Consider the following 230,686-nt stretch of genomic DNA (forward strand, 5'->3'; position numbering starts at 1 on the left):
GCACGATGTCGACCAGGAGCGGCTCACGGCGATCGACCGGCGACTGCTGCGCCGCATGGACGGCGAGCGCGAGGTGTCCGCGGCCGACAACGATCCGCTCCAGCAATCGGTCGCTGCGGGGCGCTTGCGCAAGCTCAAGGCCATGGACCTGGCCGAGGACATCGGCGGCGGTCGCTACCGGCTCGCGGAGGGGCTCGAGGATACGCTGCGCCGGATGGGCGAGCGCGGCGACATCGTCCGTCTCATGCAGCGCGAATTAACCGCACGCCGGCTTGACCGCGCTGGGGTCGAGCAAGTGGTCTCGACGACGCTCTCCGAACCGATCATCGGCCGCGTGATCCATCGTGGATTCTCCGACGAGCATCGCGACCGCCATTACCTGATGATCGATGGCACCGATGGCCGGGTCCATTATATCGACGTCGGACGAGGCGACGGGACGCCCAGCGTGCCAGAGGGCGCGACGGTCAGGATCGAGCCCACAAGGCTGTCGGCGATACAGGCGGATCGTACGGTCGCTGCCATCGCCCGCACCAATGGCGGCCGCTATTCGGTCGACTTGCATTTGGCACACGATCCCAATGCCAGCGAAGCATTCGCGACCAGCCATGTCCGCAGGCTGGAGGCGCTGCGGCGTGCCGGCGCCGGTCCCGAGCGGCTGGTGGATGGAAGCTGGACAATTGCAGATGATCATCTGGCGAAGGCGGAAGCCCTCGCCCAGCGTCAGCAGCGTGATCGGCCTGTGACGCTGTCGGTGCTGTCCCGCACGCCTGTTGCCGAACTTCCGTCGAGGGATGCCCCGACCTGGCTCGACCGTGAAATCGAGGGTGCAGTGCATGCGCCGCGCGACGTCGGTTTTGGCCGCGAGGTCAGGACAGCGCTTGCCGCCCGGCGGCAATGGCTGATCGAGCAGCAACTCGCCACCGGCGTGCGCAGGACGTTTCGAATGCGCGATGGCGCGGTCGAGGCGCTGCGCGAACGCGAATTGCGTGGCGCCGCCGCAAGCCTCGCCGACCGATTAGGCAAGCCGTTCGAGCCGGCCCGAATGGGCGAGCGCATCGAGGGCGTGATCGCGCAGCGCCTCGACCTGGAAAGCGGGAGCTACGCGGTGGTCGAGCGGTCACGGGATTTCACGCTAGTGCCATGGCGCGATGTGCTCGAACGCAACATCGGAAAGGCCGCATCCGGGATAATCCGCGCGGACGGAATCAGTTGGCAGTTCGGACGCGGTCGTTCGGGACCGGCAATCTCATGATTGGTTTTGGGCGTGGTGCCCAGCGCTTCGCCAGAGTGTGCGGCGCGCCGGCAGCGTCTGCGCCATTGTTGGACCAAATCAAGGGCTAAATCCTTGCGATCTCGCCCTTTCCCCCGTGTGGGCTCCGCCCTGGGGCTGCACTCAGCGGTCGATTTCTGAAAAATTGCGGTTAGAAGGAACAGAGAGTTTGATGGTGGGGGGAGTTGAAGTCGTTGCGTCTGATGGTTTCGTCCACCGTCAATGATATCCCTTATCTTCTCGATCAAATCGAGGGGACATTGCGATCGTTTGGATATTCGCCATGGCTTTCGGCGAAGGGGACGATCCCGGTGGATCCAGACCTAAGCAATTTCGACAATTGTCTGCGGGCGGTTGGCGATTGTGACCTCTTTTTCTGCATCATCACGCCGGCCTATGGTTCGGGTAAAGAGGAGAAGGACGGCTTCTCGATCACCCACCGGGAGATCTTGGAAGCCATTCGCCTGGACAAGCCACGATGGTTCGTTTGCCATCAGCATGTGATGACGGCTCGAAGCCTTCTCAACGACCTCAGCTATGACGGCGTCAGTTTGCGAGGCCCGGACGGGCGTAAAAAACTGAGCCTTAAAGCGAACCCGGCGATTTTGAAGGATCTCAAAACCATTGACATGCTCGAGGCCGCGACCCGCGAGGACGTGAAGGTCATCGCCGATCGAACCGGTAATTGGGTTCAGCCCTATGTGAACGATAAAGATGTGCTCACCTATCTCGCGACGCAGTTTGGTGAGCCGAAACGCATTGAGGCGATGCTGGAAGATCGAGCGAAGCGTAACGCCGCAGGAACCACGAGCAAAGCGAAAGGGGGCGGCAACGCAGAAGCCGCTGCGGCGCCAGTCGTTAAAGGAGTTCTCGATAGCGACGCTGAAGGGAAAGCAGAATGAGCGATTCAATCCTCCTTGAGCGTCTGAAGGGCGGAGAAGGCCCGTTTATGGAGTTTGTCAGCGACATCCATTCTGTCGAGCGCATCGCGAGGCACGTTTCCGCCTTTCTGAATTCCGATTCCGGCGGAACGATCATCTGCGGCGTTGACGACAAGGGATACGCGCGCGGCATCCCCGAGCCGGAGGCGGCAGCAGGGACGCTTCAACGAAAATTGGGGACGATCGTCAGCCCACCAGGACTTTTCTCGGTCGCGATCGAAGCCATCGATGACGTGAGCGTGATTGTGCTGGAAGTACCTTCCGGCTCGGATCGACCTTACGTCACTGGCGGGGGAGTGTGGCTTCGCAAGGGCGCAAAGACCATTGCCGCCGATGCGCCCGCGCTTCGCGCGCTATTCGCGGAACAGGCTAACGAGCCAGAGCGCTGGGAGCGTCGCCTATCTCCCTCCTTGACCGTGGCTGATCTGAGCGAGTCCCAGATTCTCCGGCTGCGTGACGAGGCACGGCGATCCAATCGATTTGATTTTGGCGGCGACGAGGCGGCGACCGAGGTTCTCGATCGTCTCGCGCTTACGCGCCCGGGCGGTTTCACCCAGGGTGCGGATGTGCTGTTCGCGACGGACCCGACGACAAGACACCCGCAAGCGCGTGTCCAGCTTGTGGTTTTCGAGCGGGACGAGACGAGCGATGATTATCTGGACTTACGGTGGTTCCAAGGGCCGCTTCTGGAAATCGCCGATGCGATCATCGAAGCGCTCATGCGATACAACCCGATCGGCGCCAGCTTCAAATCAGGTGAGATCGAACGGGAAGACCTGCCGGGATATGCCCGCTTCGCCCTGCGCGAAGGCGTCGTCAACGCGCTCGCCCACCGCGATTATAGTTCTTATTCCGGCAGCGTCCGCATCTCGGTCTTTCCGTCCCGGATCGAGATCTGGAATAGCGGACGATTGCCCGAAGGCATCCGCCCCGAGGATTTGCCTCGCAAGCACCCGTCTGTCCCCACCAATCCGGATATCGCCCGCGCCTTTTATTTGCGGCGGCTCATGGACCAGGTGGGGCGGGGCGGTCAGCGGCTCGCGGAAGCCTGCAAAGAGATTGGCGCGCGCCCTCCCGAATGGGCTCAGGCGCATGGCGGTGTTCTTCTCACCCTTCATGCCGCGCTAGGCAGAGAGCAAGCGCGCGCCGAGCTGCTCAATGACCGTCAGCGGAACTTTGTCGATTCTGTCGAAGCCGGCGCGACATTAACGCTTGGCGAGTATCGGGATCGCTTCGCTCCCGATGTATCCGATCGGCAGGCTCGCCGAGATTTGAACGAGCTCGAAACCTATCGCTTCCTGCGCCGTGAGGGTGCGGGTCGATCGACGGTTTACCGGCGCAGAGAGGATTAGTGTTTTTCCGGACTCTCTTCGGACATCGCCCGCATATTGAGAGCCGCTGCGTTCGGTAGAACGTCGTTGTTCGATCGCGGACCGAGGGGCTTGTTCGGACATTTTCCAGACACAACATTGCGCGTGAGCCACGCTTCCCTTCGCGTCATAAGATCCAACCGGACATTTTCCGGACAAGCGTGCGGCGAAGAGACAGGCTAAAAGGGCGTTCCTCTCTTCGGAATGTCTCCATGCATGCCGTTTTCACAGGTCTACGGCCCGGCACCTGACTTCTCACCGCTTGTATCCGGACAAACTCCGGTCACGAAATGCGCGTCAGGGGGAGTCGACGGCTTCACAGCGCGACTGCCGGAGCGAGCCCGAGCCGCAATCCGATCGAACGGTCGAGCCCATCGCGCACATCTGAGGCCGCCTCTCCAACAAGCTCGGTCGGCGTAAGACCTAATAACGCGACAATCCGACGACGCAATTGCGGGATATATTTCAGGAACTGCTGATTCTTACGGTTGTTCGGGATGTGCGATTCAATCACATCCAACGCCCAAAGGATCGTCACCCAGCACTCCAGAAAATCGAGTGGCATCGCGGTATACTCACGCGCCACCATCAGGCGCGTGATCGCCGGTGAACGGCCGCAGAAGAAGGCGACGAGGATTCGAACCAGGAACCGCGGCCAAGAACGCGTTTCGCTGGAGCATTCCAGACCTTGAGGCAAATCCTGGCATCGCGCCTTGTATAGCAGAAATAGAATCCAGAACCGCAAGCGCAGCACATCGCTCGATCCAAGCGGTTCCTCATCCTCTTCGAGTCCTTCGGCGTATGCGAGGACATGGCGCTCATATAGGCGCGCATCCACCGGCGGGGCTATGATGAGCTCCGCACTGGGCTGGCTGGCCTCAGAGGCGGCGGCTGTCAATTCTTGGTCGGTCTCATCGCTCTCGTCGTCGACGTCGAGCCAGCCATCATCCTCCTCGACTTCGACCGGTGCTCCGTCCCGTCCCGACAACAGGTTGAGGAACGCTCGGACGCTATCACCATAGGTTCCGGCGAGGCTATTACCCCCATGGTTGCCGGCGTGGTTCGCACCGGGTCTGGCCTCCGTGAACTCCTCATAGCTCAATGCCAAAGGCTGATCGGCGACCGCCTCGCTCCTGCGGGGCCGAGGGCGGGCAGCCGTTAGCTTCGTCTCGGCCTCCTCTTGCGAGAAATCGGCGCGGACGAGCGTTTCGAACGCCTGGTGCATCCATAGGTCAAAGTCGGACCCGTCGGTAAAGGCCGCGAGAGCCCGCGCCACGCCGCCAGTCGCCACTTCCTTTCGGCGCTCTCGTAGCACCTGACGGTGCGACACATAGGTCGTTGTCGAGACCGTTTCGCCCCACACCACCCGGGCGAACGTGAGCCTGCCTTGGACGGGGCGATCAACCAAAACCGTCCGAACATCACCGTTGCGCTCGAACGTCCCGCTGGGAATGATCGCCAGTGGCAACCCGACGTGATCGAGCAAGTGAACCTCGCCCTCCTCGACGCGATGGCTCGGGGGACGCCAGGAGAGCACTCCGTTATCCAGCTCGAACTTCCCGGGCCTACATGCATCGAAGGCCTTGAGCGGAATTTGCGGCGCGGCTTCCGGCGGATCGAGGTCGGCGAGCGGTATCGGGTCGGCATCGATCCATCGATCCAGCTCCAAGGCCCGCGTGGCTGCGCCTCGCGGCAAACGTCGGTAGATGCAGGCTTCAGCGTTGTTTCCCGGTCGCCCTGGCCGGCCCAAGGCCGCAGTCGTGCAGTTCGCGCTTCCGACCAAGACATGATCATGCCGACTGGTCATCGCGACCATGATCTTGGCATGGGTGAAGCGTCTAGCTGGCCAGTCGAGCTCGACGATCGTGGGCGTCTTGGCGAACGTGGCATCAACCGGAAATTCATGTCGCCTGCTGTCGATTGGCAGAATGATCCGTTTTGGTGACAGGCGTCGAGACAGGTCCGACAGCGCGGTGAGATTTGCGTCCCAATATGGACTGATCACAATCAACTTCTGGACCTTCGCCTCTCCCACCAATGCGACGAACTGATCGGTGATCGCCAAGCCGCCAGGCGCGTGAAGGAACGCGATCGCCGAACCATCCTCCAGATCGCGAAGCGGTGCTGTCGCGGGACCCTCGAGCCAGGGCGAACGCTCACTCGCCCACCGCAGCGAATCTCGCGCGGGAGATGTCTCGGTTGAAACAAGGCTGTTCAGATAGCGCCAGACCGAACGAACGATATCTCGCTCAGGTGTATCCTCATCATCGCACGGGATCTCAAGCACGACTTCCGCATTGCCGGCGAGACCCGCTGCGGTCGCGTTGGCCGAGCTGATGAACGCGCGTCCCCCGTCTCTGCCGAGTTGCAGAATGATCTTTGGATGAAAAATCCCCTCCGTCGCGGGCGGGCTGTGGAACGCGTAATCTCGGCCTAGCCCTTTGGGCAGCGCCGATCCGTCAGATAGCGACATCGCCGTCATGCGTTCGTCGGCGAACAACAGCAGGTTCGTCGCACCGCTCGCGAGAAGTTGAGGAAGGAGGATCTCCTCGACGGCCGAAAACTCCACGGCGAAGCTCGTGACAAAGGCGCTGTGAAATGGTCGCCCTCGCCGACGGGCAAGTCGCTCCGGAAGCTTCACAGCGCGGCCTCCAGAACTTGCAGCCCGCCCCGCGTCAGGCCGTCTTCGTCCACCAGATGGATATCCTCCAGAAACTGGATCGCTGGGGCTAGTCGCGGCGTGGTGGGCACGGGTTGATAGCCGCTTAGATAAACCAGTCGGCCGTCCCGTGTTTCGAAAAGGAAAGTGTAATCCCGCTGGCGCCGAAGCTTTTGCATCGCGACCCAACTGTGGCGCCGGACCACCCGTTCGACGATGTAATCGCCGATCCGCTCGATGACCGGCAAGGCTTCCCCCTTTCGAAGCCACTCCAGTTCAGTTCGGAGAGAATGCGCACCGCCGCGAATCGGGAGATCGCGAAGCAAGGTCTCGGTGAGATCGGGCCGAGTGAGAACACGCTGATCCAGAGCCGCCATCAAACGGATCGCCAGGACCGCCTTGTCCTCCACCGACCCGCGTCGACTGGTCAGCGTGTCCCAGGCATCCTGAAACCCGAATTCCTCTGGCGTGACCCCATTCCGCAAAGTGATCCAAGCACTGGTGAGATCCTGGTCATCGCGCGCCGTCAGTCGCTCAACCACTTCCGCGCGTATCTCGCCCACGGTCCGGCCGGCATCGACTTCCTGGAGGATACCGATCGCCCAAGCCAGCAATCCCGCCGAGGCCACCTGCATCAAATCTTGGCAGTGATAAAGTTCCCAATGGCGACGCTGATCCTCGAGGCGCTGAGTCAAGGCGATTTGAGGTGGATCGAAGAGGTGCCAGCGAACATCGTCAGGACGGGGGCGTTCCTCGATGGCACGGGCCGTTTCGAGAATGAGGTAAAGGGAGGCGCCGCGGCTTGGCCCACTCGGTATTGGCGTGGGCTCGGTGGCGAAGAGAAGCGTTTCGTAGAAGGCGCGCTCGTCGCTGTCGCCCTCAATTTCCGACGGCGCGATAGGTCCAAGCCGGTCGAGTTCGCGGACGCTCACCTGAGCGTCGACGATCTTTTTGCGCAAAAGCTTGGCGAGGTCGGAGCCAATCGCTTCGGCGAAGAGGGCGGCGGCACGGCGGCCCAAGTCTCGGGTGGCGACTTGGATACCATGCCTGTTTTGGGTGAAGAGACCCATCTCGGCCATCTGAGTGTAATAGGCGCCACCGAAGACGCCGAGCGATTGGCGCAGATAGCGCTCTTCCGACGCGTCGGTCGACGCCGCCGCCGCGAAGTCAATGGACCGCCCCCCGGCCTGAAGACGCCGGTTCGCCCAGTCAACGCCCCCTACGCCTCCTTCCTCGGCTCGCGCCGCCACCAGAGCGTAAAGTGCCTCGGCGCGCCGGATCCAATTGCGCCAGCTCTCGAAATCGTTGGTCGCACCGTGACGGGCGTATGTTTCACTGACCCAGCAATAGTATCCGTAATAGCGCATGCGTAATGTGACATTGCTGATGCCAGGGAGGAGGGACTGATAGAGAACGACGCCGCTGTTCTGCATGCCGAGCGGATCGAGACCGCGCTTGTCGACCTTCTCCGTCCATTGCGGCAATAGTTCTGCACTCAAGCCCAGTCCCCTCCCATCGCCAGGCCAATCTGCCGGAGCGACTATTCACCTTCCCGCTTTCCCGCGTCGCCGAGTGATCAAAGCGCCCACGGTCTGTCTTGAGCGAAACAACGGAGCGTGCCCGTGAAATCACTATCGCCTCGCGGCAGTGATCTCGGCAATGAATTTCGCTATCCGACAGACGGATTACGCGCCTAGTTCGTTGGCGCAGGCCAGGAGCACGGATTTGCCTGACACCATCGCTGACGCGGTCAAACGCCTGTCTCTATTCGCCGGAGAAAACCTCACCCATACGTTGGCGAGTATCGAACGTGATGTTGAGGGCGTGTCAGTTGAGACTTGCCCCGCGTTCTTGGCCGAGGTCGGGGCGGATGGAGCGTTGCTAACGGCCGCGGGAGAAATGAAGCGGCTGGCGGGACAGATCAACGTCACCATCCATGCGCTGGGGATATTGCTGTGCTTGCCTCACATTCTCGAACCTGGCGAGAAAGTCGAGTCCGTGTCCTTGGGCGCCGGCAACACGGGACGGCGATACGATCTGGAAACAAATCTGCGGGTGGCCGAGTTCAAGTTCATCAATTGGCGCGGCGGCGCTGAGTCCATTCGCCAGAACGGTGTGTTCAAGGACTTCTTCCTCCTCGCCGATAGCGACACCCCAAAGCGCAAATACCTGTATCTTCTGGGCACCGCGCAGGCTTTGAAATTCCTCAACGGCGGCCGAGCGCTGCGGAGCGTCCTCAGCAAGGACGAAAAGGTCAGAAGCCTTTTCCAGCGGCGCTTCGGCGATCGTTTCGCGACCGTGCGTGACTATTACGCGGCGTTTCAAGACCGTGTGATCATCGAAGACGTGTCTCATTGGGTCCACGGCCTGAGGCAGAACGTTTAAAGAACAAAAGTTGAGCGTAAGGCGATATTCCTCTTGCCCATAGCGCTTTGAAATGCGATTCCGCCCCTAGGAGGCCCCCATGCGATCAACTCAAAAAACCCATGCGTAGCGTCGAGCTTTTCACGGGCTGCGGCGGTCTGGCCCTAGGGCTCGCCCGCGCTGGCTTCACGCATGAACGGATGGTCGAATGGAATGACTGCGCCGTCGCGACGATTCAGCACAACGCCGCGCGCGATCTAGATCATATTTCGCATTGGCCGATCGAAAAGGCCGATATCCGCTCCATCGACTGGCGCGAGCACGCCGGGATCTCGTTGGTCGCCGGCGGTCCGCCCTGTCAGCCTTTCTCTATTGGCGGAAAGCATCGGGGAGATGATGACACGCGCGACATGTGGCCCCAGGCCATTCGCGCGGTTCGCGAGATCAGGCCCGACGCGTTCCTTTTCGAGAATGTTCGCGGGTTGTTGCGACCGAAATTCGCCCCATACCTCGCGACCATCGTCGCGGGCCTCGCGACACCGGATCGCAGGTCCGATCTACGCTATGAAGTCGCTGTCCAGCAGGTCGACGCCGCCAATTTCGGAGCGGCACAACGGCGACACCGTGTTTTGATCATGGGGTTCCGGTCTGATCTGGGGATCGCGCCGAGCGAACTGCGGCCGACTCACTCTCGCGAGCGCCTTGTGTGGGACCAGCATGTGACGGGTGATTATTGGCGCGAGCACGGACTGCGGTCGCGGCTGGATGACATCGCGCCGCTGGACGCCGCGCTCGTAAGAAAGCTGCGTGCCCGCGACGTCGCTCCGAAAGAAAAGCGCTGGGTCACGGTTCGCGACGCACTATCCGGACTGGGCGAACCCGATGGCATCGACAATCATGTCTTCCAGCCCGGCGCGCGCGTTTACAAAGGTCACACAGGAAGCCCGCTCGACCTCCCGGCGAAGGCCCTGAAAGCTGGAGATCATGGTGTCCCTGGCGGCGAGAACATGATGGTCACGGACGCGGGAGGCGTCCGTTATTTCACGATTCGGGAGGCCGCCCGGCTGCAGGGGCTTCCGGATGATTATCTTTTCCCGCGCAGTTGGAGCGAGAACATGCGCCAGCTTGGCAACGCGGTGCCAGTGGAACTCGCGATGGTCGCCGGCCACACGCTCGCCAAGCAACTGGGACGCGTGAGCAAGCGCAAAGCCGCTTGATGGGAGACTTCGACACGCCCGCCGCTCATGTCGTCGATGCGGCGCCAAAGGGATATGTCGAGTACGAGATCGACGTCGAAAAGGTGCTTCGTGACGAACTGCCGGGCGTGATCGAGCGCGCCGAAATCGCGCCCTTGACCTTGGAGGCGATCGCGGCGGTTCCAGAGCTGGCGAAGGGCGCTTATGTGCTCTTCGAGAATGGTCATCCCGTCTATGCCGGGAAAACGGACACGCGCCACGGTTTCCGGTCTCGTCTCAGTCGTCATTTTCGCACGATTCAGGATCGCATCGGTCTCGATCCAACCACGATCGGGTTCAAGGCCGTCCGGATCATGGTATTCTCAAACTTCGACGTCGAGGCGATCCTGATCGACGAATTGCGCCGGAAGGATTCGAGCGCGCTGCGCTGGAATTTCAGCGGGTTCGGCTCCAACGATCCTGGTCATAACCGGGAGGCGCAGGAGCCAGCCGATTTCGATAAAGAGCGCCCGGTCGATATCGATCGGCCGCTCGATTTCCTGCCCTTGGGGTCGATGCTTGGAGCGCTGGATCTCGCGCTGGCGCTGAAGGACGGACTCACGTATCTCTTCCGGTATGAGACTGATCTGAACGAACGGGGCAGGCCAAAGCGGCACACGGTCGGTCATGTGGATTTTCGCGAGGCCGCGCCAATCACGCTTCCCGAGCAACCGCTCACGATGCGTGAAGCGTTGATTTTGATGCTCGAGGTTTTGCCGAATGAATGGCGCGCGACGGTGTTTCCGGACCGCGTCATTTTGTACCGTGAGAAGGTGACCTACAAATACGCGCGCGAGTATCTCGAGTTCGGTCAAGGCTAAGACCAGCGCTCACCCGCTCGGAGGTGATGGGCCGCGTTCGCCACAAGGATACCAAGCCGGAAATGTTGGTGCGCCGGGCGCTTCACCGCGCCGGTCATCGCTTTCGCCTTCAGGCGCGCGATCTGCCGGGCCGGCCCGATATCGTTTTCAGAGGCGATCGCGTCGCCATCTTTGTCCATGGCTGCTTCTGGCACCGACACCCAGGTTGCGAGCATACCCGCACACCGAAGACCCGGGTTGAGTTCTGGAACGCAAAATTCAACGGCAATGTGCGACGGGACGAGGCTTCCCAAGCCGCCTTGGAAGCGGCGGACTGGGACGTCCTTGTGATCTGGGAATGCGAGGCGCGCGATCCGGAGAGGCTGACGCATTTCGTCGAAGCAGTCCATCGGGCCCGTCAATCGGCCATTTCGCTGGCTGGAAATCGCAATCAGAACGTGGTCGCCGGTCGCCGACGCGGCGATTGGTTAAAGCTCAAAATGCCAGTTCCACCCGAGGGCTAGGCGGCCATGATGGCTTCATCCAGAGCGAGGTCATCGGGGCTATACTTCTGATCGTTTCGGAATGAATAGAGCACGGAGATCCGTTGCCCGTTCCAGACATATTTGAAGTGGTCGCCTTGATCGGGTTTGCCGAGACATTCGGGCTTGAGCACAACGATGCCGAGCGCGCTCGGCCGTTCCGAAGGGCTGAACAAAATTCCATCCAGCTCCAGTCGAACGGCCTCGTCGCCCAACGCCAAGCGACGATCACGATCGTTTCCCCCGTTCCACCCCCGGGCATCGAGATACCTACCCCGCACTGGTCGCACGATCTGGCGCATCTCGATCAGTGTCGGAGGCTCAGCGGTTCGGCGGAGAAAAGTCTCACGCTTTCCGACCGAGATCACAAGCGCGGTCTGAAGATCACCCGCGAGCTCGAGCACGTTGCGATTCGCCTTAAAGAAGCGACTCCCCTCAGGATTTGGATACACGAACGGAGCGTGATTCCAGTTCTTGAACCGGGGCAGCTGCTGGTCAATCGGCGCCAGCCCCTGCGTCAAGCGATCCCGCTCGCGCACACGAGGATTGGTGATTTCCTCGACTTGCGCGAATAGCTCATCACGTCCCCCCGCGATGCGCTCGTACACGGGCACTGGCGGAAAGCGGGAGGGGATCAAATTATGAAACCGCTCGTCAATTTCGACGAGAGGGAGATTAACCGCCTCGTTGCGCATCGAGATACTGCCTTACACGTGCCATGTCGAAGAAGTTCCCTTCTTCAAGCATTGTGTCGAGTGCCGACATTCCACCAAAAAATTCATTCGGTCTCTTAATCCATTCCACGGATCTAGCCGGATCCGTGAACAGAATTTCCAATGACTTCCAGATCGCGAGTAAGTTGGAAATACGATCGACCGTGTCACGGGGCAGCGCACCGCCATCTTTTTTCCATTTGAAGAACGTTGATCTCGGTGGTGATCCGAGAAGGCGCATCTGCTCGTCGGTCGACAGGTTCCAAGCTTCCGCCAGAGGCATGAAGACGTCCAGCCCTACCGGAATCGCTGTGCGTCCCCCGCCCTCGTGGGCGACGGATGGTGCGACCATAAAATTTCTCCCTTCCTCCAGATTTGGACTTGAATTGAATTTTAGTCCCGTTATAGACAGTCCATAGCGAGACTCATATGGCCTTCTAGTCCATCTGAGACTCGCGCGCAAGAGTCCCGGCGCGGTGCCGGCCTCGACCCGAAGGAATGTTACATGCCCAAGTCCTATGAATACGAGGTCGACGGTTCGGTGATCCACGCCGCCGACGATCTGATCGAGGGCCGCGAAGTCCGCACTTCGGCCCGCCTCATCCCTCCGAGCGCCTTTGTGCTTATCCGCACTGACGGCGGCATCGCCCAGTCCGTCGGTCTGGAAGAGCAGGTTCCGCTGCGAAGGGGCGAACGTCTCACCTTCCGCTCGTTCGAGAGCGACCATGTCAACACGCTCACGGTCGATGAGCGTGGCTGGGAATGGGGCGGCGACGAAATCACGGAAACGGATGTACGTGAGATTGGCCGAATTCCAGTAGACCTTGAGCTGTTCCTGGACTCCGACGCCGATCGGCCGATCCCCGCGGGCGGACACGTCCGACTGGCCGGCAACGGCGTCGAGCATATCCGCTCGCGGAGGATCGAACCCCGGATGCTCACCATCCGCGTGAACTCCCGCAAGCGCGAGGTGGAGCCCGGAACGATCAGCTTCGAGCGGCTGATCGAACTGGCTTTTGAGACGCCGCCGACAGGGCCGAACGTCGCGTTCACGGTCAGCTACCGCAAAGGTCCGCAGCCGAGGCCGGAAGGTTCGCTCCTCCCTGGCCAGTCCATCCCCGTGATCGAAGGAATGGTGTTCCATGTCACCGCCACTGATAAGTCGTAATCCCGATCTCCTGCGCCTGCAGGAGGACGGCTTCGAGGTTGCCATCGTGGCCAATCATCTGGTCATCCGCAACGTTCCCTATGTCACCCAGACGCGTGCTGTCGCCCGGGGGACGCTGGTGTCTACGCTCGCCCTGTCGGGCGATCGGACCCAGCGTCCGGACACCCACGTCGCGATGTTCGCTGGCGAGATTCCTTGCGATGCGCGAGGCAAGCCCCTGACGAAGATCATCAACTCGAGTTCGGTTCAATCGATCGGCGGGGGGCTCGTCGTGAACCATAGCTTCTCAAGCAAGCCGAAGGTCGGCCATTACGCCGACTACTATGAGAAGATGACGACCTACGCCGCCATCCTGGCGAACGAGGCGGCCGCCATCGATTCCGAGGTGACACCCAGGACGCGACGGGTGGTCGCGAACGATGATCTGGAATCGCCCTTCGTCTATCTGGACACCGCGTCCTCACGAGCGGGAATCGGCGCGGTGTCGCAAAAACTTGAGGGGGACCGGGTCGCTATCATCGGCTTGGGGGGCACCGGCTCCTACGTGCTCGACCAGGTCGCCAAGACGCCGGTCGAACGCATCGATCTCTACGATGATGATGATTTGCTCCAGCACAATGCGTTCCGCGGTCCCGGGGCGCCATCTCTGGAGGAACTGCGCTCGCGACCGAAGAAGGTCGATTATTGGGCGGCCATTTATTCCAGGATGCATCGACATGTCGTGCCCCACGCGGTGCGGCTGGGCGCAGATAATCTGACACTGTTAGCAAACGCGACAATGGTCTTCCTGTGTCTCGACGCCGGCGAAGCGAAGGCGGCGATCATCGCCGAGCTTGAGCGATTGGGTTTGCCGTTCATCGATGTCGGCATGGGCCTGCATCTCGTCGACGACGCACTTGTGGGTCAGCTTCGCGTGACCACGAGCACACCCGCCATGCGAGACCAAATCCGTGCGAAAGGTCGTATCCCGCTCGTGGGCGCGGGGCTGGATGACATCTACGCCCGCAATATCCAGGTAGCGGATCTCAACATGCTGAACGCGGCCTTCGCCGTCCTTCGCTGGAAGCGCCTGCGCAAATTTTACGTTGATCTCGAAGAGGAGCATTTCTCCCTTTTCACCCTGGACGGGAATCACCTCCTGAATGAGGATCGACCGGGAGAAGCGGCGTGATCGCCGCACAGGCGCTCGTGCCGCGATTTGTCGAAGAAATTCCCGAGGCGGTGGAACCCGGGGTCTTCTATGTATCGCTGGAGCATGGATCGATGATTCACCTGTGCGCCTGTGGCTGCGGCCACGAGGTCGCCCTGCCGTTGACCCCGCTCGATTGGCGGTTCACGTTTGACGGTGAGACGATTTCAGTCTCACCGTCGGTGGGCAGTTGGAGCCTGCCGTGTCGCTCGCACTATATCATCGATCGCGGGCGTGTCCGGTGGGCGGAGGATTGGACCGAAGCGGAGGTCGAAGCTGGTCGTCGCCGTGACCAGGCGAGGAAGGACATTCGCTTCAATCCGCCATCGGTGGCCAAGGAGGGACCAGAATTCGCAGTCCGTCCCTTCCCCGATGAAACCGCCGAAGGGAGCCCGCGAAAGGGTGTGCTGAAAGGCCTGCGGACGTGGGCCAGTCGCCTCTGGCGAGGTTGAGGAATCAGGCCGAGCGGTCTGTCGAGTGAAGCCGATTGCGCCCGCCCGGTGGACGGAAATCGGGGGGATAAAGGGGGAAATGATGCAAAAGCGTGATAATTCGGCGCTGTTCTCGGCAAGCGACCTGGTCAATTTCATGGGCTGCACGCACGCGACCGTGCTCGACATTCGCCAGCTCGAATATCCTGTCGAGGTTGGCGCGGACGACGAACAGGCGAAGTTGCTTCAGGAGAAAGGGCTCGAGCACGAGCGCGCCTATCTCGAACGCCTTCGCGCGGAAGGGCGATCGATCATCGAAATCGATGGGGATGGGGATATACTCGAGAAAGCGGAGCGCACGCGCGCGGCGCTGCGTGAGGGCGCCGATGTCATTTTCCAGGGCGCCTTTCTCGACGGCCCCTGGCAGGGCTATTCGGACTTTCTTCTGAAGGTCGATCGGCCATCCAACCTTGGCGACCATGCCTACGAGGTCGCCGACACCAAGCTCGCGCGATCAGCGAAGCCCAAGCACATTCTCCAGATGTGCGTGTATTGCGACATTCTCGCCCGCGAGCAGGGGACCGCGCCCGAGCGGATGCATGTGGTGCTGGGCGACGGCACCATCGCGACTGTCCGCGTCGATGCCGTGAGTCACTATTTTCAGTACGCGCGCAGCCGGTTCCTGGACTTCGCCGGCATGCCGCCAGTCCTGTCCCGGGGCACGCCCTGCGGGCATTGCACCTTCTGTCGCTGGGCCGAAACCTGTGAAGCCGAATGGGAGGCGGGAAATGATTTGAGCCTCGTGGCCGGCCTCACCCGGGGTCAGGCGGAGACGTTGCGTGCCTCCCGCGTGCCGGACCTTCTCGCGCTTGCCGAACTGCCGGAGGGCACCGGCATCGAAGGCATCCAAGGCGAAACGCTCGCGCGCCTGCGCAATCAGGCGCGCCTTCAGGCCCACCAGCGCCAGACCGGCGAGCGGATCATCGAACCGCTTGCCACGGAGTCCGGGCGTGGTCTCGAACGGCTGCCGCGCCCCAACGAGGGCGACATGTTTTTCGACATGGAGGGTGACCCGCTGTACGATGGCGGCTTGGAGTATCTCTTCGGGATTGTCTCCGCCGACAAGGGCGAGGAGCGCTTTCACGCATTCTGGGCGCATGACCGCGACGAGGAGAAGGCGGCTTTCCAACAAGCGGTGGATTTCATGGTCGACCGCCTTCGCTACTATCCGGACGCCCACATCTATCACTACGCCTCCTATGAGGAGACGGCGCTCAAGCGGCTCGCGATGTTCCATGGTACGCGCGAAGGCGAGGTCGACGACTTCCTGCGCAACCATAAGCTGGTCGATCTCTACCGCGTGGTGCGCGAGGCGATCCGCACGTCGGAATCCGCCTACTCCATCAAGAACATGGAGAAATTCTATCTTGGCGAGGCGCGTGCCGGCGAAGTGACGACGGCGGGGGACAGCATCGTCATGTACGAGCGCTGGCGGCGTCTCGGCGACGAACAACTTCTTGCCGACATCGCTGAATACAATCGCGTCGACTGCAGCTCGACACTCCAGTGCCGCGACTGGTTGGTCGGGATGCGGGCGGACGACTCACCTTGGTTCGTCTGGGTCCCCGAGGCGGAGGCGCGCGGCGCGGCCGAAGAGCGCACGGAGGCTGAGGAACGCGCGATGGCGATGGCCGATGCGTTGCTCGCGGGAGAACAGGCAGCCGAGGAATGGCGGCAGCTTCTTGTCGATCTCCTCGAGTTTCACCGTCGCGAAAGCAAGCCGGCATGGTGGGCCGTCTTCTCGCGCCAGGAGCTGCCTTTCGAAGCGTTGCTCGAAGACGCCGAATGTCTTGCCGGGCTTGAGGCCGATCCCGACACACCACCAAGGCCTGAGAAAAAATCCTTCATTCACCGATTCCGTTTTCCCGCCCAGGATTTCAAGCTGAAGATTGGCGATACCCCGAAGCGCGCGGGCACGCTCGAACCCGCCGGCGACGTGGTCCTCGTCGATGAAGACGCGGGCATTATCGAACTCAAGCTCGGCCCGAGCCGGTCGCCGATCGAGGATGGGACTTGTCTGATCCCTTCCGGACCGGTCGGAGATAAGGCTCTGCGCGCCGCAGTGTATCGTTTCGCTGAGGCTGTGCGGGACGGCAAAGTCGATCGCTACGCCGCTGTCGCATCAATCCTGCGTTGCGACTTGCCCGCGATCGCCGGACGCGAGATTGGCGCGCCAGTGGTCCCGGATGGATTGGACACGCTGCCCGCCACGATCGACGCGCTTTTGTCACTCGAGGACAGCCATCTGCTGGTGCAAGGGCCACCCGGTGCCGGTAAGACCTATACGGCGTCACAGGCGATTGTCGCCCTGCTAGCGAAGGGCAAGCGCATTGGCATCGCGTCGAACGGCCACAAAGCCATCAATCAGCTTCTCGGCGAAGTGGAAGCGCTCGCCGAGGCCAACGGCCTGCGATGCCGCGGAATCAAGAAAAGCAGCCGCGAGGACCAGATACTGGGGACAGGCCGCTGGATCGAGGAGACCTTGAAGAACGAGGAAGTATCCGCCGGTCATCAACTGGTCGCGGGGACGGCCTGGCTCTTCGCGCGGCCTGAACATGATCGGGCCTTTGACTATCTTTTCATCGACGAAGCTGGACAGGTCGGATTGGCGAATATTGTCGCGATGGGTGTTGCCGCGCGCAACATCGTGCTGATCGGAGACCAGATGCAGCTCGCGCAGCCCATTCAAGGCACGCATCCCCGAGAAAGCGGCGTGTCGGCACTCGACCACCTCTTGCGAAATCAAGCGACCGTGCCTCCCGAACGCGGCGTTTTCCTCGCGGAAACCCGCAGGATGCATCCAGACTTGTGCGACTTCATATCGGCCGCTGTCTATGAGGGGCGCTTGCGATCCGCAGGTGGAACCGAGGTTCAGACTCTTCTGGTCGACGGTGCCGCTGACCTGGAGGCGATTGCGCCCACCGGACTGCGCTTCGTGGATGTCGAAAGCGTCGGATGCACGCAGCGGTCACGGCCCGAAGCCGAGCGGCTTGACCGAACTTACCGTGCGCTTTTGGGGCAGCGCTGGCGTGACAAAGATGGTCGAGAAGCGGTGATCGGCACTGAAGATATCCTGGTCGTTAGCCCATACAATATGCAGGTCGAGTTGCTAAAACGGACCCTCCCAGCGGGGGCTCGCGTTGGAACAGTGGACAAATTTCAGGGACAGGAAGCGCCGGTTGTCCTGGTTTCCATGGCCACTTCGAGCGGCGACGATCTGCCGCGCAACATCGACTTTCTCTATAGCCGTAACCGGCTGAATGTCGCGATCAGCCGTGCGCGGTGCCTCGCGGTGATCTATGCTAATCCTCGGCTGCTCGAAGTGCCCTGTCGCACGATCGAACAGATGGCATTGGTCAACGGACTCTGCTGGGCACGCAATTTTGCCGAGCAACAGCGCTCGGCAGCGTAGGAGAACCGGGACTCGAACCAACCCATCCATTCACGTCCACCCTTTTCCATGAATCTAGATCGTGCTATTGATGCCTTCGGCGACTTCTCAAGTCTATGATTTGATTGAAAAATCAACCGCTTAGGCGGTGCCACAGAAAGCTCTTCTGGGAACCACAAGTAACAGGCGAAGCGATCTGCGCATCGGATCTCGTTCATCAATTTTCATGCGCGACAGCCGCAGGCCAGAACAACACTGAACTAGCCGTTCGCAAGGAGATGTACCCTGCCAGTGAGGGACTAGGTGTGGGACTGAATAATGCGAAGTTTATTTATCGTTGTAACTCAATTGGTTGGTCAGATCACCTGCTCCCACCCTCTCCATGTTAAGCTATTGAACTTATTGCATAAAAGTGTCTCAATTCAGCGTCGGTGCTTATTTGATCCCGGACAGGGATTCGAACCGCATTTGATACTCGGGGAGACATCGTACCTTCATCGCGCTGTACAAAGAATAGACCTTTGTCCGCAGCAACGCTCGTCGGTGAGGAGCTCGGCCGACTGCTTAGTCAATATTGAGGACGGCTGTGAAACCGCTGCGCGAGAATCTGACAGCCTAGCATAGCTGTCAAATGAGGAGGCTTGCTGGGCAAGGATATTGTGATCGCCGCCGATCCTGTTTCGGGACCGACGGCGATCTCCGCGCTTCCCCTGTTCGATCTGCGAGCAAGAGAGGTCAGCTGCAGATCTAGCGCGAATTTCTACCTTGCGGAGGACTTCTCTGGGGTGCTTGGGCGATCACGCTAACATTCATCGCGGCACTGGCAAAGGTTATCGTGCAGACGATGAATGGAAAGGGACCCCGCACTCAGGCGCCCTTTGCCATTCTACGTCTGCTTTTGGAATTGAGGCCAAAGTAAGCTAAAAGGAGACAGCAGGCGCCGGGAAAGACCCAGGTCGCAGCCGGCCCAAGCGAGCTCTGCCTGGATCTGCCTGCCAATACCGAGGAGCCGGACATGTACGGCGGCGGGACGGCCATGCGTGCCCTTAAGATGTTGATTACGCTGCTGTGGGCAGGGCTGGTCTTGCTCGAAGCCGCTCCCGCACCTGCACAAGCCGCGCGATCGGCTGTGATACTCGAAATCGAAGGCGCGATTGGCCCGGCGACCTCCGACTATGTCGAGCGCGGACTCGCAGAAGCGGCCGAGGCCAATGCTCCGCTGGTTATCCTGCGCATGGATACGCCGGGAGGACTGGACACTTCGATGCGCCAGATCATTCGCGAGATCCTGCGCTCGTCGGTTCCCGTCGTCACCTATGTCGGTCCGAGCGGGGCACGCGCGGCGAGCGCGGGCGCTTATATCCTCTACGCCAGCCACATTGCGGCAATGACACCTGGGACAAATGTGGGCGCCGCCACACCAGTGCAGATCGGGGGTGCCTCGCCCCTCTCGCCGGCAGAGACGGACGACGGGAAGGACGAAGCCCAAAAGGCAGAGCCAAAGAATGCGAGCGAAGCAAAGGCGATCAACGACGCAGTCGCCTATATCCGTTCTCTCGCCGAACTGCGCGGCCGCAATGCCGATTGGGCCGAGGCCGCCGTCCGCAGTGCGGACAGTCTGTCAGCGAATGCCGCGCTCGAGCAATGGGTGATCGAGATCGTGGCGCGCAACAGTGAGGACCTCCTGCGCCAATTGCATGGCCGAACCGTTATCGCGGGCGGCGCCGAACGCGCGCTCGACACGCGCGGTCTCGCGCTCCGGACGATCGAACCGAACTGGCGAACCCGGCTGCTTGGAGCAATCACCAACCCCAACATCGCGCTGATCCTGATGATGATCGGCGTATACGGCCTGCTCTTCGAATTCATGAACCCTGGCGCCCTTTATCCGGGCACAATCGGCGCCGTCTGTCTGCTGATCGGGCTCTATGCGCTCGCCGCCTTGCCAGTGAATTATGCCGGGGTGGCGCTCATCATTCTCGGCGTTGGGCTGATGGCAGGGGAGGCGTTCACGCCTTCGTTCGGTATCCTCGGAATCGGCGGTGTGGTTGCCTTCGTGTTCGGCGCGACAATCATGATCGACACGGATCTGCCACAGTTCCAGATCAGCTTGCCCGTGATTGCCGCAGTGGCGCTGGTCAGCCTCTTCCTCGCCGTCATAATCGCCCGGCTCGCGGTGACGTCGCGCCGGCGCAAGGTCGTCAGCGGCCGGGAGGAGCTGATCGGATCCAGGGGCACGATCCTCGATTGGGAGGGCAGTAGCGGCCATGTGTTCGTCCATAGCGAGCGATGGCGGGCGGGCGGCGTTGGTCCGTTTCGAAAAGGAGATCCCGTTCGCGTTGCCGCCATAGATGGTCTGATTCTCGCTATTGAACCGGACCACCCGACCGACCCGCATCCGCCACATCCGGCGCCACCAATGGAGGTATGAATGGAATATCTTGGTAATCTGGCATTCTACATTCCTGCCATCCTGCTCGCGCTCATCTTTCTGATAGCCGCGGTCAAGGTATTGCGTGAATATGAGCGGGGCGTCGTCTTCACCCTGGGGCGTTTCACGGGCGTCAAAGGGCCCGGCCTGATCCTGCTCGTTCCCTTCGTACAGCAGATGGTTCGTATCGATCTGCGGACGCTCGTGCTCGACGTGCCGACACAGGACGTGATTTCACGCGACAACGTGTCGGTGCGGGTTAACGCGGTAATCTATTTCCGGGTGATCGACCCCGAGAAAGCGACCATCCAGGTCGAAGATTATATGTCTGCAACGAGCCAGCTCGCGCAGACCACGTTGCGTTCAGTGCTCGGCAAGCATGAACTCGATGAAATGCTGTCTGAGCGCGACAAGCTCAATGTCGATATCCAGGAAATCCTGGATGCCCAGACCGATGCCTGGGGAATCAAGGTTGCGAATGTCGAGATCAAGCATGTCGACCTCAATGACGTGATGATCCGCGCCATTGCGCGCCAGGCCGAGGCGGAGCGCGAGAGGCGGGCAAAAGTGATCAATGCGGAAGGCGAGCAGCAGGCGGCGCAGAAGCTGCTCGAAGCCGCTCGCATCCTCAGCCAGGCGCCCGAGGCGATGCAGCTGCGCTACCTTTCGACGTTGAACGTCCTCGCGAGTGAGAAAAGCTCCACGATCGTCTTTCCGTTCCCGATTGAACTGCTCGACATATTTGGAAAGCGACCAGTCGGAGACAGGTCTGCAACCGGTTCCGCTACAGCCCCTCAAGATTGAGGCGTAATCGGTCCTTTCGCACCTGCAACGACTTCTATCTCATTGCCGGCTTGTCGCGGAGCGCTTTTGGTGGGTTAATGTGGTTTAATGAACGGCAACCGCGCGCGCGTTAACTTTGACGCGAATCAACTGTGGAGGACTATGCTCAACCCACGGAGGTGATAATGGGGTTGCAACAGGATCGGGAGTATTTCGAACAGCGGGCAGAGTCCGAAATTGAAATGGCCCAGACGGCGCGTCACGAAAAAGCTGTGCGCGCCCACTATGAAATGGCAGGGCTTTATCTCGACCGGGTGCACGCACCTGACGATAATGATCTCGACGCGGGTTCCCTCGACAAGGTCGAGGCGGAGCAAGAAGGCGAAGCCAAGCAGATCTAGATTGAGCACCATCCGGCTTGGAGCCATATCGAGCGCAAGTCCCTTCTGTCCGCGAAAATTCCTGACCATTATCTCTGTTCAACATGCTCCTTTGGGAGGCCTGCCTCGCGGCGCGACGATAATCGGCGTCGGAGCGTTCTGGCGCAGGCGATTGTCGGGTCAGCTGGATGAGCACCGCGAACCAAGTTGGCCTTTATGGACTGTGCTGGCGGTCAGCTATGGTCGATCGCGAGCCGGCCCGGCAAAGGCTGCCCCGGTCCACGCCCCGGAAGGAGCCCCAGCGCAGCCGCGCGGCACTCCGACCCGGTCCTGCACCTCCGTCGCGCAGATTATGGCTCCCATGCGCGGCCAGGTGTGGCTATCGGTGGCACCATGATCTCGGACCGCGAATTGTGGGCCTGTGCCAATGAAGTCATGCATCAACATGGCGCGGATGCCGCCCTCCACGTCGCCGAGCGGATCGGCGCCCTGGTTCTGGCGGGCGACGTTGCTGGCGTGACGGCGTGGAAGGAGGTCGCGCGGCGGATCGATGCCCTCCAGTCAGGCAGCGGAACCCTGAATTGAGCGTGCTACGCTCATGGCAATATTGGGCCGGCGTCGTTACCGCTTTCGCTGGCCTCGGCGCAGCCATCGCTGTCTTCTCAATGACCGCAAAGCCGGCTGATACGCCAACTGCCACACCGATCGTCGACCAGCATCAATCCTTCACCTGCACGCCGCAGCGTGTTTGGGACGGCGACGGGCCGATCTGGTGCGCGGAAGGACCCAAGGTCCGACTGGCTGGAATAGCGGCGCGAGAGATGGATGGAACGTGCAGGGCTGGACACCCCTGCCCGCCCACGAGCGGTTTCGAAGCCCGCAATGTCTTGGCGAATGCACTATTGGGAGACCCGTCGCGAGGTTCAATCGCCGATGCTCCAACCGGCCATCTCGTGTTGAAAGGAGATGTGCCTTCGCTCACCTGCGTGTCGGAAGGTTCGGGGAAGGGATCTCGGACGGCCGCCTGGTGCCGATCTCCCGCGGTCGGCGACTTGAGCTGCTTCATGGTGAGGCAGAAGATGGCTGCCAAATGGGATCGCTACTGGCGACGACATAGCTGCTAAACGGCGAAATATCCGCGGCGAGGGGCTGGGCCTGTGTGCCGTAAGGCATGTCCGCAGCGGACGTATCGTCCCCGTTGCGCTTCACATCTGCAGAAAGATCCATTCCGGTTGCTTTTCAACTTGTGACTCGCAAACAGCTAAACGACACCCCCTTGCAACGAGCAGGGGGGATATTGTGAGTCGCATTTTGTGCGTGGCCTTGGCCACGATTCTTGTCGCCGCGCCAGCGGGGGCCAAAGACAAGCTAAAGTTTGAGCCGATCACCGAGGAGGGCGCCTCAGTTCGATACGAGCAGGGCGTGGCGACGCTCGATCGACAAGCAACCCGCGGAGCTGTCCAGGTCACGCCACTTGGCCTGGACCACGACAGGCTGACGTTTGGGATTGCCGTCTTCAACCTGGGCGACCAGTCCGACAATTTTGGCGTCGAGGACGTTCGTGTCCAGGTGGCCGGGACGCAGTTTGCGGTGCTCACGCGCGAGCAGCTGGATAAGAAAGCCAAAAACCGTGCGATGTGGTCGCAGATTGGCGTCGCTCTGCTGGCGGGCGCGGCGGCAGGAGCGGCCGCAAGCAGCACCAATCATTATACGGCAACCACCTACACGCCTCGTGGAACCTACCGCACACATATCACGGCGCCGAGCGTTGGTGGCCAGATAGCGGCGAACAATATCACCCGTGATGGAGGCTATGCGATCGGCGCGATCCAGGCGCGGCTGGATGCGACGAGGCATGCTCTGGCCAATGAGATCGTTCAAACCACGACGGTCGACCCAGACGACAGCTATGGAGGCAGGTTTGTGGTAAGCAAGCTTAAGGGGCCGGCAGCGAAATGGCCCCAGGATGTGCTGATCACAGTAACCTTCAACGGAGAAGAATACCCGTTCACGTTCAGGGTTACTCGGAACCGCTAACGCATGGAGGCCGAATGCGGCCACTCCTTATTTTGGCGTTGTTACTGCCATTTCCCGCGACGGCTTCGGCCCATCCAGGCCGGACAGCGGCAGATGGTTGTCACCATGACCGCAAAAATGGTGGGCGGCACTGTCACGGCGGCCGCGCAGACACTTCGGCGCCCCAGCCGCTGGTCCGTCGTCCGAAGACGGGATCAGCTTATACCAATTGCGCTGCAGCCAGGGCGGCTGGTGCAGCGCCAGTTTTGATCGGACAGCCGGGCTATGGTCCACATCTTGACCGGGATGGCGATGGTGTGGGGTGCGAACCGTATCGGGGGCGACGATAGATCCGCGGCTCAGCTTGGGGCGTCGACGTGGGAAGGATCCTTTACAGCGGCGCACCCTGCCAGACGACGCGACCAATCACCCTCACGACCTGCTCACCTAGGTAAATGGTCTTGTGCAGTTCATTGCTGCTGACTGGCTCGAAGCGGGCGGGGTTGGAGCGATAGAGCTTCACCTGGGCGTCATGTTCCTCGTTCTGGATCAGGTAGACTTTGTCGTTGAAAAGCTGGGTCTGCTCGGGGTCGACAATGGCAAAGCCGCCGTCGGGAATGATCCGGTCCATGCTGTCGCCCTTCACCTCGACGGCGAAGGCTTTTCGGCCTGCCGCCTTGCTCGGCACCGGCATCATGCCGCCGGGAGGCGCTATGATCGCTTCCTTCCAGTTGCCAGCCGAGGCGAGCCCGATCACCGGCACCATCTGAACTGATGGCGTCCGGCTGATTCCGAGGAAGGAATAGATGAGATCCGCCTCCTCCACCTTCACCCGGCGGCTACCCTTCAGGATGTTGGAGATGGCGGATTGATTGAGGCCAGTGACCTGCGCCAGTGCGGCCTGCGTCACCCTGGGCGGGCCGTCCATGGCAGTTCGGACCAGATCGAGATCGAACAGTAAATCGGTCATTTCGTCGGATCCACAGAAATTGCAGCGAATCGGATTCCGCGCTTGCAAACCTCTATCCGATATTCGGATAAGAAGGAAGCTCGACTCGGATGAGTCGTGCGCGGGGCACAAGAGAGTGGATGCTGAATGATGGACGACGTGATGCTCCACACACGGCTGGAGGACGAACTCAAACAGCAAAGGGCCGTGCTGCAGGGCGCGGCGGGTGCGGCAATCGCCTTCTCTCTCCATCAGACCGTTGGTGTATCGCCTGGTTGGTATCTGGTGCCGATCGGCCTTGCCATGCTCGCCTGGGCGGCAAGCTTCGTTGCTGGGATCCTCAATTCGCACGCGAGGCAGGCAGCCGTCCGCTGCAACATTGCTTGGCACGAACTTGAGCATGACGGCCGGCTTGAGGAAGCGGATGATCTGAAAATCGAATTTCTTGCCTATAATCGCAAGGCGCAACAGACCTACCGCGTGCAGCTATGGGGGCTGCTGACCGGCGCGGTCTTCTACTTCGCGGGGCACGCGCTCCAGTTGAGCGACAATGCTGCCTTGGCGCAGGGCAGTGTCACCACGGAACACAAGGCTTGAGGCTGTCTTGCCCGCGGCGAATATCGAAGGGCCTGGCTTCATAACGCGTCTCAGGCTGCAAGCCCTTGTCGGGGAGCGAAGTCCAGGCCCTCCGCTTCCGCTAGGAAGAGGAATCGGCGGGTGCAGGTGGGCTCGAACCGAGGCGATGATTGAGATCGAAGCTGGATCCATCCTTCCACATCGCGAGCATGACCATTGCAAGCGTGCGCGCGAGCGCGATCTTCGCCTTCTTTTTGCCGATGCGACCGGCCAGCCCAAGCGCCCAGCTTCTCAAGGCCGCATCCTCCTTGTAGCGGGAAAAAAAGGTGTTGGCGGCCACGAACAGGTGCATGCGTGTGAGCCTGCTCCCCATCTTGCTTATCCCTTTGCGCGTCTCCCGCGTTCCTGACTGGCTGACCGTCGGCGCCAATCCGAAAAAGGAGCCCACGCTGGATGTCTTCGGGAACTGGAACGGATCTTCGATGGCGGTGTAGAATGAAAGGGCGCAGATCGGGCCGACGCCCGGTATCTCCATGAACCGGCGGCAGAGCGGATTCCCTTCCGCTCTCTTCAAAAGCCATTTGTCGGTCTCTTTCAGATAGGACTGCAATGCCTCGGATAGCTCGATGAGCGGACATAGCTCCGCCGTACGGTCGACATTCTGCGCCGCCTTGATCAGTTCGATTTGCTCCTGGCCCCAAATTCTCGTGCCGCCTGTCGCTTCCGTGCGCTTCCAGGTGCCGCCGTAAAGGGTGAGCAAGTCACGAATGACATTGTCGACGGCCACACGATGCCTGACAAGCTTGTGCCGGACCATCAGCCGTGACCGGAGTTGCTGGCGCTCCAGGCCCTTCAAGCGGACCCTGGAGACCGTGCTTTGGCCAAGGCGTCCGAGATCCGCGAGGCCCCTCGCATCGCCGTCATCCGTCTTGTCCCGGCGAATCTTGAGGAACTTCGATGCTGTTCGAGCCTCGAAAATCGCGACTGGATAATCGAAGGCACGGAGCCTCCTGACGATGTGGGTACCCCCGCCTGCCTCCACAGACACCAATTGGATTTGCTCTATGGGAAACGCACTCAGGGCAGCGTGGATCTCTTCCGCATCGGAAGGGCAATATCGCTCATGGATCACCTCGCCTTGCGCACCGACGACGCAGAGCTTCGTCTCTCGTCCGCCAAGATCAAGACCGACCCAGAAAGTCATGTTCGTGCCGTTGGTCAGCGTTTGAAGGAGCGACCCGGCTTCAGTATCTCATCCGCGGTCGTGGCCGGTGTTCCAATGCCGAAGTCCGAGTCGCCGGGCAAAATGACCCGTCTCATGCGCGCTGTCGAGCGACGAATGGTCCAGAGTGGACCCTGGGCGATCGGGAACGCCTCCATTTTGGATGGTTCGATTGAGGATGCCGGCGTTTAGACGGGTTCGCACATAGCCGAAGCGTCAGGACTAAGAATATGCAGGCTCAGGGGTTCCGAATTGATGGCCGCTCGGCCCGCTCAGCTATCAGCTTCGCCAGATCCCGCTCACCGTCCTCAGCCATCTCTAAAAGTGCCGCCGTGGTGCGAGGGTCATTGATGTATTGTGCGAGGCGGCGGCATCGCGCGATCCGCTCGCGCATGTGATCCAGGGGGTCGTCGCTCATATCATTCGCTCACACCTGATGGTCGCCCCCGCTCCCTCAGTTAAATCAAGATGCCATAAACCAATCTCCGTTTGGTTAACGGCAGAAGCGATGACGTTTACGATGTGTTTTACAGCGAGCCCCGATCGTCGGGCTAGGAGTGCTTTGCGTCGTCGCTGGTGATCTGCTCGATGAGCTGCGCCTGTATCTCCGCAACCGTGCCCACCTTCCGGCCGCAATGGGAACAACTGATCTCGGCGTCATCCGTGATGACCAACGGATAATCGAAGCGGGCACTGCCGCACAACTTACAGCTGAGTTCAATCCTCATAACCCAGACGAGCTATTTCATTTCGGACCCGTTAGCAAATCAGGGGTGCTCGGCTCCGAGGCTGCCGCTAGGAACGTCGGGGCGTGTCTTTAGCCGCTATCGGTGGAATCTGATTTTCAGCGTCACGCGCCCTCCAGAGCTCACGCTCTGCCTCATCGATCGCCTGGAGCAAGTCAGCGAAGCACGGAGTTTCATCGATCGGCCAAAGCCGGGTGAACGATTGTCCAAGATCGTCGAGATCTCGCTGGGTGAGCAATCCCACTGCGACAATTCGTTGTTCTGACACATGATCGCTCCACCTGCGTCCAGGGCCAACGCCCACCTACGCTCCTTGTGCCAATCGTTGCGCCTCCATTCTGACATGAGGGTTCTCGGGTGGTCGGAAACGCAGGCACGGTCGAGCCGTCAGCTTGAGATGGTTACAGCGTGGCGAAACGGCACAGCCGCGATGCATTCGCCGTCCTCGTTGACCACCTCGACCCGGTGATTCAGATTCACATGGCCCTTCTTCACGCTGAGGCAGATCAAAGCTCGGGCCGCCTGAAGTGCTTCATCGCGAGCTGTGTTCAGGTCCGGTAATTCCTCGCCCTGCGTATCTCGGATGACGGCGTCATTATAGATGTGGAAGAAATAGCGCGGCATGGGGGCAAAAGCGCTTTGCCGGCCATTCGAGTTTCCGCTTCCAATCTAGATTAGGTCGATTTTTGAGCTCTCATGCGGGTGCGGCGCCAGCGCCAGCAGATTAGCCAGGTCGCTTCGGTCACCGCTTCGCAAAATGCGCCCAAAGGTTTAAACGGAGCATCTGCGCAGAGGTTCGGGAATGGAGGCCGCCATGGGTTCAGACCGTGATGTAATTCTACGGCGTTGGGCGTCGCGCATACGGACGGCGGATCGAGAAGCGTACGTTGGCTATATCGAGAAAACCGGGATTGCGGATTATCTCGAAACCGCCGGCAACCTCGGATGCCAGATGCTTATGAGAGATCTCGGAGATGGGTTGACCGAGGTGACCACCTTGAGCTGGTGGTCTTCCATGGACGCCATACGTGCCTTCGCGGGGGAAGATGTCGAGGTGGCTCGTTACTATCCGGAAGATGACGAGTACCTTCTAGAGAAGCCGGAGAAGGTCGAGCATCACGATGTCGTGGCCGAGGCGCTTGGGCTGCTTCCTGAAACTCGATAGTCAAGATTCAAGATCGCTATGGGAGGCCGAAGAATCACGGAGCGGCACGCCCGTTGCAGGGTCCACCCCTTTACTTAGTCGTTCCTCCGTCTGGCGAGCCTTCCACATGCGATCGGAGACGATATCGCGCCGCTCGACCTTCAGCGTCCGATAGATTGCCTGCAAATCCCAATCTGCGGTGCTGAAGCTCCAAGGCGAATGCTTCTCGCCGAGCCTGCGCCAAAAGTCATCGAACGGCTTTCGATCTTTCCCGGAATAGGCCCAGAGATATGCGAGGGCGAAGCGGATGGCGAACGATCGCCGGGGAGCGCGATAGCGGCATTCTTGCACGACCTCCTCCAGCGCCAGAAGTGCCTTATCCCGTAAATCCTCCGCACCGATTCCCATGACCCACCATGAGAACACATTAAGAACATTCGCAAGCACCTCGCCAAAAGCGCAACAGACCAACAATAGCGAGGGCGAGGTCGCAGGGGGGACGATCCGCCTCTCAGACGCCCGTAGCGCTTAATCCTCACTCGTGATGCAATCGCGCCCACCCCTGGGGCCGACGCAAACGCTGGAGCTGAGCAAGGGCGCCCGCGCCGATGGTTCGTCCGCCGCAGTCTCATTGCCTAGCATGTGCCTGACGCAAAGCTTCTGCCGCCAATCTGACGTGACTCGCGTATTCCCGCTCAGCCTCATCCGGCTCGCCGGAGAGAATGGCGGTTTCAATACGATCGAGCCGGGTAAGATATTCGCTTCGGGCATCCGTTGGAAACAATGAAGCGAACTGAGGCGTCCAGAATTCGGTGTGAAGTCGCCGACACCTCCCTGCTCACTACTTTGGGAAATCGTCCATCACGCGAACTACCGCTACCTTGAGCGCCAGCGGTCGAAATGAACGAAGGGTGCCTTCATCTCCCCCGCGCTCGATAATGATCGATCGGTGCCGTCCTCGCGCTCGCCATAGCGCAAGCCAACCCCCTTGCCCCGTTCCTTTGCGGCGTAAAGAGCTTGATCGGCACGCAGCCGTAGCTCGACGGTGCTGCCCGCGTCTTCGGGTAGGCAGGCAAATCCGATGCTCGCGCCGACGCGCGCGGTAGTTCCGCCGCTCAACTCGTACGGCTGATGGGAAATCGTGGTAATTAGATCTTCCACGATCGGGGTCACCTGGTCGGGGGAGGTATCTCGCAGAACCACCATGAACTCGTCGCCCCCCATGCGACCGATGAGCGCATCATCGCTTGTTGCTCCGCGGATCCGCTCGGCCACCTGGATCAGAAGAAGATCGCCAGCGCCATGGCCAAGACTGTCATTCACCTGTTTGAAGCCATCGAGATCAATGGAAATCAGCGCCATCTTCTTGTCGTGGCGCGGTACTAATTGACCGAGCGCGGCATCCATGCCGTGCCGGTTTAGAATGCCGGTCAGGGAGTCATGTTGTGCGAGATGCAGATTCTTGGCTTCCGCGGCCAGTGTTAACAACATCGTTCGATGGAAGGTAGTGATGATCTGCATCGCGCCAAAGAGGAACGGTGGCGTGATAGCCGCAATCGTCACGAGCCATGGCTCGCGAGATGCGATCGCCCCTGCAACAAAGGGAAGATCGCAAAGCAGGATAAGCATAAAGGCGAACCGCGGTGCAGCATAGTTTCTGGCGCATATCGGCCCGATGAGTGCCATGACGAGGGTTGCCGACAATATCCGAAGCACCGGGTCATCACCCGACATGATGATGAACGCCGAAGCACCCTGCAGGGCGCACCACAGAAATGAGAGCAATACCGAGGCGTCGACAGCGGGATCATCGGCTGGGTGAAGCCGCAAGCGCGCTTCGTGCAGCCGCCATTCCAGCAGCCGAAGTGTGACAAGGACGAGCTCAAAACCGATCAACACCCCATAGATGGGATCGGTAGTTCTCAGGAAGGCGACGGTGACGACAATGATCGCGCAGAAAGCGCCCATGATGGTGGCCGCAGGAGCGCTAAGAAGCTGCCCTAGCAGGAATGAGCGACCAGCCTCATTGACTTGCCCGGCTGGCTCCAAAAGCCATGACGGCTAGGGAAGGGGAGCCCAGTCGACCACGCGTTGTACCTATCATAAATCACCGAAATCCCAACACTTTCCTCCTAACCAAGGCAAATTGCGAAAGCATTAAGGATCGAAGCCGCGCCGTCAGCAGAACGCTGCGCCACCCATGGATAAGGTCTGAGCGCTCTTACATAATTGCCCCTTATCGCACGTCGAGCGGGGCGGGCGACCAAGCCGACGTCCGCAGTGATGTTGCCGTGTAGAGCTGCATTTCCTCAGTGATTCGGGCTTCGAATGGGAGAAAATTTGTTGCAACGAGGGTATGTGGAGACATCGTCTCGCTTCACGATGCGAAGTCAGGGTCTCTCGCGCGCTATGGAGGCGCCAACGCGCTCGCTCTCCAGGCCTCGTCTCCGCCAGTTCGCAACAAGATGCGCCAGAAATTACGCCGGCTGTCCGCTTCCCATTCTTCTCAGGACCGCTGATGGAGTGGTCGAAGAACCGAAACGAGCGATATTAGCGGCTAATAGCTTCCCTCGCGCCTTTGCTGCCACTACGGTCTTGCCCGGCTCGATCCTCTAACCCCATTTCCTTCAACAGACGGTTCGCTCCATCGACCTTTTCCATCGTCCAGAGCATGAAGCGGCTGTCGACATGAACGGTTCGGTCGGATGCTTCGTCGAACGCCCAATCGGAAAGAATTCCGTCCATCGTCCGGTCGAAAGCGATTCCGACGAACTCGCCCTGGGCATTCATCGTGGCAGATCCTGAATTGCCGCTGGTTATATCCAGGGTAGACAGGAAGTTGACGGGCAGCGTTCCCAGGTTCGGGGCTGCAAACCCGCCAAAATCCCCCGTTTTGGCTGCTGCGATCAACCAAGCCGGTGCGTCGAATTCGCCCTTGCCGGCATGTTTGGCGACCAGACCGTTTACCGTGGTGAAGGCGGCCCAGCTTTCCCCGTCCACCTTTTTCCCGCTCACGCGGCCATAAGCGAGGCGCAACGCCCCGTTCGCATCCGGATAAAGTGTTTTGCCATCGGCCGACGCGAATGCGATGAGGCCCTGTACATATTGCGATCTTACGGCCTGGAGCCGCCCTTCACGATCCTTGCGTGCGTCCTCGGCGGCCAGCATGCCGGGAAGGGCCGTGACGGCCAACCGGATGAAGGGATCGTTCGAGGCCTCGAAGTCGCCGACCGGCTTGTCCAGCCAGGCAAGGCGTTCGGCCGGATCGGCTAGGCGGGACTCCGTATAGATCCTGTCCATTCCGAGGCCATCGATCGCACGCAGCAACAATTGGCTGGCGGCGGGCGTCTTTCGATACTCGGCGACGGCTGTCGCGAACAGGGTTTGATCGACCTTCGCCTTGAAGCGGCGATCCAGCCGTTTCAGGCGCTCGACGAGCGAGCGCCGATCGCGATCCTGATAGCCGCTCTCCCGAAGCGGATCCGACTTTTCCCGTTCGTGAGCCCAGCGCAGTAAGGTGAGGGCGGACGCGAACAACTGGCCGCGCTGAAGCGCGTCGAAGGCGATATCGTCGAGGCCTGCTTTCCGCTCTTCCTCGATGAGGTTGTCCATTTCCGCCAGCGCGGGACCGTAGAGACCCTGTCTTTGCGCGTCTGCTTCTACCCATCGTTGGAAGGCCTGCTCCTGGGCCGCCTTTCTCCCCAAGAGGTCAATGCGATCGGCGCCGGCCAATTGGCCGCCGATTTTCTTCAGGACATTCTGCTGTCCCCGGAGCGTCGATGCGTAAGCGATCGCGGCCGCATCGTCTCCCATGGTCTCTGTCTCGATCTGCTCGACATATCGATGGGCCGCAGCTTTCCGCGCGGGTAGGAGGGCTTCGAAAGCAAGCTTCACCTCGGCCGCAGAAGCCAGACGATTGGTCATCGCCGGGAAGCCGGCCACCATGACGAAATCTCCCGCCTTGACGCCGGTCCTCGCCACCGGGAGCCAAGTGCGCGGCCGATAGGGAATGTTGGCCGGGCTGTAGGGGGCAGAGCTTCCGTCCGGCGCGACATAGGCGCGCAGGAAGCCGAAGTCCCCCGCATGGCGGGGCCACATCCAATTGTCGGTCTCTCCTCCAAAATTTCCAAGGCCGCTGGCGGGCGCATAGACCAGCCGTACGTCGAGGATCTGGCGCTGTTGCTGCAGCCAATAGGATGATCCGCCAAAATAAGAGCGGACGTCGCAGCGGCGATTGGTGGGACGCTCGCATTTTTCGATCAGCCAGCGGCGGTTGGCCTCCATCTTCCTTGTCCGGTCGATGCCGACAGTCCTAGACGTGATGCCCCGCAACATGACATCTGTCACATCCTCGAGTCTTTCGAGCAGGAACATGCGCGTTCCGGGCGGTGCCGGCACCTCCTCGGGCATGTTCTTGGCGAGGAATCCGTCGCGCAGATAGTCACGGTCCGGTGTGGAAACATATTGGATCGCGCCATAGACGCAGTGATGGGCGGTGGCGACGAGACCTTGCGGACTCAGGAACGCGCCCGAACATCCGCCGAGCGATACGATTGCATCCAAAGGTGCCTTTCCGAGATCCGAAAGCGATGTGGGATCCAACGCCAGCCCTTCGGCCCGCAAGGATTCCGCTATGTATGGAGTCTGGTTCGGCATCCACATTCCTTCCTTTGCCTGGGCTTCGCTGGCGAGGCAGGTCCCCAGGGCGAGAATGTGAGCGGCGAACAGGTTGGTGCGTAAATGTGGCATGTGAATCCTCGGGAGATCAGCGGGTGGCGAGTGCCAGGACAAGAAAACCGATGACTGTGATCGTGGCGGCGATCAGGGCGTAGGGAAGCTGGGTCCGCACGTGATCGACGACTGAAATGTCGGCGGCCTTGCTCGTTACGATGCTGATGTCCGCGATCGGCGACGTGTTGTTGCCGAACACCGACCCGGAAAGGGCCGCGCCGAACAGCAAAGGTGCGGACAAGCCCGTCAACTCCGCCATCGGGACGACGATCGGGACCATGATCGCGAGCGTTCCATAGGATGTGCCGGTTGCGAATGACATGCAGGCGCTCACGATGAAGATCAGGGCCGGAATGACGAATGGGGGAAGGGTGACCTGTACGATCTGGCTAAGGTAGAGGCCGGTGCCGAGATCGCGGCACAATGTGCCGAGTGAAAGCGCGAAGATCAGCAGGAGGGAAACGTCGAGAAATTTGCGAAGACCCTCGACAATATGGTCTTCGGCGGCGAGGATTGTCATCGCGCCGCCCGCTTTGAGGACCATGACTGCAACCAGGATGGATAGGCCGACACCGTAGAGACCCGCGCGCGTCCCGTCACCGCCTGCGATATGGCCATCGCCGGTGACCCACATGGTACCGATCACCACGGCGATCAACGTGATCACTGGGACAATCAGATAGATGAGGCGCGGGCGGACCGAGGGGCAAGCGGCATCCATATCGTCATGCATTTCTTCTTCGTCCACCGGCCGCGGCGTCGACTCCCGCATAGGACCGATGGTAAAGCCGCTCGCCATGACGAAAGCGACCAGCGCGAGGCTGACCCAGCAATAGAGCGTGTAGGGGACGGCGCTGATCACGAAGCCCAACGGGTTGGCGATATCCTGCGCCCTGAGCAGCCCGATATAATATGCGCCCCAGCTGTTGATCACAATCAAGGCGACGGCGTTGATGGCGACCGTGTGGATGAAGTAGGCCATGCGCTCGCGCGAAATGCCGAGACGATCATAGAGGCCTGAAAGAGTGGATCCGGTAATGAGGACATTGCTCCAGGTTTCCAGGAAGAGCGCGACCCCGAATCCGTATGTCATGCCGAAGGTCAGCCGCTTGCTGGCAAGCCCGACCCGCCGTTGGATCAGGGTGTTGAATGCATCGAAGCCGCGGCCCGCGCGGATGAGTTGGAGCAGCGAGCCGATCAGCATGCTGAAGGCGATAAGCTGCAAATTGCCAGGATCGCTCGCCACGGCCGTTGCACGGTCCAGTACGGCGAATGGCGTCATCCACGGCTGGGTGTGTAAAAGAATGAGCATGGCGACCGTCACGCCGCCCAGCAATGAGATGAGCACGCGCCGCGTCTTAAGGGCGAGCGTCACCGCGACGAGCGGCGGTACGAGGCTCCAGGCGCCGAAATCCGTTCCCATACTTCCCCCTTCAAACTTGGCGCGTCATTCCCCGCGTAGCGCCGCCATCGGCGGCGCGCGAAGCGCAAGCCGGGCAATGCCTGAAGCGATCAGGGCGGCGGCAACCGAGGAAAAAATGATCAGGACGGGCGCTTGCCAGAAAGGCGCCTTCAACTGGGCGAGCGGCTCGGCCGCATTGACGAGCCAGACGGCACCGGCCGCGCCGCCGATTGCGGCAAAGGCGCCGATGAAGCCGAACAGGCCGAATTCCGTTGAGATGAGGGCCAATATCTGTGCGCGCGAATAGCCGAGCGCGCGCAACAAGGCATGTTCCGCCTTTCGTTCGTAGACGGCCAGGGCAACCGAATTCGCCAGGAGGGCGATCCCGATCGCGACGGAGAGCGATGCCATGGCTCCCGCAAGGGCGAACAGGCCACGATAGACGCTCCCGGTGGCGTCCCGGATATCGCTGTCGCCATAGACCAGGAAGCGATCGTAGACCCGGCTCATGTCGTGCAGTAGCCGGGCCGATGCTGCGGCGGTGCGGCCTTCCACTATGACCGAAGCGGAGCCATCGCCCGATAGCGACAATAAGCGCTCGAGGCTGATGCCTACGGCTGTCGTGGACGAGAAGGTTGGGTTGAAGCCGGATGGCCGTCCCGTGCCCAGGCGGGCGGGAAGAGTCTCATCGCCGATGGTCAATGATCCATACGTGTCATCGCCCAGCTTGCGGATTCGAACATCGTCGCTCCGCGACGGATACATCATCGTCTCCGACGGACCACCGGTCAACGGCGCGAACAGCCGAATACGAAGATCTTGGCTGTTGCCGTTCATCGAGAAGGTCGCTGGCCGGACGATGCTTACCTCGCCACCCATCAAGTCATCGGCATATCGACGCGAAAGCGCTGGCAGGACCGGGGCTAGCTCCGACGCGGGGAGGGTCAAATGGATACGATTGGCTGCCGGGGCGGAATTTTCACGCGTCTGGAGGCGGTCATAGCTGCTCCACCAGGCGGCCGCTGCCAGATGGATCGTGAACAGACCGATGGCAAGCGCGCTGAGCGCCGTTGCCGTGCTCCATTTTCGGCGCGTGAGGTTCGTTTGCGCCGTTCGGAGATGGCGTCCGACGGCAAGCGGCAGGCGCGCGATGGCGGCCAGAAGCCCGGCAAAGAGCGCCACGGCAAGGACCAGCGCGGCCAATCCCGCCACCACGCCGGCCAGCGTGATGATCTCGCCGCCCAGCGAACCTACCGCGATCAGCAAGGTCCCCGCCCATGTGGGCCAAAGACAGCGAAGGTCGCCGCCGCCAATCGCCGAGATGCCTGTTGCGGACTGGCGAAACGAGCGAGCAGGCCAGCGATCGGCGGCGAGCAACGCCGCCCAGGTGCAGGCGCTCAAGGTGATTGCAACGCCCAACGCCCAGCTGAGCGCGATCGTCCACGCGTCCATCCGAAGATCGATGAGAAAGACGAGGCCGGTCGACGACAAACGGGACACGAGCCACCCGGCCAGCCCGATTCCGGCTGCCACGCCGAGCAATGCGCCGGTACCGCCGAGGAACAAGGCTTCGATTGCCGTCAGCCTGAATATGTCGGAACGGCGAGAGCCCAAAGCAGCAAGGACGGCGAATTCGGTGCGCCGCCGCGCCATGAACAACCTGACGGACAAGATGACGCCGATCATCGCGACGATCAGGGCCATCAGGCTCGCACCGCGGAGCAGCAGGTCGATCACACGTCCCGTCGAATCGATGCGCGCGAGCGCGGGCGCTCGAACGATCCAACCGGCCTTCGCCAGCACTGGGCGGAGCGCGGCGCTGGCGCCGCTCCCGCTCGTTTCATCAGCCAGCAGGATGCGGGTCGGTCCCCTGTAGCCGGGAATTGCGGTCCGGGCGCGATCGAGCGAGTAGAATAGACTAAGGCCGCGACGATTGGGGGTCATGGTGACGATGCCGCCCACGTCGAGTTCGAAAGCAGGCACGTCGCCGCCGCCGATCACGATCCGGTCGCCGGGCGAAATGTCGAGCCGCTGCGCAATGTCTCTCGTGACGAGGGCCTGGCCGCGCAGGAGGATCGCCCGGGTATCGATTCCATCATCGACGCGCAGCTCCCCGGCGGCCGGGAAGTGCAGGGGATCGACGGCGACTACGTTGTTCAGGAAAGCGAGCCGCCCGCTGTCCGTGCTTCGGGCGAAATTGGCTTGTGCCTCCGCGAGCGGCGAGAGGATGATGTCGTGATGGCGCGTCATGTTGTGAAGCGCGCGCATCCGTTCCGGCGGGATCGGCGCTTCCCCGGGCAACGACAATGCTAGGTCTCCGCCTAGCTGCGCGCGGGAATCCGGCAAAGCCGAGGCGCGGATGCTTTCGGCAAGAAGCTGCAGCGCGGTGAAGGAGGCGACCCCGCAGGCGATACAAAGAAGCACGACGGCAAGCCGCCATTTTTCCCGAAATAAGGTGTGCATTGCGTAGCGCGCCGCGAAAGCGGCCGCCATATGCGCGCGCGCCGTTTTCATTGGGGCGGGGCCGCGACGCGGCCATCGACGATTGTGATGGTCCGGTCGGCACGGGCCGCGACCCCCGGATCATGGGTGATCATGACGATGGTGAGGCCAAGGTCCCGCTTCAGCCGATCAAAAAGATCCAGGATGGCGGTCGCGGTCTTGCTGTCCAGATTGCCGGTGGGTTCGTCTGCCAGGATGAGGTCGGGGCTGTTGGCGAGCGAGCGGGCGATTGCGACCCTTTGCTGCTGGCCTCCCGACAGCTGAAAAGGCCGATGATGCAGCCGATCTCCGAGGCCTACCATCTCCAGCAGTTCACGCGCGCGACGAGAGGCATTGGCGCGATCGGGCCCGATCTGCATCGGCACTTCCACATTCTCGCATGCCGTCAGGGTCGGGATCAAATGGAAGGATTGGAAAACGATGCCGATGGCGCGGTTGCGCATTCGCGCCAGTTCAGGCTCGGGGGCGTCGAACAGGTTCTGCCCGGACAGCCGCACTTCGCCGCCGCTCGGCTCGTCGAGGCCCGCGAGCAGGCCCAGCAACGTGCTCTTGCCCGAACCTGATGGCCCGGTGACGGCAACCCATTCGCCGTGGACGACCTCCAGGGAAACGGAATTAAGAATATCGATCCTGGTATCTCCCAGCGGCAGCCACTTCGAAAGATCGATCGCCTGCAGGACGGCAGGGATCGAGGGATGAGTCGCAATCATGCTCATGCAAAGCCGTCCGCTGTTGAACCGATGTGAAGAGTCGCAAGGCGCCGCGCGCCACGTTCCAGGCCAAAGCAGCCGAAACTTTCCTTTGCGTATTAAGGGCTTATTGGCGCGTCAATCGGGCAAAAAAAATATAATTTTCGTGTACAGGAATTGTGCTGGTGGCTCGTCATAGGCACATTTGGAGGGCATCTTGTCCTTGCGGGAACTTTGATGAGCGAAGAGGTGGATCGTTGGTTCTTGGCGGAGGTCTTGCCTCTGGAGGCGGCGCTTGTTCGCTTCCTGAAACGCCATTGGCGCGATCCGCATGAAATCGCCGATCTGCGCCAGGAGGTCTATGCCCGATGCTATAGCGCCGCGCTGAATGCGCGGCCCCTCCAGACCAAGCCGTTCGTATTCGCAACCGCACGGAACCTGCTGATCGACAAAGCGCGCCGCCGGCGAATCGTGTCGCTCGATTTGGTTGCGGATTTCGAAGGGTTGAACGTGACCGAGCAGGATCTGTCGGCGGAGGCGCGGCTGGAGGCTCGCGATCAGCTCCGCCAGCTGCGGCGGGCGATCGCATCGCTGCCGCCGCGCTGCCGCGAGGTGATCATGTTACGCAAGATCGAGGGCCTTCCACAACGCGCGATAGCGGAGCGAATGGGGATCGCTGAAGGGACTGTCGAAACTCAAGTGTGCAAGGGCGTGAAAATGCTGGCCGAGCGAATTTTCGGCGAAGACAGGCAGGCCGCTGCAAGGGCCGATTCATATCATGAGCATGCAAATGAGCGCTGATGTCGAACAACAGGCGGCCGAGTGGGTCGCACGTCGCGATGCGGCAGGTCTCGGTCGCGAGCAGGATGACGCCTTTTCCGAATGGATCGGAGCGTCCATTGCCAATCGCGTCGCCTATCTCCGTCTCGCGGAAGCGTGGCGGCTTGCGGATCAGGCGGCGGCTCTGCGTCCCGCCGAACCCGAGCATGAGGCACGGCGCCCATGGCCGTTGATCGCGGCAAGCATCGCTTTGCTGATCGGCTTCGCCGCGACCTTCGGCGTCATCGTCAATCAGCCTTCCGCTCAATCCTTCAACACCAAGGTCGGCGAGCGGCAACGCATCGCCTTGTCGGACGGCTCGCGGATCGAGCTCAACACGCAAAGCGCCCTGAAAGCCTCGGTCACGTCGCGCGAGCGCCATATCGTGCTTGCCCGCGGCGAAGCCTTTTTCGAGGTTGCGAGCAATTCCCGGCTTCCTTTCGTCATCGATGCCGGGTCGAAGCGGATCACGGTCGTGGGCACCAAATTTTCCGTGCGGCGCGATCAAGGCCTGGTCGAAGTGGCAGTTGTCGAAGGCAAGGTCCGAATTGCCGACACGAATGGCGAGCGATCGGAATCCGCGATCATCGCCGCGGCCGGAGACATGATGGTCGCGCGGGCCAATCAGACATTGCTGGCGCATCGCGGTGTCAACCAGGTCAATCGAGAAACGAGCTGGCGGCAGGGAGTCCTGACATTCGACAGCGAAACGCTCGCATCGGCGGCGGCCGAGTTCAATCGCTATAATGTACGTCAGCTGGTCATTGCTCCCGATGTCGCGGGCATGCGGATCGGGGGCACCTTCCACGCCAACGATGTCGACGACTTCACTTATCTGCTCCGGCACGGCTTCGGGCTCAGGGTCGAAACCGATCATGAAAAAATTTTCGTGAAAGGCGGGTCCTGAATACAGGAATCGGCAGGACGCTTCGTCTCACCCCCCAATCGCACGCGGAAATCGCGGCGCGCAGCTCAGGGGGATGATAGATGGGAATGATGCGTAATTTCGGTATGGCCACCGCGGCGATCGCGATCATTGCGGCGGGAGCGGCCTCGGCGCAGGCGCAGGCGCAGGCGCCGGATCTGAAGATCAAGGCCGGGAGCCTCAAATCGGCATTGGACGATTATGCACGGCAGACCGGCATCAATGTCGTCTATCGCGATGAAGACGTCAGCGGACGGATGTCGCCGGGCGCGCGTGGTGGTCTTGGCGCCGAGGCTACCCTTGACGCTCTCCTCACGGGGTCGGGATTGATGTCCGTGCGTAGCCCGAACGGCGTCGCCATCGTGCCGGCCAGCGGCAATCGGGCGGAGGCGGTAGATGTTGACCAGAGCGCCGAGATTGTCGTGCTGGGCACCAATATACGGGGCGCGCGCCCGGATAGTTCTCCCACGCACGATTTCAACCGTGAGGACATTCAGCGTTCTGGCGCGCGAACGGTGCAGGATTTCATTCGCGATCTGCCGCAGAATTTCGCCGGGGGTTCGAATGACTCGCTCGTGCGCGGTTCGCCCAAGAACCCGTCGGCCGGTTCCAACCTTGCCTTGGGATCGAGCGTAAACTTGAGGGGCCTCGGCTCGGGGGCTACCTTGGTCCTGGTCGATGGTCAGCGGCTGGCGCCATCATCCAATCTTGGCGACTTCGTCGACATTTCCTTGCTGCCCCTGAATTCTGTCGAGCGCATCCAGGTGCTGACCGACGGTGCTTCCGCAATCTATGGCGGTGATGCCGTCGCCGGCGTCGTCAACTTCCAGCTGCGCGACAGCTTCGAAGGTGCCGAAAGCTTCGCTGCCTACGGCAATGTGACCGAAGGGGATTCCGCAGAATATCGCGCGGGTCAGACTTTCGGCGCGAATTGGGGCAGCGGGCACGGCATCGTCACCTATGATTTTTACAAAAGGGAATCCTTGAGCGTTCTCGACAAGGATTTTTCCCGCCCCATCAACCGCCCGATCGACCTGCTGCCGCGGCAGGTTCGCCATGCGGCCATGGCGGGCGTTACCCAGCATATCGGCCCTGAGCTGGAAGCCTGGGGACGCGTTCTCTACGCGCAGCGCGACGCGCGCGTCGTACGTTCGAATACCCAAACCGTGGCCACGCGAGTCACGGACGCCGACACCGATCAAATCAGCGCAATGGGCGGTCTGAGGGGCGAGGTCGGTGGTGGCTGGAGCTTCGATCTCTCCGGCGTCTACAGCGAGGTTGACAGCGCAACCTTCACCCCCACCGTGCCGGGAGCCGGCGTCGGGACGTCGCGAAGGACCTTTTCCTCCCTCTATGGCGGCGAAGGCAAGATGAGCGGACCGCTTTTTGCCCTGCCGGGCGGTGACGTCCAAGCGGCGGTCGGCCTCGGCCTCCGCGAGGAAAGGTTTTCCACCACGAATCGCCTGACGGGAATCAATGATCGTCGTGCCGGCCGTAACGTCAAATATGGCTATGGCGAAATCCTCGTGCCGATCTTCGGCCCGGCCAATGCGGTGCCCGGCTTTCGCAAGCTCGAGGTCAATTTTTCAGGTCGATACGAGGATTATAGCGACTTCGGCGGTACCTTTAATCCGAAGGTGGGCGTGCTGTGGTCGCCCATCAAGGACCTGAACTTCAGGGCTTCCTACGGCACCTCCTTCAATCCGCCCGATCTCGGCCAGCTGAATGCCCGGGACATGCAGGCCAATTATTTCACCAACGACATATTGAACGCTCTCCTGGTGCAGAATCCGGAAGTCCCGGATCCTCGCACGGTATTGCTTGTGCTCGGCACGACCGAGAATCTGCAGGAAGAGACATCGACAAGCTGGACCGCGGGCTTCGATGCCGCGACCCGGCTCGGGGGCGGGCGACTGACGTTCAAGGGGACCTATTACGACACAAGGTTCAAGAACAGGATCGCGCAGGTCGACGTGCCGGGCGGCGGCTTCAACATCTTCAATATCTTCCTGGCCTCGCCCGAGTTGCTGCCGCCAGGCACGGTCATCGAAAATCCGAGCGCCCAATTGGTCAGCGACATATTGGCGAGCTCGCAGGCCCAGGCCGGAGTGTTCAACAATTTCGGCGTGTCTACGGCAAATGTCGGCCTGATCGCCTTCATCCAGACGATCAATGTGGCGCAGACGATCACGCGGGGCGTGGATTTCGATCTCGGCTATGCGGTCGAGGCTGGGATCGGGAACCTCAACGCCACCTTGAGCGGCAATTACATTCTCGATTTCAAAAGCCAGTCGAGCTCGGTCACGCCGATCTTCGAGAATGTCGACCTGATTTTTCGCCCGGCCGACTTCAGATTGCGGGCGGGCCTTGGCTGGCAGCGCGGCGGTTGGGGCGCCAATCTATTCGTGAACTATGTCGACGGTTATGAGGACGATCGGCCTGCGACCCGGATCAAGATCCCGTCCTTCACGACCGTGGATCTGTTCTTTTCTTATACCACGGAGCAGGAGGCCGGTCTGTTGAGCGGGCTGCGCTTCGATCTCGGCATCGACAATCTGTTCAACGAGGAACCGCCGTTCATCGGCAACGACTTTCAGTTCGGTATCCTCGGCTTCGATCCCGCCAATGCCGATCCGATCGGCCGTTTCGTGAGCCTGAAAATCACCAAGAAATGGTGAGGCGCGCCTTCCCTGCGATTTGAGCGAGTATGACAATGCGAATTTTGAACATGTGGCTAGCGGCTGCCCTGAGTCTCGGCTGGGCGGCGTCGAGTCAGCCTGCCACGGCCAGGGACCTAGCCGTGGAAAAGATCCGGTCCATCGATCCGTCCGATACCGATTTCCGCGACCTGGCGCCGCTTGGGAAGGCGATCGGCAATACCCGTATCGTTCTGCTTGGCGAGCAGGGCCACGGTGATGGCAGCACCTTCCTCGCGAAGACGAGGGTAATCGAATATCTGCACCAGAAGCTTGGCTTTGACGTGATCGCCTTTGAGAGCGGGATCTACGATCTTTATGCCGCGCAGAAGCTGATCGATGCCGGCGAGAAGCCCAGCGTTGCCCTTGCCCAGGCCATTTTTCCGGTCTGGCCTCAAAGCGACGAGTTCAAGCCGCTTCTGGCCTATATGGACGCGCAGAAGGCGGCTTCCCGGCCCTTGACAGCTTCCGGTTTCGACATGCAGCCGACGAACACACTCTCCCGCGCATTGCCGGGGGAGCTGAAAGCGATGTCGGCCAGGGTCGGCGATAAGAGCGGCGGGCTGAATTTCCTCGCTACGGCCTTGCAGGAGAGTTTCGGCGCCGGCCCAGCGGCTCTGCAGAAATATAAGCTGGAAGAACTGGAGGCGGCGGGCCGCAAAGCCGAGAATGCAATTGCCGCGGCGTCTCCTCCCGACGCGGCCTATTGGCGCCAGATGGTCAAAAGCACGGCGCGCATGTTGATCTTCCTCAAGCGCATTCCCGAGCAGACGGCCGAAGTCTTCAACATGCGCGACGCGCAAATGGCCGACAATCTTGAATGGCTGGCACGCGAGGCATTTCCCGGCCGCAAGATCATCGTCTGGGCGGCAACCTCGCATATCGTTCGCGATCGCACGACTTTGCAGACCACCGAAGCGCAGGGGATGATCCCCATGGGCGCCGAGATCCAGGACAGCCATGCGCAGGATTCCTATGTGCTCGCCTTCACTTCGGGCGGGGGGCGCGTCGGCAGCTTCTCCAAGCGTGACGTGACGGACAAGGGCCTGGCGCCGGCGGGCTCGATCGAAGCCCGGATCGGCAGCGCCGGTTATGAATATGCGTTTGTCGATGGTGACGCGCTCAAGCGCGCTATGCCTGGTGTGCAATTGTCCTGGCTGCTCGGCTTCGAGCCGATCAAGGGTGAATGGAACAAGGCCGTAGATGGCCTTTTCTACATCCGCACCCAGGCCCCGACCACCTACGCCCCCAGCGGAGACAAGAAGTGAAAATCGAGCACGCAGCCCGGGCGGCGGTGGCCGGCCTCGCCTTGATCGCAGCAGCGTCCGCTTCCGCCCAGGGCAAGGCGCCGGCCGGATTCGATGCGGCCTGGAAGGATGTCGCCAGGATCTTCCATGACTCCGCCAAGAGCGAAGGAACGGTCGCGGCCAGCCTCTACTTCGTCCAGGAGGGGCGTGTCGCGCGCGCCGAATATCATGGCGTAACCGACCTGGACGGCGGTCGTCCCGTCGATGCGAGCGCCATCTACCACTGGGCCTCGATCACCAAGACGCTGACCGGCGTCGCCCTGATGCAGTTGCGCGATCGGGGGCTGATCAACCTCGACGATCCGATCGTCAAATATCTGCCTGAGGTGCGAAAGGTCCATAATCCGTTTGGGCCGATGGACAAGATCACGCTCAGGCATCTCCTGTCCCACAGCTCGGGCCTTCGGGCGTCGACCTTCCCCTGGCGCGACCATGAAAAGGAGTGGCAGCCGCACGAGCCGGCGGACTGGTCCCAGGTCGAAGCGATGATGCCTTATTCGGAGATCGCTTTCGAGCCCGGCAGCAGATGCTCTTATTCCAATCCTGGGATTAGCATGCTCGGCCGGGTCATCGAGATCGTCACCGGTGATTCCTTCGAATCCTATGTGACCAAGAACATATTGATGCCGCTGAGTATGAGCCGAAGCTATTTCGACAACACACCCTATTTCCTGGTTCCCGACAAGACGAACAATTACTTCATCCGCGACGGCAAGGCCGAACCCCAGGGTCGCGAGCTGGACACCGGCGCGACGGTTGCGAATGGCGGCTGGAACTCGACGCTGGACGACATGGTGCGCTGGCTCAATTTCTGGAACGGGACTGGAGACGCCAGGAATTACGACCTGGTCCTGTCCCGCAAGACCCTCGCGGAAATGCAGCAGCCCCGCTGTTCCATCGCGGCGGGCGACGATCTCGACCAGAAGATGGGCTTCACATTCTTCACGATCAATTATCCGCTCAAGTCCGGCGGCGTCGCCCATTATGTCGGCCATACCGGCGGGCAGAAGGCCTATAACGATTACGTCTATATCGATCCCGTCAGCAAGACGGCGGTGATCTTCGCCAACAACACGCGCAACCTTTCGGTCAAGGGCAATGCCAGCCTCTATCGTAAGACGCGCGAGGCCGTGTTCGAGCGGATCTTCCCGCTGTTCGACGGAAAGGCCGCCAAGTGAGACCGGAGGATTTCGCCCGCACGCCTTTGGTGCATGGGCCCACGCCATTTCATCCGATGGCGCGGCTTGCCGCGGAGCTGGGCTTGCCGAGTCTCTATATCAAGCGGGACGATTGCACAGGCTTCGCGCTGGGCGGCAACAAGGCCCGCAAGCTGGAATTCACCTTCGCCGACGCCTTGGCGAAGGGAGCGACGGCGGTCATTACCAGCGGCGGGTCGCAATCGAACCATGTCCGCCAGACCGCGGCCGCGGCAACCAAGCTGGGCTTGAAATGTCTGGCGGTCCTGCACTCCGCCTTCGAGACGACGACCGATTCCTATCTCCGATCGGGCAATCGCCTGCTGCACGACATGTTCGGCGCCGAGCTGCATTTCGTCGCCGATGCCGAAGAGGCGACCTCGGAAAAGATCGAGGCGCTGCGGCTCGGGCTCGAGGCGGCAGGAGAACGGTCTTATGTCGTGCCGCTCGGCGCGTCGGACGGCCTCGGATCGCTCGGCTATGTCGTTTGCGCGAACGAGCTGGTTTCGGACTTCGCGAGCGCATCCATAGCGCCGAGCCACATTTTCGTCGGAACGGGCAGCGCTGGCACTCATGGCGGCTTGCTCGCGGGCCTTCGTCTGGCGGGATGGGAAGGCCAGGTCATCGGCATCTCCGTTTCCGAACCGGCCGAGATCAAGCGCGGCAAGGTGCGGGACGTCATCGCTCAGATCGGCCTTACCCTTGGCCGTTCCCTCCCGGTGAAGGACGAGGATATCATCGTCTACGACCAATATGTCGGCACCGATTATGGCTATCCGACGCCCCAGTCCACGGCAGCGCTCATCGCGACGGCGCGTGCGGAAGCGGTGCTGCTCGATCCCGTCTATACGGCGAAGGTGATGGCCGGAATGATCGACCTCCTCACCCGGGGAAAATTGGGTGAAGTGCGGGACCCGGTCTTTCTTCATACCGGCGGCGCGCCCGCTCTGTTCGCCTATGAAGGCGGCTCTTCCTTGGAAATCCAATGACAAACTCTTTTTCGAGGCGTCAACTGATGGGCTGCGCCGGAGCCGCCGCTGCCTTGTCGACGCTGCCAGCCGTCGCCAAGCCGCAGGGCGATGCACGGATCCTGTTTCGCGAGGTGCGGTTGGTCGACGGAACGGGGGTGCCGTCGCGTCTTGCCGACGTGATCGTGCAGGGCGATCGCATCGCGACTATCGCGCCGCCCTCGGCGCGTTCGTCGAATTTCCGCGGCCGTCGGATCGAAGGCGAAGGCCGTATCCTTGCCCCCGGTTTCATCGATACCCATGCCCATGGCGATCCGTTGGAGCAATCCTTCGAGCCTTTCCTGGCGATGGGGGTCACCACCGTCGTGCTGGGCCAGGATGGGAGTGGGCCGCGCGTGGTCGGAAGGTCGGGTCCCAATCGCGATCTCCGCAGCTGGATGAAAGCGGTCGAAACCGCCGGGATCGACATCAACGTCGCCACTCTGTCCAGCCACGGCACCCTGCGGCGCGTCGTCGACATTCCCGATTCCGTCCGGCGCCCCGATGCGGACGGATTGCAGCGCATGGCTGCGCAGTTGGATGCGGAATTGCGCGCCGGGTCCTATGGCCTTTCTTACGGTCTGGAATATGTGCCGGGCATCTATTCGGAAACCGCCGAGCTGACCCGGCTGGGGCAGGTCGTCAGCCGCTATGGCGGCGTAGTGATGAGCCATATGCGATCGGAGGATGACGACATCATCGATCGCTCGATCGAGGAATTGATCGCATCCTCCCTGCCCGCGCGGCCGCACATTTCCCATCTCAAGGTCATTTACGGAAAAGGTGAGAAGCGCGCGCGGCAGCTTCTCGATTTCATGGCCGAGAAAAGGCGGCAGGGAATAGACCTCACCGCGGACGCCTACCCCTATCTCGCCGGATATACGGGCGTGGCGATCCTCTTTCCGCAATGGGCTCTTCCCCCGACGGATTATGGGAAAGTGCTTGCCGAACGCCGCCAGGAGCTGCGCGACTATCTCGGAAAACGCATGATCAAGCGGGGAGGGCCGGGCGCATTGCTCTTCGGCACAAAGCCCTATGTCGGCAAGACGGTGGAGCAGGCCGCGGCGGAAGCCGGCATGCATTTCGCCGACTTCCTGGTTCAGATCGGACCGGGCGCCGGCGCCGGCGCCCATTTCACGATGGACGAAAAACTCCAGGACACTTTGCTGCTCGATCCCTTCGTCGCGATCGCGACCGACGGTGCGCCGGGGATTCGACATCCGCGCTCTGCGGGCACCTATGCCAAGTGGATCGAAGAATTCGTCGTGAAGCGCCGCCTGCTGCCGATGGAAGAGGCCATCCGGAAAGCATCGGGCCTTCCGGCCCATATCATGCGCTTTGCCGATCGGGGCGTCATCAAGGTCGGCGCCAAGGCGGATCTCAACCTGTTCGATCCGGCCAAGATCCGGGCACGCTCCACTTACGCCGATCCCGGGCTGCTGGCCGAAGGGTTCGATCTGGTCATGGTCAATGGCGTTCCGGCTTTCGAAGGTGGTCACAGGATCGGCGTCGCCGGACGCTTGTTGCGGGCGACCGCGCGAAGCGGAGGACGCAAGGTATGAGGGACGGATTGAGGTCAGCGGGATTTCTCGCCCTTTTTTCCCTGCTCCAGCCTGGGGTGGCTTACGGCCAAATGGCATTGGAGGCCGACGCTTCACTCTATCAATCCACCTATCAGCCAGGCGCGTCGGCGCCGACCGCCTTCACCCATGCCACGATATTGGATGGCGCGGGCGATCAGATCGACGATGCGACCGTGCTTCTGGCCGAGGGAAAGGTCGTGGCCGTCGGAACGAATGTTGCCATCCCGCCCGGGACGAAGGTGGTCGACGCGCGTGGTCGCTGGGTCACGCCGGGCATCATCGACGTCCACAGCCACCTTGGCGTCTATGCCTCGCCCTTGGTCAAATCCCTGTCCGACGGAAATGAGATATCCGATCCCAACACGGCGGAGGTCTGGGCCGAACATTCCGTCTGGCCGCAGGATCCCGCTTTCTCGCGGGCGAGGGCGGGGGGGGTCACAACCCTGCAGATCCTTCCGGGATCCACCAATCTCTTCGCGGGCCGCTCCGTCGTGCTGCGCAACGTGCGATCGGTCACCGTGCAGGGGATGAAGTTCCCGGGCGCCGGGCAGGGCCTGAAAATGGCCTGCGGCGAGAATCCCAAGACCGTCTATGGCGACATGCGCCGGGCGCCATCCAGCCGGATGGGAAGCATGGCCGGATATCGCGCGGCGTGGATCCGCGCGTCGGACTATCGCCAGCGCTGGGACGCCTATGAAAAGGCGAAGGCCGCCAATCCCGCAGCATCGCCGCCGCCCAGGGATCTGGAACTTGAATCGATGGCGGCGGCGCTGCGCGGCGACATTCGCGTCCACATCCATTGCTATCGCGCGGACGAAATCGCCCAGATGTTCGATCTCGCCAAGGAATTCGATTACCAAATCGCGACCATCGAACATGCCGTCGAAGGCTATAAGCTCGGTGATCTGTTCCGCCGGAATGGCGCCTGCGCGTCCATGTGGGCTGATATGTGGGGCTATAAGATGGAGATGCAGGACGGCATTCCCGAGAATGTGGCGATGGTCGCATCCAAGGGAAATTGCGCGATCGTGCATTCGGATTCCGACGATCGCATCCAGCAGTTGAACCAGGACGCCGCCAAGGCGATGTTCGCGGGCCGGCGGATGGGGATGGAAATTTCGAAGGCAACGGCATGGTCCTGGATTTCCGGAAACCCGGCACGCGCCTTGGGGATCGACGATCAAACCGGCACGCTTGCGCCCGGCAAGCGCGCCGACGTCGTGCTCTGGTCGGGCGATCCGTTCAGTGTCTACACGCGAGCGGACCTCGTGCTCGTCGACGGCACCGTCACTTATGATCGTCGGGATCCGTCGATCGACCAGGGATCCGATTTCGATCTCGGTCATCCGAGCGCAAGGAAAGCATCATGATCCGCCTGCTCGCGCCCCTATTGCTTCTGCTCGCGCCCCTATTGCTTCTGCTCGCGGCCACCGCACCGGCTTCGGCCCGAACCATTGCGATCGTCAACGGGAAGATCGTCACGATGGGCCCAGCAGGAACGGTCGAAGGTGGAACGGTGATCGTCCGCGACGGCAAAATCGTTTCGGTGGCCAAAGGCGGCGCCGTGCCCGCCGATGCCGAGGTCATCGATGCCAAGGGCAAATGGGTGACGCCGGGATTGTTCGACTCCTCCTCGCAGCTTGGCCTCGTGGAACTGGTCGCCTTCGCCAACGCGAATGATGCCAGCGCCAGAGGGTCTCGCTACAGCGCGGCGTTCGACGTTCAATTTGGTCTGAGCGCGGGAATTACGTCGCTTGCGGTCGCGCGCTCGCAGGGCATCACGCGTGCCGCGGCTGTTCCGGCCGCTGGCGCCCATATCTTTTCCGGATTTGGTGCCTTGGTCACCATGAAGCCGCAGGATCCTATCCTGCTCCGGTCCCGCGCTTTTCAATTCGTCGAGCTTGGTACAACCGGAGCAACCAATGCAGGCGGCGCACGGGGTGCGGCATGGATCGAATTTCTCGACGCGTTGCGCATGGCAAAGGCGGGTGCCGAACCGGCCTATAGCGAAAAGGCGCTGAAGCAGGCCGATCTCGAGGCAATTCGTCCGGTGGTCGAAGGCATCGTGCCGCTCATGGTTCATGTCGAGCGCGCATCCGATATTCTTCAGGTCTTGGCGTTGCGTTCTTCCTATCCCCGCCTGAGGCCGATCCTCTTCGGCGCAGCGGAAGGCTGGATGGTCGCGAGGGAAATTGCGGAGGCGAGGATTCCGGTCATACTGTGTCCGTTCGTCAGTCTCCCATCCAGCTTCGAAACGCTTGCGGCCACCAGGAGGAATGCGGCGATCCTGGGGGAAGCGGGAGTGACGCTGGCCTTCATGCCCGCGCCTAAACCGGACGTGCCGATGGTCGGTCAGCTGCGTCAAGGTGCCGGAATAGCGGTGGCTTATGGACTGTCGTGGGAAGACGCTTTGCGTGCTGTGACGCTGGGTCCGGCGGAGATCTTTGGAGTAGGCGCCCAACTGGGTAGCCTTGACGTTGGCAAGACCGCCGACCTTGTTGTCTGGAATGGGGATCCTTTGGAACTCAGTTCATACGCTGAAAAGGTCTTAATCGGCGGAAGGACTGCATCACTGATAACACGGCAGGATGAGCTCCGTGATCGCTACCGATAGCCCTGGCGGTTACTGCGAGAGCTGATACACGAGCTGCGTCCGCTTCTGAAGGATATTCAGCAGAGGTCGCATTCGAAAACAAAGGGCCGAATCTGTTGTCACAGACCACTCGCCAGTTATCCTTTTTTGTTTCAATTAGCCCAGCCAGTTGACTCGCCACCGGGCTCGAGGACAACTTCACGCAACTGCCCTTATCGCACGGCGACCCCGGCTCTAGACACCTATCCCTGAGTTCCGGGAGCTCAGGAGAATAGCCGAAGGGGATCGTAGTTGGTTTTTGGTAGGACCCGCGCAAATGGAACATGCACCCAGTCCTTCCATCAGATCCGTTGCAGAGCCGTTGCGAGGCGGGCGGCGTCGCCCTCTTTCAGGCCCGTGATGTTAATCCGTCCAGAGCCCGGCATATGAATTGCAGAGTCGCTGGCAAGACGATCAACTTGATCGGGGCTCAGGGGAAGCAGCGTGAATATCCCACGCCCCTGCGCTGCCTTCGCGAGAGCCGGAGCGTCACTGGCGAGGCGCCCCAGTGCGAGCCTGACCGTGTCGATCCGGCTTTTCATCCTATCTAGCTCCACGCGCCATGACTGTGTCAACGCTTCGTCCTGTAGGATGTGAGCCACGATCGCGGCGCCGTGGGACGGAGGCATTGAAACGAGAGTGCGGCTGATCCTCTCGAGCTGCCGTTGCACGATATCCGCCTCGGCCGCGTCTTGCGTGATTGCGAAAAGTATGCCCGTTCTCTCACGGTAGAGACCGAAGCTTTTGGAACAACTGAAGGCAATGAAGGCTCGGTCGAAACCATCGACATCGCGCCTGATCGCTTCCAGATCCCGATCGAGCCCGTCTCCGAGGCCGCAATAAGCTGCGTCAATGAGCGGGACGGCTCCGCGCTCGCGAAGGATTGCGAGCAGAGCCTCCCTCTGCTCGGGGCTCAGATCTTCGCCGGTCGGGTTGTGGCAGGGGCCATGCAGAATGAACAGGTCATTTTTCCGGGCCCGATTGGCGGCGACCTCGATCGATGGCCAATCAAGGCTGGCAGTCTCCCGATCGAAATATTGATGGGTGACAAGTTCCAGTCCCGCTATCTTGGCCAATCCTTCATGGCTGGGCCAACTGGGTAAGCCGAGATGGACCCGTGCAAGAGGTGCCGAGAACTTCACGAGGTCGACGGCGAGGCGCAGCGCCCCGGTGCCGCCCGTTCCTTGCACGGCTGCGATCCTGCCGTGATCGGCATCATTCCATATGAGCTTCCGCATGCAATCGCGGAATAGCGGGTCCCCGGCGAGAGGCAGATAAGCCTTGGTGCCACCCTTCTCCTGCGCCAGCGCCAGTTCCGCTTCACGCACAGCTTTCATGATGGGCGACGTGCCGTTCTCGTCCCGGAATACACCGACACCCAGATCAATCTTGTGTGGGCGAGTATCGGCACGATACCGGTCCATGACGGCGTGCAACGCATCCGGAGCAGGAGCGGCAAGGTTCTCGAACATCGTATATCCTTTGTTGCGCAACAGGCCTCCCGGCTAGACGCGGATGAGCCAAATGCCGGCCAAGACGATCCCCACCATCAGGGCTGAGTTTGCAGCGATGGCGAGGAGTGGGCCAGATCCGACCGCCACCAGCTTTGCAAAGGAGGTACGGACACCAAGAGCGGCGATGGCGATGAGGAGGCACCAGCGCGAGATCTCGGCGGCAGCGTCTCGTGCTGGAGCGGGAACCAACCCAAAGCTTGAAATCAATGCGAGCAGAACGAATGCCACGAGAAACAAAGGCAGGAGCGGAGTCTTGGATCGAACCGGCCCCGCGCCTCCACGCGCGATCCAGGCGATGCCTATGACCACAAGCCCGAGACAGGCGACGCGTAGCAATTTTATGAGCGTGGCGACCTGGCCGACATCGTCGGAAACCGCGAAACCTGCCGCTACTGCCTGGGCTACTTCGTGGATGGTGCCGCCGAGTAGCAGACCCATCTCGTCGACACTGAGCCCCAGCCAAAGTCCCAAAGTGGGCAAGGTCAGCATGGCCACGGTGCCCAAGATCGTGATGCCTGCAACCGTTCTTGCAACCTCCTCCTCATGAACACTGTTCTTGGGGAGGGCCGCTGCAATGGCTAACGCCGCTGATGCCCCGCAGATTGCCACGGCGCCTGCTGACACCATCGATCCGTGAGGGCGGCCCCCCATGCTGCGAGCGATGAATGAGCCGACGACCAGAGTAGCTATGAGGGCAAGGATTGTCACGGCCACGGTGCTGAGCGGAAGGCCGAGAATATCGCCAAAAGTGATCTGGAGGCCCAACAGGGCGACTCCTACCCTCAATATTGTTCTGGCGCTGACATCGACACCGGCAGCGCACCGCTGATCCGACCCGAGCCCACTGAAGGCCATGCCGATAACGAGCGCGAAGAAGACAGAGGGAAGGGGCGTGACCGTCCCAAGGAAGCGCGCTGCGACGGCAATTGTGCAGGTTAGCAGGAGCCCCGTTGCCAGCGGTGACAAGTGGGTGACCAGCGCGGTAGCGCCGACTCTCGCGTAGTTCACGCCGCGGGCAGTCAGATGACGAAATCGAGGACGTGAGCCATGTGCGCAGGCTTCGAGCGCCGCTTCAGCACCATTCGACTGTGGAGCCTCGTGACAGCCTTGCTTCCAGTCGTAACGCACCAGGCCGGGACCAGCCCGTGTATCAGACAGGCGATGCCAGAAACGATCATTGTTGCGCCAAAGCCGAATGCCATGTGCATGTGCTCGAAATAGGTTTCTCCGACGCTGGCGGGGTGACTCGTGAAGAAATGACGCATGGTGCCTCCTTTGGCGGAGGAACTTATCTCGACTTGCCGCAGAATTTTTCCCAAAGATGCCGATAGGGGGCATTTTCTAGGCAACAAAATTAGCCGAAAGGTAGGGTCTTGGAAAAATTAGATGCTTTGGATCTAAAACTGCTGCGGCATGTGCAGCAGGATGCTTCGCTTTCGATGGCGCGGTTGGCGGAGGAGGTCGGGCTGTCGGCCAATGCATGCTGGAAACGCGTCAAGCAGCTGGAGAATGACGGCTATATCGAGCGGCGGGTAGCGCTACTGAATCGGCGGAAATTAGGGCTGCCCGTTACCGTGTTCGTGGCAGTAAGAACCGATCAGCATGAGGAGAAATGGCTGGATCGCTTCGCCGCCGCAATCCGGCAAATACCTGAAGTTGTAGAATTTTACAGGATGAGCGGCGATGTCGATTACATGCTCAAGCTGATCTGCGCCGACATCGAGGATTATGATAGGATCTACAAGAAGATCATCCGCTCGATTACACTGCGAGACGTCAGCGCTTTTTTTGCGATGGAGCAAATTAAATGCACAACGGAGATTCCTCTCGATTGCCGCCCGGATTGAGGGGGCGAACGAGTATCTCCTCATAAGAACGCGCCGCCCCACCGGAGATTCTGGTTCCTGTCCGAGACATTAAAGGTCGTGTTGGTCACATGCCCAGGGGCTGGAGATCTTGGCCCAAAGTGGCTCGAGGGCTATGACGCAAGACGGCCAGAAGCTTCAGACGTAACGTTCGAACGCAATAGTTTTGGCCGACGCGGGGATCCGCCTGCTCCGCTCGATCAAGGAAGTCATCGTTGCGCTGGGTGCAACAGGGAAGACGCGTATTTCAAGCTCCCAGACAGGGTGCGGTGGTGCTTTGATTTGTCCTTAGGGAACGAGCATCAGTCGTCATTCGGTTGGCCAGGAGAAGCAGCCATGAATCGGTTTGGGTTGATTTCGAAGGGGACTCTGCGGACAGTCACCTTACTGTTGAGCGGAAGCTGCATGTCGACCGCGGCATTTGCACAGCTGGCGCCAGCGAACTCTGACGTGGTGGCGTCAGATAGCGCCGATCAAGCGACCACTCAGCCGGAGGCGCAGGATACAGGGAGAGACGAAGGCGAGGAAATTATCGTTACCGGCAGCCGGATTCGTCGCTCGAGCATCGCCGAGACGAGCTCACCCGTGCAGACTTTGAATGACGAATCAATAAAGTCGAGAGGTCTGGCCAATCTTGGCGACATTGTTTCTGAACTTCCTGCCTTGTCGAGCCGATTCTCGTCAGGTGGCAGCGTGACTAACGGAGGAGCTGGGCTAAATCTACTTGACTTACGTGGCCTGGGTCCTGAACGAACTCTCGTCCTAATCAACGGGCGGCGACAGGTCGCAAGTATCGCCAGTCTCAATTCCGTAGACATCAACACTATACCTATCGACCTGATTGAGCGCGTCGAGGTCGTGACCGGCGGAGCATCTGCTATATACGGCGCGGACGCAGTAACAGGCGTCGTCAACTTTATTCTCGATGATCAGTTCGAAGGGGCTAAAGCGCGTTTACAAACCGGGATCAGCGAGAGGGGGGCGGCGGAGAATTCGCTCGTTACGCTTACTTTGGGACATGGTTTCGGAGGCGGCCGCGGTCATATTGTAGTCAACGGCGAGTATGCGCGATCAAGCCTATTGAAAGCTAACAATGCGAACCTGAGGTACCGCAATGGCCTTTACGTGACGAATCCCGCCGACACTGGGCCCGGTGATGGCCAGCCGGCTCGGATCTTCGTCAGTAACATTGGTGTTAACTTTGTCCCTGTAGGCGGCGGTGTCGCTGTTGGAAGCCCTCTTTCGGCGCCCGTGCTGAAGTTCCAGGAAGATGGAACTCTCCGACCATTTAACCTCGGTTCTCCAGCCTACCAGGGTGGAACATTCGGTGTGAGGGGCGACGGACTCTTCTTTGACGACGTCCTTACGCTTCAGCCGCATCTCGAGCGTAAGATGGTCAACTTACACAGCTCTTTTGAGTTCGCCCAGCCTTGGGAGCTCTACGTTGAGGGGAAGTACTCTCGCACCCAATCAAAGGTTCGGACCGGCGCGCCATTGACATTCGACCAATTCAACTTCCTGCCACTGGATCAAAGTAACCCATTCTTGACCGAGCAAGCCAGATCGGCACTCGCCGGATTGAGTGGGCCACTGTTTCTGACTCGGTTTAGTACTGACTTCGGTGATAATGGGGCCAACTACGAGCGCACGTTAACGCGGGCGGTCGCCGGTGTCCGCTCTTCCGGCAAGTGGGTTCTTGATGCCAGTTACGCGTTCAGTCGTGCCACCACAAAGCAGCGGAATGTCGCAGATCCTCTTCGCGCCCGATTTGCCAGAGCTGTCGACGCCGTCACTGATGTTCATGGGACTCTTGGTGTGCCCGGCGCAACCGTCTGTCGCTCACGGCTGGAGGCTCCTTCCTCAACAGACCCGGACATTGCGTCTTGTGTGCCGATAAACCTGTTCGGAAACGGGGCACCCTCCGCTGCAGCGCTGGGGTACATTCTCACTGAAAGTAGCATCGCTGAACGACTGCAACAGGATGTAGCCAGTGTCTCACTCACGGGGCCGATATTCAACCTTGGCGACGAGCCCGCACGCTTGGCGATCGGCGCTGAGTATCGGAAGGAGCAGCTCAGATCGACGCCAGACGCGTTATTGCAGGCAGGCGCGACGGCTCAGGCTCGGGCAGTGCCGATCAGTGGCTCGTTTGGAGTAAAGGAGGCGTTTGCGGAGCTGTCCATACCCCTGTTCCAGAATCGGCCTTTCGCATTTGATTTGGGGGTCGACGGCGCGATTCGGTATGCCGATTATGACCTAAGCGGAGGGAATACGAGTTGGCAGGTGAACGGTTGGTGGGCGCCAATCCGTGATGTGCGAGTTCGCGGAACGCTCTCTCGAGCCGTACGCGCGCCAAATCTGATCGAACTTTTTCAACCTCAAACGGGCAGTCAGACTTTCATTGCCGACCCGTGTGACCGCACGTTGATCAACAACAATCCAAATCGTGCGCGCAACTGCGCCGCGCTAGGTCTCCCAACGGGCTTTAGCGATCCTCCAAACAGCCGCGGCGTGACCCTTGTGCAGGGGGGAAACCCGGATCTTACACCCGAAACATCCGACTCGTGGACCGTTGGCGTTGCCCTGCAGCCGCGCTTCGCGCCCGGTTTCGAGATGACCGTAGACTATTGGAACGTGCGGATTCGTAATGTGATCTCCTTCGCGTCCCGCGATAGCACCCTTGCCGGTTGCGTGGACGGCGCAACTTTGAATGATGACTTTTGCCGTTTGATTGTGCGTGCTCCGAGCGGCGAGGTCACGAATGTATTCGCAACTCGCGCCAATCTTGCTCGCAGGAACGCTTCCGGAATCGATTTTCAGCTCTCCTATGCAACAAGGTTGGAGCGGGCCGGTGACCTCCGTTTCCGGCTGATTGGGACCTACCTGGACGAACTAACGGATCTTCGCGTCCAGAACGATCCGGCGTCGCGCGACCCTCAGCGTGGCGAGATCGGATTTCCTCGCTGGAAACTGACCGGCTCGGTAAATTGGGCAATGCGTCCCTTCAACCTAACGTATAGCATGCGATACATTGATCGATTTACGAATGGCGACCAAGTGGCGCTACAGACGAACCCAGAGGCCATCTCGCCCCGCTACTACTCAGCGCGTTTCTACCATGACGTTCAAGTGAGCTTCGACATATCGGAGCGGATCGAGCTTTATGGGGGAGTTAATAATCTTACCGATGTCGCTCCACCGTTTGGCATCCCTCTCACGGGAGTTAACTTTGGCTTTTATGACGTGGTCGGACGGTCATTCTATCTAGGTGCTCGTTTAAAGCTATAGACAGTTATTATCACGATATTACTCTCGCCTAAAATCGACAGAATGACAGAGACATATGAATACAAGAGAATATAAGGCTTCGGTTTCAAGCCAAATAGGACATTTCTGGTCTGCGGCAAAGAATTCCGTTTTGCATATGATTAATGTAGCCCGTGGGGTAGACGGCTGTGTGGTGAGAGCAGAAGCGCCGGGTGTTAGGCGAATGCGCCTGTTTCCCTATCTCATATTTTATACGGTCGCACTGTCAGCATGTACGACAGGTGCTCGCTATGAGGGTCGAGAAAATCCGGCTCAAGTAGTCGTGATTGCATCGATGCATCGCCTCCATGGGAACTCGTCCTCATATGGCTTTTCAAATCTCTATGATATCGTGAGGAATGAAAACCCAGATATCGTGGCTGTTGAAATCCGCGAGGAAGACATAAAGGGTGACGAGAGCTATCTCTCGCGAAATTACCCCCCTGAAATGGTTTCTCTTGTAGGACAGTATCCTAAGTCGGTGGTCGGATTCGATTGGCTTGGCAGCGAACTCATCGGCCGTGCGATTCCGGATAACTATTGGAGCGATATAAGCGAAATCAAGAAACTTGAGCGAGCGGCTGATAGCGATAAAGAAATTCGAAGTCCGGAGGTCGACGCCTTGGGTTCGCAATTGCGGATTTTGCTTTCATCTGCAACTGCATGTTCTCTTGTCGATGGTCGATATCATAATCTAGTTAAAGCACGCCGACGTATGCTCAAGGCGATTTATGAAGGCACGAAGTACGAGCCTCTAAGTCAAATTACGGAAACTCGGGAGCAGAAAATCTCTGAAAACATTGGCTCCATAATTCGTGCTAATCCTGGGAGGAAGATTGTCGTTGTGACTGGTGCGGACCACGCCGGCTATGTAGCAGACTATGTCAAGGGATTGTCTCCAGATGTGGCAAAATTGCAGCCTCTCAGACGGTGTTCAGATGGAAGCTAGGCTCCGTGAATGGGGGTACAGGCGAGCGAGCAACGATCGAGCTGGCGCTGGCATCTTGCAGCTGTCCTCGGTGCCGTTGATTATGGTTCCTCGGTCTTTTTTGTGTGGCTCTGATTCTTCGACTGATGAGCTCTCGGAGGCTTGGATGCCGGGAGAGCGCCAATGACTACGTTCCTAAGAATTCTTCTTATCCTGACGCTGCTGACCAGCGCCATTCCAGCCTCTGCTATTGATCGGCTGGCGACGATTTCCGCCTTGCGCAACGAGGGTCTACAGGCGTCGCGGGTGATGGATCACCTCACATGGCTTGCCGATGTATATGGCCCGCGTACCACCGGGTCTCCTGCAATATTCGAAGCAAGCGACTGGGCGATGGAGGAGATGAAGAGCTGGGGACTCACGAAAGTCCATCGAGACCATTTTTTGTTTGGAATGGGATGGGCGCTCGAGCGATCGGCCATTCGAATGGTTGGACCCCAGCCGATGCAGGTGATCGGCTATCCTATAGGATGGACGCCGGGCACTCCTGGCATGGTTTCGGGAGAGCTAATTCGCGCGGATCTGCTAACGCCTACAAACCTTTCCGCCTGGCGAGGGAAGCTTCGGGGTAAAATCGTCTTGATCCAACCCCCCCGCGATGTGCGCCCGATAGCACTGCCTCTTACTCACCGTTTTACGGACGAGGAGCTGCGCGGCCTTCGCGAGAATATTCCAATTGGCCCACAATGGCGACGTGGCGAGCGCAGCAACGGAGAGCTGGCCACTGCCACTGCGTCACAATCATCAGCGCGCGGCCTGTATGGTTCGCAGGATTCATCTAGCCGAAATGCTTGGCTCGACGAGTTAATTGAATTCCTCAAAGCCGAGGGAGTTATTGCTGTATTCGAACGAGGGAGCGACACGACGGACCGGCCAGCCGTAGCCTTCCAGCAGCTGTTGAATACTCAGAGGACTCAGCGAATCGACGGTGGAACCGTACAAACAAGACTTGCTGAGAATGCAGGTGCGGATGCTGCTGAACGCCTACTCCCCTGGCTCGTAATCGCGGTCGAACATTATAACCGAATGGCTCGCATTGTAGAACTGGGTCAGCGTCCAACCGTAGAGCTCGACATTGCGGTGAATTGGTATCCCGAACCTCCGCAGGGAAACGGTTTTAACACTTTTGGCGACATTCAAGGTAGCGAGAAGCCGGATGAATTTGTAATTCTGGGCGCCCATCTGGACGGTCTCCACCCAGCCACAGCAGCGGTCGACAACGCGGCCGGAGTAGCAGTTGTCATGGAGGCGATGCGGTTGCTGCGGAGTGTAGGCGTTCGTCCTAAGCGAACGATTCGATTGGCGCTTTGGGGAGGGGAAGAGCACGGCCTGTTAGGCTCTCGCGCGTTTGTTACTCAGAACTTCGGAGATCCGTTCGCGGGCGCCACGAACTCGGCTTCCGCACGGAAGGTGGCAGCTTACCTGAACATCGACAATGGAAGTGGTCGCATCCGAGGTTTGTATGCGCGGCACAATCTAGATGCGATCCCCGTTCTTGAACGTTGGATTGAGCCACTGCGCGATCTCGGTGTCACCACCGTCTCGCCGATGGCAACCGCTTCAGAGATATCAGAAGGCCGCATGTTCGCAGGAAGCGATCATCTCTATTTTGATGCGGTAGGCATTCCCGCTCTCGATATGATTCAAGACCGGCTGGACTATTTCTCCCGAACATATCATTCGAACATGGACTTTCTCGATCGAGCTTCGAGGCCTGATCTCGTTCAAGCTTCAGTGGTCTTCGCGGTCCTGGCGTATCAGGCTGCCATGGATGACGAGCCTCTGCCGCGACGCGCGCCAGGACCTGCCCTGATCGAGTCTATGGATCGCAATTGAAGCGCGAATTCGCCCCAACAGTGCCTGCTTTCTGCGGCCACAAGCCTTAATCGGACTCCGACTGCATCATCGGTGAGGAATAGAGAATGAAGCGATTGACCCTGATCCTGGCGTCCCTGCTGATGTTATCGCCAGTGTGCCTCCCTGTCAGGGCGCAGACGGATACACTGTTGATCCCGCGCGAAAAAATCTTTGGTAATCCTTATAAAATGGCAGGGAAGATATCGCCAGACGGCAGGTGGATTTCCTGGATCGCCCCCCGGGACGGGGTGCTTAACATCTGGATCGCTCCAACATCCAACCCAACTCAAACGCGAGTACTTACCAACGAGCGCCAGCGACCGATCCGCAGCTATTTCTGGTCGCCCGACAGTCACAAGATACTTTTCATCAACGATAAGGGTGGCGACGAGAACTTCCTACTCTACGGTGTAGATGTCGCAACCGGCCAGCAGCGTCTGTTCACTCCCTTTGAAAAAACTCGGGTGCAGATCGTCGGGATTTCCAGGGAAGAACAGGTCCGTATCCTGGTCGGTATCAATAGTCGCGATCCTCAATGGCATGACGTTTACAGCGTCGATTTGACGACTGCAGAATTGACGCCGGTATTCATGAACACCGGGGGCTATTCGAGTTTCGTTGCCGACAAGCAACTCAATGTACGGCTAGCCGTAAAGTCACGAGCCGATGGCGGGAGTGATTATTTCAAGGTCATCGGCGGCAAGGCTGACGACAAGCCTTTCGAACGGATTTCGCTGGACGACAGTCAGACCACGAAGGCGCTTGATTTCGCCATCGACGGCAAGACTCTCTATTGGCTTGATTCGCGAGGGCGCGACACGGCGGCGCTCATAGCGCATGATTGGCGCAGTGGCGAGAAGCGCGTGATTGCAGAGAGCGCAAAGGCGGACATTAGCGCCACGCTCATAAGCCCAAAGACAGGGCGCATTGACGCTTATGCAGTCGATTATCTGAGAAGCGACTGGACGACGGTTGACGATGCCCTGCACCTCGATCTTGAATTCCTGAGAAGCCGGTTAGAAGGGGAAGTCAGTGTCGTGTCTCGGACGGATTTGGACGATAAATGGATTGTGACCGCGGACGCGGTTACGGCGCCTCCGACCGCCTGGCTTTATGAGCGTAAGGCGAAAAGACTGGCTCAGCTTTATTCCACGCGGCCAGAACTCGAGGACGCTGGACTTGTCCCTATGCGACCGGTGGAGATACCAACCCGGGACGGTTTGACCATGGTCGCTTACCTGACACTGCCGCGGGTCGCCCGGGAGGGCGAACATTCGCCGAACGGGCCAGTGCCGCTGGTATTGCAGGTTCATGGCGGACCGTGGAACCGGGATATCTACGGCTATAACGAGACTCATCAATGGCTTGCCAATCGGGGCTACGCCGTTCTTTCGCCTAACTTCCGTGGCTCTATAGGCTTCGGAAAGAATTTTGTCTCCGCCGGTGACCTCCAGTGGGGCCGCAAGATGCAGGACGACCTTATCGACGCCGTCGACTGGGCTGTGCAGCAAGGGGTCACCACCACTGACAAAGTGGCAATAATGGGTTTCTCCTACGGTGGTTACGCCACCCTCGCAGCCCTCGCGTTTACGCCAGACAAATTTGCCTGTGGCGTTGATATTGTCGGTCCATCTAATTTGAACACATTACTCGGAACCATCCCGCCCTACTGGCAGGCATTGAGGGCGCAATTTTACAACAGGATGGGTGACCCCGCTACTCCTAAGGGCCGCGCGCTCTTAAGGGAAATCTCACCCCTGTTCAGCGCCGATAGGATTCAACGGCCGCTATTGATCGGCCAGGGCGCCAACGACCCGAGGGTCAACGTCGCCGAATCCGAGCAGATCGTAGATGCGCTAAAGGATAGAAACATTCCAATGACCTACGTCCTCTTCCCTGACGAAGGACATGGTTTCGTACGCCCGCAGAACAATATGGCCTTCAACGCCATCGCGGAGAACTTCCTCGCCAGCTGTCTTGGCGGTCGTGCAGAGCCAATTGGAGATGCGCTGACACGTTCAACTGCACAAGTTCCATACGGCGCAGAGTTCGTGCCTGGTCTCGTGGAGGCCTTGAGGAAGCACTAGACAGCCGCTGAACCTTGGTCGTGTATTTATTTTTTCCTCCGCCGAAGAACAGAGCTCTTTATTCCGAACTATCGGTAACGGTAAGACCTTCAAGCATCGGACGCTCGATCTAACGTCCATCAGACGTGAAAGGGGGTTTTTCAGATTGGCGGCCGCTGCCGAGTGACATGGTCGGAGTCTGAGCATTCGGTCCAATGTCGTCCGAGCCGCACGGCAGGACCTGGGACAAAGCGTGATTGTGCGACCAATACCCACCACGGCGCGCTGCCCTTTTCCTCTGTCCTGACGGCAGTCGAAGATCAGGCTGGTAGGTTGCTGGTTTCATGACATAGGCTTCTTCAATTGGAGTAGCCTCGATTGTCTGACCTCTTTAACCAAGTCATTAACGGATATCCGTCGTCTAACACCATGGATTTGGGTGATTCCAAGAGGAGGCAGCGCACGCGAGTGGTTCTCGCCCGTTGGGCAAGAAGAGAGACGACCACTCAGCCGGCAGCTGACCTATCCCTGTCGGGACCATTCCCATGAAACCCTGGTGAACCGTGAGTTCATCCGATGCTTGTAACGACCGAGCTCATGCCGCAACAGGTTGCGAATTACAGAACGGGCAGGACGCATAATCGCTACTCCCCCACAAGTCCTTCCAAGGGCAATTCGGAGAGGAAGTCATGTGGGATAAATAACAATGAAGCGGATCGGTATCATCGGATACGGTGCTATTGGCTCGTCGATAGCGCGACGTGTTATCCAGGGAAACGCTGTGAGACTTGCTGCCGTCTGTGTACGCGGAAGCCAGCGCGAAATGGCGGAGGCGGAGTGCGGCGGCGCTCTAGTGACCTCGACTGTGAGCGAGCTGCTTGCTCAAGATCTGGATGAAGTTGTCGAGGCCGCTGGCCACGAGGCGATTAAAGAGTCTGGTGCACTGGTTCTTGGCCACGGCTGCGACCTCCATTTACTTTCCACGGGGGCATTGGCTGATGTGACGCTACTAGAAGAACTTAGAGCTGCGGCGGCAGCCGGGTCAGCACGTATAAAGATCTCGGCAGGAGCTTTAGCCGGATTTCGTGGCCTTTTGGCGTTGCGAGCGGGAGGATTAACTTCCGTCCGGTACACAGCCAGCAAACCTTCCAACGCCTGGCATGGGACAGTAGCTGCCGCACAGTTTGATCTTGAACGACTTTCGGAGGCGCAGGTCATTTTCGAAGGGAACGCGGCCGAAGCAGCACGAGTCTTTCCGGCCAATGCCAATCTCGCCGCCGCGGTCGCGCTAGCTGGAGTCGGATTTGAACGTACACACGTAACGCTCATCGCCGATCCGCAAGCCAAGGTAAATGCAGGTCAGGTGGAGGCGGTTAGCCCGTATGGCACTATGACCCTGATTATGAAGGGGCCAGCGTTCGAGAACAATCCGAAGACATCCCAGGTCACCGCGCTCAGCGTGGTAGCGGCTCTTGAAGCCGGATCAGACATAATGTGCTTCGCTTAGCAACCCTGACATGCCAGAGGGAAACCACGGTATCGTGTCTCACGCGCGCCGTTGAGCAGCTCGTGGGGAATGATGTCTCTGGGGCAGACAAGGCTTTCAAATATCACAGATCGGTAGTCAGGAGGTGCAGCATTGGAAGTCCGGGGTGATACTTAATATTGAATGGAGGCGACATCAAAATGACCGGTGACATAGGCTCTGAGATCACTGCACCCGGCGCGGTGGCGGATCCCAAACGTTCCACCGACTGGTCCGCATTTCGCGCGAAGTTCCCCGCCATTTCAAACTTCACCTACCTCGACACTGCTACGCATGGACCAATCTCGGCAGATGCGCTGATGGCAGCTCATCGCTACTATCAGTGGTCGAATTCTTCGGGAGAGGTCGCATCCGGCAAATGGCTGAAGGAGGTTGATGCCTGTCGCAACGCTGTTGCGAAACTTCTCGGAGCGGGGCCCGAGGAGATCGGGTTCGTGCACAATACATCCATGGCCATGGTGTGTGCCGCGCTTTTGTTTGAGGGCCAAGGTGCAGTCTTAACCGCTCGCAACGAGCACCCAACGGTTGTCACCCCCTGGTACGCCCGCAAGTATAAGGTTTATGCCGCCGAGCCTGACGAGAACGGGCTCTTCACCGTTGGCGCCTTCGAACGTGCGCTTCGTCCGGACATAAAGATCATTTCGATCAGCCATCTTCGCTATAACGACGGACAGGTTATGGATCTGGCTGGCCTCGGTCACCTCGCGCGCGAACGAAATCTCCATCTTGTCGTGGATGCTACGCAATCTGCGGGGATTCTCCCGATAGATGTTAATTGGGGCATCGATGTTCTGGCTTTTGCAGGATTCAAATGGCTCAATGCTGGCCACGGCGCAGGGGCCATATACGTCCGTGATGGTTTGCTCGAGCAGTATGGGCTGCCAATCGCTGGCCGACAAAGTCGGTCTACAGATCAACTCGTCGAGATAACGGAGCTTGCCCCGCTTTACGAAGCCCGTGCCTTCGAGCTAGGAGCTCTCTCCGTGCCTGCCATCATGGCTCTCGGAGCATCGCTGAATCTCTTGCGATCGATAGGAGCCGATCAAGTCCTGGGTGCTGTAGCTGAGAACGCCGCCAAGCTGCGAGATGGTCTTCATTCGCTAGGTTTGCGGCCACAAGCGCTCCTTGAAGCTGCGCCAGTATCTCCGATCGTCTCGCTTCGTGCAGCCGATTCACAGGGCATAGTGGAGGTTCTGGCCAGGCGAGGGGTGATAGCTGCGGCGCGGGCGGGATTCCTTCGTTTTGGAATCAGCTGGTACAATGATCAGTCCGATGTTGAAAATTGTATCGTCGCTCTGGGTGAGACCATTATTAAACGTCGATAAAAAGGGCCCGACCGCACCTTATTTGCCCACACTGCGGGAACATCATTCAAGATCCTTACAATCGGAAATGCCGTGTCCGTTCGATCTTGAATTCGATGCAGTAGCGTTGACGACTGTTCGGTTACTTTTTCATGCCCTCGCCTTTTATAGTGTATCGCGACCCCAAGCTGACCGGATAGGCGCCGGTGGACGAAAATCGGTCTCACGATCCGGGCTTCGGTCGCAAACGCTGAATTGGTCGAGGGGAGGTCGATTGCGGTTCCAGAGTGTTGCATATTATCGCACCCCGAGCCATCATCGGCCAGAGGAGGGAGGATGACATTTCCTAGAGATCTTGCCACATTTCACCATGTCGTGCTCGCTGGCTCGATCCGGAAAGCCAGCAACGAACTTAATGTGGCTCCCTCCTCAATCAGCCGGAAGATCATTATTCTGGAGCACCAGTTCGGTACCGCGCTGTTTGAACGCACACCGAAAGGTCTCGTTCTCACTTATGCTGGTCATTTGGTAGCAGAATACGCGAAATCGACCGTACTAGACTTCGAGAGACTCCGCGCAGACCTTGACGACCTTCGGGGGGTAAAGCGTCGCCTGATACATGTCGCGGCGGTAGAGAGTGCCGCAGTGGGTCGCTCCGCAGTGGCGATCGAACGCTTTCGGCAAAACTACAAGGGCGTTACTTTTAAATTCACCGTCGTCCCAGCTCCACAAGTCCCACAGATTGTCAGTCGGGGCGAATGCGACATTGGCCTTGCCTTTTGTTGCGCTCCTAGCCCGGGTATTAAGATACTAGAAAGTATTAGCGAGCCGATTGTAGCCGTCGCGCCCAAGGAACACCCACTATCGAGGAACAGTTGTATCACGATAGGTGAGTTAGCAGATTACGCAGTTGCACTACCGGAAAACAGTTTTCGTGTTCGTGAGCTTTTTGACCAAGCTTGCTATGCTGCAGATGTTGAAATCGAGCCTAGTCTCACGTCGAATAACTTTGGGAGCCTCAAAGGCTTCGTAACGAGCGGGGCGGGTGTTGCGATATTGCCACGTGGTGCCGTCGCGCACGAGGAGAAGCAAGGAGAAGTGGTCACTGTGTCGATCGATGTCGATAGTCTTAGCTGTACAACGATAGACATTATCGTTCGTAAGGGCCGTCTGCCCCGTATCGTAGGACTATTCGTGGAAGAGATGCAGCGTACCTTGGGTCATTCGGCCGAGAGGACTTTAACGTAGACTGACTGCGCTTTCGTCTTTACCATATTGTTACCCTTGGGGGGGTGCGCATTGGTGTAAGCTGTAATAAGTAATACCAGGTTTCCATGTTAACGGACGTTTTTCCAGCTGAGGAATGATAGGAATTACTAATTTGCACATCAGAGGTCCGTGCCCGGCCCTTTACGGGAGCTTTGGGATAAACTTGGAAACCGCGCTGGCTCCGAAATCCAAGACTGGATGTCCCGTGTCTCCGCTGCCGCCTACAGCGCGGCTGTTGCGCTACCCAGAACACCGGCATAGCGAAAGACATGCTAGGCCTGTAGCGACCGATCGGCAAGGATCGTGGCGGATGCAATTCCCGTCATTGGGTGTGTCGTGGAGAGGAAGAGATTCTGCTAGGTTCACCTGCTTTGGTCTCGGAGCAACAGGCAAGCTCGTTCAAGAGGCCTCGATATGGCAAGGCGGGAACGCACCCCAACCTGATCGCCCTAGGAATTGATGAGGAAATTCAAAGGTGATCTGGGAGAGACTAACTGGGCAGCTGCTGAGCTTGTGTGTAGTCGTGTTGATGGCCTGTGTAGCTGCGTCGTTTATTGCGATGTTCCGACGGAAGACCGTTCAGCCAATATGGCTGCTCTGGGGCCTACTATTAGTCATTTTGAACGCAACTATCCTTATATTCGGCAAAGCCATTCAGCAAAGCCTCCCGTTAACTAGCTTTCTTGAGTGGAACTGGCTGGGTAAGTTTGCGGCTACAGCTATGACGCTGATAGCAATGCACTTCTTTCTTCGCTTGAGCGCCAGAGAGATGGGGATGACCCTTCGGCAAAACCCCGGTTCTTTGCTGCCCGCGACATGCGGGCTTGGGTTAATGTGTGCGATAGATTGGACGATTGCGGCGCTCAGCCCAGGCATTTCTCGCCTGACTGTGGAGTCCATCGCCTTCCAGGCTCTAATGCCGAGTCTCGAAGAAGAGCTGTTCTTTAGAGGAATTCTGTTCGTGCTGCTTGCGAAGGCCTTCGCAGATAGCTGGAGTTTTGCTGGAACGCGGATCGGTATGGCGGTAGTCATGAATGTTCTCATCTTCGGTGGAATGCACGCCGTATCCTTTCCTGAACTGCACTTTGCCTTCAACACGCAGGCATTTCTAACTTCCGGTGTGTTCGCGGCTGTTGCCTGCTGGATGCGCGAGCGGACTGGGTCTCTGCTGTTTCCCTTCATTACGCACAGCGCCGTGAATCTTGGATATGTATTTTTGGGTTCGGCATGACGGTTCCAATTCTCACGGTCCGGGACCTGCGGGTTTCATTCAACACGGCGGATGGTGCTGTGGAGGCTGTCCGCGGAGTATCGTTCGACGTCCTTCCTGGCGAGTGTCTCAGTATCGTCGGTGAGAGCGGGTCCGGGAAGAGTCAGACGTTTCTGAGCATGATGGGGCTCAGCAACGGCATCAAGTCAGGATCTACCAAATTCAAAGGCCGCGATTTGCTTCAACTGACGCGGGGGGAGTTCAACCGAATTCGGGGATCAGCAATTGGCATGATATTCCAGGATCCGCTAACGGCATTGACGCCTCACATGCGCATAGGTCAGCAGATCGCGGAACCCTTGCGTATCCATCGCGGTGTTAGTGCGGGTGATGCTTTGCGCACGGCCAAGGACTGGCTCGACAGGGTACGCGTCCCGGCTGCTGAGCAACGAATTCACCAATATCCCCATGAGCTCTCCGGTGGTATGCGCCAGCGGGTGATGATTGCAGCCGCGATGATATGCGAGCCCGAGCTTCTTGTCGCGGATGAACCCACAACCGCTCTCGATGCTACCGTCCAGGCAGAGATTCTCTCCATAATGAAAGATCTACAAAAGCAGACTGGTATGAGTCTTGTGTTGATTACGCATGACATGGGCGTCGTTGCTCGCATGGCTGACCGGGTTTGCGTCATGAGATCGGGCAAGATCGTAGAGTTGGACCATGCGGAGGCGGTTTTCCTTCGACCACAACACTCCTACACTCGAAGCCTAATCACCGCTGCGAACATGGTGGGTGTCAGTCCCACACAAGTTTCACAGGATGCGCCGGAAGCACTTTCCGTTCACAACCTTACGGTGGACTTTCCTGCTACAGGCTTTGCAAAGCGTCGGCGTCTCCGTGCCGTCGATGGGGTCAGCCTCTCGGTTCGATCAGGTGAGACTCTTGGCGTCGTCGGTGAGAGCGGCAGCGGGAAATCGACGCTTGCACGCGCAATATTGCGGCTGTTGCCGTCCGCCGCCGACGTTCGGGGCAGTGTAGCCGTGCTCTCGCAAGGCGTGGATCATGCTGGCTCGCGAGAGCTTCGTTCAATTCGGCGTGACCTGCAGATTGTTTTCCAAGACCCTTTCGCAAGCCTCGATCCTAGGATGCCAGTAGGCCGATCCATCGCTGAGCCGCTTGTTGTGCATCGTCCATGGGAGTCTCGCGCGAAGCGAAATCGGCAGGTCGCCGCAATCATGGAAAGTGTTGGGCTGCCGCGATCAATAGCAGCGCGCTATCCGCACGAACTCTCCGGGGGCCAGAATCAACGCGTAGGTATCGCCCGCGCCACAATCCTCAATCCCAAAATAGTCATCTGCGACGAGGCAGTTTCAGCCCTCGATATCACTGTTCGGGCCCAAGTCCTACAGCTACTGGCCGAGCTTCAGAAAACCATAGGCATGGGGATGGTATTCATCAGCCACGACATAAATGTTGTGCGCCAAATAAGTCATCGCATTACAGTTCTGTACCTCGGGCGGGTCGTGGAGATTGCCCAGACAGCCGACCTGTTCACAGACCCGCGACATCCATATACGAAAGCCTTGCTGGCGGCTGTTCCCGTACCTGATGTAGCAGCAGAAAGAATGCGGTCGCATGTTTCCGCAGCGGCGGAGCGTACCAATTCCAGAGACTCCACAATGCCTTGGCGATTCACCCACTCGCTCCGCGAAGCAGATCTAACACGCAGAGATCGCTCATCAACCCTTCAGGAAGTGTCTCCTGGCCATTTTGTTGCTGAACATGATCATAACGTCGAAAATCAGGGTCAGGACTACGATTCATGAAGCTGTTGTTGCGCCGTCTGTTGGTAGGAGTTCCCACTCTGCTGGCTGTGATTACGCTCACATTCTTTATGATGAGGGCTGCGCCGGGAGGACCTTTTGACTCCGAGCGAAAGTTGGCACCCGACGTATTGCTTCAATTAGAACAAAAATACGGGCTGGATCGGCCAATTGGGCATCAATACCTGAATTATCTCGGTGGGGTAATGCAGGGTGACCTAGGGCCCTCCCTGAGGTACAAATCCAAATCCGTAAGGGATATCATTGCTGATGGACTTCCTGTTAGCGCAACCATTGGTGGCTTCGCTCTTCTGATTGCTACCCTGGCTGGTATCTTATTCGGGGTGTATGGAGGAGTAAGGCGTCGTGGCATTACTTCGACGCTTGTGGGCGCTGTCAGCACGCTCGGCATTTGCGTTCCCACGTTCGTTGTGGCGCCGCTACTGGTCCTGCTGTTCGGGTCGCGGTTGGGCTGGTTCCCAACGGGTGGGATCAATGCTGGATGGCGTAGTTACGTGCTTCCTTCGCTCGTGCTGGCGCTCCCGCACCTTGCCTTTATAGCCCGATTGACTCGCGTGGGCATGATAGAGGTCATGAGCTCCAACTATGTGCGAACTGCGCGGGCAAGAGGTCTGTCTGAAGCTCGCATCATCACACGTCACGCACTTCGAGGCGCAATCTTACCAGTCGTCAGCTATTTGGGACCGGCCTGCGCTGGGCTGCTCGCGGGATCGCTTGTCGTTGAGCAAATATTTGCTCTGCCAGGCCTTGGAAGAAATTTCGTTCTTGGAGCTCTCCAGCGTGATTACACTGTCGTGATGGGCGTGGTTATATTCTATGCCGTCCTAATAATATTATTTAACCTACTAGCTGACATGTTGCAAGCCGCCCTTGATCCGAGAGTTGCGAGATGAGACCAGCTAATTCACATAACGCGTCAATCTACCAAGATCGAGGCTTGTGGGGTGACGCCATACGGCGTTTCCGAGGCAATCAGCAGGCGCTTATATCGCTTGCTATATTGGCCTCTCTCACTGGTCTGTCTGTGTTAGGCCCGCTCATTGTTCCACATTCCTATGAAGCCATCGATAAACATCAAGTATGGGCGCCACCTTTGACAGATGGACATCTGCTGGGCACAGATGCATTGGGTCGCGATCTGTTTGCTCGCATAATACTCGGTCTTCGTATATCCCTTCTTATTGGTGTGGTAGCTACCCTTGTATCTCTCGTAATAGGTGTCGGTTGGGGATCAATCGCGGGTTACCTGGGGGGTCAGGTAGACAGCATCATGATGAGAATAGTGGATGCCATATATTCTCTTCCCTTCATCTTCTTTGTAATAATACTTATGACTACATTCCAACGGAACTTTATATTGATATTCTTGGCCATTGGAGCGGTGGAATGGCTGACCATGGCCCGAATTGTCCGTGGTCAAGCGGTCTCGCTACGACAGCGTGAGTTCATCGAGGCGGCTCGCGCAATTGGAATGTCTTCCGCGCCCATAATTGTCCGTCACATTGTGCCTAATCTTCTAGGGCCTGTCATAGTATATTCAACCCTGACGATTCCTGGCGTGATCTTGGCTGAGAGCTTTCTAAGCTTTCTAGGTCTAGGTGTACAGGAGCCGTTGACCTCCCTCGGCGTGTTAATCGCACAAGGCGCTCAGGACATGGAAATAGCTTGGTGGCTACTGGTCTTTCCGTCTTTCGTTATGGTCGCTACACTTCTATCGCTGAACTTGGTTGGAGATGGCCTCCGAGATTCATTAGATCCGAGGGCCACAGCGGATGCATAGAGCGCTTACAGCGGCATCGAGCGTCGCTCTCTCTCTTCTTTTGAACGCGTGCAGTCAGGCTAGTGTTGTTCGAGCTCCCTGCCCACATGGCCAAATCTGTCTTGAGTACGGTAACGCAAGCGAACCTGAAACTTTAGATCCGCATCTGGCGACCGGTAACTATGAGGCCCGCATCATTGCCGATCTGCTAGTCGGCCTCGTTCAGGACGACCCGGAAGGCCGTCCAATACCTGGCGTTGCGAAGGACTGGTCGGTGAGTCCTGCGGGCCTTGTATGGAGGTTTAAACTCCGAGATTCCATCTGGTCAGACGGCGTGCCAGTGACAGCTCAGGATTTTGTATTCTCCTTTCGGCGTGCCATTGATCCTCGCACCGTTTCGAGCACGGCGTCACTTCTCCATGTCATAAAGAACGCGCGTGCAATCAGCGAACGCCGACTTCCGGTCGAGGCTCTCGGTGTGCGAGCAACGGATTCCAAAACGTTGGAGATCACTCTCGAGCATCCGACCCCATTTCTGCTGGAGCTCGCCAAGCACCCGATAATGATGCCGGTACCAGCGCACCAGGTAAGAAAATTTGGAGATCGATGGAGCGAGCCGGGGCGCTTCGTATCAAACGGCCCTTATCTTTTGATGGCTTGGAAATTTGGTGAACGCGTCAGCGTTAGGAGGAATCCCCGCTTCTGGGCTGCGAAGTCCGTGTGCTTCGATGAGGTCAGATATTATCCGACAACAGATTCCGTATCTGCTGAACGCCGCGTGTTGCGTGGCGAATTGGATGTGAACGCTGAATTTCAATCCAACAGAATCGACTTTTTGAGCCGAACGATGCCCCGCTATGTTCGAGCTTATTCGACGCTCAGCCCAGTGTATCTTACGTTCAATCTTAGAGACCCGGTTTTGCGCGATGTGCGCGTCCGCCAGGCACTGGCGATGTCTATCGACCGTGAGTTTATAACAGAAAAGTTGCTGCGTGGAGCTCCCCTGCCAGCATATAGTCTGATTCCCCCTAGCACGTCGCGCAGGCCCCAATCAACGCTTCCTCATTGGTCGTCTTGGTCCCTGTCGCAACGACAGCAGGAAGCTCGGCGATTGCTCCGTGATGCCGGATACACGAAGGCGCGGCCACTAAAGGTCGAAATAAAATATCGTAATCAGCGTGATCCAATGGCCTTCATGCCCGCAATACAGGCTGACTGGAAAGAGATCGGAGTCCAAACAAGCCTTGCACAGAATGAAACGCAAATAGCGTATGCCAGTTACCGCCTCGGCGACTTTCAAATTGCCGATGCAGCGATTGCAGCTGATTACAACGACCCCATGGCCTTTCTGCATCTCATGGAGAGCGATGGCGCACAGAACTATGGTGGATTTAAAAACAGAAAATTTGATGAGTCGCTAAGGCTTGCGAGCGATGAGAGCGACCCGGAGATGCGATCATTTTATATTGCCCGCGCTGAGTCAGAAATTTTCAGTGCCGTACCAGTGACGCCATTATATTATTCCATAAGCAGGAATCTTGTATCCCCTGATATCACTGGATGGAAGGACAATATCGGTAACCAGCATCGTGTTCGCTATTTGTGCCGCGCTAGCCGACATTGACCCTGACAGGGGTGCTGCCTGATGGGCGCTGTCAAAGGGATGGCCCGAGGTTGGAGCGGCTGCTAGTTGAGGCGGATGAGCAAGGCAGCAAATCCGTTCCGATATTTTCATTCGTCGCCGGAAGTCATCCGCATGGTGGTGCTGATGTATGTCCGGTTTCCGCTGTCATTGCGCAACGTTGAGGATCTGCTTTTCGAGCGAGGTTACGATCTATGTCATGAGACGGTGCGGCTGTGGTGGAATCGCTTCGGTCCTTTGTTTGCAGCGGACATCCGCAGGCAGAGGGTGAGCCGGATGCGGGGCTTCCGGCACTGGCGTTGGCATCTTGACGAGGTCTATGTGAAGATCAACGGAGAGATGCATTACCTCTGGCGGGCGGTTGATCATGAAGGCGAGATACTGGAGTCCTTTGTCACGAAGAAACGGGACAAAGGGAGTGTCCGATCCTCTGTGTAAGAGGTTCTCTGTGATGTTGTTTTCCGGGGTCAGCGCGCTGACCCCGGAAAACGGTCGCCGAATTGGATGGCAAATTGGCTCATCGCCGCCGTCCATTCAACCGGTCTTCGCCAATGCACGCCGGCGTTGCGGATCGCCAGGTACAAGAGCTTCATCGCTGCCTCGTCATTGGGGAAGCTGCCCCTGGTCTTGATGATCTTGCGAAGCGAGCGATGGAGCGCCTCGACCGCATTGGTGGTGTAGATCATTTTGCGGATCGCCGGCGGGAGGGACTGTCAGGAGTTTTGTGCGTGAGGCCATATGANGTTCTTCGCCTTCCCCGAGAGCGTCCGCCGGATCATCTTTACCACCAATGCGGTCGAGACGCTGAACTCGAAGATCAGACGTGCGATTCGCACGCGGCCACTTCCCAGGGACGATGCTGCGATGAAGCTGCTATACCTCGTGCTCAATCACGCGGCCGAAGAATGGAAGCGGCCGCCGCGCGAGTGGTTCGAGGCCAAAACCCAGTTCGCCGTCATCTTCGATGATCGGTTCACTGCCTGATGAACAAAACCAGCCTCGCGCACAAAATTATTGACAGTCCCACGAGACGCTGTTCTCCACGATCGGTCAGGCCCGCGCGATCCTCGCCCGCTGGGTCGATGACTACAACACCGAGGGACCACACCCCTCGCTTGGCTACGCCACCCCGGCGGCGTTCGCCGCCGAGATCGAAAAGCAATGGGCGGGGTTAACCCCGCCCATTGCCTCACCTGCGCTGATGCGCGACAACACCGGTCGGTCTCTGGTTCCCGCCGGATGAAAGGCGGGGGTCACGTCACTGTGCCTGTGCCAGCGGCATAAAGGTTCGCGTTCGCCTTGAACGCTTAGATACGTCCCTGCCGGGGCGTGGACAGAGCCATTCCGTTGATGGAGGTTGCACTGCTGGCTACAGCACAGTGCGTCGTCCACATTGGAAGACTCCTCCCGCGAAGCTCCATCATGCGGCGGCTTCTGCCGACCGCGAAGACGACCCTGCACCCGGCATCAAAGCAAAGAATGGCTCTTGCAATCTGACCCGCAATTAGACGACCCATCAGACAGAGTCATCAGATTGCTCACATACGTGCGAACAAACCCGAAAATTGCATTACATGCGACAGCTAACCTTGCTAGCGTCTGTTTTCCAGCTGTGGGCGGTTGTGAGAGCATATGCCCTGTAGCATATGGTCGCTCGAAATCCGGATCGAATGTACATCGCGTCTACCGAATTTGGAGCGTCGAATAAAATGGCGAGCGAGAATAGATGAAAAACGCCTTGATCCTCATCCTGAGCGTGACTTGGATGACGGGCGGCTGCGTGCAAAACGAGAAGCCGAAACAAGCGGCTGTGGCGCCGGTGGCGGGGAACCGCTTCGATGTGCTAATCACCAACGCGACCATCTATGACGGGTCTGGCACCCCTCCCTATCCGGGCGAAGTTGCGATCGACGGCGACCGCATCGCCTTCGTTGGCGCGAAGGCCCCGGCGGCGGCAGGGCGGACCATCGACGCCCGCGGCCAGGCCGTGGCCCCAGGCTTTATCAACATGCTCAGTCATTCACGCGAGACGATCCTGCAAGACGGACGCGCGATGAACGTGGTGATGCAGGGCGTGACCTTGGAAGTGAATAGCGAGACGAGCAACGCGCCGCTGACCGAGAAGATGCGGCAGCGTCGCATGACGCTGCAGGGCGACACCAGGACCCCAGTTCCGTGGACCACGATTGGCGGGTATCTCGACCATGTCGAGAAGAGCGGGGTTTCGGTGAACGTCGCCAGCCTGGTCGGCGCCGGGATCATTCGCGAATATGTGATCGGCCTCGATGACGTCGATCCGTCGCCCGTCGAATTGGCCAGGATGCGCGACCTGGCGCGAGCGGCGATGGAGGAAGGCGCGCTGGGTGTCGCGACGATGCTGATCTACGTTCCGGAAACATTCGCCGAGATGCCCGAACTGATCGCGCTGGCGGCCGAGGCAGGGAAATGTGGGGGGATTTTCGCGGCCCACATGCGCGACGAAGGCGCGGGCATATTGCAATCGGTTGACGAGATGGTGGCGATCGGTCGGGCGTCGGGCGCGCCGGTCCATATCCACCATCTCAAGCAGACGGGCGCGGCTAACTGGGGCAAGCTGGGCGCGGTGATAGCCCAGGTCGAGGCGGCCAGGCGCGCCGGCGTTCCGATCACCGCCGACATGTATCTCTACATCGCCAGCGGAACCGGCGCGACGGCGATGCTGCCGGTCTGGGTGCAGGAAGGCGGGCTGGAAGCGACGATCGCGAGGCTGAAGGATCCGGCGGTGCGCGCAAGGGCGGTGGCCGACATGCAAAAGCCCGGCAATATGCGCGATCCCGCCACGGCCATGTTCAGCAGCTTTAGGAATCCGGCCCTCAGACAATATAGCGGCAAGCGGGTGAGCGAGGTTGCGCGGCTGCGCGGCACAAGCCCGGCCGAGACGGTGATCGACCTGATCGTCGAGGACGGATCGCGGGTGAACACCATCTATTTCGCCATGTCGGAGGACAATGTCCGGCGACAGACGGCCTTGCCGTGGATGACGTTCGGCTCGGATGCCGGCTCCCACGCGACGGAGGGCGCTTTCCTGGAAAGCGAGGTGCACCCGCGCACCTATGGCAATTTTGCCCGGCTGCTCGGCAAATATGTGCGCGAGGACAAGGCGCTGACCCTTCAGGAAGCGGTGCGCAAGCTGACCTCGTCGCCGGCGAGCATATTGGGGATCAAGGATCGCGGCACATTGCGCGCCGGCGCCTTTGCCGATGTCGTGATCTTCGATCCCGCGACGATCGAGGACGTTTCAACCTTCGAGGATAGCCATCACTATGCGCGCGGGGTTTCGAACGTGTGGGTAAATGGCGTGCAGGTATTGGCCGAGGGCAGGCATACCGGCGCCAAGCCGGGCCGGGCAGTGCGCGGGCGGGGCTGGCGCCATGACGGGGAAGGCGGATGCAGGGCGTCCGCTACCGACTGGCCGCGAGCGGGCTGACGCGCTAGACAGGCTGACATGCCCAAGATTCACGGGACATGGCCGTTCTGCCGAACGGACCGGTCCGGCACGGGGAGCGCTAACATCGAGTATGCTTTGCCCTGGCTGGAGAATCGCTCTGTGGATCGGCGGTATGAGAATTAGGGCGATCGCGCCGCAGATGGGCTGAACATCTTTCGGCCCCGGCCCAAACGCCCATTGGCTTCACGACATGGCGGATCCGTGCGGCCGAGTGTCAATATATTTTGGCGTCCATCACAATCCAGGGTGAGGATATCGGGCTGCTGCTCGTCTATGGTGACCGCGTCTGCGGCAGGAAGGAGTTCAGCCATTCGATGACATCGCGCGCTCATTGGTTTGCGGAACATATCCTGCCTTATGAACCTAAGGTCCGAAACTGGTTGCGGCGATCGGGTTGGAAGGAGGATGAGGTCGAAGACGTAATTCAGGAGAGCTACGCTAGGCTTGCCTCCTGCGCGTTTGAGCAAGTGATGAATCCTGGCCCCTTCTTTCTCCAGACAGCGCGAAATGTGGCGACGAGCATCGTCCGGCGTCGCAGCATCGTTTCGATCCGATCGGTAGCCGATGTTGAATGGACCGCGGTTGCCGACCAGGAGCCCAATGCCGAGGAGCAGTTGAGTGCCTATGAGGAGTTGGTGCGGCTCAAGGTCGCGATAGAAAAGCTTCCTTCCGCTTGCCGCCGGGTCTTTATCATGCGGAAGATAGAGGGACTAAGCCAGGCCAAGACGGCGAAAGCACTTGGGGTAAGCGAGAGCAACGTCGAAAAGCATGTCGCTCGCGGCATTCGCCTGTGCGCGGCCGCTTTGACCAGATCAATGTCCGAAGAGGGCGTTCCGGGACTGCTTTCGAACACATTCGATAGGATGAGGTTAAACCGTGACAAGAGCTGACACGATCGAACGCGAAGCAGCGCGTTGGGTCGCGCAGAAGGATGCAGGCCCGCTGACGGAGGAGCAGCAGCGCGCGTTGGACGCATGGTGCGCGGCGGACAGCCGTCATCTTGGCGCCTTGGTCCGGTTGGAAGCAGTCAATGCACGTCTAGAGCGTCTGCAGGCATTGCAGGGTATATCTGCGGTGAAGGTACCTGTTAGACGCTGGCTGCCTTATGCGACCGCGGCCTCCCTGCTGCTCGCGCTTGGCCTTGTGTGGCAAGGCGGATTTCTTTCCGGCGAGCCCACGCAAGCACGGACCTTGGCAACGCGGCTTGGCGAACAGTATCGTGCCCAGCTCGTCGATGGATCGACCGTCGAACTCAACACCGCCACCCGCGCTACGGTGGAGGTCAGGGCGCGCGAACGAGAGGTGAAGCTGACCAGCGGCGAGGCACTTTTCGAAGTCGCCAAGGATCCCGACCGTCCGTTCATCGTCAGGACCGCCCTTGGGGACGTCCGCGCGGTCGGAACGATGTTTTCCGTACGCGTCGACAATGGGCTGGACGTCACGGTATCGGAAGGGGTGGTGAGCATCGAACGCGACGGCAAGGAAGTAGCGCGTGTTTCCGCAGGCGAAAGCTTCGAGATGAACCCGTCCGGCGATGCGCGCCAGCGGGAACGCGACGCGGACGAAATCCAACGCGCCTTTGCCTGGCGGGAAGGCAAGGTTTCCTTTGCCGGCGAAACGCTGGCCGAGGCGGCAGCCACTTTTAACCGGTACAATGCTATCAAGATACAGGTCGAGGGGGCGAAGGCCAGGGAGATGCGCTTCGGCGGCTATTATCGCACCACGGATCCTGAAGGCTTCGCGCAGGCGCTGAAGGAAACGCTTCCAGTGGATGTGAAGCGCGAGGACGAGACCCTGATCGTTCATGCGCGCGATTGATCGTGAAATTTTTGTGAAACCCGGCGTGAGGATTTGATCTTCCGGAGCGTCCAGGACCCGCTCGTGCAATGGCTTGGAAGAGGGGGTTCAAATGGGGGTTTTCAGGGCGAGATATCGTGACGCATTGCTTGGTACGATTGCTGTCGTGGCGATGGCGCAAGCGGCGCCGTCAGCTGCCCAGCAGCGCACGCAGCGTTTCGACATAGCGGCGCAACCCGCCGCTGATGCGCTCAACGAGTGGGCGCGACAGGCAGGCTCACAGATCGTATTTCCCTATGACAAAGTGCAGGGACGCACGACGCCCGCGGTTCGCGGTAATTTGACGCAACGCGCTGCTTTGGATCGCTTGCTAGCTCCATTGGATCTTCGGATAGCTTCCGACCGCGACGGACGCGTGACGCTCGCGGCTGCCGAGCCTGAGGCAGAAAACGTGACTGTTCCGCCCGGCCAAGGCGCTCCTGCAAATGCACTGGCTGACAACGAAAGTGCCGAGATCGTCGTCACCGGTTCGCGCATCCGGCGTGACGCCACCGAAGGTGTTCGCCCGACACAGTCCGTCACCACCGAGGCGATTACCGACAGAGGGCTGCTTAGCGTCGCGGACGCGATTAATCTGCTTCCTCAGATCGGCCAGCCGGAAACCCCGCGGGGTCAACAAGGCGAAGCAGTTGGCCGCAATTACATCAATATGTTTGGGCTCGGTTCGCAAAGGACGCTGACCCTGGTCAACGGCCGGCGCTTCGTCACCGGCAACCCCGTCAATGGCGGTAGCTCTTCCGGCAACCAGGTGGATCTCAACAACATTCCTACCCTCGTGATCGACCGTGTCGAGGTTGTTCAGGCGACTGGCGCGGCAACTTACGGGTCGGATGCGATTTCCGGCGTCATCAACATCATTCTCAAGGAGGATTTTACGGGCCTCTTAGTCGACGGACAGGCCGGTATTTCGAGCCGCGGCGATTATTTCAATTATGCTTTCCGCGCGCTTGGCGGGGTGTCGTTCGCCGATGGCCGTGGCAACATCATGGTGAGTTACGAGCGTTCCTCCAACGACGGCGTCGCCGCGTTGGACCGGCCTTCGACAGGCCGAGCGCGCCAGTTCGCCGCCAATCCGCTTAACAAGACTAGTTCTGACGGCATTCCGGCGCAGGTGCCGCTTGATAACAGGCGCGCTCCGGAGGTCACCTTTGGCGGCCTTCCCTTTATCGCCAACTCATTCGCGCTGAATGCGATTGCAAGCATTCCCGACCCGAACAATCCCGCCAGGCGCATCCCCGTCCAATTCGCCTCAGATGGCACCCTTGTGCCCTATGATGTCGGAAACGTGCTGACGACCTTTGTAAGCTCTGGCGGGGACGGCTATAATTTTCAGAAAAATCTCAATCTCTATACGCCATTGACCCGCGATACCGCCTATGCCGTGGCGCGTTTTGATCTTACCGACAATGTCCGGCTCTTCTCCGAACTTTCGGCTTCGTGGATCAAGGGAACGGAACTTGCGAACCAAGCCTTGACAGTCAACGTCGGGCTCCTCGCTCAGCCAAGCGGGCTCATTTCAGTTAATATTGACAATCCCTTTCTCACCGATCAGGCGCGAGGAATTCTTCAAGACCAAGGAGTCACTAATTTCTACCTCGCTCGCGGAAATTTGGACTTGGCTGCGAACGGGAGGACCGACTCGCGCAGCTCCACCAAGCGAATAGTGCTAGGGTTAGAAGGAGACTTTAGAATTGGGAACCGGGATTTCTTCTGGAACGCAGCTGGCAGCTATGGCCACACTGGCGGCTATACTGAACATCTGAGTATCGTTAACCAAAACTTCCTCTACGCAGTCGACGCGGTGCGCGCGCCCAACGGCAATATTGTCTGCAGGGTTACCTTGGAAAATCCCGCGTCCAGCGACCCAGCCATAACCGGCTGTAAGCCGCTGAACCTGTTTGGAGAAGGTGCGGGAAGTGCCGAAGCTATCGATTACGTAAACACAGAAGTGCGTAACGATTCCGATCTCTATCAGACCAACTTTCAAGCCAACGTGGGCGGCGACCTGTTCACGTTGCCGGCTGGCATGCTTAAATTCGCTGCAGGCTACGAGTATCGCAAGGAGCGCGGAAAATTCGTTCCAAACGATGCGGCGCAGCGCGGGATCACCCGCGACGGGGTCATCCGGGAAGTGCCGGGACCCGGCGAACCGGCAGCGGCCTACAGTGTCAACGAAGTCTATGGCGAGATCTCCGTTCCCCTCGTAGGCGGCGACTTCACGCTGCCCTTGGTGAAAGCATTGACCATTGATGGTGCTGCCCGGTTCGTCGATAATTCACAGGCCGGGAAGGACACGGCTTGGAATGTCGGAGGCCGGTGGACGCTTGCCGATGGCATCGTCGTGCGCGGCTCGATAAGCCGTACGTTCCGGGCACCATCGATTGTCGAGCTGCGCCTTCCTCGTTCGCAGTTCAGAAACAGAGTGAACGTGGATCCTTGCGACAAGGATCGTCTATCTCAAGGCCCTAACCCTTCAGCGCGGCAGGCGAATTGCTCGGCTCTGTTCCAGTCCCTGGGTTTGCCGGCAAACTTTCAGTTGGACTCGGTAGCGGAAGCTCTCGCCTTTCCACAAACGCGAGGTGGCAACCCCGATCTGAAGAACGAAACTTCCGACTCCTGGACCGTCGGGGTAGCGCTCGAGCCCCCGTTCATACCGGGTTTGAGCTTTACCGCGGATTACGTGAGCATATCGATCAAGGATGCGATCGTTTCGTTCGATGGAACGGCTATACTTTCGAATTGCCTGGACGCCGATTTACCGAACCCTGACACATGCGCGCTCGTCCAGCGCGGCCCAACGGCTCAGATCACCGAAATCACCACCGGCTTTGTGAATGCTGGTTTCATCAACTTCCGGGGTATTTCTTACACCTTAGCCTATCGCATGCGCCTGGCGGGGGAGCAGCGCTTGAATCTGTCTCTCGACGTTCTCAACACGCGGCGACAGGAAGTATCCGTTTCCGGATTGGGCTTCGATCTCGATCCTGTCGCGGGCGAGATCGCCGCGCCGCATTGGAAGGGCCAGTTCCGAATCAGCTATATCAACGGGCCATTTCAGCTCAACTGGTTCACCAATTATGTCGGCAGTGCTGCTCACGATGTCAAATTCACTAGCGAAGATTTGGCGCCGTTGAAGACGGGCGATTATTTCAAGCATGATGCGTCAATACAATTCGAGATCGCCCGTAATTTCGCGTTCAGGGCTGGAGTGAACAATATCTTCGATCGCCAGCCCGATCCACTCGCCATTGGCAGCAATGCGATCGGTGGCACCTACGACGTCCTGGGACGAACGTTCTTCGCTGGCGCTACCATGCGTTTCTAGCAATCAGGGGCGAGCAATAACATGGCAGCGGTCGACAGCGTAAGCTCATGGCGTAGGAGTGCGTCAGATGATCGCACGCCAATTGATGCTGTTCATAGCGACTCTAATGATGAGCTTGCAGCTGATTGCCGGGCATGACCGGTGACAAAGAGCCATTGTCGAACGGCGCAGCAAATAATCCGGAAAGGAAACGGGACGCTGATCCGTTTCGATATTCAACGTAGGGCCGATAAGAACGCCCGCATGTTCAACGTCGACACGGCAGACGATGATTTTCCCGACAGAGCCAGTCGATGTCGAGCAAGTCGGTCGGGCTATGTTGTCTGTCGAACCGGTCGGCATGACGATCGTTCGCGATCGGCGAGATGGCTTTGGATCTTTTACCGAGCGGACACGTCAGGAAAGAGGAAGACTAAGCAAATTAGGCCAAGAAAGCAACATACGTGGAGATTGATCCGTCATGGCGGAGCCTCGAATTGCAGTCATGGACGGAAGGACCAGAGAAGATGAACGACTTAAAAATCGTAGCAGGCCTATTTGAATTTCGGGGGCGGCTGGAAGCCGATCGAGCGCCGAAAACCTGTGAATATTTCTGGTCGATGCTCCCTTATGGCAAACGGATCATTCATGTCCGATGGAGCGGTGAAGGCTGCTGGATCCCTCTTGGTGATTCGGCGGTGGCGCTGCCCGTCGAAAATGCCACAAGTTATGCGGCACCGGGCCAGTTCATTTTCTATCCCGGCGGGTTCAGCGAACCAGAAATCCTTCTCGCCTATTGGCCGAGTCCGTTTCGCCAGCAAGCTGGGGCAATTGGCCGGCAATTGCTTCCTCACCATCACCGAGGGTCTGGATCAGTTGCCGGAACTCGGTCGGCTCACGCTTTGGGAGCGGGCTCAGGCCATCCGGTTCGAGCTAGCCTGATCGAAGTCGCGCCGGCCCAAAGCCTCATCGGACAGAAGCGGAAAGGTGGGATTGGACCCACCTTCCCAAACTTGGAGCTAGTATGAAAACATCCATCCCTCTCGCGTACGCTTTCCTTGCCATCGCCTCGGTCGGCGGCAGCGCGCAGCCCGCACAGGCCCAATTGCAGTCGCGCCCTGTCCCCAATGACGGTGTCGAATCGTTCACCTTCCAGTCGCCGTCGATGGGCTTCCGTTATTCGATCAATGTCGGATTTCCCCAGGGCTACAAGGCCGGCGACGGCAAAAAATATCCCGCTCTGATCGTTACCGATGGCGATTCCACCTTCGCCAATGTCCATCAGTCCGCCAAGACTCTGGGCGGGGCGATCAGGCCGCTTTTCATCATCAGCATCGGCACCTCGCTGGACGAGGGCGAAGCGCTTCACACCAGCCGGCGGATCTACGAATTCTCGCCACCGGGCTGGGACCGAAAGGACGCGTTCGGCAAGAGGGTGGAAGGTTTTTGCAAGACCTTCAAGTCGCCCGAGGGGCGCTGCACCGGCGGCGCCGCGAAATTCCTGAAGGCGATCAGCGCCGAGATGATTCCGGTCCTGGCCGAAAAATATCCGATCGACACGACCCAGCTCGGCCTCTTCGGCCTGTCGGCTGGCGGGTTCTTCACCTCCTGGGCCATCTTCCAGCCCGAAACGCCCTTCACCAAATATATCATCTCAAGCCCGGCCATGGCCTATGGCAATGGCGAAATCTTCCGCCAGGAGGCCGCTTATGCAAAGGACCATAAGGACCTTCCGGTCGGCGTCTATCTGGCATCCGGCGTGCTCGAGGCCTCGGATCCGATGCTCGAAGGAATGGGCGAGATCGTCAGTGGTATGACCCATCTGGCCGGCACGCTGGCGAGCCGGAATTATCCCGGGCTCAAGATGGTGATCGAATATCATCCCGGCATGGGCCACATGGACGTGATGGGAACATCGGTCGTGCGGGGGCTCCGCTCGCTTTACGCAAAATAGGGCGGCCGCCGACATTGTCCGCGCTTAGCGCGAGGGGCTCGACCATCCGATGCGAAGTTTCCGAACTGGACGACCCTGTTTACAGAATGAGAGGATCAGGCCCGCCGGGCCATACTTGAATCATGGAGGCTAGCATTTCGTTGAGGGGATGTCCGCTCGGCTGCCCGTCCCGACGACCGTTGAAGTCCTAGGCCGAGGTGGCGCCCTTGGCTTCGGCTTGTTCTTCGCGATTGCTCATCAATTGCGATTCCGACGCGGCGCAAATCGAAAGGGTGCGACAGGGTTTGTCGCCGACTTCGATATAAGCGTACCCCAAGCTGCTGTCGAAGTGGGAGCGGCGGTGACGCTTGAAGTCTCGCCTGGCCGCGGCGGCACCCATACCGCCCCTGCCGCGGCGCAACTCGCCTGCATCCTGTTCGTGCGGCCAATCCATCACGAGCGGTATCTGACGGGGCTTCACTGGGCCCGCACTCGCGCAATCGCTATACAAGGAGTTCTAATTCGGCTTCACATAATTGGCGCATATCGCACCTGTGAGCGGGACAGTATCGCGCTCATAAGAGTACTGGCGCTTCGAATCCCCGCACCTCCGCGGTAATTGATCTTGGCGCCGACATGGATCCGATCACACGTCCTCGGTTATTCCAATATGTCGAATTGGGCGAGATCGGCGCTAGTAAGGCCGTGGGGAGCCGTGCGGCGGCGCACGCCCACTTCCGAAATGCCTTGCGAGAGGCGCAAGACCTTAGCCGCTTCTCCAGCAGTCTCACCCGACGCGACGGGGGTGCGCACACCGCGCTCCACTGATCAGCATGACCTTTCGCGCAAGGGGGTGGCGGACATGCAGCTGTCCGGGTCGAACATTCATCGGTCGAGCGATGCCTTGCTCACACGCTTCGACGCCGCGCTACTGCCGGTGCTCAACGGTCAGCAATTTCTACTCGTTTATGCTGAGAGAGCGAGCGACATACTTCAGGTGATCGCCTTGAAGTGTGAATTTCCTCGGCTGCGCCTGGTGTTGGTAGGCGCTACCGACCGTGGGGAGTCGCGGTGTTGAACCCGAGATTGCGTCACTGCAGGCAAGAATCCACCAGGCGCTCTAACGCTTCTCCGCCTCTCATCGGGTCGGCAACGGGCAGCCCAAGCCGCTCGCCTTCCTTGGTCATAAATTCCGCAGCTTCGACCTCGCCCATCTCGGACGTGTTGAAGCTGAAGCCGCCGCATCGGATGGCGGGGTTCGTCCGTCTGCCGAGCTTCAACGTGAGCTCGACGATCTCCTCGATCTCGGGTAATTTGAATCCAGGCATTCCAATAACGTTTTCTCGCCCGGGCTCGTGGCAAACTACGAATATGTCGGGCTGGCTGCCGTGGAGGAGGCCGAGCGACACTGCCGCATAAGCCGGATGAAGGATCGCTCCTTGTCCTTCGATCACGTCCCAATGATCGGGCGCTGCATCCGGCGATAGAAGCTCCGCAGCGCCGGCCTCGAAATCTGAGACGATCGCATCCATTGGCATGCCGCCGCCGGCAATCATGATACCGGTTTGACCCGTCGCGCGGAAGTCGACTTGCACGCCTCGCGCGGCGAACGCGCGGCTGAGCGCGATCGCCGTATATTTTTTTCCTAGTGCGCAGTCCGTCCCGACGGTGAGGAGGCGCTTGCCACTTCGCTTTTGCCCATTGCCGATCGGAATATTCGCAGGGGGCGTTCTGACGTCGACCAGTTGTCGACCGAGCCGCCTTGCCGTTTCCGCCAGCTCCGGAATGTCCCCCAAACGGACATGCATTCCACTCACTATGTCCAGTCCTGCCTCCAAGCCTTCGACCAAGGAAGCTACCCATGTCGAGGGAATGATGCCGCCGCTGTTGGCGACGCCGACGATCACGGATTTAGCGCCCTTGGCTGCAGCTTCTGTCGGGGCCATGCGTGGCAGCCCGGTCGTGATCTCGCCACCTTCGCAAATATACTCGCCGACGCATTTTTCGCCAGCCCAGTCACAAAGGCCGAAGGCTGTCTTCGCGTAGCCCTTATGCTTCACGTCGCCGAGAAAAAGCAGGTAAGGGTGAGGCAGCGTCAAAGCTTCAGCACCGAAGTCTGTTTTGATGGTCATGTTAGGCTCGCTAAGTCGGGATTTTGGGGCTGTGCCCCTGTCACGGACACGATAAAGACTTTATCCGATATCGCAACGAAATTCTATAATAGCAAAATGTCGTCCGAAGATCGAAGTCCATGAGGTGTGGCGTCACATTTGTTGGCCGAGCGAATGCGCCACTTGACCGTACTGGGTCCGCGTCAATCTCCGCGTCAATCGAGGTAAAATCTGTATCAAAACTGTCGGCTCGGTTACGGCAGGTCACTGGCGTCCGATCATTTTTGGCGTATGAGAGAGACGGCCGGCCAAGGCCAAAACCATGTCGATGAGGAACTACGATGGCGGATCAATCTCCACCCGCGCGGCCGCAAGCCAAGCCAGGAGCTGTATTGAAACGCTTGAGGGCTGAACGTGGCTGGACCCTTACGGAAGCCAGTCGGCGCACCAATCTGTCGATTTCCACCTTATCCAAAATGGAAAACGACAAAATGGCCCTGACGCTTGAGAAATTGCTTCTCATCAGCGAAGCCTTCGACGTCGATATCGCTCGCTTGTTCGGTTCATCGCCGCCCGAAGATCGGAAAAGCGGAGGCACCGCCCGACGAAGTGTCGCCTATGGCGGGCAAGGAAAAGTGATCGAGACTCCGAAAGGCAATTATATCTATCAGGCCGGGGACCTCCTTAACAAGCGCATCATCCCGATCATCGGGGAGATCACGGTGAAATCGATTGAAGATTATGGGGAGTTCATGAGACATTCCGGGGAGGAGTATGTCTACGTCCTTCAAGGCACGATGGACCTCTACACCGACATGTATACCCCGACCCGGTTGACGCAGGGAGATGCGATCTACTTCGACAGCGGCATGGGGCACGCCTATATCGCGGTGGGTGACGAGCCTTGCCGTATCCTTTCGGTTTGCGCCACATCGGAGATGCAGCTCATGAGCAGTCACGAAGAGCAGACAGAGACCGATCGCGAGGCGCCATCTCCCAAAACTGCGCCGTCCAAACGTTAAGCTTCAGACCAAGCAAAGTAGCTGAGTTGCGAACCAGTTCGCAGCTTCAGCATCGCGGTTGAGTGCCAGCATTCAAAATGCCTGGCTACCGAAATTGCGGCTTCAAGGACCGGGCCCGCTTGTCAGGAGAAACTTGTAGTCCGGCTTGAGCGGTTCTGAGGCCCCTCTGTGTTGGCTTGCCCGTCCCTACCGGGAACGTCTTAGCGGCTGCCCTTCCCCTTCGGTGTGAAAAATTCTCGATATAAGAAAAAATATCGCCGACATCTTGACAGAACAGCAAAAACTAAGTCATCTCGAAATACCAGCCTATGAGCGGCTCTCCGGGGCCGGCATTGCCGCCGGAAAAACAATTCAGGGGAACGGTATGGCCATGACACGTTACCAGTCACGAGATCGGACGGTCTTGACCTGCTGTGCCGCGGCCGCGCTGTCACTGGGGGGCTGCCTCTCCGCTAGTGAAAGTGCTGTGCCCCTCCGGGATGTCGGCACTCGGGGCGACACCCCTGTGAGCGAGTCTACCCTGATCCAAAATCGAGGAGCAAAAATTGCCTTCCACGTGACTCCGGCTCGCGCTTCGGGTCGCGGACCGACCATCGTCTTGGACGCTGGAGGGGGAGGGGATTCATCCTATTGGAATGATTTGGTACCCGAACTGGCCCGACGCACCGGCGCCCGCATTATCACTTACGATCGCGCAGGTTTCGGGGCGAGTGAGGAGCGTCCGGGACCGCTCAAGATCGAAGATGCCGTCGACGATTTGGCACAGGGGCTTAAAAGGCTGGGTGCGACCCAAAACGTGATCCTGGTGCCGCACTCATTCGCGGGCAAAATCACAACCTATTTGGCGCGGCAACATCCGGAATGGATTTCCGGGGCAGTCCTGGTGGACGCCAACGTCCCGCCATTCTTCACGGAGACTATGCTCGACCGTCAAAGCAAAGCTTACGCACCTGCAATAGCGGCAATGAAGCAATCCAAGGACCAGACCAAGCAGACCCGAAGCCAATTGGCCTTGTTTGAAAGCTTCGTCGAGACGGCACGAGCATATCACCAGGTCGCTTGGCCGGCAGGGGTTCCGTGCACCGTGATCGTTGCGGAAAACACTCCCTTCGAAGATCCAATTGACGCGGGCGCATGGAGAAATGCTCAGGCGCAGTTTGCACACACCAGTCGGTGCAAGTTGATCGTTGCAGATAAAAGCTCTCACGACGTCGCACGCGACCGTCGCGATGTCCTCATCGAGGCAGTCGTCGAGATGGCGAACAGAGTCCGATGACGGCTCCTTTCCTATCAACCACGATTACCGAACAACGGTTGTCTGTGGGCAGAACTCGGACCGGTCTTACCAATTCAATTATATATTTGCAGCGAAACTCGGCTGAACCGCGTGCGCTGCTCTACGGGGGAGGTATCACATGAAAGCATTTCTGGGCCGTGCGGGTTGGCTATCAGGCAGTGGCAGTGCTTTGGCCGTGGCAGCCGTAATCTTGTGCGCGGGAAGTGCATCGGCGCAGACCACAGCAGCCTCCGCCGACGAGACGCCAGAAGAACAAGCGGGTGCTGGCGAGAGCGGTGATGAGACCGAGATTGTCGTCACCGGTTCGCGTATCGAACGCGCCGGCTTTGAGCAGCCGACGCCCACCACGGTGCTCGGAAACACCGAAATCCGCCAGGCTGCGCAGCCCAACCTCCAGCAGGTGCTGAATCAGCAGCCGCAAGTTCGCAACAGCTCTTCGGCGACCACAAACGCCGCCAGCACGAACACCGGCGTCGCGTCGGTCGATCTGCGTGGCCTCGGGGCGGCGCGGACGCTTACCTTGATCAACGGGCGGCGGTTTGTCGGCGACAACAATCTCAACTTCGTCCCGACAAACTTGGTCGAGAGGGTCGAACTGGTCACGGGCGGTGCGTCTGCGGCTTGGGGCTCCGATGCTGTCGCCGGCGTCGTCAACATCATCCTCAACGACAAGCTTGAAGGCATCCACCTGGGCGCGAATACCGGCATTTCCTCACGCGGGGACGGTTTCCGTTATGGCTTCGACGGCGCCTTCGGCACTGAGTTTGCGGGCGGAAAAGGGCATTTCATGATCGGCGCCGAATATCTTCGGGATAAAGGCATCGGTACGACCGGCTTTAATGATCGACCCTGGTTTGGCGCCGGCCTCGTTACCGTACCGGGTAGTTGTATCAACGCTGGAGGTCTTGCTGCGCCTTGCAGGGAGCTGAGGCCAGGCGTGCCCAATCTTGGCCCGCTCACCTACGGCGGAACCGTCCTTAGTGGGGCTAATGCCGGCCTGGTATTCAACAATGATGGGACTTTGCGCGCCGCACGGCCTGAAGACGCCATCAATCTTTATACGACCATCAACGTCGCAAGCCCGGTTGAACGGATCGGCAGCTATGCAAGGTTAAGCTATGACATCGGCAATGCGACCATATGGGTGGACGCTGCATATGGCAGAGCCAAAACGAACCAGTCGTTCATAATCGATCCGGCAGACGCCGTCCTGGTGTCGGTGCTATTGGGGGACAATGCTTTCCTGCCGCCGCAACTGGCTGCCACCGGCGAACCGTTTTTCGTGCTCGGCCGCTATTCGCGCGACACATTCTTCACTCGGCTCGACGCGACGCGCGAAACCTTCGAAGGAGCAGTGGGGATAGACGGCACCTTCGGAAACGGCTGGAAGTACAGCGCGCACTTCAGTCACGGCGAAGTGGACACGACGGAGCTTCTCCTGAACAGCTCCATCCCCGGAAATTTTGCTCGTGCGCTAGATGCGGTGCAGACTGCTGGGGGTATCGCTTGCCGAGTAAATGCCGATCCGGATCCGACAAACGATGATCCCGCATGCGTTCCATTCAATCCGTTTGGCGAGGGCAACGCCTCGCAAGCGGCCGCTGATTATGTGCGCGGGACACAGTCGATTTTCGGTACTCGCAAACTGGATTCCGCTGGGATCGAGCTTCAGGGAGACCCATTCTCAACTTGGGCCGGGCCGGTAACGGTCGCCGTCGGTGCGGAAGCGCGCTGGGAAGAGCAGATTCAGGATAATGGAGCCCTCGACAAGCTGAGAGTTCCCGACGCCCACGGCAACCCCGTCAGCATTTTCGGGTCGCCTTTATACGCCGAGCCTCTCAACGGCGGCTTTAATGTCAAGGAAGCGTTTGCCGAAGCGCTGGTGCCGTTGATTAATGGCGATCAGGTGAAGGTTGAGCTGAACGGCGCTGCCCGCTATTCCGACTATAGCCGCAGTGGCGGCATCTGGTCATGGAAAGTCGGCGGAACCGCGAGGCTGTTCGACAGCCTGTTGCTGCGGGTGACACGTTCTCGCGACATTCGCGCGCCAAGCATCGGCGAACTCTTCAACGCTTCTGGTCTCGCCATCAGGGAAGCTGTGGATAGAGATCCGCCGGCGGCGCCGGGGCCTGGCTATGACCCAAATCCGATGGTCAGAGTAACGGAAGGTGGCAATCCGGATCTGGTGCCAGAGATCAGCAGGACCTGGACGGTCGGCGGTTCCTTTACGCCTTCCTTCTTCCAAGGCTTCAGCCTCTCAGTCGATTATTATGACATCAAGATCAACGGAGCGATCGGAACACCCGACACGGCGTCGATTACGGCCGATTGCGCGGCGGGAGATACTGAAGCGTGCGATCGGATCACCCGGGATCCGGTTAGCGGGACCATCACCGATGTCCGGGCGACCAATGCGAACATAGCCAGCCTCCGGACAAATGGCATCGACATCGAAGCTGCCTATGTGCTGCCCATGTCCCGTGTCTCTAATATGCCGGGTGCATTGCGCTTCCGCGCTCTTGCTACCTACGTGAATGAACTCGTCATCGACGGTGTGAACAAGGCGGGTAGCGTTGGAGACATAGCCATCGGTGGAATTCCGCACTGGCGGGGCAATTTCAGCGCTACCTACCAGAGCGACACTTACGGCCTGGATCTCCGTATCCGCTATGTTGGGGGCGGCAAGTTCGACGCATCGCAGCCCAACATCGTGAACAACGACGTGGGTGCGCGCACCTACGTGGATCTCGGTGCCCAGTTCAAGGTGGCAGACAAGTTCACCTTCTTCGGGAACGTCAGGAACCTGTTCGACAAGGACCCGCCGCTGGTCGTTCAATTGGGCGGATTCAATTATGATTCCGTCGGCCGGTACTTCACTGCGGGAATTCGTCTGGACTTTTGATTTCGCGCCACATGGGCAGAGCGAAACTCGCTCTGCCCAGACTTGGAATTTTATGAAATTATTTATCGGCATTGCGGGTCTCTTGCTCGCCTTCTCCCCTTTTGTCGCGCACGCGCAGCTGCAGCCGCGGCCAGTCCCGAACCCTGGTGTCCAGTCTTTCACGTTCCAGTCGCCATCGATGGGCGTCCGCTATTCTCTGAATGTCGGCCTCCCGGCGGGCTACAAGGCGGGAGACGGCAAGAAGTATCCGGCTCTGATCGTCACGGATGGGGATTCGACCTTCGGCAATGTCTATGAGTCCGCATCCACGCTCGATGGCGTCATCACGCCGCTGTTCATCATCAGCGTCGGCACGTCGCTCGAAGAGGGTGGGGACTTGCACACCAGTCGGCGGATCTACGAATTTTCTCCCCCAGGATGGGATCGACAAGACATCTTCGGCCAGGGCGTCGAGGAATATTGCAAGAGGTACAAGTCGCCGGAAGGCCGATGCACCGGTGGTTCGGCGAAGTTCCTCCAATCGATGACGACCGAAATGATCCCATTGCTCGCGGCAAAGTACCCGATCGACACCAAGCAGCTCGGCCTCTTCGGTCTGTCGGCTGGGGGGTTCTTCACCTCCTGGGCCATGTTCCAGCCGAATACTCCGTTCAACAAGTATATCATCTCAAGTCCCGCCATGTCGTACGGCAAGGGCGAGATCTTCCGCCAGGAAGCTGCCTACGCAAAGACTCACAAGGATCTTCCGGTCGGCGCTTATTTGGCCTCCGGCGTGCTCGAAGCTTCGGATCCGATGCTTGAGGGAATGGGAGAGATTGTCAGCGGAATGTCGCATTTGGCCGGCGTGTTGGCCAGCCGCCATTATCCCGGACTCAAGATGACGATTGAGTACCACCCCGGAATGGGGCACTCGGACGTAATGGGAACTTCGGTGGTGCGGGGGCTGCGCTCCTTGTACGCGAAATAATCTGGATGCCCCCTCGAGACGACACCTTGGCTTGCGAGACCTCACAGAATCGGCAGCTCCGGGAGAGCATAGCGGCAAAGTGGGACGAGCTCCCGTCTGAGATCTCCTCATACTCAAACGCCTCGACCATCCGGAGGCCCAAATGAACCGACGTCAACTGATCACAGCCGCTTTCCCTCTGGTCCTAAGCGCTCACCCTGCCGTCGCGAAAGCACTTGGCGGGGATGCCATTGTGCCTCCCGCATCCTCCCCCGCCTCGGCGGGGGGGATAGAAACCATAGCCACAGCCTTTCTCAACAGCGGCCATGGCGTGGGCCTCTCTGTGGCGGCAATGCGGAACGGAAAACTGCTGCTCGCCGAGGGATATGGGATCGCCAATCTGGAGACCAACACGCCCGTAAATGCTGCTAGCGTTTTCAGGGCAGGCTCAATCACTAAGCAGTTCGCGGCGGCGGCCGTCATGCGGCTCGTCGAAGCTGGTCGCCTCGACCTAGACGCGCTGGCCGCAAAATACATTCCGGAGATGGCATCAACAGGCCCAATCACTGTGCGCATGCTGCTGAACCAGACCTCGGGCCTGCGCAATTATTCCGGCCGCGAGTTCGCCGAGCAGCAGAAGATCGACCGCACGCCCAAGCAGATGCTGGATTATATACTGGGGCAGCCCGAACTCATGAACTTCTCGCCTGGGGATCGTTTTGAATATTCAAACTCCAACTACTTCCTGCTTGGCGTCATGGTCGAGCGAGTGGGCGCGCGGCCGCTTCAAGACACGCTTGGCGATCTGATCCGCGATGCAGGTTTGAAGCAGACCGCGGTCGATCATGCCTCCGACATAGTGCCGCAGCGGGCGGATGGCTACGCGCTGATCGACGAAAAGCCCGGCCGCTTTCGCAAGGCGGACTATGTTTCCATGGACAATGCGGGCGGCGCGGGCGTGCTGCGGTCTACGCCTTCGGATCTGGTCAAATGGCACCAGGCTTTGTTCGCCGGCCGCGTCGTCAAGAAGCGTAGTCTCCAGCAAATGCTGAAGACTGGAACGCTTAATAATGGGCGTCCTGTGCTCCGGGATGATTCACCGATCGCACAAGGAAAGCCCGCTTATGGCTTCGGGTTGGAGGTGGGGACCTTCGATGGGCTTCAAGCGATCGGCCACGGCGGGTCGGTTCCAGGCTATACGTCCTATGTCGTCACCTTCCCGCGACAGCGACTGTCCGCGGCGGTCATGATGAACGTCGATCCCAACCAGCAAATGCCCTTCGCCGCAATATTGCGTACGATCCTTGCTGCTGGCTCGACTGTGCCGGGCTAAGAAGGGCTTGCTGAATATGCTCGCCATTAACGCAGGGAACGAAAGCAACGATGCCAAATCTGAACGGGCTTAGCCCGGCAGATGCAGTCAGGGAGCGAAATGCATGGCGGTGAGGAAAACAACGAAAATCCTATCCCGCCGGGCGGTGCTTGGAGGTGCTTTGGCACTGACCGCCAGCGGATTTCCCATGATCAACCGAGGCTATTATCGCCTTAACGCGAGGACGCCCCGGGCATATTCAAAGCGCGCCCTTGATCTGATGAAATCATCCACGGTCATCGACATGCTGAGTTCCTTCAAGCTCGATCCCAGCGATGGCTTTTTCTCGAGACCTCTCAGCCAAAAGGATGAGAGGGAATTTCGTTCGAGCGGCATCAACTGTCTTCACTTCGCGTCAGGGGTGGGCGGGCCGGATGCCTTCGAAGGCGCTTTGACGTTCCTCGCCAGACAACAGAATTTTGCCGGTCGGCATAGCCAAGTCTTCGCTCTCGTGGACAAGGCTGTGGACATTCTCCGGGCCAAGCGTGACGGTCAGATCGCCGTTATCATGGGGTTGCAGAATTCTGAGCATTTCCGGCATGCGTCCGACGTCAAATTCTTTTATGACCTGGGCCAGCGCGTCTCTCAGCTGACTTACAACAGTCAGAACCGGATCGGCTCCGGCTCTACCGATCGTGCCGATGGCGGTGTTAGCGATTTTGGCCAAGCGATCATCGCCGCAATGAACGATGCCGGCATGCTGGTCGATCTATCCCATTGCGGCGATCGCACGACGCTTGACGGCATCAGCTTATCGCAGACCCCGGTTTCTATTACCCACAGCAACTGCCGCGCCCTCAACGACCATCCGCGGACCAAGACCGACGAGGCCATCAAGGCATGTGCGGCGAAGGGTGGAGTGATGGGGATAACCGGGGTGCGCATGTTCGTGAGCGGGAGGGAGCCGACTAGCCTTGGCGACATGGTGGATCATATCGATCATGTCGTGAAGTTGGTCGGCATCGATCACGTCGGGATAGGCAGCGACATCGATATGAACGGCTATGATGACATGTCACCCGCTGCGCTTGCTCAGGCGCGGGCATCCTACAAGGCAAGTTATGCAATCCGCGAAAAGGCAGACATCGAAGGATTCGATCATCCGTTGAAGATGTTCGACCTGACGGAAGAACTGCTTCGTCGTAAATATTCGGACGCGAACATCACCGCTATTCTGGGTGGGAACTTCCTCCGCCTCTTAACGACTGTGTGGGGAGGCTGACGTCACAAGACGCCAGCCCCTCGCTCGGCCAGACCACAAATCCGGTAGTCTAGCGTCAAGCCATTTCAAATCTGATATCTTGTGCCCCTTCCCAAAGGGCCAGTCGCCCAAGTTGCGCCAGCTGATCCAAACCTTCAGTTATGCTGAGGAAGTGATTGCCAGCCAATTGGCCCAGCTTGCTCGCGAAGCGGACCCCGCCGTAAGCGAGAAGAATCTCGGTCTCGCTGAAGCCGCCGGGGTAGAAGATGAACTGACCCGGCGCGGGATAGCTCGTCGCGTTCTCGACCGGCAAGTCTATGGCCTCATCGCCAAGCGGGATCCAACAGCCTTCCCCGCTCCAACGCACATGGATGATGCGTTCGGAATAGGGCAGGCAGGATTTGAAGTAGTCGCAAGTCCTGGGCGCGGATTCAGCTTCCAGTCGGCCGAGAAAGGTAAAAGGGCCTGCTATTATTTTTAGATTACTCATATTCTGTCCTCTTTTTAGCGACCGAGACAGATTCATCGCCCGCCGATCAGGCCTAGTCGCTTGGTGTCGAACTCTCGGATCATCTGAAGGAGTGCCTGCTTACCACCAACAATCTATTTCATAATATGGAAAACAATGTACGCAACGGAAAAATATGTTGCCGTTCTGGCCGATGGGGCTAGACCTGTGTCTGGTTATGGCTTTTTCGCGATTGGCAGGGTCTATGATTTTGAGCTTCTCTACATGTGTCGAGGTCGAAGCTCACCTCCGCAGTGGCTCTCGAACGATCGTGATTCCGATCGGATCGACTGAACAACATGGACCTACTGGGCTGCTTGGGACTGACTGGATGTGTCCGGAGATCATCGCGGCGCGCGCGGAGACTCAGAGCAATCAAGTTCTTATCGGTCCGACCTTCAATGTCGGCATGGCGCAGCATCACCTCGCCTTTCCTGGCACCATTTCGCTTCGTCCCTCAACGATGATGCTGGTGCTGAAGGACTGGATTTCCTCGTTTTGCGCTCAAGGCTTCCAGACAATTTATTTCTTAAACGGCCATGGCGGAAATATCCCGACCATTGAGGCGGCGTTTTCCGAATTCTATGCGGAGGCGAGTTATGAGAAACGCAGGTCTAGCCTGATCCTGATCTTGCGCAATTGGTGGCAGTTAGCTGGTGTCGAAGAACTGGCGCGCCGGCAATTCCCTCACGGTCATGGCAGTCACGCGGAGCCGTCCGAAATCTCGGTCACACAGGCGGCATATCCTGCATCGATAAAGACCGCGCACTGCCATCCGCCGATCGCACCCAGCGGGCCGGTCCGCGATGCGCTCGATTTCAAAGCGCGTCATCCCGACGGGAGAATGGGATCTGATCCGCTCCAGGCAGATCCTCGCCACGGGGAAGATTTGATCGCGCTCGCTGCCCAGGGGCTGTTGGCTGAACTTGCCGCTTTGGAAGCAGGGCATGATCAGCTCGGCTGATGTTTTCTGTCTGTATCAAACACGAAAGGTCATGACATTGTCCACCCATTCGCGGCTTGCACCGGCGAGCAGTCCGATCCTCCACTTTCACAACCCCAATGCAGATCCGTGCACTCCCTACGACGTTGAACTGCAGACTGTGTTGGACCAGCACGGTTTCAACGACGCAAAGGAGGTCATCGGGCAACTGCCGTGGTACAACCCCACTCCGCTACGTGAACTTAAAGGTTTGGCAGAAGCCATCGGTGTCGAGCGTATTTATCTGAAGGACGAAAGTTCGAGGTTCGGGCTGAAAGCCCTCAAGGGAGTTGGCGGATCCTATGCTATTTACCGGCTGCTTGCCTGTAGGCTGCAGGACATCACGGCCGCCTCAAAGATAAGTGTACGTGACATCCTCAGTGGAGGTTACGCAAATGCCATCGAAAGCATCACCGTTGCATGCGCCACCACCGGCAATCACGGCCGTTCCGTAGCCTTCGCCGCGAAGTCGTTCGGCTGTCGATGCAATATCTATGTTCCTCTGAACACAAGCCCAGGCCGCGTCACGGCGCTTCAGCAACTTGGCGCGAACGTGGTGCGGATCGAGGGTAATTACGATCTCGCGGTCAAGGCCGTCGAAGCAGATGCGCAAGAAAACGGCTGGTACATCATATCGGACACCTCTTACGAAGGTCATGAAGACACACCACGCGACGTTATGCACGGCTACCAAGTCATTGCCGACGAAATCGTTGAGCAACTCCCGGCAGACACCATTCCAACGCACGTGTTCGTGCAAGCCGGGGTAGGCGGAATCGCGGCAGCCATGTGCTCCCACTTCTGGCAGAAATGGGGATCTCGGCGCCCAAGGTTTATCGTTGTCGAATCCAAGGAAGCGAATTGCCTCTACCGCAGCGTCGAAAGCGGCAAGCTGGTAATCGTCGATGGAGCCCATAACACGAAGATGTATGGCCTTGCAGCGGGGAAGCCGTCGCTGAACGCACTGAAAATTCTAAGAAAGGGCGCCGACGACTTTCTTGCAATCGACGACATAGAGTCATTCGAGGCCATGAGGCGATTGGCCAATCCAGAAGGCAATGATCCTGGCCTAGTGATTGGAGAGGCGGGCGGTGCGGGAGCAGGTGCCCTCATTGCCATAATGGGAGAGCGCGAAGAGCTCCTTCGATCGAAGCTCGAGCTGACGAACCAAAGCATTGTCCTCCTGTTCGGAACTGAAGGAGATACTGATTCAAACAGCTATGCGAGCATCGTTGGTCAGGCGGCGAACCTCTAGCGGAAACTCAGCGTGATCAATCCAGTGCACGGGGCTGTCAGAATAACTGACGGAACTGTCAAGTTAACCGATCCGAGATGCAGCCTGCACAACGGCTGCCGCGATCAGGCTGCGGCAGCTTCATTCCAGGCGTGAAAAGCCTGGCCGCGGAACTTCCTCAGAACGGCGCGGCTGGTAAGATGCCTTTGGGTGTAGAACGTATTGTGGACGGCGGAGAAGGTGTCGAGGAAACGCTGGGCTGATCCCTGGGACTTGAACCTTTGCATCTTTCTCTCTCGTCGCCGGATGGGCAGATGCGAGTTCTCGGCTCGGTTGTTTTCCCTCAATCGACCGCTTCGATGGAGGTGGCCGATGCCCAGGCGCTTCGCCGCGCTGCTGTAGGATCCCAACCCATCCGTCACGATCCGCTCAGGGTAGACATCCTGCGTGAGCAGAAGGTTAGCGAGGAAGCGCGTTGCTGTGAGGACATCGCGATAGGGCCGCATGACCATGTCGAGGATCTCGCCTTCATCATCGACAGCCCGCCAGAGATACATTCGCCTGCCGCCTACCGAGCAGACCATCTCGTCGAGGTGCCAGCGAGGGGAGGGCGCTGGCCTCCTGGCCTTCAGTTTCTCGGCGATCTGCGGACCGAACTTGATCGTCCAGCAACGGATAGTCTCGTAGCTAACCTCGATACCGCGCTGAGCCAGGAGCTCCTCCACATCGCGAAGGCTGAGGGTGAAGCGGAAATAGAGCCAAATCGCGTAGCGGATGACATCGGGAGGAAATCTGTGACGCTTGAACGAGATCGGCTTCATCAACCCTGTCTCCATACGGGCCGCACCGGCCCACAACCAGAGACAAGTTAGCATTAGCCTGACAGCACCGGTTAGTGACAGGGCAGGGGCGCCTGATGCCTCGTCTCCGCAGGCCCGCTAGCCTGTTTCGCTACTTTAACTCGTCACCCGAAGTGATCCGCCTGGTGGTGGTGATGTAGATACTCTTCCTTCGGTCTTTTAGGAACGTTGAAGACTTCCTGTCCGAACGCGGCATCGATAATTGCCGTGAAGCCGTGCGGCACTGGTGGAGCCGGTTCGGCCCGTTGTTTGCCGCTGATATCCGGCGCCAATATGTCAGCTGGCGCTGTCCAAGCTAATGCGTGGGCGTTCAGAATGCGACGCTGGCGCTGTTCCTGACGGCCACGGTGCTGGATAGCGTTGAGCTATCAGTCAGTCAGAACATCTATGGCGTGCTGATGCTGTTGAATGCCGGCATTCTCATCCGGATCTTCAGGAAGAAGTTGGTGTGTGACCCAGTGGCATCGACGGACATGAGCGCAGACGTTGATGTCGGAGCCAGTGCACACGTCGGCAATCAGGGGTAGGGCCGAGGCAACAAATGCGCGTCGGCGTCGCAATCTGGCGGGATCCGTTTCCCCCGGCCTCCAAGAAAGCAGGCCCGCCGCACATTTGATGCGTGGGGTGGGATGAGGAGGACGTGATTCCGAAACGGGGAGGGGTCAACCAGTCGAAGTCCGGTGGGACCCCGACAGGTGGCATTCTATTGGATTCAGCTCGACGCCTGGGCGTGAATTAAAGCGCCTTCGCAAGGCGCGCAGCTCCGCGCAGTCGATTGGAAGAGGCCGCTCGATCCGCCGCTTGAGAAGGCGAGAAGGCTGGCGCTCCGCAGGGCGCTCGGCGTCTCGCGCAGTAGCTTCAACGCCTGGCGCACCGCGGAAAGCGGCGGCCTGAGACACCTTAGATGTCCTAGCTCTAGAGCCAGGATTAGTCATTTGCGTCGCAATGCGCGTTTCTCAATATGTCATGCTGATGAGTGGCCGCCGCGATGTCGGTATGGGTTGCCTCCGCAACCCATACCTTTCCGTTCCAGCTTGCCTGGCCCGATTGTGCCACCTCGCCTCTCCCACTTGCCTCGCACAAGTGCGGTCTCGTGATCCTTCGGCCCTCGGTTTGGCAGGCAAATCTGCTCAAACTGGACGTGCCCGATCAGCGTTCGCCTGGCCGAAATCGCCGCGCCGCCGCCGGGAGGCGAGAGTTCGCGATAATTCCGCCATTCACTTCATCGCAATCTGAGCTGCCGGAGGGCCACCCCCATGCCAAAACGACTTCTCTTCCTTGTTGCGCTGGTGGCGGCACTGTCCGCGCCGGCGAGTCTGCCTGCCCAGCGGACATCCGGTGTTGAGCCGGTCGTTCGCCAGGGCGGCGATATCCCAAGCCGCTATTCTCCGGCGATACAGGGAAGCGATTTCGAACGTCGGGAATTCATGATCCCGATGCGGGACGGCGTGAAGCTCTACACCGTCATCCTGGTTCCCAAGTGGGCGGCCGACACGCCGATCGTGATGAGTCGGACACCTTATAATGCGTCAGCGCGTTCGGCGCGCACCACCAGCAAATCAATGATCAACGCGCTTGCGCGTGAGGACGAAGCATTCGTCCGGGCCGGTTATATCCGGGTGTGGCAGGACGTGCGCGGCAAGTACAAGTCCGAGGGCGACTATGTTGTGACGCGGCCGATGATCGGGCCGCTCAACAGGACCAACACCGATCACGGCACCGACACCTACGACACGATCGAGTGGCTGGTAAACAAGGCCAATCTGCCGGAAAGCAATGGCCGGGTCGGCATGATCGGTTCCTCATATGAAGGCACCACTACTGTGATGGCCCTGATCAAGCCGCATCCGGCGCTGAAGGTCGCCGTGCCTGAAAGCCCCCTGGTTGATGGCTGGATCGGTGACGACTGGTTCCACAATGGTGCGTTCCGGCAGCATATGGCCAATTATATCGCCGAGCAGACCGGAGACAGAGGCAAAGCACGACCGCCATCGCGCGGCGGTTACGACGACTATGAAAACTTCCTTCGTGCCGGATCGGCAGGTGCTTGGGGCAGCGCGCATGGCTATGATCAACTGCCGTTCTGGCGACGCCTGGTCGACAATCCGACCTACAATCATGTCTGGCAGGGCATGGCACTCGACAAGCTGCTCGCGGCCAATCCCTCCGACATCCCGACCTTGTGGGTCCAGCCTTTGTGGGATCAGGATGATATTTACGGCGCGATCCATTCGTTCGAGGCCTTGAGGGGCAAGGGCAAGACCGGCAACAACTTCCTCGTTCTCGGGCCATGGTCGCACAGCCAGCTGAACCGCGAAGGCCGGCGGCTCGGGCCGCTCGAATATGATGGCGAGACCGTTCAGCACTATTGGCGGAATATCGTCCTACCCTTCTTTAACGAGCATCTGAAGGATGGCCCACCGGCCGGTCTACCGACCGTGACTGCCTACAATGTTGGTGAAGACCGATGGGAGACACACGCCGCTTGGCCGCTGGCCTGCGAAAAGGCTTGCCCGAGGCCGCTGACGCCCATTTTCCTGAACGGAAATGGGAATCTCGATTTCCATGCTGGCGCGGCGGGCGCCGACAGCTATGTCGCCGATCCTGCCAAGCCGGTTCCCCATTATCCGCGACCAGTCAATTTCGATGACGGCAGTTGGGTTGCCTGGCTGACGCACGACCAGCGCAGCTTCGACGGCCGTCCGGACGTGATGACCTATCAGACCGAGGTGCTGAAGCATCCGGTACGCGTCTCCGGTGCGCCGATCGCCGACATTTTCGCGCGCACGACGGGTACAGACGGCGACTTCGTGGTAAAGGTGATCGACGTCTACCCGCCGGAAAATGCGACCAATCCCAAAATGGGCGGGTACCAGCTCCCGATCAGCCTCGAGATATTTCGGGGACGCTACCGCAAGAGCTTCGAGCATCCGTCGCCAATTCCGCCGGGCAAGGTGCAACAGTACAAATTTCGCATGCCGACCGTGAACCACACGTTCCAGCCCGGCCACCGGATCATGATCCAGATCCAGTCCAGCCTCTTCCCTTATTATGATCGCAATCCGCAAACCTATGTGCCAAACATCTTCCACGCCAAAAGTTCGGACTATCAGGCCGCGACGGTGACGCTCATGCGCGGCGGCGCCAATCCTAGCCGGGTCTGGCTCCCGATAGTTCCCATTGATCGGTCTGCAGAAGCGGCAAGATAAGGCCGGTCATGCGGAATGGCGTTGTCGGGGCTTGCCCGGCCACATGCACGGATTGAGACATATTTCGGGCAATGATGCCTAATGCAAGTCCCTGGAATCTGTTTACTTTTTGCCGCACTCGGATTCCAGATGCGCTACTCTGATCCACTCGCCGGGTTGGGCGGATTTGGAACTCTCATGACCCTCCGCAGGTTCACCTGATACGGAGGCGGAACAATGCAGAAGCCCGACGAATTGGAGCTGAACTCCGATAGATCGTTTCAGTCGAAGCTTTGGCGTACGCAGCGGCTTGGTTGGCTCCTGATGATTATCGTGATCGTTGCCGCGCTGGTCGGGCTGACTGGAAAGGGCGGCCCGCTCGCCAGTAATACGCTATCCGGCACGGGCGGCACATTCACCTATCCTCGTGTCGCCAGATGGCAGAGCGCCGACGAACTGCGGCTGAAGGTGGCCGGTTCTACCGGGGGTACAGCTACGATCGAACTGGGAACCGGGCTCATAGATGCGCTGGCCATAGAGCGCATCAACCCCGAGCCAATTCGCAGCGTGGCGACGGCCGAAGGGCAGCGTCTGGAGTTCGAGGTCGGCCCCGGCCCGGAGCCAAAGGAGATCATCATCAGCATTCGGCCATCTCGTCCTGGATGGGTGCGACATGCGCTGGTTCGACCAGGAAGTGGTTCGCCCGTCTACGTCTCTTTCTTGGTCCTGCCCTAGGAGACAAAATTGGAATCGGTGCTCAGAGGCGTCGCGATCTACATCCTTGTACTGATCGTCATCAGGATTTCTGGCCGCCGCACGATGGCACAGATGACTCCCTTCGACCTGGTGCTGCTGCTCATCATTGCCGAGACGACACAGCAAGGTCTGCTTGGCGATGATTTCTCCATCACGAATTCCGCCATATTGATCGTGACACTCTTCAGCCTCGACATCGCGCTTTCCTACGTGAAGCAATTTTTTCCGGCTGTGGACAAGTTCGTCGACGGGCGCCCGACGCTGTTGATCGCAAACGGCAAGCCGGACGAAGAAGCCCTGCAATGGAGCCGCGTAGGCATGGACGACGTGATGTCAGCCGCGCGCGCTCAGCATGGGCTGGAACGCCTGGAACAGGTGAAGCATGCAATTCTGGAGACCGACGGCAACCTCAGCATCATTCCGAAATGAGCGAGGCTATGACGCAATCCGGCAACACGCATCACCGGCGACATCCACCCCAATGATTGCCCGCCAATATTGCATCGGGAGAATGACGAGGGGAGGCCGGGTGGCGATCTTCGTCATCATGACTCTGTCGATCGGAAGGACGCGCGCAAGGCCTTCTTGTCCGGCTTGCCGACACTGCTGAGCCGAATTCTGTCCGTGAACAAGACCGACTTCGGCGCCTGTACCGCGCCCTTGCGCGCGCGGACGAGCGCGATCAGCTCGGCCTCCGAGACGATTGCGCCATCGCGCAGCACCACAACCGCTTTCACCGCTTCGCCCCATCTTTCATGCGGCACGCCGATCACGGCGGCGGCGGCGACGGCGGCATGGGAGGTCAGGACATCCTCCACTTCGCGCGGATAGACATTGAAGCCACCGGTGACGATCATGTCCTTCTTCCGGTCGACGATGCGCAGGAAACCGTCGGGATCGCGAACGGCGACGTCGCCCGTGTGCAGCCAGCCGCCGGCAAAGGCCTCGGCGGTCTGCTCGGGCTTGTTGAGATAGCCGCTCATCAGCAGCGGGCCTTGTACGCAGATCTCGCCCGGCTCGCCGTCCTCTACAGGCTTGTCGTCATCGTCCATCAATTGCACCCGAACCCAGGGTACCGGGCGGCCGCAGGAAGCGAGGCGATTGAGGTCGGTGGGGTCATGATCGGCGCGCTTCATCACCGTAACCGTCATCGGCGCCTCGGCCTGGCCGTAAAACTGGAAGAAGATCGGCCCGAAAGTCTCGATCGCTTCCTTGAGCCGGCTTGGCGAGATGAGCGAGGATCCGTAATAGATGACCTCCAGGCTGGAGAGATCATAATCCTTGAGCCGCGGATGATCGAGCAGGGAATAGATCATCGTCGGCACGACGAGCATGGAATTGATTCGATACTTCTCGATCGCCTCCAGCACCGCCGTCGCGTCGAAGCCTGGCAGGACGATCATCGATCCGTGCTTCACCATCGTCGGTGTGAAGATGACGCCGCCGGCATGGCTGAGCGGGGAGCAGATGAGGTGGCGGATTTCGTCCGGCCATTCCCACTCCTTCAGCATGATATCCATCATGGTCAGCAGGCAGCGCGATGAGAAGGTGATGCCCTTGGATTGACCGGTCGTGCCGCCGGAATAGCCGAGGCGGACAATCTCCTCGGGATCGCGGTGCAGGCGAACGAGCGGCTGTGGCGCGAAGGACTCGGCGAGCTTCGTCAAATCCTCGCCTATCTCCGTCGGGCCGAGGGCGAGGAAATGATTAAGATGCGGCAGCCGTCCGTCCAGCGCGCGGGCCATGTCATGGTAATGGCTGCTGTCGAAGATCAGGGCCTCGATCTGTGCATCCTCAATCGCATAGGCGATGTCGTCTACGGAGCCGCCGGGATGCAGCGGGACGATGGTCAGGCCGGTGAAGGGCATGGCGCCGTGGACGAACAGCACTTCGGGGCGATTCCGCGAGATCAGGCCGACACGAGTGCCCCTGGCCAAATTCCTCGACTTCAACGCCTGCACATATCGGCTGAGCACGTCGCGAAATTCGCGAGCATCAACGACGCGCCCGGTATCCGCGAAGGTTACGACCGGCCGGTCCAGATCGTAGGAAAGCGAATGGATCAGGAGATCCGATTCGGAAAAGGCCGTGCTGGACATTCCGCCCGCGGTTGTTCCGTCGCCCTCAAACATGGTTGAACCCGATCCTTCTTCGCCCGCCGCCTGCCTTGACCTTGATCGCTCGGCCAGGCGCCTCGGCAGACCTTAGAACCAATTGTCCTGTCGTCAAGATAAGTTGCTTGTAAAGCAACTTATCTTGACATTGAGAAGAGACGCTGCGCGAAGGTGGAACAGCTCGCCGATCTGCTCGACGGGGATGGACGAAACGATCGCCCCGCGATGCAGCTCCAGTCTCGCCAGTCCACGCGCTTCGAGCTGCCGCAGCGCTTCCCGCACCGGCATCCGGCTTACGTCATATTCCCGCGCAAGTGCCTCCTGGATGAGTTGATCGCCATCCTTGAATTCGCCGCGCAGGATATCAAGCGGTCGGGCATCCCCGAGGCGCTGGCAAATTCCCTGCAGGAGCGGAGGCCCGCGGCGAGGCGCCGCCTTTCAGGCGGCGCGGCTCCGGCTGAAACGATCATAGCCAAGATCGGCCGACTCGATCTCGGGCTCCCGGCCGAGCAGGAGATCGGTGACGATCCGTGCGGATCCGCAGGCCATGGTGAAGCCAAGCGTGCCATGACCGAGATTGAAGTAGAGATTTTGGAGCGGCCCGCGGCCGATGATCGGCGCTCCGTCGGGCGTCGTCGGTCGGAACCCACTCCAATATTCGCCTGCCTCGTCGCCAGCCGCGCCCGGGAACATTTCGTCCAGCGTCTTGCGCAGCGGACGCAGCCGCTTCGCGGGCAGATCGGCATTGAAGCCTGCAAGCTCGGCCGTTCCGGCGACGCGAATTCTGTTTCCAAGCCGGGTTACGGCAACCTTGCGCTCTTCGTCCATGATGCTGGCGCGGGGCGCCCTGCCCTGGTCCGCGACGTCGACGGTCAGGGAATAGCCTTTCACGGGCTGAACCGGGAGGTATGCGCCGAATGTCTTGGCAAGCAGAGGTGACCAGCTGCCGAGCGACATGATGAAGGCGTCGGCCCTGAAGGCCTCGTTACTCGCGATCGCGGCAATGATGCGACCGCCTTCGATTTCCAGCCGCTGCACCTCCTTGCCGAAGGCGAAGGTGACGCCTGCGGCTTTCGCCAATGCGGCCAGGCCTTGGGTGAATTTCAGGCAGTCGCCGCTTTCATCATCCTTGAAGAACAGGCCGCCGGCAAAAGGCTCGCGTGCATGTTTGAGGCCAGGTTCGGCTTGCTGGCATTGTGACCAGTCGAGTCGCTCGAAAGGAACGCCGAGCGCCTGCAGTGCTGGCGCGTCCCGCTCCGCCTGGTCGAGCGCCGCGTCCCGGTAAAGATGCAGCACGCCGAGTGTCTTCGCGTCATAATCGAGGCCGGTTTCCGCTCTCAATTCGCGGAGGCGATCCCGGCTGTAATTGGCCAGCCGGATCAAGCGCCGGCGATTATAATCGAACCGCTCGGCGCTGCATTGACCCAGCACTTGCCGGGCCCACCGCCAGGTCGCCATGCCGGCGGTCGCGCGGATTTTCAGCGGGGCATCGGCCTTGAGCAGCCAGCGTGCGGCAAGGAAAGGCAATTGCGGAGAGGGCCATGGTGAAGCGCCGCTCGGCGTGATCTCCCCGGCATTGGCAAAGCTGGTTTCGAGGCCGACATCGGAACGCCGCTCGACGAGCGTGACCTCGCAGCCCGAACGTGCCAGCAGATAGGCGGTGGTCACGCCGATGACTCCGCCGCCCAAGACAACAACTTTCATCGGGTCGGAACACTCCTATGATCGGCGGGGGGCAATCCCTGCGTGACGTTCGTCCAACGCATTGCTTCTCGGCCAGTATCATTTCGGATATTGGACATTCTATCCGATAGCAAATGCCTTTTGATGGTCGGCGGAGGATGGATGCCCTGGCCGATCGATTGGCGTGAGCCGCGTACCGGTCCGGGAGGCGCTGGCCCGACTTGAGCGCGAAGGCCTCGCCGCCAGCCCGCATCGCGGCTACGTCGTGACCGCGCTTTCGGGCGACGAGATAGAGGAGCTGTTCGACTTGCGCGCGACGCTCGAGCCGGAGCTGTTGAAGGCGGCGATTCCGCGAATGACGAGCGCGGACCTGGGCGCGGCGGCGGCCGAGCTCGCCGCCTATAATGAAGATATCGACAAGGCGGATGTCGCGAGTTGGGGCGAGCATAATCTGCGTTTCCATATGGCGCTCTATGCTCCGTCGGGGCGCCGCAGAACCCTCGATATCGTCCGCGGCCTGCTGATCAACACCGATCGCTATACGAGGCTGGTCCTGACCCTGGGTGCGGGCGTGAACCTGGCCAAGGACGACCATGGCGGCTTGTTCGATCTGTGCAAGGCCGGCGCCGTCACGCAGGCGATTGCCCTCGCGCGCGACCATATCGAACGGGCGCGATCGGACCTGCGGCATTTGCTGGAGAAGGATAGGCAGCAGCAGGCGGCGGCGATACATCCTTCCTGACCCGGCGAGAATCCTACTTCCAGACCTGCCGGGCAACGCGCAGCCAATTACCGCCGAGGATGCCCTGCACCTCGGCGTCGGTGAGGCCGAAGCCGCAAAGGCCTTCGACGATCTCCGGAACGTCCTCCGGCGTGACCATCGCGAAAGCATTCTCGATCCCCGGTGAATGCATCTCGGGATTATTCTCGACATCCATCTCGAAGTCGCCGAGATCGAAGACATAGTCGAGCCCAAGACCCACATGATGCGGACCAACGAGATCGACCACATAGCGAAGGTGGCGGAGAAAGGCCGGTACGAGATCGTCGGCGGTGCCGAGGAAGGGCCCAATCCCGTTAATGCCGATTACGCCGCCCTTGGCCGCGCAGGCTTTCATCAATTCGTCCGAAGCGTTGCGCGGATGGCTGACCAATGCGAGCGGGTTCGAGTGGGATAGGATGGTCGGAACACGGCTGTAGTCGAGCGCCTCCCGCGCTGTCCTCGGGCCGGAATGGCTTAGGCACAGGACCATGCCGGCCGCCTCCATCTCGTCGATGATCTGCCGGCCGGTCGCTGTCAGTCCCTGATCGACATCGAGGCAGCCGCCGCCAGCTTCATTGTTGCGGTTATAGGCGATCAGCATCCACTTCACCCCGAGACGGTAAAGCTGATGCACCCGTAGCGGGTCATCCTGTACCGGAACCATCCCTTCGACATCGAAGACGATGCCCAGGCGATCACTCAGTTTGGCGCGCAGCACGTCTTCGGGGCTCTGGACGAGGAGATAGTCGGTTGGGCGTTCCAGCAGCCAATCGCGCATGAAATTGAGCAGGGAAAGGTGCGCTTCCCACCCCATCACCCCATAGCCGGTATTGATCGAGACGACGCTGCAGCCGGCCGCCTTGTAACGTTGCAGTTGATGAAGGACGGCCGGGCGGGGCCGCATCGGCATGCAGCCATGATTGTCCCAAACGGTCGAGTGGCGAAGCAGGTTGCCGGCGCGCGGGGAAAGCGGCGCGAGTGCATTCATCGCGTCCTCTCCTCGGCGGCTGCCCATTTGGGCGCGTCGCCAATCAAACCGAAGACCAGGTGCGACGGTCTCGCCGCGTCGTGGAAAATGGTCTGCCGGGCGACGATCGGCGTGTCGCTGAGGCCGCCCGTGTTGGTGTTGCGGTCATAATGCGGGAAATCGGCCGATGAGATGTCGATGCGGACGCGATGGCCGGCCTCGAAGCGGTTGGCGGTCGCCCACATGTCGACCTCCAACTCGTAGATCGCGCCAGGCTCGAGCAGCGTAGCGGCTTCGGGCAGGTCGCGGTAACGCGCCCGCAAGATTCCATTCTGTAGCTGGATCGCGCGGCCATCCGGAAAGACGTCAGTCAGGCGTACGACGAAGTCGGTGTCTACTGCCGTCGAACTGGCGTGCAGCACCATTTTGAGATGACCGACAATATCCATATCCTCGGCGAGGACAGGCGAAGTGAAGCTTATCACGTCCGGCCGTTGCTGCGCGCCGCTGACGTCGACGCTGCCGGGGGCGATGACGCTCGATACGAGGTTTCCTCCGAGGGTGGGTGCGGGATCCGCTGGATCATAGTCGAACTGCGTCGAGAATCCGTCTCCAGTCGGCGCATGTTCGAAGAGGCCGCCGTCGGCCGACAGATAGAGACGGGACTCCCGGGCTTCCCGCGGTGGCCAAGTTTCGGAAGTGCACCAGATATTGGCCCCCATCAGATAATAGATGACGGTTGGCCATTCAGAGACCCGGTCCTCGCGGACCGCGTCGTACCAGCGGGTTAGGAGGTCTACCAATGCGAGATTGTCGGAAATCAGGGACAGTTCGGGGCTGGTCGCAAGTCCTTCCTTGTAGCCCAGCGTGTTGTGCGAATGGGGCGAGATGATCAGGCGAGCGCGGGCGGCAATGTCCGCCTTTCCATCTGCCTGGACACGGCGGAAGGTCTCCAGCGCGTCGTTGAAGAACCAATCATACCAGGAAGTCCGGAACAAAGGCGGTGCTTTGATGGACGCGACCAATTCGGCCGGGGATGTGTGCGGAAGCGTGTGACGGTCATGTGAGATATTTTGTCCGAAAAACTGGTCCAGTTTCTCCACGTCCGGCATGGTCACTTCACGGATGTCTAGCGCATCATGCACGAACTTCGCCCGGCCAGCGCAACCGAGCGAGCAATAATGGGCCCAGAGCTGCTCCTGCGCTTCCTTCACCGGCAAATTCTGCAGGTTCGGGAAAAGCTCCTTCAGGCGCGGTGGCAGGGAAAGCTCGATCGGCTCGTTGAAATAGCCGGTCGCCAGCGTTTCCTCGACCATCAGCCGCTCGGCGTCCGTATAGGATATGTTGAGCCTGCCTTCGCCCTTGCCGACAGTCTTGGCGTAAGCATTGAGGAACATGTGCAATCGCGCGCTACTGGTCGCGAAGCCCAATCCGCTGACATGCGGAACGATGGTGGTCATGCACGGATGCATTGCCATTTGCCACTGCGTCTGGCCGACATAGGAGCCGCCGAACGAAGCGATGAAGCCGTCATACCAAGGCTGCTCGGTCACCCACTCGATGCAATCATAACCGTCTTCCTGGTCGTACATATAATAATCCCAGACATCCGGCTCGCTTTGCCCGGTGCCGCGAAGATCCTGCGAGACCACGACATAGCCGCGCGAGGCCAAGGCGAACAAAGACCCGACATAATGGCGCTCCTCGCCCATGCGGTCATAAGGGGTTCGCACCACCACCGCCGGCGCCTTCTTGACCGGCGGCAGATAGAGGTCGGTCGCAAGACGGGTGCCGTCGCGCATCGACATCATCAACGTCTCGCAACGCACCGACGACTGGTCGAACTTGCGCGGCGGCAGCGTTCCCACCGACAAGGCGCGCTCCAGGTGCGGGGCGATGTCGCGAAGCAGCGGCAGTCCGCCATTCGGACTAGAACATGTCTTCACCAAACTGACCTCTCTTGATGATGGATCCGCACTCGGGCAGGCCGATTGATCATGGGCATAAATTGCTTGTCATGCAATACCACTTGACTCAGAAACAAATTCGCCAAAGATTGCCGGACATGGTGCCGGCTCCGCCGGCCGTATCGTCTCGCGAGCCGGGAGGTTCGTTCCAAAGGAAGGGAAATTGCAATGGGCAGGCTCGACAACAAGGTCGCACTCGTTACCGGCGGCGCCTCGGGAATCGGCAAAGGCATCGCGCTCCGCCTGGCCGCCGATGGCGCCAAGGTGATCATCAGCGACATCCAGCGCGCGCTTGGCGAGGCGACGGCAGCGGAGGGCGGCTTCGAGTTTCTCGAGCAGGATGCCAGCAACGAGCAGCGCTGGGATGAGATTATCGGAGACATCGAGCAACGTCATGGCAAGCTCGACATCCTCGTCAACAATGCCGGTATCCTCGGATCGGTGAACAACGATCCCGAACGAACCCAATTGGCGGACTGGCGAAAAGTGTTCGCCGTCAATCTGGAAAGCGTGTTCCTGGGCTGCAGGGCGGCAATCCCGGCCATGCGGCGGGCCGGCGGCGGTTCGATCGTCAATATCGCCTCTGTCACGGCGCAGATGCCGACCAGCATGATCCTTCCCTACGGTTCGAGCAAAGCGGCAGTTCGACAGCTGACCAAATCGGTGGCTGAATATTGCGCACAGCAGAAATTGAACATCCGCTGCAATTCGGTCCACCCCGGCTTCATCGACACCCCGGCGCAACTGCAGGGCAATGAGGAAATCGCCAAATCACGCGGGCTGACGGTCGACCAGGTTCGCAATGGCCTGAAGGCCAGGGTGCCGATGGGCGCGATTGGCGAGTCCGAAGATATCGGCGCGGCCGTTGCGTTCCTCGCCTCCGACGACGCACGATACGTGACCGGCGCGAAACTGTTGGTCGATGGCGGCATGATAATGGATTGACGAATGTTCCTCGTCTCGCCCGGGTATTCGCCGATCCCATTAATTGCGTTGTGGGCAATTAGACTTGACGCATAGGCAATTCAGAGAAAGAGTGCCGATACCTTCCCCGAAAGGTGGAGCGACGAAAAATTGAGAGGCCGAGGCTTCTCCAACAACTCTCTGGAGAATGGAATGCTGGTTTTAGGCGCTGACGAAATCAGAAGACTTGCGCCCCCGCGCCGCGTCGTCGAGGCTTTGCGCGAAGTCTTCGCCAGGGGTGGCGTCGTCGCCGTGCGGACCCCTTCGCCAGTACCCGGTGACTCGCCGAACCGGCTGTTCGTTTCGATGTTGGCGATGGACGAGGTCGGAGGGCCGGTGATCAAGCTGATCACCATCTATCCGGAAAATCCGGCACAGGGACTGGTGACGGTCCAGGGCGCGATTGTCGTCTTCAGCGAGACCGGGGCGCCGACGGCGATCCTGGACGGCACCATCGTCACCCAGTTGCGCACCGGCGCCGCTTCCGCTTTGGCCTCCGACTATCTGTCGCGGCAGGACAGCAGGCATCTCGTCATCATGGGAACGGGCGCATTGGCCCCCTCTATGGCGGCCGCCCATTGCGCCGTGCGGCCGATCGAGCGCATCAGCGTGTGGGGGCGGTCGGCCGACAAGGCTGCTGCCACCGTCGCCGCCATAAGCCAGCAGGTTCCAGGGGTCGAGGTGGCCGTCACCGACCGGATCGAGGAAAGCGTCGCGAACGCCGACATCGTTTCCTGCTCCACCAGCAGCCCGACGCCGATCCTTCATGGGAAGTGGCTCCGCCCGGGCACCCATGTCGACCTGGTCGGCGCCTTCCAGCCGACCAAGCGCGAGTCCGACGATGAGGTGGTCCTGCGCGCGCGCATCTTTGTCGACACCATGCATGGTGCGATGAACGAAGCGGGCGACCTGCTCGAGCCGATGTCGCGCGGCATTATCGACAAGAGCCGCATCGAAGGCCAGTTGGAGGATCTCGCCTCGGGGCGGATGAAGGGCCGCCGGTCGAATGATGAGATCACCTTGTTCAAATCCTCGGGCACTGCAATCGAGGATCTCGCCATGGCCCGGATGGTGGTCGAAGCGGCGGGCGCCCCCTCGGACTGACATCGCTGTTTTTTGAAAGGACCAGTCCATGACCTCATTGACAGCGATCGGAGAGCGGCTTCAAGCAGTGCTCGACGATCGCAGCTCGAAGGGGGATGTGGCCGGCGCCGTGGTCGGAATTTCGATTGGGGACGAGCAATTGGTGCTCGCCCATGGCAGTGCAAATCTCAACACGGGCCAACCCTTCACCGAGGATACCGGTTTCCTGCTCGGCTCGGTCACCAAGGTGCTGGTGACGACGGCCTTGCTGCGCTTTGTCGAGCGCGGCCTGGTCGATCTCGACGCGCCGGTTAAGCGCTATCTGCCCGATTTCGTACTGAGCGACAGAGACGCAGCCGAGCGCATCACCGTGCGTATGCTCGTCAATCACACCAATGGCATCGATTCCGACACCCTCTGTCCGGCGTCGGTGCGCGGTCGCGACGCCACGCGCCATTATATGACCTATCTGGCCAAGCTCGGCGTGCTGTTCGAGCCGGGCACGTCCCTCACTTATTCCAATCCCGGCTTCGTGATCGCCGCGCGGATCATGGAAGAGCTGACCGGCACGCCCTTCGAACGGGCGATCCAGACCGAATTGTTCGATCCGGCCGGCATGCGCGACGCCACCGCCCTGCAGACCCAGGCCTTCCTCCGTCGCACTGCGGTCGGCGCCTTTATCAGTCCCGACACCGGGGAGCTGAAGGCAAGTCACGTCTTCACGCTCGGGGAAGGCCTGGCCGGCGGCGGCACCACGTTGATCGTCAGCCCTCAGGACATGCTCGCCTTCGGCCGCATGCATTTGAAAGGCGGATTGGCGGCCGACGGCACCCGGGTGCTCGGCGACGAGCTGGTGACGGCGATGCGCACCACCAGTTTCGATCTCGGCATTCCCCAGGCGCCGCCGATGGGCCTTGGCTGGTGGGCCTATCCGATCGCCGGCACGACCGCCTATCATCATGCCGGCGGTTCGCCGGGCGGCACCTCCAGTTTCTGCATCATTCCCGAATATGATGCGGTGATCATCAGCTTCGCGACCGGGCCAGGCACCGGCCCCCTGCAGGATGAATTGCACAATGCAGCGATCGAGGAACTTACGGGACGGTCCGTCGTCCCGCCGTTCGAACCCGATCCGCAGCCAATTCCGGCGGATTTGGCCGGCGAATATCGTTCGTTTCAGCATCACGCGCGCGTGGAGGTCAAAGGCGACGAGCTTCTCCTGACGATGCGCTATCAGCCTTGCGACGAAGAGCATCGCGAGTTCTTCAAGGACATGTTCAGCACCACCCGCTTCCCGCCGGTCACCTATCGCAGTATCGCGCCCGGCCAGTTCCTGGCAGTCGGCGCGGAACCGAAGGATTATTCGGGCTTCCTGGGGCGCTCCTCGAAACTGCTGGCGGCGCTGCCCGCTACGCCGGCGCGCTGCATGGGGTTGCATACTATCCTGCGCTACACGCCGAAGATCAGCGGATGAACGAGGAAGTCCAAATGCCCGACATCGATACAGGTGCCCAGGCGGCTTCCAGGGCGGAAGCCGACGAACGTCCGACTTTCCGCGCCTGGTATGCGCTGTTCGCACTCACGGTGACGAGCATCTTCGGGTTCCTGACCTATCAGATCCTCACCCTGCTGATGCCGGATATCAAGACGGATCTGTCGCTGACCGATCTTCAGATCGGCGAGACGCATGGCTTGAGTCCGGCGATCTTCTCGCTTCTCATCCTCTATCCGATCGCTTGGGTCGCCGACCGTTACGAGCGAAGCGTCGTGATGGGGTGCGCCGTCTTGTTCTGGTCGCTTGCGACCGCCGTCAGCGGACTGGCCGTGAGCTTCATCACATTGCAGGCGGCTACCGTCGCGCTCGTCATGGGTGAGGCGGCCATCAAGCCGATCGTCTATTCGCTGGTCGCCGATCTCTTTTCGCCCAAATACCGGCCGCGCGCCAACATCATCGTGTACGGATCGGCCGCCCTGGGAGGGGGACTGGGCATGGTGTTGGGCGGTCTGTTGATCGGCATCGTCGATGACGTGCGGCTGCTGTTGCCGGCTTCGCTGAGCGACGTCGCTGCGTGGCGGCTGGCCTTCTTCGTCGTGGCGCTCCCGGGTCCTCTCGTCGCCTTGTCCCTGTTTCTGATCGGCTCCACGCGGCGCAAGGGCGCGACCATCAATGTCCACCCGCGCAATTCGGTCGCACCAATCAAGCCTTATCTGAGGAAATATGGACTGATCGCCTTTGGCGTCTTCGCCACGATGGGATTGTTCGATTTCGCGCTGAAAGCGTTCGCCTCCTGGGCGCCGATCATGTTGATGCGCATATTCGAGGTGCCCGCTTCCGAGGTAGGCATCAAGTTCGGTTCCACCTTCATGGCCGCCTCTGTAGTGGGTCTGGTCACGGCATCCTTGTTGACGCCCTTTTGGCGCAAGATCGCCGGCACCGCCTATGTGTTGCGGGCGATCTCGGTCGCGGCCGCCGGTACGGCTGTGCCCGTCTTCCTCCTCTTCTTCGTCACAGAGATCCTGCACGTCTACATATTGCTATTCTGTCTGGTGGTGATTTTCATCACAGGCGTGGCGTTGATGCCGGGCATGATGCAGGACATCGCGCCTGCACCGGTGCGCACGCGCATCATGGCTCTGGGGACCGTGGTGTATATGCTGGCGGGCGGCATGGGCTCGCCTGTCGTCGGTTTCGTCTCCGATCAGCTGGCAGCCGATCCCAGGGGACTGATCTGGGCGATCGTCAGCGTGTCAGTTCCGGCATTTCTGGCCTGTGCGGCTTTGGCGCATTTCATGGAAAAACCGTATCGGCGCCTCGTCGCGACCGTCGGCGCCGACTGATCAGGACCATCTTCATGGACAGGCTCATGCCCTCGAACGCAGCAGCGACACAAACAGGAAAGACGATGAACGAGCCGGGGAAATTCGACTTCGGGCTGACCGCCGAGCAGGAGCAGCGCGCAACAAGACTCCATTCCGAAACCATCGTCTGGGACTGGCTGTGGCAGCATGCGGGCGGTCCCAACATCTTCACCGCTTATCCGGACGAACTGCAAGCGGAATTCCGGACGCTCATGGCATCGGCGGGCAGCGGCATGGCTGCTTATGGTGCCGCGGTGCTATGGCCCTACCGCATGGCTTTGGAAGGCAGGTCGGACCTCATCAAGGACTGGTATATGCAGTCCGGCCTGACCGTCGGCACCTACCATATCGCGGTCTATGACGAGAGCGATCCGCGATGGGCGCCTTATGAGGCCATGTTTGAGGAATTGTTCACGCTTCCCTGGCTGCGCAAGGTCACCACGGCGGAGCAAGCGCGGCAGTGCAAGGAGGACGGCGTCATTGGACTCTACGCCCATTGCCAGCCCATCTCTCCTGCGCCGCGCAACCTTCAGGCGATCAGCCAAGCCTATGAGCGGGGCCTTCGCTCCTTCATGCTGACCTATAATCGAATGGACAATATCGGCGTCGGCTGCACCGAGCGCTACGATGGGGGCCTTTCCAATTACGGCATCGATGTCGTCCGCCATTGCAATGAGATCGGCATGATCGTCGACACCAGCCATTGCGGTCATCTGACGACGATGGACGCCTGCAAATTCTCCAGGAGGCCCGTCAACGCCAATCATACGTGCGCCAAGGCCTTGTCCGACGTTGCCAGGGCCAAGACGGACGACGCGCTGAAGGCGATCGCGGGCACGGACGGAGTGATCGGTATCGTCTCGGTGCCCTTCTTCCTCACCAAGACGAAAGGGGCGAGCATCGAGGTGATGCTGGACCATGTCCAATATGTCAGCGATCTGGTCGGCTGGCAGCATGTTTCGCTCGGAACCGATTGGCCGCTACAGGCGCCGGAAGCTGCGCTCGGCCAGACTCTGCGGGCCGAATTCGTGGAACATGGTTTCAAACCGGACGAAATCGATATCACCGACCGGTTGGCCGGGTTCGACGATTATCGCGATCTTCCTAACATTACTCGCGGTCTCGTCAAGCGGGGGTTCTCGGACGAGCAGATCAAGGGGATCATGGGAGAGAATGCGCTGCGCATGTTCGGGGAGGTCTGTGGCTAGCCCTCGCATGCCGACCCGGCGGATGTCCGCCGCTGTGCCCTCACCGGCGTGGACAAGGTCTTGAGAAGGCGCTATCGCCCGCTCCGCCCGCCGGCACCCACGGGAAGGCCTTTCCTGTTCGCAACTTTCCCGATCAGCTTGATCTCGTTTCGTTGCGGACCTGGGCAGGCGCCTTCTTCGGGCGGCGGCGGAAATCGGCTGGCCTGGACTGGCCCGCCCCCGGTAAGTCGCTGGAGCCTTTGCGTTTTGACTTTGGCTCTGGCTTATGGATAGCTGCGGTGTGAGCAGGGTTGCGTTTTTCGGCCGGCTGCTTCCGCCGCTCGGCGTGGCGTTAGGTTCTGACGCATTAGCGGATGGCAGGAGGGATTAGGCGGATGCAGTCTCAGGGGGATTCACTTGCTGGCCTGGGTGGGCGCATTCGGATGATGCGCAAGGCACGGGGTATCAAGCTCAACGAACTTGCCGAACGGTCCGATCTGTCGAGCGCTTTCCTGTCGCGCCTCGAGCGCGGACAGGTGTCCAGCTCGGTCGCCAATTTGATCCAGATCGCCAAGGCGCTGGGCGTCGCGGTCGCCGAACTGTTCCATGATGGTTCGGTATCGTCGCGAAGCGAGTCGGCCGTCCACAAAGTGGAAGATCTGGACGCCGATCAAAGCGTCGGCAGCACCGGCTACAAGTGGCGCCTGCTCGCCGGGGGCATGCCCGACGACGACCTTGAAGTCTTCTATCTGGTCTTTCCGCGCAAGGATAAGATGGGCACCCTGGTGTCGCACCAGGGGCAGGAATATTGCTATGTGCTGAGCGGCAAGGTCCGCTTCATCGTCGGCGGCAAGTCGTTCGAGCTCGGGCCTGGCGAAGGCATCCTCACCAATTCCGAGATTCCGCATCGCGCGGAGAATATCGGGCGCAGTGAAGCGCAAGTGCTGATGGTCGTGACCAAGACCCGGGTGCATGGCGAGCATTTCGACTGGTGGAAGACGCCGTCCGACGACGAAGGCGAGACCAAGGAACAGGTCGTCGATGACAATGTCAGCGTCTTCACGCGTGCCAAGCGACGCCGGGCTTAGGGCCTGATCGTTTGACGTGGAAGCGATTCACGCTTCTGCCGATGACGTGAAACAGGCTTTATTCAAATGTTCAGGCCATGATTCACGCTTCAGATTTATCAATCTGAGACGATCATGGTTCGCCAGCGCCACTATCGATTAAATTGCTTCACAAGCATTTTATCATTGCCTCTCGCATTCAAGTTTGCGTAACATGCAATCTCATCGGAGGTGGTGCCTCCTCGCCTGATCGAGAGGCCAGTCCGTGAACTTCGACTTTTCCGACGAGCAGAGGGAGCTTCAGCGTTCGGCGCGGGGCGTGCTGGAGAAGGAATGCACGACCGCCAAGGTGCGGAGGGTTCTCGAGGGAGATGACGGATTCGACCGCGAGATATGGTCGACCATCGCCGAGATGGGCTTTTGCGGTGCCGCCATTCCGGAAGAATTTGGTGGCCTTGGCCTGGGCTATCTCGAGCTTTGCGTGATTGCGGAGGAGCTTGGCAGGGCGCTTGCGCCGGTGCCGTTCGATTCGACCGTCTGCCTCTTTGCCGAGTTGCTCAAGCTCGCCGGGTCCGATGCGCAGAAGGCCCTTTATCTCCCCAGAGTCGCCGAGGGTAAATTGATCGGTACCCTGGCCCAGGCGGAGACCAGGGGCGCCGCGGCGGGTGCGCGCGCGGCAGTGAGCGGGGGCAAGCTCAGTGGCACGAAATGCCCAGTGATGGACGGTGGATCGGCGGACATCGCCATCGTCGTCGCCTTCGAAGAGCAGGATGCGGCGCCGACCCTGTTCCTGGTCGACCTCTCATCCGAGGGAGTCGAACGCACGGCCGTCGAAACGCTGGACCCCTCTCGCAAACACGCACTGTTGCGCTTCGGCGGCGCGCCGGCCGAGCGGCTCGGCGCACGCGGCGAGGCGGTGGATATTCTTGGCCATGTTTATGATCGGGCCGCCGTGCTGGTCGCATTCCAACAGGTCGGCGGCGCCGAGCGGGCGCTGGAACTGGCGCGCGATTATGCGTTGCAGCGTGTCGCCTTCGGCCGTCCGATCGGCTCGTTCCAGGCAATCAAGCACATGCTTGCGGACATGTTCGTGTCGCTCACCATCGCGCGGGCCAATACATATTATGCGGCCTGGGCATTGCAATCCGATTCGGCCGAGTTGCCGGCCGCCGCCGCCGCCGCCCGGGTGAGCGCGACCACCGCCTTTCAGCATTGCTCGACCAACAATATCCAGGTTCATGGCGGCATCGGTTTCACCTGGGAATTCGACTCTCACCTTTTCTATCGGCGGTCGAACCTGCTGGCGCTGTCGCTCGGATCGCAGTCGCAATGGGAAGCAAAACTGGTCGACCGCATGCGCACGCGTAAAGCCGTCTGAGGAATAGACCATGGATTTCGAGGATTCTCCAGAAGAGGCAGCGTTCCGCAAGGAGGCGCGCGACTGGATCAAGGCCAATGCACCGCACGACTTGCGGCCGTGGCTCGAGCGATCGCCTTATACGGCGGTCGAGCTTCCGCCGGGAATGGACGAGGTTGCCGCCCAGAAGGATTGGCAGCGGCGAAAATATGATGCCGGCTGGGCCTGTATTGCCTGGCCCGAAGCCTTTGGCGGCCGCGACGCCTCGCCGGCGGAGCGCCTGATCTGGGAGCAGGAAGAAGGCCTATTTCGCAAGCTGAGCACGCTTTTCCTGATCAATCTCGGTATCTCCGGTCCGACTATCCTGACGTGCGGAACCGATGCCCAGAAGGAGGCACTGCTCGCTCCTTGCGTCTCCGGCCGGCATGTCTGGTGCCAGCTTTTCTCCGAGCCCGCGAGCGGATCCGACCTCGCGGGGCTGCGGACAAAGGCCGAGCGGACGGGAGACGGCTGGACCGTCAACGGCCAGAAGATCTGGACGAGCTTCGCGCACGAGGCTGATTGGGGCCTGCTCCTCGCCCGCACCGATCCCAAGCTTGCCAAGCATGCCGGTCTCACCATGTTCGTGCTGAAGATGGACAGCCCCGGTATCGAGGTCCGTCCGATCAAGACGATCCATGGCCATTCCGAGTTCAACGAGGTCTTCTTCACCGACGTCTTCATTCCTGACGATCAGCGGCTCGGTCCGGTCAATGGCGGCTGGCGCGTCGCGCTGACCACCTTGATGAACGAGCGGCTGCTTGCCGGCGCCACTGTCGACACCGGCTTCGATGAACTGTTGGATTTTTGCCAGAGGTTCGAGACGGAAAATGGCCGAGCAATCGACGATCCCCGGGTCAAATCGCAATTGGCCCAGTGGGCGGTGCGGGCGAGCGGGTTGCGTTATGCGGCGCTGCGGGCGATCTCTCTGGAATCGAAGGGTGAGGTGCCGGGGCCGGAGCATTCTATCGGCAAGCTGGTCGCCGGGTCGATGCTCCAGGACATCGCAAAATTCGCGCTCGATCTACAGGCCGAGGCCGGGCTCCTGGTCGATGCCGATGTGGCGCTCTATGCCGGCCGTTTCCAGGTCATGCTGATGCATTCGCCGGCCACCCGGATCCTCGGTGGCACGGACGAGATCCTCCGCAACATCATCGCCGAACGCGTGCTCGGGCTGCCCGGCGATATTCGCGTCGACAAGGATATCCCCTTCGACGAAATCGCATCCGCGCGGGCCTAGCAAAGAGGGGGGTCCGTCGCCGCTTTCAGGATAATAATTGCGTGCAAAGCAAATATCCTTGACCCGAAGACAATTCAGGCGTTCAACTTCACAGCTTGAATCGACCAGTGTTGGGGACTTTTGCATGGGCTCACAGGAATTCGATCGTCGATCGCTTCTGACGGCGGCCGCAGCGGCGGCCGCCGTCGGCGCTGCGGCCATGGCTCCCGGCCGGGCCTTCGCCCAGCCCGTGCCGTCCAGCGAGGTGAGGGGGCGGGTCGAGAAGGGCTGGGAGCGGGTCGCCGACGCGTTCGGCGCCAACTTCAAGGCTGGCCGGGACGTGGGCGCATCATGCTGCGTCTATGTCGACGGTCATCCGGTCGTCGACATTTGGGGTGGGATGGCGAACCGTGAGACCAATCGGCCCTGGGAGCGCGATACGGTGATCGGCGTCGCCTCCACCACCAAAGGCGCGACGGCGATTTGCGCCCATCTTCTCGTCCAGCGCGGCCAGCTCGATCTCGATGCCCCGGTGACGCGCTATTGGCCGGAATTCGGCCAGGCCGGCAAGGAGAAGATCCTCGTCCGGCACGTGCTCGCCCATCAGGCCGGCCTACCGATCATCGACACGCCGGTGACATTCGAGGAAGCGGTCGCATGGCACCCGATGATCCGGGCGCTGGAGGTGCAGAAGCCGATCTGGGAGCCGGGGACCGAGCATCTCTACCATGCCACGACGATCGGCTTTCTCGTCGGCGAATTGGTGCGGCGCATCACCGGAAAGAGCCTGGGCACCTTCTTCCAAGACGAGGTCGGCCGGCCGCTTGGGCTTTCGGCGTGGATAGGCCTGCCGGAAGAGATCGAGCCGCGCGTCGCCAAATCCTATTCGCAGCCCTACACGTCGCGGCCGCTCAGCGAGTTGGCGGCCGAATTCGGCGCGGCCTTGCAGCTGGAGCCCGAATTGGCCGAGTTCGTGGTGACCAAGCTCTACGGACCGGGTTCGGTGTTCAGAAGGGCTGGCGGGGTCGGCGGCGGCACGCCGGAAGATTACAAGTCGCGTGCCTTCAGGGCAGCGGAGTTTCCTTCCGGCAACATGCTGGCCAACGCGCATTCGCTCGCCCGGATGTATGCAGCGACGGTGAGCAAGGTGGACGGCCTCCGGATCCTTCGCCCGGAAACGGTGGCGAGGATGACCGAGGTCCAGACGAACCGCTCCCGCATGCACGGCGCCTCGCCCGAGTTGCTTCCTTATCAAGCACATCTGTTCAACATGTCGCTCGGCTTCTGGCGGCCGAGCCCACCGCTGCCCTTGCTCGGGCCGGCGTCTTTCGGCCATCCGGGAAGCGGCGGTTCTCTCGGCGCTGGCGATCCCGAATCCCGCGTCGGCTTCGGCTATGTGACCAATTACGGGCCGGCGACGATGGTCGACAGGCGCCACATGGCGCTGACCGAGGCGGTCAGGAAATGCCTCGGCAAAGCCTGAGGCAAAGAAAGTGAGGGGCAGGTGAGCGCACAGGCATATAGCCGCCGGTCAGTTCTGGCGTGCGCAGCCGCGCTCGGCGCCACCGGGCTCGTGCCCCGCTACGCCTTCGCCCAATCTTCCGGACTGCTCGCCGCCAGGTCGCCCGCGCTGCGGGCGATCGGCGAGCGTCTGCACGCGCTGCTGCAGAACCCCGCCGCTCGTCGCGTTGCCGGCGCCGTCGTCGCGGTGTCGATTGGCGACGAGGAACTGGTGCTGGTCAGCGGCAGCGCCAATCTCAACACCGGCCAGCCCTTCACTCCGGATACAGGCTTCCTGCTCGGCTCCGTCACCAAGGTTCTGGTAACGACGATCATGCTGCGGCTTGTCGAACGCGGCCTGGTCGACCTGGATGCCCCGGCGCAGCATTACGTTCCCGAATTCACTTTGAGCGATCGGGAGGCGGCTGCGCGCATCAAGGTGCGGATGCTGCTCAATCATACCAATGGCATCGACGCCCACACGCTCTGCCCCTGGATGGTGCGCGGCCGCGAAGCGGGCCGGTCCTATACCGCCTATCTGCCCAGGGTGGGCGCTTTGTTCGAGCCGGGTACCTGCGTCACTTATTCCAATCCCGGCTTCGTCGTTGCGTCCCGCGTGATCGAGGAGGTGACGGGATTGCCGTTCGAGCTGGCAATCCGGTCCGAGCTGTTCGGTCCGGCCGGCATGCGCGACGCCACGGCGGTGCAGACCCAGGCTTTCCTGCGCCGGACCGCGATCGGCGCAGTCCCGAGTCCGGACGGCAAGGAATTGGTGGCGACGCCGACATTCACTTTGGGCGAAGGATTGGCTGGCGGCGGCACCACCGCGATCGTCAGTCCGCAGGACATGCTCGCCTTTGGCCGCATGCATTTGCGGGGTGGCGTGGCGCCGAACGGCACACGCGTGCTCAGCGCTGAATCGGTCGAGGCGATGCGGACGACCAGCTTCGATCTCGGCATGCAGCAGGCGCCGCCGGTCGGGCTCGGCTGGTGGAAGTTTCCGATCGCCGGCACGACGGCCTTTCAGCATGGCGGCGGATCGATCGGCGGCGGCTCCAGCCTCTGCATCGTTCCCGACCATGACGCGGTTATCGTCAGCTTTGCGGCAGGCCCCGGCGCGGGCGGCTTGAACGCCGCATTGCGCATGGAAGCGATCGAGCAGATGACGGGACGGTCCGCTCTATCGCCGATGACGGTCAAGCCGCAGCCGATCCCGGCGGATGTCGCCGGCGAATATCGCATTCTCCAGGACAGGGTGATGGTGGAGGTCGATGGCGAAGAGCTTATCATGACCCACAATTACGAGCCGATCGACCAGGAGCATCGCGACTTCTTCGAGCAGATGTGGGGACGAGGCCGGTTCCCCCCGACGCGCTTTCGCAGCATCGGCGAAGGTCTGTACGCGCCGGTGAGCTGGGATCCTGCCACGCATTCGAGCTTTGGCCGCACCCGGTTGCTGGCGGTGCTCCCGGCAACGGCCAGCCGCCGCATGGCGCTGCACAACGACCTCAACTTCATTCCAAAGGCAAGCTGATGATGCGTGCAGCGACCTTGGGTGGATGTCATTTGGCCAGGAGAAGATTTTGATGACCAAGCTGGTGCTGGGGAGCCCGGAATGGCTAGAGGCTTATCGGACCATCATCCGCAACGCCGCGGCGGGGCAGGATCTGTCCACCAGTGCGTTCGGCATGCACGAAACGCTCAAGAACGTGCCGGCGCATTTGCGGCAGGGCGGCGACGCCGACCTCCTGTTCGGCTTTCGGATCGTCGACGGCCAGCTCCAATTTCCCGACCGGGCCTGGGAGGATGCAGACTTCAAACTGGTTGCCGATTTTGAGAGCATCGCGCCCTGGGGCGACCTGCCGACCAAGGAGACGCGCGAACTGGGTGTCTTCGAACGGCTGGCGAAAGCGGGTAAACTTCGCTTTTCCGGCAGCCTGAGTGGCGCGCCCGAATGGTTGCACAAGCTCAACCTTCACGACCGGCTTGCCGAGATCACCGCGCCCTATGAGGCGTCTCCTTCTTGGGATGGCTAGGTGAATCGCCGATCGATCTGATGACGAAAGAGGATGGATATGCAGACTGACGGGAACATCCGTGACGCGCACGAAGCAGTGGGAAACCATTACGAGGTGGCCGGCATGCTCGAGGCGCGGCGGCGAACCACCGACGTGATCCAGGAGATCGCCGCCGCTATCCATCCCGGCATGACGGAAGCGGAAGGCATGCGGGTGGCGCGCCGGAAGCTGAAGGAAGCGGACTTGCTGCGCGGATGGCATGGCATCGTCGTGCGCTTCGGCGAAAATACGGTGAAGGATTATAGCGATCTGACCGACCCCGACGTCGTTCTCAAGGATTCCGACATCTTCTTCATCGACATCGGTCCGGTGTGGAAGAAATGGGAAGGGGATGGCGGTGACACGTTCGTCATTGGCGACAATCCCGAATTTCTGGCCATCCGGCGAGACGTGCACGCAGTCTTCGACGCGACCCAGGCCAAGTGGCGCGACCAGGGCCTGACCGGAACAGATCTCTATGAATTCGCCGCTTCGCATGCGGAAAGCCTTGGTTGGAAGATGAACCTGAAAATGGCCGGACACCGCATTTCGGATTTTCCCCACGCCGTTCATCATCAAGGCACGTTGGCGAATTCGGAATTTAGTCCGAGCACCGGCTTGTGGGTGCTGGAGGTTCAGATTCGCCATCCGACCAAGCCGTTCGGCGCCTTCTTCGAGGACATATTGCTGGCCGACGAGGCGGCAGCAAAAGTTGCGTGACAGGCAACTTACATGACTGACCTGCGGTTTTCTCCGAACCGGCCTGACTTCATTCCCAAATCCTCGCTCCGATCCGCCTTACCGTAGGCTGGTCTGCGCGAAGGTCTCGTTGCGACCTGCCGACGATTCTCGTCCGTAGCGATGAGGTGACAGGCATTGTCCTGTCGCCTTGGGCAAGCATTTTGACCGTTCGCCGTAATTGCACCCAATGCAATTATGCTTGACTAGCATGCAAATACAAGGAAGAGAGAGCGGACGGGGCAATCGCCGCCATCGTCTTGCCGGTCCGGGGGAAGCGAGCCGGGAAAGCCGGCGGCCAAGGTCCGAATATGACGTGATTCAAACGGCTCTGCCGAGCGCGGTTGCGCGGCTTCGTGGAGATTGGAGCAAGACATGCTGGGGATTATCGGCGCAGGAAATATGGCGGGTGCGCTGGCGCGGGGCTGGGGCGAGCCTGTCCTCGCCACGGACCGTGGCTCCGGTCGCGCCGCACGCCTGGTCGCGGACATTGGCGGCGAAGTCGTCGCCAGCAATGCGGAGCTTGTGCGGCGTGCCGACACGATCATCCTTGGCCATCACCCGCACCAGTTGGAAGAGATTGCAGGTGAAGTTGACGCGAGCGGCAAACAGGTCTTTTCCGTCCTGGCACCGACGACGATGGCTCAGCTGAAACAGGCCTATCCTAATTCGACGGTCGCCCGCATCATGCCTAATACGCCCGTCCAGCTTCGCATGGGCGTGTCCTGTATAGCTGAGGGCGGCGAGGCAGCCGTTCCCCTGTTCGAGCGGGTGGGAAAGGTGTTCGTACTTCCCGAATCGCAGATGAACCTGGGAACGGCGACGATCGGCGTCACGCCGGCCTATATCGCCCTCCTTATCGAAGCGATGGTCGATGCCGCAGCCGTCAACGGGCTGGCGCCGAAGCTGGGCCAGGCGATGTTCGTGCAGACATTGATCGGAACGGCGCATCTCATCGCGGAGAAGGGCTACGACACGCTCGCCGCCCGCCGGGAAGTCGCCACGCCGGGGGAATCCACGGTCCGCGGCGTCGCCGCGCTGGAACGCTGCGGTATCCGGCCGATGTTCCAGGAAGCGATGGCCGACGTACTCACCCGCCTCTCACAGCCCTATCATGGATGACGGAAGTGACTGACTCGAAAGCCGAAAAATCTAAATTCTCCGTCACCAAGCGCAACAAAGCGAAGCGGATGCGGGAGCGTGCCAGCTACGATGTCGACACCGTATACGAGCTGCTTGATTCCGCATTGATCTGCCACATCGCTTATGTGATCGACGGACAGCCATATTGCACACCCACCCTCTTCTGGCGGGACGGCAACCATGTCTATTGGCACGGCTCCGTTGGCAGCAAGATGATAATGGCGCAAGCGAAGCAGATCGACATCTGCCTCACTATTACCTTTCTGGACGGGCTCGTGCTGGTGCGGAGCGCTTTTCACCATGCGGTCAACTTTCGTTCTGCAATGCTTTTTGGCCGTGCGGGGGTCGTCGACGATCCGGTGGAGAAGAAGCGCGCAGCCGACGCCCTGATCGAGAACTTCCTTCCGGGCAGGAACGATCAGGTCATCGTGCCGACCGCGGCCGAAATGAAGCAGGCGACGTTCATGAGAATGACGATCGACGAGGCGGTTGCGAAGATCCGCGCCAAGCCTGCGTCGGGCGAACCAGTCGAGAACAGATACCAGCCGGTCTGGGCCGGGGATATCATCATCGAGAACCGCATCACCCGTATCATTCCGTGTCCGGAGCTCAAGCCGGGCATCGAGCCGGGGCCGGAGGTCGAAGCGTTCAAGGAAGGAGCGAGGCTGGATACGACCTTGCTCGCGATCAGGCGGGGTGCCGCCCGGACGGAAAGCTGATGCCGGCAGGCGTCGGTCGGTGATGACAGCGGCAACGAAGCTCCCTATTTCGGTCTGCGTCGCGGGCGTCAGCGGCGAAGTCGGACGATTGCTGGCCAAGTCCATCCTCGAACAGGATGATCTGCGACTGACCTCGGCAGTTGCGCGCAGTGCAAGCGGGCGCACCGTCGGCGCGCTTCTTGGTTGCGATTGCGACCTGGACATCCGGCCAAGCCTGGCCGAGGCCTTGGAACGAGACCGGTTCGATGTGCTCGTCGACTATACGTCGGCAAATGTGGCTTATGCCAATGTGCGGGCCGGGCTCGAAGCCGGCATTCCGGTTGTGGTGGGGACGTCGGGGATCACCGCCGAAGAGTTCGAGCAACTGGATCGTCTCGCGCGTGACAAGAAGATCGGGGCGATCCACGGCAATTTCGCCATTACCGCGACGCTGGCGCAGATTTTCGCCGCCGATGCCGCCAATCACCTCAAGAGTTGGGAAATCATCGAATTCGCCCACGACGGGAAGATCGATGCCGTCAGCGCCACCGCCCGCGAGCTCGCCAATCGCCTCGCCGAGCGCGGTGGGCCGGAGCGAAAATTGGCGCTCGATGCCTTTGTCGGCGACAATCGGTCTCGGGGTGCCACGATCGAAGGCACGCAGGTTCACGCCTTGCGGCTGCCGGGCATGGTTGCCGGTTTCGAGATCATTTTCGGCCGCGGCCATGAGCGGCTGACCATCAGGCATGAGGCGCTCACCCGTGCCGAACCCTATATCGGCGGCACGTTGCTCGCCATTCGCAAGGCCCCCCAGCTTATCGGCGTCCACCGTGGACTGGAGTCGGTGCTTGCCTTGAACTGAATGTCGAACGGCTCTGCAATCCACGCATCGCCCATCAGAGGAACCGTACCGGCGCTTGGAAGAAGGAATGACGATGGCAGATGTCAGGGACTATGAGCGTGCGGAAAGGCTGTTGCCCTTTACCCGCTCCAAACTTGTTGCCGGCGGTGCCGTCAAGCCGGTCTGGATCGAGAAGGGGCAGGCTTTCTGGTATCTCAGGGAAAGTCCCGCCGGGCATGAATTCATCCTGGTCGATCCGGGTAGGAAATGCCGAGCACCGGCCTTCGATCACGGACGGTTGGCCGATGCGCTGAAGGCGGCGAGCGGCGAGCCGGTGGATGCGGCGGCGCTGCCCTTCCGGTCGATCCGGCCCGAGGATGATGCGGTCGCGTTCGACGCTTTCGGCGCACAGTGGCGATGCGATCTCGATACCTATGCCTGCGAGAAGATCGAAGGGCATATTTCGGCGAACCCGCTGGAAGTGAAATCGCCGGACGGCAAATGGGCGGTTTCGCGACGCGGACATGACCTTTGGATCCGCTCCTCAGCAACGGGCGAAGAGCGTGCACTGACTTCGGACGGCATCGCCGACAATAGCTATGCCTCGCCGCTGGATTCGCTAAGCTTCGGGGCATTGCTGCGGAAGGTCGGGGTTCCGCATCTACCGCCGCTCGTCGCCTGGTCGCCGGATTCGCGCTCCTTCGTCACCCATCGCATCGATCAAAGCGGGCTTCGCCTGTCTCATCTGATCGAGACTGCACCGCCCAATGGCGAGCCGCCGATCCTGCACAGCTATCGCTTTGCGCTGCCCGGCGACGAGAAAGTTGCGATGGGCGAACTGATCGTCTTCGATGCGGAAACAGGCGCGACGGTCAGGGCCGAGAGCGGACCGATGCTGATGTGGCTCATGTCGCCTTTGATGTCCCACGAAACATGGTGGGCGGAGGACGGCGCCACCATCTATTTCCTCGAGCAGCCAAGGGATCTGCAGACATTGTGGCTCAAGCGCCTCGACCCGAAGACGGGAGAGGTCCGGACCCTGATCGAGGAGAAAGGCGAAGGCTATCTCCACGCTACCCAGATCCTCGGCGCCAAACCGATCGTTCGCGTGCTTTCGAGCGGCGAAGAGGCCTTGTGGTTTTCCCAGCGTGACGGCTGGGGCCACCTCTATCTTTACGACACGAAAGACGGCGCGCTGCTGAACCAGGTCACGTCGGGGGAGTGGCTGGTCGAGGAGATCCTGCACGTCGATGAGCAGGCGCGTGTCGTGACCTTCATCGCCGCGGGGCTGGTGGCGTCGGATCCGTATCGGCGTCAGGTCTGCCGGGTTGGCCTGGACGGCCACGGCTTTACGCGCCTCGGCGACGACGATCTCGATCATATCGTCACCATTCCGCCGAGCGGCGCTTATTATGTCGACTCCGCGTCCGCGGTCGACACGCCGCCGGTCGTCAGCGTGCGTGACTGGAACGGCAAGCTAATGGTCGAGCTTGAACAAGCCGACATTTCGAAGCTGCTGGAGGCGGGCTGGACCGCCCCCGAGCGCTTCTGCGTGAAGGCGGCCGATGGCGTCACCGACATTTACGGCAATCTCTATCGCCCGCACGGCTTCGATTCGAGCCAGCGCTATGCCGTGATCGACTCCCCATATCCCGGGCCGCAGCATGGCCGCGTCAATCCGAATTTCGGCGACCGCGTCCATTATGATGTCGAATCCGTCGCTGCGCTCGGCTTCGTCGTCGTGACCCTGGACGGGCGCGGGACGCCGGGGCGAAGCAAGGCCTTCCTCGATCTGGCCCGCGGCCATCTCGAAAATGCCGGCTTCCTCGAGGACCATGTCGCGGCGATCCGTCAGCTTGCCGAGACCCGCCCCTGGATGGATCTCGACCGCGTCGGCATTTTCGGGCTGTCCGGCGGCGGCTTCGCGACGGTCCGCGCGCTTTGCACATATCCCGATTTCTACAAGGTCGGCGTTTCATCCTGCGGCAATCACGATCAGCGCCTCTATCAGGCCTCCTGGGGCGAGACGCATATCGGTCCGCTCGAAGGGAATGAGGAGGCCTATCTTGCGGCGTCCAATGTCGAGCTCGCCGAACGTCTGCAGGGCAAATTGCTGCTGATCCATGGCGAGATGGACGACAATGTCCATCCGCACATGACGATGCGGCTTGTCGACAGGCTGATCGCGGCCAACAAGGATTTCGATCTGCTGATCGTGCCTGGGGCCGAGCACGCCTTCGTCGGCTATATCGGCTACGTCTATCGCCGCCGCTGGGATTTCCTGGTGAGGCATTTGCAGGGCGTAGAGCCGCCGGCCGGCTACCGCATCGCCGACCCGCCCATCCGCCTCGATGGTCTGATCGGTTGAAATCTGCATGGAGCTCGGTTCGATGAACAATGTCCCCTTTCCGAGAATGAGGCCAGCGCGCCCGGACCCCGCTTACGTTTCGGCGACCGCGGGCAAGGCGATGATCTCGACCTCCCATCCGCTGGCGACGGAAGCTGGCCTGACGGCGCTCCGGCGTGGCGGCACCGCCGTCGATGCCTATCTTGCCGCGGCAGCGGTCCAGACCGTCGTCGAACCGACCATGACGGGCCTGGGCGGCGGTCTCGGCATCATGGTGTTCGACCCTGCGACCGGAAAGAGTCGGGCGGTGGGCGGCATGGCGCTGCTTCCGGCCGCCGAAAATGTCTCCACGTTCGACGACGACGCCTTTCAATCGGGCCGAACAGCGACGGTGCCAGCCTGGGTCTCGGCCGCGCATGGCGCGTGGAAGAAATGGGGCAAGCTCGCCTGGTCCGATCTGTGGACCGACGCCCTTTCCTGCGCGCGCGACGGCTTCATCGTCGATCAATTGCTGTGGGGCACGATCTGGGAATATCGCAACGTGCCCGGCATCACCCAGGCCGGGCGTGACGTCTGGTATCCGGGCGGCCGGTTGGTCTGTGTCGGCGAGGAACTTCGTCAGCCCGCGCTCGCTCGCACGATCGAGGGCGTGGCCGAACAAGGCCCGGACTATTTCTACCGGGGCGACTTCGCCAGACATTATGTCGATGTCGCGCAGGCGGCCGGCGGCCGGCTCACGCTCGACGACATGGCGTCGGCGCCGGACAAGATCATCGACATGGATTTGCCCGAGCTCGTTCTTGCCAATGGCGACGCGCTGCACACGAGCGGGCTTTTGTTCGCGCTCGCGCTCAACCTCGCGTCCATCGGCAATCTCGGCAAGATGGGCCGGCCGACCGAGGATGCCGACAGCCTCTATCTATCGATGCGGATCATCGAGGAAAGCTGGCACCATGGCTTGGCGCTCGCCCAGTCCGGGACGGCCGGCTTCGGCGGCTTTCAGCAGGCGATCGATGCCGTTTCTCCGGAAGCAGCAGAGAAGCTCTGGCCTCAGGTCAAATCGGGTCCCCCGCATCCATTCGACGGCATGAGCATGGATACCTGCGGGATCGTCGCCATCGATGAATCCGGCCTGATCGCCCATGGCACGCACTCGACCACCAGCACGCCATTCGGAGTCGGCCTGATCGCGGACGGCGTCCTCCTTGCCCGACCTGTCTACCATTTCGCCCGGCGCCCGGTACCGTTGCCGGCAGGGTGGGGGACCAGCCTGCTGATGCTGCGCGGCGGCAAGCCGCTCTTCACGGCCGCATCACCGTCCATCTCGGCGATCCAGAACGTCTTCCAGAACAGCGTCAATGTGCTCGAATGGGGAATGACCCCGGGTGAATCCGTGCAGCAGCCGATGTTCGGCGCGACCCTCTATCCGAGCCAGCGGCCGATTATCGAGGCGACGATGGGGGAGACGATCATAGCGGACGTCGAGCGGCGTGGCCTGAAGGTGCAAAGGGTGTCGCCGTGGGAACAGGAGATGGGCAGCTGCCATTCGCTGCACATTGCAGAAGATGGGACTTTGGACGGGGCCGCCGATCCAAGGCGGCTCGGCCGTGTGGCAGGATATTAGGGTCAGATTGAAGTGCCCGCCAGAAACGATCGTCGATCGATTCCCGCGGTCGCGCTTGGTTCAGGAATATTTGGCCCCCGCCTGCGCCTAAGCCTTACCGAGACACTTCCTGACCGCCGCGGTAAGTTCGCTGGCGCGCGGATCGAGGAGACCGATCTCCGCATAATTCGGAACATAGCCGAAGGCGACGCGGGATTCCGGGTCGGCAGCGCCGAGCGAGCCACCGGATCCAGGATGCCCGAATGAATTGGGACCCAACATGGGATTGACCGGCAATGTGGGTCGCCAGAAGCCCAGCGACATGTTGAACAATTTCTTCGTGTAGGGCTGCAATTCCTCTGGGACGCCGTGCATACGGGAGCGGTCGGTCTGGACTTCCGTCGCTTTTGCCACCGTGTCGGCCCGGAGGATGCGGATGCCGTCGACGTCGCTCACCGTCGCCGCATACATGCGAGCGAGGGAACGGGCGTTGGCCACCATATTGCTCGCGGGGAATTCACCAGCCCGATAGGCCCGCGAGAGGAAGATCTCGGGCGTGACGGCGCCCACCTGCCCGGCTCGCATGAAGGCCGAATCGGGTGCGTACAAGCCTTGCATCAGCGCGGCCGCCACTGCGGGGTCGAACCCCATCGCCTTGGAGAATTCGGCAACCATTACCTCCGGGGATTTGGAAGGGATGGTCCATTCGCGTTGCGAATAAAGCGGCTCATATTCCTCGGGCATGCCGATCCAGGCAGTCAAGCCGAGCGGGACGGCGATTTCCTCGTGAAAGAATTTGCCGATGGTCTTGCCGCTGACGCGCCTGACCAGTTCGCCGACCAGATAGCCGAAGGATTCCGCATGATAGAGATGTTCGGTGCCGGGCTCCCAGAGCGGCTTCTGGACTTCAAATGCGTGAATCATCGGCCCCCATTTGGCCGTCTCCTCGAACGTCACGGGGGTGTCGATCAGCGGCAGCCCGGCCTGGTGCGCGAGCAGATAGCGGACCGGAATTGTTTCCTTGCCGGCCTGGCCGAATTCCGGCCAATATTTGGCGACGGGCGCTTCGAGATCGAGCTTGCCGCGTTGCACGAGAAGATGGGCACAGATGGCGACCGCGCCCTTCGTGGTCGATGCGAGAACGGTGACGGTTTCTCGTTCCCACTTACGTCCCGTCTTGCTGTCGGCCAGGCCGCCCCAGATGTCGACCACCGGATGCCCGTCCAGATAGACGCAGCATGAGGTCCCGACTTCTTTCCCGTTCTTGAGATTGGCGCGGATGATGTCCGCCACAGGCTCCCAGCCCTTTTCGACCAAACCAGTGATGCCATCCATTGTTTCGTACCTTTTGCTGACGGCGTCCGCGGCGCGGAGGGTCTTGGGGAACAAGGCCGCAGCGCCGAGAACCGCCGTGGCTGTCAGGAGTGATCGACGATCGAAATCCGTCCGGTTCATGATGCGTCCTTTTCGTTCGATTTCGCCCGGCCGGACGGGTTCACTGGCTTATGCCTTGCCCAGACATTTCCTGACCGCATTGGTCAGTTCGATCTGCCGCATGTCGATCATCTTCGCGGCCCAGAGATTGGGGACGTAGCCGAAGCCGACACGCGAATCCGGGTCACCGGCGCCGAGCGATCCGCCGCTGCCGGGATGACCGAACGAAGCGGGGCCGAGCAACGGAAGCATCGACGAATTGGGCCGATGGAAGCCCAGCGACATGTTGAACATCTTGCGCGCATAGGGTTCCAGCTCGGGCGGCGCGCCGTGCATGCGGGAATTGACGGTCTGGATCTCCGTCATTTTTGCTACCGTCTCCGGCGTCAGCAGCCGGAAGCCGTCGACCTCCGCCACCGTCGCGCCGTACATGCGGGCGAGCGAATGGGCGTTGGTGAACATGTTGCCGCCGGGGAATTCCATCGCCCGATAGGCGCGCGAACCGACATTCTCCCCATTGAAGCCGCCGAACTGGCCGGCCTTGAAGAAGTCGGTGCCGGGCCCGTACATGGTCTTGATCACCTCGACTGCGATGGGAACTTCCCACCCCATCACCTTGGCGAAATCGGCGACCATCGCGCCCATGAAATTCTCTGGATAGGGCTCCTGCTCGACCGTGGCGACGCGCGGTTCGATTTCTTCCGGCAGGCCGATCCAGGCCGAGAGCTTGAGCGGCCGGGCGATCTCTTCCTGGAAGAAGGTGCCGAGCGTCTTGCCGGTCACCCGCCGGACGATTTCGCCGACCAGGAAGCCATAGGTCACGGCATGGTACATATGCTCGGTGCCGGGGGTCCAGAGCGGCTTCTGGACCTCCAGCGCGCGAATGGCCGGATGCCAGGCGCGCAGGTCTTCGAACGTCACCACTGTGTCGGTGTAAGGCAGGCCGACCTGGTGGGAGAGCAGATAACGGACCGGGACATCCTCCTTCCCCGCCTGGCCGAATTCCGGCCAATAGCGGGTGACCGGTGCATCCATGTCGAGTTGGCCACGCTGGGCGAGGAGGTTCGCGCAAAACGCGGCAGCGCCCTTGGTGGTCGATGCCACCAAGGCGACCGTATCCTCCTGCCATGGACGATTGGCGGCCTTGTCGGCGAGACCGCCCCACACGTTCACGACCGGACGGCCATCGACATAGACGGCGCATGAAGCGCCGAGGTCACGACCCTCCTTGAGATTGGCGCGGAGGATGTCCGCGACCGGCCCCCAACCTTCTTCGACAAATCCGTTGAGACCATCCATTGCAGGAATCCTTTTGCTTGCCGTGACAGGGGTTGCCGGCGCGCAGGCAGGAATCAAAGTTGCCGCGCCGAGAGCCGTGGCGGTGGCCAGGAATGACCGGCGATCGAAGCCGTTCGCCAGCGTGGAAATCCCGTCATCCTTGCCGCTCATCTCTCGTCCTTTCTTCTACTCTGCGTTACTGACTACTAGTAGATAGTAACGCTATATAGATCAAGCCCTGAATCCGAAGAAATTGCTCAGCATGCAATCGGGCCGCTCCAGCGAGTCGAACGGCCCGGGTGCGTCATTGGCCGGTGAATTTGGGCGGGCGCTTCTCCGCCAGTGCGGTGATCGCCTCCTGATGGTCGCTGGTCAGGTTCGACAGCGCTTCATAGGCGATGCTCGCATTCATCATCGACTCGGCCAGTTGGCGGAGCGGGATGTTGATCGTCATCTTGGTCCAGCGGATCGCCTTGGTGGCGCCCGACGCCAGCTTCTCTGCAAATTGCCGGACGACTTCGTCCAGTTCCTCGCGCGGCACCGCCCGGTTGATGAGGCCGATGCGCGCCGCCTCCGTTGCCGTCATCAGATCACCGGTCAGCAGGAATTCGCGGGCGCGGGCGTAACCGATCAGCTGCGGCCAGATCGTCGCGCCGCCGTCGCCGGCGACCAGTCCGACGCTCACATGGGGATCGCCGATCTTCGCCGAATCCGCAGCAAAGATGACGTCGCACAGCAAAGCGATGGTCGCCCCCAATCCCGTAGCGTGGCCGTTGACCTTGGCGATGACCGGCTTCTCGCAATCGAGCAGCGACAGCACCATCTGTTTGGCCTCGCGCGCCGTCTTTTCGAACAGGGACGGATCGTCGATCATCGCCTGCATTTCCTTGAGGTCGCCGCCGGCGCTGAACGCGCGGCCGGCCCCCGTCAGGACGATGATGTCGGAGTCCGGATCGTTGGAACAGTCGACGAATAAGCGCGACAGCTCCTCATGCAGCACCGCGCCAACCGCATTGAGCTTGTCCGGCTGGTTGAGCGTGACTTCGAGGATGCGGCCATGACGTGTAAAGGCGATGGTTTCGTAACTGTTCAACTCGTCCTCCTTGATCAGGGCACCGAGGCGGCCGCCCTTTCAACTTGTCGAACCGACCCATCACCCGGCGAGCGGCGCTCATCGACGCCGCCCGTGCAAGGCATCAGCCCGGCATCGGCGCCAGGCCGCGCGTGACGGTGACGGATCGCAGGAAGGTGATCGCGTCATAATCGGCCACGCTTTGCGGACTGAGCGGCGTATATGGAATATTGGGTGCGCTTCCCTTGCGCGGCGGCAGCGCCGCAAGCGCGCCTGGCGGAAGGCCGCGGCTGCGGCCGGTCGGCAGGAACAGGTCGGATCCCTGCGCCATCAGCCGGCCTTCGAGACTGCCCGCTTCAGGCACGTCGATCGTATTGGCTTCGGACTCGCCGACGGCACCGGCGACGACCGCGAACCGGTCGCCGAACATCTGGTCGAGATGTGCGCCGGTCGGCAGGAATTCGTACCAGGGCAGCTTCGCCCGGGTTCGGCGGAGGTGGATGCTGTGCAGGAAGACCATGATCTTGCCGCGGCCCTGTTCCCGCTCGGCGATCCAGGCCAGATGCTCGGCCGCCATCGCGTCGCGCATCGACACGAGTCTATCCAACGATTCGCCCCGCGCCGCCGCCGCATGCAGGAGCAGCAAATTGCGGGCGACGACCAGGTGACGGAGCGCCTGGCGGAAGGAATCCATGTCGGTCTTGCCGACGAATTCGGGACGGCGCATCTTGAATTCGAAAATGAGGTTTTCCACAGCCAGACGAAGACCCTGGGCGCGCGGCGACACGCCGAGCTCCTTGCCGGTCGTGGGCGGAATGGCATTCTCGTCGCCGGCGAAGATCCGTTTCATGATCTCCTGGGCCCGAGCCGTTGCCGTTTCCTCCCACTCCTTGTCCGAGCCCAGCAGGGGATCGACGATATTCCGATATTTTGCGGCGGCGTCCGGATCGGTCCTGTCGAGATAGGCCAGCGCATAGGTCAGGCCATCCCGCGGGCTTTTTGTCGTCTCCTGGTCGGAGGCGAGGGTGCCGTAAAGGTTGAGTTTCACCTTATGGGCCGGATCGTCATTATATCGCTTCAGCCACGCGATGAGATCGCGATTGCGCTCCCAATGGCCGATGCCGACCGAGAAGCCTTCGTCTTCGATCGCCTTGAAGCTCGTCCCACGGCCCTGGATATAATCGTCGATCAGCCGCGCCCGCATGTCGTTGGTCTCTATCGTGATCGCCCGAAAGCCATGCTTCTCGACGAGCCGCTGGAACAACCGATTGCGGACGACCAGGAACTCCTCGCCGCTGTGCAGGGGCTCGCCGAAGCCGAGAATGTCGACGTCGCCGAGACGCGCCATCAGCCGGTCGACGGCGCCATCGAAATTCTTGTCGAGAGAGAAGCGGATCGACTCGCGGGCGATCCAGTCGTCGATCGTTGCATAACGCTGCGGCACGGTCACGCGAGCGGAAGCGGCTTGCGATGCCAAAGCGGCGACACCCGTGGCGGCGGTCCCCGCAAGAAAGGATCGGCGGCCCATCTGGCCGAGTGGACTCGATGAGGTCATGCTCGCACTCCTTGTTCGATGATAGGGTTCATTTTGCTACCGAGTCAATTAAAATTGCATGAGAAGCAAATATGGTCTTTCGGCCAAGGCGTTGTGGCTAGGACATGCGGCGCCGATAGGTGATCATCGCGAAGACGTAGGCGACGATGAGGATGCCGACGCACCAGGCAAGTGCGATCCATATCGCGTTGCCGACCGGCTGCCCGGCCAGAAGGTCGCGGATCGCGTTGACGATCGCCGTCACCGGCTGGTTTTCTGCGAAGGCGCGGACAGGTCCCGGCATGGAGGCGGTGGGCACGAAGGCCGAGCTGAAGAACGGCAGGAAGATGAGCGGATAGGAAAAGACGCTCGCCCCCTCCACGGATTTGGCAGTGAGGCCGGGGATGACCGCCATCCAGGTCAATGCCAGGGTGAGCAAGGCCAGGATGCCGGTCGCGGCCAGCCAAGCTTCTATGCCGGCGCCAGAGCGAAAGCCGATGATCAGGGCGACGAGCAGGACCACCGCCACCGACAGGAGATTGGCGACGAGTGAGGTGAGCACATGGGCCCACAGCACCGCCGATCGGGCGATCGGCATCGACTGGAAGCGTTCGAGGATACCGTTCCTCATGTCGAGGAAGAGCCGGAATGCGGTGTAGGAGATGCCGGTGCAGATCGTGATGATCAGGATGCCGGGGAGCATGTAGTTCACATAATTGTCGGTCCCGGCCTGGATCGCGCCGCCGAAGACGTAGACGAACATCAGCATCATGCCGATCGGCATGACCGCGGTTGTGAAGATGGTGTCGACGCTGCGGGTGATGTGACGCAGCGAGCGACCGAGCAGGACGGCGGTGTCGCCGAAGAAATGCGTGCTCATGATGAATTCCTTATTTGGCTGCGGGAGCGTTGCCGGCTTCAGCGGTGTCGCCTGGCGTGCCTTTGCTTCCGATGTTATCTTGCTTGTCGGCTGCGCCGACGATGGCGAGGAAAATGTCCTCGAGCGTGGGCTGCTTCTCGACATATTCGACCTTGGCGGGTGGATGCAGCTTCTTGAGCTCGTCGAGGGTGCCGTTGACGATGATCCGGCCTTCGTGGAGGATCGCGATCCGGTCGGCGAGCTGTTCCGCTTCGTCCAGATATTGCGTCGTCAGCAATACCGTCGTGCCTTGCTCGGCGAGGCTCTTGACCGTCTGCCACACTTCGATGCGTGCCTGGGGGTCGAGGCCGGTCGTCGGCTCGTCGAGGAATATGACCGGCGGATTGCCGATCAGGCTCATCGCAATGTCGAGCCTGCGGCGCATGCCCCCGGAATAGGTCGACACCTTCCGCGCGCCGGCGTCGGTCAGTGAAAAGCGCTTGAGCAATCCGTCCGCGATCGCGCCCGGATTCTGGAGGTGCCGCAAGCGGGCGATCAGCACCAGATTCTCGCGGCCGGTGAGGATTTCGTCGACCGCCGCGAATTGCCCGGTGAGACTGATCGAATCGCGTACCCTCGTGGCCTGCGTGGCGACATCGAAGCCGTTGACCAAGGCTGCGCCGGCATCTGCTGTGAGCAAAGTAGACAGGATCTTCACGGCGGTCGTCTTGCCGGCGCCGTTCGAGCCGAGCAGGGCGAAGATGCTACCGCGAGCAACGTCGAAATCGACGCCGCGCAACACCTTCAAATCCTTGTAAGATTTCTCCAGGCCGCGAACGCAGATCGCGTTGCCTTGGGTCTGATATGCTCCCACCAGGACACTCCTTCCAATCGCTACTATGCGTTGCTAACTAGCAGTACATAGTGACACAGAATAGCGCGCGTCAAGGGATGAAATTGCTTATCCTGCAATTTTCTGTGAACGACTCCTGCAGGCGCAAATTAAAACGGGGGCGCAGGACTGCACCTGCGCTCCCGCAGGATTGCTCGCTGGTTACGATTGGTTCTGGGCTGCGCGATTGACGCTTTCCGTCAGCCTCTGCCTCTCCCGCAGCCGCCAGTCCCCCTGGGGATAGTTGCGGATCATCTCTTCGATGAATTCAACCGGGTCATTGCCGACTATGTCGCGGATGGGAATCCCGTCCGCCGCGCTCTGCTCGAACAGGTCGGCGATATTCTCGAGGAGGGAGGCGGCGTTGTCGGCATCCCCGGGCCCGGAGAACATCAGATAGCGTTCGAACGCATCGACCGCTTCGCGATAATTGTCGGGAAGGTTGCGAACTCGCGCCTTGTAGGCGCGCCACCTTTTCTTGTCGCCGATCAGCTTCAACGCGAGATCCGAAAGAATCGACATGGTCAAATTTCTCCTTTGTGAAGTCGGTCGAGCCTTTCCGCGAGGAAGTTCCAGGTCTTCCAGAATTCTTCAAGATAAGCATGGCCTTGGGCGTTGAGTGAATAGACTTTGCGCGGCGGTCCCTTCTCCGACGGGATCTTCTCGATATCTACGAGGCCGCGCAGTTCGATCCGGACGAGCAGGGCGTAGACCGTGCCTTCGGCGATGTCGGCGAAGCCTTCGTCGCGCAACCTCGCCGTAATCTCGTAGCCATAAGCCGGCTTGGCCGAGAGGATCGCCAGGACGATACCCTCCAGCGTGCCCTTCAGCATCTCCGTAATCTGCTTTCCCACCCGGCGATCACTTTCCACTACTAAGCGTTGCTAATTACCGGTACATAGTGGCGCTGAATAGCGGCGTCAAGCCTGCGAAGCGTCTCATGCCTTTCGAGCAGCCTGGGCTCGCGCGAGGCATTTACTGACCGCTGTGGTCAACGCGCCGGCGCGCGGCTCGATCAAGGTGGCGATCGTGCGGTAAATCAAGCTGGGCGACGAGTGAATCTTCCGTAGCGATTGTTCGTTGGTGACGATAAGTTGCTCGTCAGGCAAGTTCGGCGGCGCGCGCCCTTGGCTTGAGGCACAAGCAGGGGTTCACGGAAAATTGCACACGACGCAAATACTCTTGACAGACGAGCAATTACGAGTCAGCAATATGGAGGGTCGCAGCACTATCCCCCATGCATGCGCATCCTGCCTCTGGTGGCGTTTTTTCCAAAAGGGGGCCGACAAGGGGGAACAGGAAGATGGGGACGATCATGACCGCGTGCTTAAAGCCAAAGGCGTTGCTTCTTTCGACCACGATGGTCCTGCTTTTGTTGCCCGCTGCGCAAGCCAGGGCCGAGGACGGCGCCCAGCGCGATGTTGCAGCAAGCGACGCGTCGCAGGACCAAGGCGAAATCGTGGTGACCGCCCGGAAGCAGAGCGAATCTTCGCTCGATGTGCCGATGGGATTGACGGCACTTGGTGGCGAGCAACTCGAAAGGGAGCAATCCTACCGCTTGGAGGATTTTGTCGGCAAGGTGCCTGGCTTGAACATGTCCGAAGCGCAGGGAACGCAGCTCGTCATTCGCGGTATCGCCTCGACGGGCTTTTCGATCAATGCGCCGGTTGCGACCTACATCGATGATACGCCGCTCGTGGGCGTGGGGCCGTTCTCCGGAGGGTCGGCGAACACGCCAAACTTCGACACTTTCGACGTCGCGCGCGTGGAGGTTCTAAAAGGTCCTCAAGGCACGCTCTATGGCGCCACGGCCCTGGGCGGCGTTCTGAAATATGTGACGAATGCGCCCGACCCCTCTGGCTTTGCAGCCAAGGTGCATGGCGGCCTCTTCAGCGTGGCGCACGCAGATGGCGTGGGGCACAATCTGCACGGCATGATCAACGTGCCGCTGAGCGACACGCTCGCTTTCCGCGCGGTCGGCTATCATAACGAATATCCGGGTTATATCGACGACCCTTCGCGAGACCGCGAGGACATTCACGACATGCGGGTTTATGGCGGTCGCGCATCCTTGCTGTGGCAGGCAAGTCCGGATCTCTCGATCCGTCTGAACGCGCTCACTCAACAGCGCCGGTGGGACGGGCTTGCTTATGTTGAGGTCGACGGGGGTACCCTCGCGCCACTCGGCTGCGATTATTGTCAGACGCGCTTTGCCGATCAACCGGGCGAGTCGCGTCTCCAAATGTATAATGCCACGGTCAACTGGGATCTGGGGGGCGTCGCCCTCACCTCCAGCACGACCTATGATAAATGGCGCTTCCGCAATTTTTCCGAATTGATCGGCCTTGGGCCGACGGCGGGCTTCCTCAAAGAAGGTCTGCCGGGGCTCCTTAGCGGAGATTGGACGCTGCTGGTCGATTTCGACTATAAGGGCGACGAGATTGTCCATGAAACCCGGCTGGCGTCAGATGGAGACAATTGGCTGAACTGGCAGGTCGGCGTTTATTATACGGACAAGGAAGCATCTCAGGACCAGAAATATCTAGCCTATAAGAAGAGCCTGGATGCCGTTGTGCCTCCGGAAGTCGGCGGCAGCTTTCAACCGACCACCTATCGCGAATTGGCCGGATTCGGTAACCTTAATTTTGAAGTCACTTCGGAGTTCGATTTCACCCTAGGCGGACGCATTAGCGATCAAAAGCAGACTTTTGAGCAGCTTGGCCGCCTTGTGGCTCCCTCAGCTCCTTTCACGACGACAACCGATACGGTCTTTACCTGGTCCGCCGACGCACGCTACCGGGTCACGCCGGACAACATGGTGTACGTGCGCGTTGCCACAGGGTTCGTCCCCGGCGGGCCGAATGTCGCGCCACTTACGCCTGATCCGAACTTTCCAGCCACCTTCGAGTCATCGACCACCACAAATTACGAGATTGGATATAAGGGTTCGCTGCTGGAGAACGCCTTGACGGTCGAACTTGCCGCCTACAGGATTGACTGGAAGGACATTCAGGTCGGGCAACGAATTGGCATTTATAACGCCCTTGCCAACGGTGCCACCGCGAGAAGCCAAGGTTTCGAATGGGCCTTTAACTACAAACCGATCGCAGGCCTGACGCTTGGTTTCAACGGCGCGTACACAGACGCCAAGCTGACGAAGGATTCGGAGCCTAGCGTTGTCGGCAGGAAGGGCGACCGATTGCCGATCACGCCGAAGTGGCAACTCGCGGCAAGCGCCGACTATAAATGGCCGATGTTCGGGGTTGACGGCTTCGTCGGCGCGGACTGGCGCTACAAAAGTAATTACTTTGGCGAGTTGGTCACCCTGCCGACGCCACGCCAGCTTTTGCCGGGCTATCATGTTTTCGACCTTCGCGCCGGTGTAGAAGCCGACAATTGGAGGCTGAGCTTCTATGTCAAGAATGTCGGCGACGTCCGTGCGATCAGCTATCTGGCGCAGGAGACGGCACTGACTTACTTCAGGGCCTATCTGATCACGCCGCGCACGATTGGCGTCGATCTGACGTTCGATTTCTGATGTTGGAATATGCGCGGCCGGCTTCATTGTCGGTCGCGCATCTTCATAGCGTACGGCCTGGCCCTTCGTCGAGGAGCTGACCTCAGCAAATGAATGGCAGCGTCCGCCACAGGTTCGTCGCCGTCAAATGAGGTCGGTTAACATGTCGCCTGATGCGCACAGCGGACCGCTGAGCCTCCTCCGGTCCGCGCCGCGCCTGGATCAGGCCTTCACCTGGCCCGAACCGGCGCAGAATCTGGACGTCGTCGGCCGTCTGAAGATGATCTTCCACGTCAGCACCGATGCGGTCGACACGGATTTCGTCGGCCGCCTCTCCGATGTCTTTCCGGACGGCCGCCATCGCAATCTTCCCGAAGCGGCTTCGCTGCTGGAACCAAATATCTATGAGTTCGACGTCGACTTGCGGGCGACCCCCAATCGCTTTCGCGCCAGCCGGCACATCCGCATCGACAGCTTCTCGGCCGACTTCCCGCGTTGCGGTCGCAACAGCCATAGGGGCGGTCTCGGCGAGACGCCGATGGTCGCGATCCGGACGATCTTCCATGATCCGGAAAGGCGCTCCCATCTCGTCGTCGGTGTCATCGGTGATGGGCCGCAATGGGCGACGGCGGACGTCCGCAACCAAGGGAAGCAGGCATGAGTGCAATCCGAGCAATCGAAGAACAATTGAGCGCGCTGCTCGGCGATCCTGATGTGACCCGAGGGGTGGCCGGCGCCGTCATCGGTGTGTCGATCGGTGACGAGCAGGCGGTGCTTCCCTTCGGCAGCGCCAATCTCAACACCGGTCAGCCCTTTACCGAAGATACCGGCTTCCTGCTCGGCTCCGTCACAAAGGTCCTCGTGACGATGGCCTTGCTCCGCCTCGTCGAGCGCGGTCTCGTCGATCTCGATGCGCCGGCCCAGAATTATGTGCCGGAATTCACGCTGAATGATCCTGATGCGGCCGCGCGCATCACGGTGCGCATGCTCGTCAATCACACCAATGGCATCGATTCCGATTCGCTCTGCCCGGTCGCGGTTCGCGGCCGCGATGCCAGCAAATCCTATACCGCCCATCTGCCGCGGATCGGCCTGCTGTTCGAGCCCGGCACCAGCGTCAGCTATTCCAATCCCGGTTTCGTGCTTGCCGCCCGCATCATCGAGGAAGTGACCGGTCAGCCGTTCGAGCGGGCGATCCAGACCGAATTATTCGATCCCGCCGGCATGGGCGGCGCGACCGCGCTCCAGACCCAGGCTTTCCTCCGCCGCACTGCGGTCGGCGCGACCTTCGATCCCGCCACGGGCGGATTGCGAGCCAGTTCCGTCTTCACCCTGGGCGAAGGGCTGGCCGGCGGCGGCACGACGTTGATCGTCAGTCCGCAGGACATGCTCACGTTCGGACGCATCCATTTGAATGGCGGCGTCGCTCCAAACGGCACGCATGTGCTGGGTGAGGCTTGGGTATCGGCGATGCGCGCCACCGAATTCGACCTGGGCGTACCGCCGACGCCGCCTGTCGGCCTCGGATGGTGGGCCTATCCGATTGCAGGAACGACGGCCTACAGCCATGCTGGCGGGTCGCCGGGCGGCGTCTCCAATTTTTCGGTCCTGCCGGATTATGACGCGACCATCATCAGCTTCGCCACCGGGCCCGGCACCGGCGCGCTGAACGATATCGTCCACACCAAGGTGATAGAATCACTGACGGGACGCAAGGTCACGCCGCCCTTCGACGTGCGGCCTGAACCGATCGACCCGGCGCTGGCCGGCGAATATCGGACCTTCCAGCGCAACCTGACCGTAGCGGTGCGTGGCGACGAACTGGTGGTCACCGGCGCGTTCGAACCTTGGGACGACGAGCATCGCGAGCAATTCAAGGAACGGGTCGCCGCGACTCCGCCGGAGACGATCTTTCGCAGCATCGGGTCGGGCCGCTTCATCCGGGCCGGAACCGAGGCTGGCGCTTATGCCGGCATCCTCGGGCGCGGCGGCGTGATCACCGCGCTTCCGGCGACGGCGACCCGTCGGGCCGGGCTGATGTACGAGTGGACCCGGTTCATGCCGAGGACAGGCTGACGGACAGGCGAGAGAGCCGCAACGCGACCAGAGGGAGGGAGATAGAGATGTCCACGATTCTAACTGGAGCGGAGGCGGAGATGCCGGTGCCCGCGCCGGAAGTCGGTCCGCGCCCGTCACCCCGTGCCTGGTATGCGCTGGCGATATTGATCGTCGCCATGCTGTTCGGCTTCGTCAACGGTCGGATTCTGCTGCTATTGGCGGAGTTCATAAAGCAGGATCTGTCGCTCAGCGATTTCCAGATCGGCGAGACGCATGGCGTCGCGCCGGCTTTGTTCGGGATGCTTTTCGCCTACCCCGTGGCTTGGCTCGCAGATCGTTTCGAGCGGCGGACGGTCTTGGCCCTTTCCGTGATCTTCTGGTCGATAGCGACCGCAGCCACCGGCCTCGCCTGGGACTTTCCCACCTTGCTCTTCTGCAGCGTCGCCATCATCATCGGGGAAGTCGGCCTGTTTCCGATCATCTGGTCGCTCATTTCCGACCTGTTTCCCAAGAAATGGCAGCCACGCGCCTTCATCATTTTCTATGCCTGCCAGGTTCTGGGCGGCGGCCTTGCCACAGCATTGGGTGGCGCCTCGATCGGCGCGATCGAAGGGCTGCGACCGCTGCTGCCGACGTCGATCCAGGAACTGGAGGCATGGCGATTGGTGTTTTTCTTTGTCGCCTTGCCTGGCCCGCTTGTCGCGCTCGGAATATTCGCCATCGGCCGCACCAAGCGTACGGTCACCGCCGCGCAAGGCCCCAAGGCGATGGCGCCAATCCGTCCCTATCTTCGCGAACATGGCCTCGTGATGTTCGGCACCTACGCGACGGTGGGATTGTTCCAGTTCGCGGTCATCGGCATGGGCACCTGGACGGTCATTTCGGTCATTCGCGCCTTCAAGGTGGATGCCGCGACGGTCGGCGTCAGCTACGGCACCTACTTCATGGCCGGCGCGGCAATCGGCCTGGTCCTGGCGATGATCCTGACGCCGGTTTGGCGCCGGCTCGCTGGCACCGCCTTTGCATTGAGGGCGATTTCCTACGCGGCGATACTCTTGATCCTGCCGGCTCTGCTGCTGCCCTTCACAACAGCAATCTGGCAGGCTTATGCTTTGGTTTTCATCCTTCCGATCATCTTCGTCCCCGCCGCGTCGTTGATGCCGAGCATGATGGTGGATATCGTGCCGGCCCCTGTGCGCACGCGAGCGGCCTCGATCGGCAGTCTGTTCCTGTTCAGCCAGGCGATCGCCTCGCCCTTGATCGGATATGTCTCCGACCAGATGGTCGGCGTCGAGAGGGGCCTGATGTGGGCGATGGCGATGGTCGGCGTGCCGGCTTATGTGGCCTGCTTCTTGCTCGCCCGCTTCATGGAGAGCCGATACCGCCGGACAGTCGCGATCGTGGAAGCAGAATCAAAAAATTGCGTACAAAGCAATCTTCCTTGACAGCAAGGCAATACGGCCTAGCCTTGGATCTGCCGAAGGAAATGCGAGGAATCAGCCATGAGCGCGGAGCGCCCAATCGACGCCGCGGCCATTTACGACCATCTGCGGAGCCGCGAGACCTTGTTCGTTTTCGGCCAAAGCGCGGGGAAGACCGATGCGCTCTACCCGGTCCTGTTTCGCGCCATCGCGGACGACGATTATCTGTTTGACCTGTCTTGCGAGGCGCAGCCCGGCCAACTCGCCGGATTGATGCTGCTGAGCGCAGTCCACTATCTCGTCCTCAACAATCCCGAGGAGCCGCTGGCGGACTATTATGGCTCGGTCCGACCCGATCCAAGACTGCCGGGCGATGTCGTGCCGATCTTCACCGCTTTCTGCCACGCGCACGAGGATGAAATCATCCGCCTTCTCAGGTCGCGGACGTTGCAGACGACGTCGACCTCGCGCGCAATGGGAATTCTGCTATCGCTCGATCATGTCGCCAAGCAGATCGGCGAACCCTTTTCCATCGTAGAGATTGGCTGCAGCGCAGGTTTGCTGACCCTGTTCGATCATTATCGCTACGATTTCGGCAATGGTGAAATCCTCGACACCGATGATGCCCCGTTCACCGTCGTCGGCAAGTTCGTCGGCAAGGTTCCACAGCGACCAAAGACGTTCCCACGGATCAGGCGCCGGATCGGCCTCGATCTGGCACCCCTTGATCCACAGGACCCGGATGTCCGTAATTGGGTGGTCGCTCAGACAATCGCCGATTGGCCGGCCGAAGTAGCGAACCTTCGGGCCGCACTCGAATATCGTGCCGATATCCCGATCGAAGTGGTGAAGGGCGATGCGCTGGAAACGCTTCCATCTCTGCTCGACGAAATTGAGGGCCCAGTCTGCGTCTATCATTCACAATGCCTCTATCAATGGCCGGCGGAAGCGCGGGCCAGCTTTGATGAATTGCTGCGCCGGCGTGGCCGGGAACGGACCATTCATCGGATCGGCATCGAGATGGTCGGCGACGCACTGTCCTCCGGCGGCGCGACCAACCCGCTGCCGATGGAGATCCTCCACACGATCTATTCCGGCGCCGGCGAGAGGGAGCGGCTGCTGGGTCGGGTCGGCGGACTGAAGGACGGATCGATGGAGTGGACCGGCTGAGGGAAGTGCCCCTGCAGGCTGGCGCCGCAACTGGCGTTGCTCACGAATGAGGATCGATCAGACAGATGGCACTTTGGTGATCGGGAGAGAAATGGGACGGAAGGAAATATGGCGTGTCCGAGGCTGAGATCTTTCCGGTCGCCGAAGCCTGGTCAGGCAGCGCGCACATGGACGCCGCCGGTTATGAAGCGGCAGCGCGCGAGGCCGAGGCCGATCCGGACGCCTATTGGGCCAGAATCGGTCGCCGCCTTTCCTGGATCAAGCCCTTCGCTCAGGGGAAGGATGTCTCCTTCGCCGCCGACGATTTCCGCATCCGCTGGTACGCCGACGGTATCCTCAACGCCTCCGTCAATTGCCTCGACCGCCATCTGCCGGCGATGCACGATAGCATCGCGCTGATCTTCGAAGGCGACGAGCCTGACCAGCAGGCGACATTCACCTATGGCCAATTGCACGAGCAGGTGTGCCGGATGGCCAATGTGCTCAAGGCACGCGGGGTCGGGAAGGGGGACCGGGTCACCATCTATCTGACGATGATCCCATCCCTGGCGGTGGCGATGCTGGCCTGCGCCCGGATCGGTGCGATCCACTCGGTCGTGTTCGGCGGATTCTCGCCGGACAGCCTGGCCGGCCGCATCAGGGACTGCGACTCCCGGATCGTCATCACCGCCGACGAGGGCATGCGGGGCGGTCGCATCGTGCCGCTCAAGGGCAATGTCGACGAGGCATTGCGGGAGTGTCCGGCCGTCGCCAATGTCCTGGTCGTGCGGCGGACCGGCGCCCCCGTGGCGATGCTTGCCGGCCGCGACCATTGGATCGACGATCTGATCGCGAGGGCCGAACCCGGATGCGACCCCGAGCCGATGAACGCGGAGGATCCGTTGTTCATCCTCTACACATCCGGATCGACCGGCAAGCCCAAGGGCATGGTCCATACGACCGGCGGTTATCTCGCCTGGGCAAGCTACACCCATGAGCTGGTGTTCGATTACCGGCCGGGGGAAATCTACTGGTGCACAGCCGACATCGGCTGGGTCACCGGCCATACCTACGGGATCTACGGACCACTGGCCAATGGTGCTACCACCTTGATGTTCGAAGGCGTGCCCAATCATCCGACAGTGTCGCGTTTCTGGGACGTGGTCGACAAGCATAAGGTGGCCACCTTCTATACCGCGCCGACTGCCATCCGCGCCTTGATGCGCGAAGGGGAGGCGCCGGTGACCCGCACCAGCCGCAAATCGCTGCGCCTGCTCGCCACCGCCGGCGAGCCGATCAATCCGGAAGCCTGGCTCTGGTATCATCACGTGGTCGGCGCGGGCCGTTGCCCGGTCATCGACACCTGGTGGCAGACCGAAACGGGCGGCGTGATGATGAGCCCGCTGCCAGGCGCCACCGCGCTGAAGCCGGGTTCCTGCACACGGCCCCTGCCCGGCATCAAGCCCGTTTTGGTGGACGCCGACGGCAGCTTGCTGGAGGGGGCGGCCAGCGGCAATCTCTGCCTGGCCGATTCCTGGCCGTCGCAGGCGCGAACCATATACGGCGATCACGAACGGTTCCTGCAGACCTATTTTTCGACTTATCCCGGTAAATATTTCACCAGCGACGGCTGCCGCCGCGACGAGGATGGCTATTATTGGATCACCGGCCGGGTCGATGACGTCATCAACGTTTCCGGTCATCGGCTCGGCACTGCCGAGATCGAGAGCGCCCTGGTGGCGGATCCGAACGTCGCCGAGGCCGCTGTCGTCGGCTGCCAGCACGACATCAAGGGCCAGGGCATCTATTGCTACGTCAGCTTGAAATCCGGGGTGGCGCCGACCGATGCAATGAAGGTCGCGCTGCGCAATCTGGTACGGCAGGAGATCGGCCCCTTCGCCGCGCCCGACTTCATCCAGTTCGCGCCAGCCCTGCCGAAGACGAGGTCGGGAAAGATCATGCGCCGCATCCTGCGAAAGATTGCCGAGAACGACCTCTCCAACCTGGGCGACATCTCCACCTTGGCCGAGCCGGGCGTCGTCGAGGATTTGGTGCGCAATCGTGTCCAGTGACGGGTGTTGCTTCGCAAGCAATGCACTTACGGGACCGGGGTGATATAAGTGCTTCCCACGCAATTTCTTTGCTAATCGCGGCAAGTCTGCCTAGGATTGTCCCATGATCGCCACCGATACCAAAGTCATCCATGCCGGGACCCTGCTCGCCGATGCGGGCGAAGCGCCGAAGCGTCAGCAAAGCCTGCTGATCGAAGGCAGCAGGATCAAGTCCGTCGCGTCCGGGTTCATCGATCCCCCCGATGGCGCGAGCCTCGTCGATCTCAGCGACAAGTTCGTCCTTCCGGGCCTGATCGACTGCCATGTGCATCTGACCGGCCAGTTCGGCCCGAAAGTCTTTCTGGAGATGGTACAGGATTCCGAACCCAAGACCGGTTTCAAGGCGGCCCATTATGCCGCGCTGACCCTGGGCGCAGGTTTCACCACCGTCCGCGACGTCGGCGCCTTCGGCAGTCCCGACATCATCTTCGCGCTACGGGATGCGATCGCCGACGGACTAGTCGACGGACCCCGCATCCTCTGCGTGGGCATGATCCTCGGACCGACAGGCGGGCACGGCCAGGTCTTTCCCTATCGTGAGGAGGTTTGCGCCTGCGTTCATTCCACGGCGGGCCGTTGCGACGGAGTCGATGCCTGCCGCCGCGCCGTGCGCCAGCAGGTGGCTTTCGGCGCCGACGCGATCAAGTTCGTGGCGACTGGCGGCGTCCTGACCGACACCAAGACCGGTCTCGATCAGCAATTCTTTCGCGAGGAGATCGAATCGATCATCGAGACTGCGCACGCCCTCGGCCGGCCCGTCGCCGCCCATGCCCATAGCGCAGCCGGCATCAATGCGGCCCTGGAAGCCGGCGTCGATTCGATCGAGCATGGCAGTTTCCTGGACGACCGCTCGATCGAGTTGTTCCTGGAGAAAGGCGCGTTCCACGTGCCCACCCTGATCGCGGGAATGGCCGCGTTGGAAATGTCTCGCGGTCCGACCATGTCTTCGGCGCAGGCCGACAAGGCGCGGCAAGTCGCGGCGGAGATCAAGAACGCGCTTGGCCGTTCCTACAAGGCCGGGGTGCGCATCGCTTTCGGCACGGACGCGGCGGTCGCCCCGCACGGCATCAATGGGCGTGAGTTCGGACTGATGGCGGAAGCAGGAATGTCGGCGAAGGATTGCCTCGTTGCGGCGACCTTGAACGCGGCGGAACTGCTCGGCATCGCCGACGAGGTCGGTACTCTGGAGGCCGGAAAGTCGGCGGACATCATAGCGGTCGATGCGAGCCCTCTCGAGGATGTGACCATCCTGGAAAGCGTGAAGTTCGTGATGGCGCGCGGCAGCCTTTTCAAGGGCTGATCTGGCGCGGGTGAAGACCAATGGTTTCAAGGACGAAGACAAATGGCCGGTGACGAAAGATCTGCTCTGGTGGCGGGCGTCGGGATGATCCCCTTCGGCAAGCCCGGCAAGAGCCCCCCTTATGACGAAATGGGAACGGCCGCGATCCGCCTCGCCATCGAGGATGCCGGCATTGGCTTCGATTTGATCGAGCAGGCCTATGCGGGGTTCGTCTATGGCGACACCAGCTCCGGCCAGAAGGTGATCTACAAGGCCGGGATGACCGGCATTCCGATCGTCAACGTCAACAATGCCTGCGCCAGCGGATCGACCGCTTTATACCTGGCGCGGCAGGCGGTCGAAAGCGGCGCCGCCGAATGTGCGCTTGCTGTCGGCTTCGAGCAGATGGTGCCGGGCGCCCTGGGACTCGTCTTCTCCGATCGGCCGTCTCCGGTCGCGGACTTCAACGTCATTTGCGACGAACTGGTCGATGGCGAGGTGCCGCTCGCACCCAAATTTTATTGCGGCGCGGGCAAGGAGCATATGGACAGATATGGTACCACCCTGGCCGATTTCGCCAAGGTCCGCGCAAAGGCGAGCCGGCATGGCGCGCGAAATCCTTTGTCCGTGTTCCGCAACGTGCTGACCGAAGAAGAGGTGCTCGAATCGCCCCCGATCCTGCCTGGGATCATGACCCGGCTGATGGCCTGCCCGCCGACCTGCGGCGCAGCAGCGGCGATCCTGGTGTCCCCTGACTTCGCCAAGCGCCATGGCCTCGATCCCACGGTCCGTATCGTCGCCCAGGCGATGACGACCGATCTTCCCAACAGCTTCGATCCGCCCGACATGATCAACCTCGTCGGGAGCGACATGACCAGGCGCGCCGCCGATGCCGTCTATGAAAAGGCCGGGATCGGTCCCGACGATATCCAAGTGGTCGAACTGCACGATTGCTTCGCCCAGAACGAGGTGCTTACCTACGAGGCGCTGGGTCTTTGCCCGCCGGGCGGGGCGCAGCGTTTCATCGCCGATGGCGACAACAGCTATGGCGGCAAAGTCGTGACCAATCCGTCCGGAGGCCTGTTGTCGAAGGGGCACCCGCTCGGCGCCACGGGACTCGCGCAGATATTCGAGCTGACCCATCAGTTGCGGGGCACCGCCGATCGGCGGCAGGTCGACAACGTCCGCTATGCGCTCCAGCACAATATAGGCCTGGGCGGCGCCTGCGTGGTGACATTGTACGAATGCGCGCGCTGAGAGCAGGCTGGACCAGGCGGGTTACCGATACCCAGCACAGTCGCTCGGCCGGTCAGGGTTGCGGCCGACCCTATCTATAAAGCAAGACGCACCTGTCGCGAATGGGAGGTCGTTGTCTATGCCGCAAAGGCTGATCTCGGTCATCGGATGCCATGCTGAAGGCGAAGTCGGCGATGTCATCATTGGCGGTGTGGCGCCGCCGCCGGGCGACACCATGTTCGAAAAGATGCGCGCCATGGAGCGTGACCATGACGACGTCCGGCGCCTGCTCCTGTGCGAACCGCGCGGTGCCGTGAACCGTCACGTCAACCTGCTTGTGCCCCCGACCAGGCCCGGCTGCGATGCCGGTGCGATCATCATGGAACCGACCGAATATGTGCCGATGTCGGGTTCCAACATGATGTGCATCGTAACGGTGCTGCTGGAGACCGGGATGGTGCCGATGCACGAGCCGGAGACGGTAGTGACGCTCGATTTGCCCGGCGGCATCGTGACCGCGCGCGCCACTTGTCGGGAGGGCAAGTGCGAAAGCGTCGAGATCGAGAACGTCCCCTGCTTCGTGGATCGGCTCGATGTCATGATCGATGTGGAAGGCTATGGCCAGATGTCGGTCGACGTGGCCTATGGCGGCATGTTCTTCGCCATCGTCGACGCCGCTGCGGTCGGCCTGCCCATAAAGCCCGGAAATGCCCGCAGACTGGCAGAGCTTGGCGAGCGCGTCCGCTTGGCTGCGCGCGCGCAACTCGACGTCGTGCATCCGGAGAATCCGGACATAAAAGGCGTTTCCATCGTCCAGTTCGCCGAGCCGGTCCGCGCCGGTGGAGAGCCAACGCCGAACACGTGCATCGTCGCCCCTGGCCGCTCGGATCGCAGTCCCACCGGCACAGGCACGAGTGCGCGGATGGCGGTGCTGCATGCCCGCGGCCAATTGGGTGTCGGCGGCAGGCTGACACATGGGTCGATCATCGGCTCGCGTTTCGAGGGGCGGATCGTGCGCGAAGTACAGGTCGCCGGCCGACCCGCCATCGTGCCCGCAATTCGTGGCCGGGCATGGATCACCGGCTTCCACCATTATCGTGTCGACCCAACCGACCCGTTCCCGGTGGGCTACATCGTCGCGGACACTTGGGGCGTTACCGGTACGCTGACGCAATGAGTTCGAGATCGGTTTTCGTCAGACCGAAGGCACGCCAGACACTCGCTGCTCGCTATGGTCTCGAAGGATTCATTTCCCAACGCTGGGCCTGCAAGATCTCTTCTCGCGAAGCGGACCGATCAGGAAGCGGAACGGCCTGCGATCTCAAGAGCAGGGTTGTCGCCGGGTCATGCAGCGACAAGTTGCGGCTGTCCGACAACGCCAGCGGAAACACTGCCACCCTACGCCTCTCCGCATTTTTCAGTTACAGCATTCCTGCACTTGCTTGTCCTAAGTGGAGAAGCAGATGACGTGAGGGGATAGCCCGGCAGGATCATGCTCGAGCAAGGCGCTATGGATGAGTGGTTCCGGCGGGAGGTACTGCCTCTCGAACGGTCGCTCGCGCGCTTCGTTCGGCGCAACTGGAGGGTGGACGACGAGGTGATGGACCTGGTGCACGACATCTATGCGCAGGCCTATGCAAGTGCGCGGAGCGGATTGCCGGTGAATACCCGGCAATATCTGTTCACCGTGGCGCGCAATCATCTGATCAACCGCGCCAAGCGAGCCCGGATCGTCTCGTTCGAACTGGTCGCCGACCTCGAGATGATCGAGCACCGCGCCGACCTGCTCGATACCGAGCGGCATCTGAACGCGCGCGAGGCCCTGCGCCGGGTGCAGGCGGGTCTGGAGAAATTGTCGCCGCGCGTGCGCGAGATCGTCTGGCTGCGCAAAGTGGAAGGGCTGAATGTTCGGGAAACCGCCGATCGGCTCGGCATCGGCCAGGATGCAGTCAATCATCAGGTGATGATGGGTATGAAGGCGTTGGCCGATCACATGCTGGGCGGCGCCGGGCGGATCGTGCGCAGTCGCCCTGCCTCGCCCCGAGAGGAGGCGGACGGATGAGCCGCTTGCGCAAAGCCCAGGAACGCGCCGCGCAATGGATCGTCGCGCGCGAGGAGCCGGGCTGGACGAGCCGCGATCAGGCGGCGTTCGATGCCTGGCTCAACGAATCCGATTTCAACCGCATTGCCTGGCTGCGGCTCGACGAAGGCTGGCGCCAGTCGGACCGCATCCGCGCGCTAGGCGCAGGCGATGCAGCACCGGCCGATATGGCTGAGCCGACCGGTCTGGCCCACGTTCCCGATCGTGCCTCCGCAGGGCGCTGGTGGGTGCCGCATGCGATCGCCGCATCACTGGTGGCCATAGTCGGTTTGGGCTGGTTCAACATTCAGCTCGACCTCGACCGGCCCGCAGCCACTGTCGCCACCAAATATGAGACGACGGTTGGCGGCCGTCGGATGGTCGGCTTGAACGACGGTAGCCGCATGGAACTTAACACCGCATCGGCGGTCCGGGCCGCAGTCGGTACAGAGCGCCGTGAGATCTGGCTCGATCGTGGCGAGGCTTATTTCGAGGTGGCCCACGACCGGACACGCCCGTTCATCGTCCATGCGGGCGGTCGCCAAGTGACCGTCCTCGGCACAAAATTCTCGGTGCGCCGCGACGGCGACAAGGTGATCGTGTCGGTGCTGGAAGGACGGGTACGCGTCGACGACATCGGCAGCGCGGGTATCGGCCGCTCGACTACGATCGCCGGCGGCGACATTGCCGTGGCGCGGGGACCTGCGACCCTGGTCACCGCCAAGTCCGAAGAGAGGGTGGAAGGAGCGCTGGCCTGGCGCGAAGGCATGCTCAGCTTCGACCAGACGCGGCTCGCGGACGTCGCCGCCGAGTTCAATCGCTACAACCGAAAGCAATTGATCGTCACCGGCCCCGACGCGCCGGACATGCAGATCGGCGGAACCTTCCCCTCGTCGAAGCCACGCGCATTCGTCGCACTGTTGCGTGACGCTTATGGCGTCAGGGTCGAGGAATCGGAAGAGGCCATAAGAATTTCCGACTGAGCATTACAGCGAATCACTGCATCCTTGTCTTGAGTCCTCGACAGCGCGCTCTGCAAGAAGGGTCGTCAGGTGGAGGGTAAATGTGTGAGCAAACCATTTCGCGGCACCGATCGTGACCGGCATATACTGGGCGCCTTTACCATCGATGCGGTAGGGCAGAGGCCGTGGCGTAAAATTTAGCACAATATTCGATGGCATTGTTCGAGTTGCTCTCCCTGAGCCGGTTCCGACGTCGATCACACGCCGATGAATAGCATTATCCCAGGTCGCAACTCTTGCGGCGGGACTTCCAAGACTTTGGAGTTGAAATGAAAACGGACCTCCGCGACTCACCTTTGTTCGACGAGGCTAAGGCGCTTCACGTCGCGGCGCGCCAGCCGGGCACCGGCCGGATCAGCGATGCCGCGGAAGTCTCCGTGTCTCCGGATGGAAAGAAAGCCGTGTTCGCCGGGACGCTGGCGGAGGCCTTGGAGGGCACGCCGAAGGCACGGATCTGCCTTACCGAGTTGGAAGGCGGCGAGACGCATGTCCTGACATTTGGGCCCAATTCCGACCGTTCGCCGAAATTCTCACCCGACGGACGCCATGTCGCCTTCCTGTCCGACCGGCGAAAGGGCGGTGATTTCCAGCTTCATCTCCTCGACCCGATAACCGGCGCCGCGTCGGCGACGCCGCCGGTCGATGGCTGGGTCGAATATCTTCATTGGTCACCGGACGGCTCCCGCATCCTCCTCGGCGTCGCCGGACATGGTGCCGATATCTCCGGCGGCCAGGGGGCGGTCGCGAGCAAGCAGGCGGACAATAGCCTGCCGTCCTGGATTCCGGACGTGCAGACGGGGGACGAGGCTTTCAGATGGCGGCGGGCCTATGTCTACGATCTCGACAGCGGGTCCGTACGGCAGGCGAGTCCCGATGGCATCAACATCTGGGAGGCGGCCTGGTGCGGGAGGGGGGCGATCGTGGCGGTGGCTTCCCCGGGACCTGGGGAAGGCCTTTGGTACAATGTCGGGCTGCAGGTGATCGATATCGAAAGCGGTGATAGCCGCGAGGTCTACCGGCCCGATGATCAGCTCGGTTGGCCCGCGGCTTCTCCATCCGGCAAATGGATCGCCGTCGCCGAGGCGATTTGCAGTGACCGCTGGCTCGTCGCGGGCGACCTGCGCATCGTAGAAACCCAAGGCGGAGAGATAAGGAAGGTCGATACCGGAAATATCGATGTCACTTATGCGGAATGGCGATCGGACGACACGCTCCTCATCGCTGGCCACCGCGACTTCGAGACTGTTGTGGCGCTTTACGACGCGAATTCGGGCGCGTGCGAGGACGTGTGGGCGAGCGACGAGGTGACGGCCGGGGGGCGCTATATCCAGGTGTCGGGATTCGGGGATCCGGGCGATTGTGTGCTGATCGGCGAAAATTTCACCCGGGCGCCAGAGATCGCGATCATTCGCCACGGCGAGTATCGTTGCGCAAAATCACTGGAGGTCGGGTTTGCGGATGAACTGAACGCTCTGGATAGCGTGGAGAAGGTCGTTTGGAATGCACCCGACGGTCTCGAAATTCACGGCTATCTGCTGAAACCGAAGGGGACGGGACCGTTCCCGACCATCCTGCACGTCCATGGCGGGCCTGTCTGGCATTGGCGCCCGACATGGCTAGGCCGAGGCGGAATTCCGTTCCTGATGCTGTTGAAGAGAGGATATGCGATCTTCTATCCCAACCCCCGCGGCTCGTCGGGACGCGGCCAGGCTTTTGCCCGTCATATCATGGGCGACATGAACGGCGCGGAGACCTACGATTACCTTTCCGGTCTCGATGCGCTCGTCGATCGCGGGATCGCAGATCCCGACCGCATAGGCGTCACCGGCGGCAGCTACGGCGGCAACATGACTTCCTGGCTGGTGACGCAGGACGCGCGCTTTGCGGCGGCCGTCTCTGTCGCGCCGCACACCAACCAAGTGACTGAACGCCTCGTCTCCAACATCCCGCATTTCATGGATATGATTCTGCAGGATGATTACACCAATCCCGGAGGCAAATATTATACCCGCAGCGCGATCATGTTCGCCAAGAACGTGACGACCCCGACCCTCAACATTGCCGGTATTCTCGACAAATGCACGCCGCCCGAAGAGGCCGTGCAGTTTCACAACGCCTTGCTCTTCAATGGGACCAAGTCCGTCCTCGCCGTCTATCCGGAGGAAGGCCATGGCATTCGAACGTTTCCGGCGGTGTTCGACTATTGCGCGCGACTGGTCGGGTGGTTCGAAGACCATATCGAAGGGAGATCATGACATGCGGCGTCGAACTTTTTTGACGGCGGTTGGCGCAGGCGCCATTGCTTCGGCTGCAAGTGCGGCCCCTTTGGGGCGGCGGGCTGGTGCGGCGTCTCCAAAAGCGGCCAATTTCGTGGTCGACGGAAGCGATGCCTCGACGCTGAGCGAAAAGTATTTGGATCTGGTCAAAGCAGGCGGCGTGGACGTCGTCCTTGCCAATTCGATCACCAGCCTCCTCGACTTCGCCCAGACCTTCGACTTCATTGACAAGCATGGCAGTCGTGTCGCGCTGGTTCGAAATTTCTCCGACATCATCAATGCAAAGCGCGACGGCAAGGTCGCCTGGATCCTGGGCTGGCAATTTGCCGACGCGCTTCAAGCGTCCGAGGGGAACAATTGGACCAGTATGCCGCCTCAGACCGCGCTTCGTGCCTATTACGAGCTTGGGCTTCGCTGCGTGAACCTGGCCTATAATCTCGGCAATCAATTTGCCGGAGGTTGCCTCGACCCGACCATGCCCCTGACGAAGGCGGGCCGCTATTTGGTTCAGGACATGCAGGAGATGGGCATACTCATGGATTGCGGCGGCCATAGCGGCGAGCAGTCCAGCCTCGACATCCTATCGCTCGCCAAGCGGCCCGTCGTTTGTACCCATTCCAACGCAAAGACGCTTAACGACAATCCGCGCTGCACCAGCGATCGCGTGATCGAAGGGATCGCTCGGACCGGCGGCGTCTTCGGCCTTAATGTGATCAGCACGTTCCTCACTTGGGGCTACAAAGATGTGAAAAAGGACAGAGTTCGTCAGCGTCCACCGGTGGCGACCATGGATCGCTTCCTCGACGAGATAGATTATCTGATGCGGCTCGTCGGGCCCGACCATATCGGCCTTGGTCCGGACTTCGTCCACGGTCGCGGCACCTTCAAGGTGGATCCTGAAAAGTCATTCTCTTTCCCGATCGAGATGACCTACGGGGAGGATGGGATCGAATATGTCCGTGGGTTTGAGGATATCAGCAAGATCGGTAACGTTCGCGCGGGCCTGATGAGCCGCAACTATTCCCAGGAGAATATCGACAAGATTCTCGGCGGCAATTGGATGCGGGTCTATCAGGCGGCCTGGAACGCCTGAATTGGCGGGGCGGACCGTGGGACCAGCCGACGCAATTGCTTCAGCCAAGCCTGGAGATGCAGACTGGCAGAACGCCGGTGAAGCGAGGACGGCCTATTGGGTCTTGTTCGTCGTCACCGCGGTCTATGCCCTTAATATTGCTGATCGCTACGTTCTTTCTACTCTGATCGAGCCGATCCGGGCGGAATTCCAGCTGTCCGACAGTGCGTTGGGATTAGTCACCGGCGTCGGCATGGCTATTTTCTACGTCACTGCCGGTATTCCGCTCGGCATGTTGGCCGACCGCGTCAACCGAAAAAAGATGATCGCCGCGGCGCTGGCGGCCTGGTCGGCAATGACCGCCGTGTGCGGCTTGTCCCAGACGTTCCTGCAGCTTCTGATCGGCCGCATGGGTGTCGGCATCGGCGAGGCCGGCGGCACGCCGCCGTCGCAATCCTTGCTGGCCGACTATTTCCCGCGCCACCGCCGCCTAGTGGCTACCTCGATCTTCGCGATTGGCGTGCCGATTGGTTCCGCAATCGGTGGGATTGCCGCGGGAATCATCGCCGAAGCCCATGGTTGGAGGACGGCCTTGCTGGCTGCGGGAGCAGCAGGGATCCCGATCATTCTGCTGCTGCTGACAATCAACGAACCAAAGCGGGGGCGCTATGATTCGGTGCCTATGGCGGGATCGGCGAAGCCGCACAGTCTACGGGAGACGCTTGGCTTCATTCACAGCCGCAAGTCGCTGTTTCATATCTTTGCAGGCGGGACGATCGCGACCTTTTCGGGCATGGGTCTGATCTGGTGGACACCGGCATTCCTCGCCCGTTCGCACGGCCTGTCGGTTGCCGAGGCCGGGGTAGAGGTTGGAATGATGAACGGCATCGGCGGCGGGCTTGCACTTGGGGCATCGGCCTTGCTGATGATCTGGCTGTCTCGCAAGCCGATGTCATGGCAATGTTATTTCACCGCCCTCATCACTGCTGCGATCACCATTCCGGCAATGCTTGCGCACTGGTTCGCGGATCGAAATCTTGCCTTGTTGTCGCTCTGGCTCTTCATCCCCTTGGCCAACGTCTACATCGGTCCTTGGCTCGCCCTCATTCATAACCTGGTCAAACCGCAGATGCGGGCCGCTTCCGTCGCGATCAGCCTGTTCACGGCGAACGTGGCCAATTTAATCGTTGCTCCGCAAGGGATCGGAACCTTGTCTGATCTCATAAGGCCTTATCTTGTGAACCCGGAAGAATCCTTGCGGATCGCCCTGCTCATCAGCGCGGTATCCGGATTGTGGGGTGCCTATCATTTCGTGCGCGCCGGCAGGGAAATCGATAGGGAGTGACGCCGCTCAGGACGCCGGGCTTGCAATTCGCCTTCGCGAAACCGGCCGGCCGGAGACATGATGGACTTTCGGATGGGGGCAGCAAAGACGCTCCCCGGGGTTCTTCGTGATCATTTGCGGCTATAGGCGGGGTATCTCGGTTTCGCCTCAGCCTCGCCCCACTAAAAAAATCGCCTTCAGCATTACAGCAATACGCTACTGCATTGTCTTGAATCTCCAGAAGACCGTGAGAGCGCGGTGATTTTGGGGGAGGACGATATGAACATTCGAACGATCGCGGCCGCACTGTCCGTCGGCACCTGCATAGCGGCGCTGGCAGTGCCGGCTCATGCGCAGACGACGAATTACGACATACCTCAGGGAAGCCTGAAGGCAGCGCTCGACGCCTATGGCCGTCAATCGGGCCGGCCGGTAATTTATCGCGCGGACGACGTGCGCGGCGTGAACACTCGCGGTTATCGCGGCACCGCTTCGCCCGATCAGGCGCTGGAAGGATTGCTTGCCGGAACCGGCTTTACCGCGCGCGCCGGCGATGCCGGATCGGTTGCGATCGTCCGTGCCGAGGTTGGCGGGCCGAGCGCTGAAGACTCCAGCGCCGATGAAAATGGCGCAGGTGGCGAGATCGTCGTCACAGCCCGCAAGCGCGAGGAAACTCTGAGTGACGTGCCGGCCGCAATCACGGCATTTTCGGGTCGCGATCTGGAGGATATCGGCGCCGACGATTTCGACGATTATGCGCTCCGCGTCCCGGGCCTCGGCTTCACCAGCCTCGGCGCCGCCGGTCCGCGCGGCATCGGACCGCAGATCAATATTCGAGGCCTCCCGGACACCGGCTATTATATCGGTGAGACGCCTATCCCCCCCAGCAATCTCAAGCTGGTCGACATCAATCGCGTCGAGGTGCTGAAGGGACCGCAGGGGACCCTCTATGGCACCAGCTCCATGGGCGGCCTCGTCAAGATCGTGCCCAATGTCGCCAATGTGCGTCAGTTGGAAATGCGCGGCGAAGGCACGCTCTCTTCAACCAAGCATGGCGGACTCAATTACGACGTCAATGCCATGATCAATGCGCCGATCATCGAAGATCGGCTGGCCCTCCGCATAGTCGGTTACAAGCTGCGCAAGGACGGCTTCATCGACAGGGTGCCGGCGACCGACGCGTTCGGCGGACTCGATCTCGGCGCGATCGAGGAAGACGTCAATGTCGAGAAGGTCTGGGGACTGCGTGCCTCGCTTGTCGCGCGTCCGACCGATTGGCTCGACATCGAGTTGAACGCGCTGCACGAGAATCAAAAGTCGGAAGATGTCGGCTTTTATGACACTTTCGTCCGCGACGTGACGGGGAATTTCGGAAGGCTTTTGCCAATCAAGGAGCCCGTCGAGAACAAGATTTCGCTCTATAATCTGACCCTTCGCGCCGATGCCGGCATTTTCGACATCACTTCGGCAACCTCGCTTTACAAACTCGATTCCTATTCAGTCGAAGATCGGACTTTGCTGGGCAATTTCTATGTCGGTCTTCTGACGGCGCAGGGGCCGTCGATCGTCAGCTCCCTGGTCGCGGCAGGACTGCTGCCCCCCGGCAGCACCGTCGTCAGTCCGGTCAACAACAGCTTCTTTTCCGTCGGCTCGAACAGCACGGACCTGGACACGAAACGCTGGATCCAGGAAATTCGCTTGTCGTCCAAGGCTGGAGGACGGCTGAACTGGACGATCGGGGGATTCTTCCAGGATACCTCGACCACCAACCTCTTCTTCGGTGAAATTCCAAACGCCGCAGCGGCCGCGACGCTTTCTGTGAACGCGCCGGGGATTGGCCTGATCCCGTTTCCGCTCCTCGTTAACGACATCGTCATCAACCGGCTTTCGGACAGTGACACGCGCGAGCTCGGCCTGTTCGGCGAGGCCAGCTACGACTTCACCGACCAGTTCACGCTTACGCTCGGCGGACGCCTTTACAAGACGAAATTCGCGTCAGTCCTTACCGATCTGTCGTCGAGCATTTTCGTCCCGACGGTGCAGAATTTTCCGCGCGCCAGCGTCAGTGACTCCGGCTTCGCGCCAAAGGCGAATTTGAGCTTCAGGCCGGACGAGGACACTATGCTCTATGCCCAGGTGTCGAAGGGCTTCCGCGCCGGCAGCTTTACCAATACCTCGGCCTTTTCCCCGCTTTGCTCTGCCGAACTGGCTCAATTCGGCATCACCCGTGGCGACATCGTGCCGCTCAAGTCGGATACCCTTTGGTCTTATGAAGGCGGCGCGAAATTCTCGCGCATGAACCGTCGCCTCTTCGTCGACGCTGCGGTCTTCTACAATGACTGGTCGGACTTGCAGCAGCTCTTCCTTCTGAGCTGCGGTGTCGGTTTCAACGTCAACGCCGGCAAGGCCCGGTCCTACGGCGCCGAACTTTCGATCGAGGCACGTCCGGCCGAAGGGCTGACGCTCGGTTTTGCTGGCGGTTATCTGAACACGAGGATCACCGAGGGCGATCCGCGCGCAACGCTCCAGGTCGGCGACAGCTTCAACCTCTCGCCGAAATGGATGTTCGCCGCCAATGGCGAATATCGCTTTCCGCTCGACGGTATCGGCGAAGGCCTGAACGGCTATTTGCGCGCGGATTATCAGTATCAGGGTCGGACGACGTTCGATTTCCAGAATGCGCCGACCAGCCAGAAGCCGTCGCTGGATGTCGTGAACGCTCGGATGGGTCTCGTCTCCGATCGCTGGGAGGCGGCACTTTTCGTGGACAATCTGTTTAACGAAGAATCGATCCTCGCCGACTTCACGCTGAGCGCCGTCGGCACTCCCGTTCCGATCGGCACCAACAATCGGCGCATCCGGCCGTTCACGCCGCGCACGATCGGGATCAACGTCAGTGTAAAATACTGATCCGATTTTACTTTCGTTCTAAGTCGATGGCGGCGGTCCGCGGACATTGCTTTGCGCCATTCCGCCGCCATCGGCACCACGATTCCCATGCACGCGCTGAGGCCGGTGGTCTCAGGCCGATCGGAATATCCCGCGACAGGCAGATGGTGAGGCAATGAAAAATGGTTACACCTTGGCGGGCTGGCTATTCACGGCGTTCGTGATGGCTGGGCCTGGATCTGCCCAGCAAGGCGCCACGCTCGAACCTTATTCGTCGCCGCAACTTACGGCGAAGGATTATGATCAAGCCAGGCACCTTCTCGACGCGGCCGAACGACCCATCGTCAAGAATATCGCGGTCGTTCCAAACTGGACCGGCGATGGCGATCGATTCTGGTACCGGAAGGATGGGGAAGACGGCACAATCTTCCAGCTCGTAGACGCTCGGACCGGCAAGCGATCAACGGCGTTCGACCATGCAAATGTGGCGGATGGCCTGGCTCGTGCATCCGGAAAAAAGGTTTCGCCAGCCAATCTGCCCTTTACCAGCTTTCGTTACGGATCGGATGGCAAGACGATCGAATTCAGCGTCTTCAATAGCATTTGGCGTTGCTCGCGCACCGAGGCGGACTGCGCAGCTTCACCTCCCGCCTTTCCGGACAATCATGCCGTAGCGCCGGATGGGCGAAAATCGGTCTTTCGACGCGATCGAAACCTATGGATGAAGACCGACGGAGGCGCCGAACGGCCGCTGACCCGGGATGGCATCCAATTCAATGAATATGGCTATGTCTGGGGCGATTCCCAAGTCTACGCGTCGTTCGAATCCATGGCCGGTGCGGTACCGCCCTTCCTTGCCTGGTCGCCGGATTCCAGCAAATTCCTGACCCATCGCATCGACGAAAGCCGTGTGGGCGATATCACGCTTTGGCAGGGTGCGCCGCCAGATGGCGCCCGCCGGCCGAAGGTCACGACGATCAAACAATCCCAAATCGGCGACGCAGAACGGGAGATCACCACCTATATGATCTTCGACGTCGCGCGCGGGACGCGGATCGACGTGACCAATATCCCTTCCGGCATGGAGCTCGATCCGCTCGGCGGGATGCGCGCGTCGATGGCGGAATGGACCCCGGATTCCAAATTCGTCTACGTGATGGCGCGCGATCGTCACCACCGGCGCATAAGCGTGTTTCGCGTCGATGCCGCGTCGGGTGAGGCTCAGCCGGTTCTCGAAGAGACGAGCCCGACCTTCATCAGCCTGAATGGCGGCTATGGCGGCGGCCTCGCCGTCACGCACAAGGTGATCGATCAGGGCCGCCAAATATTGTGGTTCTCAGAGCGCGATGGCTGGGGCCATCTCTATCGCTACGACCTCGCTTCTGGCGAGTTGCTGAACCCGGTGACGTCGGGCCCATGGGTCGTCACCAACATCGTCGATGTCGATGAGAAGGAAGGGATCGTCTACTTCCTTGGGGCAGGACGGGAGAAGGGTCGGAACCCTTATCAGAATATCCTCTATCGGGTTAAACTCGACGGCAGCGATCTGAGGCTGTTGACGCCCGAGAACGCAGACCATGAGGTCTTTGCGGCTGCTGTCCCCGCGCGGCCGGGCGTGCCCGCGCGCGCCGCGCTGTCACCCAGCAAATCCTTCTTCGTCGACCGCTATAGCCGGGTCGATACGACCCCGGTGTCCGTGCTTCGTTCGACGGAGTCCGGCGAGGTGCTGATGACGATCGAGGAAGCGGATCATTCCGCGCTTGCGGGTGGGAAGTGGACCCGGCCTGTGCCGTTCGTAGTCAAGGCCCGCGACGGCAAAACAGATATTTTCGGTACGATGTACCTGCCATCGGACTTCGACAAGACGAAGAAATATCCTGTGATCGACAATGTCTATCCCGGGGCGCATTTCATCGTCCCCGACGTAAGGGCATTCTCTCCCCGTTATTATTATCGTCAGGCCCTGGCCAATCTTGGCTTCATCGTCGTCAACATGGACGGCCTCGGCACGACTGGCCGCGGCAAGGCCTTTCACGACCTGTCCTACGGCAATCTCCAGGACGGGCCGGGTCTACCGGACCATATCGCGGGGATGAAGGAGCTTGCGCGATCCCATCCGCAGATGGATCTCGATCGGGTTGGTGTCTTCGGCCATTCGTCGGGCGGTTACGGCGCCGCCTTGGCAATGCTCAAGTTTCCGGAATTCTATAAGGTCGGGGTCGCGAGCGCGGCCGCAGTCGATATGTGCGGTGCCATCCCGCTGATGCTGGACAAATGGCAGGGGCCACCGCAATCGGGCGTGCCCTATTGCGACCAAGTTGTGCTCGCGAAAATGGCGCCGAACCTCCGCGGCAAGCTGCTGATCGCGTATGGCGACATCGACGAACATGTTCCTCCGGGAAGCGCCATCCAGCTCATTGACGCGCTGACCCGAGCGAACCGCGACTATGACTTGATCGTCATGCCCAATCGCACGCACGGCTTCTCCCAGGATCGCTATTTCCTGCGCCGCATGTTCGATTATTTCGTGCGGAATCTGCTCGGCAGCGAACCGCCAGCAAATGCATCGCTCGCCGATCCGGAACAATGAGGCGATGCCGAAAATCCAATCTTTCCGGCGAATGGACTGCGCGGTCGAGCCAACTCCGCCGCAAACCTCGCACTCCCGCAATAGAACCAAGCCTGAGCGTCCGCGCGCCTGGCAGAATGAGGGATGAACCATGGCTGTTTCCCCGCAACCACTTTCCTGGCGGCCTTGCTGATGGCTGGGCCGGTCTCCGCGCAGGGAAGTGATGCGCTCGCCCGTCATTCCCCGCCGCGATTCGAGGCAAAGGATTATCAGCGGGTGGCACGCCTGCTCGACGCTGCCGAGCATTCGCCGATACGAAATGCTGCGATCGTGCCGCACTGGATCGGCGATGGCGATCGTTTCTGGTACCGGAAGGAAACGGCCGACGGTGCGGTCTTCATATTGGTCGATGTCCGGACGACGGCCCGTTCGCCTGCCTTCGATCATCAACATGTCGCCACTGCCTTGGGCCATGCGTCCGCCAAACCGGTGTCCCCCGATAACCTGCCCTTCAGCGCCTTCCGTTTTACATCCGATGGCAAAAGCATCGCATTCGATGCCTTTGACACGGCCTGGCAATGCGCGCTTGACGAGCCGGACTGCGTGACCATTGCTGCGCCACCAGCCTATCCAAAGAACCACGCCGTCGCGCCCGACGAGCGCCACGCGATTTTCCGCCGCGACCGAAATCTCTGGATCAAGACTGATGGAGGTGCCGAAAGGGCGCTGACGCAGGATGGCATCCAATATAACGAATATGGCTACGTCTCGGGCGATCTTCAGGGGTACGTCGCATCCGAAAATATCCCCGGTGGCGTGCGCCCTTCCCTGTCATGGTCGCCCGATTCTACGAAGTTCCTGACGCACCGGATCGACGAGACCAAGGTCGGCGAGAGAATCCTCTGGCAGGGCGCGCCGGATGGGTCGCGCCGCGCCAAGGCGACTGTCTTCAGGCAGTCGCAGGTGGGCGACGACCATTTCCCGATCACGACCTACATGATCTTCGATACCGCGACCGGCAAGCGGATCGATGTCAAGAATATCCCAGCCGACATGATGGTCGATCCGGTCGGCGGATTTGGTGCGGTCCTGACCGAATGGGCGCCGGATTCTCGATCGGTCTACGTGCTGGCGCGCGATCGCCATTACCGGCGGGTCGGACTATTCCGCATCGACGCCGCCACCGGCGAGGCGCGGCTTGTCCTGGAGGAAACCAGCCCGACCTTCGTCAGTTTGAACGGTCGTTACGACAGTGTCGGCCACGGCGTCACGCTCAAGCTCATCGACCAGGGGCGTCAGCTTCTGTGGTTCTCGGAACGTGACGGCTGGGGTCATCTCTATCGTTACGACATTGCCACGGGCGCATTGCTGAACCAGGTCACGTCAGGACCCTGGGTCGTCACCGACATTGTCGAATTCGACGAGCAGAAAGGCATCATCTATTTTCTGGGTGCCGGACGTGAGGCCGGGCGCAATCCTTATCTGAAAGGCCTCTATCGCATCAACCTGGACGGCAGCGACCTGCGGCTTCTCACGCCCGAACCGTTCGATCATGATGTCAGCGCAACCGCCACCCCTGTCCAATTGTGGCCCAAGACGGCGGAGACGACGTTCTCGTCGGACAAGGCCTATTTCGTCGACCGCTATGGCGGAGTCGATACCGTGACAACGTCCGTGCTGAGGTCCTCGGACACCGGCAAGGTCCTGATGACGATCGAGGAAGCCGATTTTTCCGCCCTTGGAGACGGTTGCTGGATCCGGCCGGTGCCGTTTGTCGTCAAGGCGCGCGACGGCAAGACCGACATTTTCGGGACGATGTATCTGCCGGCCGATTTCGACAGGACCAAGAAATATCCGGTCATCGATAACGTCTATCCCGGCGCTCATGCCATCGGACCGGACGTCAGGTCATTCTCGCCCTTTTATTTCTATCGTCAGGCGCTCGCCAATCTCGGTTTCATCATCGTCAATCTGGACGGTTTCGGCACGACCGGCCGTGGCAAGGCGTTTCATGACCTGTCCTATGGCAACCTGCAGGACGGGCCAGGGCTGCCCGATCATGTCGTCGGAATACAGGAGCTGGCACGAACCTATCCGCAGATCGATCTCGATCGTGTCGGCGTATACGGTCATTCCTCCGGGGGTTACGGCACCGTCCTCGCGATGCTGAAATTCCCCGATTTCTACAAGGTCGGCGTCGCCAGCGCGGCGGCGGTCGACATGTGCGGCGCCATCCCGTTGATGATGGACAAATGGCAGGGCCCGCCCACGCCGGGCAAGGATTATTGCGAGCCTGTCTTTCTCGCCAACATGGCGGCCAATCTTAAGGGAAAGCTGCTGCTCGCTTATGGCGAAATGGATGAGCATATGCCGGCGTCGACTACCGTCGGGCTGATCGATGCCCTGACCCGTGCAAACCGCGATTATGACCTGATCGTCATGCCCAATTTGCCGCACGGCTTCATGTTCGACCGCTATTTCACGCGCCGCCTGTTCGATTATTTCGTGCGGCATTTGCTGGGCAGCGAACCGCCGCCGAACGCCACCCTTTCAGATCCGGAGCGATGAGACGATGCTGAGCAGTTCATCGCCCCAAGCAGACGCGGCCCACGACGCCGCTGGCGACTATGTCGTGAAAGGCGCGTGGTTCACGCTCGTGGTCATGATCATCATGGCGCTGGTGGCCAATGTCGACCGGCAGATGCTGGTGCTCGCTGCCGCTCCCTTGTCGCAGTCGCTCGGGTTGAGCGATGCTCGCATCGGCATCATCCAAGGCCTGCCTTTTGCCATCTTCATGATCGTTGCCGTCTATCCGATCGCCTGGGCGGCGGATCGATTCGACCGGCGATGGGTGTTCGGCATCTGTGTCCTCATCTGGTCGCTGGGGACCGCGGCTTGCGGCCTTGCTCGCAACTTCGAGGAATTGTTCGCCGCTGCCGTCCTGATCGCTGCGGGAGAGGCCAGCCTGGTTCCGGTCGGGATCGCCTTCGTCCCGGAGCTCTTCAAGGGCCGCAAGAGGCTGCTCGCCAACTCCATCTTCTATCTGTTCGGCTTCATGGGTCTGGCCGGGGGCCTGATCGTGAGCGGTGCCGTGATGGCCCTTGCCGATCTGGTTCATGCCGACCTGCCCACATCCATGCAGGCCTTGGAATCCTGGCGCCTCGCCTTTTTCCTGGTCGCGGCGCCGACACCCATCTTCCTCTTTCTGATTGCGGTCAGCCGACTCGGTCACCGGAGCGAGCCCGTCGCCGTGAATGGTCAGCAGCCGCCCGCCAAGAACCACCTGTGGCCTTATGTGCGCCGGCATCGACGAACCGTCCTGACGCTCTTCGTCGGCCTCAGCTTCTACACATTGGGCGTGGGCGGCTATTTCTTCTTCCTCCCGGTCGCCACCAGCCGGATGTTCGGCACCACCCCCGCCCAGAACGGAACCTTGATGGGGACGGCAACGGCGATCGGGCTGGTTCTCGGTGTCGTAATCGGAACGTTTATCAATCGCCGGATGACCGCCAGGATCGGCCCCGTGGCGTCGATCCGGCTGCTCTGGATGGCCATGCTGGCGGGGATGCCGATCTTCCTGATCTTTCCGTTCGTTTCCGCGAGCTGGCAGGTGTTCGCCCTCTTCGGGGGAATCATGTTCCTCGTAACCGCGGCGGGGTGCGCCCTTCCCGGAATCATGCAGGATATGGCGCCAGCCGATTTGCGCGGACGCGTGGCAGCGATCGGCAATATCGGCAACGGCATTGTCAACGGCATCGCGCCGGGCATGGTCGGATGGATTTCGCCGTACCTCGGTACGGATCCGCGCAATTTGATTGTCGCAATGGGGATCTTTGCGATTCCGTCCTGGATCATCGCGGCGATGCTCTTCCGGATGGCCGAACGCCCCTTCGAACGAACTCGCCTCGCGGCAATGGCAGAAGCCGCTGCCGATCCAATCAGCATCGAAAGTGAACAGACGTGATGAACGACCGAACCACCGCCATCCTCGACCAGGCAATTGCCTGCGACATGACCTGTCCTTGGGTCGCCGCCGGAGATCCGAGCCTGCGCGACGCCCTGCCCGAGCGCTATCGCAAGTCGGGATGGTCCTATGTTTCGCTGACTTTGGCGAGCGACGGAGACACGATCGCAACCGCCATTCAAACGATTGCCGCGACCCGCCGTCTCATCGAGACGTCGTCGGATACGTGCCTGCTCGTGGAAACGGTCGACGATATTCGACGTGCCAAGCGAGAGGGCAAACTCGGCCTGGGATTCCACTTCCAGGGATCGCTGCCGGTCGACCGCGATCTCAATCTCGTGAGCTTGTTCTACGATCTCGGCGTCCGCCACATGTTGATGGTCTATAACTACAAAAACTATGTCGCCGATGGTTGCTACGAAAGCGGCGATGGCGGGCTGAGCAGGTTTGGCCACGAGCTCGTCGCGGAAATGAACCGCGTCGGCATGATCGTCGATGTCGCCCATACCGGCTACAAATCTTCGATGGACACCATCGCGGCCTCCACCGCGCCGGTGATCGTCAGCCATGGCAATCTGAAGGCGTTTAACGACCATCCCCGCTGCTATACCGACGAACAGATCCGCGCGATCGCCGCATCAGGTGGCGTGTTCGGCCTGACGGGGCTCGGCGTGTTCATTGGTGGAAACGACAGCTCTACGCCGGCGCTGGTGCGTCAGGTCGACCATGTCGTGCAACTGGTCGGCCCGAGCCATATCGGCTTCGGATTCGACTATGTCTACGACATGCCGGCGCTCGAAGCGATGATGGCGCCTTATGCGGACAAGCTTCCGAAGGGCGATGGGACCCGCAACCAGCAACAGGTCGAGCCGGAGCGCCTGCCGGCGATCGTCGATGCGCTCCTGGCCATGAATTATTCCGATGAGGACATTGTCGCGATCCTCGGCGGCAACTGGCTCCGTGTCTGCGAACAGGTGTGGCGCTGATTGGCCATCGGCCCGCCCGTCTCCGATAGCATGAAAGGAAATCTCCAATGACGATGCTCATCACCGGCGCCACTATCATCGACGGCCTTGCCGAGACGCCGCTCCAGGGCCAGGCGATCCTGATCGAGGGCAAGCGGATCAAGGCGATCGGCAAGGCCGATGAACTCCTTGTTGCCGATGATATCCTCACCATCGACGCGACCGGCAAATATGTCATTCCCGGCCTGATGAACGCCAATGTCCATCTGCTTTGCGATATCCGGCCAGAAACACTGATCCGCTATGAAGGCCGCTATGAGGAACTGATCGCGGAGTCCGCGCAGATCGCTTTGAAGAACGGACAGACGACCGTGTTCGATACATGGGGTCCGCGCCGTCACCTGATGGCCGCGCGCGATGCGATCGATGCGGGCCAAATGATTGGCAGCCGCATCTACTGCGCCGGCAACGTCATCGGTTTCGACGGGCCTTATTCGCCCGATTTCGGCGCGACCATGGCCCAGATGCTCAGCCCGAATTTCGTCAATCGCATCAATTCCACTTGGGTCGAAAATAGCGGTCGCCACCTGATGTGGATGACTCCGGACGAGGTTGCAAAGGAACTGCGCACCTATATCGCCAAAGGCATCGACTTCATAAAATATGCCGCCAACGAACATGGCGGCCAGTCGCTTGGCGCCTTCATCAGCTTCTCCGAACGCGTGCAACGTGCGATCGTCGACGAGGCCCATCGTGCGGGCATCACCGCGCAATCCCATAGCATGTCGGTGGAAGGCTTGCACATGTCGATCGCTGCGGGCTGCGACCTTGTTACCCATTGCAACATTACCGGCCCGCGCGAAATTCCTGACGAGACGCTCGATTATATGGTCAAGCAGGGTTGCGGCGCCGTGCTGTTCCCGTGGAGCGATGCGGCCCTCAAATGGATGCGCGAGAATGTCGATGATGGGACCTGGACGACGGTGAAGGCAACAGACGCCAATGCCCGCAACCTGGTCAAGGCCGGAGCGCGCATTCTGCTCGCCAATGACGGCGCCGTCATGGCCAGTGAAATGCTGGCAGATCCGATGGTGCAGAAAAGCTGGATGGGTGCGCCGGAGGAAATCTCGCTCGGGCGCCTTGCGACCGGGCATTTTGTCTGGTTTGAGGCCATGGAAGAAAAAGGTATGGCGCCGATGGAGATGCTTCGCGCCGCGACGCGCAACATTGCGATCGCCTATAAGAAAGATGCGGACCTCGGTACATTGGAGGAAGGCAAGATCGCCGATTTGCTGATCCTCGACAAGAACCCGCTCGAAAGCGCCAAGAACTACCGGGCGATCAACAAGGTGGTGAAGGACGGTGCGGATATCGACATTGCCGCACTGCCGCTTACGCCGTTGCTGACTCGCCCTCTGCCCGAGCCCTTGCCGGAAGAAGCCGAGTATAAGCATTTCGCGCATACCGGGCAGCGCTTCCCGCTCTGTGCCTGTTCGGCGATGATGGGGCATTAAGTGAGCCGCGCCATTACAGCGACGATCGTCAATCATGTGGCGATCGACATCGACGCACCGGCCGAGGCCGTCTGGGACGTCATCATCGAACAATTTGTCGACGCGAAGGGATTTCGTTCGATTGGTACGGTGACGGATCTCGACGATCTTTCGGCGCCGCTCGGCGGGTATCATATCCGGCTCGACCTCGCTGATGACGGCCCGGATGAACGCGTGGCCCGAATAACTGAACGCAATGATGCGGCGCGACGCCTCAGCCTGTTCGCCGACTATCTGTCGGTGCCTGGGGGAATGTGCGTCTACGCGACCTACCATGCACAGGAGGTTCCCGGAGGCGCCCGTTTCGCTTTGGATTGCCATACGAGCGTCCAGCTCGACCTGCCGGCTGATGCCAGCCGAGCGGACGTCGCTGCGACGATTGAAGAGCGGACCGCGTCCTATGACGAGGCACTAGCCGAGCGCCTGGAAAAGATGAAGGCACGGCTCGAGACACAGACCATGGAAGAGAAATCATGAACGGCTCGAGCCAGGCTGCGGTTTTTATCGCATTGCTGATGACCGAAACGAACAGCTTCGCGCCGATCCCGACGGGGCTCGCCTCGTTCGAGGAAGCGGGAATGACGCGACGCGACGGCAGTCTGGATCAAGGCGAGACCGGCGGCGGCTTCATGAGCATCTTCAGGACGCTCGCCGAGGGGGACGGCCACGCGGTCATCGAAAGCCTCAGCGCATTGGCGCAGCCCTCCGGTCCGACTGTACAGCCGGTCTATGAGCGGCTGCGGGACATGATCCTCGACGACCTGCGCGCCGCCGGACCGGTTGGACAGGTGATGCTGGGCCTGCACGGAGCGATGATGGCGTCGGGTTGCGATGATTGCGAGGGCGACATCCTTGCCCGCGTGCGGGAGATCGTCGGGCCGGACGTGCCGGTCGGCGCCTTGCTCGATCCGCATTGCCACCTGACCGAGAAGATGGTGGCGAATGCAGACGCGATCGTGATCATGAAGGAATATCCGCACACCGACTGGGATGAGCGCGCGGCGGAGCTTTATGCGATCTTGATCGGCAAGGCCGAGGGCAAGGTAAGTCCTGCCTCGTCCGTGTTCGATTGTCGCATGGTCGGCTTCTATCCGACCACGGTCGAGCCGATGCAAAGTTTCGTTCGGCAAATGAAGGACGCAGAGCAGGAGCCCGACATTCTCTCGGTCAGCCTGGCGCACGGCTTTCCCTGGGGAGATCAGGCGGAAGCCGGCACCCGAATGCTGGTAATCGCCAATGGCGACGGGGAAATCGCCCGCACGACCGCCGAACGCCTTGGCCGGCAACTCTATCGGCTGCGCGATGACTTATTGCCGAACATGCCGGACATCGCGCAGGCGATCGATCGCGCTCGCGCGCTCGACGGGTTGGTGGTGATGGCCGATACGGCCGACAATGCCGGGGGCGGAGCGCCCGGCGATACTACCCATCTCCTCCGTGCCTTGGTCGAGTCCGGGCTCGGACCATGTGCGTTCGGTGCGGTCTTCGATCCGGGCGCCGTTCGCATCTGCGAGGAAGCGGGTGTCGGCGCGACCGTGATGCTTCGCATCGGCGGCAAATTGGGCGCAAGTTCGGGCGAGCCTTACGGCGTCGAAGTCGAAGTGGTCGCGCTCAGGCCCGATCACGGCCAGTCGTTCCTGGGCTCCCATTCGCCGCTCGGCCCGTCGGCCTGGGTCCGGATCGGGGACGTCGACGTGGTCATCACCTCGATCCGCTCGCAAATCTTCGCCCGGGACGGCTTCACCGGCCTCGGCATCAGTCTCGACGACAAGAAGGTGGTGGCGGTGAAATCGAGCGAGCATTTTCGGGCCGATTTCGGACCGATTACGAAGCATGTCATTTCGGTGGCGACGCCCGGCGCGATCCAGATGAACTTCACGACCATGCCGTACCGACACAAACGCGACATGCATTTTCATCCGCGGGTCCCCGATCCGCTGGCAATTGGAAACTGACGGCCACGCGGGCGAGAGGCCAACCGGAATCCGCGACGGGCAAGGATAGGGGGCTATATGGAGAGAATGAACATGTCCGCCCGTGACGCACTGGGCCGACTCGCCGAACGCTTCTGGGCGCTTCAGTGTGACGAGTTTCCAATGACAGCGATCCAGGCCGGGGTCTCGCATGACGCCGAAATGCTGCTTCGCGAGGCACCGGGGGATTATGAACGGCGAGCTGCCTGGGCGAAATCGGCAAAGTTGGAATTGATGGCGATCGACGTCGCCGGGCTCGACGCGGACGATCGGGCGACCCATGCTCTGCTGGAGCGCGAACTGAACGCATTGATCGAAATTGTCGAATGCAATGCGCATTTGCGGCCATCGCTTTATCCGGGTGGGCCGGAATTCGAACTTGGTTATTGGGCGGGTGCAACCGTTCTGGCGACCGTGGCCGATGCGCGACGATATTTGGAGCGGCTGGCTTCGATACCGGCGGCGCTTGATGGGGTGCGCTCCGCGCTCGCTCAAGGCGTGAGGCGTGGCATTCGATATCCGGCGATCGTGATCGAGCGCGCCATCGAGCAAGTTCGCGGCCAGGTTTCCATGCCGGTTGACGACAATCCGTTCTACCAGCCTTTTCGGCGGGTTGCCGGTCGCTCAGAATCCTTTCGAGCGGTAGCTGCGGAAGGTTATGCCGTGGTGGCGGGAGAGATTTATCCTGCCTTCCAGGCTTATGCTGACTTCATTGGGACCATGCTGGCCGGCGTCGCGCGCCAGAGCATCGCTTGTACGAATGACCTGGATGGTGACGCATTCTACCGATTTCAGATCCGCCAGTTCACCACGATCGATCTGTCCCCAGACGAAATCCATGCCATCGGACTTGCCGAGGTGGAGCGGCTGAACAACGAGATGCTCGCCGTGGCCGCGGAAGCTGGATGTCCAGATGACCTGGCGGAGTTTCGGCGTCGGCTTCAAGGCGACAATCGGCAGTTTCTTGAAAGCGGCGAAGCGCTTCGGGAGCAGATCGAAATCCTCTCCAAGCGCATCGATGCGATCATTCCGGAATATTTCGGGCGGACGCCGCGGACGACCTACGGAATCAAGAGTATACCCGAAGCCATCGCAGCCAAGCTGCCTCCCGCTTACGCCCAGCCCAATCCCGCCGACGGCAGCGCCGCCGGCATTCACTGGATCACCTCTATCCCAGCGAAATGTCCGCGCTACATGCATCTGCCGCTTGCGTTGCACGAGGCTTGGCCGGGTCATCTGATGCATCTCGCGCTGATCCAGGAAATGGAGCATCTCCCGGATTTCCGCCGCTTCGGCGCCTCGCGATACGCGGCCTGTCTCGAAGGCTGGGCGCTATATTGCGAAGCATTGGGAGAGGAGATGGGCTTTTACGATACGCCTGAAAAAATCTACGGCCGGTTGGAAATGGAGATGTGGCGCGCAGTTAGGCTTGTCGTCGACACCGGTATCCACGTTCGTGGCTGGAGTCGGGAGAAGGCGATACGTTATTTTGGAGAATATATGGCGATGCCGCTGGAAACGGTCGCGGCCGAGGTGGATCGTTACATTGCGATGCCCGGACAGGCACTCGCCTACCAGGTCGGTAACCTCACATTTCGGAAGATAAGGCTGCGTGCCGAAGCAGCCCTGGCCGAGAATTTCCGCATCCGCGATTTTCATGACGCGCTGATGGCGGCCGGGCCTGTGACGCTTCCGGTTCTGGACGATCTGATGGACGCTTGGGTCAACGCGCAAGAAGCGTAGCATTCAGGGCGCGGTGGTTGCAGTCGGGATGGCGCCTCGACCTCGGGGAAAATCCCGAACGAGGGTCGGTGGAATCCGCGGTCTCCTGCGTCAGCGTGTTGGGGATATCTGGTTAACGGCACCCGGCTCCTGCCGATGCGATGGCACGCCGATGCTGCTCGCTTCCGCCTGCATCCACTGCCTGAAAAGCTCAAGCGGCTGATAATGCTCATGGGTGCGTGGCCAGGCTAGATAATAAGCCTCTTTGCTTGCCACGGGTGCATCCAAGGCTTTCACGAGACTTCCATTCTCAACTTCGGCGCGCACCAGGAATTCGGGAAGCAGCGCCACGCCCAATGCACTTCGTGCCGCTTCTGTTATCAAGGAAAATTGGTCGAAGAGCGGGCCATGCACTTCGTCGGGATCTATCTTCATGGCCGCGAACCAGCGCTCCCATGCGTCGGGGCGGGAAACCAGGTGAAGAAGCGGCGCATGGGCCAGGTCGGCCGGGCAGGTCCAGTCCAGGCGCTGCTTCATGGCGGGACTGCACAGCGGCACGACCGTCTCGTGCATCAAGAAGTCCATTTCTGCGCCCGGCCATTCCCGCACGCCGAAATGGACGGCCGCATCCAACGCCTCCAGTCGGAAATCGAAGGGCGTCAAGCGCGTCGCCAGGTTGATCGTGATATCCGGATGTGCCGCAAGGAAGCGCGGCAAACGCGGGATCAGCCACCGGGCGGCAAACATGGGCAGGACGGCCAGGTTGAGGGATCGCCCGACCGGATTGGCGCGAAAGCCTAGCGTCGCGCCGGAAATCCGCGTCAGCGCCTCCCGTATCTCGCGCGCATATGCGCTTCCGGCCAGGCTGAGCCTCACCTTCTGCTTCTCGCGGTGGAAGAGCTCCGAGCCCAATATCTCCTCGAGCGCGCGTATCTGTCTGCTGACGGCACTTTGCGTAAGATTCAATTCCCGCGCGGCGGCGGTAAAGCTCTGGGTGCGCGCGGCGGCCTCGAATGCGCAGAGCAGGGAGGTTGGCGGCAGAAAGCGTCTAGGTACCATATGTTATTCCGATCCAGAATGATCTCTGTCCGATCTGGAGCTTGTCGCACTCTGTGGCAACAAACATAATCTCATCGATCATGAACAAACGTCACGCGATGACCTGAGGCAGTGAAGAAGGATCAGCACAGTCACGGCTTGTGGGAAAAGTCCGCGCCTCCCGCGCCTGTCGCCGGACGGCTTGTCGGGCAGGCCAATGCGGACGTGGCCATCATCGGAGGCGGCTATACGGGTTGCTCCGCGGCGCTTCATCTGGCCGAAGCGGGTCGAGTGCCGATCGTCCTGGAGGCCCGTCAGATCGGTTTTGGCGGCTCTGGACGCAATGTCGGCCTGGTCAATGCGGGCCTCTGGGTCATGCCGAACGACTTGGCCGCGACGCTCGGCGATGCTTATGGCGAGCGGCTACTGTCCCAGCTCAGCGAAGGGCCGGACCTCGTTTTCGGCCTGATCGATCGATACGGCATGGAATGCGAGGCTGTCCGCACCGGCACGCTCCATTGCGCCGTGGGGCGAAAAGGGTTTGGCGACATTGCGGAACGGGCCCGACAATGGAAACAGCGCCTGGCACCCGTGGAGCTCCTCGACGCAGGCGGCGCAGCGCGGCTCGTCGGCAGCAGCGCTTATTCCGGCGCGCTTCTGGATCGACGCGCCGGGACCATCCAGCCGCTCGCTTATGCTCGGGGATTGGCCGATCATGCCATGCGTCAAGGCGCTCGCCTCTTCACGGACTCCCCCGCCTTGGCGTTCGAAGATATGGGCGGAGCGTGGCGCGTCAGGACGCCGGAGGGCTGCGTGGTGGCGCCGTGGATCATCATTGCGTCCGATGCCTATTCGACCGGTCCTTGTCGCGACCTGGCGCGAGAGCAGGTCATGCTGCCCTATTTCAACCTCGCGACACGCCCCTTGGGGGCGGCACTCCGCGCTTCGATCCTGCCGGAGCGTCAGGGCGCCTGGGACACGAACAGGATTCTCTCCTCGTTTCGCTTCGACGCCTCGGGCCGCCTCGTCTTCGGCAGCGTCGGCGCGCTCGGCGGCACCGGCGGCCGAGTTCATGCGAAGTGGGGGCAGCGCGCGCTGGCGCGAATTTTCCCGGGGCTTGGCGACGTCCGGTTCGAGCATGGCTGGTATGGACAAATCGGCATGACCGACGATGCCGTTCCCCGCCTGCATTCCCCTGGGCGAAACATGATATCGATCAGCGGCTTCAACGGCCGCGGGATTGCGCCCGGCACGTCGTTCGGTCGCGATCTGGCCCGCTTGGTCATGGGGGAAATCGCCGTCGAGGACCTTTCGCTCCCGCTCACCACCTCGCGTGCGGCGCCCTTTCGCACCGCCAAATCCGCATTTTACGAACTGGGGGCCGGCCTCGCCCATTTCGCAGGCTCCAGATTTCGAACAGCTACTTGAAGGAGAAGCATATGACTGTCGCCCTTGCCGAGGAAACACGTGACCTCATGGCCAGATTGGGAGTCTCCGGCACCCAGCTGGAAGGCGGCTCGTTGCTCGCCCGATCGCCCATCACCGGCGAAGAAGTGGCGCGGTTGCGGGAAACGGACGAAGCCGAAGTCGATCTCCTGATCGCCCGCTCCGAGCAGGCCTTCCTCGCCTGGCGGACGGTCCCGGCGCCGCGGCGGGGAGAGTTCGTGCGCCTGTTGGGGGATGAGTTGCGCAAGGGAAAGGAAGACCTGGGGCGGCTGGTCTCGATCGAGGCCGGCAAGGTGCTGTCCGAAGGATTGGGCGAAGTTCAGGAGATGATCGATATCTGCGATTTCGCGGTCGGCCTTTCGCGCCAGCTCTACGGACTTTGCCTGCCGTCCGAGAGGAGCAATCATCGTTTGACGGAGCAGTGGCATCCGATCGGCCCGGTCGGCGTGATTTCGGCGTTCAATTTCCCGGTCGCGGTCTGGAGCTGGAACGCCGCACTGGCCCTGGTCTGCGGCGACAGCGTGATCTGGAAGCCGTCGGAAAAGGCGCCGCTCACGGCAATGGCGGTGAAGTCCCTGGCCGATCGCGCCGCAACGCGCTTCGGCGAAGACGCACCCGACGGATTGATCGCGCTGCTCATCGGAGGAAAAGCGGTCGGCGAATTGCTCGTCAATGACCCTCGGGTGCCGCTCATTTCGGCGACCGGCTCCACGCGGATGGGACGCAGCGTCGGAGAGCGAGTGGCTCGCCGTTTCGGCAAGGCGATCCTGGAGCTGGGCGGCAATAATGCATCGATCGTCACCCCTTCGGCTGATCTCGATCTGACTCTCAGGGCCGCGGCTTTTGGCGCCATGGGGACGGCGGGGCAGCGCTGCACCACATTGCGCCGGCTGATCGTCCACGAAGAGGTTTACGATCGCTTGGTGCCGGCGCTGATCCGGGTTTATGCGGGCGTCGCGGTCGGCGATCCGCGGGAGCCCGATACGCTGGTTGGGCCTTTGATCGATGCCGACGCCTTTGCCGCCATGGAGCGCGCCCTCGATGCGGCACGTGCGGCGGGCGGGCACGTGCACGGCGGCGGCAGGGTCGATGTGAACGGCAAGGAATCATTCTATGTCAGGCCGGCACTCGTCGAAATGGATGATCAGGCCGCCTGCGTTCGCGAAGAAACCTTCGCCCCGATCCTCTACGTCTTGAAATACCGTTCACTCGACGAAGCGATCGCGCTGCAGAACGCCGTGCCGCAGGGCCTCTCTTCGTCCATCTTTGCGACCGATATGCGGGAGATCGAACTTTTCCTGTCGGCGGAAGGATCGGACTGCGGGATCGCCAACGTCAATATGGGGACGTCGGGTGCCGAAATCGGCGGTGCCTTTGGCGGAGAGAAGGAAACCGGGGGCGGCCGCGAAAGCGGATCGGACAGTTGGAAAGCCTATATGCGACGCCAGACCAATGCCATCAATTATGGTCGTACCATGCCGCTCGCTCAGGGTGTGAAGTTCGAGATCGGCGGCACGATTTCTCGCTGATAATATCTATCCTTCTTCTCATGCGGCAATGGGTCGGCCACCCAGTCCACCTTGATGCAGGCGCTGAACCGGTCTTGGTTCGACCCCGCTTCATGGCTTGAGGCGTGAGGAACGGGGGCACAGATTGCACAATGGCCGGCGAGACCTCTTATACGCTTGTATCTTGTCGTGACATGCCGTCGAAAGGGGGTAACAGAAATTTGACCCGAGAGGATTGGCGGAAACCAATGAGCGACGAATATCCGGTGCGTTTCGAGCGGCGTGGGCCGGCGGCCTGGATCATTCTTTCCCGGCCTGAGCGCGGAAATACGATCGACCTTGCGACGGCGAGGGCGCTGATGGAGCTTTCCGCTGCCTGCGATGCGGATCAGGGCATACGCTGTGTCGTGGTGACGGGCGAAGGCAAGCTGTTCTGCGGCGGCGGCGATGTCCAGAGTTTCACCGCTGCCGGTGCGGAGGCGCCGCAACTCATCAAGGCGATCACTGCGCATCTGCATGTGGCGATCGCGACTTTCGCCCGGATGGACAAGCCGCTGGTCACGGTGATCAACGGTCCGGCGGCAGGAGCGGGCCTCAGCCTGGCCGCGCTCGGCGACATCGCCCTGGCGTCGCGATCGGCACATTTCACGCTCGCTTATACGGCTATCGGTCTCAGTCCGGACGGCGGAGCGAGCTGGTTGCTTCCCAGGCTCGTCGGACTGCGCAGGGCACAGGAACTCGTTCTGACCAATCGTCGCATGAGTGCGGACGAGGCGGCGGAAGCAGGGCTGATCACCCGCGCGGTCGATCCTAACGTGCTGGTGTCGGAGGCGGATAAGGTGATCGAGGCGCTCGCCCAGGGCGCCACGGGCGCTCTCGGGCGTTCGCGCCAGCTTCTATTGTCCAGCTTCGGCAACAGCCTGGAGACGCAGATGGAGCTGGAAGCGCGCGCCATCACCGCTTCGATGGCGACGGCGGACGGGCGGGAGGGCGTGGCATCGTTCCAGGAAAAGCGCCGACCGGAATTCGGCCGGAAGCCTGAATGATAGTCTCGTCCCAAGCCGGCCGGCAATGCGGCGAAAACGCCTGCCGGGGCCAGAAACCAGTTCAGTCCTCGGGCGCGATCTGGACCCGAAGGCCGTCCGACATGTCCGAAACGCGCAACTGGCAGGACAGGCGGGAGCGATCGGTCCGGTGGTCGGAGCTGTCCAGCAGATCATCCTCATCCTCCGACATGGCCGGCAACCGTGCGACGAAGTCCGGATCGACATGAACGTGGCAGGTCGCGCAGGAGCAGCAGCCTCCACACCATCCAGGTCGGCACCTATGGCCTGACCGAGGGGGCGGGGACGGTTTCCACCAGCCGGCTCGACAACAGTTTCGAGCAGCGTACCGGCCGGTGTGGCGAGGTGCTCGAGGAATGGGAAATGCGCATCGTCGATATCGAGACGGGACGCGATTGCGGTGTCGGGGAGCGCGGGGAGATCGTCATTCGCGGCCCGAACATGCTCAAAGGCTATTACAATGCGCCCGAAAAGACCGCGGAGGTGATCCGCGACGGCTGGTTTCATACCGGCGATATCGGATCCATGGATGCCGATGGGCAGGTCATGTTTCACGGCCGCACGAAGGACATGCTGAAAGTGGGCGGCGAAAATGTCGCGGCCGCCGAGATCGAGGCGATGCTGCAAACCCATCCTGCCGTGAAGCTCGCTCAGGTGGTGGGCATTCCTGACGATCGCTACGTCGAAGTGCCGGCCGCGTTCGTCGAATTGGTCGACGGCCAAGGCGTATCCGAGGCCGAGCTAATCCAACATTGCCAGGGGAAAATGGCCAGCTTCAAGATCCCGCGTCATGTCCGCACCGTGAAGGAATGGCCGATGTCGACGTCAAAGATCCAGAAATTCAAGCTGCGTGAAGCATTGCTGGGCGATTTGATCCCCCAAAATGGGTAGCGGACGCGAGGGCGTCATGGCCTGAAACGAAGACCGATCGGGCATAGCTTGCCTTTCGGAAATAAGCTGTCGTTCGCCAAATCCGGCGCGTTCGCCGCTCGCTACGCCCAGGTCTCGCGGAAAACGCGGTGGAAATTGCCTCCAATGACCTTTTCGATCACAGCGTCCTTGACCCCGGCCTGGGCAAGGTCCGATGCGATCACCTCCAGCCGGCGCGGGGTGTTGAGGCCCGGAGTCGTGAAGGGCAGCCCGCTATCTTCGAGTGGTGCGGCAATGCCCTTGCGCGTACGCTCGTCGCTGAACCTGCGGAGCTCTGCGCGGTAATTGGCGTCGAACAGCACCGGAGTGATCGACGTGTCGGTGCCGATGCCGACATGATCCTCGCCCGCGACCTTGAGGGCATGGACGATATGCCGGGTCACCAGCGCGCGCGTCGGCCCGAGCGTGTCGAGGCCCAGAAAAGGCATGATGAAGATTCCGGTCACGCCGCCGCCATCGGCGACCGCCTTCAGTACCTCGTCGGGTTGATTGCGCGGGTGATCGTAGACGGCGCGACACCCGGTATGGGAAACGATGATCGGGCGGGTCGATTCACGCGTCGCGTCGAGCGCGGTCTGCGGGTGCGAATGCGCGAGGTCGACAGTCAATTTGCGCGCGTTGATCCGCCGGATAGCTTCACGGCCGACTGCCTCAAGCCCGGGTTGCGGATCGCGCGACAAGGATCCCGATCCGATCTTGCTTTCTTGATTATAGGTCAATTGCATGATCAGCACATTGCCTTCGGCGAACCTGTCGATCTGCGACAGATCGTCTTGCGCCCATTCCAGGCCCTGGAAGCCGAGGATGATGCCCAGCTTGCCTGCCTTCTTGGCGGCGGCGATGTCGCTATGCCGGGTGATCAGTGCCAGGATGTCGGGATTGGCGGCGACGTCCGCCTTGATGCCGGCGATACGTTCCTGCTGGGGTGCTGCGCTCCCGCCGCCGACAGTCATATTGATTGCGGTCAGCCCGCTTGCGTGGACGTTGCGCAATTGTTCGGCCGACAGATGAGGGCTTCCAGGGGGGTAGTTGACGTTGAAGGTGTTCGGGCTCCCGAGGCAGTCGATGGAGATTGCGCGCTTGTAGAGGTCTTTAATATGCTGCGGAATCGGCCCGGGATTATCGGCGGGCGCGTCCGCTGCGGCCAAGGCCGATGGCAGGAAGCCCATGAGGCCGGCCGATGCGAAGGCGCCGATTGCGAACCGGCGGCGATCCATATGCAAAGGGCTGTCTGTCACGCGCTATTCTCCCTGCGATGCCGGCTCTCAACCTGAAACTACCCAGATCGGCACCGAGGGCAAGGGCCGGCGCGAAAAGCCGGTACCGGAGTGACAGGACTTGGACCCCTGTCTTGGTGCACTTTCCTTGGTTCGCGCTGACGTCAGGTTTGCGGCGATGAACTGATTGGCTGACAGATCCGGCGGCTGATTTGCACGAAACTTATATCAGGCCGGGATATCGGGTCGAACCGCGCGAGCTCGATCAACGTCATGTTTTTAGGTGATCCGATTTGCCAAGACACGGGAAGCGCGGCCCCATAAATGGAAAGGGGCAGTCGTTTCGGACGCGCCGGCAGGGGGGCGATAAGGATGAAAGTTGTTCATGGCGATCACGGCGCCGGTCCGGTCGGCGAGAGCTCTGCGGACTGGAGCAGCCCAAGCGAAGCCCGCGTCGCTTATTGGGCGCTGTTCGTCGTCACCGCCGTCTACGCGCTCAACATCGCCGATCGCTATGTCCTCTCCACCCTGATCGAGCCGATCCGCGCCGAGTTCCAGCTTTCCGACAGCGCCCTGGGCCTGGTCACCGGGGTGGGCATGGCGATCTTCTATGTCACCGCTGGCATTCCTCTCGGCATGCTGGCCGACCGCGTGAACCGCAAGAAGATGATCGCCTGGGCGCTTGCCGCCTGGTCGGTCATGACGGCGGCCTGCGGCCTGTCCCAGACGTTCGTGCAATTGCTGATCGCTCGCATGGGCGTCGGAGTCGGCGAGGCCGGCGGGACGCCGCCGTCCCAGTCCCTGCTTGCCGATTATTTTCCGCCGCGCCGCCGCCTGGTTGCCACCTCGATCTTCGCCATCGGCGTTCCGATCGGCTCGGCGGTCGGCGGAATCGCGGCCGGTATTATCGCCGAAGCGCATGGGTGGCGCATGGCGATGCTGGCCGCCGCTGCGGCGGGGCTTCCGATCTTCCTCCTTCTCCTGACCCTGCGCGAGCCGAAACGGGGGCGGTATGACGCGGCGCCGGCCGTTGCGCCCGAGACCCCGCCGCCGAGCCTGCGTGAAACACTTCATTTTATCCGCAGCCGCAAGGCGGTCTTCCATGTCTTCGCCGGCGGTACGGTGGCGACATTTTCGGGAATGGGCCTGATCTGGTGGACCCCTGCCTTCCTGGCCCGCTCGCACGGCCTTTCGGTCGCGGAGGCGGGCATCGAGGTCGGGCTGATGAACGGAGTCGGCGGCGGCATCGCGCTGGCCGCCTCCGCCTTGCTGATGATCTGGCTCGCGCGAAAGCCGGTCGCCTGGCAATGCTATTTCACGGCCCTGATAACCGGCTTGATCACCATCCCGGCGCTGCTGGCCCATTGGGTGCAGGATCGCGAGCTTGCGCTTCTTAGCCTGTGGTTCTTCATTCCCTTGGCCAACGTCTATATCGGCCCCTGTTTCGCGCTGATCCACAATCTCGTGCGGCCGCAGATGCGGGCGGCATCGGTGGCGATCCTCCTGTTCACCGCCAACGTCGCCAATTTGATCGTCGCCCCGCAAGGGATTGGCAGCCTGTCGGATCTGATCCGGCCGCATATCGGCAATCCGGAGGAATCGCTGCGGCTCGCCTTGTTGATCAGCGCCCTTACCGGCATCTGGGGCGCCTATCACTTCATCCGCGCGGGGCGCGAGATCGGGAAAGGAAAAGGCTGACAAGCCGCCGAAGTCGGTCTTCCGCGACGCAGCTTTGGGGACATTCCGGATCCGGCCGGAAAATGTCGGCGGTCAGCGGCTGGCGTCGACGACCCCATCGATCAGGTTCGACGCCATCAGGCGCTCGCCGAACGGCCTCCATCCAGTCGCGGCATCGGCCAGATAGCGCCTGGCCGCTTCGGCATGGTTTCGCCATCGGGCCGTGGCTTCCTCGACCGGGACGGGGTGAAAGCGAAGCGCGGCGCCGGTGGGAAGCTGGGCGATCCTGTCCACGTCCGACCCGACGACCGTGGCGATCTTCGGATAGCCCCCAATGGTCTGATGGTCGGCTAGCAATATCGTCAGCCTTCCTTCGCCGTCGATCTGGAGCGATCCTCGGACCGCTGGCTCACTGGCGATGTCGAGCCGCTCGGGAACGAGCGGCTGCCCCTCCATCACCCGGCCCATCCGGTCGAATTTGGCGGAAGCCGTAAAGGGCGAGCCGGTGACCGCCGACCGGGCCGTTTCGGGAAAATAGCGGTCCTGGGGTCCCATCACGATCATCGCATCTTCGATCGGCCGCAATTCCGGCTTGGGCAAGGCATGGGCTTCTTTCGGCAGCGGCGCAGCCTCCACGATGATTTCCCGGCCGGTCCCAACGCGGCCGCCACCCAGGCCGGCGAGCAAATGTGTTGCCCGGCTGCCGAGCCAGGACGGAGCCAGAAGATCGCCCCCGAAGGCGAGATAGGCCCAATTGCCAAGCGCGCCCTCCTTGATCCTAAGCCGCATTCCGGCGTGCAGGATACCTGTCGCCCAGGAACCGAGAGGCGATCCTTCCACCTCCGCCGTAAAGTCTCCGCCGCAAACGCAGAATCCGACGCTTCCTTCTGCGCAGACGAGGCTGATACCGCCGAGCGAGACTTCGATGAGGGCGGCGCCCTCCTTATTGCCGATGCCGGCATTCGCCGCTGCGAATGCCAGGCGGTCGATGGGTCCCGAATGGGGCACGCCGAAACGCATGTAGCCGGTCCTGCCACGCTCCTGGATCGTGGTGAGCGGACCTGCCTTCTCCACGATGATGCGCGTCAGGCTCACCGCGCCAACTGCCTTTCCAGTTCGTCGGACCCGATCCGTTCGAAGCGAATGCGGTCGCCGGGTTTGAAGAGGAATGGGTCGTCCGCCTCCGGCCGCAGGATCTGAATCGCGGTCCGTCCGATCACCCACCAGCCGGTCGGCATCGGCAGCGGCATGACGATGCATTGGCCGGCAGCGATCATCACGCTTCCAACCTTGTGGTCGCGGACGGCGGCAGCCTTTCGCGGGACCGCCAGCGGTTCGGGCACGCCGCCCAGATAGGCGAAGCCGGGGGCAAAGCCGTACATGAGGACGCGGTAATCGCCTTCGGCATGATGCTTGGCGATGGCTTGGGCGGACAGCCCCGTCCGCCGTGCAAGCTGCTCCATGTCCGGTGCATGTTCGCCTTCATAGCAGACGGGGATGACATGCTCGGCTGCTTCGCGGCTGGCATTCACCGCATTTCCGACGGCTTCCCGGACGAATGCTTCGACGGTCCGCATCTCGCTGGCTTCCGGGTCGAACAGGATCAGCAAGGATGTCGCGGCGGGAACGGTTTCGCGCAGGCCAGGCGGCGGGGCGGCGCGCAGCGCCGCGTCGATGGCGACCACGCATTCGCTGAGATCGGCGTCGATCGCGTCTCCCAGGTCGACGAGCAGGGCGGCCTCGCCCACCGCGCGGAAGATGAATTGGGTCACGCCGGTGGAAGGAAAGGCGCGATCCCGAAGCCGGCAGCTTCCAGGGCGTCGCGCAGATGCCGCGCCATTTCGAGCGCGTGGGGGCTGTCGCCATGGATGCAGATGGAATCCACCGCCATCGTGACCTCTCCCCCGGAGACGGTCGGCATGGTTCCCGTGCGCAGGAATTCCAGCATGCGCCGGGTGGCCGTCTCGGCATCGTCGATCAGCGCGCCCGGTTCGCTCCGCGGCACCAGGTTGCCCTCATCCGTGTAGCCGCGATCGGCAAAGACTTCGCTGAACACGCGCATATTCGTTTCGCGGGCCACCGTCTCGAGCATGGTCCCCGAAATTGCGAGGATCGCCAGGCTGGAGTCGACGGCCCTCGTGGCTCGAACGATCGCCTCGGCAACGGGCCGGTCTTCCGAAGCGACGTTGCCAAGCGCGCCATGCGGCTTGACATAGGCTGGGCCTGCCCCGGCCAGCGCGGCAATGCCGATCAGGGCACCGACCTGTGCGGCGACGAACCGTTCCACCTCCGCGGGTGAAAAGGGCAGCCTTCTGCGTCCAAATCCTTCCTTGTCGGGATAGCTGGGATGGGCGCCGATGTTGATCTTCCGCTCATGCGCCAGGCGCAAGGTCCTGAACATGGTTTCGGGATCGCTGGCATGGCCGCCGCAGGCGAGGTTCGCGCTCGTGACGATCCGCAGCATGGCGCCGTCGTCGCCCATCAGCCAGGGACCATAGCCTTCGCCCAGGTCGGCGTTGAGATCTATGGTGCGCATATCACCCCTCAGGTCGTCGCCGCCTTGCGGATTTCAAGCAGGACTCCCGCCGAGGCGGCAGTGTCGAAATAGGTGAAGCCGCTTCCATCCGGGCGACGTCCCTTCATCAGCTTGTGCAGCCCGGATTCGGCCGCCTTAGCCTCGGCCAGGTTGCAGTCGGGCACCGTGAAGCCAAGGTGAAACACCCCTTCGCCCTTTTCGTTCAGAAAACGCCGTTGCGGACAATCCTCTTCCGGCGGCTGGCAGAGCTGGATCTGCATATTCTCCACATCGGCATATTTATAGACCATGCCGAGAAATCCCGTTCTGCTCGGGACGTCGAGCTCGGTATACTGGTCGAGCGGGGGATAGTCCTGCCAAGGGCCGATCCCTACGGATTCGTAAAATGCCTGGGCCTTGGCGATGTCGTGTACGACGATGCAGACATGATGCATGCGACGGAAGATATCAGGCATTTTCGGCCTCCGGCATGACGTAATTGAGGATCATCCTGCCTCCGTCGACGAAGATCGTCTGGCCCACGATATAGGAAGCGTCGTCGCTGGCAAGGAAGGCGGCGACCGCGGCGACCTCCTCGGCCTCTCCGAGCCTGCCGGACGGCGTTCGCGACAGGATCATCTTGCGTTGCGCCTCATTGGTCAGGAAGCCCATGTTCAGCATGTCGGTGGCGATGGTTCCGGGGCCTATCCCAACAACCCGGATGCCGTGCGGAATGAGGGCGACGGCGGCGGTGGACGTGACCTGGTTCAAGCCACCCTTGGATATGGCATAGGTCGCGACCGACGGGTTCGCCATTCTCGAATTGATCGAGGACATGTTGATGATGACGCCGCCATTGCCGGCGGCGATCATCGCCCGGGCGGCGATCTGGAGGCCGAAGAAGGCGCCTCGCAGATTGACGCCCAGGACAGCGTCATAATCCTCCTCGGAAATGGTCATGAAGTCCTGCGTGCGCGCGATACCCGCATTATTCACCATGATATCGAGACGCCCGAACTGCGCGACTGCTGCATCCACCAAAGTCTGCAGATCGGAATAGCGGCTCACGTCGGCCGTCTGAGCGACGGCTTCGAACCCTTCGGCGACGAGGGAATCGACAGCCGACCGGAGCGTGTCGCCGTCAATGTCCGCGAGAACGACTTTCGCACCCTCCTCGGCAAAGCGTCGCGCACAGGCGTAGCCTATCCCCCGGGCCGCCCCGGTGACGATGGCGATTCTGCCCTCCAGCTTCATATCTGCTTCCTCATGCTAGTAGATGGCGCTTTCCGGCATCGGCCGGTCGGCTGCGATCCGCCCGAAGCCGAGCGGGCCGACGTCGATGCTCGTGTAGCGGCCGTGAACGACATGCTCCGCTATCGCTCGCGCAACACCGGGGGCATGCATGATGCCATGACCGGAAAAGCCGGTCGCGAAAAGAAAATTGGGAAGGTCGGGATGCGGCCCCACCACGCCATTATGGTCGAACAGGTTCATTTCGTAATGGCCGGCCCAGGCGTTGAGCAGCCGGATCTGCTCGAGCGCCGGAACGCGCGCGGCAAGCAGCGGCCAAACCCGATCCTCGAACAGATAATGATCGGGTTCGAAATCCTCTCCGGCGTCCGGATCGGCGTCGGCCGCCGGCTGTATGCCTCCGATGAAGCCTTCACCCTCGGGCCGCATCCAGGCCCCCGATATATCGAAGAGCATCGGCATGTCCTTGCCCGAAAGAGGTGCACGAAAATGGAAGACCGTGCGTTTCTTGGGGGCGACCGGAAGGGCGATGCCGAGCCAGCGCGCAACCTTGCCTGAAAGTGGACCGGCGGCATTGACGCACCAATCAGCCTGGAGGCTCGAGCCGTCGGCCATCCGAACGCCTTCGATGCGGCCGCCGTCCGTTTCGAAACCGCTCGCCTCCGCCTGGATGATCGCGACGTCCCGGCGCAGGGCGGCACGCCGCGCCGCCTGCAGCAGCGCCCAGGCATCGAACCAGCCTTCGTCGGCCGTGCCGAGCGTCGCCAGTTCCACTTGCTCGCTGTTCAGCCAGGGAAATCGCGTGGCGAGGTCCGCTCTATCGAGGGCCACGACCTTGGCGCCCAGCGACTGCTGCATCGCCAGCGCGGCACGCCGCATCTCTGCGGAGGGAGCGGAGGCGAGGATCAGATAGCCGTTCTGGACCAGGCCGATATCGGCTTCCGGGTCGAGCCGATTCTGAATCGAGCGGAGGAACTCTGACCCGAACAGGCTGAGCGACACATTGACCGGACAGGCGAACTGGGTTCGGATCGACGCCGCGGACAAAGCTGTCGACGAGAATCGGTAGGTCGGATCCCGCTCGATGATGGTGATCGCCCCCGCAAATCCCGCCTCCCGCAGGAACCACCCGGTCAGGCAGCCGATAATGCCCCCTCCGATGATCGCCACGCGGCTCGTGTCCTGCATGGCGGTTCAGCGGATCACGAATGGATTTGCGGTCCGCGCGGCGGGGTCGATCCACACCATCTTGGTCTGCAGATAGGCTTCGATCGCCTCCTGCCCGTTCTCCCGGCCGATGCCGCTGCGCTTGTAGCCGCCGAACGGGGCCATATAGCTGACGGTGCGATAGCTGTTCACCCAGACCATGCCGGCCTGCAGCGTCTCGACCCCGCGAAAGGCGCTTTCCATGCTGGACGTCCATAGCCCCGCAGCCAGGCCATAGGGCGTATCGTTTGCCAGGTGATAGGCTTCGTCCTCGTCGTCGAACGGGATCACCGACAGCACTGGGCCGAACAATTCTTCGCGCGCCACGCGCATGTCGTTGCTGATGCCCGTCAGGATGGTCGGTTCGACGAACCAGCCGGGATGATCGGGTACGCCGCCGCCAAGCGCGGCGTGCGCGCCCTGGCTGCGGGCCTCGGCGAGGTGGTCGAGGATATGGGCGCGCTGACGCAATGTAGTGATCGGGCCGATCTGAGTTTCCAGAAGGGCCGGGTTCCCGAAGCGCGCGGTGCGGCCCAGCGCCACCACCCTCTCGACCAGCGCGTCATGGATGCGCCGCTGCACAAGCAGCCGGGATCCCGCGATGCATGTCTGGCCGGAAGCCGCGAAGATCCCGGCAACCACGCCGTTGGCGGCGCTTTCGAGATTGGCGTCGGCGAGCACGATGTTGGCGGATTTGCCGCCCAGCTCGAGCGTGATGTGCTTCAGTTGCTCGGCTGCGGTCCGGCCGACCGCAATGCCCCCGGCCTCGCCGCCGGTGAAGGCGATCTTGGCCACATCGGGATGGGATATGAGCGGGGCGCCGGCTTCGTCGGGCATCCCCGTGACACTGTTCACCACCCCGGGCGGAAACCCGGCCCGCTCGAACAATCGGACGAAGGCGAGGGTCGATGCCGATGCATGTTCGGAGGGTTTGATGACGACCGTATTCCCAGCCGCAAGCAAAGGTGCAAGCTTCCAGGTCAAAAGCAGCAGGGGAGAGTTCCACGGGATGATGGCAGCGACCACGCCGACCGGCTCCCGCCTGGTGAAGGCGAACATGCCTGGCTTGTCGATCGGCAGGACCCTGCCTTCAATCTTGTCGGCAAGTCCCCCGAAATATCGGTACCAGCTTGGAATGTAGCGGAGCTGACCGCTCATCTCCGCCAGCAGCTTTCCATTGTCGCGCGTCTCGATCTGCGCCAGCGCGTCGGCCTCCTCCTCGATGAGATCGGCCAGCCGCATCAGCAGATGCCCTCGCGCCGATGCCGTCAGCGCCGGCCATTCGCCGGTACGGAAAGCGGATCGGGCGGCCTCGACGGCTTGCGACACCTGGTCCGGTCCGTCGCGGGGGATCAGCGCCCAGGCCTCGCCCTTATACGGGTCGAAGCTTTCGAACGTGGCGGCCGCCGTCGCCTGCTTGCCGCCGACCAGATTGTGAAAGGTCGTGAGCCCGCTCATCCGACCTGCAGTCCAAGGTGCTGGCGCATGCGATTCTTGACGTGCACCGCATCGCGGGGCGGCAGTGATCGCGGCAGGTTTTCGGCCTTGACCTGGATCACGTGCAGGCGGGGCCCGCCGACCTTGCGGCGCAGACCCGCGCGGATCTTCTCCACATCCTCCGGTCGCGCCGCACGGCCACATTCGGCGAAGCCGCAGGCCTCCGCGACGCGCTCGAGTTGGAGGCCAAGACCGGTATGGCTGGTCTGCATGCCCGTTTCACCGAAATGGCCATTGTCTATGACGACGATGTTGAGATTGGCCGGGCGCGCGATCGCGATGGTGGCAAGTCCGCCCAGACCCATCAATTGTTCGCCATCGCCGGTGACGACGAGAATCGTTCGGTCGGGTCTCGCCTGGGCCAGGCCAAGACCGACCAATGCGGCGCTCCCCATCGCGCCCCAGAGATAATAATTTTCGTCACGATCGCCCTGCGCGTGGACGTCGTAGCTTGGCGAACCAAGGCCGGACACGACGAGGAGGTCGCCGGGCTGCCTGAGCAGGGCGGCGACCGCGGCACGGCGATCCAGTTCCGCTACCATTTCTTGATCCCCAGCATACGTTGTCCCATCAGGATGGCGATCTGCTGATCGCCGTCGAAGGCCTCGATCGTAGCGGCGGCGACGGTCTCCAGCAGGGCGTCGCTTGTGTCTGCCCGGAATGTGCGCACGCCGATGGCTTGCAGCGACGCTTCCGTCGCGGCCCCCATCGGCACCTGCCAGGGATTGAACTCGGCCCATTCGCCGCGCATCGTGACGAGCATCAGCAGAGGAAATCTTCCAATCACCGGCAGCGATAGCATGTTGATGCAATTGCCGACGCCGCTCGATTGCATGAGCAGGATGCTGCGCATGCCTCCCAGCCAGGCACCGGCGGCGATCGCCACGCCCTCCTCTTCGGTTGTCAGCACGTTCGCCTGCATCCCCGGATCGTCGCGAACCAGTTCGATCAGCCTGGCATGCCCGGCATCGGGCACGTAGGCGACATTGGTGATCCCGGCGTCGCGAAGCAGCTTGTGCAACATTGCCGGCCAGGGTTCCGGGCCGCTCTCCGCGGGATTTTCCATCGTGATCTGGGAAAGGCTCATTCCCGACCGATAGAATGAAATGGCGGCGACTTCCCGGCGCATTGTTGACGACCAGCTATAGCAGGATTTTATTGCGCAGCGGCGCCTTGTTATGCCGTCTCGCTATAGCTGATTCTATCCGATGGTCATGGTGCGCGGCCATGGCATTGCGTAGACGAGCCCGTCATGAACAATGGCGGGGATATGATGGCAGAGCAGGATTTCCGCGAAATAAGGGAAGCGGTTGCGCGGCTGTGCCAGGATTTCCCGGCCGAATATTGGCGCTTGCTCGACGAGCGCATGGCCTATCCCAGCGAGTTCGTGGATGCTCTCACCCATAGCGGCTTCCTCGCCGTCCTCATCCCCGAGGAATATGGAGGTGCCGGCCTGCCGCTATCGGCGGCGGCGGCGATTCTCGAGGAGGTGCAGCGTTCGGGCTGCAACGGTGCCGCCTGCCATGCCCAGATGTATACGATGGGGACGCTCCTCCGCCACGGCAGCGCCGAGCAGAAGGAACGCTATCTTCCGAGGATCGCACGGGGCGAGCTTCGGCTCCAGGCCTTCGGCGTGACCGAGCCGACCAGCGGAACCGACACGCTTTCGCTGCGCACGTTCGCGCGGCGGGACGGCGATCGATACCGGATCACAGGGCAGAAGGTCTGGACGAGCCGCGCCGAACATTCGGACCTCATGATCCTCATCGCAAGGACCCAGGCGCGCGAGCAGGTCGAGCGCAGGTCGGACGGTCTGTCCGTGTTCATCGTCGACATGGCCGATGCGCTCGCGAACGGCATGACGATCCGGCCGATCCGGACGATGATGAACCATTCCACGACCGAAATCTATTTCGAGGACGTCCCGGTCCCGGCCGCCAATCTGATTGGGGAGGAAGGCAAGGGCTTCCGTTACATACTTTCCGGCATGAATGCGGAGCGGATCCTGATTGCCGCCGAATGTATCGGTGATTCCAAATGGTTCATCGACAAGGCCAGCCGCTACGCCGGCGAGCGCGTGGTCTTCGGGCGCCCGATCGGCGCCAACCAGGGAATCCAGTTCCCGATCGCCAAGGCCTATGCCTCGATGCGGGCGGCCGATCTGATGGTGCGCGCGGCCGCGGCGAAATATGATGCGGGGGAGAATTGCGGGGAGGAGGCCAATATGGCGAAGATGCTGGCCGCCGATGCTTCCTGGGAGGCCGCCAACATGTGCGTGCAGACGCTTGGCGGATTCGGCTTCGCCGCCGAATATGATGTCGAGCGCAAGTTCAGGGAGACGAGACTCTATCAGGTGGCGCCGATTTCGACGAACCTCATATTGGCCTATCTCGCCGAGCATGTGCTCGGCCTGCCGCGCTCCTACTGATGGTCAAGGCCCTGGAGGGGAAGCTGGTCGTGGCGATCGAGCAGGCGGTTGCGGCGCCGGTCTGTACGTCGAGGCTCGCGGACGGCGGGGCGCGGGTGATCAAGATTGAACGAGCCGAAGGGGAAACCGCCCGTCATTATGACGGGGCGGTGTTCGGCACCTCCGCTTATTTTGCGTGGCTGAACCGGGGCAAGCAGAGCATCGTTCTCGACATCAAGAGTGCCGGCGATCGTGCGCTCGTGCAGCGGATGATCGCGCGAGCCGACATATTCGTCCAGAATCTCGCCCCCGGCGCCGCTGCCCGCCTGGATCTCGATGCGCGGAGCCTGTGCCGGGAATTCCCCGGCCTCGTCGCGGTCGATATTTGCGGCTATGGCCAGGACACGCCGGCACGCGACATGCGTGCTTACGACATGCTCGTGCAGGCGGAGAGCGGCATTTGCAGCGTCACCGGCTCGGCCGACGAAAAGGCGAAGGTCGGCGTTTCCATCGCCGACATCGCGACGGGCATGAACGCGCATGCAGCCGTGCTGGAAGCGCTGATCTCGCGAGAACGCGATGGCCGCGGCCGTGCGATCGAGATCGCCATGTTCGATAGCATGGCGGACTGGATGGCAGTGCCGCTGCTCCATAAAAGCCATGGCGGAAGGGAGACCGGCCGATGGGGGCTCTCGCATGCCTCCATCTATCCTTACGGCGCCTTTGCATGCGCCGACGGTGAAATCATGATCGCGATCCAGGCTCCGGCCGAGTGGCGGCGTTTCTGCCGGACGGTGCTCGAGCGGCCTGAACTCGCCGACGATGCGCGATTTGCCGACAATGTCCTGCGTGTGACCAACAGGGCGGAACTGGGGCACATCATTGCAGGCGCTTTTGCGGGGCGGAGGAGGGCCGACCTCATCGGCTTGCTGGACGCCGGGCGGATCGCCTGGGGACGCGTCTCCAGCATAGACGATGTGCTTCGGCATCCTGCGCTCCGCCATGTGCCGGCGCATGTCGCAGGCGGCGATTTTCAATTGCCGCGACCCGCCGGCCGCGACGAGCAGGTTCCGAGCGAGGTGCCGGAGCTCGACCAACATGGCATTGCGATCCGGGAGGAATTCGGGGCGTGAGCGATGCAATCGAAGCTGTCGACCGGCTCGAGCCCAGGCTGCGGGATCTCTTTGCCGCCAGCCTGGAAGAATTGCTCTTCGAGGACAAGGAAGACGCTTCTCCCCTCGGCGTTCATTGGTGCCTCTTCCCGCCGACGGCCAGGACTTCGGAATTGGGCGCCGATGGCCATCCGCCACGCCGGCATGCAGTGTCTATGGATGAGTTTCCCCGCCGCATGTGGGTGGGCGGCCGATTGGAATTCCACCGGCCGCTGCCGCTGGGTGTCGCATTGACCCGAACCACGGTCCTGCGTCCGGTCGAACGGAAGGAGGGCCGCAGCGGCGCGCTCGTCCTGTCCGGCTTCGATCATGAATATCGGGCGGATAGGCAATTGCTGCTAAGCGAGCGCCAGGACATCGTCTTTCTTCCCAAAGCGGTTACCCCGTCCCCACGGCCAGACGAAAGGAAGGACGCCCCGGCGCCGGAGGGGCAGATTTGCCGGCCGCTCCGGCTCAGCGAAGCGCTCCTCTTTCGCTATTCCGCGCTGACCTTCAACAGCCACCGCATCCATTATGACGCGGATTATGCGCGCACCGAGGAAGGTTATGCGGGGGTCCTGGCGCAGGGGCCGCTCCAGGCAACGATCCTGCTCAACCTCGCTGCATCGTTGCTCGGACGCGCGCCGACGCGCTTCGATTATCGCGCGCGGGCGCCACTTCACCTCGGTGGAACGGCCTATGCATTTGCCTGGGCGGAACGGGAGGTGGTGCACTGCAGGATCCAGGACAGGAGCGGCAGGCCGACCATGGAGGCGAGCGCCTGCTGAACTTGCCGCGCCGCGACAGCTATGCCAAAATGCGAATGAACCTCTGATCCCTTGCGTGGATGGCACGGCCCTGGTCCATGGATCTTCGACAGCTCAGAACCTTTCGCGCCGTCGCGGAACTTGGCAGCCTCAGCAAGGCGTCGGACCGGTTGCGCATAGCCCAGCCGGCACTTAGCCGGCAGATCAAGCTGCTCGAACACGATCTTCGCACGCCGCTTTTCATTCGGCACGGCCGCGGCATGGTGGTCACCGAGGCGGGGCGCATGCTGTTCGAGCGGACGGCCGGGCTCATGCGGCAGCTGGAGCAGGCAAGGGAGGACGTGCTTGCCGCCTCGGGAGCGCCGTCCGGCCGCGTCGTCGTCGGCATGGTGCCGACGATCAGCGGCGGCCTTGCCGGGCTCGTCGCGCAACGGGTGGTCGAACTCTACCCGCAAGTCGCGCTTCGAATCTTCGACGCCTATGGCGGCTTCCTGATCGACCTGATCCATCGCGGCGAGATCGACATGGCGGTCGTCTACGGTCCCGCCACCCAGCTTCACCTGAATGTGGAGACCCTCAGGTCGGATGATCTGTTCGCAATTGCCGCCCCGGGACAGGGGATTTCGCAGCTCGGGTCGGCATCCTTCTCCGATATCGCGAAGCGTCCGCTGATACTTCCCAGTCACCCCCACGGCCTCCGCGCGCTCGCCGAACATGCCGCGGCCGCGGCGGATCTGACTCTGCATATTCCGGTCGAGGCGGATTCGTTCCAGGCGCTGGTCGATATCGTCGCGGCCGGCGTGGGTTGCACCTTTCTCCCTTATTATGCTGTCCGCCGACATGTCGAACAGGGGTTGCTGGAGGCCGTGCCCGTAAGTCCACCCCTCAGCAGGCAGGTGGTCCTGGCCTTGCCATCCCGCCAGGGATCTTCGGCCGCGGTACAGGTCGTTGCCGACATCGTAAGGGCGGAAACCCGATTGCTGTAGATCGCCGGCACAACTTCCCGAGCAGGTTGGTCTTTGCTACCGTCGCCTGATGGGCAATATGACAGTTCGCTTCTATGGGCGTCTCGCCGAAGCTTGCGGCCCGACGGCCGAAATCCCCCTGGAGGCCCAATCCTGCACCATCGCCGAGCTTCGCAATATCATCGGACAGCGCTTTCCCGATATGGCCACGGACTTGACTGGTCCTTCCGTGCGCGCAGCGGTGGCGGACGTGATGGTTCCGGACGATCGTTCGGTTTCGCCTGGTACCGAAGTGGAGTTCTTCCCGATCGTGTCGGGTGGATAGCATGGCCACGCAAGCCCGCCTGACGGACGATGTGATCCGGCCCGACCTCCTGCTCCAGGAGCTTCTTGCGGCAGCGACGGGCGCCGGCGCTATCGTCAATTTCTGCGGATTGGTGCGTCCGGAAGATCATGAGGGACGAAAGATCGAGGCCCTGCGCCTGGACCACCATCCCCGGCTTACGCTTCGATCGCTCGAGACGATCGCCCAGGATGGCGCGGAACGCTTCGGCCTTTCCACCTGTCTGGTCGTTCATCGCTTCGGCCGTATCGAACCCGGCGCCACAGTGGTCTTCGTCGGCGCCGCCGCGCTACATCGGCGCGCCGCCTTCATGGGTGCCGATTATCTGATGGACCGGTTGAAGAGCGAGGCGATGTTCTGGAAGAAGGAAGAAGGCGCGGCGGGCGGCCAATGGATTGAGCCAACGAACGAAGACCGCGCTGATCTCTTGCGTTGGGGAAATTGAATGGCAGGCATCGATCAATCTCTGGACTTCCATCCGCTGCGCATCGCGATCCTGACCATATCCGACACGCGGGACGAGGAAACCGACCGTTCGGGTGCACTGCTGCTCGAGCGGGTGGGCGCGGCCGGGCACGAGGCGGTCGCAAAGGAAATCGTCCCGGACGAAGTGGATGCCATTCAAAAACAGGTCGGTACCTGGATCGACGACCCGCAGCTCGACATCATCATTACGACCGGTGGCACCGGCTTCGCGCCGCGCGACGTCACGCCCGAGGCGATCCGGCCCCTGTGCCGGCGGGAGATGGAGGGATTCGCAATCGTCTTCCACCAGGCCAGCCTGGGGACTGTCGGCGTGTCGACTCTCCAGTCCCGGGCTTTTGCCGGTCAGGCCGGAGACACGTTCATCTTCTGCCTGCCCGGCTCGACCGGCGCCTGCCGGGACGGCTGGGACCTCGTTTTGGGGCTTGAGCTCGACAGCCGCTATCGGCCCTGTTCGATCGCCGGGCAGATCCCGCGCCTTCGGGAGCTCTGCGCCTGATGTCCTTGACCCATATCGACGAAGGCGGCCGCGCGCGGATGGTCGATGTCGGCGACAAGCCCGACACGGATCGCCGTGCCACTGCCGAAGGGATGCTGCTCTGCGCTCCGGAAACGCTGGCCATGGTGCGCGAGGATCGCGCGCCCAAGGGCGCGGTGCTGACGACGGCGGAACTGGCCGGTATCATGGCCGCCAAGCGCACCGCCGATCTGATCCCGCTCTGCCATCCCCTGCCGCTCGCCAAGGTGGTCGTCCTCATCTTGCCCGATGAGGCGTTGCCGGGATTCCGCGTGCAGGCCGATGTCAGGACGCGCGGCGCTACCGGCGTGGAAATGGAGGCCCTGACGGCGGTATCGGTCGCCTGCCTCACCTTGTTCGATATGCTGAAGGCGGTCGATCGAACGATGGTCATCGACGGGATCCGGGTCCGGTCGAAGAGCGGCGGCCGATCCGGCGACTGGCAGTCGCAATGATCGGGTATGACGAGGCGCAGGCGATCGTCGCAGGCGCCGCGCGCCCGCTCGCAAGCGAGATGGTTCCACTCGCGGCGGCTTCCGGCCGCTTCCTCGCCGCTGCGGTGGTCGCCAACGTCGCCTCGCCGCCGGCCGATGTCTCGGCCATGGACGGATATGCGACGAGCGGAGACGATCTACCGAGCTTTACCCTCGTCGGCATATCCTATCCGGGCAATGGCTTTGCGGGCCGGATCGGTGCCGGGGAGTGCGTGCGAATCTTCACCGGAGCACCAGTTCCCGAAGGTGCGAAGCGGGTGATCGTCCAGGAGATCGTCCGGACCGATGGAAGCCAAATCGTTCTGGTGAGCCCGCCTGGCAGTGCGACTCATATCCGCCCACGTGGCTCCGACTTCATGGCGGGCGAGCAGTTGCTGCCGGCCGGGCGACAGCTCGATCCCCGCGCGCTCGTCGCTGCCGCCGGGGCCGACCTGGCGACGGCAGAGATCTGGTCGCGGCCGAGGATAGTCATATTGACGACCGGCGACGAACTCGTTGAAGCGGGGACGGCGCGGGCGACGCCTGGCGCCATTCCCGAGAGCGTCTCGCTGGGCGTGTCCGCATTGGCCGAACAATATGGCGGGCACTGCGTCTCCAGGCGCCGCCTGCGCGACGAACCCCAGGAGATAAAGGAGGCATCGGAGCGTGCATTGGCCGAGGCCGATCTGGTCGTGATGACGGGCGGCGCATCGGTCGGCGAAAAGGATTATGCCAAGCCGGTCTTCCAGGAACTCGGCCTGGAGTTGGAATTTTCCAAGGTGGCGATCAAACCGGGTAAGCCGATCTGGTTCGGTCGTGCCCGCGGCAAGCTGGTGATGGGCCTTCCCGGCAATCCGACTTCCGCGATGATCACGGGGCGTCTGTTCCTGGCGCCGCTCGTACGCGGACTGGCCGGCGGAGATCCCGCTCATGCATCCAGGTGGCGCCACGCGCCGCTGGTCCAGGATATGCCACCCTGCGGGGATCGGGAAACGTTCGTGCGGGGGAGGTGGCGCGGCGACGGGGTCGAAGCGGTGCCGAACCAGGATTCCAGCGCCCAGCGGGCGCTCGCCGAAGCCGAAATCCTGATCCGCCGCAGGCCGGGGGCACCGGCCGTCGCTGCCGGGCAATTGGTGGAGATCATCGACCTTTGAGGAGATTTTCGGCGGCCGCGAGATCGTCTTCGGTGTTGACGTTGAAAAAGGGATCATAAGGCTGGACGGGCCAAGCAACGATCACGGCCCCCAATTCTTCGGCAAAACCGCGCAACGAAGCCCGTCTCTGAAGATAATTCTCGATCCTTACCGATGCCGAAGCGCGCCACAGGCCGCAGGACGGGTGCAGTCTCTCGCCGCTTCGCGCGACGGCCGCTTCCGACGGTAGTGCCAAAGCGTGCTTCAGCCGCTCCGGCAGGTCGCGCGGAAGGAGCGGCGTGTCGCAGGGCAGGGTGAGTATGGCATCGAGCCCCTCCCGGACCGCATGACGCAGGGCGGATGCAAGACCGGCAATGGGACCGGCGTCTTCGCGGTCGTGCAGGAGAGGTAAATGGTCGGGAAAGCGGAGGTCGGCATGGTCCCGGATGGCGATCGCGCAGGGGATCTGCCATGCCTTCACCTGGTCCAGGACATGGTCGACCAGCGACCGGCCGGCAAGGAGCCTGAAGGGCTTGTCCCCACCGATGCGCCGGCCCGCCCCGCCGGCGAGGATGACCGCGCCGATCCTCATGTGAAAATCAGCTTCCCTCCGGCGATGAGCAGCACCAGCGCGAGAAGCCGCAACAGCCATATTTGAGGGAGTTTCCTGATGCCGAGCGCAATGCCGGCAAGCGCGCCGATCCCGACCGCCATGAGGAGGATCGGGAGCTCGGATGGCAGCTGGCCCACGGAACTCAAATTGCCGGCGAGGCCCGCCGCCGAATTGGCAAGGATGAAGGCCGCCGCCACGCCCGATGTCTTGCGCGGCTCTTCCCAACCGAAGAGCAGGATGAGCGGACTGAGGAAGATGCCCCCGCCCGTGCCGGTCAGGCCGGCGAGAAGCCCGAGCAAGGCACCGCAGGGGAGCGAGACGAGCAACGGGGGCGGACGGACGGGGCGTTCGACCGACTGGCGCGGCCGCCACGCCAGGCGCAGGGCCGCGACCCACAAGGTGATGCCGACGAGCGGCCGGTAGATCTCCGGCGAAAGATGGATCATGCCGCCGACGAACGCACATGGAATCGCCGTTGCCGAGAACGCGAGCAGCAGGCGCAGATTGAATTTCCCGGCGCGCGCGTAGCCGATCGTGGCGATTCCGGCGACAAGCAGGTTCAGCGTCAAGGCGGTCGGCCGCATGATCTCCGTGGAGATGCCGAACATCGCCATCAGGGCGAGATAGGCTGAAGCGCCGCCATGACCGACCGAGGAATAAAGCGCCGCGCCGACGCCCATCAGCAATGCCAGCGCGACGAGGGTAGGGGTGTCCATCAATCGGCGACTATAAGCCCGACCGTGGCGAGGTGAACCCGTTCCTTGCTGCGACTGGGAGGAACTCCTAAGGTTGAATCCCATGGATCTCGCTGTTCAATGTCCGGACCCATCTTCGATCATGAGCCTGCGAGAGACAGTTCGAATCCTGGGCCAAGCCGGCGTTCGGCCATGCGGCTGAAGCCGTCGGGTTCGTTCCAGGTCAGGCGCCTGGCACCCGACGCGATTCTCGCGGGGGCGCGCGAACTGGCGGTCGAGACTCCGGTGGCGATAAGCTTTCTCGGCATTGGCTATGCGGTGATGATGGCCAGCCCGCTGGACCTGGAGGATTTCGGCTATGGCTTTGCCGCGTCCGAAAGGATCATAGAGCGGTCGGAACAGGTGACGGGCATAACCATCCTCGAGGAGGAACGGGGGCTGCTCCTGAACATCGAGGTGTCGCCGGACCGACAGGAATTGGTTCTTCAACGCGTGCGCCACCGGGCGGGGGAATCGAGCTGCGGTCTTTGCGGTATCGAGAATCTGGACCAGGCGCTGCGGCCGCTGCCGCGTGTGGAGCGACCCCCCGATTTCGTCGCGAGGCCGGCATTGTTCGAAGCTCTCCGGAACATCCGCGATCACCAGCCCGTCAACCGAAGCACTGGTGCCGTTCACGCGGCCGCGCTGTTCGGCACCGACGGAGCCTTGGTTGCGGCGCGGGAGGATGTCGGCCGTCACAACGCCTTCGACAAGCTGATCGGCCATTGCCTTCGCGAAGCCATTGACCCGACCGCCGGTTTTGCCCTGCTTACGTCCCGCTGCTCCTACGAACTGGTCGAAAAGGCGGCCCTTGCCGGGATCCCCCTTCTGGTCACAGTCTCGGCACCGACCAGCCTGGCGATCGAGAGAGCCCGGGAGGCGGGACTGACGCTGATCGCCCTGGCGCGCCAGGACGAAATGCTGGTCGTCTCCGATCCCTATTCTTTGTTCGCCTGATCAGCCCGCATCGGACATGAGATCGCGGTCTCTCTCATGATCGTGCGCCTTGTTGAACTCGGTCGCCTTGGTCGCCGTGCGCGGCTTTGAAGCCGAAAGCTGAAGCTTCGTCAGCGCCGCGCGCGCCACCTCGTTGAGGCCGGAGCCGCCCGCCGCGAGGTGATCCAGGATCTGGGATCGCATCCATGGATCCCAGAAATGCCAGAGATGGTCGTAAGTCGCCTGTGCCGCATCACCGGGATGCTGACTGTCGAGTTCGCGGCCGATCTGATTGACCATGTAGACCAGCTTTTCCAGCGTGGCGGCGCTCATTCCGCCGCCTCGGTCACGATCCTGCGGCTGCGTACGGAGAGCGCCTCATAGCGCTCCTGCCAGTCGCTCGGCCCGTTGGACGGGCTCACCTGGACGGCAGTCACCTTATATTCGGGGCAATTCGTGGCCCAGTCCGAATATTCGGTGGTCACCACATTGGCTTGCGTCAGCGGGTGGTGGAAGGTCGTGTAGACGACGCCGGGCGCCACCCTTTCGGTGATCGTCGCGCGAAGCGTCGTCTCGCCTGCCCGGCTGGCAAGCTTGATCCAATCACCTTCCTTGATGCCTCTTTGCTCGGCATCGTGCGGATGGATTTCGAGCAGATCCTCCTCGTGCCACACGATATTGTCCGTGCGCCGGGTTTGCGCGCCGACATTATACTGGCTGAGGATCCTCCCGGTGGTGAGAAGGAGCGGGTAGCGGGGACCCGTCCGTTCGTCGGTCGGGATATATTCGGTCCGCACGAACTTGCCCTTGCCGCGCACGAAATGGTCCATGTGCATGACCGGCGTACCTGCCGGCGCCTTGTCGTTGCAGGGCCATTGGATCGAACCCAGCGCATCCAGCCTTTCGTAGGAGACGCCGGTGAAGCTCGGCGTCACGGCTGCGATCTCGTCCATGATCTGGGACGGATGGGTATAGGTCCAGCCGAGATCGAGAGCATTGGCGAGCGCTTGCGTGATCTCCCAATCCTCCAGGCCGTTCATGGGCGTCATGACGCGCCGTACCTGCTGGATCCGTCGCTCGGCATTGGTGAAGGTGCCGTTCTTTTCCAGGAAGGTGGAGCCGGGAAGGAAGACGTGCGCGTAATTGGCGGTTTCGTTCAGAAACAGGTCGTGGACGACGACGCATTCCATCGCCTCCAGTCCAGCCGCGACATGGCGGGTGTTGGGATCCGACTGGAGAATGTCCTCGCCCTGGATGTAGAGACCCTTGAAGACGCCGTCGACGGCGGCGTCCAGCATATTGGGAATGCGCAGGCCCGGCTCCTCGTCCAGCGGCTTGCCCCACAGCTTCTCGAACATGTCCCGCGCTTCCCCGTCCGAGACGTGGCGGTAGCCGGAAAGTTCGTGCGGGAAGGAGCCCATGTCGCAGGCGCCCTGAACATTGTTCTGGCCACGCAGCGGGTTTACGCCGACGCCCGGCCGGCCGACATTGCCCGTGGCCATCGCCAGATTGGCGATCGCCATGACGGTCGTGCTTCCCTGGCTATGTTCGGTGACGCCGAGGCCGTAATAAATGGCGCCATTGCCGGCAGCCGCGTAGAGCCGGGCCGCGCCGCGCACCAGCGCTGCCGGCACCCCGCTATATTGCTCCGATGCCTCGGGCGAATGCTGTTCCAGCGCGACGAACTCGGCCCAGTCTTCGAATTCGGCCACATCGCAGCGATCGCGTACGAACGCCTCGTCGAACAGTCTTTCCGTAACGATGACATGCGCCATGGCGGTCAGCACTGCGACGTTGGTGCCGGGCTTCAGCGGCAGATGATAGGCGGCCTCGATGTGCGGCGAACGGACGATGTCGGTGCGTCTGGGATCGATGACGATCAGCTTCGCGCCTCGCCGAAGGCGCTGTTTCAGCCGCGATGCGAAGACCGGATGGCCGTCCGTCGGATTGGCGCCGATGATGACGACGACGTCGCTTTGCTCGACGCTGTCGAAATCCTGAGTGCCGGCCGAGGTCCCGAACGTCGTCTTGAGTCCATAGCCGGTCGGCGAGTGGCAGACGCGGGCGCAGGTATCGACATTGTTGTTGCCGAAGCCGGCACGGACGAGCTTCTGGACGAGGAACGTCTCCTCGTTCGTGCAGCGCGAGGAGGTGATGCCGCCGATCGAACGCATCCCGAATTTCTGCTGGAGCCTTCGGAATTCGGCCGCGCTGTGGCCGATTGCCTCCGCCCAGCTGACCTCGCGCCATGGCTCGTCGATGCGGCCGCGGATCATCGGCTTCAGGATCCGTTCCTTGTGCGTGGCATAGCCCCAGGCGAAACGCCCCTTGACGCAGCTGTGGCCGCGGTTCGCCTTGCCGTCCTTCCACGGCACCATCCGGACCACCTGTTCGCCCTTCATTTCCGCCTTGAAGGCACAACCGACGCCGCAATAGGCGCAGGTGGTGACGACGCTATGCTCCGGCAGGCCGATCTCGGCGACGGCTTTTTCCTGGAGCGCTCCCGTCGGGCAGGCCTGCACGCAGGCGCCGCAGGATACGCATTCGGATTGGAGGAAGGATTCGTCCTGGCTCGCGGACACATGCGCCTGAAAGCCGCGGCCGCTCAGGGTGAGGGCGAAGGTGCCCTGGATCTCGTCGCAGGCGCGAACGCAGCGGGAGCAGACGATGCACTTGGCGGGATCGAAGGCAAAATAGGGGTTGGAAACGTCCTGAGGACATTCGAGGTGGGTCGCTTGGGGCTTGTAACGTATCTCCTCAAGACCGACGGCGTCCATCACTTCCCTGAACTCGGTCTGTGCTTCGACCGTCGCCAGCGCCTCCATCGGATGGTCGGATGCGTAAAGCTCCATTACGCCCCGCCGGAGCTTCGAAAGTCGTTCGCTCTGGGTTCGGACGATCATGCCGTCGGCGACCGGCGTGGTGCAGGATGCCGGCGTTCCCGCGCGGCCGTCTATCTCGACCAGGCAGACCCGACAGCTTCCATAGGCTTTTAGCGTATCGGTTGCGCAAAGCTTGGGGATCGCCGTTCCCCCCAGGCTGGCCGCGCGCATGATCGAGGTTCCCGTCGGCACGGCCAGCGCTTGGCCGTCGATCGTTACCGTCACCGTTTCAGGCTGGCTGGATGCGGGCGTTCCATGATCGGTTTCGCGGATGAGCGTCATGATCTTGCCTCCATGGGCTGCTTCCTGCGCTCGTAAAAGTCCTCTGGGAAGTGGGTAAGGGCTGAAATGACCGGATAAGGGGTGAAGCCGCCCAGCGCGCAGAGCGATCCGAACTTCATCGTCTCGCAGAGATCCTTGAGGAGCGCGACATTGGCATCGACTTCGACGCCGGCCAGGATCGCGTCCATCACCTCCATGCCGCGCGTGGAACCGAGCCGGCACGGCGTGCATTTGCCGCAGCTCTCGACCGCGCAGAATTGCATCGCGAAACGGGCCATGCTCGCCATGTCCACGCTGTCGTCGAACACGACCACGCCGGCATGTCCGATCAGGCCTCCGCGATCGGCAAAGGCTTCGTAATCGAACGGCGTGTCGAACAGGGAAGGCGGGAAATAGGCGCCGAGCGGTCCGCCCACCTGGACAGCGCGGACGGGGCGTCCCGAAAGCGTGCCGCCGCCAATATCCTCCACCAATTCGCGGAGCGTTACTCCGAAGGGAGTCTCGAACAGGCCGCCGTTGCGGATATTGCCCGCAAGCTGGATCGGCATCGTACCGCGCGATCGTCCCATCCCATAATTGGCATAAGCTTCGCCGCCTTCGGACAGGATGAAGGCTATGGCCGACAGCGACAGCACATTGTTGATGACGGTCGGCTTTTCGAACAGTCCAACATGCGCCGGCAGCGGCGGCTTCGCCCGCACCTCGCCCCTTTTCCCCTCGAGGCTTTCCAGCAGGGACGTCTCCTCTCCGCAGACATAGGCGCCCGCGCCGACCCTGACCTCCAGTTCGAAGCGGAAGGCGGCAGGCCCCATCGGCGCGCCGAGCAGGCCGGTCCTTCTGCACGTCTCGATCGCCCGCCGCATGCTTGCTATCGCATGCGGATATTCGGAGCGTATGTAGATATAGCCGCGGCTGGCGCCGACCGCGTAGCCGGCGATGATCATCCCTTCGATGATGAGGAATGGATCGCCTTCCATCAGCATGCGGTCGGCGAAGGTGCCGCTGTCGCCCTCGTCGGCATTGCAGATTATATATTTCTGGTCGGCCGCACTGTCGGCGACCGTCTTCCATTTGATGCCGGTGGGGAATCCGGCGCCGCCGCGGCCGCGCAGCCCGGAGCAAACGACCTCTTCGATAGTGGCGGCCTGGCCGATTTCCAAAGCGCGATCGAGCCCTTCCAGTCCGCCATGAGCGCGATAATCATCCAGCGATTGCGGGTCCGTTATCCCGCAGCGGGCGAAGGTCAAACGCTGCTGCCGCGCGAGGAAGGGCAGGGCGTCGACGACACCCAGCGCGGACGCGTGCCGGCTGCCGCCGATGATCGCATCGACAATGCCGTCCGCCTCTTCCGGCCGCACTCGGCCGAAGCCGATCCTTTCCCTGTCGGATTGGAATTCGACCAGCGGCTCGAGCTCGAACATGCCGCGCGAGCCGTTGCGCGTGATCCGCGCTTCGACACCGCGCCGCCGAAGCGCTTCGTCGAGTGCCGACGCCACCTGGTCCGCCCCCACCGCAACGGCGGCGGCATCGGCTGGTACGAAGAATCTCATGCCGTCGCCAGCCGGAGCAATCGCCGGGCCGCATCGCCGTCAAGCCTGGCAAAGACTTCATCCCCGAACATCGCCGCCGGGCCGCTCGCGCAGAGGCCGAGGCAATAGACGGGCACCGTCTTCACCTTGTCTTCCGCCTCGAATATCGGCGCGATCTTCTCGACGCCGCGGGCCTGGCATGCCTCCGCGCGGCAAAGCTTCACGATCGGCCTGTCCGGGGGCGATGTCAGGAAATCATGGTAGAAGCTGACCACCCCATGCACGTCCGCGCGGGAAAGGTTCATCGCCTCGGCGATCAGGCCAACGGCTGCGGCGGGGACATGGCCGAACGCCCTTTGGATGTCGTGAAGCATGGGCAGCAGTTCATGTCGCTCGCTCCCGCGGCGTTCGATGATGTGCGAGAGCTGTTCCGACTCCACGATTTTCATTTCTTCCATCTCACGAGACATCAGTGTATTGCCTTCTAGGACAGCGATGCGCGTTTCGGCAATGCCGTGCCGACAGCTCGAAACCCCTTCTTGCCGCAAGGCGGCATCATTCTTAGGCAGGAGCGTGTGAGCGACAAGGCAAATCTGGTCGACAGCTTCGGACGACGGATCGACTATGTGCGGCTGTCGGTCACCGATCGCTGTGACCTGCGCTGCCGCTATTGCATGGCCGAAAAGATGGAGTTCCTTCCGCGCAAGGAGCTGCTGACGCTCGAGGAACTGGCGGAACTGGCCGCCATCTTCGTGAGGCGCGGCGTCCGCAAGATCAGGCTGACCGGTGGCGAGCCGCTGGTGCGGCGAAACATCGTCCAGCTTGTCGGCGATATTGCCGGACTCAAGGCGCACGGCCTCGATGAGATAACACTGACTACCAACGGAACCCAGCTCGGCGACAAAGCGGAGGCGCTGCGCGCGGCGGGCATTCGGCGCATCAACGTCAGCCTCGACAGCCTCGACCCGGATCGGTTTGCCTTCGTCACCCGTCGCGGCTCCCTCGACCAGGTTCTGGCGGGGCTCGATGCTGCGCGCGCGGCCGGTCTTTCGGTTAAGATCAACATGGTCGCGCTCAAGGGCGTCAATGATGCCGAATTCGCCCCCATGGTTCGTTGGTGCGGGCATCAGGGTTTCGATCTCTGCCTCATCGAAACGATGCCACTCGGTTGGATCGACGAGGACAGGGCCGACCGCTATCTGCCGCTCGACGGGGTGAAAGCGGGCCTGGACGAGGATTTCACCCTCCTTCCCTCGCTCCATCGCAGCGGCGGTCCCGCCCGTTATTTCGACGTGCAGGAAACCGGCCGGCGGATCGGCTTCATCACGCCCCTCAGCAACAATTTCTGCGCCGGCTGCAACCGCATTCGCGTGACGGCGACAGGAACCATCTATGGCTGCCTGGGCCATGACCAGAAGGTCGAGCTTCGGGATATATTCCGCTCTCACGGCGCCGAAGCCGTCGACGCGGCGCTCGATGTCCTGCTTGCCGGAAAGCCGGAAAAGCACGATTTCGCCATCGCCCGGGCGGAACCGGCGGTGTTGCGGCATATGAACGTCACCGGCGGATAGGTCTGAATCTCCCCCTCACCGGCACGCACCTAGCCAAAAGATAGTCAGCTCCGGCAGTGGCATCCGGGGCGGCCTTGCGGTCAAGATGTGGCGATGGAACAAGCCAGTTCATCGATCCCGGCCCGCCTGCCGACAGGACAAGGTGCGGCTAGTAGCTCGAAGGCGTCCCCGATGCCGGATGGCCGGGGCATCCGCGCTCGCGAACGGCTAGGCCTGGTCCCGCCTTCGCCCACCCAGTCTGTTCCGGCCGGCATGGGCCCGGATCCGGCATGACCGTGATGGCGCCGGGTGGATGAGTTCGTTGCAGCCCCTCTATCTGCGGCCCCGCACACGCGCCGATCTGGCAGCCGGCCTCGCGGCTCACCATGGCGATTATGCCCTGCTGGCCGGTGGCCAGACGCTGGTTCCGCTGCTGCAGAAGAATCCCGGCAAAGTCGGTGCCATCATCGATCTTCGCCACGTCGAGGGCCTGTCCGATGTGCATGAGGGCGATGCGGAGGTGACGCTCGGCGCGATGGTCACGCTCGCCGAGGCACAGGATCGCCTTGCCCCCATCTTCCCCTCTTTTGCCCTGGCGCTCGCCAAGACCGCCAACCTGCCCGTCCGGAACTGGGCCACGATCGGAGGCAGCCTCGCCTTGTTCGACACTGCGTCCGAGGCATGGACCTTCCTTCACGCTTATGATGCGGACATGATCCTGCTCGGCCCGGAGGGCGAGGCAAGACGGCCGGTGGCGCTAGGTGCCATTCCGCCCGGATTTGCGCTGACGGCGATCGCCATCGGGCGTCCGTCACCCGGCGAAGCGGCCGGCTTCGCGGAGATATTGCGGCGGCGCTCCGGCGGCCGCGCCTTGGCCATGGGCTTTGCTCGCAGTAACGCTGGCGGGCAGGTGACGGTCACCGTCAGCGGCAGCGGCATTCCTCCCACCCGGCTGGGGTCCTTTGGCCAAATCGCAGGCAAGGCCCTGGTCGATTCGATCAGCAAGACAGGCGCCGCTCCGGCCGTGCGCGCGTGGCTCCTGGCGGCGGCGCGACGTGCCCTCGCGAACTTGACGGAGGCGCAGGACCCTTCATGACCGTTACCATTTCCTGCACCGTCAACGGCCGCCAGGTCGTACTGGAAACCGAGCCGACCAGCCGCCTCTCCGACATGCTGCGCGACGATCTGCTGCTGACGGGGACCAATATCGGCTGCGAAGAGGGCGTCTGCGGCGCCTGCACCGTCCTCGTCGACGGGAAGTCGGCGCGTTCCTGCCTGCTGCTTGCAGCGCAATGTGAAGGAGCGGCGATCGAGACGGTGGAAGGACTGCGCGATGCAGGCGCTCCGCCCACGCCGGCCCAGGCGGCCTTGCATAGGCACGACGCCTTTCAGTGCGGCTATTGCACCTCGGGATTCCTGATGGTGATCGAGGAGATGATGCGCGCCAATCGCGTGGCGCCGCTGGCGCAGGCGGAAGTCGACGACAGGCTGACTTCCGTGCTCTGCCGATGCACCGGCTATCTGCCGATCCGCCGGGCCGTGCGGACGCTGCTGGACGGCGACCGGTGACCGCCCGCAACGATGCTCTCGCCCGGCCGCGAGCCTGGCGTTTCGCCAACGGCGAGGGCCGCTATGTGGCCGACCTCGGGACGGCCGGAATGCTGCATGCCGCGTTCGTGCGGAGCACCCAGGCTCATGCCGACATCCTGTCGATTAACTGCGACGCCGCATCCCGCGTGCCGGGCGTGCGGCTGGTCCTGACCGGTGCCGATTATCTGCCTTTCTCCGATGCGCCGCCGATCATCTGGGATGTGGCGGGGCAGCGCCGCTCGGGTAAGCGCGCGCTTGCCGCCGGTCGCGTGCGTCATGTCGGCGAAGCGGTCGCGGTAGTGGTCGCGGACAGGATCGAGACGGCGCGCGAAGCGGCCGCCCTCGTGACGATTGCCTATGCCGCGCGCCCGGTGGTGGTTTCGATGGAACAGGCGCTGCATCCGGACGCGCCGCTTCTTTACGACGATTGGCCCGACAATGTCGTGGCGCAAGGCCATTGGGAGGCTGGCGACGTGGCATCCGCGTTCGCGGGCGCGGAAACGATCGTCAAAGGTTCCTATATCTCTTCGCGGCTGATCCCGCTGTCACTGGAGGGACGCGCCGTCATCGCCGCATTCGAGCCTTCGCGCGACGGCGTGACGGTCACGACCTCTACCCAGGCGCCTCATCAGGTGCGCGAGGCGATCGCTTCCTGCCTGCGCGTCCCCGAACATGCCATTCGCGTGGTCGTGCCCGACGTCGGCGGCGCCTTCGGCTTGAAATCCTGCGCTTATGGCGAGGAAGTGCTCCTCGCCCATCTCGCCTTGCGGCTCCGCGCGACCGTGCGGTGGATCGAGCGGCGCGAAGAAGCCTTCGTCGGATCGGTCCACGGTCGGGACGAGCAGGTGGACCTGGAACTGGCGCTCGCGCGGGATGGTGCGATCCTCGGACTTTGCGCCGGCATCCTCCAGGACAAGGGTTCGGAACCCTATGCGACTTCGGTCGGAGCGGCATGGGCAGGAGCGATGCTGATGAGCAGCCTCTATCGCATTCCCAATATTCGCATCGACGCTCGCGTGGTGGTCACCAACAAGACGCCCACCGGGGCCTATCGCGGTTATGGCGTCCCCGAGGTCAATTTCGCGCTTGAACGCGGTTTGGACGAGGCGGCGCGGGTGCTGGGGATGGACCCGGCCGAAATCCGCCGCCGCAATTTCGTCCCGCCCAAAGCCATGCCGTACATGGCGCCGCAGGGTCTCGTGCTGGACAGCGGCCGCTATGCGGACATGCTCGACCTGGCCCTTGCCGGCTTCGACTGGGCAGGGGAGAGGCAGGCGGCCGCCCAGGCGCGGGCCGAAGGGCGGAAGGTCGGTGTCGGCCTCTCGGCTTATGCGGAACCGACCAATATGGGGCCGTCCAAATTGTGCGGCATGATCGGGATCAACGCGGGTGGTTTCGACGTCGCCAATGTCCGGATGGAGCCGTCCGGCCACATCGTCGTCTTCACCGGCCAGACGCCTATGGGGCAGGGCGTGGAGGCGTCCCTCGCTCGGATCTGCGCCGAGGAGCTGACCGTCCCGGTCGAGGACGTCACCATCGTTCATGGCGACACCCAATCCTGCGCCTATACCGGCTATGGCAGCGGCGGAAGCCGCGGCACCGGAGTCGGCGGATCCTCGGTGATGCTGGCGGCGGGCAAGGTCCGGCAGAAACTGATCCGGATCGCGGCCCATATGCTGAACCGTCCTGCCGACACGCTGATCCTTTCGCAGGGTGGCGTCCAGGTCGCGGATGATCCCGGCCAGCGCGTGCCGATATCGGCGATCGCCCGCGCCGCTTATCATGCCCACGATCTGCCCGACGGCGTGGAGCCTGGCATCGAGGAGCGCGCGACCTTCGATCCGCAATCGCTCGCCATCACCTATGGCGTAGCGCTGGTGCGGCTCGAGGTCGATCCGGAGACCGGCGTCGTCGACGTCCAGCGCATCCTGTTCGGCCATGATTGCGGCCGGCAGATCAGCCCGGCCCTGGTCGAAGGGCAGGTCGTTGGCGGCATCGCCCAGGGCATCGGAGCGGCCTTGTACGAGGAGTTTCCGTACGACGCGGACGGACGTCCGCTGACGACCAGCATGCGCGATTATGAGCTGGTCCAGGCGTTGGACATACCGGATATCGAGCTGGTTCATCTTGAAACGCCTTCGCCCTTCTTTCCCAATGGCGCCAAGGGCGTGGGCGAGAGCGGGGTCATACCGACGCCGGCGGCGATCGCCAATGCCCTCCGGGACGCCCTCGGGTCGGACGCGCCTCCCGACATTTTCAATCGCGTGCCGGTCCGCGCGGAGCGTCTGATCGCTCCGGAGCTGCTGACCCGATTTTCGACCAACCCTGAAGAGCCGAAGGAATAGTCATGAACCAACCCGATCGATCCGCCGACGAAGCGCGAATCCTCGAAATCGTCGATACCATGTTCGATGCGATCAGCTGGTCGGAAGGCTCCCCGCCGGATTTTGATCGCTTCAGCGCCGCCGTCATGGCCGAGGCCGTCCTGGTCCCGGCTGCCCGCCCCGCGGCGACCACCGATATCGCAAGCTTCGTCAAACGCATGAGCGGCCTCCATGCGGACGGGGCGATGAAGACCTTCACCGAAAAGGCGACGAAGACGCAGATCCGCATATTCGGCAATATCGCGGTCGCGATCGGAGGCTTCGAGGCGATTGCGGACGGGTCACCCGGACGCGGCGCGAACGTTTTCCTGTTGGTCCGAGACGCAGGCGATTGGCGGATCGCCGCCATGGCCTGGGACAATGAATCGGTCGATAATCCGCTCCCAGAGGATCTGGGGTGACGGCCGCAAGATCATCGCCTTTTCGCAAGGAGCTGGATCCCTTGGCTCCGTTCGATCACGGCCCAAGTCTTGACGACGCGCGGCTTGCCAGCGGGCGCGCCGACATTCTCGATCTGGCGGGAAACGAAAATGCCGTCGGCGCGAGCCCGCATGTCGTCGATGCCGTCACCCGATGCGCGAGTGAGGCCTGGCGCTATCCCGACAGCAATTGCGGGGAACTGGGCCGGATGATCGCCGGCCGGCTCGGGATAGAGGCTTCCCGGCTCGTCTTCGGCACAGGCTCGGAAGCCCTGCTGGCCCTGATCGCGCGCGCGACCATCGAGGATGGCGATCGGGTCATCCTGTCGTCGCCGACCTTCCCGATCTACGCGATGCTGGGCAGATCGCTGGGCGGAGAGGTGATCGATGTGCCGCGTCGGGCGGATTATCGGCTGGACGCGGATGCCGTCATCCAAGCCCTCTTGCGCCCGGCCAAGCTGGTCTTCCTCTGCAACCCCAACAACCCGACCGGGACGCCGGTGCCGCGCGAGCATCTCGTCGCGATTGGCCGGGGGATCGGTCGCACCGGCCTGCTGATCGTCGATGAAGCCTATCACGAGTTCGCGGCGATGGAGCATCCAGGCGACACGCTTGCCGCACTGGATGAAAGCGGCGCCGACTATTTCGTACTGAGGACCTTTTCCAAGGCCTATGCGCTCGGCGGGTTCCGGGTCGGCTATGCCATCGCGCGCAACCCTGGCCTGGCCGATTACGTGCACCGGGTTCGTCCGCAGTTCGGCGTCTCCAACCTCGCGCAGATCGCCGCCGCCGCCGCCTGGCAGGATCAGGAGCATCTCACTGCTGCGGTCGAGGAGATCAGGGAGGCCCGTACCGCCCTCCATCGCGGCCTCGTGGACCTCGGGCATGACGTGCTGCCTTCGTCGGCCAATTTCCTGATGGTCGCCGATCCGGATGGGGCTCTCGCGAAGCGCCTGCTGGGCGAAGGGATCATCGCCCGACGCGTGCCCCCCGATCATATCCGTCTCACCGTCTGTCGCATGAAGGATGTACCGCGGGTGATTGGGGCTTTCGCGCGGACGGGAATGGATTAGGGTTCGAAAATTGGATCCGCACACCATCGAGGAGCTTTGATGGTCGTCGTCTCGCCTCTGCGTCCCGGGCTTTCGGACATGCCGGGCGCTGCTTGCCCGCCGCGTCTCGCCGCGTTTGCGGACGGCCTGCTGCGACGCAAGCTGAGCCTGCTCCGGGCGCCCGCCGGCTATGGCAAGAGCACCGCCCTCAAGGCCCTTCACGACGTCGAGGCCGCAACCTCCGACTTCGTTTCGTTCTTCGCCGTCGACGCCCGCGACAATGAGCCCGCTCGCTTTCTTGCCCGGCTCGGGCAAGTCCTCGACATTCCCGACCCAAGCGACCTCGCCTCGGCTGCAATGCTGGGCGACAGGTTGAACCAGGGCGGCAAGCATCTGCTGTTCGTCGACGGCTTCGACGAAATCTGCAACTCTGACGTCAGGCAAATGCTTGGCGATTTGCTTCGCTTCGCCGAACCTTTGCATGCCGTGATGGCGGTGCGCGTCGCCGACTTTCCCTTCCTGTCGCGCATGCGCTCGCGCGACGCCCTCGCGACAGCCGGGCCTGAACTGCTGCGCCTGAGCAAGATGGAAGCCATCGCCTATCTTGGCGAGCCGCCGGGCGTGGACCTTCTCACCCTGATCGATCATGCCGAGGGCTGGCCGATCCTGCTGAAATTCATCAGGGACGGTCTTCGTGCTGGTGATCCGGCCGCGTCGGCGGGGCAGGTAGGCACGATCTCTGGCGATTTGATCATCGACTTTGTCGAGTCCGAGATATTGGCGCCCCTGGAGGAGGATGAAAGGCGGCTGCTGATCGGCACGTCCTTGCTCGCCCGTTTCAGTGCGCCGCTTGCCCAGATCCTTCTGCCTGCCACGAATGTCGATGGGGCGATCGAAACGCTGACCCGGCGCCACGGCCTGCTGCATGCCCGGCGCGGCCGCGACCTCTGGTTCGAAATCAATCCGATCGTCCGCGGCGCCCTGCTTCGCCTGCTGAGCGCCGAAAATGGCCCGGCCATGCGGACGCTTCATCATCTCGCCGAAGGGTGGATGCTGGAACATGATGCCGGAGACCAGGCGATGCTCCACGCCTGCCTGGCCGAGGATTATGACGAATGCGGCGACATGATCCGGGAGATCGGCCCCGCGGCGCTCGGGATGCGCTATGGCCTGGGCGCGCTGCGATCGGTGCTCAGCCATATGCCGGAGCGTTTCATGGCGGAGCCCTCGCTGGCCATTTCGCGCGCGCTGATTTTCTCGAAGGAAGGAAGGGTCACGGACGCGCGCCGGCTGTTGGGCGAGGTGAGAAGCAGGATTGGCACGGTGCCAGGATTGATGTCGCGCGCGACTGCCGCCGATCTCAGCCTGCTGGAAGTGATGCTTCTATGCCATTCGGACCAGCAGCTACCCGGTGACCTTGTAGAGAGGCTGCGGACCATATCGGATCAGACGCCGGCGACGGATCTCATTCGCCAGGGTTGGATCCAGAACATGCTTTGCCGGATCTATCTGGGCGTCGGCGACCTGACGGCGGCCGCTGCTGCCGCGACTTCGGCGCAGCAATATTATGCCCGTTCGGACTCCTATTTCGGTGAATTCTTCGTCCATGTTCACATCGCCTCGGTGCGATCCTGGCAGAATCTGCCGCGCGAGACCGCCGAGCATCTCGATGCGGCCGAGCAGCTCGCCTCGCGCTATTTCTCCGACGAGCCGACATTGTTGACCATCGTTCAATTGCTGCGCGCCGAATATCAGTTCGACTGGGGATCCAGATGCTCGGACGAGGATCTGCTCGGCGCATTGCAGGTCGTCGAGAATAATGACGGTTGGCTCGATCTGTTCCTCAGCGGCTACCGCACCGCCGCGTTCCAGGCCTTCACCGCCGGCGATATCGATGCCGCGTTCAGCGCCCTGCGGCGGGGTGAGGAGGCGGCGGCACGCCTTGCTCTGCCTCGCCTGGCCGTCTGCATGCGCATCTTCCAGGTGGAATTGTGGACATTCGTCGGTGATCGGTCACGCGCCAGCAAGATGCTACGCCGAATTCGTCTGAACGGGGCGGGGGGCGGCGACGAGGATGCTTATTGGCGAGAGCGTTTGTCGCTCGGCATCGCCTCCAGTCGTTTGCTGATCCACAGCAATCAGTTCAAGCGGGCAGCGGCGTCGCTTGATGCGCTGCAGACGGAGGCGACCAGCCGCAACGCCATGCGCGTCGTCCGCAAGGCCCAGATCCTGAGCGCGATTCTCCTGTCTCGTTCTGGCCGTCCGCAGGCGGCCATCGATCTGTTTGCGGTCGTGCTCGAAGCGACCAGCAACGCTGCCCCCTTGCGCGCCTACGTCGAGGAAGGCGAATTGATGGTGCGTTTATGCGCGCTGATGGCGCCGTCGGCCCAGCGCAATCACCTGTCGCCGCACGGGCAGGATCTATTCGAGCGGATCTGGCAGGCGCTGGCCTGCTTCGAACGCCAGGCGGTGACCTCGGAGGCTGCCACCTATCTCAGCAGCAAGGAACAGCAGGTTCTCCTCAACCTTTCCGAAGGCCATCCCAACAAGGAAATTGCCAGCCGCATCAATGTCAGCGAAGCAACGGTCAAATTCCACCTTCAGGCCATCTACCGCAAGCTCGGCGCCAATAATCGCGTTCGCGCGCTCGCCATCGCCCACGAGCAAGGCCTGCTCTACTGACGACGATGGTCTCTTGCGGCTTTCGCCGCGGAGTTTCTTCCGGAAAACAGGTTCGAGCGGGATTCCGCTGCCTTCCGCGATCTGGCTGCCGGAGAGGCGCATTTTGGCGGCGCGACCTAACCGATCGGCCAGCAGAAAATCCGCCTTGGACGGCAACCATCCGTTTGGCGGACGCCCAGGTACCTGCCCCTTCATTGTCAGCAGTTCCTTTCGATGATCTGATGCCCTTCAACCTCATCGGGAGCGGATAACGGCAAAAGCGCATGGACGACCGCCAGCAGACGACGAACCGGTGCCAATTCCATCCTGGATCGCCGGCCCTCGTGCCGAGCGCTTCGGCAGCCCCCTCTCTCTCGCTTCGCAAAGGAATGCCTAGATGAATGTCCCCTTCAATCGACCGAGCGCCGGCAATCCCGTGAAGCGCCACCAGGGCAGGCATGTGCCGTTTGAGGGCGAGGACGGATTGTTCACGAAGAGCTGGTTCCCGATCTGTCTGTCGGCGGACGTGCCGGCAGGGACAGTCAAGGGCTACGGGTTCCTGGACGGCCGGATCGTCGTTTTCCGGGGCGAAGATGGGGTCGCCAATGTGACCAGCGCCTTCTGCCCCCATTTGGGCGCCGATCTCTGTTCGGGCGACGTGATCGGCAACAACCTGCGCTGCGCCTTCCATCATTGGTCCTATGACGGCGACGGGCGCTGCGTGGCCACCAAGGTCGGCGATCCACCGCCCGCGACGGCGCGGCTCTACAAATTCGTAAGCCAGGAGCGCTACGGGATCATCTGGGCCTTCAACGGTGAGGATCCCCATTACGACCTTCCCGAATTTCCATTTCCGGAGGAGGAGCTGGTCTTCCGGACCATCATCAACGGTGAACCGACCCATGTCGACCCGTGGGTCCAGTGCGCGAACACGCCGGACATGCAGCATATCAAGGCCCTGCATAATATCGTCTTCACCCAGGACGATCCGGAAGACATCGAATGGACCGATCATTCGATGCGCTACAGCTTTTCGGGGATCCATACGGACGGCGCCGAGATCGACAACGTCGTCGGTATCTACGGCACCTCGCTTTACTATCAGGCGACGGTCTATGGCGGGAAATGGTTCGGCTTCCTGAATCCGATGGGATTGCCGGCACCGGGACGGGCGCAGAATTACATGGTCCTGGCCGCGCGCAAGGACATGGGCCCGCCCGAGGAAATCGAGAAGTTCCTGGATTTCGTCGAACAGGTCGAAAAGAGCGTCGTCGGCGAAGACCTGATGGTCATGGCTTCGATGAAATTCCGTCCAGGAACCCTGACCCGCAGCGACAAGACGCTGGCGAAATTCTTCGACTACATGCGCGCTTATCCACGTGCGCATCCTTCGGCCGATTTCATCTGAACGTGGGGGATTCTCGCCCTTCGCGGAGACTTTGAACGATAGACAGCATTTGGGGGAGACGGGTTATGCGCACTGGGGCAGACAGGTTCGGCCGCTATCTGATTACCGCCTTGATGATGGCCACGGCCGGGCAAGCGGCGGCGCAGGAGCAGGTTCCGGCCACCGATGAAGGGGCTGGCGAAGCGGCCTCGTCGGTACCCGAACAAAGCGGCGAGATCGTCGTCACGGCGCGCAAGCGGGAAGAACGGCTGCAGGATGTGCCGGAATCGATCGCCGTCTTTTCGGCGGAGTCGATCGAGGCCGCCAATATCGAGAATATCAGGGACGTGGCGCTGAACGTTCCCAATCTCAGCATCTCCTCGGCCGAGCAGCCGGGCATCGCGCTCATCAACATACGCGGTGTGGGCCAGGTCCGGAATGGCGAGCCGCCGGTGGCCGTGATTATCGACGGGGTGCAGCTCAGCAACGTCAATCAGTTCACCCAGGACCTGTTCGACATCGAGCGGATCGAAGTCCTGAAGGGGCCGCAGGGCGCGATCTACGGGCGCAATGCCATTGGCGGCGCGATCAACATCATCACCCGCCAACCCACCAACGAGTTCGAAGGAAGGATCGAGGGCAGCTATGGCACGGGCGACGATTTCGGCGCGCGGGCCGCGATCAGCGGGCCGATAATCGCCGACAAATTGCTGTTCCGCCTTTCCGGATCGTTTCGCTCCTTCGATGGCGACATCACCAACGAAACGCTCGACCAAAAGGTCAATTTCGAGGATTCCAACAGCATCCGCTTGAGCCTGCTGGCACGGCCGAGCGACGATCTGACGATCGACATTCGCGGCTCGCGCAGCGAGAATCAAAGCGGCGCGGCTTTCTATTCCTACGTGCCGCCCGGGGCGCAGCGCACGGACCTGCTGCCGATTACGGGCGACATATTGGGCGAGGTGGATCGCACCCTCTACGACGCTTCGGTGAAGGTGGAATATCGGGCGCCCTTCGCGACCCTGACGTCGATATCCGCTTACACACGGACGAAATTCGCGCTGGTCGAGGATTTCGATTTCCTGCCGTTCGACTTCCTGTCGGGCGAACAAAGGTTCAAGTCCGATGCCTGGAGCCAGGAGCTTCGCGCCTCGTCTGATGACGGCCCCGTCGACTGGATGTTCGGTGTCTATCTCCTGAAGACGGATTCGACGCTGGACAGCGAGATTTATGCGCGGCCCGGTGCCGGGGGCGTCCTGTTCCCGTTCCCGATCCCGGCCCCGATGCTGTTCGTCGCCACCCGCTCGACGGATGACAATCTCGCCTATGCGGGTTTCGGCAATGTTTCGTTCCGGCCGTTGCCCAAGCTCGAAATCTCGGTCGGCGCCCGCTATGACGTCGACGAGCGCAAGCAGCTGGACCGGGCCGCGCCGGGCCAGCCCACCTATGAAGCGACTTTCAAATCGTTCCAGCCCAAGGCCTCGCTCACTTTCTTCGCGAGCGACGCGGTCAATCTCTATGCGTCGGCCGGAAAAGGCTTCCGCAGCGGCGGCTTCAATCCCAGCGACCGGATCACGCGCCGTTACAAATCGGAGGAAAATCTTAGCTATGAAGCCGGCATCAAGACGAGCTGGCTCGATCGCCGGCTGACGTTCAACGCGGCTGCTTTCTATACCGATGTCGACGATCGGCAGATCTATTTGTTCGATCAGGTCACGGGATCGCAGATCATCACCAATCCGATCCCCAAATCCAGGATCGTCGGTGTCGAATTCGATCTGTCGGCGCGGCCGGTTCCCGGCCTCGACATTTCCTTGTCCGGCGGACTGCTGGATAGCGACATCCGCCGCTACGATACGGATGTCTTCGCCGGCCTCCCTGCCGAAGGCGACTTCACGGGCAACGAGCTTCCGCAAGTGCCCAACTGGTCTTATGCCGCGGCGGTCCAATACCGGATTCCGGCGGGATCGGATCTCACGATCACGCCAAGGCTCGAGGCCAATGGACGAGGGGGCGATTTCTATTGGGAAGTCGACAATCGCGACAAGCGCGGCGCCGTTCACCTGGTCAACGCCCGCTTGAGCTTCGACTATCGCAATTTCGGCGTGACCGCCTTCGTCGAAAATCTGTTCGACGAGGAATATCTGGTGGACGTGGTGGCGCAAAGGTTCAGCGGAGCGCCGCTCGGCGACTATAATATGCGCTCTCCGGGCCGGCGTTTCGGCGTCATTGCGCGCGCGAAATTTTAGAACGGATGATGACTCTCCCGTCCCGCTCGGTTGTCGTCACCGGCGCATCGAGCGGGATCGGACGTGCCACCGCAACCCTGCTTGCCGACGAAGGCATGCTGGTCTTCGCCGGGGTGCGGCGGGAGGCGGATCTGGAATCGCTTGGCGAATCGGCTCCCCCCAATCTCGTCCCGATCCTGCTCGATGTCACCGATGACGGGGCGGTGGCGGCGGCGGCGAGGGCGGTGGAGACCTATCTGGGCAATCAGCGCCTCCATGGATTGGTGAACAATGCCGGGCTCGCGACCTTCGGCCCTCTCGCGGTGCAGCCGCTGGACAGCTGGAGCGAGCAGATCCAGGTCAATCTTGTCGGGACGCTCCGGGTAACCCAGGCGCTGCTGCCTTTGCTTGGCACGGACCCGGGGCGAAGCGGGGCGCCGGGCAGGATCGTCAATGTCTCTTCGGTCAGTGGCCGCATGGCTCTGCCCTTCACCAGCGGCTATTCAGCCTCCAAACATGGTCTGGAAGCGCTTTCGGACTGCATGCGCAGGGAATTGGAGATGTTCTGCATCAGGACGATCGTCGTCCAGCCGGGGCCGATCGCCACGCCGATCTGGGGTAAGGTCCACGACGTCGGCATCGCGCATCGCGGAACGCCCTACGAGCTGTTGTTCGAGCGATTCCTCGATGCGTTCGTGCGCGCTGGGGAAAAGGCGCATAGCGCCGACCAGGCGGCACGGCTGATCTTGCACTCCCTCTCGGCGCCGCGGCCGAGGCCGCGTTACGCTCTGGTACGCAACCGCCTGGTCAACTGGTCGATCCCGAGACGTCTCTCGGATTCCATTGTCGACCGCATCCTCAAAAGACAATTTCAGCTGTCCCGTTCGCCCGCACGATAAGCGGCGAAATCCTGTGCCGTGTCCAGGTCCGCGAGCTCGCGCTCGCTGGCACTGACTTCGACAAGACATTTAGCGGTGACGATGTCGCGCACCGGCACATCGCCGCGCGACGTGATCGCTTCCGCCATGCCGACCGGTACGATCAATGGAGGTGAGCGACGGCCGCTGGTGAAGCTCATTGCCGCAGCCACGGGGGTGACGGCGCGTGATAGCCGGGCCACGTGGTCGGAGGTGACGAACGGCATGTCCCCGAGTGCGATGAGCATCGCCTTTGGACGGTATCGCAGCGCCATCTGCAGGCCGGCCCGGATCGACGAATCCTTGCCGTCCGAAGGTCGTGGATTCTCCGCGATGCGAAAGCCTCGCGCGGTGAGCATGGCATGGAGCTGGGTCTGGCCCTGCCCGCCCGGCAGCACGGCGATCAATGCTTGGAAGGGCAATGATGCGAGCATGTCCGCCGCATGGGCGACCAGCGGCTTTTCGTCGAAGGAAGCAGCCAGTTTGTCTTCGTCGCCGAAACGCCGGGAAAGGCCGGCGCACAGCAGGATGGCGATCGTCTTTTCCAGCGCGATCATCTGGAATCCGGACGCCGGGTGAGCCTTCCGAACTCCTGGACGATCTCCGCCAAAGCGGAGAGCGCGAGCGTCGCCGGATCGCGCGAAGCGGGAATGAGGCCGATCGGCCCGGCGATCCGCGCGAGCCCTGCCTTCGAAATCCCCTGCTCCGACAGGGCCGTCAGGCGCGCGGCGTGCGTTCGCTCGCTGCCCATGGCCCCGATCCAGAATGACGAGGTCCCAAGCGCTGACGGAAGCAAGGCGATCTCCCAGTCATGGTCGTGGAACAGGAATGCGATGGCCGTCCATCGGTCGGCCGAGAGCTTCGCGGGCTCGGAGATGGAGAGCAGTTTCGTGTACTGAAACCCTCTCTCGTCGATCGCGCCGAACAAGGTCCGATCGGGGGAATGGAGTTCGGCGTCCGCGCCAAATGCGTTCGCCAACTCCATCATCGCCAGGGCCTCAGCCCCTTGGCCGAGGACGAGGATCCTGAGCTTGGGATCGTGCCGAACCGTGAATCGATCTTCGCGCCAGCCCGTCTCTTCGGTTCCGGTGGATGCCGCGACGGACAAATTTCCCACGACATCCATACTGAGCGCGGCCGGCGATCGAGCGAATAGGAGATCGGCGGCGTCGCGAAGCACGTCGCCCGGCGGGTCCACGCTGATCAGCACGTCCATCCCGCCACCGCACGGAAGCCTGACGTCGATGAATGGGGATCCGGTTCCAAATCTGAGCGGGCGGCTCCGCTTCTCCGCAATGGCAACCAGCGCCTCGGCCGAGATCGCGGCCTCGACGCAGCCGCTGGAGAGGGTGCCGGCCGTCCGCCCATCGTCCAGCACCGCCATATGGGCGCCGAGACTCCGCGGGGACGGGCCGGAAAGCCCGGTGATGGTCACCAGCGCGCCCCGCCGGCCGGCACGGCTGCCGCTCGTCAGGAAAGAGAAAATTTCGGCTGGGCCGTCCATCCAAACTCCATGTCCGCCGGCATGTTGCTATCGGCCTGAGGGATTCAGCATTGCCGGAACAAGAGTGGTTCGCAATGGCTTGTCGCGATGTCATTTGGCCAATCGTCTCTGAACTTCATGGGACAAGCGCTCCGAACAGGGCCGGCTTTGGTGTCGCAGACGGCTTCTCGAACCTCTCCTGCTCGGCTCCTGCGGCAGCTTCGCCCCCGATTGAGGGCGGACGTCGAACTGCGAAACGCCCGATTCGCCTAAATCAGCCGATGTCAGATGAGTTGGTCGCGGACCAACTCGTCGGAATAAAGGTTGAGGGTGCGCTCGAGCCGTTCCGCGAGATCGAGAACTTGCGAGGCATGGATGATCAATGGCGGCGTGATCATCAGCCAATCGCCGAACTTCCCGCCGTTGGTGCGGCGGGGGTAAAGGACAAGTCCTTGCTCCATCGCGATCTGGCCGATCCGGGCAGGCGAATTCACGTTCAGCGGCAGCATGCGCTTCGTCCGCTTGTCCGCCACGATCTCGATCGCAAGCAGCAGGCCGCGGCCGCGCACGTCGCCGATGATTGGCGAATTCCGCGCGATTTCCAATAATCGGCGGCGAAGTAGGTCGCCCATGGTCTCGGCGTTGGCGATCAGGCCTTCTTCCTCGATCGCGCGCAGTATGGCCGCGCCGGCGGCGCATGCGAGCGGCGTGTTCGTATAGGTCTGGGCATGCGGAAAGCCGCCCGATCGGGCGACCAGATCGACCATCTCGGCAGGCGCGAGCATTGCGCCGAGGGGCAGGTAGCCGGAACTGATCCCCTTCGACAGAGCGATCAGATCGGGTTTGGACTGGGGCCAGTGGTGCGATGCAAGGAAGGCTCCAGTCCGGCCCGCGCCTGTCAGGACCTCGTCGTAGATCAGGATGACGCCATAGGCCGAGCAGATCTCCCTGACGCCCTTATAGTAGAAATCGGGCGCAGCGCTTGCGCCGCTGGAAAGGCCGGAAATGGGCTCCATCACGAAAGCGAGCACATTTTCGGGTCCAAGCTCCTCGATGGAAGCGCGCAGCCGCTCCAGGCTATGGCGGGCATGGTCTTCGGCTGTCTGCCCCTCCGGGATCCGATAGGAGAGGGGCGCGGGCACCTTCATCGCGGGTGGCGCGATGGCGCCGAACAGTTCCTGCATCGCGCAATCGCCGGTAAGCGACATCGCGCCCAGCGTCGCGCCATGGTAGGAAGGGTCGTGGCTCACGAAGAAGCGCCGCGCGCTCTCGCCCTTTCGTACGGCATAGGTTCGCGCAAACTTCATGCAGGTTTCGACGGCTTCCGAGCCACCCGACGTCACGAATACGTGCTGGAACCGCGGGCCCGCCGCGGCCAGCAAGGCGTCGCTGAACGCGATGCCCGCCTCGCTTCGGAAACTGAGCGGAAAGGCGAACGAGACTTTTCGCGCCTGCTCCTCGATCGCCTTCAGGATAGCGGGATTGCCATGGCCAAGATTGACGGCCACCGGCCCCGAGGCCGCGTCGATATATCGCCGGCCGTCTTGCGACCAATAATAAATCCCCTCTGCCCGTTCCACGAAGGGAGGCAATACAGCACCCTCCGGAAGGAAGAATCCCTGTACCCCGCTTCGCCCGCCCCCATGCGTTCGGTGGGGCAGGCCTTGTTCCAGAGCGCTCCCGGTTTCTCGTTTCACTGGTCACCTGTGCCGATCGCGCCCCATGGCACGACAAAACTGACCATATAGTCATTTACGGGATTGTCAAAGGTGGCGGGCACCCTGGGCGGGTGGTCACTTGCGCCCGCGAAGCATCAGGAATCCTTCGACAGACTTGTCGAACGTGGCTTCTGGGTTTTCGAGGAACAAAGCCCGATGCTGGAAAAGAGTTATGGACTGAACCAGATAGGCCTGGTTGCGCGCGAGGCGCTCGAAGTCCGGATTCCGTTTCACGGCATAGATGGCGTAAAGCGCCTGGTCGAGCATTCCCCACAGGCAATATGTTACGAAAGTTGCAAATTCCGGGTCCAATGTCGTGTTGGACCAACGCTGAACTTCCTCGATATATCTCGCCGAAAGGCCCTTGAGAAAATCTGTCCAGATCTTCGTGATGCGCGGGATCGCCTCGGACAATTGCATCATGCTGCGATGCAAGCCGACATTCTCGCAGAATGTTTCGGCAAACCAGGAATTCAGGACTATCAACGCTGCATAAGCATCTTTGCTGCCATCGGCCGATGGCATGATCTTCACTTGGAGAGCGGTATATTCTTCGAGAACCTGAGCAACCAGATCCTCCTTGTCCGCGAAGTGAAGATAGAAAGTCCCTTTCGCCAGGCCGGCTTCCTCGCAAAAGGTCGAAATGGGTATTTCGTGATAGCCGCCGCTTTCCAGCAGACGTACGGTCGCGGCCTTCAGTTTTTCGCGCGTAAGCTCGTTCCTTCGAACCGCAGACCGCTTGATCCTGCCTTCGAGATAATCTCTGTAGCTGATGACATGGCTGATCGGGCCACCCTCGGCGACGGGAATTTTCATCCTGCCATTTGCCTCCTGTCGCGGCTTTCTGTCCAGCATTGCTTTCATGGCCGCATGCCCGCGCCGACGAAACGCGAGCGTGAAATCGGCCGCTAGACAAATGACCAATCGGTCATTATTGTGCTTTTATAGAACCGGCGTTGGTGGGGCACGGATCGATCTTCGGTGCCGGATCAGCGTCTAGAATTGGCGTTCGGGAGGGGTGACCATGAAACTCAAGATCATGCTGGCTTTGTCTGCTGCGATGCTGTCCAGCCCGGCGGCGATCCTTCATGCCCAGATGGCGGTCGGCGACAGCGACGAGGCATTGGCCGGGCAGGCGGACTCGGGTGAAATCGTGGTCACTGCCCGGCGTCAGGAAGAATCCATCCAGGATGTCCCGATCAGCATCAGCGCCTTTTCCGGGGAGGAGCTTGAATCCCGCGGCGCCCGCTCGCTCGAAGATATCGCGCTCCTCACGCCGAATATGACGTCGACGGGCGGAGGCTCCGGCAGCAACACCTTTTCCATCCGCGGACTTTCCTCCACGGCCAACAATCCCGGGATCGAATCCGGCATCGGCCTCTATGTCGACGAGGTCTATATCGGCAAATCCTATGCCTTCATGACCGCCCTGTCGGATATCGAGCGCGTCGAGGTTCTGCGCGGACCGCAAGGCACTCTCTACGGACGGAACACCCTCGGCGGCGCAATCAACGTGCTCACTCGCAGGCCCGGCGAGCAATTTCGTGCGAATGCCGATTTCACCTATGGCAATTACGATCAGTATCAATTGCGCGGAAGCGTCAGCGGGCCATTGTCGGAAGGCGTCTCTGCATCGCTCAGCGGCGTGCTTCGTCAGCGGGACGGCTATCTGAAGGATTTTGCGCGGGACGCCGCCTATCAGGACGAGGACCTTTGGGGTGTCCGCGGCAAGCTGCTCGTCGATCTGGGGCCGCGTACCGAACTGATGTTGATCGGGGATTATTATATCGACCGCAGCATTGACGGCATCGACCAGGTCCGCGCGGGCGCGCTGGAACCTCTCGACGGGTCTCCTTTGGAAGACCGGCGCGTAGGCACGAACTTCGCGAGCCGGTCGGAGCGGGAAAGCTACGGCATTTCGGGGCGGCTGAGCCACGATTTCGGCTTTGCCGAATTGGTGTCGATCACCGCCTATCGTGAAAACAAGATCGACGCGCTCCTGGACCAGGATTTCAGCGTCGCCGACATCTCCTTCACGGGACGAACCCAGGATCAGCAGCAATTCACCCAGGAACTCCGGCTGGTGTCGAAAGGACCGGATCGTTTCTCCTATGTATTGGGCGGCTATTTCCTGTCCGAGCAGCTTGCCGCAGTGACGATCGCCAATCTGGGGCCTGATGCCATCGGCACCAGCGAAACGTCTTTCACCCATGCCGATATCGACACGAAGGCCTTCGCCCTGTTCGGCTCGGCGACTTACCGATTCTCCGATCTGGTCTCTCTCTCCGGCGGCCTTCGCTACAGCCATGAGTCCAAGGACCTGATCTTCAGTCAGACCCTCACTCCGGGCGCCTTTGTCATGCCGCTTTTCGGCATTTCGATCGAAATCCCGCCCTTCAAGGACCGCTACAGGCAGGGTGCGCTGACGGGCGACGCAAGCCTGAGTGTCACGCCGACAGAGGATTTGCTTCTCTATCTTTCCTACGCGCGCGGCTTCAAGGCCGGCGGGTTCAATGCCACGATCACGGCTACGCCGCCGCAATCGCTCGAATTCGATGCCGAGTTCGTCAACAGTTATGAAGTCGGATTGAAATCGTCCTTCTTCGACAACAAGCTCAGGCTCAACCTCGCGGCCTTCCATCTCGATTATACGGACAAGCAGGAACAGACCCGTGTCGGCACCTTCTTCCAGATCCAGAATGCCGCGCGCGCGTCCAGCAAGGGTTTCGAAGTCGAGATTCTCGCAAAGCCCCATCGCCAGATCCAGTTGATGGGGGGTCTTGGCTACACCGATGCAAGCTACAAAAGATATGAAGATTGCGATCCTTTCGGCGCGGATTGCAGCGGCAACAGGCTTCAGAATGCGCCCGAATGGACCGTCAATGCCGCGGCACGCTTCGATCAGCCGATCGGCGGGAAGCTCAACCTCTTCGGCGTCGGCCAGCTAAGCTATACGGACGGGTCGTTCGTCACCCCTGACAATGATCCGCAATTCGTCCGCGAGCCGCGAACGCTCGTGAACCTGCGCGCAGGCATCGAGTCCGTGGACGGGCGCTGGCAGGTGGAAGCCTGGGCGACCAATCTCTTCAACGAGGTCGCGATCGAATATTCTCATGAGTTCCTGGGAACGGTCTATTCCCAACTCAATCCGCCGCGAATGTACGGAGTAACGCTGCGGACGGGATTTTGACGTCCGGTGCGCCGGTTCCATGCCGTGACTGACATGACCGGGCGACAGCTGCTGCGGCCGCCGGAATTCCTGTACCAAAGCGGAGACGCCGTTGCCGGCGGTCGTGCCGTTGCGGCGCGGAGATGATGTCGCGCTTGCGCCTGTTGTGCGTCACGGTTTCGGCCATCTTGCTGACGGCGCTTTCGCCGGCCTCTGCCCGCGAGATCACGGCCGAGACAGTCGCGCGATGGTCGGACGAGACATTCCTGCAGGGGCTTGCCGCGCGACGCTTCAGCGGAGCGGTCGTCACCGTCGTGAAGGACGACCGCATCCTGTTCGAAAAGGGCTATGGTTACGCCGATTGGAAAAGGCGCACGCAGGTCGATCCGGCCCGCACCCGTTTCCGCATCGGATCCGCGACCAAGACATTTACCGCCCTTGCCGTCATGCTTCTGATCCAGGACGGGACCATCGGGTCCCTGGCCGATCCCGCCAACAAATATCTCAAGCGCGCCAGATTGCCCGCGGTGAATGGGCGCGAGATCAGCTTGCAGGATCTTATAACCCACCGTGGCGGCTTTGCGGACCGAAGCTTCGGGATCGCCTCGAATGATCCTTACCGGCCATTTCTCTCCAGGCAGCAGGTCGAGGGACAGGAGCCTCCGATCGTGCGGGCACCGGGCGGTCGATCCGTATATTCGAATTACGGGACCGCGCTGCTTGGTGTCCTGATCGAGGATGTTACCGGCATGCCGGTTGCTCAATTCCTGGAAAGACGGGTGTTCACGCCGCTCGGAATGAACCGAACCTCCCTGGATTTTGGCGGCGCGCCGCGCCCGGATCTGGCCGTGCCCTACGCCTTCCTGCCGTCCGGAGCCGTGCGGCCTGTGGTCTATCGCGGAATTCACCCATTTTTCGCGCCCGTCGGTGCGGCCACCAGCACCGGGCGCGATATGGCGGCATTCATGATCGCGCAGCTCCGGGGCTCCCGCGGAGCGGCCACGCCGCTGGGCCTCGGCCCGCGGGGTTTCGATCGCCTTCAGCGCAGGAGCGCGGGCAATCACGACAGCGTCTCCGGCTTCGCCTCGATCTTCCTTACGCTCGACTGGGCCGGGAAAACGGGCTTCGGCCATGGTGGCGACTGGCCCGGTTTTCACTCCATCATGTGGCTGTTGCCCGGCGAGAATGTCGGCGTCTTCATAAGTCTGATGGCCGAATGGCCCGACGTGACTCCGTTCGATGCTCTTGGCGACAAGGCCGCCTTCACACCCGTAGCCGGCAGGCAGATATCGCCTCCGATGACGAACGTCGGCACCTTGTCCGCGTTCCTTGGTCACTTTCTCGGGCCCGACAGACCCGAGCCGGCCGAAGCTCCGCGGATTCCTCTCGATGAGCTGGCGGGCACGTACCGGCACGAATATCGTGCTTATGGGACGATGTTCGAGCTGCTTGACGTTTTGAATATCGGCGGTGCCGTCATGAAGGTCGAGGTGCAGGGAAACAACTTGATGATCGGTGGCCGGGGACCATTCCGGCCGCTTGGCGGAAATCTGTACTGGAATGCTGATCTGGAAACGCCGATCGATGGGGATTTCAACCAGACGCCTTTATGGGCATTCTCCCGCGACAGGACGAGCGGCGAGATCTATCTCGTGCCGAGAATCGCGATCGACCCCTTCGTGAAAATTGGTCCCTACAGGAATCCGGCATTTCATGCTGCCGCATTGCCGTTCATCCTGATGACCCTGCTCACCGGTTTCCTGGCCATGTTCTGGCGAACCGGAAGGATGGCATCGGGATCGCTTGCACGTGGTGCGGCCATCGGGGCGGCAGTTCTCGTGGTGGGGAGCGTGCTGACGATTCTCGGCCGGTGGGGCGGGGCAACCATAGCCGGCGATTTTCTGATGGGTGATCGGTCGCGCTTCATCATCCTGGCGACCTTCACGACCATGCAGGCGATCTGCTGCGCGCTCCTCGTCGTAACGGCCGCCAGAAATGCGAGGCGGCTGGTGGGTTCGGAGGGCCGCCCGCCACTTGCCGAGACGAGCCACCTTTCGCTCCTTGCGCTCGGCGGACTCGGCATGCTGGCTTTCCTGTGGGCCTTCAATCTGCTGGGGTGGCAATTGTCATGATGGGCAGGAGCATTGTCGCGATCCTTTGCGTGATGCTGCCTCAGCCTGTTCAGGCACAGATCGACCCTTTCGTTCATTCGGTGCTTGCGGCCGAAGCGACACCGGGAGCTGCGATCGCGATCGTCCGGAGCGGACGGCCCCCGATCATCCGCGGCTACGGCGTGCGGAGCCTTGAAACCGGGGTGCCGGTGGACGCGCACACATTGTTCGGACTTGCTTCGACGACCAAGGCCTTTACCGCTTTGGGTCTGGCGATCCTCGCCGATCAGGGGCGGGTATCCTGGGATGTGCCGGTCCGGCAATATCTTCCCGCTTTTCGGGTCTCCGACCCGGCAGTCGGCCGCGACGCTACGTTGGTCGACCTGCTGGCGCATCGGACCGGCACGGCGAGGGGCGACCTGATCTGGTTCGCCAATCCCGGTGCGCAAGGGCGCGAACTCATTGCCTTGCTCGCCGGTCTGCCCCAGGCGCGCCCGTTTCGCGCCGGCTTTTCCTACAGCAACTTGATGTACGCTGCCGCGGGCGAAGTGATCTGCGTTCGTTCCGGGCAGGACTGGGGCAGTTTCCTGCGCCACACGATATTGCGGCCTCTTGGCATGACGGACACGGTCGTCGACCGTGCGCTCCTGCCGCCCCATGGCAATGTTGCGGGTCTGCACGCTTTCGACGGGGAGAAGATGGTTGCATTCTCCGGTTCAGCGGGACCCCACAATGATGCGGCGGCCGGCGGCCTCTATTCCTCGGTCAGCGATTTCGCGCGCTGGCTCCAATTCTGGGTCGATCATGGACGCGATGACGATGGACGGCGCCTGGTCTCGCCCAATGCGTTCCAGGCGTTGACGACCATCCACATGCCGATCGCGGACCGGTCGCCGACCGACGACATTCTGCACGATAAGGATGCCCCCTATGGCTATGGCCTCGGCTGGTTCATCGGCGAATATCGTGGCCACAAGGTCCTGACCCATAGCGGCGGCGGGGAAGGCGTTTCGACACTGATATCCTGGATGCCGGATCAAGGAATCGGGATCGCCATATTCATGAATGCCCAGGGCACGCTTGGACGCCTTGCCATCCGGAATGCCGTATTCGACGAGGCTTTGGGGAAGGGTGAAAGCGACTGGGATGCCCAATTCCGGCCACTGCTCGCGAAGCACCGCGCCCGCCTGAATGCGGTCGCCGCGTCGTCCATGGCGGATCGGCAGCCACAGCTTCCGGCATCCCGGGGGTTGGCGGCTTATGCAGGTCTCTATGACGGGGGCGCCTTCGGCAAAATCGAGATCGTCCGCGACCGGCAAGGCCTCGTCGCGACAATCGGAGAGTCCCGGCGCTTTCGCCTCGACCACTGGACGGGCGAACGCTTTCGCGTGGTGATGGACGATCCGGAATTTTCCTGGCCGCTGCCATCTTTGATCAGTTTCCAGCCGGAAGGCGGCTCGGCGCCCAGACGGGTCGTCTTCGAAGCCGCCGGCCAATCGGCGACCTACGATCGATCGTCCCGGTGACCCGCTTGGTACCCATCCTTGAGCAGAGAGGCGACCCGCGCGTTCGGAAGGCCGTGGACCAGCGATCCGCCGCAACCCTCCATGGTCTCGCCAGCGAACAAGGCATTGATGATCGCCTCTTCCACGGCATCCACCGTGGCCACGGCGAAGGGATCCAGGGAGCCGGGGGGAATGTTCTCGACCCGATTGGAACTCTCTCCGTCCAGTGCGATCTCGGCGGCGGTCGAAACGGCGAGAAAGATGTCGCCGGACGTCGCATCTCCGCAAACGCCGAGCCGCCCCATGCCGAGCGCCGCGCGTCGTGCCAGGCGCTTGAGGCCGCTGGCGTCGAATGGTGCGTTGGTGGCGATGATGACGATCAGCGACCCGCGGTCCTGGTTGGTGAGTTCGATACCCTCTGGGAGCAGGTCGTCGATCAGCCGGCCGATCGGCGTGCCGCGAATGGTCAGTTCCTCGCGGCGTCCGAAATTGCATTGGGCGAGAGTGCCCACGACGTAATCCGCTTCGCCGAAACGGAGCTTGCGCGAGGCGGTGCCGATGCCGCCTTTGAAGCCGAACGCGATCATGCCCGTGCCTCCGCCGACGGCGCCTTCCTGCACGGGACCTTCATTCGCCTGGTCGAGCGCTTCGACGGCATGTTCGGGCTTCAAGTGGAAACCCCAGGCATCGTGCAGGCGTCCGTCGAAGGTTTCCGCGACGACCGGAAGGATTCGCGAGAATCTGTCCGACGCGGACGGCAGATGCTTCTTCGCCCACACCAGCGCACCATCCCGGGCGGCCCCGACGCTCAAGGTGCCCGACAACAGGATCGGGCCGAACAATGCGCCCGATTCCTCTACGAGATGGCTGCCGGTCATTTCCCCGGTGCCGTTGAACACGAACAGGCCGGCCGATATTCCGGATATCCTGTCGGGCGGCCCGAACACGATGGCCGAGACTCCGGTTCTTACCGCATCCGCCCCGCTACCCTCGATCAGGGTGCGATGGCCGACGCGGATTCCATCGACATCGGTGATCGAATTGAAGGGCCCTGCTTCGCCTTCGAACGGAACGCCGAAGTCGCGCGCCCGTCCCGTTGGGCCTGGAAAAGCCAGTTTCGACACGAGCAGCCCTCCCCTGAGATGCTGCCTGTCCGCAGCGATGGAGGCGGTTCTATGCGATCCGATGCAGGAAGCAAATGATCGCCGCCGAAAACTTCACCGCTCTCACCGGGATCATCGTCGCGCTGGTCGGCTTCGGCACGTTGCTGGACCGCACGTCCTTCGGACGGCAGGTGCCGAGCTCGGTCACGATCATGGTGATCGGCATCCTCTTGTCCAATGTCGGCCTCTTGCCGTTCGGTTCGCCGGTCTATGACGTCATACTTTCCGAATTCACCCCCGTCGGCCTGGTGCTTCTTCTTCTCCAGACGCGCCTGCGGACCATCCTGGTCGAGGCGAGGCCCGTTTTGGGGGGCTTTGTGATCGCCATATTGGCGACCCTCACCGGGGTCGCCATTGCCGTGGCGATCATGGATTTCGGACGGATCGAAGCCACCGTCGCCGGGATCTACACCGCAAGCTATATCGGCGGCGCGATGAACTTCATCGCCGTTGCGCGGGCGTTGGATTTCACCGATCCCAGTCTTTATGCAAGCGCGGTGGCAGCCGACAATGCCGCAGGCGCCTTGTTCTTCGTCGGGCTGGTAATGTTGTCCGCTCTGGTCCGCGGCCGTTCACCCGTCGCGGAACCGGCGCCGGTGCCGGATCCTGAGGAGGAAGCGCCGGCGAAGGTGGACGCGGGGCGGCTGATCCTTGTCGTCGGCCTTGCATTCCTGATCGTGTGGGCGTCGGGCGGACTGGCATCGGTACTCGGGATCTCGCAGTTCACGATCTTGGTGATGACGATCGTCACCATCGCCATCGCCAACATCTTTCCAGCGCAGATCCAGCGAACCGGCGGGGTGCAGCAGGCGGGCATGATCGTCATGTACGGTTTCTTCGTCGTCGTCGGGCTGGGTGCCGATTTCGCCAGCCTCGCCGGGCCGGCGCTGAAATTCCTCGCATTCGCCGGGATCGTCATCAGTGTGCACGTGGCCATCCTCGTCTTGTGCTGGCGCCTGTTCCGATTGCCTTTGCGGGAACTGTTGACGGCGTCGAACGCCTGCATCCTCGGGCCCGCTACGGCGGCAGGCATGGCCGCCTCGCGCGGATGGAGCGACCTCGTGACGCCCGGCGTGTTCGCCGGCGTCCTGGGTTATGCCATCGCGAATTTCATCGCTGTGGGTGTCGCCATGCTGCTGGGCTGGAGCTGAAATGCCGGAAAGGAATTTCCTCCCGATCCTGTTCCTGGGCGCGGGCATCATGGGCGCGCCCATGGCCCGCAACCTGCACGTCGCCGGCTTTCCGGTCCGCGTCTGGAACCGGACTCGGTCGAAGCTCGATATTCTGGCTGCCTCCGGTGTTCCGGTGGCCGAGGACCTCTCGACGCTCGCGACCGAACGGCGCGTGGTCATTGCCATGCTGTTCGACGGCCAAGCCGTCGAGGATGTGCTGTTCGAAGGCGACCGGCATGGCGTTCGGCTGCTGGACAGGATGGCGCCTGGCTCGTCTCTCATTTGCATGAGCTCGATCCCGGTCGACACCGCCTGCAGTCATGATGAAAGGTGCCGCGCGCACGGCATTCACTATATCGATGCGCCGGTGTCCGGCGGCGAGCAGGCCGCGATCGCGGGCTCACTCTCGATCATGACGGGCGGCGACCTGGAAGCCGTCGATGCCATGGGACCCTTGTTCGAGGCCATGGGCACCACGATCACCCATATCGGCGGCGCCGGTTGCGGCCAGTTGGCCAAGCTCGCCAATCAGATGATCGTCGGCGTCACCATCGGAGCCGTCGCCGAGGCCCTGTTGCTCGCCAAGGAAAAGGGAGCGGATCTTCCAGCCGTCCGGCAAGCTCTCCTCGGTGGTTTCGCCCGGTCGGAGGTCTTGAAGCAGCATGGCGCGCGCATGATCGACCGGGACTTCACGCCCGGCGCCCATTCGGTGACGCAGCTCAAGGACTTGCGGGCGGCCGGCAGCCTGGCGCGGTCCCTGCACCTCGATCTCCCGATCGCTTCCATGGTCGAGCATCTCTTCGAGGAATTGTGCGAAGGCGGACGAGGCGCGCTGGATCACAGCGCGCTCTACCTCCTCCTGGAGGATCGGAAGATGGACGAGCGCCCGGCGAACGCAATGCCGTTGCGCCAAAGGGAGGATGCGAATGAGGCAGGCTGACAAGATTATCATCACGTCCGCGACCACGGGAGCGATGCACATGCCGTGCATGTCTCCCTATCTGCCGCTTACCCCGGAACAGATCGTCGAGGATTCGGTGAAGGCGGCGGACGCGGGCGCCGCTATCATCCACCTGCATGCCCGCCGGCCTGAAGACGGCATGCCGACCACGGATGTGAACGTGTACGAGGCCTTCCTGAAACCGTTGAAGGAACGCACGAACG

At 61.2% G+C, this 230,686-nt stretch carries 189 protein-coding genes and 5 pseudogenes (2 of these 194 running past the window's edge); 134 read left to right on the forward strand and 60 right to left on the reverse strand.

Annotation, left to right across the window (positions count from 1 at the left end):
- The 3 genes from rlxS to RQX22_RS06675 all read left to right on the forward strand — a co-directional run.
- Positions 1-1,255 carry the 3' portion of a relaxase/mobilization nuclease RlxS gene (gene rlxS / locus RQX22_RS06665; protein ID WP_315724848.1) on the forward strand. It extends 707 nt beyond the left edge of the window, so only the last 1,255 of its 1,962 coding nucleotides appear in the window; its start codon lies off the left edge, out of view; it ends in the stop codon at positions 1,253-1,255.
- A 221-nt stretch (positions 1,256-1,476) separates the two neighbouring features.
- Positions 1,477-2,175 (forward strand): DUF4062 domain-containing protein, encoded by a 699-nt coding sequence (locus RQX22_RS06670; RefSeq protein ID WP_315724850.1) that lies wholly within the window; start codon positions 1,477-1,479, stop codon positions 2,173-2,175.
- Positions 2,172-3,566: an RNA-binding domain-containing protein gene (locus tag RQX22_RS06675; RefSeq protein ID WP_315724852.1), complete on the forward strand. Its 1,395-nt coding sequence runs from the start codon at positions 2,172-2,174 to the stop codon at positions 3,564-3,566. The genes RQX22_RS06670 and RQX22_RS06675 overlap by 4 nt, the downstream gene beginning before the upstream one ends.
- A gap of 334 nt (positions 3,567-3,900) precedes the next feature.
- On the opposite strand, the gene RQX22_RS06680 is transcribed toward RQX22_RS06675, so the two are convergent.
- Positions 3,901-6,084, reverse strand: coding sequence for a phospholipase D-like domain-containing protein (locus RQX22_RS06680; RefSeq protein ID WP_315724854.1), 2,184 nt, complete (start codon positions 6,082-6,084; stop codon positions 3,901-3,903).
- Positions 6,085-6,221: 137 nt separating this feature from the next.
- Entirely contained in the window at positions 6,222-7,742 is a 1,521-nt protein-coding gene (locus tag RQX22_RS06685) for a hypothetical protein (protein WP_315724856.1), read from the reverse strand.
- Between the two features lie 226 nt (positions 7,743-7,968).
- Between RQX22_RS06685 and RQX22_RS06690 the strand changes: the two genes are divergently transcribed.
- The 4 genes from RQX22_RS06690 to RQX22_RS06705 all read left to right on the forward strand — a co-directional run bounded on the left by RQX22_RS06690 (position 7,969) and on the right by RQX22_RS06705 (position 11,166).
- Positions 7,969-8,628 (forward strand): hypothetical protein, encoded by a 660-nt coding sequence (locus RQX22_RS06690; RefSeq protein ID WP_315724858.1) that lies wholly within the window; start codon positions 7,969-7,971, stop codon positions 8,626-8,628.
- A 47-nt stretch (positions 8,629-8,675) separates the two neighbouring features.
- Positions 8,676-9,824 (forward strand): DNA cytosine methyltransferase, encoded by a 1,149-nt coding sequence (locus RQX22_RS06695; protein WP_315724860.1) that lies wholly within the window; start codon positions 8,676-8,678, stop codon positions 9,822-9,824.
- A gap of 140 nt (positions 9,825-9,964) precedes the next feature.
- Positions 9,965-10,663 (forward strand): GIY-YIG nuclease family protein, encoded by a 699-nt coding sequence (locus RQX22_RS06700; protein ID WP_315724862.1) that lies wholly within the window; start codon positions 9,965-9,967, stop codon positions 10,661-10,663.
- A 23-nt stretch (positions 10,664-10,686) separates the two neighbouring features.
- Positions 10,687-11,166 carry a very short patch repair endonuclease gene (locus RQX22_RS06705; protein ID WP_315724864.1) on the forward strand — a complete coding sequence of 160 codons (480 nt, stop codon included), beginning with the start codon at positions 10,687-10,689 and terminating at the stop codon, positions 11,164-11,166.
- Here the strand turns inward: RQX22_RS06705 and RQX22_RS06710 are convergent.
- Positions 11,163-11,879: an RES domain-containing protein gene (locus RQX22_RS06710; RefSeq protein WP_315724866.1), complete on the reverse strand. Its 717-nt coding sequence runs from the start codon at positions 11,877-11,879 to the stop codon at positions 11,163-11,165. The two genes, RQX22_RS06705 and RQX22_RS06710, sit on opposite strands and share 4 nt — an antisense overlap.
- Complete coding sequence (locus RQX22_RS06715; protein ID WP_315724867.1) at positions 11,860-12,249, reverse strand: antitoxin Xre/MbcA/ParS toxin-binding domain-containing protein; 390 nt, start codon at positions 12,247-12,249, stop codon at positions 11,860-11,862. Before RQX22_RS06715 ends, RQX22_RS06710 begins: the two co-directional genes overlap by 20 nt.
- Before the next feature lie 153 nt (positions 12,250-12,402).
- On the opposite strand from RQX22_RS06715, the gene RQX22_RS06720 reads away from it, so the two are divergent.
- The 8 genes from RQX22_RS06720 (at position 12,403) to RQX22_RS06755 (ending at position 22,315) form a co-directional block, all read left to right on the forward strand.
- A complete protein-coding gene (locus tag RQX22_RS06720; RefSeq protein ID WP_315724869.1) occupies positions 12,403-13,065 on the forward strand; it encodes a multiubiquitin domain-containing protein in 663 nt (220 codons plus the stop codon).
- On the forward strand, positions 13,040-14,236 hold the full coding sequence (locus RQX22_RS06725; RefSeq protein WP_315724871.1) for a ThiF family adenylyltransferase: 1,197 nt from the start codon (positions 13,040-13,042) through the stop codon (positions 14,234-14,236). Before RQX22_RS06720 ends, RQX22_RS06725 begins: the two co-directional genes overlap by 26 nt.
- Positions 14,233-14,706, forward strand: a complete 474-nt coding sequence (locus RQX22_RS06730) for a DUF6527 family protein (protein WP_315724873.1) — start codon at positions 14,233-14,235, stop codon at positions 14,704-14,706. The genes RQX22_RS06725 and RQX22_RS06730 overlap by 4 nt, the downstream gene beginning before the upstream one ends.
- A gap of 136 nt (positions 14,707-14,842) precedes the next feature.
- Positions 14,843-18,157 carry a TM0106 family RecB-like putative nuclease gene (locus RQX22_RS06735; RefSeq protein WP_315725540.1) on the forward strand — a complete coding sequence of 1,105 codons (3,315 nt, stop codon included), beginning with the start codon at positions 14,843-14,845 and terminating at the stop codon, positions 18,155-18,157.
- A 1,030-nt stretch (positions 18,158-19,187) separates the two neighbouring features.
- Entirely contained in the window at positions 19,188-20,567 is a 1,380-nt protein-coding gene (locus RQX22_RS06740) for an NfeD family protein (protein ID WP_315724875.1), read from the forward strand.
- Positions 20,568-21,371, forward strand: a complete 804-nt coding sequence (locus tag RQX22_RS06745; RefSeq protein WP_315724877.1) for a slipin family protein — start codon at positions 20,568-20,570, stop codon at positions 21,369-21,371.
- 164 nt (positions 21,372-21,535) lie between these two features.
- Complete coding sequence (locus RQX22_RS06750; RefSeq protein WP_315724879.1) at positions 21,536-21,751, forward strand: hypothetical protein; 216 nt, start codon at positions 21,536-21,538, stop codon at positions 21,749-21,751.
- A 372-nt stretch (positions 21,752-22,123) separates the two neighbouring features.
- Positions 22,124-22,315, forward strand: a complete 192-nt coding sequence (locus RQX22_RS06755; RefSeq protein ID WP_315724881.1) for a DUF6961 family protein — start codon at positions 22,124-22,126, stop codon at positions 22,313-22,315.
- A gap of 477 nt (positions 22,316-22,792) precedes the next feature.
- Here RQX22_RS06755 and RQX22_RS06765 read toward each other — a convergent pair whose 3' ends face one another.
- The gene (locus RQX22_RS06765) at positions 22,793-22,957 is read right to left on the reverse strand and encodes a hypothetical protein (protein ID WP_315725555.1); all 165 of its coding nucleotides are present in this window, start codon (positions 22,955-22,957) and stop codon (positions 22,793-22,795) included.
- 96 nt (positions 22,958-23,053) lie between these two features.
- Here RQX22_RS06765 and RQX22_RS06770 point away from each other — a divergent pair, with 96 nt between their 5' ends.
- A complete protein-coding gene (locus RQX22_RS06770) occupies positions 23,054-23,767 on the forward strand; it encodes a hypothetical protein (protein WP_315724882.1) in 714 nt (237 codons plus the stop codon).
- A gap of 14 nt (positions 23,768-23,781) precedes the next feature.
- Complete coding sequence (locus RQX22_RS06775) at positions 23,782-24,096, forward strand: excalibur calcium-binding domain-containing protein (protein ID WP_315724884.1); 315 nt, start codon at positions 23,782-23,784, stop codon at positions 24,094-24,096.
- A 41-nt stretch (positions 24,097-24,137) separates the two neighbouring features.
- On the opposite strand, the gene RQX22_RS06780 is transcribed toward RQX22_RS06775, so the two are convergent.
- Complete coding sequence (locus RQX22_RS06780) at positions 24,138-24,716, reverse strand: LexA family transcriptional regulator (RefSeq protein WP_315724886.1); 579 nt, start codon at positions 24,714-24,716, stop codon at positions 24,138-24,140.
- 126 nt (positions 24,717-24,842) lie between these two features.
- On the opposite strand from RQX22_RS06780, the gene RQX22_RS06785 reads away from it, so the two are divergent.
- Positions 24,843-25,292, forward strand: coding sequence for a hypothetical protein (locus tag RQX22_RS06785; protein WP_315724888.1), 450 nt, complete (start codon positions 24,843-24,845; stop codon positions 25,290-25,292).
- 100 nt (positions 25,293-25,392) lie between these two features.
- Here the strand turns inward: RQX22_RS06785 and RQX22_RS06790 are convergent, their stop codons facing one another.
- The 3 genes from RQX22_RS06790 to RQX22_RS06800 form a co-directional block, all read right to left on the reverse strand.
- Entirely contained in the window at positions 25,393-26,475 is a 1,083-nt protein-coding gene (locus tag RQX22_RS06790) for an IS110 family RNA-guided transposase (RefSeq protein ID WP_315724890.1), read from the reverse strand.
- Between the two features lie 569 nt (positions 26,476-27,044).
- Entirely contained in the window at positions 27,045-27,221 is a 177-nt protein-coding gene (locus RQX22_RS06795; RefSeq protein WP_458309538.1) for an ECs_2282 family putative zinc-binding protein, read from the reverse strand.
- Positions 27,222-27,626: 405 nt separating this feature from the next.
- Entirely contained in the window at positions 27,627-27,863 is a 237-nt protein-coding gene (locus RQX22_RS06800; protein ID WP_315724893.1) for a DUF6894 family protein, read from the reverse strand.
- A gap of 190 nt (positions 27,864-28,053) precedes the next feature.
- Between RQX22_RS06800 and RQX22_RS06805 the strand changes: the two genes are divergently transcribed.
- Positions 28,054-28,404, forward strand: coding sequence for a hypothetical protein (locus RQX22_RS06805; protein WP_315724895.1), 351 nt, complete (start codon positions 28,054-28,056; stop codon positions 28,402-28,404).
- Here RQX22_RS06805 and RQX22_RS06810 read toward each other — a convergent pair whose 3' ends face one another.
- From RQX22_RS06810 to RQX22_RS06835, 6 genes are all read right to left on the reverse strand, one after another.
- Positions 28,405-28,830, reverse strand: a complete 426-nt coding sequence (locus tag RQX22_RS06810) for a hypothetical protein (protein ID WP_315724897.1) — start codon at positions 28,828-28,830, stop codon at positions 28,405-28,407.
- 429 nt (positions 28,831-29,259) lie between these two features.
- On the reverse strand, positions 29,260-30,351 hold the full coding sequence (locus tag RQX22_RS06815; protein ID WP_315724898.1) for a GGDEF domain-containing protein: 1,092 nt from the start codon (positions 30,349-30,351) through the stop codon (positions 29,260-29,262).
- A gap of 582 nt (positions 30,352-30,933) precedes the next feature.
- Entirely contained in the window at positions 30,934-33,132 is a 2,199-nt protein-coding gene (locus RQX22_RS06820) for a S46 family peptidase (RefSeq protein ID WP_315724900.1), read from the reverse strand.
- A gap of 16 nt (positions 33,133-33,148) precedes the next feature.
- Positions 33,149-34,537, reverse strand: coding sequence for a Na+/H+ antiporter NhaC family protein (locus RQX22_RS06825; protein WP_315724902.1), 1,389 nt, complete (start codon positions 34,535-34,537; stop codon positions 33,149-33,151).
- Positions 34,538-34,561: 24 nt separating this feature from the next.
- Positions 34,562-37,030, reverse strand: coding sequence for an FtsX-like permease family protein (locus tag RQX22_RS06830; RefSeq protein ID WP_315724904.1), 2,469 nt, complete (start codon positions 37,028-37,030; stop codon positions 34,562-34,564).
- A complete protein-coding gene (locus RQX22_RS06835) occupies positions 37,027-37,728 on the reverse strand; it encodes an ABC transporter ATP-binding protein (RefSeq protein ID WP_315724905.1) in 702 nt (233 codons plus the stop codon). Before RQX22_RS06835 ends, RQX22_RS06830 begins: the two co-directional genes overlap by 4 nt.
- Before the next feature lie 228 nt (positions 37,729-37,956).
- Between RQX22_RS06835 and RQX22_RS06840 the strand changes: the two genes are divergently transcribed.
- From RQX22_RS06840 to RQX22_RS06880, 9 genes are all read left to right on the forward strand, one after another.
- Positions 37,957-38,508 (forward strand): RNA polymerase sigma factor, encoded by a 552-nt coding sequence (locus tag RQX22_RS06840; protein ID WP_315724907.1) that lies wholly within the window; start codon positions 37,957-37,959, stop codon positions 38,506-38,508.
- A complete protein-coding gene (locus RQX22_RS06845; protein WP_315724909.1) occupies positions 38,498-39,433 on the forward strand; it encodes a FecR family protein in 936 nt (311 codons plus the stop codon). The genes RQX22_RS06840 and RQX22_RS06845 overlap by 11 nt, the downstream gene beginning before the upstream one ends.
- A gap of 86 nt (positions 39,434-39,519) precedes the next feature.
- Positions 39,520-42,129 carry a TonB-dependent receptor gene (locus tag RQX22_RS06850; RefSeq protein WP_315724910.1) on the forward strand — a complete coding sequence of 870 codons (2,610 nt, stop codon included), beginning with the start codon at positions 39,520-39,522 and terminating at the stop codon, positions 42,127-42,129.
- 122 nt (positions 42,130-42,251) lie between these two features.
- On the forward strand, positions 42,252-43,415 hold the full coding sequence (locus RQX22_RS06855; protein ID WP_315724912.1) for an erythromycin esterase family protein: 1,164 nt from the start codon (positions 42,252-42,254) through the stop codon (positions 43,413-43,415).
- Entirely contained in the window at positions 43,412-44,632 is a 1,221-nt protein-coding gene (locus tag RQX22_RS06860; protein ID WP_315724914.1) for a serine hydrolase domain-containing protein, read from the forward strand. Before RQX22_RS06855 ends, RQX22_RS06860 begins: the two co-directional genes overlap by 4 nt.
- Before the next feature lie 29 nt (positions 44,633-44,661).
- On the forward strand, positions 44,662-45,639 hold the full coding sequence (locus RQX22_RS06865) for a D-cysteine desulfhydrase family protein (protein WP_315725543.1): 978 nt from the start codon (positions 44,662-44,664) through the stop codon (positions 45,637-45,639).
- 26 nt (positions 45,640-45,665) lie between these two features.
- Positions 45,666-47,219, forward strand: coding sequence for an N-acyl-D-amino-acid deacylase family protein (locus RQX22_RS06870; RefSeq protein WP_315724916.1), 1,554 nt, complete (start codon positions 45,666-45,668; stop codon positions 47,217-47,219).
- A 71-nt stretch (positions 47,220-47,290) separates the two neighbouring features.
- Entirely contained in the window at positions 47,291-48,610 is a 1,320-nt protein-coding gene (locus tag RQX22_RS06875; RefSeq protein WP_315724918.1) for an amidohydrolase, read from the forward strand.
- Positions 48,607-49,854 carry an amidohydrolase family protein gene (locus RQX22_RS06880; protein ID WP_315724919.1) on the forward strand — a complete coding sequence of 416 codons (1,248 nt, stop codon included), beginning with the start codon at positions 48,607-48,609 and terminating at the stop codon, positions 49,852-49,854. Before RQX22_RS06875 ends, RQX22_RS06880 begins: the two co-directional genes overlap by 4 nt.
- Before the next feature lie 320 nt (positions 49,855-50,174).
- On the opposite strand, the gene RQX22_RS06885 is transcribed toward RQX22_RS06880, so the two are convergent.
- The 3 genes from RQX22_RS06885 to RQX22_RS06895 are packed head-to-tail and all read right to left on the reverse strand — an operon-like array spanning position 50,175 to position 52,651.
- Positions 50,175-51,344: an aromatic amino acid transaminase gene (locus RQX22_RS06885; RefSeq protein WP_315724921.1), complete on the reverse strand. Its 1,170-nt coding sequence runs from the start codon at positions 51,342-51,344 to the stop codon at positions 50,175-50,177.
- 33 nt (positions 51,345-51,377) lie between these two features.
- Positions 51,378-52,514 (reverse strand): YeiH family protein, encoded by a 1,137-nt coding sequence (locus RQX22_RS06890; protein WP_315724923.1) that lies wholly within the window; start codon positions 52,512-52,514, stop codon positions 51,378-51,380.
- Complete coding sequence (locus tag RQX22_RS06895) at positions 52,406-52,651, reverse strand: DUF6356 family protein (protein ID WP_315724925.1); 246 nt, start codon at positions 52,649-52,651, stop codon at positions 52,406-52,408. The genes RQX22_RS06890 and RQX22_RS06895 overlap by 109 nt, the downstream gene beginning before the upstream one ends.
- 108 nt (positions 52,652-52,759) lie before the next feature.
- On the opposite strand from RQX22_RS06895, the gene RQX22_RS06900 reads away from it, so the two are divergent.
- From RQX22_RS06900 to RQX22_RS06965, 14 genes and pseudogenes are all read left to right on the forward strand, one after another.
- Positions 52,760-53,233 carry an Lrp/AsnC family transcriptional regulator gene (locus RQX22_RS06900; RefSeq protein WP_315724927.1) on the forward strand — a complete coding sequence of 158 codons (474 nt, stop codon included), beginning with the start codon at positions 52,760-52,762 and terminating at the stop codon, positions 53,231-53,233.
- 423 nt (positions 53,234-53,656) lie between these two features.
- Positions 53,657-56,539 (forward strand): TonB-dependent receptor domain-containing protein, encoded by a 2,883-nt coding sequence (locus RQX22_RS06905; RefSeq protein WP_315724929.1) that lies wholly within the window; start codon positions 53,657-53,659, stop codon positions 56,537-56,539.
- 55 nt (positions 56,540-56,594) lie between these two features.
- A complete protein-coding gene (locus RQX22_RS06910) occupies positions 56,595-57,506 on the forward strand; it encodes a hypothetical protein (protein ID WP_315724931.1) in 912 nt (303 codons plus the stop codon).
- Positions 57,507-57,668: 162 nt separating this feature from the next.
- Positions 57,669-59,381 (forward strand): M20/M25/M40 family metallo-hydrolase, encoded by a 1,713-nt coding sequence (locus RQX22_RS06915; RefSeq protein ID WP_315724933.1) that lies wholly within the window; start codon positions 57,669-57,671, stop codon positions 59,379-59,381.
- Between the two features lie 86 nt (positions 59,382-59,467).
- Positions 59,468-61,489, forward strand: coding sequence for a S9 family peptidase (locus tag RQX22_RS06920; RefSeq protein ID WP_315724935.1), 2,022 nt, complete (start codon positions 59,468-59,470; stop codon positions 61,487-61,489).
- 685 nt (positions 61,490-62,174) lie between these two features.
- Positions 62,175-62,975, forward strand: a complete 801-nt coding sequence (locus RQX22_RS06925; protein ID WP_315724937.1) for an aspartate dehydrogenase — start codon at positions 62,175-62,177, stop codon at positions 62,973-62,975.
- Positions 62,976-63,154: 179 nt separating this feature from the next.
- Positions 63,155-64,339, forward strand: coding sequence for an aminotransferase class V-fold PLP-dependent enzyme (locus RQX22_RS06930; RefSeq protein WP_315724939.1), 1,185 nt, complete (start codon positions 63,155-63,157; stop codon positions 64,337-64,339).
- Positions 64,340-64,654: 315 nt separating this feature from the next.
- Positions 64,655-65,566: a LysR family transcriptional regulator gene (locus RQX22_RS06935; protein WP_315724941.1), complete on the forward strand. Its 912-nt coding sequence runs from the start codon at positions 64,655-64,657 to the stop codon at positions 65,564-65,566.
- A 496-nt stretch (positions 65,567-66,062) separates the two neighbouring features.
- Positions 66,063-66,818 carry a CPBP family intramembrane glutamic endopeptidase gene (locus tag RQX22_RS06940; protein WP_315724943.1) on the forward strand — a complete coding sequence of 252 codons (756 nt, stop codon included), beginning with the start codon at positions 66,063-66,065 and terminating at the stop codon, positions 66,816-66,818.
- The gene (locus RQX22_RS06945) at positions 66,815-68,626 is read left to right on the forward strand and encodes an ABC transporter ATP-binding protein (protein ID WP_315724945.1); all 1,812 of its coding nucleotides are present in this window, start codon (positions 66,815-66,817) and stop codon (positions 68,624-68,626) included. Before RQX22_RS06940 ends, RQX22_RS06945 begins: the two co-directional genes overlap by 4 nt.
- Positions 68,623-69,537 (forward strand): ABC transporter permease, encoded by a 915-nt coding sequence (locus tag RQX22_RS06950; protein WP_315724946.1) that lies wholly within the window; start codon positions 68,623-68,625, stop codon positions 69,535-69,537. Before RQX22_RS06945 ends, RQX22_RS06950 begins: the two co-directional genes overlap by 4 nt.
- Complete coding sequence (locus RQX22_RS06955; RefSeq protein ID WP_315724948.1) at positions 69,534-70,424, forward strand: ABC transporter permease; 891 nt, start codon at positions 69,534-69,536, stop codon at positions 70,422-70,424. The genes RQX22_RS06950 and RQX22_RS06955 overlap by 4 nt, the downstream gene beginning before the upstream one ends.
- The gene (locus RQX22_RS06960) at positions 70,417-72,027 is read left to right on the forward strand and encodes a peptide ABC transporter substrate-binding protein (protein ID WP_315724950.1); all 1,611 of its coding nucleotides are present in this window, start codon (positions 70,417-70,419) and stop codon (positions 72,025-72,027) included. Before RQX22_RS06955 ends, RQX22_RS06960 begins: the two co-directional genes overlap by 8 nt.
- Before the next feature lie 75 nt (positions 72,028-72,102).
- Positions 72,103-72,465: pseudogene (locus RQX22_RS06965) on the forward strand (IS6 family transposase); the annotation flags it as partial.
- 47 nt (positions 72,466-72,512) lie between these two features.
- Here RQX22_RS06965 and RQX22_RS06970 read toward each other — a convergent pair.
- Positions 72,513-72,749 (reverse strand): annotated as a pseudogene (locus tag RQX22_RS06970) (transposase); the annotation flags it as partial.
- Between the two features lie 40 nt (positions 72,750-72,789).
- On the opposite strand from RQX22_RS06970, the pseudogene RQX22_RS06975 reads away from it, so the two are divergent.
- From RQX22_RS06975 to RQX22_RS07010, 8 genes and pseudogenes are all read left to right on the forward strand, one after another.
- Positions 72,790-73,029: pseudogene (locus RQX22_RS06975) on the forward strand (transposase); the annotation flags it as partial.
- Between the two features lie 40 nt (positions 73,030-73,069).
- Positions 73,070-73,288: pseudogene (locus tag RQX22_RS06980) on the forward strand (integrase core domain-containing protein); the annotation flags it as partial.
- A 483-nt stretch (positions 73,289-73,771) separates the two neighbouring features.
- Positions 73,772-75,511, forward strand: a complete 1,740-nt coding sequence (locus RQX22_RS06985) for an N-acyl-D-amino-acid deacylase family protein (protein ID WP_315724953.1) — start codon at positions 73,772-73,774, stop codon at positions 75,509-75,511.
- A gap of 335 nt (positions 75,512-75,846) precedes the next feature.
- Positions 75,847-76,422, forward strand: a complete 576-nt coding sequence (locus tag RQX22_RS06990) for an RNA polymerase sigma factor (protein ID WP_315725544.1) — start codon at positions 75,847-75,849, stop codon at positions 76,420-76,422.
- A complete protein-coding gene (locus tag RQX22_RS06995; protein WP_315724955.1) occupies positions 76,409-77,350 on the forward strand; it encodes a FecR family protein in 942 nt (313 codons plus the stop codon). The genes RQX22_RS06990 and RQX22_RS06995 overlap by 14 nt, the downstream gene beginning before the upstream one ends.
- 151 nt (positions 77,351-77,501) lie before the next feature.
- Positions 77,502-80,714, forward strand: coding sequence for a TonB-dependent receptor (locus tag RQX22_RS07000; RefSeq protein ID WP_315725545.1), 3,213 nt, complete (start codon positions 77,502-77,504; stop codon positions 80,712-80,714).
- A gap of 506 nt (positions 80,715-81,220) precedes the next feature.
- A complete protein-coding gene (locus RQX22_RS19395) occupies positions 81,221-81,721 on the forward strand; it encodes a DUF3830 family protein (RefSeq protein WP_315724957.1) in 501 nt (166 codons plus the stop codon).
- Complete coding sequence (locus tag RQX22_RS07010) at positions 81,718-82,647, forward strand: alpha/beta hydrolase (protein ID WP_315724959.1); 930 nt, start codon at positions 81,718-81,720, stop codon at positions 82,645-82,647. Before RQX22_RS19395 ends, RQX22_RS07010 begins: the two co-directional genes overlap by 4 nt.
- 187 nt (positions 82,648-82,834) lie before the next feature.
- On the opposite strand, the gene RQX22_RS07015 is transcribed toward RQX22_RS07010, so the two are convergent.
- Both RQX22_RS07015 and RQX22_RS07025 read right to left on the reverse strand, forming a co-directional pair.
- The gene (locus tag RQX22_RS07015; RefSeq protein WP_315724961.1) at positions 82,835-83,107 is read right to left on the reverse strand and encodes a hypothetical protein; all 273 of its coding nucleotides are present in this window, start codon (positions 83,105-83,107) and stop codon (positions 82,835-82,837) included.
- A 610-nt stretch (positions 83,108-83,717) separates the two neighbouring features.
- Positions 83,718-84,758: a DUF1611 domain-containing protein gene (locus RQX22_RS07025; protein ID WP_315724963.1), complete on the reverse strand. Its 1,041-nt coding sequence runs from the start codon at positions 84,756-84,758 to the stop codon at positions 83,718-83,720.
- A 320-nt stretch (positions 84,759-85,078) separates the two neighbouring features.
- On the opposite strand from RQX22_RS07025, the gene RQX22_RS07030 reads away from it, so the two are divergent.
- The 6 genes from RQX22_RS07030 to RQX22_RS07055 all read left to right on the forward strand — a co-directional run bounded on the left by RQX22_RS07030 (position 85,079) and on the right by RQX22_RS07055 (position 93,498).
- Positions 85,079-85,759 carry a helix-turn-helix domain-containing protein gene (locus tag RQX22_RS07030; protein ID WP_315724965.1) on the forward strand — a complete coding sequence of 227 codons (681 nt, stop codon included), beginning with the start codon at positions 85,079-85,081 and terminating at the stop codon, positions 85,757-85,759.
- A 265-nt stretch (positions 85,760-86,024) separates the two neighbouring features.
- Positions 86,025-87,035 carry an alpha/beta fold hydrolase gene (locus RQX22_RS07035; RefSeq protein ID WP_315724967.1) on the forward strand — a complete coding sequence of 337 codons (1,011 nt, stop codon included), beginning with the start codon at positions 86,025-86,027 and terminating at the stop codon, positions 87,033-87,035.
- Between the two features lie 139 nt (positions 87,036-87,174).
- On the forward strand, positions 87,175-89,958 hold the full coding sequence (locus tag RQX22_RS07040) for a TonB-dependent receptor plug domain-containing protein (RefSeq protein WP_315724969.1): 2,784 nt from the start codon (positions 87,175-87,177) through the stop codon (positions 89,956-89,958).
- A complete protein-coding gene (locus tag RQX22_RS07045) occupies positions 89,909-90,925 on the forward strand; it encodes an alpha/beta hydrolase (RefSeq protein ID WP_315724971.1) in 1,017 nt (338 codons plus the stop codon). The genes RQX22_RS07040 and RQX22_RS07045 overlap by 50 nt, the downstream gene beginning before the upstream one ends.
- 142 nt (positions 90,926-91,067) lie before the next feature.
- On the forward strand, positions 91,068-92,237 hold the full coding sequence (locus RQX22_RS07050) for a serine hydrolase domain-containing protein (RefSeq protein ID WP_315724973.1): 1,170 nt from the start codon (positions 91,068-91,070) through the stop codon (positions 92,235-92,237).
- A 103-nt stretch (positions 92,238-92,340) separates the two neighbouring features.
- A complete protein-coding gene (locus RQX22_RS07055) occupies positions 92,341-93,498 on the forward strand; it encodes a dipeptidase (protein WP_315724975.1) in 1,158 nt (385 codons plus the stop codon).
- Between the two features lie 55 nt (positions 93,499-93,553).
- Here RQX22_RS07055 and RQX22_RS07060 read toward each other — a convergent pair whose 3' ends face one another.
- Complete coding sequence (locus tag RQX22_RS07060) at positions 93,554-93,967, reverse strand: DUF3830 family protein (protein WP_315724977.1); 414 nt, start codon at positions 93,965-93,967, stop codon at positions 93,554-93,556.
- Positions 93,968-94,190: 223 nt separating this feature from the next.
- Here RQX22_RS07060 and RQX22_RS07065 point away from each other — a divergent pair, with 223 nt between their 5' ends.
- Entirely contained in the window at positions 94,191-94,949 is a 759-nt protein-coding gene (locus RQX22_RS07065; RefSeq protein ID WP_315724979.1) for a creatininase family protein, read from the forward strand.
- Entirely contained in the window at positions 94,933-96,222 is a 1,290-nt protein-coding gene (locus RQX22_RS07070; RefSeq protein ID WP_315724981.1) for a diaminopropionate ammonia-lyase, read from the forward strand. Before RQX22_RS07065 ends, RQX22_RS07070 begins: the two co-directional genes overlap by 17 nt.
- Before the next feature lie 104 nt (positions 96,223-96,326).
- Here the strand turns inward: RQX22_RS07070 and RQX22_RS07075 are convergent, their stop codons facing one another.
- Together RQX22_RS07075 and RQX22_RS07080 are read right to left on the reverse strand one after the other, a co-directional pair.
- Complete coding sequence (locus RQX22_RS07075) at positions 96,327-97,022, reverse strand: IS6 family transposase (protein WP_315724983.1); 696 nt, start codon at positions 97,020-97,022, stop codon at positions 96,327-96,329.
- 143 nt (positions 97,023-97,165) lie between these two features.
- Positions 97,166-97,333: a hypothetical protein gene (locus RQX22_RS07080; RefSeq protein ID WP_315724985.1), complete on the reverse strand. Its 168-nt coding sequence runs from the start codon at positions 97,331-97,333 to the stop codon at positions 97,166-97,168.
- A gap of 30 nt (positions 97,334-97,363) precedes the next feature.
- Here RQX22_RS07080 and RQX22_RS07085 point away from each other — a divergent pair, with 30 nt between their 5' ends.
- The 4 genes from RQX22_RS07085 (at position 97,364) to RQX22_RS07100 (ending at position 101,434) form a co-directional block, all read left to right on the forward strand.
- A complete protein-coding gene (locus RQX22_RS07085; RefSeq protein ID WP_315724986.1) occupies positions 97,364-97,588 on the forward strand; it encodes a hypothetical protein in 225 nt (74 codons plus the stop codon).
- Positions 97,589-98,317: 729 nt separating this feature from the next.
- Complete coding sequence (locus RQX22_RS07090) at positions 98,318-100,270, forward strand: CocE/NonD family hydrolase (RefSeq protein WP_315724987.1); 1,953 nt, start codon at positions 98,318-98,320, stop codon at positions 100,268-100,270.
- A gap of 216 nt (positions 100,271-100,486) precedes the next feature.
- Entirely contained in the window at positions 100,487-100,984 is a 498-nt protein-coding gene (locus RQX22_RS07095; RefSeq protein WP_315724989.1) for a hypothetical protein, read from the forward strand.
- 18 nt (positions 100,985-101,002) lie between these two features.
- Positions 101,003-101,434: a DUF421 domain-containing protein gene (locus tag RQX22_RS07100; protein ID WP_315725546.1), complete on the forward strand. Its 432-nt coding sequence runs from the start codon at positions 101,003-101,005 to the stop codon at positions 101,432-101,434.
- Positions 101,435-101,550: 116 nt separating this feature from the next.
- Here the strand turns inward: RQX22_RS07100 and RQX22_RS07105 are convergent, their stop codons facing one another.
- The 3 genes from RQX22_RS07105 to RQX22_RS07110 form a co-directional block, all read right to left on the reverse strand.
- Positions 101,551-103,137 (reverse strand): AMP-binding protein, encoded by a 1,587-nt coding sequence (locus RQX22_RS07105; protein ID WP_315724991.1) that lies wholly within the window; start codon positions 103,135-103,137, stop codon positions 101,551-101,553.
- Between the two features lie 93 nt (positions 103,138-103,230).
- Positions 103,231-103,527 carry a GntR family transcriptional regulator gene (locus tag RQX22_RS19315; protein ID WP_410001617.1) on the reverse strand — a complete coding sequence of 99 codons (297 nt, stop codon included), beginning with the start codon at positions 103,525-103,527 and terminating at the stop codon, positions 103,231-103,233.
- A 30-nt stretch (positions 103,528-103,557) separates the two neighbouring features.
- Complete coding sequence (locus tag RQX22_RS07110) at positions 103,558-104,823, reverse strand: D-amino acid dehydrogenase (protein WP_315724993.1); 1,266 nt, start codon at positions 104,821-104,823, stop codon at positions 103,558-103,560.
- A 163-nt stretch (positions 104,824-104,986) separates the two neighbouring features.
- Between RQX22_RS07110 and RQX22_RS07115 the strand changes: the two genes are divergently transcribed.
- The gene (locus tag RQX22_RS07115; RefSeq protein WP_315724995.1) at positions 104,987-105,544 is read left to right on the forward strand and encodes a GntR family transcriptional regulator; all 558 of its coding nucleotides are present in this window, start codon (positions 104,987-104,989) and stop codon (positions 105,542-105,544) included.
- A gap of 13 nt (positions 105,545-105,557) precedes the next feature.
- Here RQX22_RS07115 and RQX22_RS07120 read toward each other — a convergent pair whose 3' ends face one another.
- Together RQX22_RS07120 and RQX22_RS07125 are read right to left on the reverse strand one after the other, a co-directional pair.
- Positions 105,558-106,553, reverse strand: a complete 996-nt coding sequence (locus RQX22_RS07120; protein WP_315724997.1) for a dipeptidase — start codon at positions 106,551-106,553, stop codon at positions 105,558-105,560.
- Entirely contained in the window at positions 106,550-108,478 is a 1,929-nt protein-coding gene (locus RQX22_RS07125) for a CocE/NonD family hydrolase (protein ID WP_315724999.1), read from the reverse strand. Before RQX22_RS07125 ends, RQX22_RS07120 begins: the two co-directional genes overlap by 4 nt.
- Positions 108,479-108,667: 189 nt before the next feature.
- On the opposite strand from RQX22_RS07125, the gene RQX22_RS07130 reads away from it, so the two are divergent.
- The 17 genes from RQX22_RS07130 (at position 108,668) to RQX22_RS07210 (ending at position 129,221) form a co-directional block, all read left to right on the forward strand.
- Complete coding sequence (locus RQX22_RS07130) at positions 108,668-109,444, forward strand: SDR family NAD(P)-dependent oxidoreductase (protein ID WP_315725001.1); 777 nt, start codon at positions 108,668-108,670, stop codon at positions 109,442-109,444.
- 171 nt (positions 109,445-109,615) lie between these two features.
- Positions 109,616-110,566: a bifunctional Delta(1)-pyrroline-2-carboxylate/Delta(1)-piperideine-2-carboxylate reductase gene (gene lhpI, locus RQX22_RS07135; protein ID WP_315725003.1), complete on the forward strand. Its 951-nt coding sequence runs from the start codon at positions 109,616-109,618 to the stop codon at positions 110,564-110,566.
- Between the two features lie 28 nt (positions 110,567-110,594).
- Entirely contained in the window at positions 110,595-112,019 is a 1,425-nt protein-coding gene (locus RQX22_RS07140; protein ID WP_315725005.1) for a serine hydrolase domain-containing protein, read from the forward strand.
- Between the two features lie 14 nt (positions 112,020-112,033).
- A complete protein-coding gene (locus tag RQX22_RS07145) occupies positions 112,034-113,383 on the forward strand; it encodes an MFS transporter (protein ID WP_315725006.1) in 1,350 nt (449 codons plus the stop codon).
- A gap of 65 nt (positions 113,384-113,448) precedes the next feature.
- Positions 113,449-114,612 (forward strand): dipeptidase, encoded by a 1,164-nt coding sequence (locus RQX22_RS07150; RefSeq protein ID WP_315725008.1) that lies wholly within the window; start codon positions 113,449-113,451, stop codon positions 114,610-114,612.
- 374 nt (positions 114,613-114,986) lie between these two features.
- Complete coding sequence (locus RQX22_RS07155) at positions 114,987-115,679, forward strand: helix-turn-helix domain-containing protein (RefSeq protein WP_315725009.1); 693 nt, start codon at positions 114,987-114,989, stop codon at positions 115,677-115,679.
- Positions 115,680-115,923: 244 nt separating this feature from the next.
- Positions 115,924-117,036 (forward strand): acyl-CoA dehydrogenase family protein, encoded by a 1,113-nt coding sequence (locus RQX22_RS07160; RefSeq protein ID WP_315725010.1) that lies wholly within the window; start codon positions 115,924-115,926, stop codon positions 117,034-117,036.
- 10 nt (positions 117,037-117,046) lie between these two features.
- Positions 117,047-118,294, forward strand: coding sequence for an acyl-CoA dehydrogenase family protein (locus tag RQX22_RS07165; protein WP_315725012.1), 1,248 nt, complete (start codon positions 117,047-117,049; stop codon positions 118,292-118,294).
- Between the two features lie 124 nt (positions 118,295-118,418).
- Positions 118,419-119,756, forward strand: coding sequence for a serine hydrolase domain-containing protein (locus tag RQX22_RS07170; RefSeq protein WP_315725014.1), 1,338 nt, complete (start codon positions 118,419-118,421; stop codon positions 119,754-119,756).
- Positions 119,757-119,777: 21 nt separating this feature from the next.
- On the forward strand, positions 119,778-121,307 hold the full coding sequence (locus tag RQX22_RS07175) for a serine hydrolase domain-containing protein (protein WP_315725015.1): 1,530 nt from the start codon (positions 119,778-119,780) through the stop codon (positions 121,305-121,307).
- A 52-nt stretch (positions 121,308-121,359) separates the two neighbouring features.
- Positions 121,360-121,809 (forward strand): hypothetical protein, encoded by a 450-nt coding sequence (locus RQX22_RS07180; RefSeq protein ID WP_315725017.1) that lies wholly within the window; start codon positions 121,360-121,362, stop codon positions 121,807-121,809.
- Positions 121,810-121,848: 39 nt separating this feature from the next.
- Positions 121,849-122,550, forward strand: coding sequence for a M24 family metallopeptidase (locus RQX22_RS07185; protein WP_315725018.1), 702 nt, complete (start codon positions 121,849-121,851; stop codon positions 122,548-122,550).
- A gap of 393 nt (positions 122,551-122,943) precedes the next feature.
- A complete protein-coding gene (locus RQX22_RS07190) occupies positions 122,944-123,690 on the forward strand; it encodes a pyrroline-5-carboxylate reductase family protein (RefSeq protein WP_315725020.1) in 747 nt (248 codons plus the stop codon).
- Positions 123,691-123,695: 5 nt separating this feature from the next.
- Complete coding sequence (locus RQX22_RS07195) at positions 123,696-124,430, forward strand: pyridoxamine 5'-phosphate oxidase family protein (protein WP_315725022.1); 735 nt, start codon at positions 123,696-123,698, stop codon at positions 124,428-124,430.
- A 22-nt stretch (positions 124,431-124,452) separates the two neighbouring features.
- Positions 124,453-125,271, forward strand: coding sequence for a 4-hydroxy-tetrahydrodipicolinate reductase (gene dapB / locus RQX22_RS07200; RefSeq protein WP_315725548.1), 819 nt, complete (start codon positions 124,453-124,455; stop codon positions 125,269-125,271).
- 73 nt (positions 125,272-125,344) lie between these two features.
- A complete protein-coding gene (locus RQX22_RS07205; RefSeq protein ID WP_315725024.1) occupies positions 125,345-127,618 on the forward strand; it encodes a S9 family peptidase in 2,274 nt (757 codons plus the stop codon).
- A gap of 46 nt (positions 127,619-127,664) precedes the next feature.
- Positions 127,665-129,221: a gamma-glutamyltransferase gene (locus RQX22_RS07210; RefSeq protein ID WP_315725026.1), complete on the forward strand. Its 1,557-nt coding sequence runs from the start codon at positions 127,665-127,667 to the stop codon at positions 129,219-129,221.
- Positions 129,222-129,308: 87 nt separating this feature from the next.
- Here RQX22_RS07210 and RQX22_RS07215 read toward each other — a convergent pair whose 3' ends face one another.
- From RQX22_RS07215 to RQX22_RS07250, 8 genes are all read right to left on the reverse strand, one after another.
- Complete coding sequence (locus tag RQX22_RS07215; protein ID WP_315725028.1) at positions 129,309-130,655, reverse strand: serine hydrolase domain-containing protein; 1,347 nt, start codon at positions 130,653-130,655, stop codon at positions 129,309-129,311.
- Between the two features lie 48 nt (positions 130,656-130,703).
- Positions 130,704-132,083 carry a serine hydrolase domain-containing protein gene (locus RQX22_RS07220; protein ID WP_315725030.1) on the reverse strand — a complete coding sequence of 460 codons (1,380 nt, stop codon included), beginning with the start codon at positions 132,081-132,083 and terminating at the stop codon, positions 130,704-130,706.
- Between the two features lie 133 nt (positions 132,084-132,216).
- Complete coding sequence (locus RQX22_RS07225) at positions 132,217-133,005, reverse strand: enoyl-CoA hydratase/isomerase family protein (RefSeq protein WP_315725031.1); 789 nt, start codon at positions 133,003-133,005, stop codon at positions 132,217-132,219.
- A 103-nt stretch (positions 133,006-133,108) separates the two neighbouring features.
- The gene (locus tag RQX22_RS07230; RefSeq protein ID WP_315725033.1) at positions 133,109-134,539 is read right to left on the reverse strand and encodes an erythromycin esterase family protein; all 1,431 of its coding nucleotides are present in this window, start codon (positions 134,537-134,539) and stop codon (positions 133,109-133,111) included.
- Positions 134,540-134,636: 97 nt separating this feature from the next.
- On the reverse strand, positions 134,637-135,398 hold the full coding sequence (locus tag RQX22_RS07235; RefSeq protein ID WP_315725035.1) for an ABC transporter permease: 762 nt from the start codon (positions 135,396-135,398) through the stop codon (positions 134,637-134,639).
- Positions 135,399-135,408: 10 nt separating this feature from the next.
- Entirely contained in the window at positions 135,409-136,251 is an 843-nt protein-coding gene (locus RQX22_RS07240) for an ABC transporter ATP-binding protein (protein WP_315725037.1), read from the reverse strand.
- A gap of 180 nt (positions 136,252-136,431) precedes the next feature.
- A complete protein-coding gene (locus tag RQX22_RS07245) occupies positions 136,432-136,791 on the reverse strand; it encodes a DUF1048 domain-containing protein (protein ID WP_315725038.1) in 360 nt (119 codons plus the stop codon).
- 2 nt (positions 136,792-136,793) lie between these two features.
- Positions 136,794-137,123, reverse strand: a complete 330-nt coding sequence (locus RQX22_RS07250) for a PadR family transcriptional regulator (protein WP_315725040.1) — start codon at positions 137,121-137,123, stop codon at positions 136,794-136,796.
- Between the two features lie 449 nt (positions 137,124-137,572).
- Here RQX22_RS07250 and RQX22_RS07255 point away from each other — a divergent pair, with 449 nt between their 5' ends.
- The 23 genes from RQX22_RS07255 (at position 137,573) to RQX22_RS07365 (ending at position 172,470) form a co-directional block, all read left to right on the forward strand.
- Positions 137,573-139,807: a TonB-dependent receptor gene (locus RQX22_RS07255; RefSeq protein ID WP_315725041.1), complete on the forward strand. Its 2,235-nt coding sequence runs from the start codon at positions 137,573-137,575 to the stop codon at positions 139,805-139,807.
- A 142-nt stretch (positions 139,808-139,949) separates the two neighbouring features.
- Positions 139,950-140,447, forward strand: coding sequence for a CocE/NonD family hydrolase C-terminal non-catalytic domain-containing protein (locus tag RQX22_RS07260; RefSeq protein WP_315725043.1), 498 nt, complete (start codon positions 139,950-139,952; stop codon positions 140,445-140,447).
- Entirely contained in the window at positions 140,444-141,862 is a 1,419-nt protein-coding gene (locus tag RQX22_RS07265; protein ID WP_315725045.1) for a serine hydrolase domain-containing protein, read from the forward strand. Before RQX22_RS07260 ends, RQX22_RS07265 begins: the two co-directional genes overlap by 4 nt.
- 47 nt (positions 141,863-141,909) lie before the next feature.
- A complete protein-coding gene (locus tag RQX22_RS07270; protein ID WP_315725046.1) occupies positions 141,910-143,289 on the forward strand; it encodes an MFS transporter in 1,380 nt (459 codons plus the stop codon).
- A 57-nt stretch (positions 143,290-143,346) separates the two neighbouring features.
- Positions 143,347-144,435, forward strand: coding sequence for a DUF2332 domain-containing protein (locus RQX22_RS07275; RefSeq protein WP_315725048.1), 1,089 nt, complete (start codon positions 143,347-143,349; stop codon positions 144,433-144,435).
- A 113-nt stretch (positions 144,436-144,548) separates the two neighbouring features.
- Entirely contained in the window at positions 144,549-146,486 is a 1,938-nt protein-coding gene (acs, locus tag RQX22_RS07280; RefSeq protein ID WP_315725050.1) for an acetate--CoA ligase, read from the forward strand.
- A 103-nt stretch (positions 146,487-146,589) separates the two neighbouring features.
- Positions 146,590-147,825 (forward strand): metal-dependent hydrolase family protein, encoded by a 1,236-nt coding sequence (locus RQX22_RS07285; RefSeq protein WP_315725052.1) that lies wholly within the window; start codon positions 146,590-146,592, stop codon positions 147,823-147,825.
- 42 nt (positions 147,826-147,867) lie between these two features.
- Positions 147,868-149,061, forward strand: coding sequence for a lipid-transfer protein (locus RQX22_RS07290; protein WP_315725054.1), 1,194 nt, complete (start codon positions 147,868-147,870; stop codon positions 149,059-149,061).
- A 118-nt stretch (positions 149,062-149,179) separates the two neighbouring features.
- Positions 149,180-150,217: a proline racemase family protein gene (locus RQX22_RS07295; protein WP_315725056.1), complete on the forward strand. Its 1,038-nt coding sequence runs from the start codon at positions 149,180-149,182 to the stop codon at positions 150,215-150,217.
- Between the two features lie 333 nt (positions 150,218-150,550).
- Positions 150,551-151,102, forward strand: coding sequence for an RNA polymerase sigma factor (locus RQX22_RS07300; RefSeq protein WP_315725058.1), 552 nt, complete (start codon positions 150,551-150,553; stop codon positions 151,100-151,102).
- Positions 151,099-152,103 (forward strand): FecR family protein, encoded by a 1,005-nt coding sequence (locus RQX22_RS07305; RefSeq protein WP_315725059.1) that lies wholly within the window; start codon positions 151,099-151,101, stop codon positions 152,101-152,103. The genes RQX22_RS07300 and RQX22_RS07305 overlap by 4 nt, the downstream gene beginning before the upstream one ends.
- A 308-nt stretch (positions 152,104-152,411) precedes the next feature.
- Positions 152,412-154,397 carry a S9 family peptidase gene (locus RQX22_RS07310; RefSeq protein ID WP_315725061.1) on the forward strand — a complete coding sequence of 662 codons (1,986 nt, stop codon included), beginning with the start codon at positions 152,412-152,414 and terminating at the stop codon, positions 154,395-154,397.
- A gap of 181 nt (positions 154,398-154,578) precedes the next feature.
- Positions 154,579-155,511 carry a dipeptidase gene (locus RQX22_RS07315; protein WP_315725063.1) on the forward strand — a complete coding sequence of 311 codons (933 nt, stop codon included), beginning with the start codon at positions 154,579-154,581 and terminating at the stop codon, positions 155,509-155,511.
- Positions 155,512-155,527: 16 nt separating this feature from the next.
- Positions 155,528-156,835, forward strand: a complete 1,308-nt coding sequence (locus tag RQX22_RS07320) for an MFS transporter (protein ID WP_315725065.1) — start codon at positions 155,528-155,530, stop codon at positions 156,833-156,835.
- 258 nt (positions 156,836-157,093) lie between these two features.
- Positions 157,094-159,724 (forward strand): TonB-dependent receptor domain-containing protein, encoded by a 2,631-nt coding sequence (locus tag RQX22_RS07325; RefSeq protein WP_315725067.1) that lies wholly within the window; start codon positions 157,094-157,096, stop codon positions 159,722-159,724.
- Positions 159,725-159,878: 154 nt separating this feature from the next.
- Positions 159,879-162,293, forward strand: a complete 2,415-nt coding sequence (locus tag RQX22_RS07330; protein ID WP_315725069.1) for a S9 family peptidase — start codon at positions 159,879-159,881, stop codon at positions 162,291-162,293.
- 123 nt (positions 162,294-162,416) lie between these two features.
- Complete coding sequence (locus tag RQX22_RS07335; RefSeq protein ID WP_315725071.1) at positions 162,417-164,840, forward strand: S9 family peptidase; 2,424 nt, start codon at positions 162,417-162,419, stop codon at positions 164,838-164,840.
- A gap of 4 nt (positions 164,841-164,844) precedes the next feature.
- Positions 164,845-166,236: an MFS transporter gene (locus RQX22_RS07340; RefSeq protein WP_315725073.1), complete on the forward strand. Its 1,392-nt coding sequence runs from the start codon at positions 164,845-164,847 to the stop codon at positions 166,234-166,236.
- Positions 166,236-167,222 (forward strand): dipeptidase, encoded by a 987-nt coding sequence (locus RQX22_RS07345; protein WP_315725076.1) that lies wholly within the window; start codon positions 166,236-166,238, stop codon positions 167,220-167,222. Before RQX22_RS07340 ends, RQX22_RS07345 begins: the two co-directional genes overlap by 1 nt.
- Positions 167,223-167,269: 47 nt before the next feature.
- Entirely contained in the window at positions 167,270-168,715 is a 1,446-nt protein-coding gene (locus RQX22_RS07350) for an amidohydrolase family protein (RefSeq protein ID WP_315725077.1), read from the forward strand.
- A complete protein-coding gene (locus RQX22_RS07355; RefSeq protein ID WP_315725078.1) occupies positions 168,716-169,231 on the forward strand; it encodes an SRPBCC family protein in 516 nt (171 codons plus the stop codon).
- Positions 169,228-170,709 carry a M81 family metallopeptidase gene (locus tag RQX22_RS07360; protein WP_315725080.1) on the forward strand — a complete coding sequence of 494 codons (1,482 nt, stop codon included), beginning with the start codon at positions 169,228-169,230 and terminating at the stop codon, positions 170,707-170,709. The genes RQX22_RS07355 and RQX22_RS07360 overlap by 4 nt, the downstream gene beginning before the upstream one ends.
- Positions 170,710-170,775: 66 nt before the next feature.
- A complete protein-coding gene (locus RQX22_RS07365; protein WP_315725081.1) occupies positions 170,776-172,470 on the forward strand; it encodes a DUF885 domain-containing protein in 1,695 nt (564 codons plus the stop codon).
- Positions 172,471-172,560: 90 nt separating this feature from the next.
- On the opposite strand, the gene RQX22_RS07370 is transcribed toward RQX22_RS07365, so the two are convergent.
- A complete protein-coding gene (locus RQX22_RS07370) occupies positions 172,561-173,508 on the reverse strand; it encodes a LysR family transcriptional regulator (RefSeq protein WP_315725083.1) in 948 nt (315 codons plus the stop codon).
- Positions 173,509-173,619: 111 nt separating this feature from the next.
- Between RQX22_RS07370 and RQX22_RS07375 the strand changes: the two genes are divergently transcribed.
- From RQX22_RS07375 to RQX22_RS07385, 3 genes are all read left to right on the forward strand, one after another.
- Positions 173,620-174,915, forward strand: a complete 1,296-nt coding sequence (locus RQX22_RS07375) for an NAD(P)/FAD-dependent oxidoreductase (protein ID WP_315725085.1) — start codon at positions 173,620-173,622, stop codon at positions 174,913-174,915.
- An 11-nt stretch (positions 174,916-174,926) separates the two neighbouring features.
- Entirely contained in the window at positions 174,927-176,462 is a 1,536-nt protein-coding gene (gene amaB, locus RQX22_RS07380; RefSeq protein WP_315725086.1) for an L-piperidine-6-carboxylate dehydrogenase, read from the forward strand.
- A 227-nt stretch (positions 176,463-176,689) separates the two neighbouring features.
- A complete protein-coding gene (locus tag RQX22_RS07385; protein WP_315725088.1) occupies positions 176,690-177,487 on the forward strand; it encodes an enoyl-CoA hydratase/isomerase family protein in 798 nt (265 codons plus the stop codon).
- Positions 177,488-177,548: 61 nt separating this feature from the next.
- Here the strand turns inward: RQX22_RS07385 and RQX22_RS07390 are convergent.
- Positions 177,549-177,749, reverse strand: a pseudogene (locus RQX22_RS07390) (2Fe-2S iron-sulfur cluster-binding protein); the annotation flags it as partial.
- On the opposite strand from RQX22_RS07390, the gene RQX22_RS07395 reads away from it, so the two are divergent.
- Positions 177,689-178,396, forward strand: a complete 708-nt coding sequence (locus RQX22_RS07395; protein ID WP_315725090.1) for a class I adenylate-forming enzyme family protein — start codon at positions 177,689-177,691, stop codon at positions 178,394-178,396. The pseudogene RQX22_RS07390 and the gene RQX22_RS07395 sit on opposite strands and share 61 nt — an antisense overlap.
- Positions 178,397-178,497: 101 nt before the next feature.
- Here RQX22_RS07395 and RQX22_RS07400 read toward each other — a convergent pair whose 3' ends face one another.
- Complete coding sequence (locus tag RQX22_RS07400; RefSeq protein WP_315725092.1) at positions 178,498-179,673, reverse strand: dipeptidase; 1,176 nt, start codon at positions 179,671-179,673, stop codon at positions 178,498-178,500.
- Positions 179,674-180,024: 351 nt separating this feature from the next.
- Here RQX22_RS07400 and RQX22_RS07405 point away from each other — a divergent pair, with 351 nt between their 5' ends.
- Positions 180,025-181,350 carry a spinster family MFS transporter gene (locus tag RQX22_RS07405; RefSeq protein ID WP_315725094.1) on the forward strand — a complete coding sequence of 442 codons (1,326 nt, stop codon included), beginning with the start codon at positions 180,025-180,027 and terminating at the stop codon, positions 181,348-181,350.
- 72 nt (positions 181,351-181,422) lie between these two features.
- Here RQX22_RS07405 and RQX22_RS07410 read toward each other — a convergent pair whose 3' ends face one another.
- Genes RQX22_RS07410 through RQX22_RS07450 form a run of 9 tightly spaced genes read right to left on the reverse strand, consistent with a single transcriptional unit; the run spans position 181,423 to position 188,927 of the window.
- Positions 181,423-182,424: a 5-oxoprolinase subunit C family protein gene (locus RQX22_RS07410; RefSeq protein ID WP_315725096.1), complete on the reverse strand. Its 1,002-nt coding sequence runs from the start codon at positions 182,422-182,424 to the stop codon at positions 181,423-181,425.
- Positions 182,421-183,101 carry a 5-oxoprolinase subunit B family protein gene (locus RQX22_RS07415; protein ID WP_315725098.1) on the reverse strand — a complete coding sequence of 227 codons (681 nt, stop codon included), beginning with the start codon at positions 183,099-183,101 and terminating at the stop codon, positions 182,421-182,423. The genes RQX22_RS07410 and RQX22_RS07415 overlap by 4 nt, the downstream gene beginning before the upstream one ends.
- The gene (locus tag RQX22_RS07420) at positions 183,098-183,865 is read right to left on the reverse strand and encodes a LamB/YcsF family protein (protein ID WP_315725100.1); all 768 of its coding nucleotides are present in this window, start codon (positions 183,863-183,865) and stop codon (positions 183,098-183,100) included. The genes RQX22_RS07415 and RQX22_RS07420 overlap by 4 nt, the downstream gene beginning before the upstream one ends.
- An 8-nt stretch (positions 183,866-183,873) precedes the next feature.
- Positions 183,874-184,320, reverse strand: coding sequence for a VOC family protein (locus RQX22_RS07425; RefSeq protein ID WP_315725102.1), 447 nt, complete (start codon positions 184,318-184,320; stop codon positions 183,874-183,876).
- Positions 184,313-185,098 (reverse strand): SDR family NAD(P)-dependent oxidoreductase, encoded by a 786-nt coding sequence (locus RQX22_RS07430; protein WP_315725104.1) that lies wholly within the window; start codon positions 185,096-185,098, stop codon positions 184,313-184,315. Before RQX22_RS07430 ends, RQX22_RS07425 begins: the two co-directional genes overlap by 8 nt.
- A gap of 15 nt (positions 185,099-185,113) precedes the next feature.
- Positions 185,114-186,283, reverse strand: a complete 1,170-nt coding sequence (locus RQX22_RS07435) for an NAD(P)/FAD-dependent oxidoreductase (RefSeq protein WP_315725106.1) — start codon at positions 186,281-186,283, stop codon at positions 185,114-185,116.
- 6 nt (positions 186,284-186,289) lie between these two features.
- Positions 186,290-187,759: an aldehyde dehydrogenase gene (locus RQX22_RS07440; protein ID WP_315725108.1), complete on the reverse strand. Its 1,470-nt coding sequence runs from the start codon at positions 187,757-187,759 to the stop codon at positions 186,290-186,292.
- Positions 187,756-188,340 (reverse strand): thiamine pyrophosphate-dependent enzyme, encoded by a 585-nt coding sequence (locus RQX22_RS07445; RefSeq protein WP_315725110.1) that lies wholly within the window; start codon positions 188,338-188,340, stop codon positions 187,756-187,758. The genes RQX22_RS07440 and RQX22_RS07445 overlap by 4 nt, the downstream gene beginning before the upstream one ends.
- Positions 188,334-188,927, reverse strand: coding sequence for a thiamine pyrophosphate-binding protein (locus RQX22_RS07450; protein ID WP_315725112.1), 594 nt, complete (start codon positions 188,925-188,927; stop codon positions 188,334-188,336). Before RQX22_RS07450 ends, RQX22_RS07445 begins: the two co-directional genes overlap by 7 nt.
- Before the next feature lie 123 nt (positions 188,928-189,050).
- On the opposite strand from RQX22_RS07450, the gene RQX22_RS07455 reads away from it, so the two are divergent.
- The 9 genes from RQX22_RS07455 (at position 189,051) to RQX22_RS07495 (ending at position 196,058) form a co-directional block, all read left to right on the forward strand.
- Positions 189,051-190,226, forward strand: a complete 1,176-nt coding sequence (locus tag RQX22_RS07455) for an acyl-CoA dehydrogenase family protein (RefSeq protein WP_315725114.1) — start codon at positions 189,051-189,053, stop codon at positions 190,224-190,226.
- Entirely contained in the window at positions 190,226-191,338 is a 1,113-nt protein-coding gene (locus tag RQX22_RS07460; protein WP_315725116.1) for a CaiB/BaiF CoA transferase family protein, read from the forward strand. The genes RQX22_RS07455 and RQX22_RS07460 overlap by 1 nt, the downstream gene beginning before the upstream one ends.
- Positions 191,335-192,144, forward strand: coding sequence for an HTD2 family dehydratase (locus RQX22_RS07465; RefSeq protein WP_315725118.1), 810 nt, complete (start codon positions 191,335-191,337; stop codon positions 192,142-192,144). The genes RQX22_RS07460 and RQX22_RS07465 overlap by 4 nt, the downstream gene beginning before the upstream one ends.
- Positions 192,145-192,221: 77 nt before the next feature.
- Complete coding sequence (locus RQX22_RS07470) at positions 192,222-193,109, forward strand: LysR family transcriptional regulator (protein ID WP_315725120.1); 888 nt, start codon at positions 192,222-192,224, stop codon at positions 193,107-193,109.
- 49 nt (positions 193,110-193,158) lie between these two features.
- Positions 193,159-193,413, forward strand: coding sequence for a MoaD/ThiS family protein (locus RQX22_RS07475; protein WP_315725122.1), 255 nt, complete (start codon positions 193,159-193,161; stop codon positions 193,411-193,413).
- A gap of 1 nt (position 193,414) precedes the next feature.
- Positions 193,415-193,876 (forward strand): molybdenum cofactor biosynthesis protein MoaE, encoded by a 462-nt coding sequence (locus tag RQX22_RS07480; protein ID WP_315725124.1) that lies wholly within the window; start codon positions 193,415-193,417, stop codon positions 193,874-193,876.
- Entirely contained in the window at positions 193,877-194,413 is a 537-nt protein-coding gene (locus tag RQX22_RS07485; protein ID WP_315725126.1) for a molybdenum cofactor synthesis domain-containing protein, read from the forward strand.
- The gene (gene moaC, locus RQX22_RS07490; protein WP_410001618.1) at positions 194,410-194,886 is read left to right on the forward strand and encodes a cyclic pyranopterin monophosphate synthase MoaC; all 477 of its coding nucleotides are present in this window, start codon (positions 194,410-194,412) and stop codon (positions 194,884-194,886) included. The genes RQX22_RS07485 and moaC overlap by 4 nt, the downstream gene beginning before the upstream one ends.
- Positions 194,883-196,058 carry a molybdopterin molybdotransferase MoeA gene (locus tag RQX22_RS07495; RefSeq protein ID WP_315725130.1) on the forward strand — a complete coding sequence of 392 codons (1,176 nt, stop codon included), beginning with the start codon at positions 194,883-194,885 and terminating at the stop codon, positions 196,056-196,058. Before moaC ends, RQX22_RS07495 begins: the two co-directional genes overlap by 4 nt.
- Here RQX22_RS07495 and mobA read toward each other — a convergent pair.
- A complete protein-coding gene (gene mobA / locus RQX22_RS07500) occupies positions 196,045-196,629 on the reverse strand; it encodes a molybdenum cofactor guanylyltransferase (RefSeq protein WP_315725132.1) in 585 nt (194 codons plus the stop codon). The genes RQX22_RS07495 and mobA overlap by 14 nt on opposite strands.
- Positions 196,626-197,366, reverse strand: coding sequence for a sulfite exporter TauE/SafE family protein (locus RQX22_RS07505; RefSeq protein ID WP_315725134.1), 741 nt, complete (start codon positions 197,364-197,366; stop codon positions 196,626-196,628). Before RQX22_RS07505 ends, mobA begins: the two co-directional genes overlap by 4 nt.
- A gap of 171 nt (positions 197,367-197,537) precedes the next feature.
- Here RQX22_RS07505 and fdhD point away from each other — a divergent pair, with 171 nt between their 5' ends.
- The gene (gene fdhD / locus RQX22_RS07510) at positions 197,538-198,341 is read left to right on the forward strand and encodes a formate dehydrogenase accessory sulfurtransferase FdhD (protein WP_315725136.1); all 804 of its coding nucleotides are present in this window, start codon (positions 197,538-197,540) and stop codon (positions 198,339-198,341) included.
- Here the strand turns inward: fdhD and RQX22_RS07515 are convergent, their stop codons facing one another.
- From RQX22_RS07515 to RQX22_RS07530, 4 genes are read right to left on the reverse strand one after another with little or no spacing between them, the layout of a single operon-like run.
- The gene (locus RQX22_RS07515) at positions 198,342-198,653 is read right to left on the reverse strand and encodes a formate dehydrogenase subunit delta (protein WP_315725138.1); all 312 of its coding nucleotides are present in this window, start codon (positions 198,651-198,653) and stop codon (positions 198,342-198,344) included. It lies immediately after the preceding gene.
- The gene (gene fdhF / locus RQX22_RS07520) at positions 198,650-201,484 is read right to left on the reverse strand and encodes a formate dehydrogenase subunit alpha (protein ID WP_315725140.1); all 2,835 of its coding nucleotides are present in this window, start codon (positions 201,482-201,484) and stop codon (positions 198,650-198,652) included. The genes RQX22_RS07515 and fdhF overlap by 4 nt, the downstream gene beginning before the upstream one ends.
- Positions 201,481-203,034, reverse strand: coding sequence for an NADH-ubiquinone oxidoreductase-F iron-sulfur binding region domain-containing protein (locus RQX22_RS07525; RefSeq protein ID WP_315725142.1), 1,554 nt, complete (start codon positions 203,032-203,034; stop codon positions 201,481-201,483). The genes fdhF and RQX22_RS07525 overlap by 4 nt, the downstream gene beginning before the upstream one ends.
- Complete coding sequence (locus RQX22_RS07530; RefSeq protein ID WP_315725144.1) at positions 203,031-203,462, reverse strand: NAD(P)H-dependent oxidoreductase subunit E; 432 nt, start codon at positions 203,460-203,462, stop codon at positions 203,031-203,033. Before RQX22_RS07530 ends, RQX22_RS07525 begins: the two co-directional genes overlap by 4 nt.
- 126 nt (positions 203,463-203,588) lie before the next feature.
- On the opposite strand from RQX22_RS07530, the gene moaA reads away from it, so the two are divergent.
- The 10 genes from moaA (at position 203,589) to RQX22_RS07580 (ending at position 217,183) form a co-directional block, all read left to right on the forward strand.
- On the forward strand, positions 203,589-204,584 hold the full coding sequence (moaA, locus tag RQX22_RS07535) for a GTP 3',8-cyclase MoaA (RefSeq protein ID WP_315725146.1): 996 nt from the start codon (positions 203,589-203,591) through the stop codon (positions 204,582-204,584).
- A 292-nt stretch (positions 204,585-204,876) separates the two neighbouring features.
- Complete coding sequence (locus RQX22_RS07540) at positions 204,877-205,659, forward strand: FAD binding domain-containing protein (RefSeq protein ID WP_315725147.1); 783 nt, start codon at positions 204,877-204,879, stop codon at positions 205,657-205,659.
- A complete protein-coding gene (locus RQX22_RS07545) occupies positions 205,656-206,132 on the forward strand; it encodes a (2Fe-2S)-binding protein (RefSeq protein ID WP_315725149.1) in 477 nt (158 codons plus the stop codon). The genes RQX22_RS07540 and RQX22_RS07545 overlap by 4 nt, the downstream gene beginning before the upstream one ends.
- The gene (locus tag RQX22_RS07550) at positions 206,129-208,498 is read left to right on the forward strand and encodes a xanthine dehydrogenase family protein molybdopterin-binding subunit (RefSeq protein ID WP_315725151.1); all 2,370 of its coding nucleotides are present in this window, start codon (positions 206,129-206,131) and stop codon (positions 208,496-208,498) included. The genes RQX22_RS07545 and RQX22_RS07550 overlap by 4 nt, the downstream gene beginning before the upstream one ends.
- Before the next feature lie 2 nt (positions 208,499-208,500).
- The gene (locus RQX22_RS07555) at positions 208,501-208,938 is read left to right on the forward strand and encodes a nuclear transport factor 2 family protein (RefSeq protein ID WP_315725153.1); all 438 of its coding nucleotides are present in this window, start codon (positions 208,501-208,503) and stop codon (positions 208,936-208,938) included.
- Positions 208,939-208,979: 41 nt separating this feature from the next.
- Positions 208,980-210,029 carry a pyridoxal phosphate-dependent aminotransferase gene (locus RQX22_RS07560; RefSeq protein ID WP_315725155.1) on the forward strand — a complete coding sequence of 350 codons (1,050 nt, stop codon included), beginning with the start codon at positions 208,980-208,982 and terminating at the stop codon, positions 210,027-210,029.
- A 39-nt stretch (positions 210,030-210,068) separates the two neighbouring features.
- Positions 210,069-212,690: a helix-turn-helix transcriptional regulator gene (locus tag RQX22_RS07565; protein ID WP_315725157.1), complete on the forward strand. Its 2,622-nt coding sequence runs from the start codon at positions 210,069-210,071 to the stop codon at positions 212,688-212,690.
- 376 nt (positions 212,691-213,066) lie between these two features.
- The gene (locus tag RQX22_RS07570; protein ID WP_315725159.1) at positions 213,067-214,077 is read left to right on the forward strand and encodes a Rieske (2Fe-2S) protein; all 1,011 of its coding nucleotides are present in this window, start codon (positions 213,067-213,069) and stop codon (positions 214,075-214,077) included.
- Between the two features lie 65 nt (positions 214,078-214,142).
- Positions 214,143-216,305, forward strand: coding sequence for a TonB-dependent receptor (locus RQX22_RS07575; RefSeq protein ID WP_315725162.1), 2,163 nt, complete (start codon positions 214,143-214,145; stop codon positions 216,303-216,305).
- 5 nt (positions 216,306-216,310) lie between these two features.
- Positions 216,311-217,183 carry an SDR family oxidoreductase gene (locus RQX22_RS07580; protein WP_315725164.1) on the forward strand — a complete coding sequence of 291 codons (873 nt, stop codon included), beginning with the start codon at positions 216,311-216,313 and terminating at the stop codon, positions 217,181-217,183.
- Here RQX22_RS07580 and RQX22_RS07585 read toward each other — a convergent pair.
- The 4 genes from RQX22_RS07585 to RQX22_RS07600 all read right to left on the reverse strand — a co-directional run bounded on the left by RQX22_RS07585 (position 217,156) and on the right by RQX22_RS07600 (position 221,218).
- On the reverse strand, positions 217,156-217,758 hold the full coding sequence (locus RQX22_RS07585; protein ID WP_315725166.1) for a nucleotidyltransferase family protein: 603 nt from the start codon (positions 217,756-217,758) through the stop codon (positions 217,156-217,158). The two genes, RQX22_RS07580 and RQX22_RS07585, sit on opposite strands and share 28 nt — an antisense overlap.
- Positions 217,755-218,705 carry an XdhC family protein gene (locus RQX22_RS07590; RefSeq protein ID WP_315725169.1) on the reverse strand — a complete coding sequence of 317 codons (951 nt, stop codon included), beginning with the start codon at positions 218,703-218,705 and terminating at the stop codon, positions 217,755-217,757. Before RQX22_RS07590 ends, RQX22_RS07585 begins: the two co-directional genes overlap by 4 nt.
- Positions 218,706-218,968: 263 nt before the next feature.
- The gene (locus RQX22_RS07595; RefSeq protein ID WP_315725171.1) at positions 218,969-220,264 is read right to left on the reverse strand and encodes an aminotransferase family protein; all 1,296 of its coding nucleotides are present in this window, start codon (positions 220,262-220,264) and stop codon (positions 218,969-218,971) included.
- A 213-nt stretch (positions 220,265-220,477) separates the two neighbouring features.
- Positions 220,478-221,218 carry a TetR/AcrR family transcriptional regulator gene (locus RQX22_RS07600; RefSeq protein WP_315725173.1) on the reverse strand — a complete coding sequence of 247 codons (741 nt, stop codon included), beginning with the start codon at positions 221,216-221,218 and terminating at the stop codon, positions 220,478-220,480.
- Positions 221,219-221,426: 208 nt separating this feature from the next.
- Here RQX22_RS07600 and RQX22_RS07605 point away from each other — a divergent pair, with 208 nt between their 5' ends.
- The 3 genes from RQX22_RS07605 (at position 221,427) to RQX22_RS07615 (ending at position 227,208) form a co-directional block, all read left to right on the forward strand.
- Positions 221,427-223,592 carry a TonB-dependent receptor gene (locus RQX22_RS07605; RefSeq protein ID WP_315725175.1) on the forward strand — a complete coding sequence of 722 codons (2,166 nt, stop codon included), beginning with the start codon at positions 221,427-221,429 and terminating at the stop codon, positions 223,590-223,592.
- Positions 223,593-223,714: 122 nt separating this feature from the next.
- Positions 223,715-225,703, forward strand: coding sequence for a serine hydrolase domain-containing protein (locus RQX22_RS07610; protein WP_315725177.1), 1,989 nt, complete (start codon positions 223,715-223,717; stop codon positions 225,701-225,703).
- Positions 225,700-227,208 (forward strand): serine hydrolase, encoded by a 1,509-nt coding sequence (locus RQX22_RS07615; protein ID WP_315725179.1) that lies wholly within the window; start codon positions 225,700-225,702, stop codon positions 227,206-227,208. Before RQX22_RS07610 ends, RQX22_RS07615 begins: the two co-directional genes overlap by 4 nt.
- Here RQX22_RS07615 and RQX22_RS07620 read toward each other — a convergent pair.
- The gene (locus RQX22_RS07620) at positions 227,187-228,311 is read right to left on the reverse strand and encodes a DmpA family aminopeptidase (protein ID WP_315725181.1); all 1,125 of its coding nucleotides are present in this window, start codon (positions 228,309-228,311) and stop codon (positions 227,187-227,189) included. The genes RQX22_RS07615 and RQX22_RS07620 overlap by 22 nt on opposite strands.
- A gap of 74 nt (positions 228,312-228,385) precedes the next feature.
- Between RQX22_RS07620 and RQX22_RS07625 the strand changes: the two genes are divergently transcribed.
- The 3 genes in view from RQX22_RS07625 to RQX22_RS07635 are tightly spaced (at most 1 nt apart) and all read left to right on the forward strand, a layout consistent with a single transcriptional unit that may run on beyond the window.
- Positions 228,386-229,501, forward strand: a complete 1,116-nt coding sequence (locus tag RQX22_RS07625; RefSeq protein WP_315725182.1) for a DUF819 family protein — start codon at positions 228,386-228,388, stop codon at positions 229,499-229,501.
- Position 229,502: 1 nt separating this feature from the next.
- Positions 229,503-230,462, forward strand: coding sequence for an NAD(P)-dependent oxidoreductase (locus RQX22_RS07630; protein ID WP_315725184.1), 960 nt, complete (start codon positions 229,503-229,505; stop codon positions 230,460-230,462).
- Positions 230,449-230,686, forward strand: partial view of a beta-keto acid cleavage family enzyme gene (locus tag RQX22_RS07635; protein WP_315725186.1) — the beginning only. The gene runs 713 nt beyond the window's last position; 238 of the gene's 951 nt are visible here — the first part of the coding sequence; its start codon is at positions 230,449-230,451; the stop codon falls past the right edge of the window. Before RQX22_RS07630 ends, RQX22_RS07635 begins: the two co-directional genes overlap by 14 nt.

Origin of the sequence: Sphingosinicella rhizophila, from assembly GCF_032378825.1 — a bacterium.
GTDB lineage: Bacteria > Pseudomonadota > Alphaproteobacteria > Sphingomonadales > Sphingomonadaceae > Allosphingosinicella > Allosphingosinicella rhizophila.

Coding starts and splice junctions, on each gene's coding strand:
- RQX22_RS06670 (WP_315724850.1), top strand. CDS start 1,477: ATGGTTTCGTCCACCGTCAATGATATCCCTTATCTTCTCGATCAAATC.
- RQX22_RS06675 (WP_315724852.1), top strand. CDS start 2,172: ATGAGCGATTCAATCCTCCTTGAGCGTCTGAAGGGCGGAGAAGGCCCG.
- RQX22_RS06710 (WP_315724866.1), bottom strand. CDS start 11,879: ATGCGCAACGAGGCGGTTAATCTCCCTCTCGTCGAAATTGACGAGCGG.
- RQX22_RS06715 (WP_315724867.1), bottom strand. CDS start 12,249: ATGGTCGCACCATCCGTCGCCCACGAGGGCGGGGGACGCACAGCGATT.
- RQX22_RS06720 (WP_315724869.1), top strand. CDS start 12,403: ATGCCCAAGTCCTATGAATACGAGGTCGACGGTTCGGTGATCCACGCC.
- RQX22_RS06725 (WP_315724871.1), top strand. CDS start 13,040: ATGTCACCGCCACTGATAAGTCGTAATCCCGATCTCCTGCGCCTGCAG.
- RQX22_RS06735 (WP_315725540.1), top strand. CDS start 14,843: ATGGGCTGCACGCACGCGACCGTGCTCGACATTCGCCAGCTCGAATAT.
- RQX22_RS06740 (WP_315724875.1), top strand. CDS start 19,188: ATGTTGATTACGCTGCTGTGGGCAGGGCTGGTCTTGCTCGAAGCCGCT.
- RQX22_RS06745 (WP_315724877.1), top strand. CDS start 20,568: ATGGAATATCTTGGTAATCTGGCATTCTACATTCCTGCCATCCTGCTC.
- RQX22_RS06750 (WP_315724879.1), top strand. CDS start 21,536: ATGGGGTTGCAACAGGATCGGGAGTATTTCGAACAGCGGGCAGAGTCC.
- RQX22_RS06755 (WP_315724881.1), top strand. CDS start 22,124: ATGATCTCGGACCGCGAATTGTGGGCCTGTGCCAATGAAGTCATGCAT.
- RQX22_RS06765 (WP_315725555.1), bottom strand. CDS start 22,957: ATGGATCTTTCTGCAGATGTGAAGCGCAACGGGGACGATACGTCCGCT.
- RQX22_RS06775 (WP_315724884.1), top strand. CDS start 23,782: ATGCGGCCACTCCTTATTTTGGCGTTGTTACTGCCATTTCCCGCGACG.
- RQX22_RS06780 (WP_315724886.1), bottom strand. CDS start 24,716: ATGACCGATTTACTGTTCGATCTCGATCTGGTCCGAACTGCCATGGAC.
- RQX22_RS06785 (WP_315724888.1), top strand. CDS start 24,843: ATGATGGACGACGTGATGCTCCACACACGGCTGGAGGACGAACTCAAA.
- RQX22_RS06790 (WP_315724890.1), bottom strand. CDS start 26,475: ATGACTTTCTGGGTCGGTCTTGATCTTGGCGGACGAGAGACGAAGCTC.
- RQX22_RS06795 (WP_458309538.1), bottom strand. CDS start 27,221: ATGAGGATTGAACTCAGCTGTAAGTTGTGCGGCAGTGCCCGCTTCGAT.
- RQX22_RS06800 (WP_315724893.1), bottom strand. CDS start 27,863: ATGCCGCGCTATTTCTTCCACATCTATAATGACGCCGTCATCCGAGAT.
- RQX22_RS06805 (WP_315724895.1), top strand. CDS start 28,054: ATGGGTTCAGACCGTGATGTAATTCTACGGCGTTGGGCGTCGCGCATA.
- RQX22_RS06815 (WP_315724898.1), bottom strand. CDS start 30,351: ATGGGCGCTTTCTGCGCGATCATTGTCGTCACCGTCGCCTTCCTGAGA.
- RQX22_RS06820 (WP_315724900.1), bottom strand. CDS start 33,132: ATGCCACATTTACGCACCAACCTGTTCGCCGCTCACATTCTCGCCCTG.
- RQX22_RS06825 (WP_315724902.1), bottom strand. CDS start 34,537: ATGGGAACGGATTTCGGCGCCTGGAGCCTCGTACCGCCGCTCGTCGCG.
- RQX22_RS06830 (WP_315724904.1), bottom strand. CDS start 37,030: ATGAAAACGGCGCGCGCGCATATGGCGGCCGCTTTCGCGGCGCGCTAC.
- RQX22_RS06835 (WP_315724905.1), bottom strand. CDS start 37,728: ATGATTGCGACTCATCCCTCGATCCCTGCCGTCCTGCAGGCGATCGAT.
- RQX22_RS06845 (WP_315724909.1), top strand. CDS start 38,498: ATGAGCGCTGATGTCGAACAACAGGCGGCCGAGTGGGTCGCACGTCGC.
- RQX22_RS06850 (WP_315724910.1), top strand. CDS start 39,520: ATGATGCGTAATTTCGGTATGGCCACCGCGGCGATCGCGATCATTGCG.
- RQX22_RS06870 (WP_315724916.1), top strand. CDS start 45,666: ATGGGCTGCGCCGGAGCCGCCGCTGCCTTGTCGACGCTGCCAGCCGTC.
- RQX22_RS06875 (WP_315724918.1), top strand. CDS start 47,291: ATGGCATTGGAGGCCGACGCTTCACTCTATCAATCCACCTATCAGCCA.
- RQX22_RS06880 (WP_315724919.1), top strand. CDS start 48,607: ATGATCCGCCTGCTCGCGCCCCTATTGCTTCTGCTCGCGCCCCTATTG.
- RQX22_RS06885 (WP_315724921.1), bottom strand. CDS start 51,344: ATGTTCGAGAACCTTGCCGCTCCTGCTCCGGATGCGTTGCACGCCGTC.
- RQX22_RS06895 (WP_315724925.1), bottom strand. CDS start 52,651: ATGCGTCATTTCTTCACGAGTCACCCCGCCAGCGTCGGAGAAACCTAT.
- RQX22_RS06905 (WP_315724929.1), top strand. CDS start 53,657: ATGTCGACCGCGGCATTTGCACAGCTGGCGCCAGCGAACTCTGACGTG.
- RQX22_RS06910 (WP_315724931.1), top strand. CDS start 56,595: ATGAATACAAGAGAATATAAGGCTTCGGTTTCAAGCCAAATAGGACAT.
- RQX22_RS06915 (WP_315724933.1), top strand. CDS start 57,669: ATGACTACGTTCCTAAGAATTCTTCTTATCCTGACGCTGCTGACCAGC.
- RQX22_RS06920 (WP_315724935.1), top strand. CDS start 59,468: ATGAAGCGATTGACCCTGATCCTGGCGTCCCTGCTGATGTTATCGCCA.
- RQX22_RS06925 (WP_315724937.1), top strand. CDS start 62,175: ATGAAGCGGATCGGTATCATCGGATACGGTGCTATTGGCTCGTCGATA.
- RQX22_RS06930 (WP_315724939.1), top strand. CDS start 63,155: ATGACCGGTGACATAGGCTCTGAGATCACTGCACCCGGCGCGGTGGCG.
- RQX22_RS06935 (WP_315724941.1), top strand. CDS start 64,655: ATGACATTTCCTAGAGATCTTGCCACATTTCACCATGTCGTGCTCGCT.
- RQX22_RS06945 (WP_315724945.1), top strand. CDS start 66,815: ATGACGGTTCCAATTCTCACGGTCCGGGACCTGCGGGTTTCATTCAAC.
- RQX22_RS06950 (WP_315724946.1), top strand. CDS start 68,623: ATGAAGCTGTTGTTGCGCCGTCTGTTGGTAGGAGTTCCCACTCTGCTG.
- RQX22_RS06955 (WP_315724948.1), top strand. CDS start 69,534: ATGAGACCAGCTAATTCACATAACGCGTCAATCTACCAAGATCGAGGC.
- RQX22_RS06960 (WP_315724950.1), top strand. CDS start 70,417: ATGCATAGAGCGCTTACAGCGGCATCGAGCGTCGCTCTCTCTCTTCTT.
- RQX22_RS06985 (WP_315724953.1), top strand. CDS start 73,772: ATGAAAAACGCCTTGATCCTCATCCTGAGCGTGACTTGGATGACGGGC.
- RQX22_RS06990 (WP_315725544.1), top strand. CDS start 75,847: ATGACATCGCGCGCTCATTGGTTTGCGGAACATATCCTGCCTTATGAA.
- RQX22_RS07000 (WP_315725545.1), top strand. CDS start 77,502: ATGGCGCAAGCGGCGCCGTCAGCTGCCCAGCAGCGCACGCAGCGTTTC.
- RQX22_RS19395 (WP_315724957.1), top strand. CDS start 81,221: ATGAACGACTTAAAAATCGTAGCAGGCCTATTTGAATTTCGGGGGCGG.
- RQX22_RS07010 (WP_315724959.1), top strand. CDS start 81,718: ATGAAAACATCCATCCCTCTCGCGTACGCTTTCCTTGCCATCGCCTCG.
- RQX22_RS07025 (WP_315724963.1), bottom strand. CDS start 84,758: ATGACCATCAAAACAGACTTCGGTGCTGAAGCTTTGACGCTGCCTCAC.
- RQX22_RS07030 (WP_315724965.1), top strand. CDS start 85,079: ATGGCGGATCAATCTCCACCCGCGCGGCCGCAAGCCAAGCCAGGAGCT.
- RQX22_RS07040 (WP_315724969.1), top strand. CDS start 87,175: ATGAAAGCATTTCTGGGCCGTGCGGGTTGGCTATCAGGCAGTGGCAGT.
- RQX22_RS07045 (WP_315724971.1), top strand. CDS start 89,909: ATGATTCCGTCGGCCGGTACTTCACTGCGGGAATTCGTCTGGACTTTT.
- RQX22_RS07050 (WP_315724973.1), top strand. CDS start 91,068: ATGAACCGACGTCAACTGATCACAGCCGCTTTCCCTCTGGTCCTAAGC.
- RQX22_RS07055 (WP_315724975.1), top strand. CDS start 92,341: ATGGCGGTGAGGAAAACAACGAAAATCCTATCCCGCCGGGCGGTGCTT.
- RQX22_RS07060 (WP_315724977.1), bottom strand. CDS start 93,967: ATGAGTAATCTAAAAATAATAGCAGGCCCTTTTACCTTTCTCGGCCGA.
- RQX22_RS07065 (WP_315724979.1), top strand. CDS start 94,191: ATGATTTTGAGCTTCTCTACATGTGTCGAGGTCGAAGCTCACCTCCGC.
- RQX22_RS07070 (WP_315724981.1), top strand. CDS start 94,933: ATGATCAGCTCGGCTGATGTTTTCTGTCTGTATCAAACACGAAAGGTC.
- RQX22_RS07075 (WP_315724983.1), bottom strand. CDS start 97,022: ATGAAGCCGATCTCGTTCAAGCGTCACAGATTTCCTCCCGATGTCATC.
- RQX22_RS07090 (WP_315724987.1), top strand. CDS start 98,318: ATGCCAAAACGACTTCTCTTCCTTGTTGCGCTGGTGGCGGCACTGTCC.
- RQX22_RS07095 (WP_315724989.1), top strand. CDS start 100,487: ATGCAGAAGCCCGACGAATTGGAGCTGAACTCCGATAGATCGTTTCAG.
- RQX22_RS07105 (WP_315724991.1), bottom strand. CDS start 103,137: ATGTTTGAGGGCGACGGAACAACCGCGGGCGGAATGTCCAGCACGGCC.
- RQX22_RS07110 (WP_315724993.1), bottom strand. CDS start 104,823: ATGAAAGTTGTTGTCTTGGGCGGCGGAGTCATCGGCGTGACCACCGCC.
- RQX22_RS07120 (WP_315724997.1), bottom strand. CDS start 106,553: ATGAATGCACTCGCGCCGCTTTCCCCGCGCGCCGGCAACCTGCTTCGC.
- RQX22_RS07130 (WP_315725001.1), top strand. CDS start 108,668: ATGGGCAGGCTCGACAACAAGGTCGCACTCGTTACCGGCGGCGCCTCG.
- lhpI (WP_315725003.1), top strand. CDS start 109,616: ATGCTGGTTTTAGGCGCTGACGAAATCAGAAGACTTGCGCCCCCGCGC.
- RQX22_RS07140 (WP_315725005.1), top strand. CDS start 110,595: ATGACCTCATTGACAGCGATCGGAGAGCGGCTTCAAGCAGTGCTCGAC.
- RQX22_RS07145 (WP_315725006.1), top strand. CDS start 112,034: ATGCCCGACATCGATACAGGTGCCCAGGCGGCTTCCAGGGCGGAAGCC.
- RQX22_RS07150 (WP_315725008.1), top strand. CDS start 113,449: ATGAACGAGCCGGGGAAATTCGACTTCGGGCTGACCGCCGAGCAGGAG.
- RQX22_RS07155 (WP_315725009.1), top strand. CDS start 114,987: ATGCAGTCTCAGGGGGATTCACTTGCTGGCCTGGGTGGGCGCATTCGG.
- RQX22_RS07165 (WP_315725012.1), top strand. CDS start 117,047: ATGGATTTCGAGGATTCTCCAGAAGAGGCAGCGTTCCGCAAGGAGGCG.
- RQX22_RS07170 (WP_315725014.1), top strand. CDS start 118,419: ATGGGCTCACAGGAATTCGATCGTCGATCGCTTCTGACGGCGGCCGCA.
- RQX22_RS07180 (WP_315725017.1), top strand. CDS start 121,360: ATGACCAAGCTGGTGCTGGGGAGCCCGGAATGGCTAGAGGCTTATCGG.
- RQX22_RS07185 (WP_315725018.1), top strand. CDS start 121,849: ATGCAGACTGACGGGAACATCCGTGACGCGCACGAAGCAGTGGGAAAC.
- RQX22_RS07190 (WP_315725020.1), top strand. CDS start 122,944: ATGCTGGGGATTATCGGCGCAGGAAATATGGCGGGTGCGCTGGCGCGG.
- dapB (WP_315725548.1), top strand. CDS start 124,453: ATGACAGCGGCAACGAAGCTCCCTATTTCGGTCTGCGTCGCGGGCGTC.
- RQX22_RS07205 (WP_315725024.1), top strand. CDS start 125,345: ATGGCAGATGTCAGGGACTATGAGCGTGCGGAAAGGCTGTTGCCCTTT.
- RQX22_RS07210 (WP_315725026.1), top strand. CDS start 127,665: ATGAGGCCAGCGCGCCCGGACCCCGCTTACGTTTCGGCGACCGCGGGC.
- RQX22_RS07215 (WP_315725028.1), bottom strand. CDS start 130,655: ATGAACCGGACGGATTTCGATCGTCGATCACTCCTGACAGCCACGGCG.
- RQX22_RS07220 (WP_315725030.1), bottom strand. CDS start 132,083: ATGAGCGGCAAGGATGACGGGATTTCCACGCTGGCGAACGGCTTCGAT.
- RQX22_RS07230 (WP_315725033.1), bottom strand. CDS start 134,539: ATGACCTCATCGAGTCCACTCGGCCAGATGGGCCGCCGATCCTTTCTT.
- RQX22_RS07235 (WP_315725035.1), bottom strand. CDS start 135,398: ATGAGCACGCATTTCTTCGGCGACACCGCCGTCCTGCTCGGTCGCTCG.
- RQX22_RS07245 (WP_315725038.1), bottom strand. CDS start 136,791: ATGTCGATTCTTTCGGATCTCGCGTTGAAGCTGATCGGCGACAAGAAA.
- RQX22_RS07255 (WP_315725041.1), top strand. CDS start 137,573: ATGGGGACGATCATGACCGCGTGCTTAAAGCCAAAGGCGTTGCTTCTT.
- RQX22_RS07260 (WP_315725043.1), top strand. CDS start 139,950: ATGTCGCCTGATGCGCACAGCGGACCGCTGAGCCTCCTCCGGTCCGCG.
- RQX22_RS07265 (WP_315725045.1), top strand. CDS start 140,444: ATGAGTGCAATCCGAGCAATCGAAGAACAATTGAGCGCGCTGCTCGGC.
- RQX22_RS07270 (WP_315725046.1), top strand. CDS start 141,910: ATGTCCACGATTCTAACTGGAGCGGAGGCGGAGATGCCGGTGCCCGCG.
- RQX22_RS07275 (WP_315725048.1), top strand. CDS start 143,347: ATGAGCGCGGAGCGCCCAATCGACGCCGCGGCCATTTACGACCATCTG.
- RQX22_RS07285 (WP_315725052.1), top strand. CDS start 146,590: ATGATCGCCACCGATACCAAAGTCATCCATGCCGGGACCCTGCTCGCC.
- RQX22_RS07290 (WP_315725054.1), top strand. CDS start 147,868: ATGGCCGGTGACGAAAGATCTGCTCTGGTGGCGGGCGTCGGGATGATC.
- RQX22_RS07295 (WP_315725056.1), top strand. CDS start 149,180: ATGCCGCAAAGGCTGATCTCGGTCATCGGATGCCATGCTGAAGGCGAA.
- RQX22_RS07300 (WP_315725058.1), top strand. CDS start 150,551: ATGGATGAGTGGTTCCGGCGGGAGGTACTGCCTCTCGAACGGTCGCTC.
- RQX22_RS07305 (WP_315725059.1), top strand. CDS start 151,099: ATGAGCCGCTTGCGCAAAGCCCAGGAACGCGCCGCGCAATGGATCGTC.
- RQX22_RS07310 (WP_315725061.1), top strand. CDS start 152,412: ATGAAAACGGACCTCCGCGACTCACCTTTGTTCGACGAGGCTAAGGCG.
- RQX22_RS07325 (WP_315725067.1), top strand. CDS start 157,094: ATGAACATTCGAACGATCGCGGCCGCACTGTCCGTCGGCACCTGCATA.
- RQX22_RS07330 (WP_315725069.1), top strand. CDS start 159,879: ATGAAAAATGGTTACACCTTGGCGGGCTGGCTATTCACGGCGTTCGTG.
- RQX22_RS07335 (WP_315725071.1), top strand. CDS start 162,417: ATGAACCATGGCTGTTTCCCCGCAACCACTTTCCTGGCGGCCTTGCTG.
- RQX22_RS07340 (WP_315725073.1), top strand. CDS start 164,845: ATGCTGAGCAGTTCATCGCCCCAAGCAGACGCGGCCCACGACGCCGCT.
- RQX22_RS07345 (WP_315725076.1), top strand. CDS start 166,236: ATGAACGACCGAACCACCGCCATCCTCGACCAGGCAATTGCCTGCGAC.
- RQX22_RS07350 (WP_315725077.1), top strand. CDS start 167,270: ATGACGATGCTCATCACCGGCGCCACTATCATCGACGGCCTTGCCGAG.
- RQX22_RS07360 (WP_315725080.1), top strand. CDS start 169,228: ATGAACGGCTCGAGCCAGGCTGCGGTTTTTATCGCATTGCTGATGACC.
- RQX22_RS07365 (WP_315725081.1), top strand. CDS start 170,776: ATGAACATGTCCGCCCGTGACGCACTGGGCCGACTCGCCGAACGCTTC.
- RQX22_RS07370 (WP_315725083.1), bottom strand. CDS start 173,508: ATGGTACCTAGACGCTTTCTGCCGCCAACCTCCCTGCTCTGCGCATTC.
- amaB (WP_315725086.1), top strand. CDS start 174,927: ATGACTGTCGCCCTTGCCGAGGAAACACGTGACCTCATGGCCAGATTG.
- RQX22_RS07385 (WP_315725088.1), top strand. CDS start 176,690: ATGAGCGACGAATATCCGGTGCGTTTCGAGCGGCGTGGGCCGGCGGCC.
- RQX22_RS07405 (WP_315725094.1), top strand. CDS start 180,025: ATGAAAGTTGTTCATGGCGATCACGGCGCCGGTCCGGTCGGCGAGAGC.
- RQX22_RS07420 (WP_315725100.1), bottom strand. CDS start 183,865: ATGCGCACCATAGATCTCAACGCCGACCTGGGCGAAGGCTATGGTCCC.
- RQX22_RS07425 (WP_315725102.1), bottom strand. CDS start 184,320: ATGCCTGATATCTTCCGTCGCATGCATCATGTCTGCATCGTCGTACAC.
- RQX22_RS07430 (WP_315725104.1), bottom strand. CDS start 185,098: ATGAAGCTGGAGGGCAGAATCGCCATCGTCACCGGGGCGGCCCGGGGG.
- RQX22_RS07435 (WP_315725106.1), bottom strand. CDS start 186,283: ATGCAGGACACGAGCCGCGTGGCGATCATCGGAGGGGGCATTATCGGC.
- RQX22_RS07440 (WP_315725108.1), bottom strand. CDS start 187,759: ATGAGCGGGCTCACGACCTTTCACAATCTGGTCGGCGGCAAGCAGGCG.
- RQX22_RS07445 (WP_315725110.1), bottom strand. CDS start 188,340: ATGGTAGCGGAACTGGATCGCCGTGCCGCGGTCGCCGCCCTGCTCAGG.
- RQX22_RS07450 (WP_315725112.1), bottom strand. CDS start 188,927: ATGCGCCGGGAAGTCGCCGCCATTTCATTCTATCGGTCGGGAATGAGC.
- RQX22_RS07455 (WP_315725114.1), top strand. CDS start 189,051: ATGAACAATGGCGGGGATATGATGGCAGAGCAGGATTTCCGCGAAATA.
- RQX22_RS07460 (WP_315725116.1), top strand. CDS start 190,226: ATGGTCAAGGCCCTGGAGGGGAAGCTGGTCGTGGCGATCGAGCAGGCG.
- RQX22_RS07470 (WP_315725120.1), top strand. CDS start 192,222: ATGGATCTTCGACAGCTCAGAACCTTTCGCGCCGTCGCGGAACTTGGC.
- RQX22_RS07475 (WP_315725122.1), top strand. CDS start 193,159: ATGGGCAATATGACAGTTCGCTTCTATGGGCGTCTCGCCGAAGCTTGC.
- RQX22_RS07480 (WP_315725124.1), top strand. CDS start 193,415: ATGGCCACGCAAGCCCGCCTGACGGACGATGTGATCCGGCCCGACCTC.
- RQX22_RS07485 (WP_315725126.1), top strand. CDS start 193,877: ATGGCAGGCATCGATCAATCTCTGGACTTCCATCCGCTGCGCATCGCG.
- RQX22_RS07495 (WP_315725130.1), top strand. CDS start 194,883: ATGATCGGGTATGACGAGGCGCAGGCGATCGTCGCAGGCGCCGCGCGC.
- mobA (WP_315725132.1), bottom strand. CDS start 196,629: ATGAGGATCGGCGCGGTCATCCTCGCCGGCGGGGCGGGCCGGCGCATC.
- RQX22_RS07505 (WP_315725134.1), bottom strand. CDS start 197,366: ATGGACACCCCTACCCTCGTCGCGCTGGCATTGCTGATGGGCGTCGGC.
- fdhD (WP_315725136.1), top strand. CDS start 197,538: ATGCGGCTGAAGCCGTCGGGTTCGTTCCAGGTCAGGCGCCTGGCACCC.
- RQX22_RS07515 (WP_315725138.1), bottom strand. CDS start 198,653: ATGAGCGCCGCCACGCTGGAAAAGCTGGTCTACATGGTCAATCAGATC.
- fdhF (WP_315725140.1), bottom strand. CDS start 201,484: ATGACGCTCATCCGCGAAACCGATCATGGAACGCCCGCATCCAGCCAG.
- RQX22_RS07525 (WP_315725142.1), bottom strand. CDS start 203,034: ATGAGATTCTTCGTACCAGCCGATGCCGCCGCCGTTGCGGTGGGGGCG.
- RQX22_RS07530 (WP_315725144.1), bottom strand. CDS start 203,462: ATGAAAATCGTGGAGTCGGAACAGCTCTCGCACATCATCGAACGCCGC.
- RQX22_RS07540 (WP_315725147.1), top strand. CDS start 204,877: ATGAGTTCGTTGCAGCCCCTCTATCTGCGGCCCCGCACACGCGCCGAT.
- RQX22_RS07545 (WP_315725149.1), top strand. CDS start 205,656: ATGACCGTTACCATTTCCTGCACCGTCAACGGCCGCCAGGTCGTACTG.
- RQX22_RS07555 (WP_315725153.1), top strand. CDS start 208,501: ATGAACCAACCCGATCGATCCGCCGACGAAGCGCGAATCCTCGAAATC.
- RQX22_RS07565 (WP_315725157.1), top strand. CDS start 210,069: ATGGTCGTCGTCTCGCCTCTGCGTCCCGGGCTTTCGGACATGCCGGGC.
- RQX22_RS07570 (WP_315725159.1), top strand. CDS start 213,067: ATGAATGTCCCCTTCAATCGACCGAGCGCCGGCAATCCCGTGAAGCGC.
- RQX22_RS07575 (WP_315725162.1), top strand. CDS start 214,143: ATGCGCACTGGGGCAGACAGGTTCGGCCGCTATCTGATTACCGCCTTG.
- RQX22_RS07580 (WP_315725164.1), top strand. CDS start 216,311: ATGATGACTCTCCCGTCCCGCTCGGTTGTCGTCACCGGCGCATCGAGC.
- RQX22_RS07585 (WP_315725166.1), bottom strand. CDS start 217,758: ATGATCGCGCTGGAAAAGACGATCGCCATCCTGCTGTGCGCCGGCCTT.
- RQX22_RS07590 (WP_315725169.1), bottom strand. CDS start 218,705: ATGGACGGCCCAGCCGAAATTTTCTCTTTCCTGACGAGCGGCAGCCGT.
- RQX22_RS07600 (WP_315725173.1), bottom strand. CDS start 221,218: ATGAAAATTCCCGTCGCCGAGGGTGGCCCGATCAGCCATGTCATCAGC.
- RQX22_RS07605 (WP_315725175.1), top strand. CDS start 221,427: ATGAAACTCAAGATCATGCTGGCTTTGTCTGCTGCGATGCTGTCCAGC.
- RQX22_RS07610 (WP_315725177.1), top strand. CDS start 223,715: ATGATGTCGCGCTTGCGCCTGTTGTGCGTCACGGTTTCGGCCATCTTG.
- RQX22_RS07615 (WP_315725179.1), top strand. CDS start 225,700: ATGATGGGCAGGAGCATTGTCGCGATCCTTTGCGTGATGCTGCCTCAG.
- RQX22_RS07625 (WP_315725182.1), top strand. CDS start 228,386: ATGATCGCCGCCGAAAACTTCACCGCTCTCACCGGGATCATCGTCGCG.
- RQX22_RS07630 (WP_315725184.1), top strand. CDS start 229,503: ATGCCGGAAAGGAATTTCCTCCCGATCCTGTTCCTGGGCGCGGGCATC.